Source organism: Cognatundibacterium squillarum, assembly GCF_014652435.1.
Taxonomy (GTDB): Bacteria; Pseudomonadota; Gammaproteobacteria; order Burkholderiales; family Burkholderiaceae_D; genus Undibacterium; species Undibacterium squillarum.
Genome location: NZ_BMYU01000004.1, coordinates 56,500 through 287,185, shown reverse-complemented (window position 1 = coordinate 287,185; position 230,686 = coordinate 56,500). Strand labels below are relative to the sequence as shown.

Annotated in this window: 202 protein-coding genes, 1 other RNA gene and 1 riboswitch (2 of these 204 running past the window's edge); of the genes, 112 read left to right on the top strand and 91 right to left on the bottom strand. The window is 52.8% G+C overall.

The window, feature by feature from the left end; genetic code table 11:
* Positions 1–541: the end of a GNAT family N-acetyltransferase gene (locus tag IE092_RS10355; RefSeq protein WP_189357093.1), read on the top strand. 611 nt of this gene lie to the left of the window's left edge; only the last 541 of its 1,152 coding nucleotides appear in the window; the start codon falls outside the window, past its left edge; its stop codon occupies positions 539–541.
* 412 nt (positions 542–953) lie between these two features.
* On the opposite strand, the gene pssA is transcribed toward IE092_RS10355, so the two are convergent.
* From pssA to IE092_RS10305, 10 genes are all read right to left on the bottom strand, one after another.
* Positions 954–2,312 carry a CDP-diacylglycerol--serine O-phosphatidyltransferase gene (gene pssA / locus IE092_RS10350; protein ID WP_189357092.1) on the bottom strand — a complete coding sequence of 453 codons (1,359 nt, stop codon included), beginning with the start codon at positions 2,310–2,312 and terminating at the stop codon, positions 954–956.
* Positions 2,313–2,373: 61 nt separating this feature from the next.
* Entirely contained in the window at positions 2,374–2,997 is a 624-nt protein-coding gene (locus IE092_RS10345) for a class I SAM-dependent methyltransferase (RefSeq protein WP_189357091.1), read from the bottom strand.
* Entirely contained in the window at positions 2,987–4,549 is a 1,563-nt protein-coding gene (gene ubiB / locus IE092_RS10340) for a ubiquinone biosynthesis regulatory protein kinase UbiB (RefSeq protein WP_189357090.1), read from the bottom strand. The genes IE092_RS10345 and ubiB overlap by 11 nt, the downstream gene beginning before the upstream one ends.
* A complete protein-coding gene (locus tag IE092_RS10335) occupies positions 4,543–5,118 on the bottom strand; it encodes a ubiquinone biosynthesis accessory factor UbiJ (protein ID WP_189357089.1) in 576 nt (191 codons plus the stop codon). Before IE092_RS10335 ends, ubiB begins: the two co-directional genes overlap by 7 nt.
* A 153-nt stretch (positions 5,119–5,271) precedes the next feature.
* Complete coding sequence (locus IE092_RS10330) at positions 5,272–6,210, bottom strand: Tim44 domain-containing protein (protein ID WP_189357088.1); 939 nt, start codon at positions 6,208–6,210, stop codon at positions 5,272–5,274.
* Positions 6,211–6,231: 21 nt separating this feature from the next.
* Entirely contained in the window at positions 6,232–6,966 is a 735-nt protein-coding gene (gene ubiE, locus IE092_RS10325) for a bifunctional demethylmenaquinone methyltransferase/2-methoxy-6-polyprenyl-1,4-benzoquinol methylase UbiE (protein WP_189357087.1), read from the bottom strand.
* Positions 6,967–7,318: 352 nt separating this feature from the next.
* The gene (locus tag IE092_RS10320) at positions 7,319–8,359 is read right to left on the bottom strand and encodes an ABC transporter ATP-binding protein (RefSeq protein WP_189357086.1); all 1,041 of its coding nucleotides are present in this window, start codon (positions 8,357–8,359) and stop codon (positions 7,319–7,321) included.
* Between the two features lie 24 nt (positions 8,360–8,383).
* A complete protein-coding gene (locus IE092_RS10315) occupies positions 8,384–9,982 on the bottom strand; it encodes an ABC transporter permease (protein WP_189357085.1) in 1,599 nt (532 codons plus the stop codon).
* Positions 9,983–10,056: 74 nt separating this feature from the next.
* Positions 10,057–11,070, bottom strand: coding sequence for an extracellular solute-binding protein (locus IE092_RS10310; RefSeq protein ID WP_189357084.1), 1,014 nt, complete (start codon positions 11,068–11,070; stop codon positions 10,057–10,059).
* 423 nt (positions 11,071–11,493) lie between these two features.
* Positions 11,494–11,922, bottom strand: coding sequence for a hypothetical protein (locus tag IE092_RS10305; RefSeq protein ID WP_189357083.1), 429 nt, complete (start codon positions 11,920–11,922; stop codon positions 11,494–11,496).
* A 1,010-nt stretch (positions 11,923–12,932) separates the two neighbouring features.
* Here IE092_RS10305 and IE092_RS10300 point away from each other — a divergent pair.
* The 3 genes from IE092_RS10300 to IE092_RS10290 are packed head-to-tail and all read left to right on the top strand — an operon-like array spanning position 12,933 to position 14,142.
* Positions 12,933–13,526 (top strand): DUF5625 family protein, encoded by a 594-nt coding sequence (locus IE092_RS10300; RefSeq protein WP_189357082.1) that lies wholly within the window; start codon positions 12,933–12,935, stop codon positions 13,524–13,526.
* The gene (locus IE092_RS10295) at positions 13,514–13,660 is read left to right on the top strand and encodes a hypothetical protein (protein WP_189357081.1); all 147 of its coding nucleotides are present in this window, start codon (positions 13,514–13,516) and stop codon (positions 13,658–13,660) included. Before IE092_RS10300 ends, IE092_RS10295 begins: the two co-directional genes overlap by 13 nt.
* On the top strand, positions 13,657–14,142 hold the full coding sequence (locus IE092_RS10290; protein ID WP_189357080.1) for a hypothetical protein: 486 nt from the start codon (positions 13,657–13,659) through the stop codon (positions 14,140–14,142). The genes IE092_RS10295 and IE092_RS10290 overlap by 4 nt, the downstream gene beginning before the upstream one ends.
* A gap of 129 nt (positions 14,143–14,271) precedes the next feature.
* Here IE092_RS10290 and IE092_RS10285 read toward each other — a convergent pair whose 3' ends face one another.
* The 4 genes from IE092_RS10285 to IE092_RS10270 form a co-directional block, all read right to left on the bottom strand.
* Positions 14,272–14,688, bottom strand: coding sequence for a gamma-butyrobetaine hydroxylase family protein (locus tag IE092_RS10285; protein ID WP_189357079.1), 417 nt, complete (start codon positions 14,686–14,688; stop codon positions 14,272–14,274).
* Between the two features lie 7 nt (positions 14,689–14,695).
* Positions 14,696–15,115, bottom strand: coding sequence for an HIT family protein (locus IE092_RS10280; protein WP_189357078.1), 420 nt, complete (start codon positions 15,113–15,115; stop codon positions 14,696–14,698).
* Positions 15,116–15,119: 4 nt separating this feature from the next.
* Positions 15,120–19,088 carry a DUF3683 domain-containing protein gene (locus IE092_RS10275; RefSeq protein WP_189357077.1) on the bottom strand — a complete coding sequence of 1,323 codons (3,969 nt, stop codon included), beginning with the start codon at positions 19,086–19,088 and terminating at the stop codon, positions 15,120–15,122.
* Positions 19,089–19,431: 343 nt separating this feature from the next.
* A complete protein-coding gene (locus IE092_RS10270; RefSeq protein ID WP_189357076.1) occupies positions 19,432–20,724 on the bottom strand; it encodes an HAD family hydrolase in 1,293 nt (430 codons plus the stop codon).
* Between the two features lie 1,497 nt (positions 20,725–22,221).
* On the opposite strand from IE092_RS10270, the gene IE092_RS10260 reads away from it, so the two are divergent.
* The 30 genes from IE092_RS10260 to IE092_RS10115 all read left to right on the top strand — a co-directional run bounded on the left by IE092_RS10260 (position 22,222) and on the right by IE092_RS10115 (position 50,236).
* A complete protein-coding gene (locus IE092_RS10260) occupies positions 22,222–22,620 on the top strand; it encodes a hypothetical protein (RefSeq protein ID WP_189357074.1) in 399 nt (132 codons plus the stop codon).
* A 140-nt stretch (positions 22,621–22,760) separates the two neighbouring features.
* Positions 22,761–23,867, top strand: a complete 1,107-nt coding sequence (locus IE092_RS18870; RefSeq protein ID WP_229793125.1) for an RHS repeat-associated core domain-containing protein — start codon at positions 22,761–22,763, stop codon at positions 23,865–23,867.
* An 894-nt stretch (positions 23,868–24,761) separates the two neighbouring features.
* The gene (locus IE092_RS10250; RefSeq protein WP_189357073.1) at positions 24,762–25,337 is read left to right on the top strand and encodes a hypothetical protein; all 576 of its coding nucleotides are present in this window, start codon (positions 24,762–24,764) and stop codon (positions 25,335–25,337) included.
* A 269-nt stretch (positions 25,338–25,606) separates the two neighbouring features.
* The gene (locus IE092_RS10245) at positions 25,607–25,993 is read left to right on the top strand and encodes a hypothetical protein (RefSeq protein WP_189357072.1); all 387 of its coding nucleotides are present in this window, start codon (positions 25,607–25,609) and stop codon (positions 25,991–25,993) included.
* Positions 25,994–26,280: 287 nt separating this feature from the next.
* A complete protein-coding gene (locus IE092_RS10240; RefSeq protein ID WP_189357071.1) occupies positions 26,281–26,856 on the top strand; it encodes a hypothetical protein in 576 nt (191 codons plus the stop codon).
* 396 nt (positions 26,857–27,252) lie between these two features.
* Positions 27,253–27,464, top strand: a riboswitch (cobalamin riboswitch).
* Between the two features lie 241 nt (positions 27,465–27,705).
* Positions 27,706–28,356 carry an energy-coupling factor ABC transporter permease gene (locus IE092_RS10235; protein WP_189357070.1) on the top strand — a complete coding sequence of 217 codons (651 nt, stop codon included), beginning with the start codon at positions 27,706–27,708 and terminating at the stop codon, positions 28,354–28,356.
* Complete coding sequence (gene cobM, locus IE092_RS10230) at positions 28,353–29,219, top strand: precorrin-4 C(11)-methyltransferase (RefSeq protein ID WP_189357069.1); 867 nt, start codon at positions 28,353–28,355, stop codon at positions 29,217–29,219. The genes IE092_RS10235 and cobM overlap by 4 nt, the downstream gene beginning before the upstream one ends.
* Complete coding sequence (locus tag IE092_RS10225; RefSeq protein WP_189357068.1) at positions 29,216–30,256, top strand: sirohydrochlorin chelatase; 1,041 nt, start codon at positions 29,216–29,218, stop codon at positions 30,254–30,256. The genes cobM and IE092_RS10225 overlap by 4 nt, the downstream gene beginning before the upstream one ends.
* Before the next feature lie 8 nt (positions 30,257–30,264).
* Positions 30,265–30,930 (top strand): precorrin-8X methylmutase, encoded by a 666-nt coding sequence (locus tag IE092_RS10220; RefSeq protein ID WP_189357067.1) that lies wholly within the window; start codon positions 30,265–30,267, stop codon positions 30,928–30,930.
* On the top strand, positions 30,927–32,024 hold the full coding sequence (locus IE092_RS10215) for a cobalt-precorrin-5B (C(1))-methyltransferase (protein ID WP_189357066.1): 1,098 nt from the start codon (positions 30,927–30,929) through the stop codon (positions 32,022–32,024). Before IE092_RS10220 ends, IE092_RS10215 begins: the two co-directional genes overlap by 4 nt.
* A complete protein-coding gene (gene cbiE / locus IE092_RS10210; protein ID WP_189357065.1) occupies positions 32,021–33,325 on the top strand; it encodes a precorrin-6y C5,15-methyltransferase (decarboxylating) subunit CbiE in 1,305 nt (434 codons plus the stop codon). The genes IE092_RS10215 and cbiE overlap by 4 nt, the downstream gene beginning before the upstream one ends.
* Positions 33,322–34,104: a precorrin-2 C(20)-methyltransferase gene (gene cobI / locus IE092_RS10205; protein WP_189357064.1), complete on the top strand. Its 783-nt coding sequence runs from the start codon at positions 33,322–33,324 to the stop codon at positions 34,102–34,104. Before cbiE ends, cobI begins: the two co-directional genes overlap by 4 nt.
* Positions 34,094–34,855, top strand: coding sequence for a cobalamin biosynthesis central domain-containing protein (locus IE092_RS10200; RefSeq protein ID WP_189357063.1), 762 nt, complete (start codon positions 34,094–34,096; stop codon positions 34,853–34,855). Before cobI ends, IE092_RS10200 begins: the two co-directional genes overlap by 11 nt.
* A complete protein-coding gene (locus tag IE092_RS10195) occupies positions 34,852–35,268 on the top strand; it encodes a cobalamin biosynthesis protein (RefSeq protein ID WP_189357062.1) in 417 nt (138 codons plus the stop codon). The genes IE092_RS10200 and IE092_RS10195 overlap by 4 nt, the downstream gene beginning before the upstream one ends.
* Positions 35,261–36,280 (top strand): precorrin-3B C(17)-methyltransferase, encoded by a 1,020-nt coding sequence (gene cobJ / locus IE092_RS10190; RefSeq protein WP_189357061.1) that lies wholly within the window; start codon positions 35,261–35,263, stop codon positions 36,278–36,280. Before IE092_RS10195 ends, cobJ begins: the two co-directional genes overlap by 8 nt.
* Before the next feature lie 11 nt (positions 36,281–36,291).
* Positions 36,292–36,654 (top strand): (2Fe-2S) ferredoxin domain-containing protein, encoded by a 363-nt coding sequence (locus tag IE092_RS10185; RefSeq protein WP_189357060.1) that lies wholly within the window; start codon positions 36,292–36,294, stop codon positions 36,652–36,654.
* Between the two features lie 107 nt (positions 36,655–36,761).
* Positions 36,762–37,748, top strand: a complete 987-nt coding sequence (locus IE092_RS10180; protein ID WP_189357059.1) for a M20/M25/M40 family metallo-hydrolase — start codon at positions 36,762–36,764, stop codon at positions 37,746–37,748.
* Positions 37,749–37,979: 231 nt separating this feature from the next.
* Positions 37,980–39,404, top strand: a complete 1,425-nt coding sequence (locus tag IE092_RS10175; RefSeq protein WP_189357058.1) for a high affinity choline transporter 1 — start codon at positions 37,980–37,982, stop codon at positions 39,402–39,404.
* Between the two features lie 86 nt (positions 39,405–39,490).
* Positions 39,491–39,790, top strand: a complete 300-nt coding sequence (locus tag IE092_RS10170; RefSeq protein WP_189357057.1) for an FmdB family zinc ribbon protein — start codon at positions 39,491–39,493, stop codon at positions 39,788–39,790.
* A 57-nt stretch (positions 39,791–39,847) separates the two neighbouring features.
* Complete coding sequence (locus IE092_RS10165) at positions 39,848–40,453, top strand: DUF502 domain-containing protein (protein ID WP_189357228.1); 606 nt, start codon at positions 39,848–39,850, stop codon at positions 40,451–40,453.
* Positions 40,454–40,518: 65 nt separating this feature from the next.
* Positions 40,519–42,324 (top strand): aspartate--tRNA ligase, encoded by a 1,806-nt coding sequence (gene aspS, locus IE092_RS10160; RefSeq protein ID WP_189357056.1) that lies wholly within the window; start codon positions 40,519–40,521, stop codon positions 42,322–42,324.
* Between the two features lie 244 nt (positions 42,325–42,568).
* Positions 42,569–42,751 (top strand): hypothetical protein, encoded by a 183-nt coding sequence (locus tag IE092_RS10155; RefSeq protein ID WP_189357055.1) that lies wholly within the window; start codon positions 42,569–42,571, stop codon positions 42,749–42,751.
* 71 nt (positions 42,752–42,822) lie between these two features.
* Positions 42,823–44,856 (top strand): alpha/beta hydrolase family protein, encoded by a 2,034-nt coding sequence (locus tag IE092_RS10150; protein WP_189357054.1) that lies wholly within the window; start codon positions 42,823–42,825, stop codon positions 44,854–44,856.
* A gap of 158 nt (positions 44,857–45,014) precedes the next feature.
* A complete protein-coding gene (locus IE092_RS10145) occupies positions 45,015–45,812 on the top strand; it encodes a CsgG/HfaB family protein (RefSeq protein WP_189357227.1) in 798 nt (265 codons plus the stop codon).
* A gap of 159 nt (positions 45,813–45,971) precedes the next feature.
* Positions 45,972–46,649 (top strand): Crp/Fnr family transcriptional regulator, encoded by a 678-nt coding sequence (locus tag IE092_RS10140; protein ID WP_189357053.1) that lies wholly within the window; start codon positions 45,972–45,974, stop codon positions 46,647–46,649.
* Between the two features lie 68 nt (positions 46,650–46,717).
* A complete protein-coding gene (locus IE092_RS10135; RefSeq protein WP_189357052.1) occupies positions 46,718–46,900 on the top strand; it encodes a YgaP family membrane protein in 183 nt (60 codons plus the stop codon).
* A 96-nt stretch (positions 46,901–46,996) separates the two neighbouring features.
* Entirely contained in the window at positions 46,997–47,464 is a 468-nt protein-coding gene (gene nudB / locus IE092_RS10130) for a dihydroneopterin triphosphate diphosphatase (RefSeq protein WP_189357051.1), read from the top strand.
* Positions 47,461–48,267, top strand: a complete 807-nt coding sequence (locus tag IE092_RS10125) for an endonuclease/exonuclease/phosphatase family protein (protein WP_189357050.1) — start codon at positions 47,461–47,463, stop codon at positions 48,265–48,267. Before nudB ends, IE092_RS10125 begins: the two co-directional genes overlap by 4 nt.
* 2 nt (positions 48,268–48,269) lie before the next feature.
* The gene (locus IE092_RS10120; protein WP_189357049.1) at positions 48,270–49,433 is read left to right on the top strand and encodes a phospholipase D-like domain-containing protein; all 1,164 of its coding nucleotides are present in this window, start codon (positions 48,270–48,272) and stop codon (positions 49,431–49,433) included.
* The gene (locus IE092_RS10115) at positions 49,430–50,236 is read left to right on the top strand and encodes a DUF429 domain-containing protein (RefSeq protein ID WP_189357048.1); all 807 of its coding nucleotides are present in this window, start codon (positions 49,430–49,432) and stop codon (positions 50,234–50,236) included. Before IE092_RS10120 ends, IE092_RS10115 begins: the two co-directional genes overlap by 4 nt.
* 21 nt (positions 50,237–50,257) lie before the next feature.
* Here the strand turns inward: IE092_RS10115 and IE092_RS10110 are convergent, their stop codons facing one another.
* Positions 50,258–52,015, bottom strand: a complete 1,758-nt coding sequence (locus tag IE092_RS10110; RefSeq protein WP_189357047.1) for a sensor domain-containing protein — start codon at positions 52,013–52,015, stop codon at positions 50,258–50,260.
* A 657-nt stretch (positions 52,016–52,672) separates the two neighbouring features.
* Between IE092_RS10110 and IE092_RS10105 the strand changes: the two genes are divergently transcribed.
* From IE092_RS10105 to IE092_RS10065, 9 genes are all read left to right on the top strand, one after another.
* Positions 52,673–53,062: an RNA-binding S4 domain-containing protein gene (locus tag IE092_RS10105; protein WP_189357046.1), complete on the top strand. Its 390-nt coding sequence runs from the start codon at positions 52,673–52,675 to the stop codon at positions 53,060–53,062.
* Positions 53,063–53,292: 230 nt separating this feature from the next.
* Entirely contained in the window at positions 53,293–53,898 is a 606-nt protein-coding gene (locus tag IE092_RS10100; protein ID WP_189357226.1) for a TetR/AcrR family transcriptional regulator, read from the top strand.
* A 62-nt stretch (positions 53,899–53,960) separates the two neighbouring features.
* A complete protein-coding gene (locus tag IE092_RS10095) occupies positions 53,961–55,751 on the top strand; it encodes an acyl-CoA dehydrogenase C-terminal domain-containing protein (protein WP_189357045.1) in 1,791 nt (596 codons plus the stop codon).
* Between the two features lie 134 nt (positions 55,752–55,885).
* Complete coding sequence (locus IE092_RS10090; RefSeq protein ID WP_189357044.1) at positions 55,886–58,273, top strand: 3-hydroxyacyl-CoA dehydrogenase/enoyl-CoA hydratase family protein; 2,388 nt, start codon at positions 55,886–55,888, stop codon at positions 58,271–58,273.
* Between the two features lie 14 nt (positions 58,274–58,287).
* Positions 58,288–59,484, top strand: a complete 1,197-nt coding sequence (locus tag IE092_RS10085) for an acetyl-CoA C-acyltransferase (protein WP_189357043.1) — start codon at positions 58,288–58,290, stop codon at positions 59,482–59,484.
* A 136-nt stretch (positions 59,485–59,620) separates the two neighbouring features.
* A complete protein-coding gene (locus IE092_RS10080; RefSeq protein WP_189357225.1) occupies positions 59,621–60,397 on the top strand; it encodes an enoyl-CoA hydratase in 777 nt (258 codons plus the stop codon).
* 536 nt (positions 60,398–60,933) lie between these two features.
* Entirely contained in the window at positions 60,934–61,437 is a 504-nt protein-coding gene (locus IE092_RS10075; RefSeq protein ID WP_189357042.1) for a hypothetical protein, read from the top strand.
* 49 nt (positions 61,438–61,486) lie between these two features.
* Positions 61,487–61,882, top strand: coding sequence for a hypothetical protein (locus IE092_RS10070; protein ID WP_189357041.1), 396 nt, complete (start codon positions 61,487–61,489; stop codon positions 61,880–61,882).
* 719 nt (positions 61,883–62,601) lie between these two features.
* Positions 62,602–63,132: an SMI1/KNR4 family protein gene (locus IE092_RS10065; protein WP_229793124.1), complete on the top strand. Its 531-nt coding sequence runs from the start codon at positions 62,602–62,604 to the stop codon at positions 63,130–63,132.
* A 350-nt stretch (positions 63,133–63,482) separates the two neighbouring features.
* Here IE092_RS10065 and IE092_RS10060 read toward each other — a convergent pair whose 3' ends face one another.
* Entirely contained in the window at positions 63,483–64,235 is a 753-nt protein-coding gene (locus IE092_RS10060) for a DNA/RNA non-specific endonuclease (RefSeq protein WP_189357039.1), read from the bottom strand.
* A gap of 186 nt (positions 64,236–64,421) precedes the next feature.
* Positions 64,422–66,044, bottom strand: coding sequence for an RNA repair transcriptional activator RtcR (rtcR, locus tag IE092_RS10055; protein ID WP_189357038.1), 1,623 nt, complete (start codon positions 66,042–66,044; stop codon positions 64,422–64,424).
* 267 nt (positions 66,045–66,311) lie between these two features.
* Between rtcR and IE092_RS10050 the strand changes: the two genes are divergently transcribed.
* From IE092_RS10050 to IE092_RS10030, 5 genes are all read left to right on the top strand, one after another.
* A complete protein-coding gene (locus tag IE092_RS10050; RefSeq protein ID WP_189357037.1) occupies positions 66,312–67,550 on the top strand; it encodes an RtcB family protein in 1,239 nt (412 codons plus the stop codon).
* Positions 67,551–67,561: 11 nt separating this feature from the next.
* Positions 67,562–68,623, top strand: coding sequence for an RNA 3'-terminal phosphate cyclase (rtcA, locus tag IE092_RS10045; protein ID WP_189357036.1), 1,062 nt, complete (start codon positions 67,562–67,564; stop codon positions 68,621–68,623).
* A 241-nt stretch (positions 68,624–68,864) separates the two neighbouring features.
* On the top strand, positions 68,865–69,047 hold the full coding sequence (locus IE092_RS10040; RefSeq protein WP_189357035.1) for a hypothetical protein: 183 nt from the start codon (positions 68,865–68,867) through the stop codon (positions 69,045–69,047).
* Positions 69,048–69,492: 445 nt separating this feature from the next.
* Entirely contained in the window at positions 69,493–71,703 is a 2,211-nt protein-coding gene (locus tag IE092_RS10035) for a serine/threonine-protein kinase (RefSeq protein WP_189357034.1), read from the top strand.
* Positions 71,704–71,734: 31 nt separating this feature from the next.
* Positions 71,735–72,178 carry a hypothetical protein gene (locus tag IE092_RS10030; RefSeq protein ID WP_189357033.1) on the top strand — a complete coding sequence of 148 codons (444 nt, stop codon included), beginning with the start codon at positions 71,735–71,737 and terminating at the stop codon, positions 72,176–72,178.
* Positions 72,179–72,254: 76 nt separating this feature from the next.
* Here the strand turns inward: IE092_RS10030 and IE092_RS10025 are convergent, their stop codons facing one another.
* Positions 72,255–73,778 (bottom strand): sigma 54-interacting transcriptional regulator, encoded by a 1,524-nt coding sequence (locus IE092_RS10025; protein ID WP_189357032.1) that lies wholly within the window; start codon positions 73,776–73,778, stop codon positions 72,255–72,257.
* A 221-nt stretch (positions 73,779–73,999) separates the two neighbouring features.
* Positions 74,000–75,697, bottom strand: coding sequence for a thiamine pyrophosphate-binding protein (locus IE092_RS10020; protein ID WP_189357031.1), 1,698 nt, complete (start codon positions 75,695–75,697; stop codon positions 74,000–74,002).
* A gap of 212 nt (positions 75,698–75,909) precedes the next feature.
* On the opposite strand from IE092_RS10020, the gene rnpB reads away from it, so the two are divergent.
* The 17 genes from rnpB to ftsZ all read left to right on the top strand — a co-directional run bounded on the left by rnpB (position 75,910) and on the right by ftsZ (position 97,362).
* Positions 75,910–76,241, top strand: an RNA gene (gene rnpB, locus IE092_RS10015) — RNase P RNA component class A.
* Positions 76,242–76,823: 582 nt separating this feature from the next.
* Positions 76,824–79,997, top strand: a complete 3,174-nt coding sequence (locus tag IE092_RS10010) for an EAL domain-containing protein (RefSeq protein WP_189357030.1) — start codon at positions 76,824–76,826, stop codon at positions 79,995–79,997.
* Between the two features lie 353 nt (positions 79,998–80,350).
* Positions 80,351–80,779: a division/cell wall cluster transcriptional repressor MraZ gene (gene mraZ / locus IE092_RS10005; protein WP_189357029.1), complete on the top strand. Its 429-nt coding sequence runs from the start codon at positions 80,351–80,353 to the stop codon at positions 80,777–80,779.
* Positions 80,780–80,788: 9 nt separating this feature from the next.
* On the top strand, positions 80,789–81,748 hold the full coding sequence (gene rsmH / locus IE092_RS10000) for a 16S rRNA (cytosine(1402)-N(4))-methyltransferase RsmH (protein WP_373295329.1): 960 nt from the start codon (positions 80,789–80,791) through the stop codon (positions 81,746–81,748).
* A complete protein-coding gene (ftsL, locus tag IE092_RS09995; protein WP_189357028.1) occupies positions 81,745–82,017 on the top strand; it encodes a cell division protein FtsL in 273 nt (90 codons plus the stop codon). Before rsmH ends, ftsL begins: the two co-directional genes overlap by 4 nt.
* Positions 82,014–83,780 (top strand): peptidoglycan D,D-transpeptidase FtsI family protein, encoded by a 1,767-nt coding sequence (locus IE092_RS09990; RefSeq protein ID WP_189357027.1) that lies wholly within the window; start codon positions 82,014–82,016, stop codon positions 83,778–83,780. Before ftsL ends, IE092_RS09990 begins: the two co-directional genes overlap by 4 nt.
* Entirely contained in the window at positions 83,780–85,300 is a 1,521-nt protein-coding gene (locus IE092_RS09985) for a UDP-N-acetylmuramoyl-L-alanyl-D-glutamate--2,6-diaminopimelate ligase (RefSeq protein WP_189357026.1), read from the top strand. Before IE092_RS09990 ends, IE092_RS09985 begins: the two co-directional genes overlap by 1 nt.
* Positions 85,297–86,646, top strand: coding sequence for a UDP-N-acetylmuramoyl-tripeptide--D-alanyl-D-alanine ligase (locus tag IE092_RS09980; RefSeq protein ID WP_189357025.1), 1,350 nt, complete (start codon positions 85,297–85,299; stop codon positions 86,644–86,646). Before IE092_RS09985 ends, IE092_RS09980 begins: the two co-directional genes overlap by 4 nt.
* Positions 86,647–86,693: 47 nt before the next feature.
* Positions 86,694–87,863, top strand: a complete 1,170-nt coding sequence (mraY, locus tag IE092_RS09975) for a phospho-N-acetylmuramoyl-pentapeptide-transferase (RefSeq protein ID WP_189357024.1) — start codon at positions 86,694–86,696, stop codon at positions 87,861–87,863.
* A gap of 13 nt (positions 87,864–87,876) precedes the next feature.
* The gene (gene murD / locus IE092_RS09970) at positions 87,877–89,370 is read left to right on the top strand and encodes a UDP-N-acetylmuramoyl-L-alanine--D-glutamate ligase (protein WP_189357023.1); all 1,494 of its coding nucleotides are present in this window, start codon (positions 87,877–87,879) and stop codon (positions 89,368–89,370) included.
* An 80-nt stretch (positions 89,371–89,450) separates the two neighbouring features.
* Positions 89,451–90,584 carry a putative lipid II flippase FtsW gene (gene ftsW, locus IE092_RS09965; RefSeq protein WP_229793136.1) on the top strand — a complete coding sequence of 378 codons (1,134 nt, stop codon included), beginning with the start codon at positions 89,451–89,453 and terminating at the stop codon, positions 90,582–90,584.
* On the top strand, positions 90,581–91,657 hold the full coding sequence (murG, locus tag IE092_RS09960) for an undecaprenyldiphospho-muramoylpentapeptide beta-N-acetylglucosaminyltransferase (RefSeq protein ID WP_189357021.1): 1,077 nt from the start codon (positions 90,581–90,583) through the stop codon (positions 91,655–91,657). The genes ftsW and murG overlap by 4 nt, the downstream gene beginning before the upstream one ends.
* Positions 91,654–93,039 carry a UDP-N-acetylmuramate--L-alanine ligase gene (gene murC / locus IE092_RS09955; RefSeq protein ID WP_189357020.1) on the top strand — a complete coding sequence of 462 codons (1,386 nt, stop codon included), beginning with the start codon at positions 91,654–91,656 and terminating at the stop codon, positions 93,037–93,039. Before murG ends, murC begins: the two co-directional genes overlap by 4 nt.
* An 11-nt stretch (positions 93,040–93,050) precedes the next feature.
* Positions 93,051–94,010, top strand: coding sequence for a D-alanine--D-alanine ligase (locus IE092_RS09950; protein ID WP_189357019.1), 960 nt, complete (start codon positions 93,051–93,053; stop codon positions 94,008–94,010).
* A 17-nt stretch (positions 94,011–94,027) separates the two neighbouring features.
* On the top strand, positions 94,028–94,807 hold the full coding sequence (locus tag IE092_RS09945) for a cell division protein FtsQ/DivIB (RefSeq protein WP_189357018.1): 780 nt from the start codon (positions 94,028–94,030) through the stop codon (positions 94,805–94,807).
* Positions 94,804–96,036, top strand: coding sequence for a cell division protein FtsA (ftsA, locus tag IE092_RS09940; RefSeq protein WP_189357017.1), 1,233 nt, complete (start codon positions 94,804–94,806; stop codon positions 96,034–96,036). The genes IE092_RS09945 and ftsA overlap by 4 nt, the downstream gene beginning before the upstream one ends.
* 126 nt (positions 96,037–96,162) lie before the next feature.
* Complete coding sequence (gene ftsZ / locus IE092_RS09935; RefSeq protein WP_189357223.1) at positions 96,163–97,362, top strand: cell division protein FtsZ; 1,200 nt, start codon at positions 96,163–96,165, stop codon at positions 97,360–97,362.
* A gap of 510 nt (positions 97,363–97,872) precedes the next feature.
* On the opposite strand, the gene IE092_RS09930 is transcribed toward ftsZ, so the two are convergent.
* Complete coding sequence (locus IE092_RS09930) at positions 97,873–99,360, bottom strand: S8 family peptidase (RefSeq protein WP_189357016.1); 1,488 nt, start codon at positions 99,358–99,360, stop codon at positions 97,873–97,875.
* A gap of 22 nt (positions 99,361–99,382) precedes the next feature.
* On the bottom strand, positions 99,383–101,083 hold the full coding sequence (locus IE092_RS09925; protein ID WP_189357015.1) for an RCC1 domain-containing protein: 1,701 nt from the start codon (positions 101,081–101,083) through the stop codon (positions 99,383–99,385).
* Between the two features lie 157 nt (positions 101,084–101,240).
* On the opposite strand from IE092_RS09925, the gene IE092_RS09920 reads away from it, so the two are divergent.
* Positions 101,241–101,747 (top strand): peroxiredoxin, encoded by a 507-nt coding sequence (locus IE092_RS09920; RefSeq protein ID WP_189357014.1) that lies wholly within the window; start codon positions 101,241–101,243, stop codon positions 101,745–101,747.
* Between the two features lie 88 nt (positions 101,748–101,835).
* On the top strand, positions 101,836–102,771 hold the full coding sequence (lpxC, locus tag IE092_RS09915) for a UDP-3-O-acyl-N-acetylglucosamine deacetylase (protein WP_189357222.1): 936 nt from the start codon (positions 101,836–101,838) through the stop codon (positions 102,769–102,771).
* 276 nt (positions 102,772–103,047) lie between these two features.
* Here the strand turns inward: lpxC and dxs are convergent, their stop codons facing one another.
* The 3 genes from dxs to IE092_RS09900 are packed head-to-tail and all read right to left on the bottom strand — an operon-like array spanning position 103,048 to position 106,088.
* The gene (gene dxs, locus IE092_RS09910) at positions 103,048–104,922 is read right to left on the bottom strand and encodes a 1-deoxy-D-xylulose-5-phosphate synthase (protein ID WP_189357013.1); all 1,875 of its coding nucleotides are present in this window, start codon (positions 104,920–104,922) and stop codon (positions 103,048–103,050) included.
* Positions 104,923–104,934: 12 nt separating this feature from the next.
* Positions 104,935–105,822: a polyprenyl synthetase family protein gene (locus IE092_RS09905; RefSeq protein ID WP_189357012.1), complete on the bottom strand. Its 888-nt coding sequence runs from the start codon at positions 105,820–105,822 to the stop codon at positions 104,935–104,937.
* Entirely contained in the window at positions 105,819–106,088 is a 270-nt protein-coding gene (locus IE092_RS09900) for an exodeoxyribonuclease VII small subunit (RefSeq protein WP_189357011.1), read from the bottom strand. Before IE092_RS09900 ends, IE092_RS09905 begins: the two co-directional genes overlap by 4 nt.
* A gap of 396 nt (positions 106,089–106,484) precedes the next feature.
* On the opposite strand from IE092_RS09900, the gene IE092_RS09895 reads away from it, so the two are divergent.
* The 5 genes from IE092_RS09895 to IE092_RS09875 all read left to right on the top strand — a co-directional run bounded on the left by IE092_RS09895 (position 106,485) and on the right by IE092_RS09875 (position 113,070).
* Positions 106,485–108,764, top strand: a complete 2,280-nt coding sequence (locus IE092_RS09895) for a DUF1631 family protein (RefSeq protein WP_189357010.1) — start codon at positions 106,485–106,487, stop codon at positions 108,762–108,764.
* Positions 108,765–109,030: 266 nt separating this feature from the next.
* Positions 109,031–110,131 carry an aromatic ring-hydroxylating oxygenase subunit alpha gene (locus tag IE092_RS09890; RefSeq protein WP_189357009.1) on the top strand — a complete coding sequence of 367 codons (1,101 nt, stop codon included), beginning with the start codon at positions 109,031–109,033 and terminating at the stop codon, positions 110,129–110,131.
* A gap of 63 nt (positions 110,132–110,194) precedes the next feature.
* Entirely contained in the window at positions 110,195–111,085 is an 891-nt protein-coding gene (locus IE092_RS09885) for a DMT family transporter (RefSeq protein ID WP_189357008.1), read from the top strand.
* A gap of 97 nt (positions 111,086–111,182) precedes the next feature.
* On the top strand, positions 111,183–112,025 hold the full coding sequence (locus IE092_RS09880) for a sulfurtransferase (RefSeq protein ID WP_189357007.1): 843 nt from the start codon (positions 111,183–111,185) through the stop codon (positions 112,023–112,025).
* 265 nt (positions 112,026–112,290) lie between these two features.
* Positions 112,291–113,070 carry a hypothetical protein gene (locus IE092_RS09875; protein ID WP_189357006.1) on the top strand — a complete coding sequence of 260 codons (780 nt, stop codon included), beginning with the start codon at positions 112,291–112,293 and terminating at the stop codon, positions 113,068–113,070.
* Between the two features lie 170 nt (positions 113,071–113,240).
* Here IE092_RS09875 and IE092_RS09870 read toward each other — a convergent pair whose 3' ends face one another.
* Positions 113,241–113,984: a ZIP family metal transporter gene (locus IE092_RS09870; protein WP_229793135.1), complete on the bottom strand. Its 744-nt coding sequence runs from the start codon at positions 113,982–113,984 to the stop codon at positions 113,241–113,243.
* A gap of 122 nt (positions 113,985–114,106) precedes the next feature.
* On the bottom strand, positions 114,107–114,997 hold the full coding sequence (locus IE092_RS09865) for a dienelactone hydrolase family protein (protein WP_189357004.1): 891 nt from the start codon (positions 114,995–114,997) through the stop codon (positions 114,107–114,109).
* Between the two features lie 175 nt (positions 114,998–115,172).
* Here IE092_RS09865 and IE092_RS09860 point away from each other — a divergent pair, with 175 nt between their 5' ends.
* From IE092_RS09860 to IE092_RS09850, 3 genes are read left to right on the top strand one after another with little or no spacing between them, the layout of a single operon-like run.
* Positions 115,173–117,119, top strand: coding sequence for an ATP-binding protein (locus IE092_RS09860; RefSeq protein ID WP_189357003.1), 1,947 nt, complete (start codon positions 115,173–115,175; stop codon positions 117,117–117,119).
* A gap of 4 nt (positions 117,120–117,123) precedes the next feature.
* Positions 117,124–118,335 (top strand): hypothetical protein, encoded by a 1,212-nt coding sequence (locus tag IE092_RS09855; protein ID WP_189357002.1) that lies wholly within the window; start codon positions 117,124–117,126, stop codon positions 118,333–118,335.
* 1 nt (position 118,336) lies between these two features.
* A complete protein-coding gene (locus IE092_RS09850) occupies positions 118,337–118,765 on the top strand; it encodes a hypothetical protein (protein WP_189357001.1) in 429 nt (142 codons plus the stop codon).
* Between the two features lie 57 nt (positions 118,766–118,822).
* On the opposite strand, the gene IE092_RS09845 is transcribed toward IE092_RS09850, so the two are convergent.
* The 8 genes from IE092_RS09845 to rbsK form a co-directional block, all read right to left on the bottom strand.
* Positions 118,823–119,221 (bottom strand): cytidine deaminase, encoded by a 399-nt coding sequence (locus IE092_RS09845; protein WP_189357000.1) that lies wholly within the window; start codon positions 119,219–119,221, stop codon positions 118,823–118,825.
* A 270-nt stretch (positions 119,222–119,491) separates the two neighbouring features.
* Complete coding sequence (locus tag IE092_RS09840; RefSeq protein ID WP_189356999.1) at positions 119,492–120,331, bottom strand: isopenicillin N synthase family oxygenase; 840 nt, start codon at positions 120,329–120,331, stop codon at positions 119,492–119,494.
* A 10-nt stretch (positions 120,332–120,341) separates the two neighbouring features.
* Positions 120,342–121,334 carry a nucleoside hydrolase gene (locus IE092_RS09835; protein WP_189356998.1) on the bottom strand — a complete coding sequence of 331 codons (993 nt, stop codon included), beginning with the start codon at positions 121,332–121,334 and terminating at the stop codon, positions 120,342–120,344.
* Between the two features lie 152 nt (positions 121,335–121,486).
* Positions 121,487–122,458: an ABC transporter permease gene (locus IE092_RS09830; RefSeq protein WP_189356997.1), complete on the bottom strand. Its 972-nt coding sequence runs from the start codon at positions 122,456–122,458 to the stop codon at positions 121,487–121,489.
* The gene (locus IE092_RS09825; RefSeq protein WP_189356996.1) at positions 122,455–123,537 is read right to left on the bottom strand and encodes an ABC transporter permease; all 1,083 of its coding nucleotides are present in this window, start codon (positions 123,535–123,537) and stop codon (positions 122,455–122,457) included. Before IE092_RS09825 ends, IE092_RS09830 begins: the two co-directional genes overlap by 4 nt.
* A 40-nt stretch (positions 123,538–123,577) precedes the next feature.
* Positions 123,578–125,107, bottom strand: a complete 1,530-nt coding sequence (locus tag IE092_RS09820) for an ABC transporter ATP-binding protein (RefSeq protein WP_189356995.1) — start codon at positions 125,105–125,107, stop codon at positions 123,578–123,580.
* 91 nt (positions 125,108–125,198) lie between these two features.
* Entirely contained in the window at positions 125,199–126,194 is a 996-nt protein-coding gene (locus tag IE092_RS09815) for a BMP family lipoprotein (protein ID WP_189356994.1), read from the bottom strand.
* Between the two features lie 147 nt (positions 126,195–126,341).
* Entirely contained in the window at positions 126,342–127,271 is a 930-nt protein-coding gene (gene rbsK / locus IE092_RS09810; RefSeq protein WP_189356993.1) for a ribokinase, read from the bottom strand.
* A gap of 550 nt (positions 127,272–127,821) precedes the next feature.
* Here rbsK and IE092_RS09800 point away from each other — a divergent pair.
* On the top strand, positions 127,822–128,892 hold the full coding sequence (locus tag IE092_RS09800) for a PfkB family carbohydrate kinase (protein ID WP_189356991.1): 1,071 nt from the start codon (positions 127,822–127,824) through the stop codon (positions 128,890–128,892).
* A gap of 7 nt (positions 128,893–128,899) precedes the next feature.
* On the top strand, positions 128,900–129,820 hold the full coding sequence (locus IE092_RS09795; protein WP_308427128.1) for a pseudouridine-5'-phosphate glycosidase: 921 nt from the start codon (positions 128,900–128,902) through the stop codon (positions 129,818–129,820).
* 112 nt (positions 129,821–129,932) lie between these two features.
* Here the strand turns inward: IE092_RS09795 and IE092_RS09790 are convergent, their stop codons facing one another.
* The 7 genes from IE092_RS09790 to IE092_RS09760 form a co-directional block, all read right to left on the bottom strand.
* Complete coding sequence (locus IE092_RS09790) at positions 129,933–131,453, bottom strand: DUF3426 domain-containing protein (RefSeq protein ID WP_189356989.1); 1,521 nt, start codon at positions 131,451–131,453, stop codon at positions 129,933–129,935.
* A 4-nt stretch (positions 131,454–131,457) separates the two neighbouring features.
* The gene (gene prmA / locus IE092_RS09785) at positions 131,458–132,369 is read right to left on the bottom strand and encodes a 50S ribosomal protein L11 methyltransferase (RefSeq protein ID WP_189356988.1); all 912 of its coding nucleotides are present in this window, start codon (positions 132,367–132,369) and stop codon (positions 131,458–131,460) included.
* Between the two features lie 51 nt (positions 132,370–132,420).
* Positions 132,421–133,788, bottom strand: coding sequence for an acetyl-CoA carboxylase biotin carboxylase subunit (accC, locus tag IE092_RS09780; RefSeq protein WP_189356987.1), 1,368 nt, complete (start codon positions 133,786–133,788; stop codon positions 132,421–132,423).
* Between the two features lie 57 nt (positions 133,789–133,845).
* On the bottom strand, positions 133,846–134,307 hold the full coding sequence (gene accB, locus IE092_RS09775; RefSeq protein ID WP_189356986.1) for an acetyl-CoA carboxylase biotin carboxyl carrier protein: 462 nt from the start codon (positions 134,305–134,307) through the stop codon (positions 133,846–133,848).
* A 142-nt stretch (positions 134,308–134,449) separates the two neighbouring features.
* Positions 134,450–134,887 (bottom strand): type II 3-dehydroquinate dehydratase, encoded by a 438-nt coding sequence (gene aroQ / locus IE092_RS09770; protein ID WP_189356985.1) that lies wholly within the window; start codon positions 134,885–134,887, stop codon positions 134,450–134,452.
* Between the two features lie 72 nt (positions 134,888–134,959).
* Positions 134,960–135,487, bottom strand: coding sequence for a TlpA disulfide reductase family protein (locus IE092_RS09765; protein WP_189356984.1), 528 nt, complete (start codon positions 135,485–135,487; stop codon positions 134,960–134,962).
* An 84-nt stretch (positions 135,488–135,571) separates the two neighbouring features.
* Positions 135,572–136,180, bottom strand: coding sequence for a hypothetical protein (locus IE092_RS09760; RefSeq protein ID WP_189356983.1), 609 nt, complete (start codon positions 136,178–136,180; stop codon positions 135,572–135,574).
* Positions 136,181–136,333: 153 nt separating this feature from the next.
* On the opposite strand from IE092_RS09760, the gene mpl reads away from it, so the two are divergent.
* From mpl to IE092_RS09720, 8 genes are read left to right on the top strand one after another with little or no spacing between them, the layout of a single operon-like run.
* On the top strand, positions 136,334–137,716 hold the full coding sequence (gene mpl / locus IE092_RS09755) for a UDP-N-acetylmuramate:L-alanyl-gamma-D-glutamyl-meso-diaminopimelate ligase (RefSeq protein ID WP_189356982.1): 1,383 nt from the start codon (positions 136,334–136,336) through the stop codon (positions 137,714–137,716).
* Positions 137,713–138,288 carry a YqiA/YcfP family alpha/beta fold hydrolase gene (locus tag IE092_RS09750; RefSeq protein WP_189356981.1) on the top strand — a complete coding sequence of 192 codons (576 nt, stop codon included), beginning with the start codon at positions 137,713–137,715 and terminating at the stop codon, positions 138,286–138,288. The genes mpl and IE092_RS09750 overlap by 4 nt, the downstream gene beginning before the upstream one ends.
* Complete coding sequence (locus IE092_RS09745) at positions 138,281–138,940, top strand: chorismate--pyruvate lyase family protein (RefSeq protein WP_189357221.1); 660 nt, start codon at positions 138,281–138,283, stop codon at positions 138,938–138,940. The genes IE092_RS09750 and IE092_RS09745 overlap by 8 nt, the downstream gene beginning before the upstream one ends.
* A 4-nt stretch (positions 138,941–138,944) precedes the next feature.
* On the top strand, positions 138,945–141,026 hold the full coding sequence (locus tag IE092_RS09740) for a ribonuclease catalytic domain-containing protein (protein ID WP_189356980.1): 2,082 nt from the start codon (positions 138,945–138,947) through the stop codon (positions 141,024–141,026).
* Between the two features lie 18 nt (positions 141,027–141,044).
* Positions 141,045–141,947, top strand: coding sequence for a TonB C-terminal domain-containing protein (locus tag IE092_RS09735; RefSeq protein WP_189356979.1), 903 nt, complete (start codon positions 141,045–141,047; stop codon positions 141,945–141,947).
* The gene (aroE, locus tag IE092_RS09730) at positions 141,947–142,783 is read left to right on the top strand and encodes a shikimate dehydrogenase (RefSeq protein ID WP_189356978.1); all 837 of its coding nucleotides are present in this window, start codon (positions 141,947–141,949) and stop codon (positions 142,781–142,783) included. The genes IE092_RS09735 and aroE overlap by 1 nt, the downstream gene beginning before the upstream one ends.
* 4 nt (positions 142,784–142,787) lie before the next feature.
* Positions 142,788–143,483, top strand: a complete 696-nt coding sequence (gene mtgA, locus IE092_RS09725; protein ID WP_189356977.1) for a monofunctional biosynthetic peptidoglycan transglycosylase — start codon at positions 142,788–142,790, stop codon at positions 143,481–143,483.
* Complete coding sequence (locus IE092_RS09720) at positions 143,480–143,956, top strand: PulJ/GspJ family protein (protein ID WP_189356976.1); 477 nt, start codon at positions 143,480–143,482, stop codon at positions 143,954–143,956. The genes mtgA and IE092_RS09720 overlap by 4 nt, the downstream gene beginning before the upstream one ends.
* 19 nt (positions 143,957–143,975) lie before the next feature.
* Here IE092_RS09720 and IE092_RS09715 read toward each other — a convergent pair whose 3' ends face one another.
* Positions 143,976–144,173 (bottom strand): hypothetical protein, encoded by a 198-nt coding sequence (locus IE092_RS09715; RefSeq protein ID WP_189356975.1) that lies wholly within the window; start codon positions 144,171–144,173, stop codon positions 143,976–143,978.
* On the opposite strand from IE092_RS09715, the gene corA reads away from it, so the two are divergent.
* Complete coding sequence (gene corA, locus IE092_RS09710; RefSeq protein ID WP_189356974.1) at positions 144,150–145,124, top strand: magnesium/cobalt transporter CorA; 975 nt, start codon at positions 144,150–144,152, stop codon at positions 145,122–145,124. The genes IE092_RS09715 and corA overlap by 24 nt on opposite strands.
* A gap of 202 nt (positions 145,125–145,326) precedes the next feature.
* On the opposite strand, the gene polA is transcribed toward corA, so the two are convergent.
* Entirely contained in the window at positions 145,327–148,101 is a 2,775-nt protein-coding gene (gene polA / locus IE092_RS09705) for a DNA polymerase I (protein ID WP_189356973.1), read from the bottom strand.
* Positions 148,102–148,113: 12 nt separating this feature from the next.
* Between polA and IE092_RS09700 the strand changes: the two genes are divergently transcribed.
* Positions 148,114–148,848, top strand: a complete 735-nt coding sequence (locus IE092_RS09700) for an LOG family protein (RefSeq protein ID WP_189357220.1) — start codon at positions 148,114–148,116, stop codon at positions 148,846–148,848.
* Positions 148,849–148,879: 31 nt separating this feature from the next.
* On the opposite strand, the gene IE092_RS09695 is transcribed toward IE092_RS09700, so the two are convergent.
* Positions 148,880–149,311: an acyl-CoA thioesterase gene (locus tag IE092_RS09695; protein WP_189356972.1), complete on the bottom strand. Its 432-nt coding sequence runs from the start codon at positions 149,309–149,311 to the stop codon at positions 148,880–148,882.
* Between the two features lie 158 nt (positions 149,312–149,469).
* Between IE092_RS09695 and IE092_RS09690 the strand changes: the two genes are divergently transcribed.
* The 4 genes from IE092_RS09690 (at position 149,470) to IE092_RS09675 (ending at position 154,610) form a co-directional block, all read left to right on the top strand.
* On the top strand, positions 149,470–151,368 hold the full coding sequence (locus IE092_RS09690; RefSeq protein WP_189356971.1) for an EAL domain-containing protein: 1,899 nt from the start codon (positions 149,470–149,472) through the stop codon (positions 151,366–151,368).
* 64 nt (positions 151,369–151,432) lie between these two features.
* Entirely contained in the window at positions 151,433–152,146 is a 714-nt protein-coding gene (gene trmB, locus IE092_RS09685; RefSeq protein WP_189356970.1) for a tRNA (guanosine(46)-N7)-methyltransferase TrmB, read from the top strand.
* 415 nt (positions 152,147–152,561) lie between these two features.
* The gene (locus tag IE092_RS09680; RefSeq protein ID WP_189356969.1) at positions 152,562–153,323 is read left to right on the top strand and encodes a LuxR family transcriptional regulator; all 762 of its coding nucleotides are present in this window, start codon (positions 152,562–152,564) and stop codon (positions 153,321–153,323) included.
* Between the two features lie 282 nt (positions 153,324–153,605).
* Complete coding sequence (locus tag IE092_RS09675; RefSeq protein ID WP_189356968.1) at positions 153,606–154,610, top strand: helix-turn-helix transcriptional regulator; 1,005 nt, start codon at positions 153,606–153,608, stop codon at positions 154,608–154,610.
* Between the two features lie 22 nt (positions 154,611–154,632).
* Here IE092_RS09675 and IE092_RS09670 read toward each other — a convergent pair whose 3' ends face one another.
* From IE092_RS09670 to IE092_RS09655, 4 genes are all read right to left on the bottom strand, one after another.
* Complete coding sequence (locus tag IE092_RS09670; RefSeq protein WP_189356967.1) at positions 154,633–155,001, bottom strand: VOC family protein; 369 nt, start codon at positions 154,999–155,001, stop codon at positions 154,633–154,635.
* Between the two features lie 66 nt (positions 155,002–155,067).
* A complete protein-coding gene (locus tag IE092_RS09665; RefSeq protein WP_189356966.1) occupies positions 155,068–155,763 on the bottom strand; it encodes a helix-turn-helix transcriptional regulator in 696 nt (231 codons plus the stop codon).
* Position 155,764: 1 nt separating this feature from the next.
* Positions 155,765–157,630 carry a DNA helicase RecQ gene (gene recQ / locus IE092_RS09660; RefSeq protein WP_229793123.1) on the bottom strand — a complete coding sequence of 622 codons (1,866 nt, stop codon included), beginning with the start codon at positions 157,628–157,630 and terminating at the stop codon, positions 155,765–155,767.
* Between the two features lie 6 nt (positions 157,631–157,636).
* Positions 157,637–158,482, bottom strand: a complete 846-nt coding sequence (locus tag IE092_RS09655) for an undecaprenyl-diphosphate phosphatase (RefSeq protein ID WP_189356965.1) — start codon at positions 158,480–158,482, stop codon at positions 157,637–157,639.
* 273 nt (positions 158,483–158,755) lie between these two features.
* On the opposite strand from IE092_RS09655, the gene IE092_RS09650 reads away from it, so the two are divergent.
* The 5 genes from IE092_RS09650 to IE092_RS09630 all read left to right on the top strand — a co-directional run bounded on the left by IE092_RS09650 (position 158,756) and on the right by IE092_RS09630 (position 162,593).
* Positions 158,756–159,244 (top strand): hypothetical protein, encoded by a 489-nt coding sequence (locus IE092_RS09650; protein WP_189356964.1) that lies wholly within the window; start codon positions 158,756–158,758, stop codon positions 159,242–159,244.
* Positions 159,245–159,499: 255 nt separating this feature from the next.
* Positions 159,500–160,126 carry a TetR/AcrR family transcriptional regulator gene (locus IE092_RS09645; RefSeq protein ID WP_189356963.1) on the top strand — a complete coding sequence of 209 codons (627 nt, stop codon included), beginning with the start codon at positions 159,500–159,502 and terminating at the stop codon, positions 160,124–160,126.
* Between the two features lie 130 nt (positions 160,127–160,256).
* Positions 160,257–160,907 carry a protein-L-isoaspartate O-methyltransferase family protein gene (locus IE092_RS09640; RefSeq protein WP_189357218.1) on the top strand — a complete coding sequence of 217 codons (651 nt, stop codon included), beginning with the start codon at positions 160,257–160,259 and terminating at the stop codon, positions 160,905–160,907.
* Between the two features lie 18 nt (positions 160,908–160,925).
* Entirely contained in the window at positions 160,926–161,249 is a 324-nt protein-coding gene (locus tag IE092_RS09635; RefSeq protein ID WP_189356962.1) for a rhodanese-like domain-containing protein, read from the top strand.
* A 24-nt stretch (positions 161,250–161,273) separates the two neighbouring features.
* A complete protein-coding gene (locus IE092_RS09630; RefSeq protein ID WP_189356961.1) occupies positions 161,274–162,593 on the top strand; it encodes a TolC family outer membrane protein in 1,320 nt (439 codons plus the stop codon).
* Positions 162,594–162,677: 84 nt separating this feature from the next.
* Here the strand turns inward: IE092_RS09630 and IE092_RS09625 are convergent, their stop codons facing one another.
* The 4 genes from IE092_RS09625 to IE092_RS09610 form a co-directional block, all read right to left on the bottom strand.
* Positions 162,678–163,517, bottom strand: a complete 840-nt coding sequence (locus IE092_RS09625) for an AraC family transcriptional regulator (protein WP_189356960.1) — start codon at positions 163,515–163,517, stop codon at positions 162,678–162,680.
* 90 nt (positions 163,518–163,607) lie between these two features.
* The gene (locus IE092_RS09620) at positions 163,608–163,919 is read right to left on the bottom strand and encodes a hypothetical protein (protein WP_189356959.1); all 312 of its coding nucleotides are present in this window, start codon (positions 163,917–163,919) and stop codon (positions 163,608–163,610) included.
* Positions 163,920–163,980: 61 nt separating this feature from the next.
* Entirely contained in the window at positions 163,981–164,583 is a 603-nt protein-coding gene (locus IE092_RS09615) for a phosphorylase family protein (RefSeq protein ID WP_189356958.1), read from the bottom strand.
* 198 nt (positions 164,584–164,781) lie between these two features.
* The gene (locus tag IE092_RS09610; RefSeq protein WP_189356957.1) at positions 164,782–165,195 is read right to left on the bottom strand and encodes a hypothetical protein; all 414 of its coding nucleotides are present in this window, start codon (positions 165,193–165,195) and stop codon (positions 164,782–164,784) included.
* 248 nt (positions 165,196–165,443) lie between these two features.
* On the opposite strand from IE092_RS09610, the gene IE092_RS09605 reads away from it, so the two are divergent.
* Both IE092_RS09605 and IE092_RS09600 read left to right on the top strand, forming a co-directional pair.
* Positions 165,444–167,516 (top strand): S9 family peptidase, encoded by a 2,073-nt coding sequence (locus tag IE092_RS09605; RefSeq protein WP_189356956.1) that lies wholly within the window; start codon positions 165,444–165,446, stop codon positions 167,514–167,516.
* Positions 167,517–167,677: 161 nt separating this feature from the next.
* Positions 167,678–167,833: a hypothetical protein gene (locus IE092_RS09600; protein ID WP_189356955.1), complete on the top strand. Its 156-nt coding sequence runs from the start codon at positions 167,678–167,680 to the stop codon at positions 167,831–167,833.
* A gap of 31 nt (positions 167,834–167,864) precedes the next feature.
* Here the strand turns inward: IE092_RS09600 and IE092_RS09595 are convergent, their stop codons facing one another.
* The 13 genes from IE092_RS09595 to rfbB all read right to left on the bottom strand — a co-directional run bounded on the left by IE092_RS09595 (position 167,865) and on the right by rfbB (position 182,951).
* Positions 167,865–170,360: an adenosylcobalamin-dependent ribonucleoside-diphosphate reductase gene (locus IE092_RS09595; protein ID WP_189356954.1), complete on the bottom strand. Its 2,496-nt coding sequence runs from the start codon at positions 170,358–170,360 to the stop codon at positions 167,865–167,867.
* 153 nt (positions 170,361–170,513) lie between these two features.
* Positions 170,514–171,800, bottom strand: a complete 1,287-nt coding sequence (waaA, locus tag IE092_RS09590; RefSeq protein WP_189356953.1) for a lipid IV(A) 3-deoxy-D-manno-octulosonic acid transferase — start codon at positions 171,798–171,800, stop codon at positions 170,514–170,516.
* A 37-nt stretch (positions 171,801–171,837) separates the two neighbouring features.
* The gene (locus IE092_RS09585) at positions 171,838–172,827 is read right to left on the bottom strand and encodes a glycosyltransferase family 2 protein (protein ID WP_189356952.1); all 990 of its coding nucleotides are present in this window, start codon (positions 172,825–172,827) and stop codon (positions 171,838–171,840) included.
* Positions 172,827–173,801, bottom strand: a complete 975-nt coding sequence (waaC, locus tag IE092_RS09580) for a lipopolysaccharide heptosyltransferase I (protein ID WP_189356951.1) — start codon at positions 173,799–173,801, stop codon at positions 172,827–172,829. The genes IE092_RS09585 and waaC overlap by 1 nt, the downstream gene beginning before the upstream one ends.
* Before the next feature lie 78 nt (positions 173,802–173,879).
* A complete protein-coding gene (locus tag IE092_RS09575; RefSeq protein WP_189356950.1) occupies positions 173,880–175,256 on the bottom strand; it encodes a phosphomannomutase/phosphoglucomutase in 1,377 nt (458 codons plus the stop codon).
* Positions 175,257–175,284: 28 nt separating this feature from the next.
* Complete coding sequence (locus tag IE092_RS09570) at positions 175,285–177,183, bottom strand: polysaccharide biosynthesis protein (RefSeq protein WP_189356949.1); 1,899 nt, start codon at positions 177,181–177,183, stop codon at positions 175,285–175,287.
* 6 nt (positions 177,184–177,189) lie between these two features.
* Positions 177,190–177,750 carry a sugar transferase gene (locus IE092_RS09565; RefSeq protein WP_189356948.1) on the bottom strand — a complete coding sequence of 187 codons (561 nt, stop codon included), beginning with the start codon at positions 177,748–177,750 and terminating at the stop codon, positions 177,190–177,192.
* A 5-nt stretch (positions 177,751–177,755) separates the two neighbouring features.
* On the bottom strand, positions 177,756–178,715 hold the full coding sequence (locus IE092_RS09560) for a UDP-glucose 4-epimerase family protein (protein ID WP_189356947.1): 960 nt from the start codon (positions 178,713–178,715) through the stop codon (positions 177,756–177,758).
* Positions 178,712–179,503: a glycosyltransferase family 2 protein gene (locus IE092_RS09555; RefSeq protein ID WP_189356946.1), complete on the bottom strand. Its 792-nt coding sequence runs from the start codon at positions 179,501–179,503 to the stop codon at positions 178,712–178,714. The genes IE092_RS09560 and IE092_RS09555 overlap by 4 nt, the downstream gene beginning before the upstream one ends.
* A gap of 29 nt (positions 179,504–179,532) precedes the next feature.
* Positions 179,533–180,453 (bottom strand): dTDP-4-dehydrorhamnose reductase, encoded by a 921-nt coding sequence (gene rfbD, locus IE092_RS09550; RefSeq protein WP_189356945.1) that lies wholly within the window; start codon positions 180,451–180,453, stop codon positions 179,533–179,535.
* Complete coding sequence (gene rfbC, locus IE092_RS09545) at positions 180,450–180,995, bottom strand: dTDP-4-dehydrorhamnose 3,5-epimerase (protein WP_189356944.1); 546 nt, start codon at positions 180,993–180,995, stop codon at positions 180,450–180,452. Before rfbC ends, rfbD begins: the two co-directional genes overlap by 4 nt.
* Position 180,996: 1 nt before the next feature.
* Entirely contained in the window at positions 180,997–181,890 is an 894-nt protein-coding gene (gene rfbA / locus IE092_RS09540) for a glucose-1-phosphate thymidylyltransferase RfbA (RefSeq protein WP_189356943.1), read from the bottom strand.
* A gap of 2 nt (positions 181,891–181,892) precedes the next feature.
* The gene (gene rfbB, locus IE092_RS09535; RefSeq protein WP_189356942.1) at positions 181,893–182,951 is read right to left on the bottom strand and encodes a dTDP-glucose 4,6-dehydratase; all 1,059 of its coding nucleotides are present in this window, start codon (positions 182,949–182,951) and stop codon (positions 181,893–181,895) included.
* Positions 182,952–183,303: 352 nt separating this feature from the next.
* Between rfbB and grpE the strand changes: the two genes are divergently transcribed.
* The 10 genes from grpE to IE092_RS09485 all read left to right on the top strand — a co-directional run bounded on the left by grpE (position 183,304) and on the right by IE092_RS09485 (position 194,281).
* Complete coding sequence (gene grpE / locus IE092_RS09530) at positions 183,304–183,891, top strand: nucleotide exchange factor GrpE (RefSeq protein WP_189356941.1); 588 nt, start codon at positions 183,304–183,306, stop codon at positions 183,889–183,891.
* A 137-nt stretch (positions 183,892–184,028) separates the two neighbouring features.
* Entirely contained in the window at positions 184,029–185,960 is a 1,932-nt protein-coding gene (dnaK, locus tag IE092_RS09525) for a molecular chaperone DnaK (RefSeq protein WP_189356940.1), read from the top strand.
* 148 nt (positions 185,961–186,108) lie between these two features.
* A complete protein-coding gene (gene dnaJ / locus IE092_RS09520) occupies positions 186,109–187,224 on the top strand; it encodes a molecular chaperone DnaJ (RefSeq protein ID WP_189356939.1) in 1,116 nt (371 codons plus the stop codon).
* Positions 187,225–187,442: 218 nt separating this feature from the next.
* A complete protein-coding gene (locus IE092_RS09515; RefSeq protein WP_189356938.1) occupies positions 187,443–188,054 on the top strand; it encodes a chalcone isomerase family protein in 612 nt (203 codons plus the stop codon).
* Positions 188,055–188,166: 112 nt separating this feature from the next.
* Positions 188,167–188,856, top strand: coding sequence for a carbonate dehydratase (gene can, locus IE092_RS09510; RefSeq protein ID WP_189356937.1), 690 nt, complete (start codon positions 188,167–188,169; stop codon positions 188,854–188,856).
* A gap of 133 nt (positions 188,857–188,989) precedes the next feature.
* Positions 188,990–190,525: a cryptochrome/deoxyribodipyrimidine photo-lyase family protein gene (locus tag IE092_RS09505; RefSeq protein ID WP_189356936.1), complete on the top strand. Its 1,536-nt coding sequence runs from the start codon at positions 188,990–188,992 to the stop codon at positions 190,523–190,525.
* 42 nt (positions 190,526–190,567) lie between these two features.
* Positions 190,568–190,726 (top strand): DUF2256 domain-containing protein, encoded by a 159-nt coding sequence (locus IE092_RS09500; protein WP_229793122.1) that lies wholly within the window; start codon positions 190,568–190,570, stop codon positions 190,724–190,726.
* The gene (locus tag IE092_RS09495) at positions 190,723–192,039 is read left to right on the top strand and encodes a DASH family cryptochrome (protein ID WP_189357234.1); all 1,317 of its coding nucleotides are present in this window, start codon (positions 190,723–190,725) and stop codon (positions 192,037–192,039) included. The genes IE092_RS09500 and IE092_RS09495 overlap by 4 nt, the downstream gene beginning before the upstream one ends.
* The gene (locus tag IE092_RS09490) at positions 192,036–193,583 is read left to right on the top strand and encodes a cryptochrome/photolyase family protein (protein ID WP_189356934.1); all 1,548 of its coding nucleotides are present in this window, start codon (positions 192,036–192,038) and stop codon (positions 193,581–193,583) included. The genes IE092_RS09495 and IE092_RS09490 overlap by 4 nt, the downstream gene beginning before the upstream one ends.
* A gap of 11 nt (positions 193,584–193,594) precedes the next feature.
* Positions 193,595–194,281 (top strand): SDR family NAD(P)-dependent oxidoreductase, encoded by a 687-nt coding sequence (locus tag IE092_RS09485; protein WP_189356933.1) that lies wholly within the window; start codon positions 193,595–193,597, stop codon positions 194,279–194,281.
* Between the two features lie 149 nt (positions 194,282–194,430).
* On the opposite strand, the gene IE092_RS09480 is transcribed toward IE092_RS09485, so the two are convergent.
* The 16 genes from IE092_RS09480 to IE092_RS09405 all read right to left on the bottom strand — a co-directional run bounded on the left by IE092_RS09480 (position 194,431) and on the right by IE092_RS09405 (position 210,128).
* Positions 194,431–195,114 carry a hypothetical protein gene (locus IE092_RS09480; RefSeq protein ID WP_189356932.1) on the bottom strand — a complete coding sequence of 228 codons (684 nt, stop codon included), beginning with the start codon at positions 195,112–195,114 and terminating at the stop codon, positions 194,431–194,433.
* A 266-nt stretch (positions 195,115–195,380) separates the two neighbouring features.
* The gene (gene kdpE / locus IE092_RS09475; protein WP_189356931.1) at positions 195,381–196,073 is read right to left on the bottom strand and encodes a two-component system response regulator KdpE; all 693 of its coding nucleotides are present in this window, start codon (positions 196,071–196,073) and stop codon (positions 195,381–195,383) included.
* Positions 196,066–198,783, bottom strand: coding sequence for a sensor histidine kinase (locus IE092_RS09470; RefSeq protein ID WP_189356930.1), 2,718 nt, complete (start codon positions 198,781–198,783; stop codon positions 196,066–196,068). The genes kdpE and IE092_RS09470 overlap by 8 nt, the downstream gene beginning before the upstream one ends.
* Entirely contained in the window at positions 198,780–199,352 is a 573-nt protein-coding gene (gene kdpC, locus IE092_RS09465) for a potassium-transporting ATPase subunit KdpC (protein WP_189356929.1), read from the bottom strand. Before kdpC ends, IE092_RS09470 begins: the two co-directional genes overlap by 4 nt.
* Before the next feature lie 11 nt (positions 199,353–199,363).
* Positions 199,364–201,445 carry a potassium-transporting ATPase subunit KdpB gene (gene kdpB, locus IE092_RS09460; protein WP_189356928.1) on the bottom strand — a complete coding sequence of 694 codons (2,082 nt, stop codon included), beginning with the start codon at positions 201,443–201,445 and terminating at the stop codon, positions 199,364–199,366.
* A 12-nt stretch (positions 201,446–201,457) separates the two neighbouring features.
* Positions 201,458–203,281: a potassium-transporting ATPase subunit KdpA gene (gene kdpA, locus IE092_RS09455; protein WP_189356927.1), complete on the bottom strand. Its 1,824-nt coding sequence runs from the start codon at positions 203,279–203,281 to the stop codon at positions 201,458–201,460.
* A gap of 1 nt (position 203,282) precedes the next feature.
* Entirely contained in the window at positions 203,283–203,372 is a 90-nt protein-coding gene (kdpF, locus tag IE092_RS09450; RefSeq protein WP_189356926.1) for a K(+)-transporting ATPase subunit F, read from the bottom strand.
* The gene (locus IE092_RS09445) at positions 203,369–203,461 is read right to left on the bottom strand and encodes a potassium ABC transporter ATPase (RefSeq protein ID WP_189356925.1); all 93 of its coding nucleotides are present in this window, start codon (positions 203,459–203,461) and stop codon (positions 203,369–203,371) included. The genes kdpF and IE092_RS09445 overlap by 4 nt, the downstream gene beginning before the upstream one ends.
* A gap of 182 nt (positions 203,462–203,643) precedes the next feature.
* A complete protein-coding gene (locus IE092_RS09440) occupies positions 203,644–204,408 on the bottom strand; it encodes a TorF family putative porin (protein WP_189356924.1) in 765 nt (254 codons plus the stop codon).
* 208 nt (positions 204,409–204,616) lie between these two features.
* A complete protein-coding gene (gene panB, locus IE092_RS09435) occupies positions 204,617–205,429 on the bottom strand; it encodes a 3-methyl-2-oxobutanoate hydroxymethyltransferase (RefSeq protein ID WP_189356923.1) in 813 nt (270 codons plus the stop codon).
* Positions 205,430–205,475: 46 nt separating this feature from the next.
* Positions 205,476–205,823: a DMT family protein gene (locus IE092_RS09430; protein ID WP_189356922.1), complete on the bottom strand. Its 348-nt coding sequence runs from the start codon at positions 205,821–205,823 to the stop codon at positions 205,476–205,478.
* A gap of 20 nt (positions 205,824–205,843) precedes the next feature.
* Entirely contained in the window at positions 205,844–206,320 is a 477-nt protein-coding gene (folK, locus tag IE092_RS09425; RefSeq protein ID WP_373295328.1) for a 2-amino-4-hydroxy-6-hydroxymethyldihydropteridine diphosphokinase, read from the bottom strand.
* Positions 206,317–207,693, bottom strand: coding sequence for a polynucleotide adenylyltransferase PcnB (gene pcnB / locus IE092_RS09420; protein ID WP_189356921.1), 1,377 nt, complete (start codon positions 207,691–207,693; stop codon positions 206,317–206,319). Before pcnB ends, folK begins: the two co-directional genes overlap by 4 nt.
* The gene (locus tag IE092_RS09415; RefSeq protein ID WP_189356920.1) at positions 207,690–208,364 is read right to left on the bottom strand and encodes a histidinol-phosphatase; all 675 of its coding nucleotides are present in this window, start codon (positions 208,362–208,364) and stop codon (positions 207,690–207,692) included. Before IE092_RS09415 ends, pcnB begins: the two co-directional genes overlap by 4 nt.
* Before the next feature lie 7 nt (positions 208,365–208,371).
* Positions 208,372–209,046, bottom strand: a complete 675-nt coding sequence (gene hda / locus IE092_RS09410) for a DnaA regulatory inactivator Hda (protein ID WP_189356919.1) — start codon at positions 209,044–209,046, stop codon at positions 208,372–208,374.
* Positions 209,046–210,128: an AI-2E family transporter gene (locus IE092_RS09405; protein ID WP_189356918.1), complete on the bottom strand. Its 1,083-nt coding sequence runs from the start codon at positions 210,126–210,128 to the stop codon at positions 209,046–209,048. Before IE092_RS09405 ends, hda begins: the two co-directional genes overlap by 1 nt.
* Positions 210,129–210,280: 152 nt before the next feature.
* Here IE092_RS09405 and purM point away from each other — a divergent pair, with 152 nt between their 5' ends.
* Positions 210,281–211,324: a phosphoribosylformylglycinamidine cyclo-ligase gene (gene purM, locus IE092_RS09400; protein WP_189356917.1), complete on the top strand. Its 1,044-nt coding sequence runs from the start codon at positions 210,281–210,283 to the stop codon at positions 211,322–211,324.
* Between the two features lie 171 nt (positions 211,325–211,495).
* Positions 211,496–212,941 (top strand): S41 family peptidase, encoded by a 1,446-nt coding sequence (locus IE092_RS09395; protein ID WP_189356916.1) that lies wholly within the window; start codon positions 211,496–211,498, stop codon positions 212,939–212,941.
* Positions 212,942–213,018: 77 nt separating this feature from the next.
* Here IE092_RS09395 and IE092_RS18865 read toward each other — a convergent pair whose 3' ends face one another.
* Positions 213,019–213,321 (bottom strand): hypothetical protein, encoded by a 303-nt coding sequence (locus tag IE092_RS18865; protein WP_229793121.1) that lies wholly within the window; start codon positions 213,319–213,321, stop codon positions 213,019–213,021.
* Between the two features lie 47 nt (positions 213,322–213,368).
* Between IE092_RS18865 and IE092_RS09390 the strand changes: the two genes are divergently transcribed.
* A complete protein-coding gene (locus IE092_RS09390) occupies positions 213,369–213,923 on the top strand; it encodes a DNA-3-methyladenine glycosylase I (RefSeq protein WP_189356915.1) in 555 nt (184 codons plus the stop codon).
* 9 nt (positions 213,924–213,932) lie between these two features.
* On the opposite strand, the gene IE092_RS09385 is transcribed toward IE092_RS09390, so the two are convergent.
* From IE092_RS09385 to IE092_RS09350, 8 genes are all read right to left on the bottom strand, one after another.
* Positions 213,933–214,733: a proteasome-type protease gene (locus IE092_RS09385; protein WP_189356914.1), complete on the bottom strand. Its 801-nt coding sequence runs from the start codon at positions 214,731–214,733 to the stop codon at positions 213,933–213,935.
* 112 nt (positions 214,734–214,845) lie between these two features.
* Positions 214,846–215,658, bottom strand: coding sequence for a transglutaminase family protein (locus IE092_RS09380; protein ID WP_189356913.1), 813 nt, complete (start codon positions 215,656–215,658; stop codon positions 214,846–214,848).
* A 35-nt stretch (positions 215,659–215,693) separates the two neighbouring features.
* Complete coding sequence (locus IE092_RS09375; protein ID WP_189356912.1) at positions 215,694–216,644, bottom strand: alpha-E domain-containing protein; 951 nt, start codon at positions 216,642–216,644, stop codon at positions 215,694–215,696.
* A 1-nt stretch (position 216,645) separates the two neighbouring features.
* Positions 216,646–218,064 (bottom strand): circularly permuted type 2 ATP-grasp protein, encoded by a 1,419-nt coding sequence (locus IE092_RS09370; protein WP_189356911.1) that lies wholly within the window; start codon positions 218,062–218,064, stop codon positions 216,646–216,648.
* 155 nt (positions 218,065–218,219) lie between these two features.
* Entirely contained in the window at positions 218,220–220,259 is a 2,040-nt protein-coding gene (locus IE092_RS09365; RefSeq protein WP_189356910.1) for a sodium:solute symporter family protein, read from the bottom strand.
* Positions 220,256–220,540: a DUF4212 domain-containing protein gene (locus IE092_RS09360; RefSeq protein WP_229793120.1), complete on the bottom strand. Its 285-nt coding sequence runs from the start codon at positions 220,538–220,540 to the stop codon at positions 220,256–220,258. Before IE092_RS09360 ends, IE092_RS09365 begins: the two co-directional genes overlap by 4 nt.
* Positions 220,527–222,023, bottom strand: coding sequence for a sensor histidine kinase (locus tag IE092_RS09355; protein ID WP_189356909.1), 1,497 nt, complete (start codon positions 222,021–222,023; stop codon positions 220,527–220,529). Before IE092_RS09355 ends, IE092_RS09360 begins: the two co-directional genes overlap by 14 nt.
* Positions 222,023–222,733: a response regulator transcription factor gene (locus tag IE092_RS09350; RefSeq protein ID WP_189356908.1), complete on the bottom strand. Its 711-nt coding sequence runs from the start codon at positions 222,731–222,733 to the stop codon at positions 222,023–222,025. The genes IE092_RS09355 and IE092_RS09350 overlap by 1 nt, the downstream gene beginning before the upstream one ends.
* Before the next feature lie 381 nt (positions 222,734–223,114).
* On the opposite strand from IE092_RS09350, the gene IE092_RS09345 reads away from it, so the two are divergent.
* Positions 223,115–226,423, top strand: coding sequence for a TIM-barrel domain-containing protein (locus IE092_RS09345; RefSeq protein ID WP_189356907.1), 3,309 nt, complete (start codon positions 223,115–223,117; stop codon positions 226,421–226,423).
* A gap of 597 nt (positions 226,424–227,020) precedes the next feature.
* On the opposite strand, the gene IE092_RS09340 is transcribed toward IE092_RS09345, so the two are convergent.
* Positions 227,021–230,686, bottom strand: the 3' portion of a protein-coding gene (locus IE092_RS09340) for a pilus assembly protein (RefSeq protein WP_189356906.1). The gene runs 522 nt beyond the window's last position; only the last 3,666 of its 4,188 coding nucleotides appear in the window; its start codon lies beyond the right edge, outside the window; it ends in the stop codon at positions 227,021–227,023.

Here is a 230,686-nt window from a genome sequence, read left to right as displayed (position 1 = left end):
GGAAGTGCTGCGCGGCGAGCAGATCATGGCGGTGCTGCCTCGGTTTTATTCTTTGCACGGGATGCGCGCTTCGGCAGAAGACACGATTGCGCATCCGGATTATTTTTGTATCGAACGCCATCGTCGTCTGATTGAAGACATGATTGCCTCCGGCTCTGCGCAGCGTTGCTGCATGCTGGTACTGTATGTCGGTGAACAGGCGGTGGCGATGCGTCTGGCGTTCGCGATGCCGGATGAACTGTATCTGTATTACTCCGGCTACGATCTGGACTATGGGCGCTACAGCGTGATGACCACGCTGGTGGCGGAAACCATGAAATGGGCGATAGAGCAGGGTTGTCGCCGCGTGAATTTATCCATCGGTGAAGATGTGTCCAAAACCCGCTGGGGCCCGCTGGAAGTCCGTTATCAGGAAGTGCAGTGCGTCGGCAATGCAGGCTGGCGGATTGCGCTGGTACGCGGGATGAATGCAATCCGCTCAGTCCGCCGCAAAATCCGCGCAAAAGGATTGCAGAATAACGAAATTCTGCCGGTGGCCTGATTCGGGCCGCATCTTCCGGTATTGCGTCTGTCATGTGCACTGAATGACGCTTTTCCACATCCCCGTTTCCCCGGACACGCGCAAGCTGACGGACTTCCGGCTGATGTCCGTTATGTCATTCTGCTGACGCTCAGCGCTGTCCGCAGACCTATGGCAGCGTATGGAATCCCCTGAAGCCACCTGAAACCGCCCGAAAACCCCTGAAAATGCCTCAAATGCGGATTTTTGCATAGCGATTGCGCTGTCGTCGGCAGAAAGTCCGGACCTCCGTAAATGCCACATGACGATCTCTGCACAAAGCTGTGGATGCAAAGCGCTTTTTCCACAACCGGAAGGCAGGTATGACAGCACTCTCCGTCATCCAAAACAAAACGCCGCATGCAGCGGCGTTTTGTTTTGTTACTTGTTGTGCTTACAACACACGGTAAGCCAGGCGATCCAGTCTGACCGTACTCAGACGTCCGAGCAGCTTGCGGACTTCCGCCGGATAATCCTGTAACTGATCGAGGTCGGTATAAGCCTGCAGCGCGCGGGTGTGGCGCATGATGCTGTTCAGTTCATCGGTACGCTGAGCCAGCAGTAAGTGTTCGGGATCATGCATCAGCAGTGCATTTTCCAGATCCAGCCGGAAAGCGCGCGGATTCAGATTATTGCCGGTCATCAGCGCATACTCGTCATCAATCCACATGCCTTTCAGATGATAGGTGTTGTCTTCATCTTTCCACAGATGTACCTGCAACTGTTGCTGGCGTATGGCTTTCTGATGTGATTTCAGGAAGCGGCGCAGATTCATTTCATACAGGTAAGGCAGTGCACCGATCGCTTTGAAACCCTGTTCCGGCGGAATGTAAAAGTCATTCGCCACTTTATCGCCGACCACAATATCCACCTGTACGCCGCGTTTCAGCGCGCGGTTGATTTCGCGGGTAATTGCCAGCGGGAAATTGAAATACGGGGTGCAAATTACAATCCGGTGTTTTGCATGCGCGATCAGCTGGCATATCACGCGGTTCAGCGGATTATTTTTGCCGACACCCACCAGCGGCGTGACATTCAGCGTGCCGGTGGTTTTTTCCTGGGTTGCAGAGAACGCATAGTGCGCTTTTTTCAGGCGGGCGCGGAAAGCACGGATTTCGCCACGGATATGGCGGGTGGCCGGTAATTCCGGCTGATCCAGCCGGTGTACGGCGGAGGATGCCAGCAAGTGCTCGCGCATGAAGTCGGTCATGCTGTCGGCCAGCGCACGGTTTTCAATCAGCAGATAACGGTCATGGCGGTATTTGGCAAACTGGTGCAGATACACATTGTTCAGGCTGGCGCCGCTGTAAAACACCAGATCATCGAACACATAACCCTTCAGATGCAGCACACCGAACAGTTCGCGGGTTTGCACCGGCACGCCATAAATCGCAACGCCGCTGTGATGCAGCGCCGCTTGCTGCTGATACCAGGCCGCATTGCCGCTTAATTGTCCGGGGGTCTTCTTTTCACCGATCAGGCCGCGCTGGGCGCGGTGCCAGTCCACCAGCACCACCACATCCAGTTGCGGACGTGCCAGTTTGGCTTCGTGCAGTGCCGCCAGAATTTCAGCACCGGCTTCATCATGCTGCAGATACAGGCAGCACAGGTAAATACGGTTTTTTGCGCTACGGATACGGTGCAGCATTTCGGCTTTGTAGTCCGCTGCGGAATGCAGCGTGGTCACCGATTCAGGACGGATTGCCAGAGCAGGCAGTTGATCCAGCGTATGTCGGGGGCGTAAAAATCGCATAGTCAGAATTCAAAACAGAACACACGGAGTGTAGCACTTCGTTATGCCATACAGGCGTCAATTATCTTCTTTGCCAGACCATCCAGCGTTCACCGCCCTGAAACAAGGCCAGTGAATCCGGCGGAACAGCCTGTTCGCGCAGGGTGAACACCGGTTCCAGCAGGGCGTGCAAGTCTGCTTCCGTGATAAAAAACGGTGGCCCGCGCCGGGCTGCCGCATCGATGCTACCAGTCAGAAAAAATCCGGCCAGCAAGCCGCCGGCGGGCAGCAATTCCGCCCAGCGGGCAAGCAGTTGCGGCCGCATCGCAGCAGGGATCGCACACAGAAAGGCGCGTTCATAGATCAGATCCGGCGTGAACGCTGGCGGATATTCAAAAAAATCAGCGCAGACGACCATTGCAGGGCTGACACCCGGCTGGCGGCGTGCAATGTCCACTGCCGCTGCAGAGAAATCACTGGCTTCGGTTTGCCAGCCCGCCTGTACAAAAGCCGGAATTTCGTGACCATGTCCGCAGGCCGGAATCAGCACTTTACCGGCAGGCTGCTGCGCCAGAAACTGTAGCAAGGCTTGCGATACGGCAGTCTGATTCCACGGTGTGAACTGCTGCGCAAAGCGTTCTTCCCAGAATGCTGGCAGCGCCGGATCGCGGTGGGCAAACTGCGGTACGGCGGGTTCAGTGGACATAATGCCGGAACAGAATCTGCGCGATGATCAGACCGGAAATCAGACCAGCGCCGAAGAAAATAATCGTGCGCAGCAGCAGGTTGGTTTTGCGCTGCTCTTCCAGCATCGCCAGCAAGACTTTCTGATCGTCTTTTTCTTCCGATAAGCGGGTCAGCGCCTGATGCGCTAAACGCGGTAATTGCGGGAAGATATGGCTGTAGCGCGGTGCTTCGGCCGCCAGCTTTTGCTTCAGACCACGCCAGCCGACCTGTTCGCTCATCCAGCGTTCGAGGAAAGGTTTTGCGGTTTTCCACAGATCCAGATCCGGATCAAGCTGACGTCCCAGACCTTCGATATTCAGCAGGGTTTTTTGCAGCAAGACCAGTTGCGGCTGTACTTCCACATTGAAACGGCGTGAAGTCTGGAACAGGCGCAATAAGACCTGACCGAAAGAAATATCGCGCAGCGGGCGGTCAAAAATCGGTTCGCAGCAGGCGCGTACCGCTGCTTCCAGTTCATCCACGCGGGTATCTTTCGGTGCCCAGCCGGATTCAATATGCGCTTCGGCAACCCGTTTGTAATCGCGTTGGAAGAACGCCAGAAAGTTTTGCGACAGATAATCTTTGTCGAAATCATTCAGCGTGCCGACGATACCGAAGTCCAGCGCAATATAACGGCCAAAGGTTTCAGGACGGGTGGACACCAGAATATTGCCCGGATGCATATCGGCATGGAAAAAGCCGTCGCGGAATACCTGCGTAAAGAAAATCGTCACGCCGTCGCGGGATAACTTGCCCATATCCACACCGGCTTCGCGCAGACGCTCGATTTGCGAAATCGGAATGCCGTGCATGCGCTCCATCACAATCACGGATGGCGAACAGTAATCCCAGTGCATTTCCGGCACCAGCAGCAAATCGGAATTCGCAAAATTACGGCGCAACTGGCTGGCATTCGCGGCTTCGCGCATCAGGTCCAGTTCGTCATGCAGATACTTATCGAACTCGCCGACCACTTCGCGCGGTTTCAGACGCTTGCCGTCTGCCCACAGGGTTTCCAGCCAGCCGGCGGCAACCTGCATCAGCGCGATATCTTTATCGATGGTGTCTTTCATACCCGGACGCAGCACCTTGACCGCGACTTCGCGACCATCTTTCAGCGTCGCAAAATGCACCTGCGCGATTGACGCTGACGCGACCGGCTGACGCTCGAAACTGGCAAACAATTCATCCGGATGCGCACCCAGCGATTTTTTGATCTGGGCAATCGCCAGCTCCGGATCGAAGCTCGGCACACGATCCTGCAGCAGCGATAATTCTTCGGCAATATCCGGCGGCATCAGATCGCGGCGGGTGGATAAAACCTGACCGAATTTCACAAAAATCGGCCCCAGTTCTTCCAGTGCCTTGCGCAGACGTTCGCCGCGCGGTGCCGACAAATCACGCCAGAACATCACCGCTTCCAGCAATTGCAAGGCACGCGGTACTTTCAGGCCGCTTAAGGCGATTTCATCAATGCCATAACGCAGGGTGACGCGCAGGATTTTCAGTAAGCGGAAAAACTTCATCAGCATGAACGGCTCCTTTCCAGACGTTCTATGCGTTTCAGTAAGCGCTCAGTATCGTCGCGGGTTTTCTGGATTTGCTGACCCTGCTGGCGGACTTCCGCTGGTCGGACCAGTACTTGTTTTTCTTCGAGTAAATACTCAGCGACATTTTCCTGCAGGCGCTGATGCGCTTGTCCGGCATGCTGCCACAATTGTTTTGCGCCGGCGGTCATGCGCACGGCGGCGATATCGCCGAACACTTTGCTCAGGTCAGCTTCAGCATCCCAGCGCAGCGTGTCACTGAGCGCGGACACAGTATTGGCCAGATCGGCATCACCATCGATACGCACATACGAAAACGCGCGTTCGCGCTGCTGCAGCATGGCTGGCAAGTCGGATGGCTGAATGTGAATGGTGACGCTGGCTTGCTGTTCCGTACCGGCATTCTGCAGATAACCGTCAGCGGTAATCAGCAAATGGATACGGAAGCTTTGCAGATCAGCGCACACCGATTTTCCGGCGTGGGCCTGCAGCATGTGTCGTGCGCGGTCATCGCGGGCCAGCAAGTGATTAATGAAAGGAGCAGCTGAAATCATAAATCCTGTCAGAGTGTTCGTCTGTCGGTGTTCGTTGTGTGCGTTACACATAAAAAAACCGCCCGGAGTGCGGGCGGTTTTCAGTGTAACAGTTTCCGGCCTCAGGCCGGATGGATCGGCACTATGCTTGATGCAGATGCAAAGTGACGATGATCAGCCCTGCTGAATACCTGCCAGCACCCAGCCACCGGAACCATTGGATGGTTTGGCCAGATTCCAGACTTCATTGAATGGCTCTGCAGGTGCGCCGGCATCTTCCTTGATCATGCCGGTGAAGCGTACGCTGGCCAGATAGTCGCGGCCATTGTCTTCAATACCCAGCAATTGCGCATCGATGCTGACAACGTCAGTCACGTTCGCTGCATTGCCGCGTTCCTGAATCTGCAGGCGCAGTTCAGCAAACATTTCAGGCGATGTGAATTCGCGCAGATCGTTCAGATCGGCTTTATCCCATGCTGCCTGCAGGCGGATGAAATAGCCTTTGGCATTGCGCAGGAAACCGTTCACATCAAAGTCCGCCGGTACCGACCAGGTGCCCTGATTCGGATCTGCTGCAGGTGTGCTGCCGCCGCTGAAATTGTTCGCCTGATACGCTGCAGGTTCCGGCTGTTGTTGCTGGAAAGCCTGTGGCTGGTACGCTGGCTGCGCATTGTTCATGCCGGCAAACGCAGGTTGCGCCTGATTGCCGCCGTTACGCATACCGCGAATCATACGGATGATGAAGAAAATCGCCAGACCCATCAGGGCGAAAGTCAGAATCGAACCCAGTGCACTGGCCATTGCACCACCCAGACCGAAGTGGGACAGGGCTGCACCCAGCAATGCGCCACCGATCAGACCGGCAGCGATGCCTTTCCACGGTGAAGCCGGTTTTGGCGGAACAGCTGCCGGTGCCGCACCTTGTGCAGGTGCTGCTGCAGGGCGCTGTGCCTGATTTGGTTGTGCCGGTGTGGCCGGTGTTGCCTGGCGGGCAACGTTAGTCGACTGACGGCCGCTGGAACTGCCGCCGCCCAGACGTTTCGCGTCTGCATCCTGTGCGGTCATGGCCAGAGTACTGGCTACCATGACCATCGCAAGCAAAAACTTTTTCATGGAAAAACTCCTTGGGGATTTTTATAGTTTGATACCAGTGTGCAAAGCGGCCACACCTGCCGTCAGGTTGAAGTACTGGACTTTCTCCAGACCCGCCTGTTCCATCATCCCTTTTAAGGTCTCCTGATCCGGATGCATACGGATGGATTCTGCCAGATAGCGATAGCTGTCTTCGTCATTCGCAATCAGCTTACCCATCACAGGCAAGAGCTTGAACGAATAAAGATCGTAAGGTTTTTGCAGCAGTTCGCTTACTTTGGAGAATTCGAGAACCAGTAATTTGCCGCCCGGTTTCAGTACCCTGTGCATTTCAGCCAGCGCCTGATCTTTGTGTGTCATGTTACGCAAACCAAACGCAACGGTGACCCGATCGAAATAATTATCCCGAAACGGCAGTTTCTCAGCATCACACAGCAAGGTGGGGGTGACTAAGCCTTTATTCAAGAGGCGGTCACGTCCCACTCTCAGCATGGATTCGTTAATGTCAGTATGCCAGACTTCGCCGGTTTTACCGGCCTGGCGGACAAATTCTTTGGTCAGATCGCCGGTACCGCCGGCGATGTCCAGCACTTTGAAGCCGGGGCGCACGCCAGCCTGGGCGATGGTGAAGATTTTCCACAGTCGGTGCAAGCCGCCGGACATCACGTCATTCATGATGTCGTATTTGGCAGCGACCGAGTGAAACACTTCAGCGACTTTATGGACTTTTTCTTCTTCGGCAACGGTTGTATAACCAAAATGCGTGGAATTGCTCATAGTGACAAGACTCCTGTTCAGAAGCCGCATTATAGGGGATGTCGTGTCCGGCGGCATCTATTTTCCCGCAAAGCAGCAAGGCGCAAAGCCTGATGGTACGTGAGGCTGGCCTGTCCGCTATCTCAACGCAAACCGCTGCAGCGGTGGCAAAAATCCGGCAGGCGGTTTCCTTTGCCCGCCAGCGGAAAGCCTCTGCGCTGACAAGTTCAGGCCTTCATCAGTCTGATAAATGCCCGAAAACGGCCTGAAACTGCCTGAAAATGCCTGAAATGCGGATTCCCGCACAGCGCCCCGGCGGTCGTCGGCAGAAAGTCCGGGCTTCCGGAAATGCCGGATGCGGATAGCTGCACAGTCAGGCGCGGAATGCGATCAGATGGTCAACTTCTATGCGGATACCGATGGCTTCGCCCAGCGCATGGTCGTGATGGCTTGGTACCAGCGACAGCACGCGGGTTCCGTCCTGTAATTCCAGTGTGTACAGAAATTCTGCGCCCCGGAAGGCTTTGCTGATGACTCTGGCCTGAATCGGGCTGCTGTCATCGTGCACGATATCATCCGGACGGATCAGCACATTCACCGCTTCATCTTTCTGAAACTGCTCGCTGAGACTGCCGCGCAGTTCGCCGAAGGCCGGATGCACACAGTCTTGTTCGCAGGCAAGAGCGGGCAGCAGAACACCTTCGCCGATAAAGTTGGCAACAAACGGGTTGCGCGGGCGGTGGTACAAATCATAGGCGGCACCCCATTGCTGCATGATGCCGTGCTGCAGTAAGCCGATCTGGTCTGCCAGCGCAAACGCTTCATGCTGGTCGTGCGTGACGATGATCGCGGTACTGCCCTGTGCTTTCAGCAGGCTGCGTACCTCGGCGCTCAGTTTGACCCGCAGTTCCGTATCCAGATTCGAAAACGGTTCATCCATCAGTATCAGATCCGGGCTGGGGGCCAGTGCGCGGGCTAAGGCCACCCTTTGCTGCTGACCGCCGGACAACTCATGCGGATAGGCACCGGCGTAGTGCTGCAGACCGGTGATTTCCAGCATTTCACTGACCCGCCGTACAGCGGACTGGCGATCTGTCTGGTGCAGACCGAGCCGGACATTGGCCGCGACGGTTAAATGCGGAAACAGTGCATAGTCCTGAAACACCATGCCGATTTTTCTGTGCTGCGGTGGCAGCGTCATTCCCTGACGGCTGACCAGCTTGCCGTTTAAAAGAATCTGGCCGTCCTGCACGGCTTCAAAACCGGCAATGCAGCGCAGCGCCGTGGTTTTGCCGCAGCCGGACGGTCCCAGCAGACAGGCGATTTCGCCCTGTTGCAGTTCGAACGACAGATCGTGCAGCGTGGTACGGTCCTGATAGGCGTGGCGTAGATGTTGAACTTGCAGCAGACTCATGATGTTTTTGGAAAAACAGGTAAATTACTGATGCTGGCGACCCAGCAGAATCACAGGCAGCAGGCCGGCAATGATCAGCGCCAGTGCCGGTGTTGCGGCATTTTCCCACATCCCTTCCGAGGTCATTTCAAAAATCCTGACCGATAAGGTATCCCAGCCGAACGGGCGCAGCATCAGGGTGATCGGCATCTCTTTCATCACATCCACAAATACCATCAGCACGGCGGTAAATAAGCCGCCCTTCAGCATGCCCCAGTGCAGACGATGAAATAAGCGCAGACCGGACAAGCCCAGAATTCTGGCCGCATCTTCATGGTTCTGACTGATCCTTTGCATTGCACTGTCCACCGGATGATATGCCACCGCCAGAAAGCGGATCACAAAGGCCAGCATCATCACCAGCACACTGCCGCGCAGAAACATTTGCGCGCTGCTGCCTCCGGTCTGGCTCAGGCTGGCAATTTGCGTATCCAGCCAGGCGACCGGGATAAAAATGCCGACAGCCAGCACTGAACCGGGAATGGCATAACCCAGCGTGGCCAGTTTCGTCATCAGTTGCGTACCGTTACCCGGATAAAGGCGTGCCGTGCGTGCCAGTATCAGAGCAAATGCACAGGCTGCCAGCGCGCTGCCGCCAGCCAGTAATACCGAATGGCCGATAAACCCGAGATAACGGGCATCGACGCTGTCACGGGTTTGCAGCGCCCACGCAAGCAATTGTGCCACCGGCAGAAAAAATGCCAGCAACAAGGTCAGGCAACAGGCGCTGAATGCGGCTGCCGCCCGCCAGCCGTGCAACTGGTAATGTGAGGCGGCATTTTTTCCACCGCCGGTAAATTTCCGGCGACGGCGTAACCAGGATTCCGCACCTGCCAGCAGCAGCACCAGCAACACCAGCAATGCCGATAACTGTGAGGCTGCCTGCATCGAAAACAGCGCAAACCAGGACTTATAAATTGCCGTGGTAAACGTATCGAAATTAAACACCGAGACTGTGCCGAAATCGGCCAGCGTCTCCATCCACACCAGCAATAAACCACCGGCTATCCAGGGACGGGCAGCGGGCAGGGCAATACGCCAGAAGCCCTGCCACGGCGAGTAACCCAGCGACTGCGCGGCTTCCAGTGCACGTTTTCCCTGAGTGGAAAATGCCTGACGCGACAACAGATACACATACGGATACAGCGACAGCGAAAATACGCAGATCACCCCGGCGCGTGAACGCACGGGCGGCAACTGCCCTTGCCAGTCAAACGTGGCACGCAGCCAGGTTTGCAGTGTGCCGGTGAAGTCCAGCATGCCCACGTCCGCAAATGCGGCAACATAAGCCGGTAAGGCCATCGGCAGGGCCAGCATCCAGGCAAAAGCACGCCGTCCGGGAAAGTCACACACCGAGACCAGCCACGCCAGCCCGACCCCGATACACAAGGTCAGCGCACTGACGCCGAGCAGCAGACTGGCCGTATTGACCAGCAGATCCGGCAGTACGTATTCGGCAATATGCGCCCAGACCGTCAGATCAGGATGCAGCAGTGAAGTACTGACTACCAGCACCGGCATCAGGCACAGGCAGGCAATCAGAAGGCTGGCAATACGCCAGACAGGGGAATGTGGGCGGGACATAAATGAAGCATCAGCAATCGGCACGTACAAAAAAGCCGTCAGAGACTGACGGCTTTTGCTCAGGCCAGATGATATTACTTATAAGCAGCGCGATCCATCAGTTTGACGGCTTCAACCTGCAATTCACCAGCCTTATTCACGTTGATCAGATTCTGTTTGAAACTGCCCCATTTGAGCAGCACCGCATCGGCTTTGACAGCCGGATTAGCCGGATATTCAAAATCCAGATCCGTGAACAAATTCTGCGCTTTATCAGACGACAGCCACTCGATCAGCTTCTGCGCACCGGCCGGATTTTTTGCATGTTTCGTGATGCCGGCACCGGAAACATTCACATGCGTGCCTTTACCATTCTGATTCGCCCAGAAAATAGCAACCGGTAAATCCGGTTTTTTATCCAGCAGACGGCCGTAGTAATAGGTGTTGGCCACACCGACATCACACTGACCGGCACCAATCGCTTCCAGCAGTTTGGTATCGTCAGGGAATACATCCGTGGCCAGATTGGCAACCCAGCCCTTCACGATTTTTTCTGTTTTTTCTGTGCCGTGTTCTGCAATCATGGTCGCAACCAGCGACTGGTTATAAACCTTCTTCGATGTACGCAGGCATAAACGGCCTTTCCATTTCGGATCGGCCAGATCTTCATAGCTGCTCAGATCTTTGGCAGCGACTTTCTTTGGATTAAAAAACATGGTTCTGGCGCGGACAGACAGGCCAAACCATTGTTTTTTCGGATCGCGCAGATATTCGGGAATATTCGTTTCCAGAATTTTCGACTGCACCGAACGCAGCAAATCAGCCTGTGCTGCCTGCCATAAGTTGCCCGCATCAACCGTAATCAGAATATCTGCCGGCGTATTCGCACCTTCCGCTTTCAGACGCTCCAGCAACGGGCCTTCTTTGTCAGTGACAAACTTCACCTGCACGCCGGTTTGTTTGGTGTAGGCATCAAACAGTGGCTTGATCAGCTGCTCATTTCTGGCAGAGTACACAAACACTTCTTCGGCAAATGCCGGTGCAGCAGCAAAAACGGACAGAATGGCAGCAAAACAGCTTGCGGTACGGCGCGGGAAAACAGATGACATAGCATGACTCCGGGCTGAAAAAGAAAAAAGCGCACCGAAGTATAAATAAAAGTAATTCTCATTTCCATGATTTTTTATGTCGTGCTTGATGGCGGTCATGTAATGCGTATGCAGGCACGGAAACTACCCGAATTTGCTCAAAACTGCCTCAAATGCGGATGCCCGCACAGCACCCCGCCGGTCGTCGGCAGAAAGTCCGGGCTTTCGGAAATGGTGGATGCGGATAGCTGCACAGAGAGGGTAGCCGGAGCGACCTCACGTCTGCATGCACATGCTTCCGTCTGTTGAATGGTTGCTGTTTTTTGTGGTCGCTGAACCTTGAGATTTTCTGATGTGAAATTCGAGCGCTGGGAGTAGGGGAAAAACGCTTTTTTCGACTGTGGACTTGCGGGACAATAGCCGGATCAGTATCCGTTCAGTTCTTCATCCGGCACTCACCACTAACAAAAACGCCAGGCAATTATGCGTTGCGTGACTGACCGCAGACGATATAAGGCGCTGATTGTGCGTTATTGCCTTGTTGGAAAACGGAATGGAATAGATCAATAAAGGAACGAATGCAAAAATTCCCCAGATCCAAAGAAGAGACGAATGAAGTGCTGCTAAAAGCGCGCCAGCAAAAACTACAGAGATGGCAGGGCGAAAATACAGATTAAACAGAAAGTATGCGATTGCCAGAAAATATGTCTCTAAAAGTGGCGATAAAATGGCAACTTCAATGAATGTCATGAGCAGAGGTGGTTGCAGAAATTCGGCTTCTAAAACATGCATACCGAAAAAAGAATACATGCCAAATTTGATTAATAAAGAAGCAGCAAAACCAAAGCAGCCAATAATCAGTGAGTAACCCACTGAATCTCTTATAAACACGTAATCAACTCCAGATGACAGAGTCCGGGCGTAACGAGGGTCTTCTGAAAAGGTTAATAAATTTTCCGAAATTTATATAACGGAAAAATTATTATCCTTGCAAAATAAATTTTTAATGCAAAACACGATATTTATTTTGTGATTTTCTGTAAATTTTATGCATTCGTAATTGATCCGATAATCCGCGGCCGGCGAAACTGTACTTCAGCTTGGATGAAAAATCATCCGGCAGCAAAAACAAAAACGGACAGCCAGCGCTGTCCGTTTTGTCTTCATGTCAGAACTGAATTAGCAGAGATCAGTGCCGGGTTGCGCAGCCGCCGCCTTTGGGCAGCATGGCGGCGTCGCGGCCGCTCATCTAGTGTTTGGTAAAGCAAAGTCTGTGAATGTTCCGAATACAAAGTTTAGTCAGGGACATGAGTAATGATGAGAGCATTGATTGGTCAGATTGTAACAAAATCAAAGAAGTAACTTTCTATTAATATTTTTTGTATATATTTATTGGGGTTTGGAAATGAAAGCAGAAAGAGCTGAGATATAAGTAGTTTTTAGTGAAAACCGATTGCAATGGGTGATTGTGGTTCTCGAGGCAGACGTCGTAAGTCTTTCAAACCTTAAGAAGCGAAGATTAGATGGCGCACGAAGAGTGTAAAAGCTATGCGCCAACCATGTTTGCACAGCACACGGAGCTTTTTCCGGAGGATCGGCGACAGTCGATTCTGGATGGTGTGGTGCTGGTCGGTATGACACCGTTTGAGGCGAGATTGCGGGGGGGGGGGCTTTTGCATACAAGGTTGTCGCGGATAAAGCAAAGTGGCCCGAGAATGCTGAACCTCTCAAAGTAATGTGGGCGCAGTCCATGCAGGCTGACAATAGCGATATTTGGATAATGTTCAAAAATTCATCGCAGTACCTAGGTGGCAGCGACACCTCCTTTCGTGTCAATTTTGAGCGAGGGAGTGCCGTGAGGATTAAAAAATTGGAGGGAAAAAGTGTTTAAGTTAAGAATTTTGCGATCTATTCTTATCTGCCTCGCGGCTGCTTTTTCGATAATGGTCGGAAAGTTAAGTCATGCTCATATCTTTGATAAATCACCAGAGCCAGGTACTGTTGACATTCATCTTTCTGAGGCTGGGGTTGTCGCCGATTTTAAATTCAAAGTTAAGAAACACTTCCCACATTGGTTTTCAATAAAATTTTGGTTTTTGGAGAATGATCAAGCAGAGCGAGCGCGCGTTCGGACGCTGCTGGGTGGGCACGCAGTCGATAAGACCGGAAAGCCAGTTGAGCCGGGTATCGCGACACCAATTAATCTGAAAATTTTTGCTGAGAGTGCGGGAGGCAAAGAAATCGAAGTCTACTCTCAAGATGTAGATCCAATAACAGCATCTTGGGGTCAGGGATATTTTGGAAAAAACATAGGGAACTGTGTTTTAACTCCTGGAACTTACAGAGCACGACTTGTCAATAAGCGAGCTGCTCAAGAGTTATCAGCTATACGCACCACTTTTGAAATAACCATGCCAGCTAAAGTGAATTTTGATCCCAAGAATATGAGTGCAAGGAGTGAGCCATGCCAACAGTAACCATTAATATCGCAGGTAAAGGAACCCAACTTCAGTATGCCACTACAAATTGCACCTCATTAGAGGCTGTGGCAATAGTAAAAATTGAATCGAAAAATCGTGTCTTTTTGACCATATGGGCGATTGCATCATGATTACAAAAAAGATTCTGGGTGTAATTGCCGGGGGGATGGTGCTTCTAGTCGGCTTGATCAAGACTTGGCCTCTCGTTCTTGAGCCTAACCTATCAGGATCCTTAAGAGTTTACTCAAAGTACATCATGGGTGAGCAAGCCGGGGTTTCGGATTTACTTGGCCCTGTCGATTTTGCTTGCGCAGTCGGCCCTTATGATAGCTATCGAGATGCTAGGTTTTCACAACTACTAACAGAGGAGCAAATAGTTGCAGCTGAAGGTGTTCTCAAGGAACAAAATCGAGACCGTCTTGGTGACACCCAGTTTTTTTTGGTTGGCTTCCACAGTGAAAAAGTTGTGGCAATCTATGCTTCAAACTTTTTTTCTAACTTTAAAAGCTTAGATAAAAAATCATCTGTGCCGAATTGTGTTGGCGGTAATGGATTGATTTTTCCAGAGAAATTTAACTCAGTCATTGCAATCAAACTTCAGGAGAGGAAATAGAAATGCCGCTTAGCAGACGATGTGGATATGATAATTTGTGTCAGATGCAAAGCGTTCTGTAAATACAAAAAAAAACGGACAGCCAGCGCTGTCCGTTTTGTCTTCATTTCTGAACTGAATTAGCAGAGATCAGTGCCGGGTTGCGCAGCCGCCGCCTTTGGGCAGCATGGCGGCGTCGCGGCCGCTGTCGCCTTCGTAACCAGCTTCCTGCAGTTTTTGAAGATAGGCGGCCCACAGGCTTTGCTGTTCCTGTCCGAGTTTGTACAGGTAATCCCAGGTGTAAATGCCGGAATCGTGGCCATCGTCGAATAAAGGGCGGATCGCATAATGGCCGACCGGTTCCACGCCGGTGATGCCGACCAGACGCTTGCCGGTTTGCAGGGTTTCCTGTCCTTGTCCGTGGCCACGTACTTCGGCGGATGGCGAATACACGCGCAGATATTCGAACGGCAGGCTGAAGGTGCTGCCGTCAGCGAAACTGATGTCCAGCACCCGGCTGCGGGTGCGCACGTCCAGAGAAACCGGCTGATGCTGTGATGTTGTCATGCGGACCTCAGCTCAGACGGTAAATGATCGCATCGCGCAGCGCGTTCAGCTGTGAACGGCGCTGCTCGAGTACGGCGCTGTCCGGCTCGCGCTGCTGCTGACCCCACACCGGTTGCGGGAAGTGTGCGTCATCTTCGAAACGCGGAATCACATGCCAGTGCAGATGCGGCACCATATTGCCCAGACTGGCCAGATTGATTTTGCGCGGCTGAAACACTTCACGCTGCGCGGCTTCCACCAGCCAGACCACACGCATCAGTTCTTCGCGTTCAGCTTCATGCAGATCGCTCATTTCCTGTTCATGCGCATTCCAGATCACGCGGCAAAAGCCCGGATACAGCGGATCATTCACCAGAATCACCCGCCACCATTGGCACTGAATCACCACATCTTCGCCGCTGCCGCGGCACAGTTCACATTGTTCCATTGTTTTATACCAGTACGCGTTCAATTCCACCCTGGTTGGCGCGTTCCACATAATCCACCAGCCAGTTTTCGCCGAGTAAATGGCGGGCCATTTCGACCACCAGATAATCGGCCTGGGTGCCACTGTCGTCATTGTAACGCGATAAGCCTTGCAGGCAGGCAGGGCAGGAGGTCAGCACTTTCACATCGCCGCTGAAACCGTCTTCACGCACTTTGTCGGCGGACTTTTTCATTTCGATTTCTTTGCGGAAACGTACTTGTGTGGAAATGTCAGGACGGCTGACGGCCAGTGTGCCGGATTCACCGCAGCAACGGTCGGTCTTTTCGATTTTCGCTTGTCCGTCCACGGCGCTGATCAGCGTATTCACGGTTTTCAGCGGGTCCTGCAATTTCATCGGCGTATGGCAGGGATCGTGGTACACATAGCGCGTTCCGGTCACGCCTTCCAGACGGATATTCTTTTCCATCAGGAATTCGTGAATATCCACAATCCGGCAGCCCGGGAAAATCTTATCGAATTCATAGGTTGCCAGCTGGTCATAGCAGGTGCCGCAGGAAACCACCACCGTCTTAATATCCAGATAATTGAGCGTGTTCGCAACGCGGTGGAATAAGACGCGGTTATCCGTCATCATTTTTTCCGCTTTATCAAACTGACCGCTGCCGCGCTGCGGATAGCCACAGCACAGATAACCCGGTGGCAGCACGGTTTGCACACCGGCATGCCACAGCATCGCTTGTGTTGCGAGGCCGACTTGCGAGAACAAACGTTCCGAACCGCAACCCGGGAAGTAAAACACCGCTTCGCTGTCCACGGTAGTGCTTTGCGGATTACGGATCACCGGTACCACTTTGTTATCTTCAATATCCAGCAGGGCGCGTGCGGTTTTTTTCGGCAGATTGCCCGGCATTTTCTTATTCACAAAGTGAATCACCTGCTCTTTGATGGTGGCTTTGCCAACCGTAGCCGGTGGTGCCGAGGTTTGTTTGCGGCTCAGGTTTTTCAGTAACTCATGACCAGCGCGCTGGGCTTTATAACCCAGTCCTACCATCACCTGACGGGTGGCGTTGATCGTAGCCGGATCGGTCGCATTCAGGAAAAACATCGATGCTGCCGTGCCCGGATTGAATTTCTTCTGACCCATTTTGCGCAGCAGATTACGCATATTCATCGACACATCGCCAAAGTCGATATCGACCGGACAAGGTGTGGCGCACTTATGGCAGACCGTGCAGTGATCGGCGACATCCGAGAATTCATCCCAGTGTTTGATTGAAATGCCGCGCCGCGTTTGTTCCTCGTACAGGAAAGCTTCTACCAGCAGCGAGGTCGCCAGAATTTTATTGCGCGGCGAATACAGCAGATTCGCACGCGGTACGTGGGTGGAGCAGACAGGCTTACATTTACCGCAGCGCAGACAGTCTTTCACGCTGTTAGAAATCGCGCCGATATCGCTTTGCTGCATGATCAGCGACTCATGGCCCATCAGACCAAACGAAGGCGTGTACGCATTACGCAGGTCTGCCGCGAAGCCGGGCAGATTCATCAGCTTGCCTTTATTGAAGCGGCCTTCCGGATCAATGCGGGCTTTGTACTGACGGAAATCGCGCAATTCTTCTTCGGTCAGGAATTCCAGCTTGGTAATGCCGATACCGTGTTCACCGGAAATCACACCGCCAAGCGAACGTGCCAGTTGCATGATGCGTTCCACAGCCTGATGCGCGACCTGCAGCATTGCGTAGTCATCGGAGTTGACCGGCAGATTGGTATGCACATTGCCGTCACCGGCATGCATGTGCAACGCCACAAACACGCGGCCGCGCAGCACTTGCTTATGCAACGCCACGCATTCTTCCAGTATCAGACGGAACGCAGCACCGTTGAAAATCTGACGCAGCGGTGCACGCAATTCCTGTTTCCACGAAATGCGGATTGTGCGGTCCTGCACCACAGAAAATAATTTCACATCCGGTTGCGCTGCCAGACGCGCCTGCAATGCGGCGCTATCGATACCCAGCGCCGTCAGTTGCGGCAGGGCTTCCGCCAGCGGCATATCGAGTTGCTGCAACAGGAAGTGCCAGCGTGCGCTGACCAGCTCCAGCAAAGCCAGCGTTTGCTGTACGCGGTCTTCCAGCAGTTCACCGGCCGGAATATCGTCGCCGTCTGCATCTTCACTTTTACCCAGTGGCAGATTGCCGTTTTTAAAGAAGGCTTGCAGTTTTTCCGTCAGGGCCAGTTTGTTGCGGATCGATAATTCAATATTGATGCGCTCAATGCCATCGGTGTATTCACCCATGCGCGGCAACGGAATCACCACGTCCTCATTGATCTTAAACGCATTCGTATGTTTGGAAATCGCCGCTGTTTTGGCGCGGTCCAGCCAGAATTTTTTACGTGCTTCCGGACTGACGGCAACAAAGCCTTCGCCGACGCGGGTATTCGCGATACGGATGACTTCCGATGCAGCACGTGCGACCGCATCTTCATCATCACCGACGATGTCACCGATCAGCGCCATTTTTGGCAGCACGCCGCGTCGCGATTTGGTGGTGTAGCCAACGGCTTTCAGATAGCGTTCATCCAAATGTTCCAGACCGGCCAGAATCGCGCCGCCGTTGCGGGCATCGGCATCCAGAAAATCTTTGATCTCCACGATACTGGGAATCGCTTCACGCGCCTGCCCGAAAAATTCCAGGCAGACGGTGCGGGCAAATTTCGGCATGCGGTGCAGAATCCAGCGCGCAGACGTAATCAGACCATCGCAGCCTTCTTTCTGCACGCCGGGCAAACCGGCGAGAAACTTATCGGTCACGTCTTTGCCCAGACCTTCTTTACGGAACACGCGGCCTTTGATTTCCAGTGTTTCGGTGCGGAACGCCTGCTTCTCGCCCGGATGCGTCCATTCGAGACGGAAACGCGCAGTTTCCACGTCATGGATTTTGCCCAGATTGTGATCGAGGCGAGTGACTTCCAGCCAGTCACCGTTCGGATCGACCATTTTCCACGAAGCCAGATTGTCCAGCGCCGTGCCCCACAACACGGCTTTTTTACCGCCGGCATTCATCGCAATATTGCCGCCGATGCAGGAGGCTTCCGCCGATGTCGGATCGACCGCAAACACCAGACCGGCTTTATCCGCCGCATCCGAAACACGCTTGGTGACCACACCGGCGCCGGTAGCGATGGTTGCGTAATCGCGGTCCACACCCGGCAGGCGCACATATTCGACTGCGCCGATATCTTCCAGTTTTTCGGTATTGATAACAGCGGACATCGGCGTCAGCGGAATTGCGCCACCGGTATAACCTGTGCCGCCACCACGCGGAATAATCGTCAGACCGAGTTCGATACAGGATTTCACCAGACCGGCGACTTCAGCTTCGGTATCCGGTGTCAGCACCACGAACGGATATTCAACGCGCCAGTCGGTCGCATCAGTCACATGCGAAACGCGGCTCAGGCCATCGAATTTGATATTGTCGCGCGCAGTGTGGCGGGCCAGCAGACGGCTGGTTTTTTTGCGCAGTTCTGCCGTGTGTTCAAATTCACTGGCGAACAGTTCCACCGCTTTGCGTGCGGCAGCGACCAGTGTTTCCACGCTGCTGCTGCGCTCGCCGTCTTTGTCGCCATCGGTATTCAGGCGGCGTTTTTCCACTTCATTCAGACGGTGATACAAGGCATCAATCAGCGCCTGACGCCGCTTCGGATTGTCCAGCATGTCGTCCTGCAAAAACGGATTGCGGCGCACCACCCAGATATCACCGAGCACTTCGTACAGCATACGGGCGGAGCGGCCGGTCTGACGTTTGCCGCGTAACTGATCCAGCAATTGCCAGGCATCAGCGCCAAGCAGACGGATCACGATTTCGCGGTCGGAAAACGAGGTGTAGTTATACGGAATTTCACGAACCCGGTCGGGTTTGCCTTCGTGGGCCTGCGCGGGCAGGACGGCGTTCTGGATTGGGGCGTTCATCTGCTGTGTTTATGTTGTCATGCAGGCAAGGCAGATCGTGGCAGGCTGGGTCTGCGCATGAAGCAGGCCTTGCGGTATTGCAATAGTTAGAAGGGTTGCCTTCATTCTAGCTTATTGCGATGCACAATGCTGCAACAGCCTTGAAGTTTGTACGGATATGGCAGGATTTTGTCGTGCGAAACCGAACAATATTTTGCGTCGGGCAGGGGATATGCGCCCGAAGACGGGAGCCAGACATCATAACCGCAAATCTTTGGTCGCTGCCAGTAAAAACAGGCTGTGCAGCTTATGCCACACAGCCTGTTGTTTGCAGACTACCGGAAACGCTGTGCTGCAGCGGGAATTAACCCAGCAGCGCGTCGGCAGATTTACCGTATTTAATCGTGGTTTCGACTGGCAGCCAGTTACCGGTTTGTTCGAAACGGCCTTGCAGCGCAAAGCGTGGTTTCTCGGATTTCAGGCTGTCGGCAGCGGCTTTAGACAATTCACCGATCTTGCCTTTTTTCAGACGATTCACGATCAGACCCAGTTCAGTATCCGGGAAGTCGCGCAGCATGTCGTAATCACCATCGCTGTCGCCAGCCACGAACAGCGGGCCGTAACCTTTCTTCGCAACCAGTTCCTGACGAATTACTACCGATTTGCCCGGACCCCAGTTCAGCGGCCAGTTTTTGCGGTAAGCGTTTTTGATCACATCGCCATCCTGTTCCAGACGCAGACCCAGTACGTTTTCACGCGCAACGTGGTAACCATACTTCGGCAGCGTCGCGAATACCGCCACCACATCTTCCAGCGATGCGGTGCTGACATACACATCAATACCGTGCTGACGGAAAGTATTCATCAGCGTACCGATTTCAGTACACAGACGGATACCGGCAAAATGCGTTGTGGTGATCACACCGGCTTTACCCGGCAGGGAAGCAGGGCTGGTGTATTTGGTTTTGGCCAGACCCATGCCCAGATTCGCATCATGCGATGCTTCTGCCAGACGGGTGACTTCCTGCATGGTCATGTTTGTGAAGAAGTAAATAACCCATGGATAACCAACGTTCACGCCGTGGGTGTCATTAACCGCTTCGTACAGGAAATACAGCTTGGCGCGGAAATCCTGGAATTGTTCAGTCGCGGTTACTTCTTCCAGCGATTTGCTGCCAGCCATGCCTTTGAAATTCGCGTGCAGGAAAGCGTAATCGCTGTCCAGATCAGCGCAAATGCTTTCCAGATCAACGATTTTGCCTGCGCTGTTTTTGAAGTCTGCGGCAAATGGACCTGCCGGTACGTTCTGGCGAATAATCGCAGAAAACTCTGCCGGGCTCAGTTTGAATGCCAGATGATTGATCTGGTACATCAGCAGCGCTTCTTCGCAGTCATTCATGATGCTGGTGTTATCCCAGTCAAACACGGCGTAAGGGCGGCGCTTAGGATTGTACGTTTTGCTGGTGTTACCGTGCTTCGCAATAATCGACGTCAGCAAAGCGTGGTTGCGTGGCGACCATTTGGCCGGATCCAGAAAGACGGAAGCCGCTGCAGGCGCTGCCGGTTTTGCCAGCGCTGGCGCTGCCAGCCCTGCGCCGGCCGCAGTTGCCAGCATACCTTGTAAGAATCCACGACGTGGAGCAGAAGTCTGTTTCATAGTTCACCCTAGTAAAAATCCGGACCGAAAAACCAGTATCGCCGAAGCCGGCACCATCCCTCAGTCTGACCGAAAAACATGACAAGCAGACGACACAGCGCAAACCTGCTGTGCAGTGTGTTGCTTTTTATATGCTTTCGTTATGTTGTCTGAAAGAAATAAGGAAATCAGCATACCAGAATTGTCAGAAAAAGCACTCATTGCCCCGACAGAACTCTTCTTCTGCGACAAGCAATTCCCGTTATTTAAGAAGCATGGCTGGAAAATGGTAAAGAAAACAGTAACGGCGCTATGCCGTTTCCCGCATTTTGGTTTTACCAAGCCCCGGACTTTCTGCCGACGACCGCCACATCGCTGTGCCAAACACCGCATTTGAGCCGTTTTCGGGCGATTTTCAGGCTTCCCGGTGCCCGTCAGAGCTAGAACTGGCAGGCAGTCAGCAACTGGACGGCCGTGACCGCCAGCTCAATAAAGAAATCTGCTCACATCAGATCCGCAATAAAAAGCCAGTGATTCAGGTGTTCGGCAACAACCGCCGCAGTTGTGATTTGATGTAAAAGTGCTTTATCCGGAAAGTTGCTCGTTGTATAAGTGTGCCGTGTCAACAATCACCTCTTGGCATTAAAGTCAGGTAAGAAGAAACCCGTTTTTACATTGTTCTAAGCCTAAGCCGCCATATTGGGATATGTTGGAGGGAATCCAACAACGACGACCGATCCGTTAGGTTTGGACAGCTTATGTGAAGCGATGGGAGTCGTTATGGATAAACATCCTAATTTTGTAAATGGATCTTGGTTTAATCCACGGGCGGTAGGTTCAGAGCCGACTCCTGCAGGAGGGCATGGCCAAACATGCAGCCAATTTTCCGCATAAAGATGGCAATGATTACGATATTCAATACGTGCAAGTTGGATGGTCAATAATACATACAATTTATCCCCCAGTGACTGCATGAATGCCTTTTTTTGGATAGACGATATTTAACGCGATCATGTTAGATAGGGACTATTTTAGGGGGGCGCTGATTTATTCGCATCACGGAAATTAGCTTCTTTGCAAACCAACCACTTATGCAGGACTCGGTAGAGAAGAAACGATTAAATCAGCGTTTTCTTAACAGGTGATTTTATATGTCTACATATTCAATAAATACAGATTTACCCGGTTTAAGGCGCTTCTCGGTCTCGTATTTTCAATATTGAGTGTCATAACAATAGCAAGTTATTTTTTTTCCGTATTCCTGTTTTTTACGGTTCCCTCGTTTGGTCGCTGTGGGTTTCATGCGTATTCTTTTTTGAAGCGCGTCGTTCGTTTAAAAAAATGGCGTTTTTTTGATGATTGCCAACATATCAAACTTAAGTGGGATGGGAATGAAAATTGCGGCCGTATTTGGAGAGTTTGCATTCAAAGATTTGGCTCAATGGCAAGGGATGATAATTGATAAAATAATAATAAGTAAGGCGGCAGAGCGTGCTGGATGGACTATAGGGGGCGAGTGTGAATGTTCCGAAAAATGAGGAAGTTGGGTTCGATGCGAAAAATCGATTGATCAGAAAAATACTGGCTAACCAATACGCAATTTGCCTCTTGGTTGGCGTGTTAGGGATTTTCGTTGCTGCTGCCGCGACAGATTGGGAAGTGAGGGCGATGTGGCGGGAATGTCTTTCTGGTGGTGTAGCGGGACTTGCGTTAGGAATATTTTTTGTAATTGATATAAATGGAAATTATTCAAAAACAAAAAGAATGACTCTTAGTGGATTAGTTGGAGCTACCGCCGGATTAGTATTTGCGGCGCTTCTTTCAGCATCAATACCCTTAGTTCTGATTTCCGTACTTGCTGGTGCAATCCTTGGTTTCACTAGCGGCGCATGGATATATCATATCAACTTGCCTTAGAACGTGTTTACGATCTCAGCTACAGTTTATAGATTAACAGTGTGGCCATTCTCGTCTCCAGTGTTTGACTTAACGGCGAATGGCGTGCAAATAAACCTCAGGCACCGGTCATTTATTACCAGCGTGATCATTTGGGCAGTGTGCGTTACGTCACTGATGCTAATGGCAAATTGTTAGGTACACAGGATTACAGTGCCTACGGCGCAATTGTCAGCCGCAGTGGCGTAACAGGCCAGCTTGGCTACGCAGGTATGTGGCAGCATGAAACCAGTGGATTAAACCTGACCTGGTACCGGCCATACAATCCGCGTGTCGGGCGCAGGTTAAGCCGGGATCCGATTGGTGAAGAGGGGGGATTGAATTTGTTTGGGTATGTAAATGGTAGTCCATTAAGCTTGACCGACCCTTCTGGTTTGCGACCTTTGACTGAACGTGAAAAAAAGTGCCTTTCACCTTATATTCCTGAAGTGGATTTAGGTAACGCCGACGTGCATGATGGGGAAGTGCCGTGGTATCTGGGCAAAGATTACGATGGCATAACAAGGGGTAATGATATTTATTTTCGTCCTGGTGTCTATGATGGAAATACGGCAACTGGAATTGCACTCTTAGGGCACGAGCTTATCCATGTCGGTCAATATAGAAATGGAATGAATGGGATTAGTTATACCTGGTCAACTAGAAACGGGTATGCTGAAAGTCCTTATGAACAAGAAGCATACGCTAAGCAAAATGCAGATTCGTATGGAACTTACAAAAGCAAATGGGGGATGCGGATGCAATCAATAAAATGGCTGTTGATTATGATGCTGATTTCAGCCTGCACTACGGAAAATGATGATTTGTCGCATTTGAATTGTTCCGCATTTGCGGATACTTTCTTCCGCAAGCCTGTCACTTCTCAGGCAGATGAATTCATCAAGCAGGATGTAGAAACGCAATATGCGATCTACATTTGCGGATGTCAGACGAGAGAACCGCCGTCCGTTCATTTGGCCATACCCTTCGCAAAAAAAGGACGGGAGGCAGCTGGATTATTGAAGGAGAAATTATCTCATTCACGCAGCGATGCAACGACCAGGGATATTTTGCTCGTGATTGAGCAAATGGCTATCCAAAAAAGCTATGACGTCGCGGGAGATCGCGATCTGATGAAGGTAATTGATGTTGCTGTTAGCCGCACGAAAGATCCGTTCTGGAAGAAACAGAACGAACAGGCTTACCAGGAAATTGTGAGCAGCAGATGAGTGTCGAACATATCAAAAACGGCCTTGTCGCATTCAACTACGGGCTATACCTTGACGTTTCGCTGCAGTAGATGTTTGCCCCTTGCGCTTCGAAAATGCGCATGTATCAAATAGTCATTTTTAAATGTTAATCATATGCGATCGTACAGCTGCCCTGCTTGCGGGGAAAAAACAATTCAGTTCACTCAGGTATTACGTGGATTAATACCATTCATGCGACCTGATCATTGCCGGAGCTGCGGTGCGAAAGTAGTTTTGGCATACGATGTTCGAGATAATGTTATCGTCGCGATTATTTTAGGTTTCACTTTGTTAGCAGCGGTTCAGAAAAGATCACCCGGATATTCAGTGTTTTTGCCGGGCTCATTCGTATTACTGAGTATTTTTTTCTGGCTAATATATGCAGCAAAATTCAAGGTTGATCAGGCGCCTAAATACTTGCAATACTTTATTCTTTTGGCACTATATTATTTTTTTTGGTTTTTTCCGCATTCATCTTGAATTAATGCGCTATGACGTTTGTGTATTTAAGGAGTCGCTGCCAAATGAAAATAATAAAATTGACTCTTGTTTTTATCTGTTCTGTATTGGTTATGTTTGGCATTAGTTACAGGTTGACAGTATGGCCTTTCTCTTCACCAATGATTGACTTAATATCCTGGACGCTAATTGGAATAGCATTTATTGTGCTTTTTGTTATTTCGAGAAATTAATAAGATGTGATATTTAATATTTTTTGCTAAATTAGGGGTGCTGATTTATTTGCCTCACGGAAATCAGCTTCTTTGAAAATCAAGCACTTATGCCTGACTCGATGGCGAAAAAAAATTAAATCAGCAATTTTTTAAATCTCACCTGAAAACAAAAATTGTTAACAATGTTGTGGGGATTGGTATGAAAAGTATTTTCCGCAAAAAAAGTAATTTTTTATACAGTGCCGTTTCAGTACTATTGGTTAATTTGTTATTGGCAGGATGTGTAAATTTTCCTAAAGAATCACATGCCGAAAAACTGAAGTCTGCGTGGGAGATTGTAGATGGCGTAATGGCATTGAAGTCTTTTGAGAATAAAAAAATTTATGATTATTTTGGAACACCATTTTCGGCAAGTAGTTCGTCTACTAATTTTAATTATTGGGAAGGGAATTTAATTAAGCTGGGAGATGGTGTGGTAATCCCAAAAATTTTATTACGGACTCCGAAAAATACTGATGTGGCAGATTTATTGCTCATAGATTTTGAAGGTCCATGTATACCAAAGAAAGAACTGCGATCTCGTTTTGCTGAGTTAAAAGTTGAAGTGGGTAAGCGTGGACATGGGGAAATGGATAGCACGCTTTATGTCCAGTATTCGGGATGGGGACGCATAACTTTTGAATTTATGGACAGAAACCCTGGCTGTTTGGTTTCTGTCAGTTTTCATCCGAAAGAAATTCCGAGACAGGACCACCAAGATAGGGCGACCTACTAGGGAACCGCTGATTTATTCGCCTCACGGAAATCAGTTTCTTTAAAAATCAACCACTTATGCCTGGCTCGACAGCGAAAAAAGGACTAAATCAGCGCTTCTTTAAGAGTTAATTTAATATGCCCACTTATTCAATATACAGATTTACCCGGTTTGCGGTGCTTCTCGGTCTCGTATTTTCATTATTGAGTGTAATAACAAAAGCAATTTATTCTTTTTCCGTATTCCTGCTTTTTTACGTTTCCCTCATTTGGTTGCTATGGATTTTATGCATGTTCTTTTCTGAAGAGCGTCGCTCGTTTAAGAAAATGGCGGTTCTTTGGATGATTGCCAATACATCAAACTTGCTACTGTTTGTTTCTTTCGCAGGACACGTAAAAAATTGGGCTCATTCACAAGGTGTTGAGATCGTTGTTGCTATCTCGTATTTTCCGGTAATTTTTCCCGCGGCAGTAATAGTGAAGTTTTTACCAGATAAACTTGATGAAAATTTAAATATACTGTTTGAATTAATGATTCGGTTATTTAATGGCGGTGTTGGCGATGCCTTAGCGATTTGGTTCAGCGTGTTGATTGTTGTAATAATTCAGTCTACCGGAATTGTTTTATTGTCGCGTTTTTTTACTCATTTAGCCGGAAAAGCTCGCTGGCAGCGTTAAACGGCGAGCAGGGAGATTGAGCGTAGTCTCGCAAGGGCGAATTCCCATAAACCAATGTTTCCTGGCGCCGCTCCGCAAAAACTCAACAATGTCGAAGTAGCGGTGGCAGTGGTAGCTCGCACCCAGACAGAGTAAAAAAAATGATCGTCGGAATTTTCAGCTTTATTGCAAAGCTCTTCAAGCGCTATAAAATTTCGCGGCAGTTACAACTTGAAAAACCGGTAAGGGGAATTCCTTACTGGTTTTTTTACGTCTCTATACATTGAAAGCGAACGTCAGCAATGCAAATGCAAGTAACCTTCATTAATAAGACGTTGAGTGTGGCTCTGGCGATCATAGGTTCAGTGTGGTTCATGCCGGTCAGCTTTTTGGCTGGCTCTCGCATCGGCATGGAACTGGTCTGCATGCAAACCGGATGCTCACGCAGCATGGAGCGCGGTGAAGCACCTCATGCGAGTTTCACGGTGTTGATCGAGCGGGAAAAAGGCGAGCTTCCTGAAGCTGTTCTGTTAAGTGAAGTCCGGGAGTTCTTTGCAATGCATCCTGATGCGACGCTGTTACTGTCCGGCCGCACTGGTAAGACTGCCGATCTCGCATGGGAATATCAGGTCGAATCACATTCACCTGAGCAACAGCGCGTCCGCGTGGAGTACCTCGATAGTCATAGTATGCGCTTCACCTACTCTGCATCGGCCCGAACAGTTCAACCGCTGGATTCGGAGGTTGTGGGTGTCGCTCATATGATGCTGGGTACGCCTCTGGGGCTGCTTTTTGCATTTGTCATTCGTCAGGTAATCGGGCGAGTTCGTCACCTGAGAGAAGCACTGGTCACGGAAGTGACGGAGTATGTTGCCAAGTCTTAATGCTTCTTTGAGTAATGTGTACATGCCTGAAGCAATGGTCCGGGTTCAGGATGAACAATCAAAATGCGCTTCAGGTTTATCCGGAACAACGTACGGAACCATGCACCCTGCGGACACGCGAATTCAGGAAAGGCTGTGCAATTTTCGTCATCCGGCAATTTGTGAAGTCCGGACTTTCTGCCGACGACAGCCGGATCGCTGTGCTGAAGTCCGCATTTGGGCCCTGGTGAGCTAAAAAACGTGCTTTTGCGACTCGCTGAAGCGCAGAGCCGGTGATGTTGTCGGGATCCTCCATCGCTTGCTGCTCCCCCGAATTGTCCGCTTGCCTGCTCCAGAACAGGCGACTACCAATCCTGAAAAGTTGATTGATATATTTGTATCTCAAATAAATTCGTTTACAATCCGCACTGCTAATGGTGTTTTGCCTGTCCGGGCAAAAGTAAACGGGAAGCCGGTGCGTAGTCTTTAGACTGCTATTCCGGCACTGCCCCCGCAAAGGTAAAGAAGTTAACACGTTGCAGGATGCCACTGTGTGAAAACATGGGAAGGCGCAACGTGCGGTGATACCGCTTCTGAGTCCTGATACCGGCCTTAGCAATAACGGGCTAATCGCGGAGGGCGATGCATGCGGTGTTCAGATTTCAGAAGTTCTGCCTGATGGCGGAGTTCTGCCTGTTCAGCAAATTCCGGTCACTGCCGGACCTCCATATTTTCCTTCCCTGATTGCCTTTTTAAACCAGACCGCGGGTGTGCGGCCGGGATCGTTCGTTGCGTCTGTCTGATTGCTGATCAGGCGAGGTGCGCGCGCATTCCTGCTGTCCGACTGTGGTTTTTCACGAAGGAATCAGGATGCATATCGAACCCGGTCTTATTGCGCCCGTTAAACTCAGCCTTGCGGCTGCTACTGCGGCGCTGGTCTATCTCCGTGTGTTGCCACGCTGGCTGCGTCAGCCGCGCTTGTGGATACGCACAGCGCTGGCAGCGGTATTTTTTTCGATGTTCATGCAGGCTTTCCACATGCAGGTGGGGCCGTCTGAACTGCATTTCATCGGTGCAATGCCGGTGTATCTGAGCTTTGGTTATCTGCCCGCGATGCTGGGTTTTGGCATCGGCTTATTTTTACAGGCACTGATTTTTGAACCGCAGGATATGGTGCATCTGGCGGTGAATACCCTGAGTCTGGTGATTCCGCTGACGGTGGTGCACTGGCGTTTCGGCAAACAGACAGCGGAACTGAACTGGCAGCGTATTCTGAAGCTGGATGCGGTCTATTACAGCGGTGTCACGCTGATGGTGGCGTTCTGGCTGAGCATGGCTGAGGTGGCAACGCCGTTCAGCGCGTGGCTGCAGTTTGCCGCATCGTATCTGCTGGTTGTCGCTGCTGAGCCTGTCATGACGCTGGCCTTGTTATCGGTGTTTCGCGTATTGCGTCAGCGTCCGCAACTGCCGCGCTGGATGCGTGTTTGTCTGGATGAAGGTCGCTGGTCAGCACGTGTATGAAGCAGTTTGATGAACAGCCGGGCTTGCCCGGTAAGGTCTGGTTTGTCGGTGCCGGTCCGGGTGATCCTGAACTGATTACGGTGAAGGGGCGGGCTTTGCTGGCACGTGCCGGTGCAGTGTTGTTTGCCGGTTCGCTGGTCAGTGAAGCTGTCACGCGCTGGGCACCGGAACATTGCGAGATCCGCGATTCAAAAGATATGACGCTGGAAGAAATGTCGGCATGGCTGCAATTGCAAGCCAGTCGTCATGCCACGGTTGTGCGTTTGCAAACCGGTGATCCGTCTTTATACGGTGCGCTAATTGAGCTGATACAGCCGCTGGATCAGGCGGGTATTGAGATTGCCGTGGTACCGGGCGTTTCATCTGCTATGGCATCTGCCGCTGCCGCAACCGAAAGTCTGACACTGCCGGAAGTCACGCAGACCGTGATTCTGACGCGGGTGGAAGGACGCACCCCGATGCCGGAAGGCGAATCACTGGCGGCACTGGCATCCCATCACACCACACTGTGTATTTTCTTAAGTATTACTTTACTGGGTAAAGTCTGCCGCGAGCTGCGGTCTGCGGGCTGGGCAGAGGATGCACCGATGGTGGTGGTGCAGAAAGCTAGCTGGCCCGGCGAAGAAAAAGTCGTGCGTGGCACGATTTCAACGATACAGGCTTTGTGCCGTGAACAGCAGATTCACAGTCAGGCCATGATTATTGCCAGCCCCACGCTGGGTGCGCGGCACTGGGATCAGCTGATCCGTTCCAAACTTTATGATCCGGCGTTTACGCATCGCTTCCGTAAAGCATCCGTCACCGCAGACCACGGCGGTACAGCAGCCGTCGCAGATCAATCTACCCTCAAGGCAACAGAATGAAAGAATGCATCTTACTGGTGGGACATGGCTCCCGCGAAGTTTCCGGCAATCTGGAAATTGAAGAATTCGCGCATCAGTGGCGCACTAAGCGCCCTGAATGGCAGATCGAAGTCTGTTTCATCGAATTTTCTGATGTGCCTATGGATCTGGGACTGGACCGTGCTGCTGCAAAGGGAGAGCGCGTGTATGTGCTGCCATTGATTCTGAATGCGGCTGGCCATGTGAAAATGGATATTCCGGCTGCTATCGAACAGGCGCGTGCGCGGCATCCTGCCACCGAATTCTTGTACGCACCGCATCTGACGGCTTGCGATCCGATTCTGAATATTCTGAAACGGCATTTGCGCAAAGCGATGAATAAGCTGGATATGCCAGACCCGCGTACCACCGGTGTGATTGTGCTGGGGCGTGGTTCTTCAGATCGTCAGGCGAATGGGGATATGGCAAAAATGGCGCGCTGGCTGATGGAAGAGGGAGATCACGAACTGGTGGATCTGGCCTTTACCGGCATCACGCATCCGCGTATCGAACGCGTGGTGCAGCGTCAGGTTTTGCTAGGCATGACGCAGATCGTGATTCTGCCGTATTACCTGTTCACCGGTACATTAATCGAGCGCATACAGCGTCAGGTGGAACATCTGCGTTTGCAATATCCGCAGATTCGCTTTGCCGCTTCTTCGTATTTTGGTTTTGAAAAAGAAATCACCGAATTGCTGGAGACGCGTGTGCATGATCTGCAGCACGGTGCGCCGCAAGGCATGATGGCTTGTGATGGCTGTAAATTCCGCAGCTTTGCAGCTGAACACGGTATGGGGCCGCATCACCATGGACCGGATGATCATCATCACCATCACGGTCATGAACATACAGATGCACATGCACACCATGCACACCATGCGCATGAACATGAGCACGAGCATCAGCATGTGCATGGCGCAGGCTGCACGCATCACGACCACCATCATCATCACGATGCCCATGATCATCATGGACATTCGCACGCGGTGGCAGAAGCCGTCGTTCGTATGCCGCGCTGAGGTGCACGATGAGTAATGTGTTTACCGAACAGCTGACCGCTGCCGGACGTGCAATCGAACATGATTCATTCGCAATCATTGATCAGGAAGCCGGTGCGCACAGTTATGACGCTGCGCAGTGGGCAGTGGTACGGCGCATGATTCATGCGAATGCGGATTTTGATTTTCAGCATCTGACGGCGTTTCATCCGGATGCCATTCGCAGCGCGATGCACGCCATTCTGAAAGGCGATACGCCTGTCGTGGCAGATGTGGAAATGATTTGTGTCGGCTTGTCTAAACCACGTTTACAGCATTTTGGCCTGAGTACGCATCAGTTTATTTCGGATGAGGATGTGATCCGTGACGCCAAAGCGCAGGATACAACCCGCGCTGTACAGGCGATGCGAAAAGCACACCGGCTTGGTTTGCTGCACGGTGCCATTGTCGGCATCGGTAATGCGCCGACTGCACTGATAGAACTGCTACGACTGATTCGCGAAGAGGGCGTCAGACCCGCACTGGTAGTTGGATTTCCGGTTGGCTTTGTCTCAGCGGCAGAATCTAAAGCACTGATGGAAACGGTAGGCGAAGTGCCGTGGATTGTGATTCAGGGACGCAAAGGCGGTTCCACACTGGTGGTTGCGGCAATTCACGCTTTGCTGGGACTGGCGGAAGCGGAACAGCGTCAATGAAAAGAGAAGCACGCGGCACCCGCACCGGTTTTACCACCGGTGCATGCTCAGCCGCAGCGGCCCGCGCTGCGGCGATGGGTTTGCTGCAGGGGCAGGTTCCGCAGAAGGTGGATTGTCTATTGCCCAACGGGCAGCAAGTCTGTTTTGAGGTCACGGATGCATACGCCGATGGAAAAAAGGCACGCGCTGTGGTGATCAAAGATGCCGGCGATGATCCCGACTGTACCGATAAAGCCAGATTAACTGCGGATCTTGAATGGCTGCCTGACGCACCGGGCAAGGTGGAATTATGCGGTGGCGCCGGCGTCGGTGTTGTGACCATGCCTGGTCTGGGACTGGATGTCGGCGGGCCGGCGATTAACCCTGTACCGCGTAAAAATATTATTGAGAATGTCAGGGCTGTGCTTGCACCCGTGCTGGACGAGTGCGGTGTGCGCGTCACGATTTCTGTACCACAGGGCGAAGAAATGGCAAAGAAAACCCTGAATGCGCGACTTGGCATTCTGGGCGGTATTTCAATACTCGGCACCACGGGTATTGTGCGGCCGTATTCCACTGCGGCTTACCGCGCCAGTGTGGTGCAGGGCGTTCAGGTAGCCGCGACGCTGGGTTTATCCACCGTGGTGCTGACGACCGGTGGCCGTACGGAAAAATTTGTGATGACGGAACTGCCGCATTTGCCAACTGCGAGTTTTGTGCAGATGGGTGATTTTTTGCGTTATGCGATGAGCGCAGCGCAGCGGCACGGCATTCGCCATGTCGTGATCGGCGGCATGATAGGTAAGCTGACCAAGATTGCGCAGGGTGAAGAAATCACCCATGCGGGACGCGCCGAAGTGGATACCGGATTACTGGCGCAACTGGCAGCAGAACTTGGTACGCCAGAGGACGTTTGCGCAGATATCGCAGCAGCAGAAACTGCACGTTATGCAGGTGAACGCATGGATGCACTGGGCATGGGAGCCGCCTTTCATCATCTGTTAGCAAAACGGGTGATATCCACACTGGAAAACCGCTACCCCGGTCAATTCTCTTTACGCGTCATGGTGTGCGACTTTGACGGTAACAAAATAACGGAGGCCGCATCGGCATGAATGATTTAACCAACAGGAAAGCCATTCCACGCTGCCGCATTATCGGTGTGCTGGATGATGGCAAAGCCAGCCTCAGCGAAATCGCGTTACAGCATCTGGCGCAGGCTGATGTGGTCATCGGTGCGGAACGTACGCTGGCATTGTTTGATGATTTGATGTCAGCACAAGCGATCCGGCGTCCGCTGAAAGGCGCGCTGACTGCGGTACCGGAATTTATACGTGTCGCTTTGGCTGATGACATGCGTGTCGTTGTGCTGGCAACCGGCGATCCGCTGATGTATGGCATTGCCGGTTATCTGGCAGCGCATCTGTGTGTTGATGCACTGGAAGTGATACCGAATGTTTCCACGATACAGCTGGCTTGTGCGCGACTGGGAATGCCGTGGCAGGAAATGAAGTTGTGTTCTGTACACAGTCGCGATGCCGGTGAGTGGCAACGCGGCAGTGATGCACGGCATGGCATGTATGGATTACTGCAGCAAATGCGGCAGGCAGCGCGGCTGGCGGTACTGACCAGCCCGCAAAATTCTCCTGATCGTATCGCACGCATGATGCTGGCGGAAGGCATGCAGGATGGTTGGCACATTGCAGTTTGCGAGCACCTGTGTCTGCCGGATGAGCAGGTTTACAGCGAATTGTCCGTCGCTGAAGCAGCGCAGATGCAGTTTGCTGAGCCGAATGTGATGCTGCTGTGGCGCTCGGAACAAAAACAGGAAACGGTGATGTTTGGTTTGCCGGATCTGGCGTATCAGCAAAGACAACCGGAAAAAGGCTTAATCACCAAGCAGGAAGTCCGTGCCGTATCGCTGGCAAGAATGCAGTTACGCACAGACAGTATCGTCTGGGATATCGGTACAGGTTCAGGTTCGGTAGGACTGGAAGCGGCGCGTTTATGCCGGAACGGTCACGTCTATGCAGTTGAAAAGAATGCTGCAGATGTTGAAATCGCGAACGCAAACTGGCGCACTGCAGCTGTGTCCAATTACAGTTTAATCCACAGCAAAGCACCGGAAGGGCTTAGCGACTGGCCATCACCGGATGCGGTGTTCATTGGTGGTTCCGGCGGCGAGCTAGCGCAGCTGATCCATCTCTGCCTGGAGAAACTGCGGCCGGGTGGCAGACTGGTCATGAATTTCGTCACACTGGAAAATCTGGCAGCAGCAACCGGCGTTTTAAGCGAATCGGGTTGCGAATGGGATGTGCTGATGTTACAGGCTTCACGCTCTAAACCCATACTCGATATGCACAGAATGGCGGCGGAAAATCCGGTGTGGCTGGTTTGTGCAGCAAAGGAGGCATGATGCAGCACGGACGCCTGATTGCAGTATCGATGGGGCCCGGAGATCCGGGTTTGATTACCCGTCATGCCTGGGAACAGTTATCTCGTCAGGATACGATCTGGACCTATCCTGTACGGAGTTTAAAAAAAGACAGTTATGCACTGTTGATTGCGCAGCGTGCAGGTTTGCAAATGCCGGATCAGCATCAGGCTTTGCTGTTTCCGATGACGCATGACACGGAAATTCTGGCGAAACACTGGCTGCGTGCCGCGCAACAGGTGCAGCAAATGCTGGAAAGCGGCCGCGATGTCCTGTTTCTGGTGGAAGGCGATGCCTCAACCTATGCCAGTTATATCTATCTGGGACGTACACTGAACGCGATTGCACCGCATCTGCAAACGCAAGTCATCGCCGGTGTGAATGCATTCAATGCAGCGTGTGCAACCCTGCAAATCCCTTTGTCAGAGCAGGATGACACGATTGCGATTGTTCCTGCTGCTTATGGCACCAGCGCAATTGCGCGCATGCTGCGCGACTTCGACACACTGGTGCTGATGAAAGTAAAGCCGCTGCTGGACGATATTCTGAATCTGCTGGAAGCGCATGATATTGCACAGTACGCGCGATTTATCGAAAAAGCCGGTGCGCCGGAAGAGCGTATCGTCCACGATGTGCTGTCGCTGCGCGGCGAAAAAGTCAATTATTTATCCCTCATGATCGTCCGCAACCCGCACCGGCAGCGTGGTGAAATGGTACGCGGCTGTAAAAAGAAAACGCAGGAGCCTGTACTTGAAAACTGAACATTTACCGCAGTCGCAGCAAGCCAGAGTTGTTTTGGTAGGCATTACAAAACACGGCGTACAACAACTGACTGCCATCGCACCGGAATTGCCGGACGCACGGATTCTGGTCAGCGATAAATTCGCGGCACAGGTGCAGGCATTTTCTGAACGCAGCATAGTGTACAGCGGTGCTTTGCGCGATCAGATGCAGGCTTTATTTACAGATTTTGATCAGATTATTTTCTTTGTTTCGCTGGGAGCCGTCGTACGCCTGATCGCGCCTTTACTGCGCAGCAAGGATGAAGACCCAGGCATTATTGTGGTGGATGATGCGGGTCAGTTCGTGATTCCGGTATTGTCCGGTCATGTTGGCGGTGCGAATGCATGGGCAGAACATCTGGCGCATCTGATGGGGGCGCAGGCTGTACTGACAACTGCATCGGATGTCGGAAAAACGATTCCTGTGGATATTCTCGGTCGTGAACTGGGCTGGGAAGTTATCGCGCCGAAAATTCATATTACCCGTGTATCTGCAGATGTAGTGAATGGCGAACTGATCGCAGTGGTGCAGGATGCAGGCAGCCCTGACTGGTGGAAACGTCCGAACCCATTGCCGGAAAATATTCATCGTTTCAGCGATTTCAACGCTGTGGATTTGCAGAAATACCGATCCGTACTGTGGATTACCCGTCAGGATATCCCCGCACAAATGTGGGAAACCCTGCGTGACCGTCTGGTGGTCTATCGTCCGCCTGAGGGGCAGAGATGAAATTTCTCAGTGTGGGGATTGGTTGTGATCGTGATGTTTCTGAGGAAACCCTGTTCACAGGACTGAATCTGGCGCTGATGCAGTGCGGTGCTGCATTGCCTCAGATTCGTCATATTGCCAGTATTGATAAGAAGTCGGATGAGACCGCGATTCTGCATCTGGTGCAACGCCTGAAGGTGCCTTTTATTGTTTATCCGGCGCAGGAACTGGCAAAAGTACCGGTACGGCAGCCATCCGCGACAGTGTTGAAATTTATGGGTACGCCTTCGGTATCAGAAGCAGCAGCTTTACTAACAGCAGGTTTTCAGCATGGCAGCAGCGCACCGGCACTGCTCGTAGAGAAACTGAAATTCTGTGGCGAGGATGGTAAGAACGTCACGATTTCGATAGCGGAAGATCAAACAGATGAGTGAAACAATATCAAGGTTAACAAACACCGGCGGTCGTGGAAAGATTTCGCTGGTCGGTATCGGGCCGGGTAATCAGGCACACATGACACGGCGTGCAAGAGAAGTCATTGCTGAGGCAGACAGTGTGATTGGTTATGTAACCTATATCAAACTGGTAGCGGAGCTGATTGAGGGCAAGGAAATTGTCCGTAAATCCATGACCGAAGAACTGGATCGTGCAATTCATGCGCTGGAACTGGCACAACAGGGGAAAAAAGTTGCATTGATTTCTTCCGGTGATGCAGGCGTGTACGGGATGGCAGGGCCGACCTTTGAGGTGTTATTTCAGGCTGGCTGGACACCGGACAGTGATATTGAACTGGAGATCGTGCCCGGTGCAACGGCACTGAATACCTGTGCATCGCTGGTGGGCGCGCCGCTGACGCATGATTTCTGCTCGATTTCTTTATCAGATTTATTAACACCGTGGCCAGTGATTGCGCGTCGTTTGCATGCGGCGGCCAGCGCAGATTTTGTGTGTGGTTTGTATAACCCTAAGAGCGGACGCCGCACTCAGCAAATTCTGGAAGCACAGGCAATTTTTCTGCATTACCGCGCACCGGAAACACCGGTCGCGATTGTCAAATCCGCTTACCGCCCTAAACAGCGGATTGAAATGACCACGCTGGCAGCGATGGCGGAATGCGATATCGGTATGCTGAGCACGGTTTTGATTGGTAACAGTAATACTTTTGTGCGTCATGGACTGATGGTGACACCACGCGGCTATGCGAATAAGTATGCGATGGAAGACGGTTCTACCATAGATGGTGAAAAAGCTGGCCGCTCACTGAGTACCGGATTAAACGGCTGGGTAGCGCAGGTACAAGCGCAGTTTGCAGCAGGCGCAAGCTGTTCTGATCTCGCTGCCGAATATGGTTTGCCGCTCAGCTATCTGAAAAGAGTGCAGGAGATGCCTGTGCCGGAATTATCTGAAGCGGCGGCGGATGACTCCGCTGCAAATAGTGCGGAATAAGGAATGCAGCGATGAGTGATGAAAAAAGCGAATTGAGCGCGGAAGTTGTGAAACCGAAGATCGGCAGTTATCGCCGGCATTTACTGGTTTGTACCGGTACGCGTTGCACACAGGATGGTGAGTCGCAGCAATTATTTGATAGTCTCGGAGAAAAATTTAAAGCGGCTGGACTGAACGAGGGCGAATTACGGGTCAAGCGCAGCCGCGTCAGTTGCTTTGCGGCATGCAAGGGCGGACCGGTGATGTGTGTGCAACCGGATGGCATCTGGTACTACAACGTGACTGACAGCAATATGGATAAAATTATTGACCAGCATTTGTGTAATGGCGAACCGGTTGAAGAGTTGATTTTCCACCGGGGACCTGCGCTGTGAGTCACTGAATCCGGTGTTGCCTTCCGGGTAGTTGTGTTCACCCGGGGTGGTGCGAATGTGCCGTTTTACTGCTACATTTTACATTTTGCAAACATCGGAGATCAGCAATGTACGGTGCAGGGCAAGGTAATCAGTTACGCAGTTTGTTTTTCGGCTTATGTTTATTCACGGGGAGTCTGTCTGTTTCTGCGCAGGAAGTAGCGGAGCAACAGCAAACCCCTGCGATGCGGGACTTGTATCATTTGTCATCGCTGCAAATGGCTGGTCGCAAGACGGGCAGCGCCGGCAGTGAACTGGCGCGTCAGTATCTGATCTCGCGTTTAAGCGAGGCTGGCTGGAAACCTTGCGGTGAACAGTGGGAACAGCGATTTCAGTTTCAGGCGAATGGTCAGCAACTGACCGGAACCAATGTGCTGGCGTGTTTGTCACCCTTGCCAGCAGATCAGCAGCTTATTGTGCTCAGTGCGCACTACGATCATCTGGGCGCTCATCATGAAAGAATATTCTTTGGTGCGGATGACAATGCTTCCGGTGTTGCCGCATCGCTGGAAATCGCTGCGCGTCTGAAGCAGACACCTGCACAGCACCCTGTGGTGCTGGCTTTTTTCGATGCAGAAGAAATGGGTTTGCGTGGCTCACATATGTTTGTGAAAGATAACCCCGAACTGATACGTCAGACTGCACTGAATATCAATCTGGATATGGTAGGGCGTGCAGATAAAGATGAGTTATATGTAGCGGGTACTCACCATACGCAGGCTTTGAAAGACGTTGTGCAGGCAATTCCTGCCAATCCTGCATTGCGTCTGATCGCGGGGCATGATTTGCCGGGAACCGGACAGGATGACTGGACCAGCCAGTCTGATCATTTCGCGTTTCATCGTGCCGGTATTCCTTTCCTGTACTTCGGTGTGGAAGATCATGCGGATTACCACCAGCCGGGAGATGTCGCGGAGAAAATCCAGCCCGCACGTTTTATGGCAGTGATTAATCTGATCGAGCAGGCTTTACGTCAGGCTGACCAGCGTCTGAGCAGTTTGCCGGTACGTCAGTCACCGGTCGCTGCTGCTGGGAGTGCTGCTGCAACACATTAGTCAGACAAGCTGAACAAGAATTTTGTGAAAAAGAATAGATATTTCAGAATGATTTTGCAGCCGGAGTTACCTGCACGCAGTGCTTTGCATTCAGTATTAGAAATTCCGGCCTAATTACGACAATTCTGCGACAAATTCCGCGAATTTCAGGGAAGTCCGGCGGATAACTCAGTCTATAATGCCCGCAACCGAAAAGCGGGCTTTTTATTGATTTTTTGATATTCCATTTTCATGAACACTCTTATCTGGTTTGTCATTCTTTACTGGGTTATCTCGGTAGGCATCGGCCTATACGCGGCGCGTTACGTCAATAACTCCAAAGACTTTGCCGTTGCAGGCCGTTCCCTGCCTATGTATGTCGTGACAGCCACGGTGTTTGCGACCTGGTTCGGATCAGAAGCAGTGCTTGGTATTTCTTCCACTTTCGTCAAAGAAGGCTTGCGCGGCGTGGTGGCAGATCCTTTCGGCTCATCGTTGTGCCTGGTGCTGGTCGGTTTGTTTTTTGCACGTCCGCTGTACCGCATGAATCTGCTGACTATCGGTGACTACTTCCGTAACAAATACGGGCGGCTGGTGGAAGTGCTGGTCACAATTTGTATTGTGATTTCTTATCTTGGCTGGGTAGCTGCGCAGATTAAGGCGCTGGGACTGGTGTTTAACGTTGTTTCCGGTGGCTACATCACAATGAACGTCGGCATGATTATCGGTGCTGCCAGTGTGCTCGTCTATACGCTGATGGGCGGTATGTGGTCGGTAGCGATTACTGACTTCCTGCAGATGATCATCATTGTCGTCGGTATGTTCTATATCGGCTGGGAAGTGTCCGGCATGGTTGGTGGTGCGGGTATGGTGATCGAACATGCAGCGAATGCCGGTAAGTTTGAGTTCTGGCCGAAGCCCGAGGCGAGGGAAATGATCTGGTTCTTTGCCGCGTGGATTACCATGATGCTGGGCTCGATTCCGCAGCAGGACGTTTTCCAGCGTGTGGCGTCGTCTGCCAACGAAAAGATTGCCGGTCGTGCATCGGTACTGGGCGGTTTGCTGTACTTCGGCTTTGCATTTATCCCGATGTTTCTGGCGTATTCTGCGACGCTGATTGATCCGGCCATGGTCGCTGAATTGCTGGATAAAGATTCTCAGCTGATTCTGCCGACGCTGATTATGACCAAAGTCCCGATGCTGGCGCAGGTCATGTTCTTCGGTGCTTTGCTGTCTGCGATCAAAAGCTGCGCCAGTGCAACCCTGCTCGCGCCATCGGTCACCTTTACTGAAAATATCCTGAAACCCTTCTTTCCTAAGCAAAGTGATAAGCAGTTTCTGTTCATGATGCGGGTTGTGGTGCTTGTATTTACGGCAGTTGTAACCATGTTTGCCATGAACACCGAATCCAGTATCTACAAAATGGTCGAGAACGCGTACAAGGTCACACTGGTGGCGGCATTCGTACCACTGGCTTTTGGCCTGTACTGGAAGCGGGCAACTGCGCAGGGCGGTATTGTGTCGATAGCCTGCGGTGTTGCGGTGTGGATAGGTTTTGAGTTGCTGGCACCGGAAGGTTTCTGGCCGCCGCAACTGGCTGGTTTGCTGGCAAGTATCAGCGGCATGGTGCTGGGTTCGCTGCTGCCACAATGGGTCAGTCATCAGGCAAAGGTCTGATGAAGGTCTGACCGGTAGCAGAGTGCCCAATTTTTCAGCCAAAACCTTTATAATTCAGGGTTTTATCAGTTTTTCAGAGCAAGAGTATGCCAATTTACGCTTATCGTTGTGAAGAATGTGGCTTCGCCAAAGATGTATTGCAGAAAATTTCTGATGCGCCGCTGACAGATTGCCCGGAATGCGGGAAGTCTGCATTCCGCAAACAGATCACGGCCGCAGGTTTCCAGCTCAAGGGTAATGGCTGGTATGTCACGGATTTCCGTGGCGGTTCCGGCGGTACCTCTGCAACCGGCGGCGCGACGGCGACTGCCAGTGCGCCTGCTGAACCTGCTTGCGGTGCTCCGGCCTGTGCTGCAGGCGGCTGTGCAACCGACACCAGCGCCTGATCATCATCAGGCAATAACAACAACTGAAGTCAGTCTGACGAAGAAAGCCCGACTATGCTGCGTAAATATTTTCTGACCGGTTTGCTGATTCTGGTGCCGCTGGCCATTACCTTCTGGGTGTTGCATGCCGTTATCAGTACGCTGGATCAGTCTTTGTTGTTATTGCCGGAACAATGGCGTCCGAAAGCCCTGTTCGGTCATGATATTCCCGGTTTCGGTGTTGTACTGACCCTGCTGATCGTTCTGATTACAGGTTTGCTGGCACGTAACTTCATCGGTAACTACGTCGTGCGCGTCTGGGAAGGTTTGCTGAACCGCATTCCTATCGTGAACTCGATTTATTCCAGTGTGAAACAAGTGTCTGACACCTTGTTCTCTTCCTCAGGAAATGCGTTCCGCAAAGCCGTACTGATTGAATATCCCCGCAAGGGTTCCTGGACCATCGGTTTTCTGACCGGTGTACCAGGCGGCGATGTGGTCAATCATTTGCAGGGCGATTATGTCAGTGTGTATGTACCAACTACGCCGAATCCGACATCCGGTTTCTTCCTGATGGTGCCGAAAGCAGACGCGATTGAACTGGATATGAGTGTGGATGCTGCACTCAAATACATCGTTTCCATGGGCGTGGTGGCTCCCGAGCAATTACCACCAAAAAAATAAACGCAGATGGCAGCCCTTGCTGCCGTGTGCAAAGTGATTAATTTTTCCTACGACAGGTAACAGATATGTCCATGCGTACCCAATATTGTGGTCTGACAACAGAAGAATTCCTCGGTCAGACAGTCAGCCTGTGTGGCTGGGTTCATCGTCGCCGTGACCACGGTGGTGTGATTTTTATCGATCTGCGTGACCGCGAAGGTCTGGTACAGGTCGTGTGCGATCCTGACCGTGCAGACGTGTTTGCCGCTGCAGAATCCGTACGTAATGAATACTGCCTGCGTATCACCGGTGTGGTACGTACACGTCCTGAAGGTACAACAAACGCCAATCTGAAATCCGGCAAAATTGAAGTGCTGGCGCATCATGTTGAAGTGCTGAATGCATCCGTAACGCCACCGTTCCAGCTGGATGACGATAATCTGTCTGAAACCACCCGTCTGACACACCGTGTACTGGATCTGCGTCGCCCGCAAATGCAGCGTAACCTGCGTCTGCGTTATCAGGTGGCAATGGAAGTCCGTAAATTCCTGGATTCCAACGGCTTTATCGACATCGAAACACCGATGCTGACCAAATCCACTCCGGAAGGCGCACGTGACTATCTGGTGCCATCCCGTGTGAATGCCGGCGAATTCTTCGCGCTGCCACAATCGCCTCAGCTGTTCAAACAATTGCTGATGGTGGCAAACTTTGACCGTTACTACCAGATCACCAAATGCTTCCGCGACGAAGATCTGCGCGCAGACCGTCAGCCTGAATTCACCCAGATCGATTGCGAAACATCGTTCATGGGCGAACAGGAAATCCGTGACATGTTTGAAGGCATGATCCGCCTGGTCTTCAAAAACGTGCTGGACATCGATCTGCCAAACCCGTTCCCTGTAATGGAATTTGCAGAAGCCATGGGTCTGTACGGTTCCGACAAACCGGACATGCGCGTGAAACTGAAGTTCACTGAACTGACTGACGTGATGAAAGACGTTGAGTTCAAAGTGTTCTCCGGTGCTGCCAACATGGCAAACGGCCGCGTTGTGGGTCTGCTGGTACCGGGCGGTGCCGCAATGCCACGTTCCGAAATCGATGCATACACCCAGTTCGTTGGTATTTACGGCGCGAAAGGTCTGGCATACATCAAAGTGAACGAAATCGCAAAAGGCCGCGATGGTCTGCAATCGCCTATCGTGAAAAACATCCACGATGCCGCGCTGACAGAAATCCTGGCACGTACCGGCGCTAAAGACGGCGACCTGATTTTCTTCGGTGCGGACAAAGCAAAAGTCGTTAACGATGCAATCGGCGCGCTGCGTGTGAAAATCGGCCACAGTGAATTCGGTAAATCGAATGGTCTGTTCGAAGACACATGGAAGCCGCTGTGGGTTATCGACTTCCCGATGTTTGAATACGATGATGAAAACGATCGCTGGACAGCGACGCACCATCCGTTCACATCGCCAAAAGACGGCCACGAAGATTACATGGCAACCGATCCGGGCAAATGTATCGCTAAAGCCTACGATATGGTGCTGAACGGCTGGGAACTGGGCGGTGGTTCTGTCCGTATCCACCGTGCAGACGTACAGGCAAAAGTGTTCGACGCACTGAAAATCGACGCAGACGAACAGCGTCTGAAATTCGGTTTCCTGCTGGACGCACTGCAATACGGCGCGCCTCCGCACGGTGGTCTGGCTTTCGGTCTGGACCGTATCGTGACGATGATGACCGGTGCAGAATCGATCCGTGACGTGATCGCTTTCCCGAAAACCCAGCGTGCACAGTGTCTGCTGACACACGCACCGTCGGTCGTCGATGAAAAACAATTGCGCGAACTGCACATCCGTTTGCGCGCGACTGAGCCAGCGATCAAAGGTTGATGCCAAGTCAGACCGGTTCGGGCCGGTCAGTAAGCAAAAAAGCGCGGACTGGTTCCGCGCTTTTTTGTTTTTGATTTGCAACACGACATATACAACTGTGCACGGTTTCTCATGAAATAACTGAAATAAATCACAAATTACACATTGAAATATATTTAATATTTTGAGGCTAATTGTTTTTGCATAAATTGCATACCTTCGGTGTTGAAGCACTTCGCTTCGGATATCTATTGAAAGGGTAAATATGAATGCAATGATGCAGGAACTGAATGTTCAGGAAGTGGAACAAGTGAATGGCGGTATTATTTGGTTTGTCGTCGGAGCAGCCTTGTTGCTGTCCGGATGTTCGCGAGGTACACCGGCTCCGCGCGATACCGTAGAGTCCTACTGCAAACAAAATCCTGATGATAAGGACGTATGTAAGTAATACACCTGATGCAATTTCATGCCGGTAGTGTCGACAGCTGCCGGCAGATTTATCTGAAGCCTGTTTTTTGTATGACAAAAAAAATTCGCTGGTTGCTGCTTGCGTTCCCGATGATGCTGGCACTGATGATTGTCCTGTCGCTGTACTTCGCTCCGTTGTATGTGTTTAAAACGATGCATGATTACGGGTTGCGTGGATTGTCGTCTTTCTGGAGTGTTGGTGAAAACAGCCGGGCAGAAGCGAAATTCGGTTATCCGTTATCCGCCGAAGTTATGGCAGAGTTCAGTACATCTTTGATCGACCGGAAAAATACCATATATCCGTTTTCCTCTGCTTCAACCCGGGATATTGATATTCGTGTTAACGACAGATACCGGAATTGTCACGACTTTATTATTAAAGATGCGGGTCTCGCTTTACCGTTAAAGGAGGCACAACTCTTTAATGGTGAGCAATGTTTATATGAAGTATCGCTCATCTCGTCAGACAGGCAGCGGCAGTACTTCAGCGTTTTACTGGAGGACCCGCGTTATCTGAAACCATCCCGCTTATTATTGATACGCAGGGAAGGTCGCGACGTCCGTATCGTTGCGCAACGTGAAGCCTGGATCGGACAGCATTTCTTCACCGCAGATGGACAGCTCTGGTACAGCCGGGATGAGGATAGAAATTCATACGCCCCCGATCCCTGTCTGTTATGGAAAGTCGTTTCCCCCAGTGATGAATGCGTGCTGTGGGCACATGCGCTGAATACCTTGCCTGCTTACGAAAATTTCATCTTTTATGCCGGCAGTACCCCTGGGCATGTATGGTTAACGATTGCGGGGAAGAAAACCAATCGTTTATATGCCGGGGAAAAAGTTGACGCGAAAAATCACAAGGAAAATGAATGGCGGTTCAGAGACACCGGTATTCGCGGTATTGCCAGTGCTGAATCGCTGGATAAAGATTTGTTTTACGGACAGGTGCAAAATCCGGAAGACGTACCACGCTCGGTCAAAGATCCTTCCAGTCTGTGGCGCATTTCCGAAGATGGTTCCAAAGAACAAATACTGTTACTGACAGAACAAAGCAAGCGCTGGACTGCCCGCAACGGCGTATTGCAGCTTAGCTTACAAGCGATGCCCGGTTTTCCGGCAAAACTGATGCGCTGGGGTCATGGCGGCTGGAAAGAAATGGCACTGACACCGGCGCAGAAAGCATCGACTTTTGTGGGTTTTGGCAATCATCCTGACATGGTCTCTTACTATGACGCCATGGCACAACGCATTATTGCTATGCCTGATGAACATGGCTGGCGCGAGCAGATACTGACAAAACATCCTGCAGGAACCCGGTCACAAATAATTAAAGCGGTGTCCGCGGATGGTAATTTGCTTGATTGTCTGGTGCTGGACCGCAGTTTAGATAAGAAACCAGTGGCAACGCTGGTCGAGATCTACGGTGCGTACGGCAATCCGAATCTGCCGTTTCCTGGTGAGCAAACCAGTGCTTTGTTGCAAGCGAATGTCAGGCTGGTTTATCCGCAAACCCGTGGCGGCAGCGGTGGTGGCGTGAAGTGGGCACATGCTGGTCGTGGTGCTGGAAAGGCGCGCATTGTTGAAGATGCTGAGGCCTGTATGCAGGAAGTTGTCCGTCAGGGTATGGCGGAACCGGGAAAGATCATCAGTCGCGGCGGGAGCGCGGGAGCGATACCTGCTTACTGGCTGCTGCAGCGGAATCCGGATATGGTTGCGGGCGCGATACTGGAAAGACCTTATCTGGCGATGCAAATGCAGCGCGGAATCATTAATGAAGTGGAATTCGGGTCTTTGGCGCAGCAAGCCAGTCGCAAGGTAATTGATGAGCTGAATCCGTATTCCAGCATGCTGGCCGGCCAGTTGCAGCATGGCAAGGTACTGTTTTTATGTGGTGGTGAGGATATCAATACACCGGACTGGCATTGCCGTGCGTCACAAACTGCATTGCGTTTGCGCGGACACCGGCAAAGCTGGATGTATATTGCAGAGCACAGTGACCATCATGGCTTGCCGCCTTTGCATCCCGAAACGCAGACGGAATTACGCTTGCTGGTGAATTTTGTGCTGAAGGCCGGGGAGCGGTAAATCCGGAAATCAGCAGAAATACCGTCAAGTCAGCATCTGAACCAGCGAACGACTTAGGTGCTTGTTTTCCTGTTACAAATTTTACAAAAAAGCCATCATCATGCAGTATGCATCGGTTACATTGACTGGTTTTAATCCGGAGGCCAGTAATGACAACAATGCGTTCTGTGCTGGTGCCTGTGGCCATTTTGTTGATGGCCGGGGCGCTCAGTGCCTGTAATGAAAAGAAAACCGAGCTCGGACAGGGTTCATCGGAAGTAACCGGTTCTGCAGGTCCGGCCGGTGCGAACGGCGCGAATAAAGCGCTGGTGAAATGTACAGCGCCGGTGGCGACCATGGCGCTGGTTGAAAATCCGAACGGTTACGTGCTGCAAAGTTCGTATAACCTGCCGACCTCGCCAGTGCCGCTGATCCGTTTGCTGGCCCAGCAAAGCGGATGCTTCCGCGTAGTGGATCGTGCATCCGGTCTGAAGGCGGTGGTGCAGGAACAAAGCCTGAAAGATCAGGGCATCATTCGTCAGAATTCCACTGTCCACAAAGGCAAGGGTTACGAAGCGCAATACACCATGACGCCGGGGCTGACTTTCTCTGAAACGCAGGCCGGTGGCGGCATCGGCGCGATTATGGGCATGATCCCTTTCCTGAAGAATTTCACTGCCTTTGCAGAAAAAGTCAGCTTTAAAGAAGCGCAGGTTTCGCTGCTGCTGACCGACAATGAAACCACTGAGCAAATCGCGGCAGCTACCGGTTCTGCCAAATCCACGGATCTGGGTGTCGGTGGCCTGAGCTTCGGCGCCGGTGGTGGTGGTCTGGGTGCTGGCTGGAGCAATACCAACGAAGCCAAAGTGATCGTGGCCGCCTTCCTTGATGCGCATAACAAGCTGGTCAGTCAGGTGCAGATGCTGCAATCGAAAGAGTTGCCGCCTGCAGTGCCGGTAAAAGGGCAAAAACCCTGATTTTTGCGGACTTTGGCACAGGATTTCCCGGACGTCCGCAGAAACAGTGGGCCTCCGGAAAAGCCTGTGACGATAACTGCATAATGACAAGGCGCTGAGACATGCTGGTACAGCCCGCCAGACCGTGAAATAATCGGCTTTTTTTCACCGGTATTTGCCATGTCTGATCAGCCCGAACTGAAGGCTTTCTGGTCACGTTTTCCCGATTTACTGCATCAGCCGCGCTGGCAGCAATTGCAGGCGCAGATTCGTCTGATGCAGGTGCCTGCCGGTGCCAGCCTGTTTCACACCGGCGATCTTTGCCAGCATTATGTGGTGGTACTGAATGGCTCGGTGGCAGTGCGCCGTTTCGCTGAGAATGGGCGTGAAATTGTGCTGTACCGCGTCGGTGAAGGCCAGACCTGCGCACTGACCACATCCTGCCTGCTGGCGGCTGATCCTTATCCGGCCGAAGGTGTCGCAGAAACGGCTTTGTCGCTGATGCTGGTGCCGTCTGCAATTTTCAGTGAATTGCTGGGGCTGAGTGCAGTGTTCCGGCAGTTCGTGTTTCAGGCGTTTGGCGAGCGGCTCAGTGAGCTTATTCTGCTGGTGGAGTCGGTAGCGCTGCGCAGGCTGGATATCCGCCTGGCAGAACGTTTGCTGCAGCTGGCAGGGGAGGGGCAGACTGAAATCCGTAAAACTCATCAGGAACTGGCGGCTGAGCTGGGCACCGCGCGCGAAGTGATTTCCCGTTATCTGAAAGAGTTTGAACGCAAAGGCTGGCTGCAAACGCAGCGCGGCAACCTGCATTTGCTTGATCCTGATCAGATGCAGCGATTCCTGCAACAGTCTGCGTGACTTAGTCACTGAGCTGCTGATTTCTCTGTGCTGAAATGTGGTCATCTACATTTTTTCGGGAGAATCGTATGCAGGCAAATGTCGGTGGTGCAGATCGTCTGGTGCGTATTATTGCCGGCCTGATCTTGCTGAGTCTGGTCTGGCTGGTGCCGACCAACTGGGGCTGGCTGGGTATCGTTCCGCTGATGACTGGCCTGATTCGCTGGTGTCCGGCATATCTGCCGTTTGGTCTGAACAGCTGTAAGCGTTAAGTTATTTCACTCTGTTGTCAGCCGCCGCGAGGTGGTCCGTGCGTTACATTGGAGCCGGTTCTATAATAGGAGCTGGCTTTTTTTTCTGGATCACGGATGACTCAATACAAAATTCCGGAATCGGTGCTGGTGGTGATTTATACCCCGGCGATGGATGTGCTGGTGATGGAGCGCACGGATAAACCGGATTTCTGGCAGTCGGTGACAGGTTCACGCGATACGCCGGACGAGCCCTTGCTGGAGACAGCAATACGGGAAGTGGCGGAAGAAACCGGCATTGATGCAGGCTGTGGCGTAATCACAGACTGGCAGATACGCAATGTCTATGAAATTTATCCGGTCTGGCGTCATCGTTATGCACCGGGTGTGACGCAAAACACCGAGCATGTATTTGGACTGTGTGTCCCGGAAGGAACCGCAGTCACGCTGGCACCGCGTGAACACCTGCGCTACCGCTGGCTGCCCTGGCGTGAAGCGGCTGATTTGTGCTTTTCGCCGTCGAATACCGAAGCGATTCTGTTGTTGCCCCGTTATCACCAGCCGGAAATCATGAGCGCCTTATGAGCATACTGCGCATCGCCAGTTACAACATTCATAAAGGTGTCAGCGCCTTCGGGCGTCAGGCACGTATCCATCATCTGAAGCAGGCTATTGCCGGACTGGATGCCGATATTCTGTTTTTACAGGAAGTGCAGGGCAGGCACGATGTGCATGCGCAACGCCATGCAGGGTGGCCGGATGCAGGGCAGCATGAATTTCTGGCGGGCGACAGTCATCATCATGTGTACGGCAAAAATGCGGTGTATCAGCACGGGCACCACGGCAACGCGCTACTCAGCCGCTACCCGATTTTTTCCTCAGCAAACCACGATGTTTCCGATCACAGGCTGGAGCAGCGTGGCATTTTGCATGCAAGGGTTGGCATCGGTGACATCGCTGTGCATTGCTTTGTGATTCACCTGGGTTTGTTTGCCGCCAGTCGCCGCCGCCAGATTCAGGCGCTGATCGATACCGTGCGGCGCGATACACCGGACAATGAGCCCGTCATCATTGCCGGTGATTTTAATGACTGGAATCAGCAACTGAGCCAGACCCTGTATCAGGAACTGGGTGTGGTGGAAGCATTTGATGCGGTATGCGAGCACGGGCAGACTTCAGCTTTACTGCCGCTTGCACGTCATTTGCGTAAGCAGACACCGGTGCATGCACGTACCTTTCCGGCAGGTTTCCCGTGGCTGTGTCTGGATCGTGTTTACACCCGTGGCTTTCGTATCAGCGAGGCGACGGTATTACAGGGGGCGCCGTGGCGGCAGTTATCTGACCATGCACCGATCATGGTGCAGCTGGATTTCGCAGAATCGCGCTGATCATGCCGCGTGTTGAGTTCATTCAGGGCAATGATTTGCACCTGCTGCGCAGCGGTGCGGAATATTTTCCGGCCCTGCTGCAAGCCATTAACGAAGCCAGAAATGAAATTTATCTGGAAACCTATATTTTCCAGCCTGATGAGACAGGATTCCGCATTCAGCAGGCGCTGATACAGGCTGCGCAACGCGGTGTCAGCGTGCGGGTAGTGATTGACTGGTTAGGCAGCGGACGCGAACACGCTGAACAATTGTGCCTGATTCTTTTACGCGAAGGCGTTGCATGCCGTTTATTTAATCCCTGGTTCCGGCGCGGGCTGGCACGTACCCATCGCAAGATTACTGTGTGTGACGGACAGGTCGCCTTCGTTGGTGGTCTGAATATTATTGATGATCTGATCTCTGACGATGGTTCCGGTATCCGGCTGCCGTTTCCGCGCTGGGATTTTGCGCTGCGCATACTGGGGCCGCTGGTGCCCGTCATTCACAGTGAAGTCGACGCGCAGTGGCGTAAAGCGGGTGCGATGGATTTGCGTTCCCGCTTCGGATTGCTGCGCAGCCTGCGTCAGGAAGCGCGTCTGGCAAGTCAGCAAACCGGGCTGGCAGCATTGCTGGTACGCGATAACCTGCGTAACCGCAGCAGCATACAGAAAGCGTTTTTGCAGGCGCTTGGCAGGGCAAAACAGCGCGCTGTGCTGGTAACACCATATTTTGCACCGGGACGTAAATTCCGGCGGGCTATGACCATGGCCGCGCAGCGCGGTGTGGAAGTGGTGCTGCTGGTCGGTGTCGGGCAATTCCGCCTGCAGGATGCGGTCACGCAGGCTTACTATCCGCGCCTACTGAAACGCGGTGTGCGTATCGTCGAATATCACCGCACGCAGTTGCATGCCAAAGTGGCGATTGTGGATCACGACTGGGCCAGTGTCGGTTCCAGTAATTTTGATGGTCTCAGTCTGTTTCTGAACCACGAATCGAATATTGTCGTGCGTGATCACCGGCTGACGGCAGAAATCGATAAAGAATTACGTGACGGAATTGCGCAGGGCAGGGAAATCCGTCTGGCCGATTATGATCAGATCCCGTGGTGGCGAAGGGTGTATAACGGTTTTGCCTATATTCTGTATCGTGCGCTGATGCGCATTATTACGCTCGGATATTACGGATGATACTCGCCGGTGTGGATTTCACCAGTTCACCGTCAAAACGCAAACCAGTGGTCGTTGCTACCGGTGAATTGCGTTCTGAGCAGTTGTATTTAACAGGTTTTAAGACATTTATTTCGCTGACGCAGTTTGCAGAATGGCTGCAGGCAGAGCCAGCCTGGCTGGCCGCCTGCGATTTACCATTTTCGCTGCCGCGTGGCTTTGTCGAATGGCATGGCTGGCCTTGCAGTTATCCGGAGCTGATACAGCATCTGCAACAGCTCAGCCGCGATCAGCTGCGCGCTGCCTGCAAAGCCTACTGTGATGCGCATCCTCCCGGCCAGAAATTCGCGCATCGGCAGACTGACCGGCCTGCGGGCTCTTCGCCCTCGATGAAATGGATTAACCCGCCAGTCGCCATCATGCTGCATGCCGGCGTACCGTTGCTGCTTGGTGCAAACGCAAGCTTGCCGGGGATGATGAACGGCGATCCGCAGCGAATCGCACTGGAAGCGTATCCGGGCATGGTCGCACGCAGTATCACTAACGCGTCTTACAAGAACGATCAGAAACAAAAACAGAATGAAGCACGTTTGCAGGCGCGCAGGCAGATATTGCTGGCAGTGCAGCGTGGTGAAACGCGCTGGGGATTGCCTGTGGACTGCAATGATTTTGCGGACGAAATTATTCAGGATGGCAGTGGCGACTGTCTGGATGCATTGCTGTGTTTATTGCTGGCAGGCTGGGCATGGCAGCGCAAAGAACAGAACTGGGGATTGCCGGCGTTTGATACGCTCGAAGGCTGGATTGTTGGTTGCGATCTCTGAACTGCAGGCAGTCGCTGTGTTTCAGTGAACTGAAGCGGAGCGCCGTGGTGGAAAATCAGCGAAACAAACCCGGTTACGTCCGCGTTCTTTGGCCTGATACATCGCCTGATCTGCGCGCTTCAGTATGTCTGCCGCATGATGTTCCGGTGCGGAAAACAAGGCCACACCGACACTGGCTGAACAATGATGCTGCAGAATTTTCTCAGTCTCACCGTTTCTTAAACGCAGTTGATAAGGAATAGTCAGGCTCTGCTGCATTTTTTCAGCGATTTGCGCAGCCAGTTCGAATGAAACACCGGTTTCTGAATCCAGCTCACAGATAATCACCACAAATTCATCCCCTCCCAGACGTGCCACCGTATCCGAAGCACGCACGCAGGCTTGCAGCCGGTTTGCGACCTCAACCAGCAGGCTGTCGCCGGCATCATGGCCGAAATGGTCATTCAGCGGTTTAAAGTTGTCCAGATCCAGCATCAGTACCGCACCGTGCAGTGCATGCCGGCGGCTGCCGCGCAGACAGTGTTCCAGCCGGTCGTGTAACAAACGCCGGTTCGGTAATCCGGTCAGAGCATCATAGAATGCCAGCCGCTGAATTTCCTGCTCCACCCTGCGGCGCTCGGTAATATCTTTCACGGTAGCGATGTAATGCATCACTTGTCCGTCTTCATCGTAAATACGCGATACCGTCATGCTCGCAGGGAAATGGCCTTTCTCCGGATGTGCGATCACGAATTCAATTTCACGTTCGGTCGCTTCATGAATCTGATGAAATAACTGATTTAATTCTTCGGTCTGCATATGATGCAGATAGGGAAAAGGATGTTCGCTGTACAGTAACGACGATTCCGTATATCCGGTCATGCGGCACATTGCCGGATTGACCTCCACAGGCCGGAAGCGTTTGTCCAGAACCATGAAACCATCCTGCATGGAGTGAATCAGTTTGCGGGTAAAGCGCAGCGCTTCATGTAATTCTTCCTGCGCATTTTTTAATGCAGTCACATTGTCGTGAGAAACCACGATACGCGCCGGGCTGACACCGGGCAGGCGGTAAGCTCTGGCAATAAACCAGCGACGCTCGGTCGGGGTATGCCACGGATATTCCAGTTCGAAGGATTGCAAATCACCGCGCAGTACCCGCTTTAACTGCTCAGGAAAACCGCTTGTATCCGGTTGCCCGCGTCGCTGCGATCCGTTCGCCGCCATACATATTTCCAGATAGCTGACTGGTTTCAGCAAGTGTTCCGGATCGCCACCGTTATCAATATAAAACCGGCGCCACGCGTGATTGGCAGAAACAATAATGCCATCTTCGTTCAGCACACACAGCTGTGAACTCAATCCGTCAATGACGGCATGGGCAAAAATTCTGGATGCTTCCAGTTCTGCTTCTATTTTGCGTCTGGCAGAGATATCCGTGACATATACCAGCCGCCGGTCGGTGCCATCCTGACCACGCACACATGCCGATTCACTGATGACATGTGAGTGGGTTCCATCTTTGCGCAGCACTTCCCATTCACCGCTGAGCGTGCCTCCGTACATCAGAAAATTCTGATGCAAGCGCAATAAAGACTCCCGTTGGTCTTCGGGAAATATCATCAGGAAAGAGTGTCCCTGCATTTCTGTCGGAAGATAGCCATAGATACGTGCATAGGCATCATTGACAGCAACATAGGTACCGTCCATGGCGATGACAGCCATCCCCAGCGGCGACTGCCGCATGACGGTGTCAAATGGCATTTCCTGCTGTAAAACACTGTTCGCCTGGCCGGACATGATGTCTCCCTGAAGCTGTCAAACAGAATGCAAGTTTTAACCACAATCGGTCATATCAACTCATGAACTAACTGCTGTATTTCCGGTGTCGTTCCGGTACTGTAAGCAGCATAGCGCTAATTCGCCGGATACGGTGGCAATAGATTGCCGGAGTAGTAACAGGGCAGACGTGCAATCCATCTCGTGCAGATCCGGTGATCGTCTTGCGATGTCCGACATTCAGCCGTATGGCGATCAATCAAAGTGCCAGCTTCCCGCCGGAACACATGCTGAGGGACACCAGACCCGGAATTTTCAAAGAATAGCGGTTTTTTTTTGAATATTGTGCAGTTATCAGGGAAATATACATCTTTTGTTGTTGCTATAGAACGTAAGGATTTTTAATTTACATGTAAGGTCCCAGCGCTGACTTGTTGCATGATGCTGCAATGCAATCCGCTGCACATCGCAGTCTTTCCGTCTGAGTGAAAAATTCAGCGTCCGGGAAAAGCAGCTCAGCCTTTGCAAATGCCTTGTAATTCGCCCGTTGCTGCAATAGAGTGCACAAAATAGTATGAACGTACGTACAAATTTGCATTTGTCCGGCACCGCTCCGGCATGTGTCACGCCATTGACATATTGGCTATGCATGCTGTGTCTCCTGATCGTGATAACACCATGAAACTTCCACAGACTGAAACCACCCGCCTTGATAAATGGCTGTGGGCCGCCCGTTTTTTTAAAACCCGAACACTTGCCACGAATGCGATTGAGCTTGGCAGGGTGTTGCAGAATGAGCAAAGGGTGAAGCCAGCGCACACGGTGCGCAGCGGTGACATTCTTGAAATTCATCACGGAGAGCAAGTGTGGACAGTGACGGTGTTACTGGTATCAGAAACCCGTGGTCCGGCACCGCTGGCGCAGACCATGTATGAAGAAACAGAGGCCAGCCGTACTGCGCGTGCGACAGAAGCGGAAAAGCGCAGGTACTTTCATGAGCCGGCTGCGGCGATACACGGACGCCCGACCAAGCGCGACCGCCGCAGGCTGGATTCCGGCTGGGGTTAATCAGGGTTTGCAGGACGGCAGTCGGGCCGTCAGAAAGGAGAAAAACCGGCACGCCGGTTCGTCACAGATAAATAGATACTCCACTCTAATGCAAAGCCTTTGAGTTTGACATTTAAGGCACTCTGCATAATAGTACGAGCGTTCGATAAATTTGCTGATTAACTGTTATAACCGGGAAGCAGCAAATGATTTCAGAATTGCAATTTGATATGAATATGACATCAAAATTCATGCGTAAAGGTGAGCTGACCCGGGCTGCGATTCTCGACGTAGCGCTGGATGCCGCCAGCCGGGACGGGCTGGAAGGGCTGACTATCGGCTTGCTGGCTGAAAAAATGAACATGAGCAAGTCCGGCGTGTTTGCACATTTCGGTTCGCGTGAAGATTTGCAGATCGAAGTACTCAAACTGTATCACCACCACTTTGAACAGGAAGTGTTTTACCCCAGCCTGAAAGAAGCACGCGGACTGCCACGTTTGCAAGCGATGTTTGCATTGTGGGTGAAACGGGTGACGGTGGAAATTGCGTCCGGCTGTATTTATATCAGTGGCGCAGTGGAGTACGACGACAGACCCGGCCCGATCCGCGAAGCGCTGGTTGGGATGGTCAAAGCCTGGCAAGGGGCCTTGCAGCGTGCTGCTGCACAGGCGATTGAGCTGGGACATCTGCGAAACGATGTCGAAGCAGATCAGATTGTGTATGAAATGTATGGCCTGATTCTGGCACTGCATCACGATGCGCGCTTTATGCGCAAACCGGGCAGTGTGGAAAGAGCGCAGTCCGGATTCGAACGAATGATCGAATATTATGCGCCGGTAACGAAGGCAGTTGCCTGATCTTCCGGCATTCGCAGTACCTGTTTAATTAACCATATTCAATTTGCCGTCAGGAGAAAATTATGGGTCAATATGTTGCTCCATTGCGTGATATGCAGTTCGTGTTGCATGAGTTACTGAATGTTGAAGCGGAACTCAAACAATTGCCTGCGTACGCCGAAGTCGATGCAGATATCATCAACCAGATCCTGGAAGAAGGCGGCAAATTCACTTCCCAGGTACTGTTCCCGCTGAACCATTCCGGTGACCGCGAAGGCTGCCACCACGATAAAGAAACAAAAACAGTCACCACACCAAAAGGCTTTAAAGAAGCGTACCAGCAATACGTGGAAGCCGGCTGGGCAGCGCTGTCCTGCGATCCGGAATACGGTGGTCAGGGTCTGCCACTGACAGTCAACAATTCGTTCTACGAAATGCTGAACTCTGCGAACCAGGCATGGACCATGTATCCTGGCCTGTCGCACGGTGCATACGAATGTATCCACGCCCACGGCACAGACGAACAAAAATCCCTGTACCTGCCGAAACTGATTTCCGGTGAATGGACAGGCACAATGTGTCTGACCGAACCGCACTGCGGTACTGATCTGGGCCTGCTGCGTACGAAAGCAGAACCACAGGAAGACGGCACTTACAAAATCACTGGCGCGAAAATCTTTATTTCCGCTGGCGAACACGATATGTCCCAGAACATCGTCCATCTGGTACTGGCACGTCTGCCAGGCGCACCGGAAGGTTCGAAAGGTATTTCCCTGTTCATCGTTCCTAAATTCCTGCCGAATGCAGATGGCAGCAATGGCGCACGCAATCCGATTTTCTGCGGCGCGATCGAAGAAAAAATGGGTATCCACGGTAACTCCACTTGCCAGATGAATTTGGACGGCGCAACAGGCTGGCTGATCGGTGGTCCGCACAAAGGTCTGCAGGCTATGTTCGTATTCATGAACGCTGCACGTCTGGGCGTTGGTATGCAAGGTCTGGGTCTGACTGAAATCGCTTACCAGAACGCACTGGTATATGCACGTGACCGCCTGCAAATGCGCAGCCTGTCCGGCCCGAAAGCACCGGAAAAACCAGCTGATCCTATCATCGTGCATCCTGATGTACGCCGTATGCTGCTCACAGCAAAAGCGTATGCTGAAGGTGGCCGTGCATTCTGCTCTTACGTTGCACTGCAACTGGATAAAGAACTGAACCACCCTGACGAACAAGTTCGTAAAGACTGTGCTGACGAAGTTGCGCTGCTGACACCGATCATCAAAGCTTTCATCACTGACAACGCATGGACATCTACTTCCGAATGTCTGCAAGTGTACGGTGGCCACGGCTATATCTCTGAATGGGGTATGGAACAATACGTACGTGATGCCCGTATCAACATGATTTACGAAGGCACAAACACTGTGCAGTCGCTGGATCTGCTGGGTCGTAAGATCCTGATGGACAACGGTAACAAACTGCGTAAATTCGGCGCGAAAGTACAGGCGTTTGTTGAGGCCAACGGTACCGATGAAAAAATGTCTGAATTCGTGACACCGCTGGCAGAACTGGGCGACAAAGTCACCAAGCTGACCATGGAAATCGGTATGAAAGCCTTCCAGAATCCGGACGAAGTCGGCGCAGCAGCCGTTCCTTACCTGCGCGTGGTTGGCCACATGGTGTATAGCTACTTCTTCGCACAAATGGCAAAAATTGCGCTGGAAAAAGAAGCCTCCGGCGACACTTTCTACAAAGCGAAACTGGCAACCATCCGTTTCTACTTTGCCCGTCTGTATCCGGAAACAGCGATGCTGATCCGTCAGGCGCGTTCCGGTTCCGCCAATCTGCTGGCGCTGGAAGCCGATCTGTTCTGATGCACTGAAGCTGAGTATAAAACCTGTTGCAAATACCTCTGCGGTCTGCCTTTCCTCCCCGGAAGCAGGCCGCAGAACACAGCAGCAGGCTGGCAACACCAAGCTGTCTCTGAGCCCTTCAACAAGGAAAAACCATGACTAATTTCATCGTTAAGAAAGTCGCTGTGCTGGGTGCCGGCGTGATGGGTGCGCAAATTGCTGCACACTGCGTCAACGCGAAAGTACCTGTAGTGCTGTTTGATCTGCCTGCAAAAGAAGGCCCGAAAAATGGCATCGTTCTGCGTGCCATCGAGAATCTGAAAAAACTCAATCCTGCACCGCTCGGCAATAAAGAAGATGCAGCCCTGATCGAAGTTGCCAACTACGAAGATAACCTGGACCTGCTGTCCGGTTGCGATCTGATCATTGAAGCGATCGCAGAACGTATGGACTGGAAACACGATCTGTACAAAAAAGTTGCGCCGCACATCAGCGCCAACGCGATTTTCGCATCCAACACTTCCGGCCTGTCGATTACAGCGCTGTCTGAAGGTTTTGATGCAGAACTGAAAGCCCGTTTCTGCGGCGTTCACTTCTTCAATCCACCACGCTACATGCATCTGGTGGAACTGATCCCGACCGCATCGACCCGTCCTGAAATCATCGACCAGCTGGAAGGTTTCCTGACCACATCGCTGGGTAAAGGCGTGGTACGTGCAAAAGACACACCGAACTTCATCGCTAACCGCGTTGGTATCTTCGGTATGCTGGCAACCATTTATCAGGCACAGCAATTCGGCCTGACAGTGGACGTGGTGGACGATCTGACCGGTAAAAAACTGGGCCGTGCTTCTTCCGGTACTTTCCGTACTGCAGACGTGGTTGGTCTGGACACCATGGGTCACGTGATCAAAACCATGCAGGACAACCTGAAAGATGATCCTTTCTTCTCCGTATATCAGACACCGGAAGTGCTGGCGAAACTGATCGAAGCGGGCACACTGGGTCAGAAATCCGGTGCAGGTTTCTACAAAAAAGTCGGCAAAGACATTCAGCGTCTGAACTTCTCCACCATGCAGTACGAATCCGGCGGCGCGAAAGCGGACGATCTGGTCAACCGCATGCTGAAAGAAAAAGACCCTGTGAAGAAAATGAAGTCGCTGCGTGAATCGACACATCCACAGGCACAATTCCTGTGGTCGATTTTCCGTGACGCATTCCACTACATCGCAGTGCACGCAGGTTCTATCGCTGATAACGTACGCGATATCGACTTCGCAATGCGCTGGGGCTTCGGCTGGAAAGTCGGCCCGTTCGAAACATGGCAGGCTTCCGACTGGCAGGCAGTGGCTGGCTGGGTGAAAGAAGATATCGAAGCCGGTAAAGCACTGTGCAGCACACCGCTGCCAGCATGGGTATTCGATGGCCGTACCGGCGTTCACACCAAAGACGGTTCCTGGAACCCGACCACGGCATCTTACGCAGCACGTTCTGCACTGAAAGTGTATGACCGTCAGGCATTCCGCGCGCCGGTACTCGGCTCCGGTGAAATCACCGGCGAAACCGCAGGCGTGACCTTCTTCGAAGATGAGTCCGTCCGTATCTGGCATCAGAACGATGACGTGCTGATCCTGTCGCTGAAAACCAAAATGCACGTGATTGGCCCAGGCGTCATTGAAGGCATGGAAAAAGCGATTGCTGAAGCCGAGAAAAACTTCAAAGGTCTGGTGATCTGGAATACCGATGCAGCCGAAGGCGGCGCATTCTCTGCCGGTGCTGACCTGCAAGCGATGCTGCCACTGTTTATGTCCGGCGGTATCAAAGCAATCGAACCAGCGATTTCCCGTCTGCAGGATGCACATCAGGCACTGAAATACGCGAACATTCCTGTTGTTGCTGCAGTAGCCGGTCTGGCACTGGGCGGTGGCTGCGAACTGATGATGCACACCGCACGCCGTGTGGCTGCGCTGGAATCGTATATCGGTCTGGTCGAAGTCGGTGTTGGTCTGGTCCCGGGCGGTGGTGGTCTGAAAGAAGCCGCAGTACGCGCTGCAGCGGATGCCAAAGGCGGCGATCTGCTGCAATCCCTGAAAGGCTACTTCATGAATGCCGCAACCGCAGCCGTGTCCAAATCGGCGCTGGAAGCGAAGAAAATGGGTTACCTGACAGACAGCGACGTGATCGTGTACAACGCCTACGAACTGCTGCATGTTGCAAAATCCGAAGCCCGTGCAATGTTTGACGCAGGCTACCGCGCACCAATGCGCAAACTGATTCCGGTTGCGGGCCGTCACGGCATCGCTACCATCGGTGCTCAGCTGGTCAATATGCGTGACGGTGGCTTCATCTCCGCGCATGACTTCAAACTGGGCATGATGATTGCTGAAATCGTCTGCGGCGGTGATATGGATGCTAACAGCCAGGTCACAGAACAATGGCTGCTCGACGGTGAACGTAAAGCATTCATGGAATTGCTGAACCATCCGAAAACGCAGGAACGCATCATGGGCATGATGCAGACCGGTAAGCCAGTACGTAACTAATCGGAGTACAGAATATGACTACACAACTTCAAGACGCTTATATCGTCGCAGCAACCCGTACCCCAATCGGTAAGTCTGGCCGTGGTTATTTCCGTAATACCCGTCCTGACGATCTGCTGGTCAAAGTGCTGCAATCCGCGCTGGCACAAGTGCCGGATCTGGATCCTGCACTGGTCGAAGATGCGATCGTTGGCTGTTCCTTCCCTGAAGGCGCACAAGGTCTGAATCTGGCCCGTATGGGCGTGTTGCTGGCAGGTCTGCCAAACACCATCGGCGGCGTGACTATCAACCGTTACTGCGCATCCGGTATCACTGCAGTGGCAATGGCTGCTGACCGCATCCGTGTTGGTCAGGCAGACGTGATGATCGCTGCCGGTGTGGAATCCATGTCCATGGTGCCGATGATGGGTAACAACCCGTCGATGAACATGGCGATTCTGAAAGACGAAAACGTCGGCATGGCCTACGGTATGGGCCTGACTGCAGAAAAAGTGGCAGAGCAATGGAAGATCAGCCGTGAAGCGCAGGATGCGTTCTCGCTGCAATCTCACCAGCGCGCACTGGCAGCACAAGCTGCTGGCTACTTCGATGCAGAAACCACACCGGTGGAAATCATCGAACGTGTACCGAATCTGGCGACTGGTCAGATCGATCTGAAAACACGCATCGTGAACCGCGATGAAGGCGCACGTCCTGACACCACACTGGAAGGTCTGGCAAAACTGAAACCGGTATTCGCGGCCAAAGGTTCCGTGACGGCAGGTAACAGCTCCCAGACATCCGACGGCGCAGGCGCACTGATTCTGGTCAGCGAAAAAATCCTGAAACAGTTCAACCTGACACCACTGGCACGTTTCGCATCGTTCGCAGTACGCGGCGTACCACCGGAAATCATGGGTATCGGTCCTAAAGTGGCGATCCCTGCAGCATGTAAAGCTGCCGGCATCACTCAGGATCAGATCGACTGGTTCGAACTGAACGAAGCATTTGCTGCGCAATCGCTGGCAGTAGTGCAGGATCTGGGTCTGGACCCGGCCAAAGTCAACCCGATGGGTGGCGCGATTGCGCTGGGTCACCCGCTGGGCGCAACCGGTGCGATCCGTTCCGCCACTACCATCCACGCACTGCACCGTAACAACCTGAAATACGGTATGGTGACTATGTGCGTTGGTACCGGTATGGGTGCTGCAGGTATTTTTGAGCGTGTCTGATTCGGTTTAATCGTCCGATCAAGAGGCCGCACAAAGCAATTTGTGCGGCTTTTTTCCTGCAGGCGACCTCGCCCGCAGCACTGACGCCAATCAGTTCAGCAAACATCAGCCACGGCTGAGAAGAAAGATGGAGACTATGGATATTCTGACCCAGATAGAGCAGGGCGTACTGACGATTACGTTCAACCGTCCTGAAAAGAAAAATGCAATCACCCAGGCCATGTATCAGGCGATGGCCGATGCGCTGCGCGCCGCAGAACAGGACAACGCAGTCCGCGCCATCATCCTGACCGGACAACCGGGCATTTTCACAGCCGGTAATGATCTGGAAGATTTCATGAAAAACGCCGCCAGCATCGCCAATCCGAGCGCCGTGCCACCGGTGTACCAGTTCATGCGTGCACTCAACGAATGCGGCAAACCAGTGATCGCAGCCGTCAGCGGCGCGGCAGTCGGTATCGGCACCACGCTGTTACTGCACTGCGATCTGGTGTATCTGGCTGACAATGCCAAACTGTCGATGCCATTCAGCCAGCTCGGCCTGTGCCCGGAATTTGCGTCCAGCATGATGCTGCCGCGCATGGCAGGTTATCAGCGCGCCGCAGAAAAACTGCTGCTCGGCGAAAACTTCAGCGCCGAAGAAGCGATGCAACTCGGCTTCGTCAACAAAGTGCTGCCAGCCGACGAACTGCTGGCCCATGCACGCGCCGTTGCCGACAAACTGGTTGCGCTGCCAGCCAAATCCGTACGCGTGACCAAGGCGCTGATGCGTCAGGGACAGGCAGCACAAGTGCAGGACGTCATGAACGCCGAAAACGCTCACTTCGCCGCCATGCTCGGCGCACCGGAAGCCCGCGAAGCGTTCACCGCCTTCTTCCAGAAACGCAAACCGGATTTTTCTCAGTTCGATTAAGAACCTGAGCAACACAGAGTAGCGAGGCTTAAGCCGCTGACCGGACCACCGGCCAGCGGTTTTTTTTCGCCTTCAGCAAACGATAATTATGCAGAACTCCGCATCCGCTATTTACGGAAGCCCGGACTTTCTGCCGACGACCGCCCGGGTGCTGTGCCGGAATCCGCAAAACGGGCAAAAACGGGCTAGAAAATGGCCGCTGGGGGTTGCGAGGAGAGCGCAGGCTGTTATCAGGCAGATGCGGAACGGGAATAACAAATGTGCGGTACAAGCGGCAGTCGGTGAAGTTCAGTTCGATTGATTCGATAGTGACGATGCAAAGAAGCGATGCGGCGAGGCGATAGGAATAGTTAGCTTTGAAAATACATTAAGCAGCATAGGTGAAAAATTAATTTCCACTTAAATCATTTTTGCGGCACACTCGCTGGCTGAAAATTGTGTTGAATTTATTCGCTGAAAACGCACTGCCCGTACCAACAATTGTGTTGGCGGAAGCCATTCTTTAGATAGCAGTGTTACGGCGCAAAGGAGAAAAAATGCCGGTTCCAGATAATCAGAAAGAACTTACCGAGCTGTTCAAAGCGCTCGGTGCTGAAGATCCCGAAAGCTGGGCCGACTCGCAAACTACAGAGGGAATCAATCAGCTGCACCGGTTTCTGTTCCTTCGTCAGGCATGGCAACGTGTCGTGTCAGAAAACGATGATGCGTGGATTGATGAGGAGATCGCCTACTACAAGCGATTTCCGGTGCAGCCGTTTGCGGGCATCGGGAAGGCACTCAAGCGGATGGAGGCTAAGGGCGTAGAGCGTGAAGATATCGTCGATCTGGTGCGTGGTATGCAGGTCCGCTTGCTCGCCGATTTCTGCTATTTGCTGGATGATCCTTCACTAGATGAGGCAGGCGTGGAGGATTTGGGCTGGGCGCTTGTTGAGGCGAACGACGATTGCGAGCTCGCCGGAACTGTCATAGGAGGACTCCATGAATCGGTTCTGAGTACTGACCCGACGGGCCGTGAAATGCGACCACGCAATAAGGCATGACAGCTTGCCTGAACGGCGTAGTTTTGTTTCGACTCATGAGGAATACTGAATGCAGCGTTACGTATTTGCTTCACCTGTGACTTTAAATAAGGAGGCTTTCAATTCTGTTGCGACGTTAGAAAATGTCTGCAATGAGTTTTTTGATGTCTCGTTATCGGGTACCAGAGAACTTGAATTGCTTTTTGAATTACTTGGCGTCGCAGATGTTGCGGAAGAAAGCCTTCCTGACAGTGAAGACTTTAACAGTGTGATCGACCTTTCAACATCAAAATTGCCCGAATTTAGTACTGAAGAGTTTGATGTGTTTTATGGGGAATGGCTTGCGAGATCCGGACGTGAATCGGACATGGATGAGTATGGGCAACTTATTTTTCTGCAAGGCTATGCAAAAAAGTGGAATAAGAACTTGCATATCGTCGTGTTGTGTTTAAAACCATTGCTATAGGATCGATAAATCACGGCATATGGAGGCGGTGCATTTTCGTCGCCAGACGACAGTCCGCTCATCGCTTTTACTGACCTATACCAGAACTAGTTCAGCGTTTTTTCTGGCTCAGTAAAAGGCAATTATGCAGAACTCCGCATCCGCCATTTGCGGAAGCCCGGACTTTCTGCCGACGACCGCCGGGGTGCTGTGCCGGAATCCGCAAAAAGGGCAAAAAACGGATAAAAACAGGCTTCAGAGTGATTGCAGGCGGGATTGGGGCGGCGGCCTTGCAGACTCAGTGCGCGGATGGCGGAAGGAAGGCTGGAATGGCGGGCCTGTTGTGGCCCGCCGTGAAGCGGAAGTGAATGTTTAGTCGGGTGCACCGCCGCTGACCGCGGCAGGGTTCAGCGTTGGCAGGAAGCGAATACAGGCTAAGGACGTAGACCGTGAAGCCTGCGCCGTGACGCTCAATGTTATGTTGATTACTGGCGGGCGAATTGTTCAAAATATGGACTGCTGCAGTAGCTAGCTGCCCGATTGACCTAACAAGCATTGTATCGCGCTGCTAAACGGGAGATTTATCTCATGATTTGGCGTGGTGAAGTCGATCCTCTCAACGAAGCAAATGAAATGGCAAAAATTCGTTATGCTTTTTCACACCTAAGGGCTTCAGATATTGTTTTACTCACATAAAGCAGGTGGATTAGATGCATGACAGATTATCGAGGATTCAATATTTGTTGCATAAATTTGAAATCCCGGAAAAAGACCAGCGTAAAAATAAACTTTCAATAAATCAAATTACGGAATTTGAAGCGAAATTTGATCTTTATTTTCCTGAGGAATTTATCAATTTACTATTGTTGTGCAATGGATCATTCGCAGGTGAAGGTGGAATATTTGGACTGCATCAGGAGCAGTGTGTTTTAGACATAGGATATTATTTTGATTTGTTCCCGTATTGGCTGGGTGCGAAATGGATACCCGTGGCAAGTGACGGGTGTGGGAATTATTTTGTATGTGTTGCGAATACTCAATCCAAGGGGAAGGCGCCGGTTGTTTTTATCGACTCGTCAATTGGATATGACCAGATCGCATATGTTGTTGCATCGAATTTATTTGATTTCCTTATCTTTTATTTAGAAAGTAGTTTAGGCGAAACGGGTTGGCCTTTTGACCCGGAATTTGTTGTCAGGGCTGATCCTGATATTTTAAATTTTCGTTGTCTTCAACTTCCGTGGGATCAAGGTCGTATTTCCCGATCCTGAATATGGCAGAGCGTGGTGAAGTCGTACGTTGAGCGCTTCTCAAAAACAGTTCGCTATCACAGCGATGCGTTACGCCCGGTCGTATCTGCCTCGCCTTCCATAACTCGCAACTTCAGGCTAATTATGCAGAACCCCGCATCTGCCATTTCCGAAAGCCCGGACTTTCTGCCGACGACCGCCGGGGTGCTGTGCAGGAATCCGCAAAACGGGCAAAAAACGGATAAATACAGGCTTCAGAATCACTGCTGGCGGGACTAGGGTGGCGGTCTTGCAGACGCGGTGCGCGGGTGGCGGAAAGAAGGCAGGAATGGCGGGCCTGTTGTGGCCCGCCGTGAAACGGAAGTGAATGTTTAGTCGGGGGCGCCGCCGCTGACCGCGGCCGGGTTCAGCGTTGGCAGGAAGCGGATGCCGGTGCGTTGTACCAGTTCCTGATAGGTGATCGGTTTACCGGCTTTGGCATCTTCGGTGTTTTCCACCCAGTAGGCCCAGGCTTTGTTGGTGGCCGGATCGTAAATCAGTTTGTACAGAATGTGCGGTACCCAGACTTTATTGCTGCCGATGGTCTGTGGCTGAGCGGGGAACACCGGACCGGAAATGATGTAGACATCACCGGTGGCGCGGCTGGCGTATTTACGCGCAGATTTTTCGATACCGGCCCAGGTTTTACGGTTATTTTCCTGATTTTGCGGCACCATGTTCGCCAGCGAGAAACTCTGTGCCATGCCTTCCGGACTGTAGCGATTTGCTGCCGGTGCCATGTGGCCACGGTCGTAGCCGGAACCTTTGTAATCGTCCAGCTCTGCGCGTTCCGAACGCGGCAGACGCGCATCGGCGTAGAAGCGGTTAGTGCGTTCCAGATCTTTGCCATCGCTTAAAGTGCTGCGGTTAATCCGTTCTGCCACATACAGCGGCGTGCGCGAGCGGCCGGAGTGCATGACGGCAAATTCCGAGAAACACAGGGCGCGGGTTTTCAGCGGCGCGGGGTCTTGTATGACCGGCGGTTCGCCTTTGGCGAAGAATTCACGGCAGTTAGAAAAATCGGCGGCAAAACTCAGGGTGGTGCTCAGTAAGAGCGCAAGGGCGAGGGTCAGGCGTTTTAACATCGTTGATTCCGGAAACAAAACCTTCCGTACGCAGCGGCTGCTGAACACGGGCGCGGCAGAACGGATCTGCGGCGCGCAGGGATTGTAACCAGAATTATGAACTTTGCATAAAGTGCATGCGAAGTCTTACAAAATGCGACCTGTGACGGCTGGTTTCAGGCATAACGGCATAAGGCTGCTGAAACCTCATTGTACCGCCGCGCGGATTTGCTCGAATTGCAGGCCGAATTTCAGCAGATATTTACGCACACGGTCGGCATCATTGCTTTGTGCTTTGCGCGCCCGCGAAGCAGCGAACAGGGTGCGTCCAGCCTCGGACAGGCTGGCACTTTTCAGGCAGACGCTGATCACGGTTTCCAGTTGCGTCTGATCGAATAAATCCATCTCGGCCAGTTGCTGTTCGCTGAACAGCTTGTTCAGCACGCTGTCGGTTTGCAATGTGGCGGGTTCTGCGCCCAGCGCCTGCCAGTCGCGTTGCAGGCGCTGAATTTCGTGCTGCACCAGCGGCGTATCAATACGCCCCTGATTCGCCAGCGTTGCCATGCGCGTGACACTGGCGCTGAGATCACGGAAATTGCCGCTCCATAATGCGGCAGGTGATGCGGCGAAACGCAGGTAGATGTCGCGCGCTTCTTTGTTCATATGAATGCGCTGGCCTTGCTGTGCGCTGAATTGTTCGAGTAAATAATCCAGATTCGGTGCGAGGTCTTCGCGGCGCTCAGACAAGCCGGGCAGGGTGTAAGTCCAGAGTTTGATACGCGCTAACAAGTCTTCACGAAAACGCCCGGCGCGCACATCCTGCGCCAGATTGCGGTTGGTGCCGGCAATCAGTTGAAAATCGCTTTGCACTTCGGTGTCGCTGCCAACCGGATAAAAGCGTTTTTCTTCGATGGCTTTTAACAGCATGGCTTGTTCATCTAAACCCAGCTCACCGATTTCATCCAGAAACAGCAAACCGCGATGCGCACTACGCAGCAAACCGGCGCGATCCTGCGCTGCACCAGTGTATGCACCGCGTACATGGCCGAATAATGCCGATGCTGCGCCATCGCCATGCAGGGTCGCGCAATTGACTTCGACAAACGCACCGCTGAGCTGGTGGCGCTGTTTTTTCAGTTCATATAAGCGCTGTGCCAGAAAGGATTTACCGGCACCGGTCGGCCCCATCAGCAGCACCGGTGCGGATGAGCGTACGGCGATCAGGCTCAGCTCATCCACCATGCGGTTAAATGCGGTGTTGCGGGTAGGAATACCGGCTTTTAACTGGCTGCGCTGTTCCTGCAATTCTGACTGACGGCGTACCGCGACCTGATCATAGCGGGATAAATCCAGATCAATCAGGCCGTAATGTCCGGGGCTGCTGCCATCCTGCCGGCGTGGCGGCGAGGTTTGCAGCAATACACCGGGCAGATAGCGTGCTTCGGTCAGCAGAAACAGGCAGATCTGCGCAACGTGGGTGCCGGTGGTGATGTGTATCCAGTACTCTTCGTGCTCGGTATCAAACGGATAGCGTTGCGCAAAATCGAACAGTGCCGCATATACCTGACCTAAGTCCCACGGATCTTTGACCTGCATTTCGTGCAGCCGGACATCGGTTTGCGGTGAGCAACTGATGATGTCTTCGCGCACCAGCGCGGCGATCGGCTGATGCGATGCCGCATGCAGAATTTCGGTGCGGTCGATCATCACATCAGTTTGCTGATGCATGGCAACGGTGGGACGCCACTTTTCCCAGCGCTTTGCGCCGCGTCCGGCATCCAGCTGACTGCCGAGGATGCCGATCATGACCCGCTTTTTTGGCTTATCCATTTTTATAAGTGCTTATCTGAAAAGATCATTTTAGCCTGAAATGACAGCGCCGGAGATTTTTCCATAATTTCGCTGATTTTAATTATTTCAATTTAAAATCAATGACTTATGAGGTATTTTCGGTTGCGGTACTGTTGCTGGCACGCTGCTTGCGAATACCTTGTGGCATGCAAAAATGAATAAAGCGCTGAATCAGCAGTCAACAAGATAAAAACGAACAATAGAACCGATAAAGAATCGGTAAAGAATCCATAAGGAAAACAGTGTATGAAACACGAAGATTTTGATGTGGTAGAAGCCGGTACCAACGGTAAGCCGATAAAAATGTGGACCAAAGGTGTGCCGGTGGAAGACGATGCGATGCAGCAGTTAAAAAACACTGCCAGCATGCCGTTTATTTATAAACATATTGCGGTGATGCCGGATGTGCATCTGGGAAAAGGTTCCACGATTGGTAGCGTGATTCCGACGCTGGGTGCGGTGATTCCGGCGGCAGTTGGTGTGGATATCGGTTGCGGAATGATGGCGGCGAAAACGACGCTGTTTGCCAGCGATCTGCCGGATAACCTGCATGGTATCCGTACCGCGATTGAACGTGCCGTGCCGCACGGGATGTCACCGAAAACCCGTGGTTTCCGCGGACGTGATAAAGGTAGCTGGGAAAATCCGCCGAAGCTGGTGGATCGTGTGTGGGCAGATCTGAAAGATGATTTTGAAGCTATCTGCGAAAAAACACCGCATCTGGCAAAGACCAATCATTACCGCCATTTGGGAACCCTGGGAAGCGGAAATCACTTTATCGAATTGTGTCTGGATGAAAATCAGTCTGTGTGGATCATGCTGCATTCCGGTTCACGCGGTGTCGGTAATGCGATCGGTACCCATTACATCGAGCAGGCGAAAAAGGATATGGAGCGCCATTTCATCCGTTTGCCGGATCAGGATTTGTCGTATCTGCCGGAGGGAACGCAGCACTACGATGATTACATCCAAGCGGTGGAATGGGCGCAGCGTTTTGCGCGTATGAACCGTGAAGTGATGATGCAGAACGTGATTGAAGCCTTGCGTACGGTAATCCGTAAGCCTTTCGATACCCATGTGGAAGCGGTGAACTGCCACCATAACTATGTGCAGCGTGAACATCATTTCGGAAAAAATGTACTGATCACCCGTAAAGGTGCGGTTTCTGCCAAACCGGGACAACTGGGAATTATTCCGGGGTCGATGGGTGCAAAAAGTTTTATCGTGCGCGGTAAAGGGCATCCGGAAAGTTTCGATAGCTGCAGCCACGGTGCAGGTCGTACCATGAGCCGTACTGCAGCAAAAAAACGCTTTACGATTGAAGACCAGATTGCTGCCACCGAAGGTGTGGAATGCCGTAAAGATGCGGATGTGATTGATGAAATCCCGATGGCGTATAAGGATATCGATGCCGTCATGCAGGCACAGGAATCGCTGGTGGAAGTGGTGCATACCCTGAAACAAGTGGTGTGCGTGAAGGGTTGATAAGTTATTGTATGAATAAAATAGTTGATAAAAGACCTGCTGATGAAATAATGTGGATAGAGCTGGATGGTGCATCAGGTGAAGGCGGCGGACAGATACTCAGAACCGCGCTGACATTGTCTATGCTGACTGGTCAGCCATTCAGAATTCAGCGTATCCGTGCCGGACGCGCAAAACCGGGTTTGCTGCGTCAGCATCTGGTTGCGGTGCAGGCAGCAGTAGAAATCAGTCAGGCAACCGTACACGGTGCTGAACTGGGTTCGCAAACGCTGGAATTTATGCCCGGTGTGATACGTGGTGGTGAATTCAGTTTTGATATTGGCAGCGCGGGCAGCACCACGCTGGTGGCGCAGACGCTGATTCCGGCTTTGCTGTTTGCACCGCAGCCTTCGTCTCTGTGCATCCGTGGTGGCACGCATAATGGCATGGCGCCGCCGGCGGATTTTTTGCGTGAGGTGTATCAGCCTTTGTTGCAGCGCATGGGGGCGCAGACTGAGATTGACTGTCCGCGTTACGGTTTTTATCCGGCGGGTGGCGGTGAGCTGACAGTGCAGCTGCAGCCGGTGGATAAATTGCGGCCTGTTCACCTGAAGGATCGCGGCACATTGCGAACACTGCACGCCACCGCTTGTGTTGCAGGGATTCCGCCACGGATTGCCGTGCGTGAACTGGAAGTATTGCGGGATGCATTTCAGCTTTCACGTGATACATCACGCATTCTGGAATTACCTGCAGCCTGGGGCCCCGGAAATGTGATTTTGCTGCGCGCGGAATTTGAACATGTGACAGAAATGGTGACAGCATTCGGACAAAAAGGTGTGCCCGCGCCACAGATTGCACAACAGGCGGCCAGAGAGATGCAGGAATTTCTGGACAGCAAAGCGGCGGTCGGAGAATATCTTGCCGATCAGTTATTGTTGCTGATGGCAATTGCAGGCGAAGGCAGCTATACGATGTCTGTTCTGTCGGAGCACACACGTACCAATGCCGAAGTGATACGCCGGTTTTTGCCGGTCAGCATACAGTTTACTGAGGAAGCGAAGCAGCTGGTTTGTACGGTTAGCGCAGCGTAAGCCGTAAAAGCGGTGCAACAATCTGCCGGCATGCGTTGCCGGGCGCAGTCAGCGTAATCTGACTTTATTTCAGCATCAGGAAAGGAGAATTGCGATGCAAACCCTCGAAATCACACAACGACAACGAAGCACTTTTCCGGTAGCTTACCAGCGGTTCTGAGTCACTCTCACGACTTTCCGGCAAACTGACCGGCGGGGTGCTATCTGGCGCAGCGTATGCTGCTACTAACAGAAAGACCCTATGAAAAAATCTCAAACTGTACGCGGTGAAGTTTCCGCTAAACCTCGTAACCCCTACGCACTGGCTGCACGTCAGAAAGCCGCCGGTTCGCATGATCGTCATCAGACCGTCCGGTCTTTGCGGCGCAGTGAAAAGCAAATGCTGAATGCGCGGCTCCGGCAACGCGATCTGGCTGACGAATAATCACTGGTGCACCACAGAGTGAATCATTCTGTGGTGCATTGGCGACGCACACTGCAGACAAACCTTCTTCCTCTCCCTGAGCGTTATCCGTTGCGCGGAAAAAGCACGGACAGTTAATCGAGTCTTGATTATGATTCTGTCCATATTGGTTTTTTGCGGACTCATCAGGAAAACTTATTTTCCGGATGTTTTTTAGCCCGGTTATCGCAAGACGGGTGTTGTAACCGGTTTTTGCGTCGTAAACCAAAGAATGCGCGGATCTCGACGGATTCGCGATGTTAATTCGGATCCGAACGAATCGGAATTCCCGGAATTCAGGAGATCATTACTGTTGACATGTATATGCCTTTTTCTGTGTTAATTAACGTGTAAAATAAATCGCCTACAGTGCACTGATGCATTCAGACCGAACACCTGTTTTATGGTTGTACCATTGAAGTGATCCATGCCGAATTCTGAATTAACACCGGACCAGCAAGAAACAAAAAACGCAGGTGAGCCTGAGTATTCGGCGACACTGCGCCACTATTTATTGGGCGAACAGTTAGGTGAGGGCGGCTTCGGGCAGGTATTTCAGGCCTGGGATAGCAAGCTTGAGCGATATGTCGCTGTGAAGCGCCTGAAATCCGGCGAACACCGGTCGCAGTCGCGTCAGGCTTTACATGAAGCCCGCGCAGCAGCCTCACTTGATCATCCGGCATTTGTCAAAATCTACGCGATTGAAGATGAAGAAGATCCCCCATCGATTGTGATGGAGCTGATTCGCGGTAAAACCCTGCGCAAAATTCTGCAGGATGGGCCGCTGAGTGAGGCCGACGCACGGGACATGCTGATGCAACTGGCTGCGGCGATGCAGGTTGCCCATGCATCGGGGCTGATTCACGGCGATCTGAAGCCATCCAACATTATGCTGGACGATAATGGTCGCTATCGTATTCTCGATTTTGGTCTGGCGCTGGTGAATGACACAGAGGTCACCACGTCGACAAATCAGCTGGATCCGCAGGGAACGATTGCCTATATGGCACCGGAACGTCTGATGGGTGGCGCACTGACGGCATCGGCAGATATTTATGCACTCGGCGTGATTTTTTACGAGGCACTGACTGGTCACCGGCCATTTCCCGAACGAAACGGGCTGGCACTGGCAGCGGCGCTGATGCAGACACCATCTGATGGCTGGAATTATCCGGCGGAAATTGCGCGTCCGCTGGTACGGTTTATTTTGCAGATGACCGCCAGAGCACCGGATCGGCGTATTGTCTCTATGCAGGCGGTACAGCAAGCACTTACGGTAACGACAGACACCAGCGCTGCAACGGTACCGGCAAGGAAGGAAGCGCCGTTGAATCAGGATGAGAATACCTCACGTATTCAGGTATTTCCGGTCAGACCGGCACTGACACGCCGGATTCTGGCAGTGCTTGCCGTGGTGCTGGGATTGTCAGCGACCCTGTGGGCAGGTAATCACTATCTGAATAACGCCGGCCTGTTTGAGCGCTTTTCCGAGTCACGGGCAATGGAAGCCGGCCTGCAGGCATTGCAGTACAACGACAGACCGGGGTCGCTGAAATCAGCTGAGGAAGCGTTCCAGAGTGTACTGGCGCATGATCCCAATCACGCGGCAGCTGCGGCCGGTTTGTCGATTGTAAACAGCTACCGGTTCTGGTTTGAATTCAGTGATGAACTGTACTTAAAAAAGGCTGAGGCGAGTGCTTTACAGGCAGAAAAACTGAACAGTTCTCTGGCGCTGAGTCAGGTTGCCATGGGCTTGTTTCACTATCTGCGCCACGATTACAACCTGTCGCTTCAATACTATGACAAAGCAATTTCTCTGGATCCGGGAACTTACTTTGCGTGGACGCTGAAAATAGCGACGCTGAATGCGTTGAAGCGACATGATGAATCCTTACAGATTGCGACAGAACAATTGCGCCTGCATCCAAAGCAGCGTTTGTTTGCAGATGCAATCGGTGAGATTCACTTTCAGCGCGGGGAATTAAAAGCGGCGGAAAAAGCGTTTCGTGCCAGCCTCGAAATTGATCCGGATGTTGTATTCGCTTATATCAATTTGTCAAACGTGCTGATCCGGCAAAACCGTATTGCTGAAGCGCAGCAGATTCTGCAGAAGGGGCTGCAAATTCGCTCCAGTCCTGGTCTGTTTACAAATCTGGGTAATCTATTATTTTTGCAGGGAAATTATGTCGCCGCCGCCGATGCATTCCGCAATGCAGTTTCTGTTGATAAAGGCGATCCCGGGGATTATCTGGGCTGGGCGAATCTTGCTGACACCTTATTGTGGTTGCCGGGGGAAAGGGATGCTGCGCAGCAGGCTTACAGCAGAGCCCGCGAGCTCTTGAAAAAACGCATGGAGCGTAAGCCCGGACGTTATGACTTAATTTCACGGCTGGCTTTGTATTCAGCCAGACTGAAGCTGGAAACCGAGGCGATTCCGCTGATTGAGGAGTCTTTAAAACTTGCGCCGAAACAAGCTGATAATTTGTTTCGCGCAGGATTGGCATATGAATTGCTAGGTAAGCGTGCTCTCGCAATTCAGACACTGCATCAGGCAATCGTATCGGGCTATCCGAAACAATTTATTGAGGCAGAGCCTGATTTGCTGGAATTGCGCAGAGACCCGGCGTTCGGGTCTTAACAGAAGACCAAACTCAACCGAAAGGAATTGTATGGCAACCTATCATCTTAATTTGACAGTCCCGCAAATCAGAGGCGGCTACCCTTTGATCGGTAACCTCAGTTATGAATGGGCAAATGGTTCTGCTCCGGCTGTTTTGTATGGAGGTGACCAGATTCTGTTTAAATTTGATACAGGCCCGCTGACCTTGAATTTTGCTGTGATTCGCTTCGCCCCCAAAGTCAATGCAATGAGCGCTAATCCGGTGACAGGAGCTGCTGGCGGCAATTTCCCGATTCTGGATATTACAGATGGCGAGCTGACGATCCGCGAAGACTTTGCAACTTCCTTCCCACCGAATCAGTTGATGTCCTGGTGCTATGCGATTTACGCGACATTTACAGACAAAGATAAGCAACAATATCAATATCAGTTGCCAGATCCTGAAATGGTGATTGTGACCGGAAATCCGCCACCATCCGCTACAGGTTATTGATAGTTTGTGTGTAAAAAAAGGAACCGTGATGGTTCCTTTTTTATTTGTAACCCAGATTTTGAGACTGGCAGAGCGTTCAGATCAGGTTAATTGCGCGTGCGTAACGGCGTAGCGCCTCACTCGGGGTTTTCAATTCAGCAGCACTCAGCTCTACATTCATTTTGTGCTGCTGCAGTACAGCCTGCAGCTCCTGATGGGAGATTTGCTCCGGCCTGCGAATCTGGGAATGCTGCTCCAGCAATTTATACATCGAAGGTCGTGAAATACCCAGTGCCTGTGCAGCCCCCTGGATATACCAGTCGTTTTCAACCATTGCGCGTGTTACGTCTTCTTCAGATAGCTCGTGCAAGCGCTTCCTTGGCGCTGCAGGTTTTAGGCTGCTTTGCTCTCTGGGCGGCGTGCTCTGCGCAATATTGACAGCACTGTCATGATGCGGTGCATAACTCTGTACCAGCGACGCCAGACGCGGACTCTCACCGCTTTGCAGCGCGATCAGTATGCGTCGTAATACATGGGAAAGCTGACGGATATTTCCCGGCCAGCTGTACAGCATCAGTTCACTGACGATTTCAAAAGGCAGTATTTGCTGGCTTCCGATGCCGGTTTGCTGGCGCAGATGCACAATCAGCACGCCGATGTCTTCACGCCGTTCGCGCAGAGGTGGCAGATGAATGACGAAGCTTTCCAGGCGACGCAACAGGGCCTGATTGAACTGTACTGAATACAAATCCTGATCCGTCGCTGTGATCAGTCTCGCATCAGACCGCATATCCTGCGCTGCACCAAGAGGACGATATTCCCCGGTTTCCAGAACCCTGAGCAACATCGGCTGAATTGCAGAAGGGGTATTTCCGATCTCATCCAGAAACAGAGTGGAGCCACTCGCCTCTGCAAAGTAACCTTTACGCGTTTGTTGTGCACCTGTATACGCACCGCGCGCAGCGCCAAACAGATCGGCTGCTGCCAGTGATTCATTGAGCGCAGCCATGTTAACGCTGACCAGCGGTAAATGCTGACGCGGGCTTAGCTTGTGGATCGCTTGCGCGGCTACTTCTTTACCGGTACCTGTTTCGCCGAGCAGTAAAACAGGCATGGTTGTAACGGCAATTTGCCTGATCTGGTCGCGTAAGCGGATGGCAGCATCACTGACGCCGATGACACCGGGAATCAGGTTCATTTTCGGCAGCGAACGCATCCAGTGCAGACAAATAATCACACTGCGCCCCAATGAAACCATGATGCCGTTAGCTGTTTCTTCCGATAGGAAGCTGACAGGTTCAGTGACCTGGTTTCCGTTAACTTCGACGACCATTTTGCTGGCAGGCGGTGTGATCGTGATTCTGTTCTGATCGTTTCGTTCTATCCGGACCGGATCGCGTGATACTGCACCATGTCCGATTGGCAGGCCTTCTCCGCCAGTTTTCTGGAATACGGGGAAATACCGGTTAAGTTCGATCCGGCTTGCGAAATCGGTGGAGATAAACTGTTCCCCGATACGTGACTCATCCGGGTGCCAGCAAATGGTTAATGCCAGCAAAGGATTTTCCTGCGGATCTTTTGCCGCGAGCGGGGAGGACAACGTGTAGGCTGTGTCGTTCATGAGTCTGAGTAAGTGATCAGGCAGTTCGTTGGAAATATCAGATTCTTAGCAAAAAAAATGCCTGAGAATTATGCATACTGAACCCCGGAGGTTCGCAGTCTCGCGACATAGCGACGGGCTTTCATATAAACACGCTAGCATTTTGCATCAGGTTTGCAAACAGGCAAAGAAAAAAGCCGGTCAGGAATGACCGGCTTTTTACGATTGCAGACGATGGCAGATTATTTTCCGGCGGCGATCGCCTGGTCGCGTATTGTCATCAGACTTGCCCCCGGGGTGATCAGATTGCCGTCATATTGCAATTCGATCAGCGCCGGTTTTTTGTGTTCGCGGGTGAATTCGACAGCACGGGCTAATGCCGGTCCGAATGCATCTGTTGTGGCGACGGTTTCGCCGTGCCCGCCGAAAGCACGGGCGAGTGCGGCAAAATCGGGATTCTGTAACTGCGTGCCTGAAACACGTGCCGGGAACTCACGTTCCTGATGCATGCGAATTGTGCCGTACATACCGTTGTTGAACACAATCACAATAACACCGGCCTGGTATTGTGCTGCCGTCGCCAGTTCTTGTCCGTTCATCAGGAATTCTCCATCGCCCGCAAAAGTGACGACCGTGCGTTCGGGGGCGATGATTTTTGCTGCAACACCGGAAGGCACGCTGTAGCCCATTGCACCGGAAGTCGGCGCGAGCTGCGTGCGGAAGCCACCGTAACGGAAGTAGCGATGTGCCCAGGTCGCATAGTTTCCTGCGCCGTTGGTGACGATTGTGTCTGCCGGTAATTGCTTTTGCAGCTCCTGAACCATTTGCCATAAATTTAATGGTGCATTTTCTTTGGCGAAAATGGCGGGTTCTGCCTGCCATGCGAGCAGTTCGGCCCGGGCTTCGTGCACGCTGTCAGCCCAGACAGGACTTTCCGAAATGACTGGCAGTGCGGCCAGGGCGGCCGCAATTTCCTGCATACCACTGTTGATCATCAGATCAGCCTGATAGACACGGCCCAGTTCCAGCGTGTCGCTGTGGATGTGAATCAGTTTTTGCTTAGGCACCGGTGCTTCCAGCAGCGTATAACCACTGGTTGTCATTTCACCAAGGCGCGGGCCAATGGCAATCACCAGATCTGATTCACGGATGCGTTGTGCCAGCTTAGGATTAATGCCGATACCGACATCACCGATATATTGCGGATCTGTATTGGGAACCAGATCCTGAAAGCGGAACGCGCAGGACAGAGGTAACTGCTGTTTGCGTGCGAAGGCCAGAATCTGTTCACAGGAGGTGGCATTCCAGCCACTGCCGCCAAGAATGACGACGGGTTTTCGGGCTGCAGCCAGCATAGTGCTGAACTGCGCGAGTTGTGACGGTGAAGCATGCGCCTGCACAGGCTGATAGCGACGGGTGTCACTGACGCTGACTTCCTGTACCAGCATATCTTCCGGTAAAGCCAGAACAACCGGGCCGGGCCGGCCGCTGGTCGCTATCTGGAAAGCACGGGCGACCATTTCTGGAACCCGGTCGGCACGATCGATCTGCGCTACCCATTTTGCCATCTGACCAAACATGCGGCGGTAATCGATTTCCTGAAAAGCTTCACGCTCAACAAAATCGTTACCGACCTGACCGATAAACACGATCATCGGTGTTGAATCCTGATACGCAGTATGGATGCCAATCGATGCATTGGTTGCGCCCGGGCCTCGGGTGACAAAGCAAATGCCGGGTTTGCCGGTCATTTTTCCGTAGGCATCTGCCATAAACGCGGCACCGCCTTCCTGACGGTTAATAATGAACCGGATATCACTGTCATGTAATGCATCCAGAACCGCGAGATAACTTTCACCGGGAACACCAAATGCTGTTTCAACGCCGTGAATGCGCAAGGCATCCACGATCAACTGGCCACCAGAGCGGATAGTCTCCATTGTATTTTTTATCGTGTTGTTAAAGAAAACGGTAAGCTACCAGAAAGCTCGCTTGATGTGGAAATGATTCCTAATATTGTGTCTGGAAAAAGTATCTGCACGGAATCGCTGTTGTTTTGTTTTTGCGCCTGCCAGCCGGTAAAAAATTCTGAATCGGAAGAGTTATTTGCCTGCTGAGGCGAAAACGGCGCTGATCGGTTACAATAGCGCCCGAAGCAGGCCAGACAATCGCTGGTTGTTATAGCAATATAATAACGGGAGGAAGGTCCGGACTCCACAGAGCAGGGTGACGGCTAACGGCCGTACGCTGAAAGCCGCAAGGTATAAGGCGAGGAATAGGGCCACAGAGACGAGCGTATTCAGTTACGGTGAAACGCGGTAACCTCCACCCGGAGCAATTTCAAATAGGCACGCATTGATGTGGCTCGCGGAGCGTGCGGGTAGAAAGCTTGAGCACTGGAGCAATCCAGCGCCTAGAGGAATGATTGTCATAGCCTGAGTGATCAGGCCGTAACAGAATCCGGCCTACCGGCCTGCTTTATTTCACACCCCATCCACCAGCCAGATTCATGAGTTATCTAGCATGAAAGATCGTTGGCTTCATTTCGCGATGTCCCCGGTGCTGGCACTATCTTACAGAACTCATCCATGTAGTTGATGTGTTGGGCTGTTGTTATTAGAACTCATTCCATCAATATCCGCGCTATGAGACAAGCCCTTCGGGAACGGAGGTGCTGGGCGCATTGCTTTCTTGCCTCGCTTGCACAGACATCAGTCTGTGCTGCTGAGTGCAGCCTTCCGCAATGATGAGGAAGTCGCTTCGCAGGTGGATTGCTGTGCAATCCAGTTTTCCTGCTACGCCGCCGCGCCCTGCATCCCGGCACCTCACGTTCGCACTCGTGGCTATTGATGAAATGAGTTCTACACATTTGCAGGACCAAATCCATTTAATTACCGTACCTGACTGACTATGATGCAGTCATCAGTGGAGTTCTTTGATGATTTTCATAGTTTGGTGTGAAGGTGGCGGTTATCTTAGAGTTTCTGGTGATAAACTTGCGCCGCTTTATTAAGTCCCGGGCTGAACTGCAGACGGGCAGGCTTCAACTGATCTGAAAGAGTCGTTATGAGCACACAACCGTCTCAACGCAATGTTCCCCTTATTGCCTTTGTGGGCTGCATAGTGTTGATACTGGTCGTTATTATTGTGCAAAGCTGGTGGTCCGTGCGTGAAGACAGGGACAGAACGCTTGCTGAAGCGCGCCAGAATAGTGATTTTGCGGTTCGCATTCTTGAAGAACATGCCAGCAGAGCGTTCAGTGACTCTGTCAAAGCAATCTCGATGGTGAGTGCGGCCTTAAACAATGATCCTGACCATAGTTTGAGTGGCGAAGCAGTAAGTCAGTTACTGCGATCAACAGCGCTTCATTCACAATTCCTTACCTCCGTCAGTATTTACGATTCCTATGGACTGATTCGTCAGACAAGTCGTGCCTACGATGTTTGGCAGGATGCACAAACTGCCAGCAGGCAAGTCCGTGATTTGCAAAAAGTCCCTTCATCTGAACAACTGGTTATTGGTCGGCCTCTGCAGATTAAAGATAATGGTGAATGGGTATTGCCGGTCGCCAGGAATGTCTTCAGCAGTTCAGGGCAACTGATAGGCATTGTGCAGGCCGATGTTCGCCTCGCCTATTTTCTCGAATTTTACGAAATATTATCCAGAGGTAACCGGGGCGTAATTTCGCTGCACGACTTTCAGGGGCAGTTGCTTGCCAGAGCACCATTTGATCAGAGTATCGAATTGCTGCCGGTGACAGAGCAGCTTCTGTTGCGAACTATTTCTGGCGATCAGCAGGATGGTAGTCTGATAGCAGCGGACATTCTGGGAGGTGATGCAGAATTGCTTTACGCGTTCCGCAAAGTGTCGGGCATCCCTGTGACCCTTGTGTTTTCACGCAATGTTGAAAGTATTTTGCAGGAATGGCGCGAGCGTATGCAGCAGAAGGTCCTGTTCACTGGTACAACGCTGCTGTTTATTTTTACATTGGCAATCATCTTGCTGATTCAGCTAAAACGGTTGCGGGAGTCGCGCGGACGTTTTGAAGCAAGTGAAAGCCGGTATCGCTTGTTATTTGCCGGGGCACAGGATGCTATCTTGCTAATCAACCGGAATTATGAGTATGTCGATTGCAATCCGGCAGCAGTTGAATTGCTTGGCGTAAAAGATGCGAGTTATGTGTTAGGGCGTCAGGCCGGAGACTTTTCGGACGCGCATCAGAATATTGCAAGCGAAGCATTGACTAACAGCAAACAATTGGTCAGAAAATATGTTGACCTTGCTTTTAGCGGAGAAGTGCAGCGACTCGAATGGGTGATGCAAAGACATGGTAGCCCTTGCTACATTGAAATTACTCTGAGCAGAGTAGAAATTAATAACGAGCCTTTGGTGTTCTGTGTTGAACGTGACGTCAGTGTCAGAAAAAAATCGGAGCAACTGTTGGAGGGGCAAAATAGACTGCTTCAGATGATCGGTGCAAATCAGGATCCAATCGAGATTCTGAACGCCGTATGCGATTTTATGCACTCGGTTCGTGGACGCTGGACGGTTGGGATTCAGTTACTCAGCGAAGATCAACGCACGTTTGTAGCAGGTATCGGTGGGCGCTTTCCGGAACTCATTCATGATCAACTGAAAGATTTGCCTGTTACTCATGGTAACGGCTTGTGGAGCGACGCTGTAATGCATGCGAGTCCGGTTCATGCAAAAAATTTGCCGAAAGATAGTTCTATGCAGTTTGTGAATCATCTGGAGCAGCTCGCTGTGTATCGTGAGGCGTTCTCCTGGCCTCTGATGGATAAATACGGTCAGGTCTTAGGGTGTTTCACCCTCTTATTGCGTGAAGCTGTACTAATCAATGAAGAAGACCACAGCTTTATTATGTCTATGATAGAAATTGCGATCATTGCAATTGAAGCCCGACGCTCTGAACGGAAAATTCTTCGCCTTGCACATTATGATGAACTGACCGGGTTGCCGAATCGCTTTTTGTATAACCAACACCTCAGTAAGGCACTTTCGCTGGCTGAAAGAAATCACACTCAACTGGCTGTACTTTTTCTTGATCTGGATCGTTTTAAGAATATCAATGATACCTTCGGTCATGACGAGGGAGATAAGGTGCTCAGAGATGTCGCTGCCCGTTTTACAAATGCTTTGAGAGAGTCCGATATTGTCGCCCGCATTGGTGGCGACGAATTCATTTTGCTGATTGATCAGTTCATTGATCCTAGTGATTTAGGAAATATTGCAGACAAGCTGCTATTCGAAGCATCGCAACCTTTTGAGATTGACGGGCAGGAGTGTCAGTTAAGCGCTTCAATCGGCATTGCAACTTTTCCAACGGATGGAAAAGATGCGCAAACACTCTTAAAAAACGCTGATATCGCAATGTATCGCGCAAAAAACAAAGGAAAGGATAATTACCAGTTCTATGCCTCGGAAATGAATGTTCATACCGTTGAGAAACTCGCTTTTGAGGCCCGTTTGCGGAAGGCGCTCGAGCGTCGTGAATTTGTTGTGTATTACCAGCCTAAGTTATCCGTTGCCACCGGAAGAATTGTTGGTGCGGAAGCCCTGGTTCGCTGGAATCACCCGGAGCGGGGCATATTGTTCCCGAATGATTTTATCAGCCTTGCAGAGGAGGCTGGTCTGATCTCGAGGCTGGGTATGCTGGTGTTAGATGTTGCGTGTAAAGATGTTCTCAGTTTCCGGCAAGTTGATGCCGGATTCGGTCGTGTAGCCATTAATTTGTCAGCCTCGCAATTTAATGAATATCAACTACTGGATGAGGTCCGCGGCGTTACAGAATTCTGGCGTGTACCTTCAAATGCACTGGAATTTGAAATAACGGAGAGCATGGTGATGCATAACCGTGATCAGGCCATCGTGTTGATGGATGCCTTTAAGAAGGAGGGGTTCAGCTTATCGATTGACGATTTCGGAACAGGTTATTCTTCTCTCGCTTATCTGAAACGCTTTCCTGTGGATAGTGTCAAAGTCGACCGATCCTTTATTAAAGATATCCCTGAAGATCCGAATGATACGGCGATTGCACATACGATTGTTGCTATGGCACATACCCTCGGGTTAAAAGTGATTGCAGAGGGAGTGGACTCTGCAACTCAATTGCAAACATTGCAAAATTTCAAATGTGATGAATATCAGGGATATTATTTCAGCAGAGCAATTCCAGCTAAAGATTTTATTGCCTTATTGCAACAGCAGGTTTCACTCTGATAGCTGAAAATTTTCTCATCCCCACCTGACGAATCCCGCATCGTCAATCCGTTCGATTTCAGACCTGTATTTCATGCCTTTCTCAAATCTCAGGCGACTTCTTCAATTTGTCGTCTAAGTCCTTCATTTATCTGATATTTCTTCTTCATGTCTTTGTTGTTGCGAACCTAAGTCATTGACTTCATTAAAGATTTTGTTGAAGCATCAGGGTAATGCGCTTGACCGGAAGGCAACCATCCACTAAAGTGGGCGTTAGTGTGAAAAAGTGTAATTTTGTGGGATAAATTCCCTTAATTCCTATATCTTCACCTGTATCTTCCCCCGGTTTTTATTTCCACTAAAAAGGTCACAGCGTGTTTCAGGGTCCATCCGCAATCAGTCTCGATGCGAAAGGCAGGATGTCTGTTCCTGCGCGTCATCGCGACGCCCTGATTGGTCAGTTTGATGGCAAGCTTACGCTTACCCGTCATCCTGATGGCTGTCTGTTGCTGTTTCCTCGCCCTGTCTGGGAATCTCACCGCGAGCAGATTGCGGCCTGGCCTATTCAGGCTCGCGACTGGAAACGAATTTTTCTGGGAAATGCGTTCGATGTGGATATGGATACCGCGGGTCGCATTCTCATTGCACCTGAGTTGCGTAATGCTGTTGCTATTCAGCGCGACATTATGATGCTCGGCATGGGAAGTCATTTTGAAATCTGGGATGCAGGCAGGCTGGCTGAAAATGAAGCTAACGCAAAAGCCGCCGGTGCACCGGATGTGTTACATAACTTTTCTTTCTGATCGCAGCCAATGATGAATCAGCAAGCGACAGAATTCGCACATAAGACCGTTTTGCTGGATGCAGCGGTTGATGGTCTTAATCTGACTGGTGACCGAATTCACGGCACTTATATCGATGGAACCTTCGGACGCGGCGGTCATAGTCGCCTTATCCTCAATCAGTTATCCGATCGAGGACGCCTGATCGCGTTTGATAAGGATCCACAGGCAATCGCCTGTGCAAATCAGATTCAGGATCCGAGATTTACAATTATTCATGACAGTTTTGCTTCGGTACATTCTTCGCTGAGTGAACTTGGAATCACTCGTGTGGACGGCATTTTGCTGGATCTCGGAATTTCTTCGCCGCAAGTCGATGATGCGGGAAGAGGGTTTAGTTTCAGATCAGATGGTCCGCTTGACATGCGGATGGACACTACGCGTGGTATTTCAGCAGCGGATTGGCTGGCAACTGAAAGCGAAGAAAAAATCAGGGAGGTAATTAAGGAATATGGGGAAGAACGGTTTGCTTTTCAGATTGCAAAGGCGATTATTGCTTGCCGCCAGGTCGAGCCCATTACCAGAACCAGGCAGCTGGCACAAATCGTTGCAAACGCCGTCAAAACTCGCGAGAAGGGTAAGGACCCTGCAACCCGTACCTTTCAGGCTATACGGATTTACATCAATCAGGAGCTCGAAGATCTCAAAACCGGACTAACTTCCGGTCTGACATTGCTTGGTCATGAGGGTAGATTTTCGATCATCAGTTTTCATTCGCTGGAAGACCGCATCGTCAAGCAGTTTTTTGCTTCAAATTCCACCGTGATTCAGCCGGATCGCCGGTTACCTATTCGCGCGATTGATCTGCCACAGCCGCCATTGAAGCTGATTGAGCGTATTAAGCCTTCGGATGCTGAAGTGTCGGCAAATCCGCGTGCACGCTCAGCCATTTTGCGCATTTCGGAGCGAACGCAGGGGGAACTGAGATGACAAAGATTAATATCGCTCTTGGTTTGTCACTGATCGTTTGCGCTTTATTGCTGATTAACTCCCAGTATCAGGCTCGTCGGCTCTTTTTTGAGCTGGAGCGCGAGCAGGGCTTGAGCAAGCAATACGAAACAGAATGGACGCAGTTGCGATTAGATCAATCAATTTACGGGAAAACATCCCGTATTGAGTCTGTCGCGCGTACCGAGCTGAATATGGTACCGGTAACACCGGATCGTACGCAGTTCCTGAAAGCGGCGGAAATCAAATGAAGCGACAAGGCGCAGTTTCGCGAAAAGCGGCGTCACGTGGCGTTGCTTATTCCTCCAGTCCGGTTCTTGAGGTGAAGTTGCCATCCTGGCGTTCACGACTGGTTTTGTTTTTCCTGTTTATCGCTTTCATTGCATTAATTTCACGCGCGTTGTTTTTGCAGGTGAAAAGTACCGACTTTTTACAAAAGCAAGGTGAAAACCGTTATGCGAGAACAATGGAGCTTCCCGCAACTCGCGGAAAGATTACTGACCGGAATGGTCAGGTGCTTGCTTCATCAATTCCGGTAAAGGCGATCTGGGCAATCCCTGAAGATGTGCAGGACACGCCCAAAGAGAAGCTTCGCCAACTCGCGTCGTTGCTTGGTATTTCTGATGCTGATCTTGCGAAAAAACTTAACTCTGATAAGACATTTGTCTATCTGAAACGTCAAGTTGAAATCGATACGGCAGACAAGATTATGGCACTGGGTATTCCTGGTGTGGATACTCGCAAGGAGTACAAGCGCTATTACCCCGAAGGTGAGGTGATGGCCCACGTCGTTGGCTTTACGAATGTCGAAGATATTGGTCAGGAAGGCATGGAGCTTGGCGCAGAAAAAAATCTCGCCGGGAAGAATGGCAGCCGCCGCGTAATTAAAGATCGTCTGGGGCGAATTGTTGAAGATATCCGGGCAATCAGAGAGCCGCATAATGGCAAAGATCTGACGCTTTCGATCGACAGCAAAATTCAGTACATCGCGTATACCCATTTAAAAGAAGCTGTAGAGAAACATAAAGCAAAAGCCGGTGGTGCAGTTGTCATTGATGCGCAAACTGGTGAAGTGCTGGCACTGGTGAACTTACCGACTTATAACCCGAACGAACGTGGCGGGCTTACCGGTGCGCAATTACGTAACCGGGTTCTCACAGACACGTTTGAGCCAGGTTCGACGATGAAGCCGATTTCAGTTGCCTGGGCGCTGGAAACCGGGCGTGTTACGCCTGATACCGTATTTCAAACTGCGCCAGGCATTATGACAATCGGACCTGCTGTAATCCATGATGCCCATAAAGAGGGGGCACTTACAGTGGCGCAAGTCATTCAGAAATCATCGAATATCGGCACTGCAAAGATGGCACTACAAATGTCGCCGAAAGAAATGTGGGAGTTGTATACGACGGTCGGATTTGGTCAGCAACCGAAACTCGGATTTCCAGGTGCGGTTGCAGGGAGATTGCGAAATTACAAAAACTGGCGTCCGATTGAACAGGCGACTATGAGTTACGGGCATGGTATTTCCGTATCACTGATACAAATGGCGCGTGCGTACACGATTTTTGCCCGTGATGGTGATTTGATCCCTGTCACGTTTGAAAAAACAGATCACCTCGTTAAAGGGCAGCGTGTTATTTCAGATAAAACCGCTCAGCAAATGCGCCTGATGATGGAATCTGTGACTCAACCCGGCGGCACTGCAACTCAGGCACGTATTCCGGGCTATCGCGTTGCAGGAAAAACCGGGACAGCGCATAAGCTTGAGGGCGGGCGCTATGTAAATAAGTATGTAGCGGACTTTGTCGGATTTGCACCAGTTTCTAAGCCTCGCGTTATTGTCGCGGTAATGATTGATGAGCCAACGGTAGGTGGGCATTACGGTGGCGTCGTGGCTGCACCGGTATTTGCCGCAATTACAGCAAATGTTTTGCGTTCACTGAATGTAACGCCTGACTCTTCAGTCACCAGCATTATTCCGGACACAAATGCAGTTCAGGAGAGTATGTGATGATCCATTCTGATTTGCGTATAGAAGATTTGATTTCAAAGTTAAGAGCTATTGCACCAGAGGCTGATTTAACGGCGGATTCCAGAAAAATTTGCTCTGGCGATATTTTCTTCGCTATGAAAACGCATGCCGGAGACGGACGAAATTATATTCAACAGGCGATTGAGAACGGTGCTGCGGCAATTGTACAGGAGGAAAATACTGAGGCTACTGCTGTTATCAGTTCTGTTCCTGTGATTCAGATCGCCAGTCTAGACAAAGTTTGCGGAAAAATAGCTGCCTGTTGGTATGAAATCCCGGATTCCGAAATGACTGTTGTGGCAGTTACCGGAACCAATGGCAAGACGTCAACTACGCAATGGATCGCAAAGGCAATGTCAATGCTGAAAACGGACTGCGCCGTAATTGGTACATTGGGTAATGGCATCTGGAGTCATGGACAATTAAGTGAAATGCAGGAAACAGGCTTCACTACACCTGATGCCATTCAGTTGCAACGTTCTTTGAATATGCTGAAGCATGCCGGAGCAAAGGCGCTTGCAATAGAAGCGTCATCGATTGGAATTCATCAGGGGCGCCTGGGTGGTCTCGATATCAGTACTGCCGTGTTTACCAACCTGACCCGTGATCATCTGGATTATCACGGTACGATGGATGCATATGCTGACGCCAAACGCAGCCTTTTCGAAACCAAGGAATTGCGCCTGGCCGTTTTGAATGTGGATGACGTTTATGGTGTTGAATTCTCAAAAACATTAAGAGACAAGCGACCGGACTTGTCGTTAATCGGATATTCAGTGGATGGCCCTGCTGAGTCGGACTTTCCATTGCTGCGTGCTACACACTTAAAGACCGGACACAGTGGAACCAGCTTTCATCTGGAGTCGCCGTTTGGTAACGCTCTGGTGCGGACTCAGTTGGTCGGACGCTTCAATGTCAGTAATGTACTGGCTGTCATGGCTGTTTTGCTTGGAAACGGACACAGTTTCGTCAAGGTAGTTTCCATTATCGAAAAACTGACGCCGGTTCCCGGTCGAATGCAGTTACTTGGCACGGCTGGACATGCAATGGTTATCATTGACTATGCGCATACTCCTGATGCGCTGGAAAAAACAATTGACTCATTGTTGCCAATTGCAGATGAGCGACAAGGAAAACTCTGGTGTTTATTCGGATGCGGAGGCGATCGTGATCCCGGAAAACGGCCGCAAATGGGGCGAATTTCCCAGAAAGCACATCAGGTAGTTGTAACCAGTGACAATCCCCGGACAGAAAGTCCGTCATCGATTATTCACGATATTTTGGCTGGGATGTCCGTTCAGCCGCATGTAATTGAAGACCGCGCAAGTGCCATTCTGTATGCGATCAAGCATGCACAGGATAAAGATGTGATTTTGCTTGCAGGGAAGGGGCATGAAACCTACCAGGATATTAACGGAAAAAAATGGCCGTTTTCGGATCAGGAGCATGCATCACTGGCATTAGCAACAGTCGCAACCAGTATGAAGAGGAACGCATGATCGCAGGAAATTTACTGGCACTGGCGACAGAAATTACTGACGCTACCTGTATCGGAGATGTCAACTTCACAGGTGTGACGACCGACAGCCGAAACGTTCAGGCAGGACAATTATTTGTCGCGATACGTGGGGAGCAGTTTGACGGTCATCACTTCTTACAGCAGGCGATAGATCAGGGCGCTGCAGCCGTCGTTGCCGATACGTTGCCTGCAGATTGGACTGCTCCCGCATTGCAAGTGCCTGATACCCGGATGGCTCTGGCAAAAATAGCCGGCTTCTGGCGTCGTCAGTTTGTGCTGCCTGTCATTGGTGTTACTGGAAGTAATGGAAAAACGACAGTTAAAGAAATGATTGCATCCGTACTTGCGAGCAATTTTGGCGAGGCCAACAGACTTGCGACGTCCGGGAATTTGAATAATGAGATTGGCGTTCCACTGACGGTGATGCAATTGAATGCGTCTCATGCAGCAGCAGTAATTGAAATGGGAATGAATCATCCCGGAGAAATCGCTCAACTTGCGATCGCTGCTGAGCCGAATATCGCATTAGTCAACAATGCCCAGCGGGAACACCAGGAATTTATGCACACGGTTGAGGCCGTAGCACGGGAAAATGGCTCAGTAATCAGTAGTCTGCCGTCAAGCGGAACAGCTATTTTTCCTGCAGATGACATATTTTCGCCTTTGTGGCGCGAATTGGCGGGCGCAAAGAAAGTGATTTCATTTGGCTTCAGTGATGATGCAACTGTTACTGCGAAATATGAGCCGGTTCAATCCGGAAATATGATTGAACTGCGCGCATTCGGTGGATGTGCATCCTTCAAATTAAATGCAAGTGGTGTTCACAACGTGCGAAATGCCATGGCTGCAGCAGCATGTTGCTTAGCAGCCGGATTGACTCTGACGCAAATTGCAGAGGGGCTTGCCTTGTTTTCTCCGGTAAAAGGACGGCTGCAAACGCATTTGTCTGGCGGCGGTTTAACTGTGATTGACGACACGTATAACGCAAATCCAGACTCAGTGCGCGCCGCAATAGACGTTTTGCGACATTATCCTGACAGTCTGCTGATTTTAGGAGATATGGGTGAAGTGGGGGATAAAGGTGATGCCTTCCATTTTGAGGTCGGTCAGTATGCGCGTGAGGCAGGTATCAAGCGCGTGTTTCTGCTGGGAGATCTGGTAAAGCATACCGCTGAGGGTTTTGGTGAGGATGCGCGGTCTTTTTCATCGCTGAATGAACTACAAGCTGCACTTGACGCGAATATACAAAACGGAATGACTGTACTTGTTAAAGGGTCCCGCTTTATGAAAATGGAGCGAGTCGTTCAGTATTTGCTGACCGCATAATACGAATTTGATTTAAATAACGATAAAAACATACAGGAAATAAGGGCATGTTGCTTTGGTTGGCAGAATATTTTAAATCGGATATCGGTTTTTTAAGGGTGTTCGGTTTTATCACTTTCCGGGCGGTTTTTGCGACCATGACCGCGCTTGCAATCGGGTTGTTTGCAGGTCCGGCGGTGATTCGTATGTTGACCCGTTTGAAAGTCGGGCAAGCAGTACGTAGCTATGGAATGGAAACACACCTGGTAAAAAGTGGCACACCGACGATGGGTGGCGTACTGATCCTGATTTCTATTGGAATAGCGACCTTACTTTGGGCCGACTTAAGTAATCGCTTTGTGTGGGTAGTGCTTGTGGTAACGCTGGGTTACGGAGCGATCGGTTGGGTCGATGATTATCGGAAAGTGGTTTACAAAGACCCGGAGGGAATGCGTTCGAGGGAGAAATATTTCTGGCAATCTCTGATTGGAATTGCTGCTGCGTTTTATCTGGCATTTTCAGTCTCGGCACCGACGGGAGAGAAAATTCTGCCCTTAATTTACGACTGGGCGCAATCAGGTTTTAGTATGTATCTTCCGCCGAAAGCAGATCTGATCGTGCCATTTTTTAAAACAGTCAGCTATCCGCTTGGAGTATGGGGATTCATTATCCTGACATATTGTGTCATCGTCGGCAGCTCGAATGCGGTTAACTTTACTGATGGGCTCGATGGCCTTGCGATCATGCCGACGATCATGGTGGGTGGAGCCCTTGGACTGTTTGCTTACTTTACAGGGCATTCGATCTATTCGAAATATCTGTTGATTCCTTATATTCCAGGTGCTGGCGAAATTCTGATTTTCTGCGGTGCGATGGCCGGAGCCGGATTGGCATTTTTATGGTTTAACGCACATCCTGCACAAGTGTTTATGGGAGATGTCGGAGCTTTAGCATTAGGTGGTGCGTTAGGAACAATTGCAGTAATCGTACGTCAGGAAATTGTTCTTTTCATTATGGGCGGTGTATTTGTTGCAGAAACTGTCTCCATTATTTTGCAGGTTTCCTATTTTAAATATACAAAAAAGCGCTATGGCGAAGGGCGTCGCTTATTTCTAATGGCTCCGCTGCATCATCACTTTGAAAAGAAGGGCTGGAAAGAGACGCAGGTAGTCGTCCGATTTTGGATCGTGACGATACTGCTGGTATTGGTTGGATTGTCCACATTGAAATTACGCTGATCGGGCATCAAGAATGTTTGCGGATAAAAAATTACTTATCCTCGGGCTCGGTGAGTCCGGGCTTGCCATGGTGCGCTGGCTGCATCAGACCACGTCTGGAAAAATTACCGTTGCAGATACACGCGAAGCTCCCGCACGACTTGATGCCTTGACTGCATTGGGGGGCGACATCCGATTTGTAGCCGGAAATTTCGGTGCTGCGCTGGCGAACGACGCAGATTTCATTTTTGTTAGTCCTGGTTTGTCGCCAGACGGTGATCTCAAAGAAATTTTATCTGCTGCCTCTGAAAAGAATATTCCTGTCTGGGGTGAGGTCGAGCTGTTTGCGTATGCATTGCGTACCCTGAAAGAGACTGAGCAATACAGTCCGAAAGTAATAGCAATTACCGGAACCAATGGAAAAACCACAGTAACCAGTTTAACCGGCTTACTTTGTCAGAGAGCTGGCCTGAAAACCCGGATCGCTGGAAATATCAGTCCTTCTATGCTGGATGTGCTTTTGCAATGCCAGACAAATCAGGATTTGCCCGAAGTCTGGGTACTCGAACTGTCCAGCTTTCAGCTGCATACAGCCTCGACTTTGCAAGCAGATGCTGCAACTGTGCTGAATATTTCCCAGGACCATCTCGACTGGCACGGGTCACTAGACGCGTATTGCCGGGACAAGTCACGTATTTTCAGCGACAACACAGTAAAGGTACTGAACCGGGACGATGCAAACGTCATGGCAATGGCGCGTCCGGGATCTGTCCATGTCAGTTTCGGTTTAAATTTGCCTGAGCGTGCCGGTGATTTTGGTTTACTCAGCGAGCATGATATGCACTGGATGGTATTGGCAACGCCGTCAGAAGACGAAGCGATGCCTACCAGAAGACGCAAAAAAGATCCGGTTGAAATTCCGTATCTGATTTCGCGACTGATGCCTGGTGATGCGTTGCAGATTCGGGGTCAGCATAATTTGGCAAACGCGATGGCGGCACTTGCTTTATGCAGAGCGATTGGATTGCCATTAGCACCTTTGCTGCATGGCCTGCGTGAGTACAAAGGTGAGCCACACCGCGTTGAGCTAATTGCCACCGTTGCCGGAATCGACTTCATCGACGACAGTAAAGGTACAAATGTCGGGGCGACGGTTGCAGCATTAAGTGGACTGGGACAACAGGGGCGTGCCGGACGTATCGTATTAATTGCCGGTGGTGATGGTAAAGGCCAGTCGTTTAATCCTTTACTGCAGCCTGTCACCAGATACGCAAAAGCAGTGATGCTGATTGGGAAAGATGCTGCAGAACTTCGTTATGCATTACAGGATGCAGAAGTTCCTTTAGTCGATTGTCCTTCACTTGAGCAAGCGGTGGTCCGTGCCGCGGAAATCGCTCAGGAAGGGGATGTTGTGCTGTTGTCACCTGCATGCGCAAGTCTGGATATGTTCCGCAATTATGCTCACAGGGCGCAAGTATTTGCTGATGCTGTACGTGAGTTTGCTCTGGAACGCGGGGAGGTGTGCTGATGGAGTGGCGTCAGTCTCTTCAGAGGTTATTACCGTTTGCGGCACCTGAGCCGCAAACGCAGCTCGTTAACCGCTCAAGGATGATGACCTACGATGAACCGTTGGTTTGGGTAACGCTGATCCTGATGTTGTTTGGCATGGTGATGGTGTATTCAGCTTCCATCGCATTGCCTGATTCACCGAAGTATGCAAATTATAAAAATACGCATTTTCTGGTTCGCCAGGCACTGTTTGTACTGTTGTCTATAGCTGGAGCAGCGTTTGCATTTCGGGTACGTATTGAAACCTGGCAAAAAATCGCCCCCTACCTGTTTGTCGCAACGCTGATATTGCTTGTGATGGTGCTGATTCCGTATGTCGGTAAGGGAGTAAATGGTGCAAAACGCTGGATTTCGCTGAAAGTTATTAATTTGCAGCCATCAGAACTGATGAAGTTGTTTATGGTTCTGTATGCTGCTGATTACACTGTTCGTAAGCAGCAGTATATGCACAAGCTGACTAAAGGATTCCTGCCAATGCTGGCAGCAGTTGGTCTGGTTGGTTTGCTGTTGCTGCTGGAGCCGGATCTCGGTGCCTTTGGCGTGATTGTTTGTATTGCTATGGGTATCCTGTTCCTCGGGGGTATTAACGGCGTTTGGTTTGGCGGGATTGCTGCCACACTGGTAGGTATCTTTACCATGGTTATTTTATTGTCTCCCTGGCGCAGAGAGCGGATTTTCGCTTACCTGAGTCCGTTTGACGAAGATCATGCTCTCGGTAAAGCGTATCAGTTGACGCACTCTCTGATAGCCTTTGGTCGCGGGGAATTGTTTGGTGTTGGCCTTGGTGCCAGCGTGGAAAAGCTTCACTACCTGCCTGAGGCGCATACCGATTTTCTGTTGGCGGTAATTGGTGAGGAGCTGGGATTTGCCGGTGTGCTGACGGTAATTTTATTATTTTATTTTCTTGTTAAACGTGCCTTTGAAATCGGACGTCAGGCAATTGCTCTTGACCAGACATTTGCCGGCCTGACAGCCAAAGGAATCGGCTTGTGGATAGGCGTCCAGACCTTTATCAATATGGGCGTAAATCTTGGCTTGTTGCCGACAAAGGGCTTGACTTTACCGCTGATGAGCTATGGTGGTTCCGGTGTCATGATTAATTGTGTAGGGCTTGCGATACTGCTGCGAATTGATTACGAGAACCGCGTCAAGATGCGTGGAGGGCGAACATGAGTACCGGTAAGAAGCGACTGCTGATTATGGCAGCCGGAACCGGCGGTCATATTTTTCCTGGGCTTGCCATTGCTGAGATGATGTCGGCGCGTGGCTGGGAAGTGAGTTGGCTTGGAACCAGCGCAGGGATGGAGTCTGATATTGTACCTAAGCGTGGAATTGCTCTCGACCAGCTTGACTTTACCGGGATGCGCGGAAAAGGCTTAAAACATACTTTGACTGGCGCATGGAAGTTGATGCGTAGTCTTAACAGTTGCTGGAAAATCTTAGGAAAGCGTAAGCCGGACGTGGTCATAGGTATGGGTGGATACGTCACGGTACCAGGCGGTTTAATTGCTTGGCTGCGTCGTAAACCCGTTGTCCTGATGAATGCAGACGCGGCGCTTTTATTGTCCAACCACGCATTGTTGCCGTTTGCTTCCAGACTGATGTTCGGACTGCCTCCGGATACAGTCTTAAAAGAAAAAATGGTCTGGACGGGTAATCCGATTCGCAATGAGATTTGCACCTTACCTTCGCCGGCTCAGCGTTACGCAGGCCGATATGGAAAACTACGCATTCTGGTGGTAGGCGGAAGCCTGGGTGCAAAAGTGCTGAACGACACGATTCCAGCGGCACTTGCAATGATCCCCGAAGATCAGCGTCCGTATGTGACACATCAATCCGGCAAGCAGCATATTGCATCTTTGCAAGAAAATTACAAGCGTTCAGGAGTTGATGCTGAAGTAGTTGATTTTATTGATGATATGGCAGTCCGTTACGCCAATACTGATCTGGTTATATGCAGGGCGGGGGCGATCACCGTTTCGGAACTGACAGCTGCTGGTGTCGCAAGCCTGCTGGTGCCATTTATGGCATCGAGCACTTCACACCAGAAGCAAAATGCGGTGTGGATGGCAGCAAAGCAGGCTGCGCTGTATATGCCGCAAACCGAGTTAACACCTGAGTCACTGGCGAAGACAATACAAAAATTAAACAGGGAACAGTGCTGCAAACTGGCTGAAACTGCCTATGCACTGGGACGGCGTGAGGCAAGTGAAAATATTGCCCGCATACTGGAAGAACTGGCATGAAGCATAAAGTAAAACATATTCATTTTGTAGGTATCGGAGGTTCCGGTATGAGTGGTATTGCAGAGGTTCTTCTGAATCTCGGCTACACCATCTCAGGATCTGATTTGTCCAGTAACGCTGCTTCCCAGCGCCTTGCTGAACTTGGTGCAACAATTTATACGGGCCATGATGAAGCAAATATAGGTAATGCAGATGCGGTGGTTACATCGACTGCAGTAAAAGCCGATAACCCGGAAGTCGTCGCTGCACGTGCGAAGCATATTCCTGTCGTGCCGCGTGCCATGATGCTGGCGGAATTGATGCGCCTGAAGAGCGGCATTGCGATTGCCGGTACGCACGGTAAAACGACCACGACCAGCCTCGTTGCAAGCATTCTTGCGCAAGGTGGACTGGATCCGACTTTTGTGATCGGTGGTCGACTTAACAGTGCGGGCGCAAACGCACGCCTTGGCAGCGGTGATTTTATTGTGGTGGAAGCCGATGAGTCTGATGCATCGTTCCTGAATTTATTGCCGGTCATTGAAGTTATTACCAATATCGACGCTGACCATATGGAAACATACGGCCACGATCTGACGCGATTGAAACAGGCGTTTATTGATTTCACCAATCATTTGCCTTTCTACGGCGTTGCCGTGTTATGTATTGATGACGCCAACGTCCGTGAAATTATGACTTCAGTTTCTAAGCCGGTAGTGACTTACGGTTTTCATGAAGATGCAGAAGTGAGAGCGGTGAATGCGCGGGCGGTTGCCGGAAAAATGGAGTTTACGGTTATTCAGAAAGATTATCCCGCGTTAGAGGTCAGCCTGAATCAGCCGGGTATGCATAATGTACAGAATGCATGTGCCGCAATTGCTATCGCCCGTGAACTGGATGTCAGTGACGAGGCCATTGCTACTGCATTAAATGAGTTTCACGGCGTGGGGCGTCGCTTCACTCGCTATGGCGATATTGCTCTGCCGGAAGGCGGCAGTTTTACGCTGGTAGATGATTACGGACATCACCCTGCAGAAATGGCAGCCACACTGGCTGCCGCTCGTGGTGCTTATCCCGGACGTCGTCTGGTACTCGCGTTTCAGCCGCACCGCTACACACGTACCCGCGATTTGTTTGAAGATTTTGTCCGCGTCATTTCTGCCGCAGATGCAGTGGTGCTGGCAGAGGTGTATGCCGCTGGTGAAGCACCGATTCTTGCAGCCGACGGGCGTGCGCTGACCCGTGCTTTACGTGTCGCAGGGAAAGTAGAACCGGTGTTTGTGGAAGATATTCTGGAAATGCCTGAGGCATTGTTGCGACAATTACAGGATGGTGATGTGCTGATCGTAATGGGAGCTGGCAGTATCAGTGCAGTGCCGGGAAAACTGGCGAAACAAGTTTAACAGGAAGAGTCATGACAGCTTTTGATCCAGCATCTTTTGGCAAAGTCGGTGTTTTGTTTGGCGGACGCTCTGCAGAGCGCGAAGTGTCTATCATGTCCGGCACAGGTGTTCTGAATGCGTTGCGTAGTAAGGGCGTTGACGCCCACCCGTTTGATCCTGCCGAACGCAGTATTGCAGAGCTGGTCAGTGAAAAATTTGACCGCGTTTTTATCGCGTTGCATGGCCGTTACGGCGAGGATGGCGCGATTCAGGGCGTTCTTGAGCATTTGAATATTCCCTATACCGGTAGCGGTGTCATGGCGTCGTCAATTGCGATGGATAAAATCTTTACCAAGCGCATCTGGCAAACACACGGTATTTCCACTCCCGCTTATGCGGTGCTGACACCTGACAGCGATCTCGGGCAGGTGGTACATGATCTGGGTTTGCCGCTGATTGCAAAGCCGCCGCATGAGGGATCGACTATCGGTATTACGAAGGTAACGTCGAAAGAACAAATGCAGCAGGCTTACTCGCTTGCTGCACGCTTTGATGATGTCGTACTGGCTGAACAGTTTATTTCCGGACGTGAGCTGACCGTGCCAGTGCTGGGTACTGGTAAGGATGCACGGGCATTGCCAGTCATTGAGATCGTTGCGCCTGAAGGTAATTACGATTATCAGAACAAGTATTTCACTGACGATACGCGCTATTTATGCCCTGCGCCGCTGAGCGATGAACTGACTGCAGCGATTCAGGAAATGGTCGTTCAAGCATACCGTTCGCTGGATTGTGAAGGCTGGGCGCGGATTGACGTACTTCTGCGCGAGTCGGATCAGCAACCATTCCTGTTGGAGATTAATACATCGCCCGGGATGACTGGTCATTCACTGGTACCGATGGCAGCACGTGCGGTAGGTATGAGTTATGAAGATTTATGCGTTGAAATTCTGCGAACTGCGCGCCTGAAAATCCGCTCGGAAAATACGTAGTACGGAGTTGACAGGCTATGTGGCATGATGCCCGATTACTTAATAACCTTGCGAATGCGCTGTTTGGCGCAGTGCTGGCCGTACTGATTGCATCCGGTGTATGGTGGGTCATTCAGCGGCCGGTATTTACGCTGCAGTCGATTCGTGTTGAAGCCACGGGTGAGCAGGGTTTGCGTCATGTCAGTGCGCTGACGGTCCGTAACACTGCAATACCGAAAATACGTGGTAACTTTTTTACTGCGAATCTGGATGCTGTGCGTGCTGCGTTTGAGAGCGTACCCTGGGTGCGTAAAGCCAGCGTTCAGCGCGAATGGCCGAATAAATTGCGCGTGACGCTGGAAGAGCATGTTGTGCTGGGCACGTGGGGCGATCAGGGAAAACTGATTTCTGTGAAAGGTGATGTGTTTACCGCGAACCTTGCGGAGGCAGAAGATGACGCCGATTTGGTGTCGCTGAGTGGACCGGATGGCAGTGAACGTGAGGTTTTGGCGCAATATACCGAACTAAAATCCCGTTTTCAGCAAATTCATTTGTCTCCTGTGGCTGTCAGCTATTCCAATCGTTATGCATGGAGCGTTAAACTTGACAATGGAATGCAGGTTGAACTTGGTCGCGTGCAGGATGCAGACACAATACGGCAAAGAGTTGACCGGTTGATGGCTGTATATCCGCAGTTAGTGAACAGTTTGCAAGACAGCATAGAGAGTGTGGATATGCGTTACCCGAACGGGCTGGCGCTTCGCTCATCGCACAGTGCGATGACAAAAAAACAGATAAAAGCTAGTGGAAAGACATGACTAAAGACGCGAAGAATCTGATTGTTGGACTGGACATCGGGACCTCAAAAATTGTTGCCGTGGTGGCAGAGGTCATGCCGGACGGGCGTCATGAAGTCATCGGACTGGGGCAGCACGAATCCAAAGGCCTGAAAAAAGGCGTTGTGGTCAACATCGAATCCACGGTTGAGTCCATACAGCGTGCGCTGGAAGAGGCAGAACTGATGGCGGACTGCAAGATTACCCGTGTCTATACAGGTATTGCAGGCAGCCATATCCGCAGCTTTAACAGCAGCGGTATGGTTGCGATCAAAGATAAAGAGGTCACTGCTGCTGACGTTTCTCGCGTCATTGAGACAGCGAAAGCCGTAAATATTCCGACGGATCAGCAATTGCTGCATACATTGCCACAGGAATTTATTGTCGACAGCCAGGATGATGTTCGTGAACCGATCGGTATGAGCGGCATTCGTCTGGAGGTCAAAGTACACATCGTGACCGGCGCAGTATCGGCTGTACAGAACATTGTGAAATGTGTGCGTCGTTGTGGTCTCGAAGTGTCTGATCTGATTTTGCAGCCTATGGCATCAGCAGAAGCCGTACTGACACGTGATGAAAAAGAGCTCGGCGTTGTGCTGATTGATATCGGTGGCGGCACCACAGATATCGCGATTTTCAGTGAAGGTGCGATTCGTCATACTGCTGTGATTCCGATTGCCGGCGATCAGATAACTAATGACATCGCTATGGCATTGCGTACACCATCGTCTGAGGCGGAAGAAATCAAAGTGCGCTTTGGTGTGGCAAAGCAAGTGCTGGCCGATCCGGCAGATATGCTGGAGGTGCCCGGACTTGGAGATCGCGGTCCGCGTTCCTTATCGCGCCAGTCTCTGGCTGCAGTGATTGAGCCACGTGTGGAAGAGTTATTCGCGCTGGTACATCAGGTTGTGCGTGAATCCGGTTATGAAGACGTGCTGTCTTCTGGTGTAGTTCTGACCGGTGGTTCATCCTCGATGCCGGGCATGATAGAAATGGCAGAAGATATATTCCTCAAGCCAACCCGTCTCGGTATGCCGGCTTACACTGGCCAGCTCGCCGATGTCGTTCGCAGCCCGCGTTATGCAACGGTTCTGGGCTTGTTGCTTGAGGCGAAAAAGCAGTATTTGCGGGGACATCTTGTTGTGCGGCAGGAAGGATCTGCAAAAGCAGTGTGGCAGCGCATGAAAGAGTGGTTTTTGGGGAATTTTTAAGCAGTATTTTGTACCACAATTGGTATAGGCATTTTATAATGAACTGATCTGCAGTTATTAGTCGCTAGTCGTCTCGACGCCAGTGATCATTAGCGACTGGTAACTGCCCTTCCAGGAGGATTCATGATGGATTTTGATATGGTTGATAATGCGACCCAGGGCACTGTCATTAAAGTTGTCGGTGTAGGTGGCGCGGGTGGTAATGCGGTTCAGCACATGATCAACAAAGGCGTTTCCGGCGTTGAGTTCATTGCTGCAAATACAGATGCGCAGGCGCTGGCGGCGTCTAAAGCGCATAACGTGATTCAGATCGGCGACAGCGGTCTGGGTGCCGGTATGAAACCGGATGTTGGCCGCAAACTGGCTGAAGACTCACGCAGCCGTATCGAAGATGCGCTGCGCGGTGCACATATGGTGTTTATCGCTGCCGGTATGGGTGGCGGTACCGGTACCGGTGCAGCACCGGTGGTTGCGCAGGTTGCAAAAGAACTCGGCGCGCTGACCGTGGCGGTGGTTTCCAAACCGTTTTCTTACGAAGGCGGTAAATGCATGGAGCTGGCAGAAGCCGGTCTGGAAGAGCTGACACAACACGTTGACTCTCTGATCGTGATTCTGAATGAGAAGCTCGAAGAGATTTACGAAGACGACAGCATGATCGAATGGTTGCAGCACGCCGATGACGTGCTGAACAATGCCGTTGCCGGTATCGCTGAAATCATTAATGTGCCTGGCCATATTAACGTCGACTTCAATGACGTGAAAACCATTATGGGCGAGCAGGGCAAAGCGATGATGGGTACTGCCACTGCATCCGGTCTGGATCGTGCGCGTATCGCTGCTGAGCAGGCTGTTGCATCGCCATTGCTGGACGGTATTGACCTATCCGGTGCGCGCGGCGTACTGGTCAATGTGACTGCCAGCCGTGGTCTCAAAGGTAAAGAGATCAAAGAAGTCATGGCGACTGTGCGTGCATTTGCTGCACCGGACGCATCGATTGCGCAAGGTATTGCCTACGACGATGCAATGGGCGATGAAATCCGCGTGACAGTTGTCGCGACTGGTCTTGGCCGCGGTAAGAAGAGCATTCAGCTGGTGCAGCCGAAAGTTTTGCGTGACGGCACTACGAATGAAGCATTCCTTGCCGTACCTGTTGAAAAAACAGTTCCGGTTAACAATGGCATGATCAATCCTGTACCTGCATTTGAAGGTCTGACCAAGCCTGCTGTATGGCGTCGTGAGTCCGCATCTGACACAGTACGTGCGCTGGAAAAGAACGGCATGGAAACCTACGATATTCCTGCCTTCCTGCGCAAACAGGCTGACTAAGCTGTCGCTGACGCAGTATGAACAAAAACCCGCCGGATGGCGGGTTTTTGTTTTTTCGGACGGATAGGTCTCTGTGCTTTTTGGGTTGTTACCTTCGGATTTCGTCGATGAAATCATAGTTCGTACCGAAAGGGAATCGCCTGTATGTCCGGGGTGCAATGGCTGTGAGTCGTGAGCAGCGGTTTGGCAAGTCTGTTGTACGTACTATGCGGTAATCGTCATTTCTGTTTTCGGGAGGCCCGGACTTTCTGCCGACAAGCGCCGGACTGCTGTGCTGAACACCGCATTTCGCCTGTTTTCTGACTCTGTACTGCCTCAGCGATAACGAAGGAATTTGAATAGGCTGGATGACTTTACGAATAATCACAACAGCCGCCATGATCAATTGTCGTTGGCAGTGATATGCACTTCCGGTAAGTCCTGAGGAACATGGGGTGAGAACGAGACAGGAATAAAAAACGCCACCGTTGCCGGTGGCGTCTGAAGAATAAAATTAATAAGGCAGGTGTTTCAGTTGCCCTTGGCAGCACTGACAGCAGCAGCCGCATCGACAAGTCCGGCACCGCAACCAACGCAGTTTGCTGGTGCCTGACGGCTGGTCTTAATCAGAATATTACGAACCTGATCCGGTGTCAGCGCCGGATTGATTGCCAGCATCAGCGCGGCAACGCCGGCGACGTGCGGTGCCGCCATCGATGTGCCGATATAGTAGCCGTAATAATCCTCATTACCCGGACTGGTTCTGCCTGCATTCAGGGTTGATAAAATCCAGTCCTGATCGCTGCTGCGACCGCCGCCCGGTGCCGTTACAGTCACATGGCCGCCGTAGTTTGAATAAAACGCACGGCTGCCGTCGATGCCGTTAGAGGCAACCGGAATTACGCCGGGGCAGCTGGCAGGTGTGGACAGGCGTGCATTCCGACCTTCATTACCTGCGGCAACGACAACCACGGCACCTTTTTGTTTTGCGGCCATAAAACCAGCGGCTTCGGTTTTACTGCATAAATCCATGCCGCCGAGTGAAAGGTTAATGACTTTTGCCGGTGTGGTATTCGTTGGCACACCTTCCACCGGTAAACCTGCAGCCCATGCAACGCCGTCGATAATGTCTGAAGTCTGACCGCCGCATTTGCCCAGCACACGCACCGGCAGTACTTTCGCTTGTGGTGCAACGCCGACGATGCCTTTACCATTGGCGGCAGCGGCAATCGTGCCTGCGACGTGGGTGCCGTGCCAGCTGCTGTCTGATGCACGGCAACTGAAGTCATCGACCCAGTCACCCATATCGATACCGTTCGGACCACGCGCCGAGGTCACGCCATCGGCGACAGTGACCCGGGCTGTGGCCGGATCAGAAATAAAGTTATAGCCATAACCCTGACCACCGGGGGCCGGAACCAGATTTGGTAATAAGTCAGGATGCGGACGGTAGCCGGTGTCCACCACGGCAACCACAACATCTTTGCCAAACGACAGATCCCATGCTTTCGGTAAATTCATCGCACCTTTCTGTACCTGCGTATCCTGCAGATCCCACTGATCGCTGAAGAAATACGGATCTGTCGGTACGTAGGAAATACGGCGGATGCGATCCGGTTCAGCGTAGGCTATTTGCGGATCATTACTTTGCAACTGACGGCTGATTTGCTGCAGATCCTGTACGCGCATGGCTTTGTCAGCGCGGAACACCCATGCGCCTGTACTCATCTGGCGCAAAGGCTGGAAGCGCACACCCATTGCCGAAGCGTAGCGGTTGATTTGCTGCGAGCGCAGCTGTAACTGGCTTTCCAGTTGCGGCGCCGTGCCTGCCAGTGCAGCGGCGCTGCGTGCAAAGCGTGCATCATTTTTGTAATGCACGATCAGTTGACGAGCCTGTTCCGCAGCGACAGGCTGGGGTTTGATCTGACGGCGCGGAAAGCTGGCTGCATCAGACTGCGGTGTGACGACGCCTGCTAACAGAACAGCGGTCACAGAAAAGCGGGAAAACAAAGCATTCATAAAGTCACCTGTGATCATCTGTTTATTGGGCGTAGTAAGGAATCGCGGTCAGCTTGCCGGAAACACGGCTGCTGTCGCCACCTGCCCACGCATCGCCCCAGGTCACGTAATCACCGGATTTGGTGACGGCAAGAAATCCGCCGAATGCGGTTCCGTAGATGGCACGTACATTCGCAAGGCGCGCTTTCACGCTGCTGCTGTTGCCGCCTTTGCTTTGCATACCCCAGCTGACCACGCTGCCATCGGAGCGGAGTGCGGCAAACGCATACTGATTACCGGTGATGGTCAGTACATTTTTCAGATCGGCGCTGACGGCAGAACTGTCGCCGCCTTTTTCTGCATCGCCCCAGCTGACGACGGTGCCGTCAGATTTCAGTGCGACAAAAGCCTGATCATTCGCAAACAAACGGATAACTTGTGTCAGTTTGCTTTTGACCGCATCGAAGCTGGCCTGCATGCGCGGGCTGTCGCCCCAGTGCACAACGGTGCCGTCTTTTTTCAGCGCGGCGAAGCTGTATTCAGAAGCGACGATGGATTTCACGTCACTCAGTTGCGCAGCGACCGCAGATGAATCCGCACTTTCGATATAGGCGGAGGAGCCGAATGCCTGTGCTTTGGCGTTGCTGTCGATGGCAGCACCGCTGTAGCCATTCAGTACAAAGCTGCTGACATTACTCAGTTGTGTGCCGCTGCTGGTGTACAGCGGTGAGCTGTAACCGGAACCCCAGCCTACCATGTTGCCGTCTTCCGTCTGCGCAACGAAGTCATAACGGTTGCCTGCGACGCGGCGCAGTTTCTGGCTGCCGATCTTGTAGCTGTTACCGCCGGAATCCGCTTCACCGAAACTCTGTACCGTGCCATCGGCCGCGATCAGCGCGTAGGCGCTTTCGGTAAAGGCCACGGAACGGAAATTCGATAACGCGGTAATTTGTTCTGCTGTCAGGCCAAGCTGGGCATGGTTCAGCGGGAAATAGTCATCCTGAGAAACGGAGTACAAATTACCCCATGCAACAAAGCTGCCATCCTGACGCGTCGCGAAGAAAGCGTTATAGCCGGACTGGATATCTTTCAGATTTTGCAGCGCGCCGGTGGCTTTTGGTGATTCGCCGCTGGTGGCGTCGGCCGGTTTTTCGATCGTAATCGCATCCGGGCCCCACGACATCACATTGTTATCGGCCAGCAAAGCAGCGAAGCCGCGCTCAGTCGCGATGATTTTGCTGATATTGCTGATGCTTTCCACCGGTGTGTAGGCACCACCCCATTCCGGGCTGCCCCACAAATAAACTTTACCGTTTTGCAAAACGGCAAACGCAGCACCCGCGGTGCTGACGCTGTTCGCTGCCAGTGTTTGCGTTGCGCTGCCGGTGCCACAGGTGGCGGATATGGTCAGTTTGCTGTCTGGTGTGCTGTCTTCCAGCGTCAGATCGGTACCGAGACTTTGTCCGGACGAATTGCTCCACGCGATTTTCGGTGTTTCTGTGCAGGTGCCGGTGCTGACGCGGGCGATCAGTGTTTGTCCGCGTGCGCCGAAAACATCAATGCTGACCACAGGTTTCGCCGGTGTGGCATTGCAACCCATTTGGGATGCAAATAAATCATTGACGCGGTTACAGACCGCATCACGGATCTGGTCTTTTTCCCCGTTTCCGCCGCAGCCGCTTAACAATGCTGAAGCGGTCAATAACGCGATTGCCGGATTCGCCGGCCAGTGTCGCAAACGCATTCTGAATCCCCTTGCTCGTGTATGTAAATATATTTATCGCAAACAGGTATTGTAATTGACCCGTCATCAAGTCTGGCACTGTTTGGGGACCGCCGGAAAAAAAATCCGGAGTATGTTAATCTCAGGCCACGTTTTTTTTGAAGAAAGGAGAAATCCCATGACAATTCAGACCGGAGACAAACTGCCTGCAGGTCAACTGGCAGAGTTTATCGAAGTAGAAGGCAATGGCTGCAGCTTGGGCCCGAACACCTTTGAGGTGGCGGATCTGGTAAAAGGTAAAACCATTGCGATTTTCGGCTTGCCGGGCGCTTACACGCCAACCTGCTCTGCACAACACGTGCCGGGTTACATCGAACACGCAGCGGCACTGAAAGCCAAAGGCGTGGATGAAATCTGGTGTATTTCGGTCAATGATGCATTCGTCATGGGTGCATGGGGTCGCGATCAGAAAGCAACCGGTATCGTACGCATGATGGCGGACGGTAATGCGGCCTTCTCCAAAGCATTGGGTCTGGATGCAGACTTCAGCAAATACGGCATGGGCACACGTTCCCAGCGTTATTCCATGCTGGTAAAAGACGGCGTGGTGACACAGCTGAATGTGGAAGCCGGCGGCAAATTTGAAGTTTCTGACGCAGCAACCATGCTGAAACAGCTGGGCTGATGTTGCCGAAAGAGGACGCAGCGCGTCCTCTTTGCCTCTCGTCCGCGTTGTGCCGGAAGCCGTGCCGGATAATCGCTATAATGACGGGATGCTGAAACAAACCACTATCCTCCAATCTGTCCGCGCCACCGGCGTCGGCCTGCACTCCGGTACCAAAGTCGAACTGGTCTTGCGTCCTGCGCCAGCCGATACCGGCATCGTATTTACCCGTACTGATCTGAATCCGCCGCTGGTTTTTCCTGCCAATGCCAATGCTGTGGGTGATACCCGTATGGCATCGACCCTGACCAAAGACGGCCAGCGTGTCTCCACGGTAGAGCATCTGCTGTCGGCAGTTGCGGGCATGGGTATTGATAATTTGTATATTGATGTCAGCGCGGAAGAAATTCCGATTATGGATGGTTCCGCATCTTCCTTTGTGTATCTGTTGCAACAAGCCGGATTACAGGAGCTGGATGCCGCGAAGAAATTTATCCGTGTGCTGAAACCGGTGGAAATCCGTGAAGGGCAGGGCGCACAGGAGAAATGGGCGCGTCTGGAACCGCATGACGGTTACAAGCTGCATTTCTTTATCGAATTCAATCATCCGGCGGTCGATGGCACTGTGCAGACCGCAGAAGTTGATTTTGACCACGTATCCTTTGTCAACGATGTCGCGCGCGCGCGTACGTTCGGCTTTATGCAGGATGTGGAAATGCTGCGCGGTATCGGGCTGGCACGCGGCGGCTCCATGGAAAACGCGATTGTGATGGATGAATACAAAATCCTGAACGCCGACGGATTGCGCTTCAACGATGAATTTGTTCGCCACAAAATTCTGGATGCAATCGGCGATTTATTCCTGATCGGCCATCCGCTGATCGCCAGCTACAAAGCGCATAAATCCGGCCACGGCCTGAATAATCAATTGCTGCGTGCATTGCTGGCAGATCCGGAAGCCTATGAAATTGTCAGCTTCGATGATATCCGTCAGGCGCCACCGGCGTTTGCATCGCAAAGCCAGCGCGAATGGCATTTCGCCTGAACTGTACTCTGATTGTGCAGTGATCGTCATTTGCATTTTGCGGAGGCCCGGACTTTCTGCCGACGACCGCCGGATCGCTGTGCTGAGCACCGCATTTGAGGCATTTTGAGGCGATTTCTGGCCAACTGAACCGCAGACACAAAGCCGGATCAAAACAGACTATCGCAGGCATAAAAAAAAGCAGCGTTTCCCATCACCGGAAACGCTGCTTTTTTATTGTACTGAACGGATCATCGGCAACCGGTGATCCGGAGTCTGATGATCCGTATGACCGGCTCAGGTGCCGGTCGCGGCAACTGCCGGTGTCAGCAAATCGCCGAAGCGTTGCTGTACCGAAGCGGCAATCCCTTTGGCATCCAGACCGCAATTTGCCAGCAGGATCGCAGGATCGCCGTGGTCAATGAACTGATCCGGCAAGCCCAGCAATTGCACCGGTTTGGCGATGCCGGCTTCGGCCAGTGCTTCCATGACGGCAGAACCCGCGCCGCCCATCACGCAGCCTTCTTCCACGCAGACCAGCGCATCGTGGCTTTGTGCCAGGCGGATCACCAGTTCTTTATCCAGCGGCTTGATGAAGCGCATGTTGGCAACGGTCAGATCCAGATTTTCTGCTGCCAGCAGCGCAGGATGCACCATGGAGCCGAAGGCCAGAATCGCGACTTTGCTGCCGTTACGAACGATGCTGCCTTTACCGATTTCCAGTGCTTCCAGCGCTTCCGTGGTGGCTGCGCCGGTGCCCGCACCGCGCGGATAACGGACGGCTGCCGGACCCGGATACAGGTAAGCCGTGGTCAGCATCTGGCGGCATTCGTTTTCATCCGCCGGTGCCATCACCACCATGTTAGGGATACAGCGCAGGTAAGCGATATCGTAGTTACCGGCATGGGTGGCACCGTCGGCACCGACCAGACCGGCGCGGTCCAGCGCAAAGGTCACATCCAGATTTTGCAGGGCGACGTCGTGAATCAGCTGATCATAGGCACGCTGCAGGAAGGTTGAGTAAATCGCCACCACCGGTTTGAAACCTTCGCAGGCCATGCCGGCAGCAAAGGTCACCGCATGCTGTTCTGCAATGCCGACGTCGTAGTAACGCTCAGGGAATTGTTTTTCGAATTCAACCAGACCGGAACCTTCGCGCATCGCCGGTGTGATACCGACCAGCTTAGGATCGGCCTTGCCCATATCGCACAGCCACTGGCCGAAGATCTGGGTGTAAGTTTTTTTGCTGCTGGCAGCAGGTTTAATGCCTTCTGCCGGATTGAATTTGCCCGGGCCGTGGTACAGCACAGGATCAGCTTCCGCCAGTTTGTAACCCTGACCTTTTTTGGTCACCACGTGCAGGAATTGCGGGCCTTTCAGGCTGCGGATGTTTTGCAGTGTCGGAATCAGCGAATCCAGATCATGGCCGTCAATCGGGCCGATGTAGTTGAAGCCGAATTCTTCAAACATGGTGGCCGGAACGATCATGCCTTTCGCGTGTTCTTCCAGACGTTTTGCCAGTTCCAGCATGCCGGATGGCAGCACGGATTTGCCGACATTTTTTGCCGCCGCATAGAACTTACCGGACAGCAGACGTGCCAGATATCGGTTCAGCGCGCCCACCGGTGGAGAGATCGACATATCGTTGTCGTTCAGAATCACCAGCAGATTGATATCGTCATACACACCGCCGTTATTCAGCGCTTCGAATGCCATACCGGCAGTCATCGAACCATCACCGATAATCGCCACCGCGTGACGCTGTTCGCCTTTGGTTTTGGCCGCCAGCGCCATCCCCAGCGCAGCAGAAATCGAGGTTGACGAGTGTGCGGTACCGAAGGTGTCGTATTCGCTTTCATCACGCTTAGGGAAACCGGATAAACCCTGATACTGGCGCAGCGACGGCATGCGGTCGCGGCGGCCGGTCAGGATTTTATGCGGGTAAGTCTGATGACCAACGTCCCATACCAGACGGTCCTCCGGCGTGTTGAATACATAGTGCAGCGCAATCGTCAGCTCCACCGTGCCCAGATTCGATGACAAATGGCCACCGGTTTTGGAAACGGAATCCAGCAGGAAGTGGCGCAGTTCATCTGCCACTGCTTTCAGTTGCGGACGCGGCAGCTTACGCAGATCTGCCGGCGATTGAATTTGTTGTAATAAGCTCGTCATAGCGTCACTAAATCAGGCTTGTCTTTGAATAATCAGATCTGCAATATCGTGCAGGTGGCGTGCCTGGTCGCCGTATGCCTGCAGTGCAGTGTGTGCTTGCTGGCAGAGTTCTGCCGCCAGCTGGCGTGATGCATCCAGCCCCAGCAGGCTGACATAAGTCGGCTTGTTGTCAGCGGCATCTTTGCCCGCAGTTTTCCCCAGTGTGGCGGAATCTGCCGTGGCGTCGAGAATATCATCAACCACCTGGAAAGCGAGTCCGGTGGCAGCCGAGTAAGTATTCAGTGCAGAAATATCTGCTGCGCTGAGTTCCTTGCCAGCCTGTGCACCGAGCATGACTGAAGCACGCAGCAGCGCACCGGTTTTCAGGCTGTGCATTTGTTCCAGCTGGGCACGGTTCAGTTGCTGACCAACGCTGGCCAGATCAATCGCCTGTCCGCCGCACATACCGGCAGAACCGGAGGCTTCAGCCAGTGTGCGTATCATGCCTACCACCGTGGCTGGCGCTGCATCTGCCTGTGCCAGCGTCAGGAAGGCCTGACTTTGCAATGCGTCACCGACCAGTAAGGCGGTCGCTTCATCGTATTTCACATGCACGGTTGGCTTGCCGCGACGCATATCGTCATCGTCCATGCAAGGCATATCATCATGTACCAGAGAGTACACATGGATCATTTCCACAGCACTGGCAGCGCGTTCCAGCAGGGATTGCGGTGCATTGAACAGTGCGCCGGCAGCAAATACCAGCAGCGGCCGCACGCGCTTGCCGCCATCCAGTGCGGTGTAGCGCATGGCTTCATGCAAATGTGACGGCGTCTGGCTCACCGGCGGCAAATATGCCGATAAAGCCTGTTCACAGGTCTGCTGGATGTGTTTCATCCAGACCTGAAATTCCTGATTCATTCAAGATCCTCTCTGGGGGAGATGGTCAGCGGGCGCAACAGGCCGTTTTCCAGTACCCTGACTTGTTGTTCTGTTTGTTCAAGCTGGCCGCTGCAATAGCGTATCAGCACAGCGCCGCGCTGATAGGCGGCCACGGAGGCTTCCAGCGCAAGGCTGCCAGACTCCATTTGTTCTACCAGTTGCTGCAGTTCCGCCATCGCAGATTCAAAGCTGGCTGGTAAATCCTGCGTAGCTGCGACCGGGGATTCTGTCTGTTTTCTGGGCATACTTCACCTGTCAGAGCGGGATCAGCAAAGCTTTTTTGTATCCGGCTCTGAGTCAGTGACTTAGGATAAAAAAAACGATTCTGATCATATTGCAAATCTCTTATACAGAGTCCAACCCAGTATTTTAGAACAATACCGGAGGGATACGTAAAAAACCCCGTTTTAATCCCTGAAATTTGCTTACAAATAGAAACAAAAATTTCTTATGCGAAACGGATGTGGCCGGAATGTGCAGATTAAACTCGGATTTCTATCAGAAAATCCTTGGAATTGCGTTTAATTCATTTCCATGTGGAAATATCGTAGCTATAGTGACGCTGACAGCGCCACGATGTTTTCCAACCCGCGTTCAATCCCGGTTATCTGCATACCGGAGTAAGTTTACAGGCCGTAGTCATGCTGAAATCAGACAATTTTGCACAAAGCGCCAATGCCGGCAGCCGGGAAAATCCGGAGGCTTTGTTGCATTCGCTGGTTTCTGTGGCAACACATCTGATGCTGGCGCAGGTCGATGCATTTTCCGGCCGTTTATCGAATGCCTTGCTCGCCCATTCTGAATCCGCCCATGATTCACGCGAGGCCAGTCTGAGTTTCGGCGCTGGTCAGTTGCTGAAGAAAAACACTTACGCTTATTACTATCTGGTATCGGCTGAGCTGGAAAAAGCTTTTCGCCGTGAAACCACGGTCTTATCCGGCAAAGCGCCGGCTGGCACAGTCAGTCTGCAGGCTGACGATGAGCTGAGTCTGGTCAGCTATGAAGAAATGGATAAAAAGCTTGCATTCAGCCGTGCCGCTCGTGCAGTCGAACTGCAGGCCGCTGAGCAGTATGCTGCACTGAATATGCGTTTCGGCAGTCTGTTGCAAAAGGAAGCACTGAGCATTGCGCAAAATCCGTATCGTCCGGAAGTGATTCTGCATGCACTGTGGGATGCCTGGTGCCAGTTTGACCCGGAGCAGGGTACGCACGCGCTGGTACTGCCATTACTGAACGCCGATATTCTGTTTGAACTGACGCCGGTGTTGCATGAACTGAATCAGCATCTGGTCAGCAAAGGCATTTTGCCGGATTTGCAGGACTCTTACCGTGTGCGCCGCAATCGCAGTGCCGATAAAAAAGTCGCTGATGACGGCGAACGTTTGCGCCAGTTTTTGTCCGGCAATGCAGAAAACGCGGCAACTGCCGCTGTTGCCGGCGGACAGGGTGCGCAAGGGGCGCAAGGCGTTCAGGGCAATGCGCCTTTTGGGATGACCGGTCAGTCCGGATCTGCCGCTGGTGTTGCTGGCATTGCAGGCGCAGCCGGTGCCGGAATCAGCAGCGCTGCCAGCGCCGCAGGATTGCAGCAATTGTCAGCCTTGCAAAATAGTCAGGCGCTGATGCAATGGCTGACGCAGGAGCAAGGTCCTGTCAGTCTGGCGCGCATGCGCGAACAGATGCCGGAAGCCTTCCATCAGGGCGTGGCACCGCAAACGCTGGAAGTATTGTCACAAGTTTTCGACGAAGTATTCCGCAATGATGAAATTCCGGTTGCAGTTAAACAGCTGATTTCGCTGCTGCAGATTCCGGTGCTGAAGGCTGCGATGCTGGATCAGCAGTTTTTCTTCAATAATGAACATCCGGCGCGTCGTCTGATCGATGCCTTATCGCGCTTCAGTCCGGGCGTGGATGAAAGCAAAGCGGGGCAGGACCCGTTGCTGCAAAGCATGCAAAAGCATGTGGAGCGTGTCACCCGCGAATTCGATCAGGAAATCGCGCTGTTCGATGAAGCGCTGCGTGATCTGGAAGCCGAAGTGGCTTCTCAGGAAAAAGCGGCTGAACAAGCTTTGCAGGCACCGATACGCAGTGCGCTGCGCAAAGAAAAAATCCGTCAGGCCACTGTGACGGCAAATCACGAAGTGGAGCTGCGCGTCGGCAGCGGTGAAATCGTCGCGTTTGTGGAAACCTTTCTGGAAAACCGCTGGGTCAAAGTGCTGACACTGGCATACAGCGTGCAGGATGAAAAACCGCAAGCGGTGGAAGATGCGATCCGCACCATGGATGATCTGATCTGGAGTGTGAAACCGAAGATCACCATGCCGGAGCGGCAGGAATTATTGCGGCGTCTGCCCGCGATTCTGGCACGACTGAATAAATGGCTGAGTCTGATTAAATGGGACGATGCCGACCGCATCCGTTTCTTCGCCGAACTGGCGGAATGCCATGCATCGATTGTGCGTGCGCCGCTGGAATTGTCGCCGGACCGTCAGCTGGAACTGGCCGTGGAAGCTGCGCAGCGTGCAGCGGAACGCCGTCTGGAAAAACGCGCCGAAGCCGAACGCAAATCGCAGGAAGAACAGGTTGCGCAACAGGAAAGCTCGCAAGACCCGTATGTACAACTGGTCGAACAACTGGAGCGTGGTATCTGGCTGGCCCTGCAGCGCGATGGCTTGCCGGAACCGGTGCGTGTGCGGCTGGCCTGGGTCAGTCCGATGCGCAGCCTGTATATTTTTACCACGGTACAGAAAGATCAGACTTTCTCCTTATCCACACAGGAAGTGCAGCAGGCTTTCCGTTCGGGGCAGGCGCGTTTGCTGGAAGTCGAAAAAATCATGGACCGCGCTTTACAGGAAGTCGTGCAGCGCTTACCGGAAGCCGTTGCCGACAGTCCGGAACCGGAAATACAGGAAGCCACAGCCTGATGCGGTGACTGCCGTTCGAAGGGGCGAATGATTCATATCATTTGTTGTCTTTTTTACCCCTGATTTTCTGTAAGAATTTGATTATTCACAGATTTTTCTCAGTCCGGATACCCCGCAGGATGATTTCGGGTATAATCCCGCGCTCTGTCCAAAATTCCTCTTCAAGTCGTTTGATCGTCTGAACTTCGTCCGGGCCAGATCCGGGCGATAAAGTTTTTTTGGATTCTTTCTCTCTTAGGTTGGTGAAAATTAATTTGGGGGTGGGGATGTCCGATCTGGCTTCTTTGTCTAAACTCGCGCGTTCTGACGCGCAACTTCCGGTCAACGTTTATTTTGATGAATCGCTGTTACAGCGCGAAATCAAAGAACTCTTTCAGGCAGGTCCGCGCTACGTCGGCCATGAACTCATGGTGCCGAACGTGGGTGACTTTGCGACACTGCAAGCTGAAAACGAAGGCCGTATGTTGGTTCGCAGCCCACAGGGCATAGAACTGATGTCCAACGTTTGCCGTCACCGGCAGGCGCTGATGTTCAAAGGCCGTGGTAATGCAGACAATATCGTTTGTCCGCTGCATCGCTGGACCTATGATTTAAAAGGTGAACTGATCGGTGCGCCGCACTTTTCAGACACGCCTTGCATGAATCTGAAACGTACACCGTTACAAAACTGGAATGGCTTGCTGTTCGAGCAAAACGGTTACAACGTGATGGAACGCATGGCCACACTGAGTGTGACCAAAGACCTCGATTTTTCCGGCTATATGCTGGATCACGTGGAAGTGCACGAATGTGATTACAACTGGAAGACTTTCATTGAAGTCTATCTGGAAGATTATCACGTTGAACCTTTCCATCCGGGTCTGGGTAACTTCGTGACCTGTTCTGATCTGCGCTGGGAATTCGGTGAAGATTACAGCGTGCAGACTGTCGGTGTGAACGCCGGTTTGCGCCGCTCCGGTTCGCCGGTGTATCAGCGCTGGCAGGAACAGCTGATGAAGTTCCGCAACGGTGAAGCGCCGAAATACGGTGCGATCTGGCTGACGCTGTATCCGAACATCATGGTGGAATGGTATCCGCATGTGCTGGTGGTCTCCACGCTGTGGCCAACGGCTACCGGTAAAACCCGTAACGTGGTGGAGTTCTACTATCCGGAAGAAATCGTGCTGTTCGAGCGCGAATTCATCGAAGCAGAACGCGCTGCGTATATGGAAACCTGTATCGAAGACGATGAAATCGGTATCCGCATGGATCTGGGCCGCAAAGCCTTGTTTGATCGCGGTGAAAATGAAGTCGGGCCTTATCAGTCGCCTATGGAAGACGGTATGCAGCACTTCCATGAATGGTATCGCCGCAAAATGCAGTTCTGAAATACAACCGTTACACAATAAAGGGAGGCCAGGCCTCCCTTTGTTATTGGAAGAAAGCAAGTTATGCAGTCGCTGTGGATGCTGGTCGCCAGCCTGTTATTTTCTGTGATGAGTGTGTGCGTCAAGCTGGCGTCTGCGCAATATTCCACCTCTGAAATTGTCTGTTATCGCGGCCTGATCGGCATGCTGATACTCGGCAGTCTGCTGCGTCTGCACGGCGGCACGCTGCGCACCACGATGGGCGCATCGCATTTCTGGCGCGGCCTGGTTGGTGTAGCGGCATTGTGGCTATGGTTTTTTGCGATTGGCCAGTTACCGCTGGCAATGGCCGTCACACTGAATGCAATGTCGCCACTGTGGATTGCGGCGATGTTATTCACCGCGTCTTTGCGCAAAGGCCGTAATCTGCCGGACTGGCGACTGGTGCTGGCGATCCTGATGGGCTTTGCCGGTGTGATTCTGCTGCTGCAGCCCAGCATTCACGCCAGCCAGTGGGTTGGCGGTGTGCTGGCGCTGATTTCCGGTGTGCTGGCTGCACTCGCGTATATGCAGGTGCGGGATATGGGTTTGCGCGGCGAACCGGAATACCGCGTCGTGTTCTATTTTTGTCTGACCTGTGCAGTGGCTGGTATGGCAGGAACATGGCTGTTGCCCGGTCATCCGGATCAGATCAGCTGGCACAGCCATGACTTACGCGGATCGGTATTGCTGCTGGCAATCGGCGTGACAGCCGTGGCGGCGCAAATGGCGATGACCCGTGCTTACCGTCTCGGCAATACTTTGCTGGTTGCGAATCTGCAATATCTGGGCATCGTGTTTTCCAGTATCTGGGATTTACTGATCTGGAACGATCCGCTCAGCGGCCTCAGCTGGATAGGCATACTGGTGATACTGGGCAGTGGTTCGCTGGCCAGCTTTTACAATTACCGCCAGCAACAGGCGGCACGGCGCTGACGCACTGATCCGTAAATACTCTGTGTTAAGCTGATAACAGTCCGCTGAAACGGATTTCATTGCCACATTCCAGCCCTGTTAACCTGAAGGAGCCCGCATGTTTTCCACCCTGATTTCCGTTACGCAATTACAGACGCTGCGCAGCAGCGCTACGCCGTTTGTTTTGCTGGATTGCCGCCACGAATTACTGAATCCGCGTGCAGGGGCTGATGCTTATGCGCAGGGCCATTTGCCGGGTGCATTGTTTGTGGATATCGACACCCAGTTATCCGCACCGAAAGACGGGCCTGTATTTCGCGGCCGTCATCCGCTGCCATCCAAAGAACAATTTATTCAGACCATGCGCGCGCTCGGCATTTCCGATCAGACCCAAGTGATTGCGTATGATGCGCACGGCGGCATGTTTGCGGCGCGTTTGTGGTGGATGCTGCGCTGGGTGGGACACGCTGCCGTTGCGGTACTGGACGGCGGACTGGCTGCGTGGCAAAACGCAGGTTTGCCGCTGACCACCGATGTGCCGGTCGCTGCTGCAGGTACGCTGAATCTGAAACCTGCGCTGACGGCGCAGGTTGATGTCGGTTTTCTGGTTGCCAATCTGACGACAGGTGCGCTGCAGGTAGTAGATGCGCGCGCGCCGGACCGCTTCCGTGGTCAGAACGAAACCATCGATCCGGTCGGCGGCCATATTCCGGGCGCGATTAACCGCTTCTTCAAAGACAATCTGCAAGCCGATGGCAGCTTTAAACCTGCCGAGCAATTACGTGCCGAATGGCAGGCGATTCTGCCAGCCATTACTTCCGCCGTGATGCAATGCGGCTCCGGCGTCACCGCCTGCCACAACCTGCTGGCGCTGGAACATGCCGGCCTGCCCGGCGCGGCGCTGTATCCCGGCTCATGGAGCGAATGGTGCGCCGACCCGTCCCGCCCGGTCGCGATCTGAACCGTATCTGCATTGCCCGCAACAACAGCCGGTCTGCGTACCGGCTGTTTGTTTATCAGCCAAGCCACAGCGTTTCAGTTGTCTTTCCGTCGTCTTTTAATGCCCGAACCCCCCGTTTTTGCCCCAAATGCGGACTTCAGCACAGCCATCCGGCGGTCGTCGGCAGAAAGTCTGGTTATATGAGAATTAATTTTTTTGAAATCTACATAATTTCAATGTTGTATTCTACGTTTTTAGTTTCCCCACATTTTTTAAAGGACTAACTTTGAAAAAAGGTAAGGTAAATCGATTTGGATTGCCAAGATATGTTCCGGCTGACATTGCTAGAGAAGTAAGGCAGCGGTGTGGATTTGGATGTGTCATATGTGGAAAGGCATTTTATGACATCGAGCATTTTTCTCCGGATTTCAAAGATGCGACTGAGCACAATCCATCAGGAATGACTTTACTTTGCATGCAATGCAATCAGAAAAGGGCACGTGGAACACTTTCCGTTGAAACAGTTGTGAGAGCAAATGCATCGCCGAAATGCTTATCAGATGGTTTTGCAAGCGAGATTTTTGATATAGGTTATGAAGAATTATCAATAGTGTTCGCAGGCGTTACTTTTAAAAATTGCCGTAACTTAATAGCGATTAATAATGAGCCAATTCTGTCTATAGCGCGACCCATTCAGCACGGCATGCCTTTTCTCCTATCTGGCGTTTTTAATGATGAATCTGGGCGTGAGATATTACGTATTAATGAAAATCAATTTTCAGTTATTTCTGAGTCGTGGGATGTTGAAGTCAAAGGCTGTAGTATTACCGTTAGAAGCGCCCTTGGCGACGTTCAACTTGTGCTAAGAGTCGTGCCACCAAAGCTTGTTGTGGTTGAAAAGATCAAGATGCGATTTAAAAGTATTTTTCTTGATGGCAATGAAGATGAATTGCGGATTTCAACTGATTGGGGTAAGGGGTGGAATAAGTTTTACGGGTGCAATTTAGATGGATGTGAAACAGGAATTGCGATTAATGATGGCGTAGCAAATGATTCGACTTACTAAATGATTAAAGGCTGAAAATAACACAAATGCAGCTTTCAGCACAGCCATCCGGCGGTTGTCGGCAGAAAGTCTGGTTGTCCGGAAATGATCAGTGCGGAGTTCTGCACAGCGCTGCGGGTCAGGCGGCGCTGTTCAGTGCGGGGAAGCAGGGGGAAAGCAGACCGGAAAAATCAGTGGGTGACCAGTAACACCAGTCCGATACCGGCGGCGATCAGGATGACTTGCGGGATGGATTCACGCAGGGTGGTGCGGCGCTGCATTTGCGGCATCAGGTCGCTGACGGCGATATAGATGAAGCCGGACGACGCCAGCACCATCACGTACGGAATCAGCGAACCGGCTTTTTCCAGCATCAGATAACCGGTTACGCCGCCGACCACGCCCATCAGGCTGCTGATCAGGTTGTACAGATAAGCGCGGGTTTTGCTGAAACCGGCGTTTAGCAGCACGATGAAGTCACCGATTTCCTGCGGGATTTCATGTGCGATGATCGCAAAGGCAGTGACGATCCCCAGATGCGGATTGGCCAGAAACGCGGCGGCGATCAGAATGCCGTCGGTCAGGTTGTGCATGCCGTTGCCGACTAAGATCATCCAGCCCGACTTACCGGCTTCGTGCGCATCGTGACCATGTTCATGATGATGGCCATCGCCTTCATGGTGATGCGAGTGACGCAGAATCGCCGCTTTTTCCAGCAGGAAAAAAGCCAGCAAGCCGCCAAGCAGACAAATAAACAGTTTGCGCGGGTCCGCCCCGGATTCAAATGCTTCCGGTAAGGCGTGCAGCAGCGATGTGGACAGCATAATGCCGACCGACAGGCTGACCAGACGATCGACCATGCGGGACAAAACAGCATACGAAAAAATGGCGGCGGCGGTGATGCTGATCAGCCCGGCCAGTGTGGTGGTCAGGATGATGGAGAATAATGGGGATGAAATTTTGTAGCCTTTGAAATTGCAACCAAGTTGCAGATTAAAGCACAGCGGCCGCCATTGTGCAATTGCGGCCGCTGCAAAACCTTGGCAAAAGTTTCGTTTCAGATTGCCTGATGATCGCGCAGCCATTGCAGGCAGCGCTGCCAGCCGTCGCGTGCATCGGCTTCCACGTAGCTCGGGCGGTAGTCGGCGTGGAAAGCATGGCCGGAATCCGGATAGACATGGAAGGCGGACTGGCTCTTGCCCTGCGCCAGCGCTTTCTGCATCGCTTCCACGCTGCTCAGCGGGATGCCGGTATCTTTGGCACCGTATAAGCCCAGCACCGGTACGCGCAGGCCGGCGGCAATATCCACAGGATGCTGAGGATTCAGCGCAGACTGGTTGCCGGTGAGGCGGCCGTACCATGCGACACCGGCGCGGATAGACGGATTATGCGCGGCATACAGCCAGGTGATGCGGCCACCCCAGCAAAAGCCGGTAATCGCCGCGCGGCTGATGTCGCCGCCCTGCGTTTTCGCCCACGCCAGCACCGCATCCAGATCCTGCATCACTTGCTGGTCCGGTACTTTGTTGATGACCTGACTGATCAGTTCGGCAATGGTCGGATAGGCCGCCGGATTACCCTGACGCACGAATAAATCCGGTGCGACAGCCAGATAACCGGCTTGCGCAAAACGGCGCGCGACATCGGCGATATGGGCGTGTACGCCGAAAATTTCGGATGTCACCAGAATCACCGGAAAATTGCTGCCTTTGGCAGGTTTTGCCAGATACACCGGCACGGCTTGTCCCTGCACATCAACGGAAAACTGGCCGGTGACGAGGCCGGTATCCGGTGTGGTGATCATGGTTTGTGCGCATACCGGCAAGGCTGCGGCGGCAAAGCCTGCGCCCAGTGCGGTATGTAAAAAACGGCGGCGGCTGATGCTGTTATCGCTGCCATCGTGCTGAATCAGACTGAATAGATCTTGCTGGTCTTGTGTCGGGTTCATGCGTGTTTCCTGATGAAAGTTGTGGAAAAAAACGCAATCAACAGTTTAATTACGCTATCGATGAGCAGATTTGCCAGCGGTTTGCGCGGAAGCACTGTGATTTTCGATTACACTCAGAAGCACCGGCAGCTTAGCATTTTTCCTCCGAACCGGCCGGAACCTCCGCCACAGGGCCATGATGAAGCATGCTTCACTGAGACACAGTCTGAAAGGAAAGCTGTTACTGGCAGGGATGCTGTTGCAGACCGTGCTGCTGCTGCTGTTTTATCTGGTCGTCACCGAAGTGCTGCGTGAAAGCGCGGAACGGGCGCTGAAAACCTCGGCCAAAACGATTTCCCAGTCCGTCAATCTGAGCGTCGCGCCGTATGCATTTGAACGGCGTTTTGATGTACTCAGTGATTTCTTCAGTGAACTGATCAGCGAGTCGGAAGAAGGTTTACGCTACATCGTGATCCGCGATGAAAAGCAGCAAGTGCTGTTATCGGTCGGCTTGCGCGGACAGGCGCTGCCTGAACCCAGTGCCGATGCCGGACATGCAATTGCAGCCGGGATTTATCATGTGAAACAGCCGGTTTTGCTGAGTGGCAATCAGGTCGGCGAAGTGCGCTTTGGTATCGGAACCGGCGATATTTCGGCGGTGCTGCAAAAGATGCTGAATATCGCGCTGGCCGTCAGTATTGCGGGGCTGGTGCTGACGGCATGGGTGCTGATGTATTTCGGACAGCGCCTGCAGGCACGGCTCGATCCTGTCATTCAGGCAATGCAGGATATTGTCGGCGGCGATTACACGCGGCGTATTCCTGAGCAGGGGCGGGACGAGCTTGCGCATTTGTCACACCAGTTTAATCACATGGTCAGCGCGGTGGAAACCCGCGATAAAAAATTTGCGGCGGTCATGAATGCCGCACCGATTCCGATGGCGTTGTTCCGTCGCAGCAGCGAAGGCGTGCTGATGCGTATCGACCGGAATCTGGCAGCGATACGCTGCTTCGGGCCGCTGGAAGATTTCAAAATGACGCACCGGCCGTATATCAGCATGCAGGAAAAACAGCGCCTTATGCAGGCGCTGGCGCTGCATGATGCCTTGCCGCCGCAGGAAATCGATATGATTCTGGCCGATGGCACACGCCATCCTTTCATGTTGTATGCCGAATCGTTTGTGGTGGATGGCGAGCGTTACACCACGCTGGTGGCGATGGATATTTGTGATCTGCGTGAAACCCAGAACCGCTTGCGCGAACTGAATACCGCGCTGGAGCAGCGTGTGGAAGAGCGCACTGCTGAGCTGGCAGAAAAAAATCTGACGCTGGCCACGACTTTATCCACCTTGCAGCAAACGCAGGAAAAACTGATTCAGTCCGAAAAATTATCCGGACTGGGGCGCATGGTGGCCGGTGTCGCACACGAACTGAATACGCCGCTGGGCAGCGCATTAACGGTTGCCAGCACCATGCTGGATAAACAGCAGGATTTTGAGCAGCAGGTGAGTACCGGTCTGCGCCGCTCTGCGCTGCAACAGTATCTGAGCGATAACCGGCAGGCAGGTGAGCTGCTGCTGAAGAATATCGAACGCGCCGCCAGTCTGGTACAGAGTTTTAAAGCGATTGCTACCGAAGACAGTGCCGCCGAACCCGGTCTGATGATGCTGGATACGTTGCTGCAACAGGTCATGCGCGATACGCAGCCGCGCTGGCAAAGTATGGGTGTGATTCTGAATATTCATATTACGACCGGATTGCAGCTGACCTGCGCGTATCAGGCTTTATACCGCGTACTGATGCAACTGGTGGACAATGCGCTGGTACACGGTTTAAGCGGAATCAGTGCGCCGGAATTATCCGTGTCGGCAAATATCGAGGACAGTCCGCAATCTGCTGCTGCAGCCCGCGTACGCATCATCATTGCTGATAACGGACACGGCATCGCAGCCGGTGATCTGGGCCGGATTTTTGATCCTTTCTTCACCACCCGTTTCGGGCAGGGCAGTAACGGACTGGGTTTGCACATGGTGTACAACCTGGTCAGCGGCGTGCTGGGTGGCGAAATTCATGCAGAAAGCCAGCCGGGGCAGGGTACAAAAATGATTCTGAGTTTGCCGCAACATACAGACAGCGAGGCTTAATACCATGCGCTTACGGTTTTTTTCAGAATGCGGACTGATACTGCTGGCTTGTGCACTGAATCTGCCCGCACTGGCGCAATCGCAGCCGGACGATACATCGGAATCGCCGCTGACACTGAATGCTTACGGCACGCTGGGACTGGCTGCCACCGATCAGGCACAGGCAGGTTACCGGCCGACGGTTTCTTACCGCAATATCCTGCATGATCAGTGGAGCGGCAGACTGGACAACCGGCTCGGTGCACAGGCGCGTTATGCACTGACACCATCGCTGGCGGTTGTTGCGCATGTGCTGGCAAGGCGCAATGGTGGTGATGAAGTCAGTGCTGAGTGGCTGTGGGGTATGCTGCAATGGACACCGGCTCCGGGCTGGGCGCTGCAGGCGGGACGGTTTCAGAACACATTGTTTCTGACATCGGATAATCAGGCAGTCGGTTATGCGCAGCCGTGGGTAAGACCACCGGTAGAACTGTACAACCTCGGCGGAGAAACGGCGAATGTGGACGGCGTGATGCTGCGCTACAACCGTCCGCTCAGCGACTGGCAAGTCGGGCTGACCGCCCATGCAGGGCGGGCAAAACTGGCGCGTCCTTTATACCGTTATGAAAACCATCCGAACGCAGCGCTGGCACTCAGCCTGTCGGATAACAACTGGCTGTTCCGCATTTCCACGCTGGTGGCAAAAACCGATTATCAGGCACCCGCAGCGCAGGCTGTGGCAGATCTGATCACAGCACAAAATCCGCAAGCCGGTGCCGACTACCAGACCGGCGCGCTGGGCTGGCAGCATTACAGCAATGCCGGTTTTCGTTACGAGCAGCATCCGTGGCTGATACAGGGAGAATTTGCCCGTACCAATCTGCGTAAAAAAGTGCTGCCGGATCAGCGCGCATGGTATCTGACAGCCGCTTACAGCGTGGGTGACTGGACACCGTACATCAGTTTCGCCAGCCTGCGCGGCATCAGCAATCTCGATGAAAACCGTCTCAGCGGCAGCGCACAGAAAGCGGCGCAAGCTTTATTACAGGGCAAACGTAACGATCAGCAAACGCTGTCGCTGGGTGTGCGCTGGGACTTACGGCCCGGCATGGCGCTGAAAGCGCAATGGGATCAGGTGCGGGTGAATGCCGGAGAACCCGGCTTGCTGCAATCGCCGCTGCCGGCAGGTCAGGAACGGGTGCGGGTACTCAGTGTCGTGCTGGACTGGAGTTACTGACATGGGCATCGATACTTTGTTACTCACCGCTGCCTTATTCGCACCGGCCGAAGCACGTGCTCCCGATATGCGTATCGTGGTCGTGGTCAGTGAAAAAAACGAATTAAAAGACATCAGCGCAGAAACCCTGAGCGCAGTTTTTTCCGGTCAGACCAGCAGCGCCGCCGCCCAACATCTGATGCCGCTGGATTTAAGCGAAAGCGATATCCGCGACCAGTTTTATCAGCAGTTACTCGGCAAAAACCGCAACCAGATGCGTGCTTACTGGTCACGCATGGTCTTCACCAGCCGCGGCCGTCCACCACAGGAAATGAACGCAGAACAAATCGCCGCACTGCTGAAATCCAACCCGCGCGCCATTGCTTACCTGCCGCGCTATCAGGTCACCAGTGGCATGCGCATTGTGTGGCAGGTGCCTGCGGTGCCCTGAGTGCCATCGCAAATGTCTGGCAGGCTGCGCTACAGCGCAACCTGCTGAACCGGCTTCTTACTCTGTCGCCAGATAAAACGCATCCGGTAATTGTTCACCGGCGGTGGTGACTTTGATGTCGCCTTTTTCGTTGGTCAGAATTACTTCCAGTTCCGGGCCGCCGAGTTCGATCATGACCTGACGGCAGGCGCCGCACGGGGCGATCGGGCCGTCGGTGTTACCGGTGACGGCGATGCTGGCGAACTGGCGCGGACGGTAGCCGGCGGCGATGGCGCTGAACAGGGCGGTGCGTTCTGCGCAGTTGCACAGGCCGTAGGAGGCGTTTTCAACATTACAGCCGTGGAAGACTTTGCCGTCTTTGGTCAGCACGGCAGCGCCGACCTGAAAACGGGAATACGGTGCGTAAGCGCGCTGGCGTGCGGCTTTGGCTTCAGCGATCAGTTCTTGCTGGTTCATCTGAGGTTCTCCTGAACGCGGCGTGGAAACGCCGGAAATGGGGTAAAAATGCCTGAAATGCGGAGTCTGGCATAGCGATTCCCCGCTTGTCGGCAGAAACTCTGGCTGTCAGAAAATCACAGATGCGGAGTTCTGCACAACGCTTTCACGCTGAGACAAAAAAATACCGTCCACAAACAGAGCAGATCAGGGATGGCTGATGCCCGCTGGTGAACGGCAGGATGGGTTTGACCGGAACTGACCGGTACGCGATGTACCGGTCATGGCCGCTTACTTCACGCCCAGTTCGCGCAGACGTTCCTGCAGATAGCTGCCGGAGGTGTAACGCTCAGACAGTTTCACATCAGGACGCGGATGCAGGAACAGTGGCAGAGAAATACGCGATTTTTTCGCTTCTTCGCCGGACGGGTTCAGTACGCGGTGGATGGTGGACGGATAGTAGCCGCCGGATGCTTCGTGCAGCATGTCGCCGATATTGACGATCAGCATACCGAAATCGCACGGTACATCGTGCCATGCATTATCTTTACCCAGCACTTGCAAACCGGCTTGCGTTGCTGCAGGCAGCACGGTCAGCAGGTTGATGTCGCCGTGGGCGGCAGCACGGACTGCGCCAGGCTCTTCATCGCCGCTTAATGGCGGATAGTGCAGCACGCGCAGCAGGGTCAGGTCGCTGTCGGTGATCATGTCAGACAGCGGCATGGAATAACCTGCTTTAACTTCTGCCGGCGAGTGATCTTCCACCCATTGCAGCAACTCTTTCGCCAGATTCGAACCGGCGTCGTAGTAGCGGCGTGCAGCATCCGATACTTCGGTCGGATAACGGCCGGTAGGGTAGATGTGATAGAACTCTTTCAGATCACGTTTTTCAAAGCCTTTGGCGGTTTCGGATACTTTCGGAGAAAAGTAGCCGTCCATTTTTTCTTTGTCGTAGTGGTAGTTGTTCTTCGCATCAGTCTGATAGAAGTCGTACCATTCCTGATAAATCGTGTTCAGCAAGTCTTGCGACAGCGGGTGATTGGTCAGTACGCCAAAGCCGGTGTTGTGCAGGCTTTCGGTGAATTTGCGGGCGGCATCCGGATCGCGGTAATCAACTGGTTGAATCAGCATGTGGTTCTCCTCAGTTAGTCAGCGCTGGTTTCAGCCAGTCGCTGGACAGGGTGGAATCGATCAGGCGTGCGCAGGCTTCTGCGTCGACTTTCATACAAACGCGGGTTTCCGGTTTGGTTGGTTCCCAGCCCGGTTGCGGGTAAGGAATCGGCAGTTTTGCCATCATGGTCTGACCATTGCCGATACCTTCTTTGGCAACGCGGACGCGGCCATTGCGGGTTTCGAAAATTTCCGGTGCAACCAGCCAGACGAATGCCAGTACATCGTGACCGTAGCAGGCGTGGCCCAGATCCGGACGGATGCTCTGGTAGAAGTTGGCGTAGAAATTCACCGCGTGCGACAGGGTATCCATCGCGATGTGTTTGTGCTGTTCTGCCAGACGGGCAAAGAAAGAGGATGGCAATACCACGCGGTGAGTCACATCCAGACCAACCATGGTCAGGTCCCAGCCTGCGGTGAATACCAGATCCGCTGCGTCCGGATCATTCCAGACGTTTGCTTCCGCTACCGGCGATACATTGCCCGGTTCATCCACCGTACCGGCCATCAGCACAACCTGTTTCAGCAGCTTAGGCAGTTGCGGTTCCATTTTCAGTGCCAGACCGAGGTTACCCAGTGGTCCGACCGCCACCAGAGTAATTTCGCCCGGATGCTGACGTGCCATCTTAACGATAAATTCAGCAGCACTTTCGGTTTCTGCTTTCGCAGTCACACTGGCGCGGCCAGGCAGATTGCCCAGACCGTCTGCGCCGTGGATAAAGTCAGGCGGTGTACCGGCCGCTTTCGCGAATGGCACATTCACACCTTGTGCGACCGGGATTTCACGTCCCGCGATGCGTGTCAGGTACAGCGCATTGATGGTCGCCTGTTCGACATAAACATTACCGAAGGTTGTGGTGATACCCACTACATCGATTTCAGGGTGCGCGAGAGCAAAGTACAACGCCATTGCATCGTCGACACCCGGGTCTGTATCAAATATGACTTTATGTTTAACTTGCATGGATATTCTCCAAAATTGCTCCGGCTGGCCATTGGTCAGAACCCAGACGCGAAGCGATTTGTTGCAATAGACCCGGTTCAAGGAGGCCGTATTCTGCGATGTGCGTTACAGATGGCCGCGGCTGCTCCGGCAGCGCGGCCTGCGCACCGGCATTAACGTGATTTCACAAATGGCTGACCGATGGCTTTTGGTGCTACAGATTTTGCCATCAGACCGGCCAGAACGACGACGGTCACAACATACGGAATCATCTGAATCAGCGATCCCGGTACCTTACCGATCACAGGGAAGACCACGCCTTCGATCTGTACTTGTAACGCAGCAAAGAAACCAAACATCAGACAGCCCAGCGCGGTATACACCGGACGCCAGTTGCCGAATACCAGCGCAGTCAGCGCCAGATAACCGTTACCTGCGGACATATCACGCAGGAAGAAACCGCTCTGTACCACGGACAGATAGGCGCCGGACAAAGAGCACAGTACGCCTGCGGTCAGCATTGCCATAAAGCGGGTCAGTTCCACGTTCACACCGGCAGCATCCGCTGCATGCGGGTTTTCACCGACAGCACGCAGACGCAGGCCGAAGCGGGTGTGATAAATCACCCAGTGCACCAGCGGAATCAGCGCGAACGCCAGATACGTCAGAATCGTGTGGCCGCTCAGCAGGCTGCTGTAAATCCAGCCGATCACCGGCACACCGGCCACGGCTTCCGCACCCGGCAGTACGATGGTGCTCAGACGTGCTGCACCCAGATCCGGCGTGCGTCCGCCCTGCATAAAGAAGAATTGCGCCAGCACGAAAGTCAGGCCGCTCAGTGCGATATTCAGCGCGATACCGGCAACCAGCTGATTGCCTTTTTGCGTAATGCTGACAAAGCCCTGCAGCAATGCAATCGCGGCAGATACCGCGATACCGGCGGCAATGCCCAGCCACGGATTCTGGGTGGCAAAACCAACGGCGGCAGACACAAACGCGGCGGCCAGCATTTTGCCCTCAAGCGCCAGATCAACCACACCGCTGCGTTCGGCAAACAAACCTGCCATCGCTGCAAAAATCAGTACCGGTGCGTTACGGACAGTGGATACCAGAATGCTGGCAAACTGAAAATCGTCAAACATCATTTGTCCTTACGTTTGAACATGGCCGACAGAACCGGTGCATACAGGTTTTCCATCGCACCGCAGAACAGAATAATCAGACCCTGAATGAAAATGAAGGTCTCCGGCGGAATATTCGGTTTCTCCAGAGACAGGTCAAAGCCACCCTGTATCAGTGCGCCGAACAGGATCGACGACAACAGAATACCGACCGGATGCTGACGACCCATCAGTGCAATCGCAATCCCGATAAAACCGGCACCGGCAGGGAAGTTCAGACCCAGATAGTGAGTGGAACCCATGACCGGATTCACTGCCGCCAGACCCGCCAGACCACCGGAGATCAGCATGGTGACGATGATGGTTTTACTGATGGAAATACCGGCGTAGTGCGCCGCATGCGGATTCAGACCGGCAGCGCGCAACTGGTAACCCCAGCTGGTACGCCAGACCGCGATACCGTAAATGACCAGTGCCACCAGCGCCAGCACAAAGCTGATGTTCAGCGGTGTTTCACCCAGTACCGGCAGTATGCTGTTGAGTTTCGGCAGCCATGCGCTTTCCGCAAACACGCGGCTGGCCGGGCTTTGCTCACCGTCAGGAATCAGATGGCTGACGATGACGTAGTTCATCAGGCTGGCGGAAATAAAGTTAAACATGATGGTGGTGACCACCACATGGCTGCCGCGTTTTGCCTGCAGATAGCCGGGTACAAATGCCCACAGGCCACCGAACAGCACCGCACCGGCAATCGCTGCCGGAATCAGTAACCAGCCCGGCAGGGTGTGATCCAGTGCCAGTAAAACCAGCGTGGCACCCAGACCGCCCAGATACATCTGGCCTTCGCTGCCGATGTTGAACAGACCGGCCTGCATTGCGATCGATACCGATAAACCGGTAAAGATAAATGTGGCGGCGTAAAACAGGGTATAGCCCAGACCTTCAGGATTGAGCACCGCTGAATTGATCAGGATGCCCATCGATTCGGCCGGATTTTCTCCGAGCAGGTAAATCACACCGGCTGCGACCAGCAAAGCAGACAGCAGATTCAACAGGGGCATGGCGACCGAAGTGGCCCAGCGTGGCAGATCAGCTTGATTCATAAGATGTTGTCACTCAGTTCAGATAGGTTGCAGACGGCAATCAGTGCTTGTGCAGGCCGCCCATCAGCAGGCCGATCTTCGTTGCGTCAAATTCTTCGACTTTCAGTTCACCGGTAATGCAGCCACCGGACATGACCAGAATCCGGTCTGCCAGTGCACGCACTTCTTCCAGTTCCACCGATACCAGCAAAATCGCGACACCGGCATCACGCAGCGCCAGCAGGCGGGCATGCAGACTTTCAATCGTGCCGATATCCACACCGCGGGTAGGCTGACCGACCAGAATCAGTTTCGGGCTGGCGGCCATTTCACGCGCCATCACCACTTTTTGCTGATTGCCACCGGACAGCAGCGCGATACGCAGCGCCGGATCAGCCGGACGCACGTCGAAATCACGGATCATTTTGTCGCAGTGTTCAGCAATCGCTTTTTTATCGAGCAGGCCAAGGGCTTTGCGGAATTTATTCTGGTAACCGAGGAAGCTGTTCATCAGTACCGAAAAGTTTTTTACGACGGCGTGGCGCAGACGATCTTCCGCAACGTGGGCAATGCCCAGTTCGCGGTAACGCGCTGGCAGACCATCGGCGTCTTTTTTGCCCTGATACGGCAGAGCAGCGCCATCCAGCGTAATCTGACCGGAGCCCGGCAGACGCATACCGCTGAGGATTTCCAGCAATTCACTCTGACCATTGCCGGATACACCGGCCAGCGCCACGATTTCACCGGCGCGGATATTGAAGCTGATGTCTTTCAGCAGGCTGACCTGCTGGCTGTTGATCAGATTCAGGTTTTGCACATCCAGCACCACTTTGCCCGGATTGTAAGGCGCACGCGGCAGCTGGGTTTCGATCGGACGACCGACCATCATTTCTGCCAGCTGTTCTTTGCTGGTGTCGCGGGTATGCACAGAGCCAACTACGGTACCGGCACGCATCACGGTCACTTCATCCGTGATGTCCAGAATTTCCTGCAGTTTATGGGTGATCAGAATGATGGTTTTGCCTTGCTCTTTGAACAGGCGTAACACATCAAACAGCGACTGGGTTTCCTGTACCGTCAGCACAGCGGTCGGTTCATCCAGAATCAGGATGTTAGCGCTGCGGTAGATTTGTTTCAGAATTTCTACACGCTGCTGCACACCGACAGACAGGTCTTCAATTTTGTCGAGCGGATCCACATCCAGCGAGTAACGCTGGCAGATCTCACGCAGTTCAGCCTCGACTTTTTTGCGGTTCGCATTCAGGCGGAAGCCGCCTTCGCCGCCCAGCATCACGTTGTCGAGCACGGTCATGTTTTCGACCAGCATAAAATGCTGATGCACCATGCCGATGCCCAGCACAATCGCTTCGTGGCTGTTATGGATTTTTTCTGCTTTACCGTTGATCAGCAGATTGCCCTCGTCGGCCTGATAGTAGCCGTACAGGATGCTCATCAGCGTGGATTTACCCGCACCATTTTCACCGATCACGCCGTGTATAGAGCCACTGGCGATAGAAAAACTCACATCGCGGTTGGCCTGAACGGCACCGAAGCGCTTGGATATGTTTTGGAATTCGACAGCTGGCTGCATAGGTTCCGGGTACCAGGAAAGCAAAAAGAATTAAGTACTAAAAAAATGACGGGGCGTTGTGTAACGCCCCTGTGGTTTCAGACCGTGAACATCAGGCCGGGCATTTTTTGGCTTCGCGGAAATCAACAACATTGATCTTACCGTTGATGATGTCCTGCTTCGCTGCATTCACCCGTTTTTCGATATCCGCGCTGATGACGCTGCGGTTATCTTTATCCAGCGCCCAGTCAACGCCGCCTTCTTTGACGCCTTTATAGACGATACCGGCTTTCCATGTGCCGTTTTTCACTTGCATGAAGCTGTCGTAAATCGCCTGATCAACACGCTTTACCATGGAGGTCAGCATATTTCCCGGATGCAGGTAGTTCTGGTTGGAATCCACGCCGATACCGAGTTTGCCTTTTTCTTTGACTGCCTGCAGGGTACCCAGACCACTGCCACCGGCTGCTGCGAAGATCACATCCACGCCGCGTTCGATTTGGGCACGTGCCAGTTCACCACCTTTAGCAGGATCATTCCATGCGGCAGTGGTAGTGCCGACCATGTTTTGCACAACTTCGATTTTGCCGTCAGTGGCTTTCACGCCCTGTGCGTAACCGCAGGAGAAGTTGCGGATCAGCGGAATATCCATACCACCGATGAAGCCGACTTTTTTGGATTTGGATGCCAGTGCAGCAGCAACGCCAACCAGATAAGAACCTTCCTGCTCTTTAAACAGTACCGAACTTACGTTGGCACCGTTTGCCACGCCGTCAATCAGTACAAAGCGGGTTGCCGGAAATTCTTTGGCAACGTTTTGCACAGCCTGTGCCTGACCGAAACCGATTGCCGCGATCAGATCCACTTTTTTACGGGCCAGATTACGCAATACCTGTTCAGTTTGTGTGTCGCTGGCAACCTGTACTTCCATGAAACCGATTTTCGTTTCTTTTTTGAAGCGCTCAGCGCCTTCCGATGCGGACTGATTGAAGGATTTATCAAACTTACCACCGGCATCGTAAATCACGGCAAATTTCGGGTCTGCTGCATAAGCACTGGCTGCTGCCAGCATGCTGACCAGAGTCAGACTGATTTGCTTCAGTTTCATGAGAGCTTCCTTATTCAGTTGTAGGGTGATCCGCATGTGCCGGTCTGCCGGCGGGGTTCCTGATCACATGCCAAACGCGGCGGGTGTGAACACGCGCCGCGCAAAAATTGTATCAAAACTTACTTCACTGCCCGTTGCAGCCTGACCTCAGGCCGCCTGTCTTTCTTTCATCAGCGCCAGTACTTCCGCACGTTGCGGAATACTGGTTTGTGCGCCGAGGCGTGTGACGGTAATTGCCGCAGTGTACTGTGCTTCAGTTACAGCCTGATCCAGTGTTAAGCCATTGGCGATACCAACCGCAAATGCACCGACAAATGTGTCGCCGGCTGCAGTGGTGTCAACCACGCTGACTCTGACTGCCGGAACGAAACGAACGTTCCCGGCTTCTGCAATGATCGCACCGTCGCCGCCCATCGTCAGCAGCACAACACGGATACCCATCGCCAGCAGGGCTTCGGAAGCGCGCTGTGCGCTGTCGCGGTCGGTCACGTTTATGCCGCTCAGCTGACCGGCTTCGGTTTCATTCAGAATCAGGTAATCAACCATGGCCAGCAGTTCACTGTCCAGCGCTTGTGCCGGTGCCGGATTCAGCACGACAGCCACATTCGCCTGTTTTGCAGTACGGATGGCATGGGTGACGGTCGCCATCGGTGTTTCCAGCTGGCAGATCAGCATTGCAGACTGGCGGATGCTGTCCGCTGCGGCATCAATGTGCGCAGTACTCAGACAGGCATTCGCACCCGCAGCCAGCACAATGCTGTTGCTGCCGGCGTCGTCCACCAGAATACCGGCCACGCCGGTTGCCGTCGCAGGAATGCTGTGCAGGTGGTTCAGGCTGATCTGGTCTGCCGACAGTGCTTCGCGCGCATTCGCGGCAAAACCATCGTCACCGACAGCACCGACAAAGTGGACGTGTGCGCCCTGACGTGCGGCAGCAACGGCCTGATTGGCGCCTTTGCCGCCCGGGATCTGACGGAATTCGTGACCGTGCAGGGTTTCGCCTACCGCAGGCATACGCGGCGTGCGGAACACCAGGTCCATATTGAAACTGCCGACAACACAGATTTGTGGCTTCATGATCTTGTAACTCGTTTTTATTAATCGTTGCGCAAACGATTGCGCAAACGTTTTCGTATTTAACTATGTCCGCCTGTCAGCAGTCAAGCAGAATCGCGGTTTTTGCCTGTTTTTTGTGCAGTTCCCGCTTTCGGAAAAATGCTGAATCTGCATAGCAGATAAGGTGTATTGCGATTCTGTCAGCTGTCGTCCGGCGTTTGCAGGATTGGTCTCTGCCGGCGTCTGCAGAACGGTTTTTTACCCGTGACTGGCAGTATTGCAGGTGAAGGCTGCAATGCCCGGAAAGGCGGGCCTGAAAGTCTGCAATACGGGGGGAAACAGATCAGAAATAACGATGCCGGCGCCGCTTAAATGGATTTGATTCTGGCGGCGGCGCAGATTGTGGCCTGACGGCGGTGTGCTGTCAAATTCTTCCCCTGCTGTTATGCAAAAAAAGCCGCCGGAGCAGGGACTTGCCTTGACTATAATCGAACAAATGTTTAGTGTTGCAAACAATTGTTTGAATGTGGAATTCTGCATAAGTGCAGATGTGCAAAATTGAAGGCGTCTGATGTCTAAAAAAGAGCAGTTATATGCGCTGATCCGCGCCCGTCCGATGATTTCCCAGCAAGAGCTGGCAGATTGTCTGGATTTGTCGCGTTCTGCCGTGGCCGGACACATTGCAGGCCTGATTCGGGATGGGCGGATACTCGGAAGGGCGTACCAGTTTCCGGAGGCCGCGCGCGTGCTGTGTATCGGCGGTGCGAATACAGATCGTAAGCTGCGTACTACCGGCGCTTTGCAGATGGGAACTTCGAATCCGGCCAGCATGACCGAAAGTTTCGGCGGCGTGGCACGCAATATTGCTGAAAATCTGGCGCGTACCGGTGTCGCAGTCAGCTTGCTGACGGCAGTGGGTACAGACAGCGCTGGCCAGGGCTTGATGCAGCACGCCGCTGGCTGCGGTATTGATACTTCGCTGAGCCGCCTTTGTCCGGCGATGTCCAGCGGTACCTATACTGCGGTGCTGGATGCGCAGGGTGAAATGACGCTGGCGCTGGCGGTAATGGATATTTATGAACAACTGGACGTGCGCTATCTGAGCAGTCACTTACCCGCCAGCGGTTTTCCGTGGCTGGTGGCAGACATGAATCTGCCGGCGGAAACCCTGGCATGGCTGGCGCAGCGCAGCATTAAAGGAATGCAGAAGCTGGCGCTGATCGCCGTATCTGCACCGAAAATGGCAAGGCTACCGGCACGGCTGGATGGAACCGCGCTGATGATCCTGAATCGGGATGAATTGCTGGCGGCGACTGGCCATGCAGCAACAGCGCAGACTGACTGGCCGCAACTGGCCCGCCAGTTACTGCAGCGCGGTGCGGAGAGCGTGCTGGTAACAGCAGGTGAACATGGTGTCTGGGGTGTGCAGAAGGACGCTGAGTGGCATTTGCCTGCATTACCGGTGGAAGTGCGGGATGTGACCGGCGCCGGTGATGCATTCAGTGCCGGTGTGATTGCCGGTCTGATGCGGGCGCCACAGGATTTACAGGCGGCAGCGCAGCGGGGCTTACAGCTGGCGGCGCTGACTTTGCAGAGTGAACAAACGGTTGCCGGAGATCTTCATCCGGCTATTTTTGAGTGAGGAAAAGATGCAGCAGTATTTACAGTTTTCGCAGGAAGTGCAGCAGGCAATGGCAGAAGGCCGTCCGGTCGTGGCGCTGGAATCCACCATCATTTCGCATGGCATGCCGTATCCGCAGAATGTGCAGACAGCACGTGAAGTGGAGCAGATTATCCGTGATCACGGTGCGGTTCCGGCAACGATTGCCATCATGAATGGCCGTATTCATATCGGTTTGTCGGATGCGGATCTGGAATTGCTCGGACAATCGCGCGATGTGATCAAAGTCAGCCGTCGTGATTTGCCGTATGTGCTGAGTGAGAAAAAACTCGGCGCAACCACGGTTGCCGCTACCATGATTTGCGCTGCGCTGGCGAACATTCCGGTGTTTGTGACCGGTGGTATCGGTGGCGTACACCGTGGTGCAGAAACCAGCTTTGATATTTCTGCAGACTTGCAGGAACTGGCGCAAACCTCGGTAGCCGTTGTTTGTGCGGGTGCGAAGTCGATTCTGGATCTGGGGCTGACACTGGAATATCTGGAAACCCACGGTGTGCCGGTGGTATCGGTCGGGCAGGAGGCATTCCCGGCCTTTTTCACCCGCAACAGTGGCTTCAAAGCAGATTTTCGTCTGGATACGCCGGAGCAGCAGGCAGCATTCCTGAAAACCAAATGGGAACTGGGGCTGCAGGGCGGCGTGGTGATTGCGAATCCGGTACCGGAAGCGGATGCGATGCCGGAGGCGGAAATCGAGGCGATGACGAATCAGGCGCTGGCAGAAGCAGAACAGCAGGGCATAGGCGGCAAAGCGGTGACACCATTCCTGCTGGCACGAATTAAGGAGCTGACCGAAGGCCGCAGTCTGACGACCAATATTGCGCTGGTCAAAAATAATGCGGTGTGCGGAGCGCGTCTCGCAGCAGCTTTAAAACAGGCTCAGCAAGGCTGACGCCCTGAAGCCCGCATGCTGTAAGGCTTGCGGGCTACCCCTGCCGGAAAGCCGCGTCCTGTCTGGCTCTCCGGGCAGGCAGGCTGGAAACCCGCATGAAATAAGGGGGATCTCAGGGGTAAAAAGCGGCTACGTGATAGCCGGACGCTTTGCTGGTGCTCAGTTCAAAGTAAATTTTGACCTGCTGATCACCATGACCGGCAATGCCTTTGACCGCATCAGTGCCTTCCGGCAGATAGTCTTTCGGTGCAAAACTTTTCAGAATGACCGGTTTGTCTTTGCTGTCATTCAGCTGCAGTTCCAGATGCGGCCACGCCATCGGTGCGCTGCTGGTATTCAGTAACTGTACATTCAACTGGAACAGATTTCGGTCGGCATCCAGTGACTGCAATTCATTCGCTTCGATAGAAATCTGATCAATCCTTGCCGGTAAGCGGATTTCGCAATGCAGCGGTGCACACACTTGCTTCAGCAAAGGCAGGGTTTGCGGATAATGTGCCGCCAGGCTGTTACGGTTAACGATGGCCAGTTGCCCCAGACACAGGGGCAGCAAAATCAGAATCAGCAAACTGTAGACAATGGTCATCACCCGTCCGCGCCGTGCGGCCCGTTCAGCCTGCAGTACAAAATCCGGTTTATCGTCGTCGTGTTCCGCTTCGTTCGTGGCGGTTGTTGCAGCCAGTGATTCTGCCGGTGTGGTTTCGGGGTCAGCAATTTCTGCGACGGGTGGTGGTTCCGGCAGGCTCAGATCCAGCGCAGCCAGTGTAGCTTCCGGATCGGGCTCAGGTTCAACCGGCAGTTCGCCTGCACTGTCGCTGACTGACCAGTCGATCTGGGGTTCCGCCAGCGCAGCGCGGGTTTCCAGCTCAATCTGCATCGCCAGGTCCTGTTCCGGTGCGCGTTCTGCAGCAACGGGTTCCGCCATCATGGATGGCATGTCGTCGCCAAGATCAAACTCAATCTCAGAGGCGCTTGCAATATTCAGTGCTTCTTCGCGTTCAGCAGCATTCGCTTCCGGCGCGTTGAGCGGGTTTGCCTGCTGCGGAGAGGTTTCTTCCGGTTCATGTTCAGCTGATGCGGAAACAATTTCCGGCTCAGGGAAACTCAGTGCCGCATCTGGGCTGATGTCACCGGCTGGCGGAATACGCTTAGGATGCGTCCAGACCTGCGGTGCTTCGGATGCCGCAAACAGGCTATCGTCAACGATACTTTCAGAACGTTCAGCGGCGGGCACTTCGTCAGTGCGGATCTCATCCGATACTGTGGACGTGAACGCTGCGGTGCTTACCGGAATGTCAGGCACATCCTGAGATTCGCTGGTCGTGCCGGCGGCGACTACCGGTTCGGCAGATGCAATCGTGTCAGCGGGCGCTGCAAATGCAGCAGGCGCGTTCGCTGCGATCTCTGTATGCGCAGCAGACGCTGCCGCCGGAGCGTCAGGCGGTACAACTGGTGTAGCAGGTGCGGCAGGTGTTGCCGGACGCAGCGCCTGATCCGGCGGTACCAGATGTTCTATGCCGTTAAAAGTTTGATGGCAGGCACCGCAACGCACCAGCCCCGCATGCAGCTTGAGCTGGTCATTGGCAACCCGGAACGTCGTCTGACAATGGGGGCAGCGGGTGGCGAGCGCCATAGGCTTACAGTTTCTTCTGACCGCTCAGGGCAACCCAGCCTTCGTGCTCGGCCCAGACAGTCAGTTCAATAAACGGTGCGTAGGCAGCAGCAACTTCTTCAGCCTGACGTGCCAGTACACCGGACAGTACCAGCGAACCGCCTGGCGCAACACGGCCGGACAGCATCGGTGCCATCAGTTTCAGCGGACTGGACAGGATATTGGCAACGACCACATCGAACTGATGGGATTCCGGATAACTGGCTGCGAATGGTTCAGGCAGTGCGTATTCGATAGTGCACTGATTGCGTTCCGCATTGAAATTAGCAGATTCAATTGCCTGCGGATCAATATCCACGCCGACAACGGATTTCGCCTGCAGCTTGGCAGCAACCATCGCCAGAATGCCGGAGCCGCAGCCATAATCCAGCACGGTTTTACCGGCGGGTGTGTTCGCTTCCAGCCATTCCATACACAGGCGTGTGGTCGGATGGCTGCCGGTGCCGAATGCCAGACCCGGATCCAGTTCGAGGATCAGTGCGTCCGGTTCCGGTGCATCGTGCCAGCTCGGCACAACCCAGATATTTTTGCCGATATGAATCGGCGCAAACTGGGACTGCGTTAAGCGCACCCAGTCCTGTTCTTCCACATTGCGGGTCTGCCATGCCGGGATTGCGTCCAGACCGATAGCTTCAGCAGCAATACGTACCAGTTCAGCATGGTCGATGTCGGTGTCTGCCAGCGCGACGACGCGGCTGCGCTCCCACGCGGTTTCTTCCGGTTCCATGCCTGGTTCGCCAAACAGCGGCTTTTCAGCCTCGGTTCCTTCGTCGGCATCTTCTACCGAAACCGATAAAGCACCGGCTTCCATCAGCGCATCTGACAAAGGTTCCGCCTGTTCGCGGGCTACTTCCACAACGATTTCTGTCCAACCCATTTTTCTGACTCTCTCAAAACACTGCCGGTCTCAGGGACCGGCAGCAAGGTATTACTTCGATTTTTTATCCAGCCCCGGCATGTCTGCCAGTTTGTGCTCCAGATAATGGATGTTGGTTCCGCCTTCAAAGAATCTGGCGTCCAGCATCAGCTCGCGGTGCAGCGGGATGTTCGTTTGTATCCCTTCCACCACCATTTCTGATAGCGCAATCTGCATACGGCGAATTGCCTGTTCACGGGTTTCACCGTAGGCAATCACTTTGCCGATCATGGAGTCATAGTTAGGCGGTACAAAGTAACCGGCGTAAGCATGTGAATCCACGCGGATGCCCGGGCCACCCGGCGTATGCCAGGAGGTAATGCGGCCAGGTGAAGGAATAAATTTGAACGGATCTTCTGCATTAATCCGGCATTCAATCGCATGACCACGGAACTGGATATCCTTTTGCGCAAAGCGCAGCTTCTCATTGTACGCGATACGGATCTGTTCCTGCACAATGTCGATACCGGTAATCATTTCCGTAACCGGATGCTCAACCTGAACACGGGTATTCATTTCAATGAAATAGAACTCACCGTTTTCGTACAGGAATTCAAAAGTGCCCGCACCACGGTAACCGATTTTGCGGCAGGCTTCTGCGCAGCGCTCACCGATTTTCGCGATTTGTTCACGCGGAATACCCGGTGCCGGTGCTTCTTCGATCACTTTCTGATGGCGGCGCTGCATAGAACAATCGCGTTCGCCCAGCCAGACGGCATTGCCGTGCTGATCTGCCAGAATCTGGATTTCCACGTGACGCGGATTTTCCAGGAATTTTTCCATGTAGACTTCAGGATTGCCGAATGCTGCGCCGGCTTCCGTTTTTGTCATGGTCACTGCATTGATCAGCGCAGCTTCAGTATGCACGACACGCATACCGCGACCGCCACCGCCACCGGCAGCTTTAATAATGACAGGGTAGCCAATTTTACGTGCTGTCTGCACGATGACTTTCGGATCATCCGGTAACGCGCCTTCAGAGCCAGGAACGCAGGGAACACCCGCTGCTATCATCGCGTGTTTAGCCGATACTTTATCGCCCATCATACGGATGGACTCTGCGCTCGGACCGATAAAGACAAAGCCGGACTGTTCTACGCGTTCAGCGAAATCTGCGTTTTCCGACAGGAAACCGTAGCCAGGGTGAATCGCCTGTGCATCGGTGACTTCGGCCGCGCTGATAATGGCCGGCATGCTCAGGTAGCTCTGGCCGGATGGTGCAGGGCCGATGCAGACGGATTCATCCGCCAGTTTGACGTACTTTGCTTCGCGGTCGGCCTCGGAGTGCACGACGACGGTTTTAATGCCCATTTCACGGCAGGCGCGCTGGATACGCAGCGCAATTTCTCCGCGATTGGCAATCAGGATTTTTTCAAACATGATAAGGTGTGCTGTGACTAAGGTTGCAGCTTACAGTGCGGAAGGCACCGGCCCGTATCAGCCAATCACAAACAGTGGCTGACCGTATTCAACAGGCTGGCCGTTTTCAACCAGAATCTGTTTGATCGTGCCTTCGAAATCACTTTCGATTTCGTTCAGCAGTTTCATTGCTTCGATAATGCACAGTGTGTCGCCTTTGGCAACGGATTTGCCGATATCGGCAAATGGTGCTGCACCCGGAGCGGACGCGCGGTAGAAAGTACCGACCATCGGGGATTTCACAATATGGCCTTCCGGTACTGCCGGCGCTGCCGGAGCGGCCGGTGCTGCACCAGGTGCTGCAACCGCGATTTGCGATGGCGCTGGCTGGCTGTGCTGGGGCATCATGACCACTTGATTCTGAGGGATCGCCGACGATTTGACGATGCGGACTTTGCCTTCACCTTCGGTTACTTCCAGTTCAGCGATGTCCGATTCTGCGACGAGGTCAATCAGGGTCTTGAGTTTTCTTAAATCCATATGGAGTCCCCTAGAAAAGAGTGGTTCTTCGAAAATAAGCGCGCAATATAGAATGATTCCTCGGTTATTGCAACGCTGATGATTTTTGGATTATATCCTAAATTAATTCGCGTAAATTGAAGATGCGCGAAGATAAATGGATTTAGATTGATTTTAAGGCGAAATCGATTGCCATGCGGTAGCCGTCGGTGCCGAAGCCGCACAGTACCCCGCGTGCGATTGCCGATAAATATGAATGATGGCGAAAGCTTTCCCGTGCATGCACGTTAGAAATGTGGACTTCGATAAACGGGATGGCAACGCCTGCCAGCGCATCGCGTAGTGCGACGCTGGTATGGGTCAGTCCGCCGGGATTAATAATAATGGCGTCAATTTGTTCAGAGCGTGCGGCATGGATGCGGTCTATCAGTGCGCCTTCATGATTGCTCTGAAAGCAGGTCAGAGTCGCACCTGCTGCAGTCGCTTGTGCGGTGGCAGCCGCCTCAACATCGGCCAGTGTGGTTGAACCGTAGGTCGCAGGTTCCCGCGTTCCCAGCAGATTCAGGTTAGGGCCGTTCAGCAGCAGAAGTTTGCCAGCCATAGTCGCATTGAATTTGACGAAGATGGCCGCATTTTGCCGTTAATAAATGAAGAATGGCAAGAAAAAAACGTGTTATTTTGATTTTTCTGAAGATAATTTGGTGATATCAGTATGCAATTCTTCCATTTTCAGGCGACCCAGATAGGTTTTTGCTACTTTGCCACTCCGGTCAATCAGCAGGGTAAATGGCAGGGCGCCGGACTTATTGCCAAGCTGACGTGATAAGTCAGTTCCTTCCATGCCGGCAACCATAATCGGATAGCTGATCTCATATTTTTGCAGGAACTCTTTAATATTCGACGGGCTGTCGATACCAATGCCAACGATCTGCACACCTTTAGGCTGCACCTCTTTTTGCAACGCAGATAACTCTGGCATTTCTTTGACGCACGGCGCACACCAGGTTGCCCAGAAATTTACCAGCAGGATTTTCCCCTGATGCGTTGCCAGTGTTTGCGCCTGACCGTTACTGTCTTTGAAAGGGCGGCTCAGCAGGTTCGCCGTTGCATCACTGTTCACTGGCGTTGTTGCTGCATAAATGCCGAAAGCGGCACTCAGTGTGCCGGTCAGGATGGCGGCAATCAGGAAGTTTTTTTTCATACCGGGTTCCGTTTGTGATCGCGGTCAGTCATTTCGCAAAAATGTATTTCCGGTATCGTGCGGACACCGGAAAGCAAATGCATCTTACTCTGATTCAGTATCGCTTGCAGACGCGGTCTCTTCCAGCAGTCTGCGCAGGGCACCGATGTCTGCTCGTTCGGAAGCTTTAGTGCCGCCGCGTCGTATTGCATCGCGGTCATGCACAATCAGATGCACACCTTCGCGCCGGTGCATAAAGCTCAGCGTTTCTTCCACGTCATCACGGCTGCCTTCACCGACATCAAACTGCACATCCTTATTCAGCAGAAAGATTGATACCTCTTTGATATTGTCCGGATACAGGTGCAGGTAGATATCAGAGTGCTCACCGGCGGTGCCGTTCAGCACTGAGCCAACCAGATAAGGCTGAAACTCCTGCAATTGTTCCATCAGTTCCAGTGCGAGTTCGCGCAGCTGTCGAAGGCGCGCGGGTTGCGTGTCACCGAAGAAAATTTCATTGTATTCACGAACCTGTTGTTCGATTTCTGCATTGTCCGGCAGGTAATCGCCGCGCACTTTCTGTTTGCCCAGAATCTGGCGTGCAGCTTTTTGTTTGGCGCTGGCGTAATCGGCGCCGTCTTCTGCGATCATGCGAGCAGCCAGTGCGGCAATTTCAGCACGGAGTGCTTCGGCTTCTTGAGGGTGATAAATCATAGTGATTGCATCATATCGTATGCGGGAAAAGCCTGCCAGCCGCTGGTCGGGCGCTTTACTCCCTCTGAATGTTCCGTACCTGCTATGCGCCTGCGCATAGGGAAATATGGCTGGCTCAGGTAGAATTGCGGGATTCAGATGTTTGGAAAACCTATGCATATTCATATCTTGGGCATTTGCGGCACCTTTATGGGTGGTCTTGCTGTTCTGGCAAAAGAGGCTGGTCATACCGTCACAGGTTGCGATGCTAATGTGTATCCGCCGATGAGTACCCAGCTGGAAGCGCAGGGCATTACGCTGATTCAGGGTTTCGGCGCAGAGCAAACCGCCCTCGAACCGGATTTATATGTGATCGGTAATGTCGTCTCGCGCGGTAATCCCCTGATGGAAGAAATCCTGAATCGTGGACTGCCGTATGTTTCCGGTCCGCAATGGATGGGTGAACACATACTGCGTCAGCGCTGGGTGCTGGCGGTCGCCGGGACGCATGGTAAAACAACCACTTCCGCGATGCTGGCATGGATACTGGAATATGCCGGTTACGCTCCGGGTTTCCTTATTGGCGGTGTTCCGCGCAATTTCGGTATCTCTGCACGTCTGCAGGGAGCGCACAGCTCTGACTTCTTTGTGATTGAAGCCGATGAATACGACACGGCGTTCTTTGATAAACGCAGTAAATTTGTGCACTATCATGCACGCACTGCGATTCTGAATAATCTGGAATACGATCATGCAGATATTTTTCCTGATCTGCGTGCGATCGAAACACAGTTCCACCATCTGGTGCGCACCGTTCCGGGCGTCGGTCGTCTGATCGTCAACGGCAATGACGAAGCGCTCGGGCGCGTGCTGGAGCGCGGGCGCTGGAGTGAATGTGAGCAATTCGGACATGGACAGGCCTGGTCGCTGGAGTTACAGCAAAACGAAGAATTTGACGTGTATTTCCACGGTCAGTTATGCGGACGCGTTCAGTGGGAGCTGAACGGTGCGCACAACCGTATGAATGCACTGGCAGCGATTGCCGCCGCCCGCCACGTTGGCGTGACGCCTGAGGTTGCAGTGGAAGCATTGTCGGCTTTCCAGAGCGTCAAGCGCCGCATGGAAGTACGCGGGGTTGAGGACGGCGTCACGGTAATCGATGATTTCGCCCATCACCCGACCGCAATTGAAACGACGGTCAGCGGCCTGCGTCGCCGTGTCGGCAATGCGCGTATTCTGGCGGTACTGGAACCGCGTTCCAATACGATGAAGCTGGGTACCATGAAAGACGCTTTACCACCAAGCCTGAAAGATGCGGATCTGGTGTTCGGCTATGGCGCACTCGAAGGTAAAGATGCAATAGGCTGGGATCTGGCCGGTGCACTGGCACCGCTGGGCGAAAAAGCAGCGGCCTATCATGATCTGCCGGCGCTGATTGCTGCAGTCACGTCTGCGGCAAAACCGGGAGACTATGTACTGGTGATGAGTAACGGCGGTTTTGGTGGTGTACACCAGAAATTACTGGATGTGCTGAAGAGCCGGGGTCAGGCAGCATGATTCTGTATTTGCACGGTTTCCGCTCTTCACCGGCTTCATTCAAGGCGCGTGCGATGCAGGCGTTCATGGAACAGCATGGCAGAGCCGCTGATTTTGCCTGCCCGCAATTATCGCCATCTCCGAAAATCGCGATAGAACAATCGCTGTCGCTGATTGAAGGCGTTCCGGCCAGCGAACTGACCGTGATCGGATCGTCGCTGGGCGGCTATTACGCTACCTGGCTGGCGGAACAAACCGGTTGTCGTGCAGTGGTCGTGAATCCGGCGGTAAAGCCACCACGTGAGCTGGAATCCTATGTCGGCACCACCACTTACTATCACAGCGACGAAGTCTTTGAATTTTTGCCGGAATATGTGGACGAACTGCGTGCACTGGCAGTGAATGGTATTACCCGCCCTGAGCGTTATTTCCTGATGGCGTCGACCGGTGATGAAGTGCTGGATTACCGTGAAATGCTCAGTTACTACCACGGCGCAATGCAATTGATTATTCAGGGCAGCGATCATGGCATCGCTGAATTTGCGGATCATTTACCGTTTGTTTTGCAATTCTGCGATCGTCGTTATGGCTGAAGCAGAAAAGCAGCGTGTGCGGCCGCAGTACCGTCGCACAGCGGTATGGCATGCTCACAGTGCAGCCAGTGGCGCAGGCCGGTTACTGAAACACTGGCTGGAAGACCGTGGCTCACTGACAGCGCGTCTGGTAGCGCGCTGCCACCAGTTCCGTGTTCAGAAGCTGTCGCAGCAACTGGCGGGCAGTCTGGCGGATGAATTTGCCGCGCTTGGTCTGGCTCAGCGAACGCGTGTGCATCAGCGCGAAGTGATTTTACGCTGTGACGGCGTACCGGCGATTTACGGACACACGGTTGTGCCGCTGAGTGCAACGCATCAGCAATGGCCTTTATTCAGCTCGCTCGGCGAACGTTCGCTGGGCAGCACCTTATTTTCTGATCCGCTGGTCCGGCGTGGTGATTTGCAATTTGCGCGTTTGCCGTCCGGGCATCCGCTGATGCAGCGTATTTATCGCGAATTGCCGGAGCTGCGCGCTTACCAAAGCCTCCCTGCCAGACGTTCTTTATTCTGGCGTAAAGGCGCATGCCTGATGGTGACCGAAGTTTTTTTACCGGCTGTGCTGCAATTGCCGCCAGCCGCTGTAGTGAATACGATTAACCGGAAACAGCAACCCGCGCTGGCGCAGCTTGCTGTTTCCTTAAACCAAGCATAAATGCATGAATGTTTTTTTTGAAGAATCCGGCGATTTCAAAGCAGGAAGCGTATTAAGTCAGGCTGGCGAAGCATTTCAGGTGGAATTGCCGACCGGCAAACGCACCAAAGTGAAAGGCAAGGATGTGTTCCTGCAATTCAGTGCACCGGAACCTGCAAACATGATGGAGCAAGCCCGCGTGGTTGCTGCGGAGATGGATCTCGGATTTTTGTGGGAAGTCGCAGGACAGGAAGAATTCGGATTTACTGAACTCGCAGCAGAATATTTCGGTGCTACGCCGGCAACCCATGAAACTGCCGGACTGATTCTGGCATTGCATCAGTCACCGGTTTATTTCCAGAAGAAAGGGCGCGGTCGCTATAAAGCCGCGCCGGAAGCAACGCTGAAAGCAGCGCTGGCAGGGATTGAGAAAAAGAAACAGCAATTGCTGGTGCAGGCTGCTTATGTGGAAGAACTGAAGCAGCGCAAATTGCCGGAAGCATTTAAATCGCTGGCACGCACTTTACTGTTTAAACCGGATAAAAACGGTATCGAATACAAAGCGCTGGCAGAAGCTTGCGAACAGCTGCAAACCACACCGGCACGATTACTGCTGGAAACCGGTGGTTTTGCTTCTGCGAAAGATTTACATCTGGCGCGTTTTCATTACGAGCATTTCCCGAAAGGTACCGGTTTCCCGGAATTGCCTTTGCCGGTTCTGCCGCAGGATTTACCGGTCGCGGACGTGGCTGCATTTTCGATTGACGATGTCACCACCACGGAAATTGACGATGCATTTTCGGTAACGCCGCTGGAAGACGGCAAAGTCCGTATCGGCATCCATATTGCCGCACCGGCACTGGCGATTCAGCGCGACGATGCGGTGGATCAGTTAGCCCGTTCGCGCATGTCGACGGTATATATGCCCGGCGACAAAATCACGATGCTGCCGGATGCGCTGGTGGATGTGTTCACACTGGGCGAAGGTCAGACCCGTCCGGCGGTTTCGCTGTACACGGTGCTGGATACGCAGGACTGGTCCGTGATCAGCACGGAAACCCGTATCGAGCAGATTCCTGTCGTGTCGAATCTGCGCCATAACGATCTGGATGCGCTTGTCACCGAAGAAAATCTGGAAGCCGGTACGGGAGATTATCCGCACAAAGCCGAGATCGCCAGTATCTGGCAATGGGCGCTGGTGCTGGAAAAAGCGCGTATGGCCAAGCGCGAAGCATTTGGTCTGAAGCCGGAACAGAATAACCGCGTTGATTTCAATTTCTACGTCGAAAACGACGTTGTCAGCATCGTTCGTCGTAAACGTGGTGCGCCGCTGGATAAAATGGTTGCAGAATTGATGATTTTTGCAAACAGCACCTGGGGTAAGCTGATGGCTGACCACGGGATTCCGGGCATTTACCGCGCACAGGGCGTTGCCGGCGGACGTGGTCCGGGTAACTGGACTGCGCGTATGCAGGTCCGTATGCTGACGCATGCAGCACCGCATCAGGGACTGGGTGTGGATCAGTATGCGTGGAGCACATCGCCGCTGCGCCGTTACACCGATCTGATCAATCAGTGGCAGATCATCGCTTGTGTGCAGCACGGTATCACCGCACCGCTGGTGGCACCGTTCAAGCCGAAAGATGCTGATCTGTATGCGATCGTATCCGGTTTCGATGCCGCGTACTCAGCGTATGCGGACTTCCAGTCCGGCATGGAGCGCTACTGGTGTCTGCGCTGGCTGCAACAGGAGCAGGTGCGTCAGGTAGATGCGGTGGTACTGAAAGATGAAATTCTGCGTCTCAGCGAAATTCCGCTGGTGATCCGTATGCCGGGCATGGCGCAAGTTGCACGCGGTGCACAGGTGAAACTGGATATTCTGCGCTGGGATGAGCTGGATCTGAGTGTGGAAGCACGTGTGCTGGAAGTGCTGGGACAAACGGATCTGGGCGAAGATGACGCGGAAGATGAGGCAGATGCTGATGTGGCAGAGGAAATGTCTGCTGACAACGAAGCTGCAGCCGGTGTCACCACGTCAGAAGATGCGCAAGCCGCGCCGGAAACCGAACCACAGGATGCTGTTGATACCGGACTGAGTGCAGTCTGATTACTTTTCTTTTTGAGCATGCTGAAACAATTATCGCGTTCTGATCGTTTGCTGGTGCTGACCCTCGGCGGGTCGGCACTGATGCATTTGCTGGTTCTGTTTTTTGTCCATTTTGTCGCGCCGGTCACCCGTTCTGAAGCCATGCAGGATAAAGGGCTGGAAGTGATACTGGTGAATACCCGTCACGATAAAAAACCGGCAAAAGCTGACTTGCTGGCGCAGGCCGATCTGGAAGGCGGTGGTAATGCGGAAGATGGTCGCAGCAAATCTCCGCTGCCGGATCTGCAAAAAGTAGAGAACGGTGACAGTCTGCGTGCTGCTGCGCGCCGCATTGAAGAACTGGAGCAGGTACAGAAACATTTGCTCGATCAGGCAAAAGCGAAAACCAGTTTCCACGTTGCCGAGCAGGACAAGCGCAAACTGGATCAGAAGCCGGTGAATACACCGGGCGCGGAAGATCTGGAAACATCTAAAGCAATTGCGCGTATGGCAGCGGAAATCAATCAGACGATTGAAGACCAGAACCGCCGTCCGCGTAAGTCGTTCATCACACCAACCACGCAGCGCGTTGGTTATGCCATCTATTACAAGCAATTGCAAAAGCGGATTGAAGAATTCGGTACGCTGAATTTTCCGCGTAAAGACGGCAAAAAAATGTACGGCGAGCTGATTGTGTATATCCCGATTTTTCAGGATGGCACGATCTATGAAAAAGAAGGCGGCCCGCGCATTGAAAAGTCGTCCGGCAATAAAGATCTGGACAAAGCCGCACTGAAAATCGTGCGCAACTCAGCACCCTACGGGCATTTTCCGCAGAACATGCGTTCGCGTGATAAAGATGATGTCTGGGTGGTCATTACCCATTTCCGCTTTACGCGGGATCAGCAACTGGAAACCGAATTACGCGGAGGCGTGAAGTAATGCAGCAAGCGGATGCTTATGTCGTTATCGGAAATCCGGTAGGACACAGTAAATCTCCCTACATACACGCGGCATTTGCTGCACAAACCTCGCAGCAGATGCAGTACGCCACACTGGAAGCGCCGCTGGACGATTTTGCCGGTGCAGTGCGTCAGCTGATGGACAGCGGTGCACGCGGCGCGAATGTGACTGTTCCGTTTAAGCTGGAAGCGTTTGCGCTGGCAGACAGCATGACGGCACGCGCGCGTGCGGCCGGTGCAGTGAATACCTTGCTGTTTCAGGATGGCAGAATACTTGCGGATAACACCGATGGCATCGGACTGGTCACGGATATCGTACAGAATGCTGCCTGCAGTCTGCGTGGTAAGCGGGTGCTGATGCTGGGTGCGGGCGGCGCAGCGCGCGGTGCTTTACTGCCGCTGGCAGAGCAGGCACCGGCAGCGCTGGTAATCGCCAACCGGACGCTGGCACGTGCACAGGAATTGCTGACTATGCTGCAGAGTGATGCGCCGGACTGCGTTGCTGCAGCGAGCACGTTTGCGGATTTGCAGGGGCCGTTTGATGTGATCATCAACGCGACTTCCGCCAGCCTGCATGGAGAATTGCCACCATTACCGGCAGGCTTGATGCATGCAGAAACGCTGGCCTACGACATGATGTACGGCGCACAGGAAACCCCATTCTGCTGTTATGCGCGTGAGCAGGGGGCACAAACCCGCGACGGGCTGGGGATGCTGGTGGAGCAGGCGGCGGAAGCATTTTATCTTTGGCGCCAGGTCAGACCGCAAACCACGGCTGTGCTGGCTGAACTGAGGACTATGCTGCAGAAAGGATAAAGCTGTGAAGTTGCTGCGTCGTTTACTTTTCTGGCTGGTACTGATGCCCGCGCTGCTGTTCCTGCTGGTACAGGCTTATTTCTTTGTACAGATACTCTGGTGGATTGATCACAATCCAACTTCCACCAGTTTTATGCGTCAGCAGGAAGCGGTGCTGAGCGAAAAAAATCCCGCATTCAAATTGCAGCATAAGTGGGTGCCGTATAACAAAATCTCCGCGAATCTGAAGCGTGCCGTCATTGCTTCGGAAGACGATGGCTTCGCAGAACACGAGGGGGTGGACTGGGAAGCCATGCAAAAGGCATATCAAAAAAACCAGAAAAAGGGTAAAGTGGTGTCCGGCGGCTCGACCATCACACAGCAACTTGCCAAAAATCTGTTTTTATCCGGTGAGCGCAGTTATCTGCGCAAAGGTGAAGAGCTCATCATCACCTACATGCTGGAAGCCTGCATGGATAAAGAACGGATACTGGAAATTTATCTGAATGTGGTGGAATGGGGTGTTGGTGTATTCGGGGCTGAAGCAGCCAGCCGTCATTATTACGGCATTCCGGCATCGTCACTCGGGCCTGCGCAGGCAGCGCGGCTGGCGGTGATGTTACCGCGTCCGCGCTATTACGATAAACACCAGGGATCAGCTTACCTGCAAAAACGCACGGATATGATCCTGAAACGGATGAACAGCGCGGAATTACCATGAAAATTCGCAAGCAGGCAGGACTCAGTCTGATTTCTGTAATGATTATTTTTATGTTGCTGGGGGCACTGGCGATGGGATTTTTATACACCATCCGTACCGGTCGTCTGCCGCTGAATGATCAGTTACAGCGCTGGGGGAAATCTGCCGGTGTGATTTCGAATGAACTGAAAAATGCTGCCGGTGTGAATGGCAGTAACAACAGCTCACCGGCCTCCGGCACAGTTGCACCGAATGAAAATATGCCAGCACCGGTGACGGTGGAATCCGGTGTGAAAAAATGTGTGATTAACGGTACGGTTACGTACTCTGACACCGAATGTAATCAGCGCGCCGATGCAAAAAACGTCAAACTGCATGATGCCAAAGGCTTTGAGCGTCCTAAGCCAAAAGAGGATGACAGCAGCGCCAGTGTGGGAGATCAGGATTTCCGTCAGAAAATGCTGAATAAGGCGATTGATAAAGCCAGTCGCTGAGACTTAACAGCAGATCACGTCAGTACGGATAAAAAGGCAGCGGCGGCTGCCTTTTTTGCTTTTTGCCGCAATATCCCGTGACGGAAATTTTTTGCAGCCGCGATGCCGGAAAGTGCCGGCTTTGGTATTCAGCGCGCACAAACCCGTTTAAAATCGCGGACATTCGATTAACCCGCTTCTTCCGGATGTCTCCATGATCAATGTCTTCGTTCTTCATAATGGCCGCCTCAGTCAGATCAATATCGAAAGCCGTGCTGATCTTGAGAACACGCTGCCGGTATGGGTCGATCTGACCGACCCGAACGAAGAAGAGCGCGAATGGGTGAAAAGCATTTACGGCGTGACGCTGCCGGGCGAAGATGAAGTCAAAGACATCGAAGCATCGGCGCGTTATTACGAAGCGGATAACGGTGATTTGCATTTGCGTACCGATTTTCTGATCGATGAAGAAAATGAAGATGAACCGGCGCAGACCGTGACCGTGGCGTTTATTCTGGCTAAGGAAATTCTGTTCTCGGTGCATCACACCGATTTGCCGGTGTTCCGTTTAGTGCGTATGCGTGCGCGCTCGCGTCCGGGTTCCATCAATGATTACCGCGATGTGTTGCTGGATTTGTATGCCACCGATGCCGAGTATTCTGCGGATGCGCTGGAAGGGATTTATCAGAAACTGGAAGACGTCAGCCGCGCCGTGCTGCAAAAAGAATTCAGCGATCAGGACGCTGCTGCCGCGCTGAATGCGATTGCACAAGAGGAAGATCTGAACGGCCGTATCCGCCGCAATATGATGGACACCCGTCGTGCGGTCAGCTTCCTGATGCGTGGCCGTTTGTTGAATGCGGATCAGTTTGAAGAAGCGCGTCAGATTCTGCGCGATATCGAATCGCTGGATGGTCATACCTCTTTCCTGTTCGATAAGATCAACTTCCTGATGGATGCCACCGTCGGTTTCATCAACATTAATCAGAATAAAATTATTAAGATTTTCTCGGTGGCCAGCGTTGCCTTCCTGCCACCAACCCTGATCGCCAGTATCTACGGTATGAACTTTAAAGGCTGGTTCCCTGAACTGGAGTGGGATTTCGGTTATCCGTTTGCGCTGGCGCTGATGGTGGCGTCGGCAATTACTCCGTTCTGGTATTTCCGCCGCCGTGGCTGGCTGAAATAAGCCTGATTTTCCACAGTGAATCCCGACCGGCTGCGTGCCGGTCTTTTTTTTGCCCGTTTCCGGCATTTTCAGGCGGTTTTGCGGAGTTCAGCATAGCAAAAGCCCGGACGTCGGCAGAAAGTCCGGGCTTTTACAAAATACAAATGACGATAATTGCACAGCGAAGGCGCAGGCAACGCGACACGGCGTTGCTGCCAGCGTATCAGTGCGCTGCTTCCCAGTTAGCACCGATACCGGTTTCGGCGATCAGCGGCACATCCAGTTTTGCGACATTCGCCATCAGTTCCGGCAGGCGGGTGCGCACCAGTTCCAGTTCGGCATCCGGCACTTCCAGCACCAGTTCATCATGCACCTGCATAATCATGCGAGTCTGTAACTGTGCACTTTCCAGCCAGTTTTGCACAGCAATCATCGCCAGCTTGATCAGATCGGCCGCCGTACCCTGCATCGGCGCATTAATCGCCGCCCGTTCCGCACCCTGACGACGCGGACCATTCGCGCCATTGATTTCCGGCAACCACAAGCGGCGACCGAACACGGTTTCGACAAAACCATGTGCTTTGGCTTTGGTACGGGTATCTGCCATGTACTGCGCCACGCCCGGATAACGCTGGAAGTAGCGGTCGATATAGTTTTGCGCCGCACTGCGTTCTATGCCCAGATTGCCGGCCAGACCAAAGGCACTCATGCCGTAAATCAGGCCGAAATTAATCACTTTGGCGTAACGGCGCTGTTCGCTCGTGATCACATCCGTTGTCACACCGAAAATTTCGGCGGCGGTGGCGCGGTGGATATCTTCCCCATTAGCAAAGGCTTTGAGCAGATTCGCGTCGCCGGAAATATGCGCCATGATACGCAGTTCAATCTGCGAATAATCAGCCGACACAATGTGATGGCCGGGCGCGGCGATAAAGGCTTCGCGGATGCGGCGGCCTTCAGCGGTGCGCACAGGAATATTCTGCAGATTCGGATCATTCGATGCCAGACGCCCCGTCACCGCCACTGCCTGCGCGTAATTGGTATGTACCCGTCCGGTCTCAGGATGGATCATTTTCGGCAGTTTATCGGTGTAGGTCGATTTCAGTTTTGCCAGACCACGGTATTCCAGCACCAGTTTTGGCAAAGGGTAATCTTCCGCCAGTTTCTGCAAGACTTCTTCATCGGTCGATGGTGCGCCGGACGGCGTTTTTTTGACGACCGGCAAACCCAGTTTCTGGAAGAAGATCTCGCCCAGTTGCTTCGGTGAATTCAGATTGAAACTCTGCTCAGCCAGCACATAGGCTTGCTGCTCCAGCTCGTGCAAACGCAGTGCAATTTCCGTGGACTGACGGTTCAGCATGTCCGCATCAATCAGCACGCCGTTGCGCTCAATTTTTTGCAGCACCACGGAAACCGGTACTTCGATATTGCTGTACACGTATTGCAAACCTTTATTGTTCTGCACTTCCGGATACATGGCCTGATGCAGCTGCAGGGTAATGTCGGCATCTTCCGCAGCGTAGGCGGTGGCACGTTCGATATCAACTTCCACAAAACCGATCTGATTCGCGCCTTTGCCGCAGACTTCTTCGTAAGCAATGGTTTTTTTGCCCAGATGACGCAGCGCCAGATTGTCCATATCGTGCGGACGGTGCGATTCAAACACGTACGATTGCAGCAGCGTATCGTGCGCGATTCCGCGCAGCGTGATACCGGCATTCGCAAAAACGTGGGCATCGTATTTCAGGTTTTGTCCGACTTTCAGTTTGTCCGGATTTTCCAGCCAGCCGCGCAGCTTGTTCAGCACCAGTTCACGCGGTAACTGATCCGGCGAACCCGGCGCGGTATGCGCCAGCGGGATATAGCAGGCTTTGCCCGCTTCGCAGCATAAAGAAATACCGACCAGTTGCGCATGCATCGGTTCCAGCGAATTGGTTTCGGTATCTACCGCCGTCAGTGTTGCTGCGTCGACGGCTTTCAGCCAGTCGTCCAGCGCGGCTTCGGTCAGTACAGTCACATATTCCGCAGGAGCGGCTTCAGCGGCATCGCCGAATAAACTGCCCTGACTGCTGGCAGCCAGTTGCGGCGCATCCGGTTGCGGGCGCGCGGTTGCCAGCGGCGTTGCGCCGGCCGTGGCATCGCCGGACAATTCACGCAGCCAGGTTTTGAAACCATAACGCGCGAAGAACGCGATCAGCGCGTCTTTGTCTTCCGGTTTGCTGATCAGCGTGTCGGTAATGCTTTGCATATGCGCGCTGAGGTCGCAGTCGGTTTTTACGGTAATCAGCTGGCGGCCGGTTGGCAGCCAGTCCAGCACATTGCGCAGATTTTCACCGACCACGCCTTTGATACTGGCGGCATTGGCAATCACGCCATCCAGTGAGTCGTATTCAGTCAGCCATTTCACGGCGGTTTTCGGGCCGCATTTGCTGACGCCGGGCACGTTATCCACGGTGTCGCCGATTAAGGTCAGATAGTCGATGATGCGGTCAGGACGCACGCCGAATTTTGCCAGCACACCGGCTTCATCCATGACTTCATTGCTCATGGTGTTAATCAGCGTGACGTTCGCATTCACCAGTTGCGCCAGATCCTTATCGCCGGTGGAAACCACGGTTTGCATGCCGAGGCGGGTCGCATCCACGGACAGCGTTCCGATCACATCGTCTGCTTCGACACCTTCCACCATCAGAATCGGCCAGCCCATGGCGGCCACGACCTGATGAATCGGTTCAATCTGCGCACGCAGATCGTCGGGCATCGGAGCGCGCTGGGCTTTGTACTCCGCGTACATATCATCGCGGAAAGTTTTGCCTTTTGCATCGAAAACACAGGCGATGTATGCTGCCGGATAATCGCTGCGCAAACGGCGCAGCATATTGATCATGCCGTAAATCGCACCGGTGGGCTCGCCTTGTGCATTGCGCAAGTCCGGCATCGCATGAAATGCGCGGTACAGATAACTCGACCCATCGACTAACAACAGGGTATTTTGCATATGAGTGAAAAAATCGAAAACAGAAAAAATGTGGCGCAGCTGCGCCAGATTATGGATAAGGATAAGGCCACAGCACTCAAGGCACGCGAGTCCTGGCACATGTTCACGATTATGGCAGAGTTTATCGACTCTACCGAGCGTTTATCGTCGATCCGTCCGGCAGTGACGATCTTCGGTTCTGCCCGCACCAAACCGGAAGATCCTTACTATGAAAAATGCGTGGACTTATCACGGCGCTTGTCGGATGCCGGATTTTCTGTGATTTCCGGCGGTGGCCCCGGCATTATGGAAGCTGCCAACAAGGGTGCTTACGAAGGCGCATCACCGTCGGTGGGTCTGAATATCGAATTGCCGCATGAGCAGCGCAGCAATCCGTGGCAAAACATCAGCCTGACGTTCCGACATTTCTTTGCGCGTAAAGTGGCGTTCGTGAAATACGCAGACGCGTATGTCGTGTTTCCCGGTGGCTTCGGCACCATGGATGAAGTCAGTGAAGTGCTGACCCTGATGCAAACTGGCAAGTCGCGCAAGATTCCGGTGATTCTGGTCGGCACAGCTTTCTGGAGCGGCTTGCTGGAATGGATTAAAACCCAGATGGCGGGCAATGGTCTGATTTCGCCGGAAGATTTGAATCTTGTGCAACTGATTGATGAACCAGCCAATATCGTAGATGCGATTTTTGCGTTCTACGAAGCGCACGATATCGAGCCTTCCGACGAGGAACGTCAGCGCATGCTGTATTTGTAATATCTCGCCAGTACCGCAATTACCGCCGGTATCAGCCAGCGGCAAACTGTTGCCGGAAATCATCCGGCACAGTCAGCATCTTGCCCGCCTGATAGTCAAAAAATACAAAGCCGGTTTTGGCGATTGCGATCAGTGTCTGATCGGCCGGACGGCTGACGCGGTAAATGATATCTGCCCCGTACTTATTGAAATCACAAAATCCGGTCTCAAACAGCAGCGCATCATGGCGGTGCGCTTCGGCGCGGTATTTCACTGCCAGATCGGCAACCAGAATGCCCGGGCCGTTACGTCCGGTTTCGTCTATCCCCAGATGATGCAGAAAACGTGCGCGGGCTTCAGACAGTAAGCCGACCAGTGCTTCATTGCCCAGATGATCTGCGGCATTCACGTCCGTGACACGGACTTCAATTTGCGTACTGAAGCAGAACGCATGGGCGGGTAATTCCAGTTCCAGACGTGGCATGAGGCAAACTCCTTTCCATTTTTGTCATCCTAACATGCGTGGCGGATTACGCGTCACGGCCTTGCGTATCGTGTGATTCTGCATACTATGAATGGCAGCAAGGCAGTCTGCCATATGGTAGTGCGGCTGCGCTGTTTTTTGCCCGGAGGGAAGCCGATATGATGCAAGCGACGGACAGTGCAATGAGCGTGTTTGCAGAATTATTGAATCTGCAGCAGGATCACTTATTTCAGCTGATGTCGGACTTGCAGCTGAGCCCGCAGGAATATGATGTGCTGCGCACGCTGGAGCAGCGTGCAGGCGGATGCCGCAGCATACTGGAGCCGGTATTTGTCGCGCATTTACATGACAGCCATATGGTCAGCAATGCGCTACCTGAACATATGCTTGATCAGATCCGGGTACAGCAACAGCAACTGTACGGGCAGTTACTGGAGCAGGGACATTTGCAGAATTATCAGCAAGACAGCGATCGTTTGTTACTCGCGCATCAGCAAATGGGCTTACACAAAGACTGGTATTTTTCCGCGTTCCGTAAATATCTGGCGGCAATGTGGCGTGTGCAACAGGATGACGGCGTATTGCAGACGCAGTTACCTGTGTGGGTTTCTCTGATGTTCAGGCTGGCGATGCTTGATCTGGGCGTCGCGCTGCACTTTTATGCGGGTATCAGTCAGCAACGCCTGTTCGACGCATTGGTTACTGATGACAGTTTTCCGGAAGCCTCGTCAGCGCCGGACGAAACGCTTGCTGCGGCCGGAGTTCAGGTCCGGCGTGTTTTGCAACAATGGCAGAATGTGCAGCAGGCTGACACGCCATCACCTTATACGCTGATGCATCTGAAACTGATTCAGTTTCCGTTTCTTGCGCAAACACATCCGCCCGAAATCTTGCAGCACATCCTTGCGGTGCTGATCTGCCGGATACGACGAAGTCTGAGTATGCAGGACCTGGTGACACAGACCGAGCCGGGAGAAATACTGATACTGCTGCGTCAGCAGTGCAGTTATGTACAGCTGCTGAACTGGTATCAGTCACTGGCGGCGGCACTGCGCGAACCGCTGATACTGCTTGGTGAAAGCCTGCAGTTCAGTGTGACCGCCGGTGTGGCAATGTATCCTGATGACGGACAGCAGGCAGAAAGCCTGTGGCAGCAAGCGCAGCTGATCTGCGTACAGAATCAGGCTGCGGCGGGGTTGTACTTTTGCAATCGTGACAGGCAGCAACAATTGCAGCAGGAACAGACGCTGATTCGCGATTTGCGCCGCACGCTGCAACAGCTGCAATTGTCGCCGGTCTTCGTGCCGCGCTACAGTCTGCCACACGGACAACTGGCGGGATACTGCGTCAGCCTGCGCTGGCAACACCCTGAGCTGGAAGAGTCGCTCAGTGAATCCTGCCTGTGGCAACTGGCGCAAAATCATGGATTGTCGGGCGAGCTGTGCCGTTATCTGATGCACCGGAGTTTTGCCTGTATGCAGCAATGGCATGCAGCGCAATTGCCATTCAGGCGGCTGGTGTTGCCGCTACCGGATGTCTGCTTACGAGATCCCCGTTTCGCCGGTGATGTACTGGCAATTGCGGCTCAATATCAGATCAGGTACAGCGATCTGGTGCTGCAGACCGGAGAAACGGCGTTTGCCGGATATCCCGAGGGGCTGACCATGATGCAGCAGCTGACGCAGCTGGGATTTGGCTGGGAGCTTGGCGGATTCGGCAGCGGAATCAGTTCACTGAATGCCCTGAATCACTGGCCGCTGCACAGTGTGCAACTCAGCGCCGCGCTGTGCGCCGAATTCCCGCCTGCCGCCGGTTTGCTGGCGATGTGCCGTGCTGTGCTGATCATGGCGCATGGCAGTGCGAAGACCGTGTGCGCAGTGGTGCCGGATCATGCTCAGCACTGGCAGTATTTGTGTGCGCTGGGTGTGGATCTGGTGCAAAGCAGCGATGCGGCGCTGCATTTATCGGTGCCGCAGGTGGCTCGGCAATTGCAGGAAATGAATACCGCCCGGGATAGCGAAGTCTGGCACCATCGCCCCGCATGGCAATTTCTCTGACAGCCACGTACAATGACGGGTTTTGCGCCGGATTGTCTGTGCGCGCATCACGAAAAATCTTCTTATGTCTGATTCTGAAAAAACAACCAAATCCATGCTGTACGACCCGAACGAGCGTCGTATCCGCAGCTTTGTGACCCGGGCCGGACGTTTGTCTGATGCGCAGGCGCGTGCGCTGGAACAACTGGGCCCGAAGTACATGATTTCTTATCAAAAAGAAGTCACTGATCTGAACACCGCATTCCCGCGTTCCGCACCGCTGGTGCTGGAAATCGGTTTCGGTATGGGTGAAACCAGTGCAAAAATTTCCGCAGCCTTGCCGGATCTGAACTTTGTCGGCGTCGAAGTGCATACGCCGGGCGTCGGCAGCCTGCTGAAGCTGACCGAAGAAATGGGCCTGAGCAATCAGCGCATTATTCAGCACGATGCGGTGGAAGTGCTGAACTACATGCTGGCGCCGGGCAGTCTGCACGGTGTTCATGTGTTTTTCCCTGATCCGTGGCACAAGGCGCGCCATAACAAACGCCGCCTGATTCAGGGCCCGATGGTGGAATTGCTGGCTTCCCGTCTGGCACCCGGTGGTTACATCCATTGCGCAACTGACTGGGAAGAATACGCAGTGCAAATGCTGGAAGTGTTAAGCGCAGAAAAAGCGCTGGAAAACACTGCAGACGGCTATGCCCCGCGTCCGGATTACCGCCCGGTCACCAAGTTCGAAAACCGTGGTCTGCGTTTAGGTCACGGCGTATGGGATCTGGTATTCCGCAAAAAAGCCTGATGCTTTCCGGCGCCGCCTGCTTGCGGCTGTCGTCTCTCCGGTTTCAGATAAAAAGCGCACCCGCTGTGGTGCGCTTTTTGTTTTGTCTGTCTGCGATGCTGTGGACAGCTTTCAGCTTATGTACAGTTGATCAGCTTTTCAGGGCTGAAACAGGTGAGAATTATGCCGGTATCGTCATTTGTCATTTTCGGAGAGCCAGACTTTCTGCCGACGACCGCCGGATCGCTATGCCGAAGTCCGCAAAATGGCTGTTTTTTGGCATTCCGGACGGTTCCCGGGGCTATTCATCGCCATATCGCTGTTTCGGATGGCGTGTTGTATCTGCGGTCAGCATGTAATTGATGCAGCACTTCGTTACTCGGCAGGTAAGCTGTTGCATTAAAATAATGCAATTCACATACTGACGCGGACGCCGGTGAGCCAGCTGATTTATCCCTATGAAGCCATACTGCAGGCCACCTCCGTGACAGCGCTCAGTGCAGCGGTACGTGATGCTGCGCATCAGCTGGGCTTTTCCTCATTTCATTACGGCGCACACGCTCCGGTGAAAGCGGATGGTGAACGCGCACGTTTTATTTTCGATGGTACTGAACAAAAGCATGGCGGCGTGATTTCTTCGTATCCGGAATCGTGGTTTGAACGCTATCAGTCTGAAAATTATATTGAGATTGATCCGCTGGTGACGCATTGCTCCCGTTCGATTGTTCCGGTGATCTGGCATCAGCAGCCTGCACCTGACAGCAAGCGGGTGAAAACCCTGTTTCAGGAAGCGACAGAACACGGACTGGCTGCCGGTGCTACCTTTTCGGTGATCGGGAAAAGCAGCGAGCTGGCGATTTTCAGTCTGACCTCTGAGCGCAGCAATGCCAGCGAGCGCCGCCGCGTTGAAAGCCGTCTGGCGCAGGGATATATGTTGCTGGCGTATCTGCATGAATCGGTCTGCAGACTGGGTTTGCCTGTGAATCACGCCGCTCATAAGATTAGCCTGACACGCAGGGAAGCGGAAGTGCTGAACTGGGTGTCGGCTGGAAAAACTTCGTGGGAAATCTCCCGCATCCTGGGGCTGGCGGAAGCGACCGTGATTTTTCATATCAGTAACGCCAGCCGCAAACTGCAAACCACCACACGCACACAAGCCGTCGCCCGAGCACTGGCGCTGGGCCTGCTGCAGCCTTAAGCTTTTTTGCGCCAACTTTCTGCATAGCGGGTCAAGCTATAAGTTCTTATAGTTTCTGCCGTCGCCGGTTTCCTTTGAAATAACACACTGCGAAACGCCCGGTTTTTCTTACAACGCGTTTCGGGTTGTCGGTTGTTTGCGACAAAAACATTGTTGTCAGGAAATGAAAGCCGGGTTTCTTAAGACTTGCCGATGTTGACATTGTGTTACGTCTTTGTGTCCGGCTAGAATGCTCCGCACCCGCAGCAATCCCTTGCATATCTGATCATTTCACTCAACGCTATGAATACCGAACAGCTCAGCCATTTTTTACTGAATCTGTATGACGCCGTACCAGCACTGGGTGTTGAACAGTTCACCCGCCACGCGTTTGGGCATTTACAAACCTTGCTGCGCTTTGACAGTGGCGGTTACGTACAGTTTTCTGCGGCAGAAAATCAGCAGTTAAGAATGACCTCGGCATCGGCATTTAATATCGATGCAGAACGTAAGCTGCGCTTGCGCATGGAAATGCTGGGTTATGAAAAGATGCATGATCTGCGTGAACTGGTCAGCAGTGATCCGCTGATACAGGCCGGTTTTCGTTGTCCGCAAACGGCGGTGCATGGACATGCCGGCGATTTCGGAGAAAAGCACTTAAAAGATTACGCCGTTGCGACCGAAGCACTGAATACCCTGACCATGGTGCTGCCATCATCCAATGGTTATCCCATGCAAACCCTGTCGCTGTGGCGTGCCAAATCTTCTGCGCGGTATACCAGTGTCCAGTGCCGGCTGGCGAATGCGGTTCTGCCGCATATTTTCCGCGCGTTTCTGACCAACCGCGAACTGCACGTCGGTAAATTGTATGGCAGCCAGCAGCATAGTCTGATCAGCGGGCTGAACGGACAAATCATGTATGTTGATCCAGCCTTGTCTGCGCTGATGTTTCGGCATTATCCGGACTGGCGTCCGCCGTTTTTGCCGGAGCGTCTGCATCGCTTATTACTGGCGGACTTTTCCGGCGTGATACAGGATGGAACGTTGCAAGTGCGCTGGCGGCAGGAGCACGGTTTGTTATTTTTATCGTTAACAGAGGTCCGCATTCAGCTACCGCTGAGTCCCGCAGAAAACCGCGTCGCGCAATTGCTCAGCGAAGGTCTGAGCTATAAGGAAATTGCCCGAACTCTCGGTAATCAGCCCGCCACCGTGCGCAATCAGGCGCATCAGGTCTATGAAAAACTCGGCATTTCCGGCAAAGCGGCGCTGATGCGTTACTGGAAAACGCACAGCGCCGCTATGCACTGAAGCCCTTTGTCAGCGGTCTTGCTTACGCCGCCGGATGGAAGATGCGAATGCGGTGACCATCCGGATCAGCAGTCACGCAGGTAAAGCCAAAGTCCATGTCTTGCGGCATTTGCAGTACCGGCAGATTCAGGGTTTGCCAGCGTGCAAACTCGGTACTGACAGCAGCCTGACTTTCCAGCATCAGACATAATTCCGTTGCTCCGGCAGCCTGCTGGCTGGCAGGCAGTACCGCATCCTGCTTCCATAAACCCAGTCTGGTGCCATCGGCTAACGCAAACAAAGCAAAACCGGGACTGGCTTCCAGCGGTGCTGATTGCAACAGTTGCGCGTACCAGTCAGCACTGCGTTGCGGGTCGTTCACATAAAACAGCAGATAAGTAGATGCAGACATGATTTCTCCTGGTGTTGGGGGTGCCGGAATGGCACCGGACAAACAAGATCATGCCTGTGGCTTGTGTCAGTTTCTGTCAGTAGTGATGCCTTGCTGAGCACGCCATTGTTGCAGCAACTGCTGGCGTGATGCCGGATAGCGTTCATCCAGCCGCTGCAGACCCGCGATGCGGTCGGTGCGGAAATGGCGGAAGTCCTGCCGCAATTCGCACCACGCAACTAACACCCGGATATTGTCGAAGAATGCCAGCGCAAACGGCCACAGGCAGCGTTCACTGCTGCGTTGCTGTTCATCCTGATACTGAATGCGGATACGGTTTTGCTGGCGTATCGCCAGCCGGATTTCAGCCAGCCATTGTTCGCCGCCGGGATTGTCGAATGTCGGGCCGATCAGTAAGCCGCTGGTTTCCAGTTCCCGTTTTGCTTCGGCAGGCAATACCGCAGCAATTTTCGCCAGCGCATTGCGTGCCGCCAGTGACAACCGCGGGTCACCACGGTCACACACCCAGCGTATGCCCAGCGCAAGTGCTTCGGTTTCTTCGGTGTCGAACATCAGCGGCGGCAGCGTGGAGCCGGGACGCAGCACATAACCGGTGCCGGCACTGCCTTCAATTTTGGCACCCTGTCGTTGCAGGGCAGCGATATCACGATACACGCTGCGCACGCTGATGCCCAGTTCGTTTGCGAGCTGTTGCGCCGTGATTGCATAACGGTGGCGGCGCAGTATCTGCATCAGATCGAGCAAGCGTTCTGCGCGTGACATCTTAATCCTCGCCGGAAGGACTGGTCATTTTCAGGATGGCTGCGCCGTAGCTTTCCAGCTTTTTATCGCCGACACCGGAAACGCCGCGCAGTGCTTCCAGCGTTTGCGGGCAGCTGCGCGCAATTTCCCGCAGCGTTGCGTCAGGGAAGATCACATACGCCGGTACATTGTGTTCACGTGCGGTTTCCACCCGCCACCAGCGCAGTTTTTCAAACATGGCTTGCTGCTCGCTGTTGAGTTCAGTTTCAGCAAAATCGGTGGCAGACTGGCGTTTATGTTTGACGGCTTTGGCGGCTTTCTGATACTGACGCAGGCGGATTTTTTCTTCGCCTTTGAGTACCGGACGTGCCGCTTCGGTCAGACGCAGTGCGCTGTAATGTTCGTAATCGACCATGACAAAGCCGAGCGCAATCAGCTGGCGCAGAATCGCCCGCCATTCGGCTTCACTCTTATCGATGCCGATGCCGAACACCGATAACTCATGGTGCCGCCATTGCTGGACGCGCTCAGTTTCCTGTGCACGCAAAATATCAATTACATGGCCTGCAGCAAATTGCTGACCCACACGGTAAATGGTCGATAGCAGCTTTTGCGCAGCGACCGTGCCGTCAAATGAGGTTGGCGGCTGCAGGCAGGTATCGCAGTTACCGCAGGGGCCGGATGCCTGCCCGAAATAGCCGAGCATATGCACGCGGCGGCAGCTCAGGGTTTCGCACAGTGCGATCATCGCATCGAGTTTTTCACCGAGCACACGTTTGTGAAGATCGCTGGCTTCGGATTCTTCGATCATGCGTCTTTGCATGACGACGTCCTGCAGGCCGTACGCCATCCATGCATTTGCAGTTGCACCGTCGCGTCCGGCGCGACCGGTTTCCTGATAATAACCTTCTATGCTTTTCGGTAAATCCAGATGCGCAACGAAGCGTACATCCGGTTTATCAATTCCCATACCAAATGCAATGGTGGCGCACATCACAATGCCGTCTTCGCGCAGAAAGCGGGATTGGTTAGCGGTACGTTCCTGCAATTCCATGCCAGCATGATAGGCGAGGGCGGGAATGCCGTGCTCATTCAGAAACGCAGCAGTTTCTTCGGTTTTTTTGCGCGACAGGCAATACACAATTCCGGCATCGCCTTTGTGCTGGGCTTCGATAAAGTCCAGCAACTGCTTACGCCCGTTGGCTTTTTCAACGATCTGGTAGCGTATATTCGGGCGGTCAAACGATGCCACGAACTGCAGCGCATTTTCCAGCTGCAGATGCGAAATAATTTCCTGGCGGGTTTGCTGATCCGCAGTTGCGGTTAAGGCGATGCGCGGGATATCCGGAAAGCGTTCATGCAGCACCGACAAGCGCATGTATTCAGGACGGAAATCATGGCCCCACTGCGATACGCAGTGCGCCTCATCAATCGCAAATAAAGCGATCGGTGTGATTTCCAGTACTTCCAGACAGCGCTGGGTCAGCAAGCGTTCCGGTGCGATATACACCAGATCCACCGTGCCTTCGCGCATACGGCGTTCGACTTCCAGAATTTCATCAAAGCTTTGTGTGGAATTCAGAAAGGCGGCACGAACACCGACTTCTTCGAGTGCATCGACCTGATCCTGCATCAGAGCAATGAGCGGGGACACAACAATGCCGACGCCTTTGCGCAGCAGCGCCGGAATCTGATAACACAGGGATTTGCCGCCACCGGTGGGCATCAGCACCAGTGCATCGCCGCCACGGGCGACATGGCTGACAATTTGTGCCTGCTGCGAACGGAAGGCCGGATAGCCGAATACCGTTTGCAGCAGATGTAAGGCTTGCCGGGACAATGCGTCGTCTGTTCCGGCAGCGTGAAGCGGAGAAACGGAGTCAGTCACTGCAGATTAATCGACCCAGTTGATGACGCCGGTGTAAGCCGTAATCAGAATCATGATACCGAACGCAATGCGGTACCACGCGAAAACGCGGAAATCATGCGAGCTGATATAACGCAGCAGCCAGCGCACACAAAAGAATGCAGAAATAAAGGCTGCAACCGAACCCAGACCGAACATCGGCAAGTCTGCCATCGACAATTCATTACGCGCTTTGTACAGCGAGTAGACTGTTGCACCCAGCAGGGTAGGAATCGCGAGGAAGAAAGAAAATTCTGTTGCTGCCTTACGGGATAAGCCAAACAGCATGCCACCGATAATCGTGGCACCGGAACGGCTGGTGCCCGGTACCAGCGCAAATGCCTGTGCCAGACCAACTTTGACGGCATCTGCAATGGTCATGTCATCTACCGACTGAATGCGTGCTTTGGAATCATCCAGTGCCGGTTTGCCATCCTGACGGCGCTCCACCCACAGAATAATCAGACCACCGATAATGAAGGCCATTGCCACCGGTACCGGCGCAAACAAATGTGCCTTGATGCTTTTAGAAAACAGCATGCCCAGCACGGCCGCCGGCAGGAATGCGATGAGCAATTTCAGCGCAAACATACGCGCTTTTGTATCGGAGCCCAGACCCAGCAGCACGCTGGCGATTTTTTTACGGTATTCCCAGCAAACAGCAAAAATCGCACCGGCCTGAATGACGATTTCAAACACTTTTTGAGTTTCACCGGTGAAGTCCAGCAGACTGCCCGCGAGAATTAAGTGACCAGTCGAGGAAATCGGAAGAAATTCTGTCAGGCCTTCCACGATGCCCATAATAATGACTTTAATTGCGAGTATCAGATCCATTTGCGTTTGCCGGAAAGGTTGGAAAAAATAAAACGGGTCGAAGCTTACCATGCCGCTATGCCAGCTGGCACTCTAAAACCATCGTCAGCCGCCGACTGTTTTGCATGGTAGTGGTGAGGTAAAGGTTATGGAAATGATGCTTGCCTAAAAAATGGGCAGAAATATTCGATAAAAAGTACTGATTTTCGCTACCACATGATTTGGGTTTGATAATCGTGCACTGATCGACAATACTTTTAAGATCAGTATATGCAGACTTATCAGGAGACGAATATGGACCGCAGCGATCATTTCTCAGCAGCAAGCTCTTTCAGTGAAAGCACGGCGCTTGACAGTGCTGCCGGAAGTCTGACCAGCAGTTTTCAGGGATTCAGTGAACAAACGGAAATTCACTCCGGCACACCGGCACAACTCGGCGCTTATCGTTTTCAGTTATCTCCTCTGCAGTCCACCCGCAGCATGCTGATGCAAATCGAGCGCGATGGCGAAACCATTATCAACGCGCCGTTACCATTGCAGTTTGCTAAAGGCGAATTACGCAGCGCCAGTATCCGTATTCGCGGCGCGGAGTATTTACTGCTGGCAGTCAGCTCTGCATCCCGCGCTATTCAGAGCAGCAAACGCTGGTTTGCCATGTTCCGTGCTGACGGAAGCAAGGTCTGTGCGACGCCGGTCAGTGGTGCGCTGGCAGCGATTGTGCCAACCGGCGACGGAATCGCATTGCACTTCAGCGGTGGTGCCAGCATGAAAATCCGTGTCTGACCACCGTACCGATTGCGCAGCCTGAAAAAAAGACAGCGCACATAAGTTAGCCAAGGGGAGCCGCAGGCTCCCCTGTTTTATTTGCTGCTTCGGCAAGCTTTTTCTGCAGTCCGTTCCTTCAAACTGTCAGTCTGTCGCAAACCGGTGGTGTTGTGCCGCTTTGTTTGACATGATCCGACTCGTCTTCGCTTGACGCTGTATGCAGCAGGAATTACATTACTGACTCAAGAGTAAGTTATTTTTACCGGGTCTTTTATGTCTTTTCCGTGCAAGCCAAAGTGGGAGCGGCGCAAAGAAGCGCGTCCTCAGGAATTGTTGTCAGCGGCGCTGGATTTATTCGTCGAGCGCGGCTTTGCTGCAACCCGGCTGGACGACGTGGCAAAAGCTGCCGGTGTCTCCAAAGGCACCTTGTATTTGTATTATTCGAGCAAGGAAGAATTGTTTAAAGCCGTCGTGCGAAACGGTATGGTACCGCTGATCGGTGAAGCAGAGTCCATGGTGGATTCATTTGCCGGAACGACTGAAGAACTGTTCCGTACGCTGATGCGCACCTGGTGGGAAAGTGTCGGTAATACCAAGTTGTCGGGCTTGCCCAAGCTGATGATGGCGGAAGCAGGGAATTTTCCGGAGTTGTCCGCTTTCTATCAGGAAGAAGTGATTGAGCGCGGTGAGCGCATGGTCGCCAGCATGTTAAGGCGTGGCATGGAGCGCAAGGAAATCCGGCGGGTCGATCTGGAAATTGATGCCCGGTTGCTGATTTCTCCGATGATTATGATGATGATGTGGAAACATTCGACTGGTGTCTGTAAGGTTGATCCGGAAAAGCTGGACGACTATCTGGCGCACTATATCGAACTCGCCTTACATGGATTGCGTCCCTGATACGGGCTGGCAGGCTTTTCAGACACTGCAGATGTGACAGGAAATACAGAGAAAGCTGGGAATTCGCCCCTGTGCAGGCATGGGCTTTGCTAAAATGCGGGTTCCCTTAATTTATGCACCGAGTGAAGAAATGAATATCGAACAAGCCCGTTTCAACATGATTGAGCAGCAGATCCGTCCATGGAATGTACTGGATAAAGATGTGCTGGACATGCTGCTCGTGGTGAAGCGTGAAAATTATTTCCCTGAAGAGCAGAAATCGATGGCGTTCTTTGATACAGAGCTGCCACTGCCGGGCGGACATAAAGCGATGTTCCCGCGTGTGGAAGCACGTGTTATGCAGGAAGTGCTGGTCAAGAAGCAGGAGTCGGTTTTGTTGCTGGGCGCTGCGTCCGGTTATCTGGCAGCTTTGCTGGCACATGCCGGTCGTCATGTCACTGTGCTGGAAGCTGATGCAGGACTGAAAGCGCTGGCAGAAAAAAATCTGGCAGCTGACGGTGTGCGTAATGTCACGTTGCTGAATGTGAATGGTCTGACTGCAGAACAGTCCGGTCGTTTTGATGTGATCGTTGTCGCCGGTGGACTGAACCAGTTGCCGGAGCAACTGCAAAAACAATTGAATGTCGGTGGCCGTTTGCTGGCATTTGTTGGCGAACTGCCAATGATGCGCGCATTACTGATCACCCGCGTATCCGATACGGCATTCACCAGCAAAGAAGTGTTCGACACCGTATTGCCATTGCTGCCGGGTGCGACACCAGCGTCTAAATTCAGCTTCTGACAGAAAGTAAACTCGTCCATGCAACACATTACTGCTACTGAACTGGCCGCATGGCTGGCGGATTCGCAAAGAAAAGCACCTGTTTTACTGGATGTCAGGGAACCAGCGGAGTATGAAACCTGTCATATTGCCAACGTACAACTGATGCCGATGCGTACCGTACCTGTGCGTATGAATGAACTGGATCAGGATGCCGAGATTGTTTGTATCTGCCATCACGGCGGTCGCAGCATGCAGGTCGCACATTTTCTGATCGCTCAGGGATTTGCGAATGTCTGGAATATGACCGGCGGTGTGCATGCGTGGGCGTTGCAGGTCGACCCTTCGATGCCGACTTATTAATTTTACTTTTTGACGGAGCGTTACATGCGTAAGCCTTTGATTGCGACTTTGCTCGCAAGTGCTTTTTTCAGTCTGCAGGCGCAGGCAACGGATTTGCTGCAAGTGTATAAAGATGCGCTTGCAAATGATGCGACGTTTGCCAGTGCCCGTTCTGCATTGAGCGCAGGGCAGGAAAAATACGTACAGGGACGCTCCGGTTTGCTGCCGACAATCGGCCTCAGTGGCAGTGATATCCGTACCAACAGTACGCTGCAAAGCGATTTACCTGTTCCTGACCGCAGTATCACGTCTTACAGTAATTCTGTGAGTTTGAGCCTGTCTCAGCCACTGTTCCGCTGGGCAAACTGGCAGCAATATGAGCAAGGCAAATTGTCGGTTGCGATCAGCGAAGCGCAATTTGCACAGGCAAGTCAGGATCTGATTTTGCGTGTTGCGCAGGCGTACTTTGATGTTCTGGCATCGCAGGATTCTCTGGAAACACTGAAGGCGCAAAAAACAGCGATTTCTGAGCAGCTGGCATCAGCGAAGCGCAACTTCGAAGTCGGTACAGCAACCATCACTGATACCCATGAAGCACAGGCACGTTACGATCTGGTAACAGCACAGGAACTGGCAGCGCAAAGCGATCTGGAAGTCAAAAAATCGGCATTGCAGCAAATCATCGGCAAGCCTGCCGGTGCGCTGGCAACGCTGAAACCAGCGGTGAAACTGGCGTCTCCGAACCCGGTTGGTATTAACGACTGGGTCAGCGCTGCAGAAAAACAGAACTATGGCGTAACTGCGTCTGAACTGAATGTGGAAATCGCGAAACGCACGATTCAACTGAACCGTGCAGGTCATTATCCGACAGTAGATCTGGTGGCATCTTCTGGCCGCAGCTCTTCTGTTGCCGGTGCCAGTGGTAGTGGTGTTTCGAAATCGAATTCGATTGGTATTCAGTGGTCTGTTCCTATCTTCGCCGGTTTCGCTGTTGACAGTCGCGTTAAAGAAGCCATCGCACTGGAAGAAAAAGCACGTAATGATCTGGAGGCAAATCGCCGTACTGCAGCGCTTGGTGCACGTCAGGCATATGCCGGCGTGACCAGCGGTCTGGCACAGGTGAAAGCGTATGAAGCGGCAGAAATTTCCAGCCAGTCAGCATTGGATTCGAACAAGCTCGGCTATCAGGTTGGTGTCCGTATTAATATCGACGTTCTGAATGCGCAGCAGCAGTTGTACACCACGCGTCAGAATCTGGCGAAAGCCCGTTACGATACGATTCTGAATGGCTTGCGCTTGAAAGCAGCGGCAGGTTCTCTGAAAGAAGATGATCTGAACGAAATTAACACCTTGCTGCAACAGTAACGCGTACAGTCATTCTGGCTGTTCAATAAAAAACGCCTCAGTGCATCATGCTGAGGCGTTTTTTTATTACCGGGGTCTGATGCATCAGACAACGTAAAACAAGCGTCTGAAATCTGCTGGTGCAATACGGTACAGCCAGTAACCGGGATCATCTGATGCGATTTTTTGTAAAAGCTGCGTAGGACTATGACCAATTAAGCTGACGAATTCTCTGGCCATATGTGCCTGATCGTAATAGCCGAACTCCTGTGCGATCCGGGTCAGTTCGCCGTGTTCCGGGCGGTTGCTCAGCAGATGCAGCATGGAATAACCATAGCGTGACATGCGGCGTATATCCCGTAACGGCAAGCCGAATGCATCCATAATTCTTCTTTCGAGCTGACGCTGACCAAAGCCCAGCGCCTCGGATAAGTCCACCATCGGAAAGAAAATTTTGTGCTGGGCCTTCATCAGTACGTCGGCAAACAAGCCGGTTCTGCTGTGTGGAAGTACAGCCAGTAAAAATACCTGAAACGCAGCGAGACCGTCGCTGATGCTGAATTGCTGATGTCGTGCCTGCATCAGTCCCTGACAGGCCTCAGCCGGAAATACTTCGTGCATTAGCCGGTAGGCTCCTACCAGACCAGCGGGATGAATGCCGCAGGCTTCATACAGCACACCTGGTCGGAAACAGACGGAAAATGCGACAGTTCCTGGCTGATAGCGGGTATGAAAATGTTCGATGAACGGTCCCAGTAAATAGGCATCCGGAATCGGATGATATTCACCATCAGGCCCGAGAATTTCACCGCCACCACGCAGAAAAAAATGCAGGGAAGGACTAAGTGCCGCCGGAATGCTGCCACTGCAGCCATCCAGATGTAACACCAGAGTAGGCAGTAGCAGGCTGGATAAGCGCGGATCAGGATCGGCAATTTGATACATGAGGGGCTGGCAGGCACATGCAGTGTGAACAGTCTGCCATGATCGCACAGAATACCGCAGGCAGGTATTTGCCTGCGGTTCAGGTAAAGCTCAGCTGAGCCAGTGACGGGTAGCCGTGCCCAGATAATGTCCGATTAATACGATAAACGCGAACGGAACCAGACCTGAGATTGTCTGCGACAGCAAGCGGGTGAACAGACCGAATCGTTCCGGCATCAATGGTGCCATCATCCAGCTGCAGCCGAGAAAGCAAATACCGGCGGAAAACAGAAACAGCATGAACGCAACACCATCAGGGCGATACGGCGCAGAAAAAGCAATCAGTCCGCACCAGATGATCCAGGTCGGCACTACAACCAGTATTGAGCGCTGACTGGTTTCCAGCCAATGAACGTTTTGCATATTAACCTCCTTACCACCATCGTACACCGTTCACGCCGCCATGCCGCTTTCTTAACTGTATTTAACCTTGCTGCAAGTGACGAATCAGGCGGTGCAGGCCTTCTGTCATCGCCGCAACGGAGCCCATCATATCCCACTGATCATCTTCGGTGCTGACGATATTCGAGATGGCGCGCAGCTCAATGAAGCGCTGCTGCTCTTTCAGGCAGACATGGAAAAATGCGCCGCCTTCCATATTTTCCAGATCAGACTGTGTGGTATCGATAAACGGTGCCATTGCTGCATTCACGGAAATGCCGCGGGCACGACGCATGTCCAGGTCTTCCGGTAAATGCGGGCAGTGCAGGGTGTGACGTCGTTCGAAATCCATATCGATCGGTAAATGGGCCATATGCACGAAGCCGTCTTTGGTGAAGAAGCCCAGATCGGATTCGACTTCTGCTTCCACCAGTGCAACTTCGCCGATTTTCATGCCGGAGTGCGGAAATACACCGGCGATGCCGGACAAGATCAGCCAGTCCGGACGGTGCTCATAAATCGCTTTCATGGTGGCGTAAGCAGTGCAGGTCAGGCCGACGCCGGAAACGATGCTGATGACGTCATCTGAGCGGAACAGGCTGGCTTCGGTAGCGGTAGGAAACAGGACAACAATTTTGCAGGACATGGCGGTTTTCAGTAAACATTGAAGAAGCCGGCCATGACATCAGGGCATTTGCGCGTCGCTGTTCTTTGGCCGGTTTAACCAGCATAACAGAGTCGTGCCGGTGCAGGCGTATGCTGCCAGTGCAGACTGCGGAGAGCCTTGCTGAGTATCAAGCGATGATCAGACCTGAGCAGGGTGACGCATCCGGTTTGCGCTGTATCAGGCAGGTGCCTGACAGCGCCACAGACCTTCGCGTTGCAGCCAGGTACTCATCTGTAAGTTGTATTCTTCCGCATAGACTTGCGCAATTGCCGCCAGCTTGCGGTGCTCATACTGATGCGCGACGGTGATGCTGCCGGGCATATTGTTGATGGCATGCGGTGGAATTGCACAAGCCTGCTCCAGGCCCGGTACCTGTCTCTGACTGTCGCTCCATGTGATAAAGCGGTGGTCGCCGCGGCGTATCGCTGCACTGACATCCTGCTCCGGTTTGGCGGAATTCAGCCAGCCGAGTTCGCGCAATGCCTGTTGCTCTTCGCTATCTGCTGCTGTGCCATGCTGCGCAATTTGCCAGACCATGCCGCAAAACATCAGCGTCAGTAAGCCGGCAGTGAAATGTTGCATGCTGATCATAGCGCCTCCTCCGTCCTGCATATGAATATCACTTTTATGTTTTGATTCTAGAGATTTATGCAAAGAAATTCTTATAACAAATGTCACAACATCTGATGTGTTCTCTGGTTTATTCAGAGCAGCAAAATTTCTAAAAATTATTGCCGCGCTGCACCATGAAAGCCGCTGTTGCCGAGCGGATAAGCGCATGCGGCTGCTGTTACAATGCTGCGCTGCCGGCAGACCCGGCATAGTTGACAGGAGGCGTAATGAAATACCGTTTGCTGGCCGCATTGGCCGCAATGTGCTGGAGCAGTGCACAAGCTGATGTGCGTGGTTTGCAGATTGAAGATCTGGTGCGGATGGAACGTGTTGGTGCACCATTGTTATCGCCGGATGGCAAAAAAGTGTTGTACACCGTGCGTGTGACCGACATGGAAAAAAACCGTGGCGTCACGAATTTGTGGATGCAGGATCTGAACAAACCGGGTAAAGAGCAGCAACTGACCACCACGGAGGCCAGTGATGCAGAATGGTCGCCAAACGGCGACGCAGTATATTTTCTGTCTTCCCGTTCCGGCAGCAGCCAGATCTGGCGCTTGCCTTTACAAGGTGGTGAAGCGCAGCAGGTAACGGATTTGCCGCTGGATGTGGATAATTTCCGCCTTTCCCCCAAAGGCGACCGCTTATTGTTCAGTCTGGCGGTGTTCCATGACTGCAAAGTGCTGCAGTGCACGACAAACAAACTGGCAGTGCAAAAACAACAAAAAACCACCGGTCGTATTTATGACCGCCTGTTTGTACGTCACTGGGATGTCTGGGCCGATGGCCGTCGTGCAACTCTGTTCAGTGCTGCGATTGGCAGCGATGGCAAGGTGCGTGGTGAACCGGTACCGCTGAGCCTGACACTGGATGGTGATGTGCCTTCCCGTCCGGATGGCGACCATGAGGAATATCAGTTCAGTCCGGATGGCAAGACCGTGGTGTTTGCCGCACGTATTGCAGGCAAAACCGAAGCGTGGTCGACGAATTTCGATCTGTATCAGGTACCGGCGGATGGCTCTGCCTTGCCGAAAAACCTGACCGCAGACAATCAGGCCTGGGATACCAAGGCACGTTTTTCGCCGGATGGCAAAACGCTGGCGTATCTGGCGATGAAACGTCCGACATTTGAAGCAGACCGTTTTCAGGTCATGCTGATGGATGTGGCGACGGGCAAAAAGCGTGCGCTGGCGGCAGACTGGGACCGTTCGGCGATGGATTTCCGCTGGAGCAGCGATGGTCGTCAGATTCTGGCGGTGGCGGATGATATCGGTCAGCATCGCTTGTTTGCGCTGGATGTTGCCAGCGGCAAAGTGCGCACCCTGACTGGCGCCGGTTCGGTGAATGGCTTTGATACGCATGGCGATACACTGGTCATCAGCCATGCCAGTTTGTCCGGTGACAGCCAGTTGTTCAGCACCCGCCTCAGCAGTGCAGCGCAGACTGAGGCTGCAAAAATGACCCGTCTGACGGAGCGCAATGCGGCGATGATGAAAGATATCCGTCTCGGCGAATACGAACAGTTCAGCTTTGCCGGTGCGAATGGTGAAACGGTGTACGGCTATGTGATGAAGCCGTGGAATGCGCAGCCGGGGCAGCGTTATCCGGTCGCGTTTCTGGTGCATGGCGGCCCGCAGGGCAGCTTTGGCAATGAGTGGGGTTACCGCTGGAATCCGCAGATTTATGCTGGTGCCGGTTATGCTGCGGTGTTTATCGATTTCCATGGGTCCACCGGTTACGGCCAGAAATTCACTGATTCCATCAGTGGTGACTGGGGCGGCAAACCGCTGGAAGATCTGAAAAAAGGTCTGGCAGCGGCGGCACAGAAATATCCGTGGCTGGATACCAGCCGCGCCTGCGCGCTGGGTGCATCGTATGGTGGCTATATGATGAACTGGATCGCCGGTAACTGGAACGATGGCTTCCGCTGCATCGTTAATCATGACGGCGTATTCGATACCCGCGGCATGGCGTATGCGACCGATGAAATCTGGTTCACCGAATGGGAAAACGGCGGCGCTTACTACGATGTGCCGGAACTGCACGAGAAATTCAATCCGGTGCGTTTCGTGAAAAACTGGAAAACGCCGATGCTGGTGGTGCAGGGCGAGCTTGATTTCCGTATTCCGACCGAACAGGCACTGGGCACCTTCACAGCGCTGCAGCGTCGCGGTATTGAAAGTAAACTGCTGATTTATCCGGATGAAAACCACTGGGTTACCAAACCCGCCAATTCCGTGCTGTGGCATCACACCGTGCTGGACTGGTTAAAAGATCATCTGAACCGTCCGGCGAAATAAGCATTTGCCGGATCAGACTGATCCTGTTAGCTGAAAACCGGCCTGTAGTCAGGCCGGTTTTTTTATGCATTATCTGCGCCGCTGGCGACCGCCGTTGTGCAGAAGTCCGCATTTATGCAAAAAATCACCTGCCCGGAGAGCGAGCGTTTTCGCGGACAACCGTGAAAAAAGGCCAAAAACCTGTGCAGAACACCGCATTTCGGGCATTTTTGGCAATTTGGGGGCAATCCGGAGCGGTCGGGTATCTGCTGGCGCTGGCGGACAAAAGAAAAAGCGGACTGGTGAAGTCCGCTTTTTTCATTCAGCTGTTGCCGTGAGCATTGGCTGTCAGCGATCCTGCATCCGTCGTCAGCCGCAGGCGCCGACATAGCCGCAGGCAACGCAACGGCTGCAGCCATCGATTTTCTGCAATGCATGAGCACCGCATTCCGGACATTTTTTACCGCCGCTGCTCGCTTGCAACGGTGTGTGGTCGGCTTCATCGTTCAGATCTTCCAGACCGTATTGTTGCGCACGGACTTTGAAACGTTCCGCCAGTACCTGTACCGGAATCTGATTGCCGTTGGCATCCAGATAGCCGCGTTTGACCAGAATACGCTGCAGACAGTAGCCAATCGCAGCGACTTCAGACTCATGGAACAGTGGTACGGTGCTGCCATCTTCTTTGGTGATGGTGCCGCAGCGCACCGTGCCTTTATCCCACACCACTTCGCGCATATCGGCCAGCGCTTTGGCGATGGAACCACCGGAACGTGCTGCCATCGACAGCAGACGCATACTGGCGGAAATCCATTGCTGGCCGTCATTTTTCTGACCGGCAGGCATGAAGAATTCAAACGGACGTTCAATCGTCACGCGTTCACCGCCAACCACCCCTTCGACATGGATGAAGCTGACCGTCAGATACACGGTTTTTTTGCCCTCGTAAGTGGTGTACTGCACTTTGGAAGTAACGGATTCCAGATCACCGAAAGGGCGGCCTTCAAACTGTTTGCGCAGTAAGTCTTCATCCGGTTGCGTACGGACTTCCGGAGCCGCCACCGGCGTTTCGCTGGCAACCGATAACACGCTGCCCAGCACATTATTCGGACGGTAAGTCGCCAGACCTTTCAGGCCGGCTTTCCATGCGTCGAAATACAGGCTCTGGAAATCGTCGTAAGGGTAATCCGCCGGAACGTTAACCGTTTTGGAAATCGAGGAATCAATGTAAGGCTGCACCGCTTCCAGCATTTGCATATGGTCGGCGGCAGACATTTCCAGCGCAGTCACAAACTGTTGCGGAAGCTTGCTGCTGTCGGATACATCATGACCCATTGCACGATACAGACGCCATGCGTGGTCTGCCACTTCGTAGGTCTGGGTTTCGCCGGATTTCATGCGTTTTTTTCGGTTGTACACCCATGAAAATGCCGGTTCGATGCCGTTCGAGGCATTGTCAGCAAAAGCCAGTGTGATCGTGCCTGTCGGTGCAATCGACAGCAGGTGCGAGTTACGCAAGCCGTGCTTACTGATCGCATTCCGCACGTTCTTCGGCAGACGGCGGGCGAAGGTGCCGCTCAGGTATTTTTCTGCATCAAACAGCGGGAACGCGCCTTTTTCTTTGGCCAGATCGACCGATGATAAATAGGCCTGATCGCGCATGGCTTCCGACACTTTGGCGGCAAAGGCGCGGCCCTGTTCGGAATCGTAACGAATGCCCAGCATGATCAGCGTGCTGCCAAGGCCAAGGAAACCGAGGCCGACGCGGCGTTTGGACATCGCTTCCGCTTCCTGCTGCGGTAATGGCCATGCCGTTGCATTCAGTACATTGTCCAGCATACGGGTCGCGACCGCAACCACGCTCTGGAAGGCTTCCACATCAAAGCTGGCATCCGGCTGGAAGGCATTGCGCACAAAGCGGGTCAGATTGATGGAGCCAAGGCAGCAGCAACCGTAGTCAGGCAGCGGTTGTTCCGCACACGGATTGGTTGCTTCGATTTTTTCGCAGTAGTACAGATTGTTTTCTGCATTCATGCGCGACAGGAACAGAATGCCGGGTTCTGCGTGGTCATAGGTGGAGCGCATCACCATGTCCCACAATTCACGCGCGCGGACGGTTTCATACACCCACAGGCCGTCATCGCGCAGCCATGCGCCTGCAGTTTTTTTCTCGTCGCCGGGTTCGGCTTTGTGTACCAGACTGAAATCGCCGTCTTTTTCCACCGCTTCCATAAATTCGTCGGTGACGGCGATGGAGATATTAAAGTTGGTCAGCGCGCCCTGATCTTTGGAACGGATAAATTCGCGGATATCCGGATGGTCGCAACGCAATACACCCATCTGCGCTCCGCGGCGCGCACCGGCAGATTCCACGGTGGAGCAGGATGCATTGAAAACGTGCATGAAGGAAACCGGGCCGGAAGCACGGGAACGTGTGCCGCGCACCAGTGCTTCTTTCGGACGTATGGTGGAGAAGTCATAGCCGACACCGCCACCGCGACGCATGGTTTCCGCAGCATCTGCTAAAGCAGCATAAATGCCGGGTTTGCCATCGGTGGAATTCGATACGGAGTCACCTACCGGTTGAACAAAGCAGTTGATCAGGGTTGCGCGCAAATCCATACCGGCAGCCGAGTTGATACGGCCTGCAGGCACGAAACCATTCTTTTGCGCCCACAAAAATTTCTCTTCGTAATAAGCGCGGACATCGGCCTGTTCCACGCTGGCCAGCGCACGCGCTACACGGCTTTGCACATCATGGATCGTGGCTTCACCGCCCTTGGCATATTTTTCCAGTAATACATCCAGCGAAATTTCTTGGGGATTCATATCAGTAATTCCTGGTAATTGATCAACAGCGTTCATAGTAGGGTTTAACTCAGGAGTGATTTGGCTAAGGCAGTGTAAAGAAAGCTCGGAATATGTCATTGACTGCTCTCAAGAGCGGCAGTGACCCGCAGGAATTTCCGGACTGGCGGAAATTCCTTGCAGATCAACACCGTCATTCAGGGACTGACTTCAGGACAGGTAAGGTTTCAGCACCTGCAGTGTGCGCGCTGTAGCGCCCTGGTGCTGATGGAAAAAGGTCAGAGCCCGGCTGCCCATCTGCTGCCGTCCGGCAGGGTCAGATAACAATTCTGATGCGGATTCCAGCATACACCCCGCATCGGCACAGCGTAAAGCTGCACCTGCAGCAATGGCCTGACCGGTGACATCAGAAAAGTTAAAGGTATGCAAACCAATCAGTACCGGTTTGCCGATGGCGCAGGGTTCGATCAGATTGTGACCGCCAAACGGCAACAGACTGCCGCCGATGAAGGCCAGATCCGCCATCGCGTAATACATAAACATTTCGCCCATACTGTCACCCAACAGCACATCAGCAGATGCCAGTGCGGCGGTGTGTTCCGTTGTAGTGAGGGCTGACCTGCGCAATACCTGCAAGCCTGCTTGTGCCAGCATCTCGGCTACCGCATCGAAGCGTTGCGGATGGCGCGGCACCAGCAGCAGTAATGGCGCATTTTGTATTGTGTTGCCACGCGGCCATTTTTTGAGAAAGGCTTCTAAAATCAGGGCTTCTTCACCATCCCGTGTACTGGCGCACAACAGGACAGGGCGCGTACCACATTGTGCCCGCATTGCTGCACCGGCGTTTAATTGCTGCTGCGGAACGCTGACGTCAAATTTGATATTGCCGGTAATGGCTGGTGTGTTGCCGCTCAGGCTTTGCAGACGGCTTGCGTCTTCGCTGGTTTGCGCCGCGATCACGGAAATGGCTTTGGCTGCAGGTGTGATCAGGGAAGACAAACGTTGCGCTTTACGCAGTGAACGTTCTGACAGGCGGGCATTGACCAGCGCCACCGGAACTTTTTCCTGCTGACAGGTTGCAATCAGATTTGGCCAGACTTCGGTTTCCATCAGCACGCATAGTTGCGGACGGAAATGTCTGAGGAAGCGCCTGACCAGTAAGCACAGATCGTAAGGCAGAAACGCTTGCGTCACACGCGGATTCTGCCCGAATAATTGCGCACCGGCTTCACGTCCGGTCGCCGTCATATGGGTCAGCAGGATGCTGGCGTCCGGATAGTTTTCCAGCAAACCTCGCACCAGCGGTTCCGCCGCACGTGTTTCTCCCGCAGAAACCGCATGCACCCAGATGATGCGGCTGGCGCTGAAGGACGAATAAAAGCCGAAACGTTCACTGATATGCTGACGATAGCCGGGCTCGCGCCGGCCACGCCACCACAGACGAGCCAGTACGACAGGCAATAAAACAGTCCAGATCAGGGAATAAAGCAAACGCATGCAGCTACCGAATCGCGTAAAAGAGCGTGATCTTAGTTTAATTTCGCTTTCCGGTCAGATTTTTGTTCAGTAAACCCCAGACAGTGGCAATGCTGACCCGACGGTTTGCCTGAATTTGTTGTCTTTTTTTCCAAAAATGCGGCAGCTGGCGGATGGCATCCAGTTTGGATCGTTTAATCACCTGAAACTGGCCGTGGCGGGCAAAGTGCAACACTTCGACCAGATTCAGCATCAGATGCAGTGGCAGGCAGAGCCAGAACAGGATTCCAGGCATATTTTTTACATAGGTCCAGACCAGATTGCGGTGTCCGTGATAAACAGAAAAATCACTACGGCGGCCGGTAATCGCAGAGCCTACATGGCGCGCAACGGAGCCGGGAACATACAGACAGCGGTAACCTGCCAGCAAATAGCGGAAGCCGAGATCGATATCTTCAACGTAGCAGAAGTAATCTTCATCGAAGCCACCCAGCTGATCGAATACATCACGCCGGTATAGTCCGGCAGCGGCGCAGCAAGAAAAAATTTCTTTCTGCTGTAAATGTGCCGGTGTCACTGCTTGTCCATGTCCTTCGCGCCAGACCAGTCCGCTTAAATGATAAGCATCTCCGACACCATCCAGCATCTGCTCACGGTTAGCGTCCATCAGCCGGCTGCCGAAAATCGCAAACTCCGGGTGGTTTTCTGCAGCGAGTGCAAGTTGCAATAACCAGTCAGGATCAGGGAATGCATCCGGATTCAGTAGGGCGATCCATTCACTGTCCGGGTGCATTTTTTGTACGGCAAGATTATTGCCCTTCGCGAAGCCCAGATTCGCACCTGCATGAATTACTTTGGCTTCGGGAAATTCTGTTTCCGCACGTTGTCCGGAGCCATCCTGACTGGCGTTATCAACAAGAATGATTTCCAGCGGGCGCAGAGTTTGTTCGCGCAGTTTTGCGAGGCAATCCAGAACCAGCTGACCACCGTTAAAGTTCACAATCACCACGCTGATCGCGGGCGTTTTTTTCAGCAGAGCGGCAGACATCAGTTCAGTAACTCCATAGCAGCGGCAAAGACTTCTTCGACAGAAGGGACGATTCCGGCATCACCCGTATTACGGATACGCGGTGACCAGTTACCCTCGGTTTTCCAGCGAGGTGAAGCTGTGTAGATTTCAACAGTTGGGGTTTCGTAGGCGGCAGCGATATGTGTCAACCCGGTATCCACGCCGATCGCCAGCCGCGCGGATTGTGCCAGTAAAACGGCCTCCATCATGCTGAGTTTCGGTAATACGCTTGCTTGCGGAATTGCCGCTGCCATCGCTTCGGCCTCTTTTTTCTCTTCTTCATTGCCCCATGGCAGCAGTACCGGCATGCCGGTACTGGCGAGCTTCGCGGCGAGTGCGATCCAGTTTGCCCGTGCCCATTTTTTAGCTGCACCGGCAGTGCCGTGAAAAAATACGATATAGCCGCCCGCGGGTTTCCACGGCGCTTCAAGTGTTGGTGGCAGCAGGCCAAAACTGGCAGGTGTATCCAGTTCTTTGCCAATGGCTTTCGCAGCAACCAGACGTCCCCGATCGACGGCATGCGTGTAAGGATCGGTCGCTATACTTGTATCATGAAAAATGCGGGAAATACCCTCATAGCCGGAACCCGCAGTACCGTTTGCAAGGCCAATCTTTCTGCCACCAGGCGCTTTTTTCGCCAGACCAAGAATGATGCCGGTTTTCAGCAGGCCTTGTGTTTCGAGAATCAGATCATAGGATTCGCTACGCAGTGTCCGGATGAATCCGCTGATTTCTTGACGTACGCTGGCTTGCCCTAAATGCTTGCGCCAGCGTCGCTGCGCATAGGGAATAATGCGGCGTATGCCCGGATGTAATTGCAGAAGGCTGACGTAGGCTTCTTCCACTACCCAGTCAATCTGTGCATCGGGATAATGCCGGTGCAGATCGTTCACCAGTGGCAGATTATGTAAGACATCTCCGAGTGAGGAGACCCGTATCAGCAGTATTTTCACAATAGACAGTGTGCGGATAAAAAATCAGAGAAGAAAAAAAGACCGCCGGCACGCAGCCGGCGGTCTTTCAGACTTCCGTTAAAACGGCAGTTGTGCGTCCGGTTTGACGCGCAGAATGGCAGCCTTCAGCGCAGCCTGAATGCGTGCCAGTGCTTCCGGTGTTTCGGCTTCAAAGCGCATCACAATGACAGGGGTTGTGTTAGATGAACGAGCCAGACCAAATCCGTCCGGATATTCCACACGTAAACCATCAATCGTAATGATTTCATCAGCACCGGGGAAGTCAGCCTGTGCCTGCATTTGTGCGATGATGCGGAAGTTTTCACCTTCTTCCAGCTTCAGTTGCAGTTCCGGCGTAGAGCTGGATTGCGGCAGGCTGTTCAGGGTAGCCGTCATATCAGGCAGGCGGCTGATGATTTCCAGCAAACGCGCACCGGCATACAAGCCGTCATCGAAGCCATACCAGCGGTCTTTGAAGAAAATGTGACCACTCATCTCACCACCGAGCGGAGAACCTGTTTCTTTCAGTTTTGCTTTCACCAGCGAGTGACCGGTTTTCCACATCAGTGGTACGCCGCCGCGTGCTTTGACCCAAGTGCTGATGTGGCGGGTACACTTCACATCGTACAAAATCTGTGCGCCGGCGTGGCGGGTCAGCACATCTTCTGCAAACAGCATTAACTGACGATCAGGGAAAATCACTTGTCCGTCTTTGGTCACAATGCCAAGGCGGTCGCCGTCACCGTCAAACGCCAGACCGATTTCAGCATCGGTGGTTTTCAGGCAATGGATCAGATCTTCCAGATTTTCAAGATGAGCCGGATCCGGGTGGTGATTCGGGAAAGTACCATCCACGTCACAGAATAATTCAATGACTTCACAACCCATGCCGCGGTAAAGGTCAGCTGCGAATGCACCTGCCACACCATTGCCGCAATCCACTGCAATTTTGACCGGACGGCTGACTTTGACATCGCTGGTGATGCGTTCGAGGTAAGCGGCACGGATATCATGAATGCGATAGCTGCCTGAACCTGCAGAAAATTCTTGTTTTACAATGGCCTGATACAGTGCCTGAATAGTGTCGCCGTAGATCGCTTCACCTGCCAGTACCATTTTGAAACCGTTGTAATCCGGCGGATTATGACTGCCGGTCACCATAATGCCGGAGCGGGTTTCCAGAACATTTGTTCCGAAATACACCATTGGTGTTGCGACTTGCCCGAGGTCAATCACATTGACACCAGTGGCCTGCAAACCAGCAGCAAGCGCACCGGAAAGTTCCGGTCCGGACAGACGGCCATCGCGGCCGATAACGACAGTCGTTTCACCTTTTTTCAGCGCGGCAGTACCAAACGCTTGCCCGATCTGATGTGCAACGGTTGCATCCAGTGTTTTTCCGACGATGCCCCGGATATCGTAGGCTTTGAAAATACTTTGAGCTGGTTGGGTCATGTTATTTGTCGTTTGTAAATATGAAAAATCAGGAAACTTGTCTCTGCTTCCACAGAAAATCTTCAATCTCACACTGCGGTTGATATTCTGCCACTAATTCCAGTAAAAGCTGCCGGATTTCCTGTGCCTGATTTTGGTCACAGGCGAAGCGCAAGCGTTCCAGTTTTTGCTGTAGTACTTCCCAGGGCAGTTCTGTTTCCTGTGCCCGCATAATCAGGGGATGGTTTGTGCCTTCGACATTGTCACCGATGAGCAATTCTTCGTACAGTTTTTCTCCGGGACGTAAACCAACATGGCGGATTTCTATATCGCCGTTGGGACTTGCTTCTGAGCGAACTTCTAGGCCGAATAAATGAATCATACGGCGTGCCAGATCCTGGATGCGCACCGGCTCGCCCATATTCAGCACAAATACATCGCCACCTTCACCCATTGCACCTGCCTGAATCACCAACTGCGCCGCTTCCGGAATTGTCATGAAGTAACGCGTGATGTCAGGGTGCGTTAACGTTACGGGGCCGCCAGCCAGAATCTGTTTCTTAAATAACGGCACTACTGAACCAGACGACCCGAGTACATTACCAAAACGAACCATACAGAAGCGGGTTCCTTTTTGCTCACGGGAAAACGCCTGCAAAATCAGTTCAGCCACGCGTTTGGTGGTACCCATGACATTGGTTGGCCGTACGGCTTTGTCAGTCGAGATCAGGACAAAATTACTGACTCCGGTTGCCATTGCCGCCTGCGCAACCGACAGTGTGCCGAAGACGTTATTCAGAACACCTTCTGCCGGATTATGTTCGACCAACGGGACATGTTTGTACGCAGCTGCGTGGTAGACGGTGCGGATAGCAAAGCTGGAAAAAATGGTTTCGAGCTTATCCTGTTGTCGTACCGAACACAGTACTGGAAAGAGTTCACAGTCGGGCGCGTATTGCCGGGCAAGTTGTTGTAACTCCTGCTCTATTGTGTAGAGCGCAAATTCGGAAGACTCGATCAGGATTAAGCGCTTTGGTTGTTGACGCAGTATTTGCCTGCATAACTCTGATCCTATGGATCCGCCAGCACCAGTAACCGCGACATGTTGCGCACGTATGCACTGGCTGAGCAGCCTCTGATCCGGTTCTACGGGATCGCGACCGAGTAAATCTTCGACTTCAACTTCGCGGACATCCTGCATTTTCAGTTGTCCGGACATCAGTGTTTTCAGAGACGGGGTTAGCCGAATCTTCAGTTTGAACGGTTCGAGCTGATCCAGTATCTGTTTGTGACGTGATCTGGAAATAGAGGGCATCGCCAGCAATAACTCACGGATTTCGAATTTCGCGATCAGCTTCCCAAGCTCTTGCGGTGCATAAACACGTACTCCACCAATCAGCGCTGCATGTTTTTGCGGGTTATCGTCAACAAAAGCAACACAGACGTACTGGCTGTCATGTCGCATCATTGCTGCCAGTTGTGCTCCGGCCTGACCGGCACCATAAATGCAGACCGGGATCGCATCTTCAAGCAGGCTGACGCGTGCCAGCCAGTGACGAGCAGCAAAGCGACTCGCTGACAGGTAAAAGATAGAGCCCATCCAGAAAAAACCGAACACTGCGCGGGAAATGGGCAAAATGTGCAGCATCAGACTGATAAAAGTCAGAACTAGCACGCTAACGGAGGCACCCAGAACGATGACCCCGATGATTTTCTGATCGATAAAGCGGACGACAGCCCGGTACAATCCAATGCGCGCAAACAAGGGAATGCTGATCAGCGGCGCTGCAATCAGCAGCCAGAAATAATGACGCAGTAATTCTGGATTCAGACCCTCATAGCGCAGCCAGATGGCAACGGCCAGTAACACCGGCAAACTGATGAAGTCCATTGCCATCGCCAGCATTTGCTTTTGCCGACGTGAAAGATTGGAGAGAAAGTGCAACATGCGGGCTCAGTGGGTAATGCCGTCTCGGCGTAAAACTTTAACAAATGTCAGTACCAGTATCCGGATATCCAGCATGACGGATGCATGCTCAAGATAATAATGATCAAGCGCAACTTTCTGTTCGTTCGGGACTTCATCACGACCGTTGATTTGTGCCCAGCCGGTTAAGCCGGGTACAAGTGCGTGCACACCGCAATCCGTACGCATTTTGATCAGATCATGCTGATTGAAAAGGGCGGGACGCGGGCCGACCAGGCTCATGTCACCACATAGAATGCTCCATAACTGTGGCAGCTCATCCAGACTCGACTTGCGCAGAAAAGAGCCGATCGGTGTCAGATATTGTTCCGGATTCGTCAGCAAGTGTGTAGCGACCGCCGGCGTGTCAATACGCATACTCCGGAATTTGGGCATGCGAAAAATACGGTTATGTTTGCCAACGCGGTCAGACCAGTACAAGACAGGGCCACGTGAGGTCAGTCTGACCGCAAGCGCAGTCAGTACAAGTGGCAGTAACAGCAGCAAACCTGCTGTCAGAACGACGAAGAGATCCAGTATACGTTTCATACACGTTATTTTTTATCAGATTCCTGTGCAACAGTGATGGCAAGTCCCTCGGCAACGGAGAACGGCGGATTCCACTCGAGCAAATGACGTGCCTTGCTGATGTCGACTTGCAATGAACCGCATAAGCGCTGAGCAATGGCTTGTTTTCCTGCGATCTTTGCCAGTGTTGTCAGTAAATTCGGCGAAAGCTTCCACAAACGGGATTTTGTCTGTAATGCGACAGCGCAGGCTTCCAGTAATTCCGTGGTCGATAAGTCATGTCCGTCTGAAATCTGGAATATTTCCTGCCTTGCCTTGGGGTGATACAAACAGTGAAGAATAAAATGTACGAGATTCCCGACAAATACCAGACTGCGCTGATTATGAATTCTGCCCAGCGGTAGCGGGACGCCTCGCTTTACCCATTGCAGCATACTTTGAAAGTTGGCTTTTACTCCCGGGCCATAGACCAGCGGCGGGCGAATGATAGTAACCGCCATACTGGTTTTCTTGCCCACTGCCAGTAGGGCTTTCTCTGCTTCCAGTTTCGATAAACCGTAGGGGTCATGCTGGTCTGCGATATCCTGCTCCTGAAAAGGCTGATCCGGAAGTGTGGATTCGCCATTGACCTTGACTGAACTCAGGAAAATAAAATGCTTCACCCCAGCTGCTGCTGCCTGTTGTGCCAGATGTACAGTGGCATCGACATTAACTGCACGAAATGCAGCAAGCGGATCGCTGACGGTCTCGCGCATAACATGAACGCGGGCAGCGCAATGAATCACAGCACCTGATTGCTGCAACAACGGTAACCAGTCTGTGTGCTTATCCAGCGCGTTGATTTGCGGGTTTTGTAAAGCAGGGTGCTGACGGGAAAGTGGTCTGCGTGTCGGACAAATCAGTGAGTAGCCTGCATCCAGCATTGTGTCTGTCAGTGCATTACCAACAAAGCCGTTAGCACCGGTGATCAGAATGGATTGATTCATAGAGACTGACTGATTTTTCCGCGCGTGAAGGGATAAACCACAGATCTGCGCAAAACAAAACGTATAAAGCTTGAAAGGAACCAGCGTGCATGCGGTGATAACAGACTGCGGTTTCGGTGTGCCGCCTGGTGAACTGCTTTGAGTCCGGGATAGTAGCGGACTTTGCGACCAGAAATGCAGTAAGAGCGGTAGCAGATATCAACATCCTCGAAATACATGAAGAAATCAGTATCAAACCCGTTCAGATCCCGGAAATGTGATGGACGGAACGCGAGAAATGCACCTGACGCCCAGTCAACATCGCAATTTTGTATCAGCGAGTGCTTTTGAATTGCCTCCGTCAGTCCGCGTATCTTTAAAACACGAAACGGTGTCAGCAGCGATGGAAAAAATCTGACATTGGCATCAGTTTGCTGAAAATTCGTATCTTTGTACAAATTAACTGTTGCCAGAGTAGTACTGTCGCTTCGCATTTGCTGATCCAGCGAACGCAGCATGTCGGCGTTTGTCTGGATATCAGGATTCATTACAATAAATAAGTCCTCAGCAGATAATGAAAATTCAGCAGCAATTCTGTTGAACAGGAAATTATTGTTTTCACCAAATCCCATTCCCGGCTTTTCTTTGGTGTAACGAACCTGATGCTGCAGGCAGAATGCTTCCAGCTTCACGGAGGGTAAATTATCTTTCACCCACAAGGTAACAGCAGGGTTGGCAGCGAGACCACAAAGCTGACTTTCAATCAGCATTTCTTCGTGTCCGTGACTAATGATGGCGATATGAATCATGTATTAACTGAAGCACTCAGGTGCGGGGTTCAATGCAATCGACGCAGACACTCGTTCAGAGAATCCTGCCATTCCGGGACTGAAACACCAAATACCCGTTTCAGCTTGCTCAGATCCAGCATGGAATTCTCCGGGCGTTTTGCCGGTGTCGGGTAACTTATCGCAGGAATTCCCTTGATCTCCGGTCCCGTTGTCAGCAGACCTGCAAGTCGGGCTTCCTGCACAATCGCACGCGTAAAGTCGCACCAGTTTGTAACCCCGGCATTCACCAGGTGGTATGTCCCCAGATGTGCTGTCCACCAGTTCTCCGCGCTGCTCGCTTCTTTGGCAGAATTTATCTGAGCAATAATCTGAGCCGTAATATCTGCAACCGTGATGGCCGACGTCGGTGCACCAAACTGATCATTAACAATGTTCAGCTGTTCGCGCTCGGCCGCCAGTTTCAGCATCGTCAGTAAAAAGTTTTTACCGTAAGGTGAATATACCCAGCTGGTACGGAAGATCAGGTGGCGGCAGCCACTTTCACGGATTGCCTGCTCACCACCTGCCTTGGTTTGACCGTACACATTGAGTGGTGCAACCGGGTCGGATTCTGTATATGGGGCGAGTTTGCCATCCGCATCTTTTTTGTTGCCTGCATACACGTAGTCGGTTGAGTAGTGTATGAGCGGGATGCGGAGAGTCTTTGCAGCTTCGGCGAGCGCGGCAACCGCATATGTGTTTACTGCCGCTGCCAGTTCCGGTTCAGATTCGGCTTTGTCCACTGCTGTATACGCTGCCGGATTGATGATCAGATCCGGCGCAATTTCTCTGACTGTCGCAACGACGGTCTCCGGATTGCTGAGATCCAGTACGGTCCGGTCTGCCGCAATAATCTGATGCTCATTACCGAGACGTTCTACAAGGCAGCGGCCCAGTTGACCACTGACACCGGTGATCAGAATTTTCATGCGAAGACCTCTGCTTCAGACAAGCTTTTACCGAGTTGGTCTTTCGCAGACAGTAATGGCGTTTCGCTGATCGGCCAGTCTATGCCAATTTCCGGGGCATTCCATGCAAGGCAGCGCTCATATTCCGGCGCCCAGTAGTCAGTCGTTTTATACAAGAACTCCGCCTGTTCGCTCAGGACGACGAAGCCGTGCGCGAAACCGGGCGGAATCCACAGTTGACGGCTGTTTTCCGCGGATAAGTTGACACCAACCCATTTACCAAAGTTCGGGGAGCTTTTTCGGATGTCGACGGCAACGTCGAATACTTCACCAGAAACCACGCGAACGAGTTTGCCCTGTGCCTGCTGAATCTGATAGTGCAGACCACGCAGGATGTTCTTTCCGGATTTCGAGTGATTGTCCTGAACAAATTCAGCCTGAACACCGGTTAATTCTGCGAATTTACGCGCATTAAAACTTTCATAAAAGAAACCGCGGCTATCGCCGAAAACCTGCGGTTCAATTACCAGTACTTCCGGCAAGCTTGTCGGAGTAATTTTCATATTAGTAAGCCTGTCTTTCCAGCAATTTCAGCAAATACGTGCCATACTCATTCTTCTTCAGCGGCTGCGCCAGTTCTTCAACCTGCTCAGCACTGATATAACCACGACGGAATGCAATTTCTTCCGGGCAGGCAATTTTCAGACCCTGACGCTTTTCTACGGTTGCCACAAACTGACCTGCTTCCAGTAACGATTCGTGCGTGCCCGTGTCCAGCCATGCCATGCCGCGCCCCATCAGTTCAACTTTCAGTTCGCCCTGCTTCAGGTAGACATTATTGACATCCGTGATTTCCAGTTCGCCACGCGCGGACGGTTTGATGGATGCAGCAATATCGCATACCTGCTGATCGTAGAAATACAAACCCGTTACCGCATAATTGGATTTAGGTTGCTGCGGCTTCTCTTCAATACTGACAGCCTGACGGTCTGCATTGAATTCAACCACACCGTAACGCTCAGGATCGTGTACATGGTACGCAAAAACAGTCGCACCGCTGGTGCGCTGGTTTGCTGCTTCCAGAGAAGATACGAGATCGTGGCCGTAGTAAATGTTGTCACCGAGAATCAGCGCAGAAGGATCATTGCCGACAAATTCACGGCCAATAATGAAGGCCTGTGCCAGACCATCCGGAGACGGTTGCACGGCATATTCCAGGCGAATACCCCACTGCGAACCATCACCCAGCAGTTCACGGAAACGCGGTGTGTCCTGTGGCGTGGAAATAATCAGAATTTCCCGAATGCCAGCCAGCATCAGCGTGGTCAGCGGGTAATAAATCATAGGTTTGTCGTACACCGGCAGCAGTTGCTTCGAAACAGCCTGTGTTACCGGATATAAGCGGGTACCTGAGCCACCCGCCAGAATAATACCTTTACGGTTGATTGCCTGCGTCATGCTTATCCTTGCTGATACTGTAAATTGATCCAGTTCTGGTATTCGCCGGATTGCACCTGGGCAACCCATTCATTATTGTTCAGATACCATTCCACGGTTTTGCGTAAGCCGGTCTGGAAGGTTTCTGCCGGTTTCCAGCCAAGTTCGCGTTCAATTTTGCGCGCGTCGATTGCATACCGGCGGTCATGACCGGGACGGTCTTTGACGTGGCGGATCTGGTCGCGGTAGCTACCACTGGCTTTCGGTGCCAGTTCGTCCAGCAGGTCACAGATCGTATGAACAACGCTGATGTTGGTCTGTTCGTTCCAGCCGCCGACGTTGTAGGTTTCACCCGGCTTACCTGCTTCCAGAACACGGCGGATCGCTGCGCAGTGGTCTGTCACAAACAGCCAGTCACGTACCTGTAAGCCATCGCCATACACAGGCAAGTCTTTCCCGGCACGCGCACTGGTAATGACCAGCGGAATCAGTTTTTCCGGGAAGTGATAAGGTCCGTAGTTGTTCGAACAGTTGGTGGTTAACACCGGCAGACCATAGGTATGGTGATAAGCGCGCACCAGATGATCAGAAGCCGCTTTGGAGGCTGAGTAGGGACTGTTCGGTGCGTAAGCGGTGGTTTCGCTGAATGGCGGGTCATCCGCTTCCAGTGTGCCGTAGACTTCATCTGTGGAAACGTGAAGAAAGCGGAAACCGGTTTTCGCGTCGTCGCTCAGTCCACTCCAGTACTTACGCGCCGCTTCCAGCAGGCTGAAAGTGCCATTGACGTTGGTTTCAATGAATGCTGCAGGGCCGTGAATGGAACGGTCAACGTGGCTTTCGGCTGCAAAGTGCACAATCGCTCGTGGCTGATGTTTGGCAAACAGGCTGTCGAGCAGTGCTGTATCGCAGATATCCCCCTGCACGAACAGGTGCCGGGGATCGTTTTGCAGGGATTTCAGGGTGTTGAGATTGCCTGCATATGTCAGTTTGTCGAAATTGAGGACGGACTCGTCAGATTGAGCCAGCCAGTTTAGTACAAAATTGGCTCCGATGAAGCCTGCGCCGCCTGTTACGAAAATCATGCACTACTCCAGATGCGTGGGAGAAGAATAATAAACCCTTCATTTTACAAGAGTTTTGCATGATTTCGACGATCTGATGACTCGCTGTCATTCGGTTTCAGGTGATTTTCGCCCAGCAAATAAGAATCGCTGTCAGCGCTGTGTACATCAACAGTGCCAGTGTAATGACTGTCAGACGCATGATCGTCTCCGGGGGGCAAGTAAGGCTGTGCAGGATTCAGCATAGTCTTTTAAGCCAGTGCGTGTGTTATCGCTCTGTGTAAAAAAGTCGCAAAATGTTTCTGCAGCCTTCTTGAAAACCGGAAAGACATCACTATATGGTTGGGTAATGTGTTTTTGACTGGAGAAAAATATGCAAGAGCAGGAAAACAAACAGGCTCAACAAGACGTGCCGGCAACAGATGCTCCGGTTGAGCCGGCTGAAATGGTGACCGAAGATCTGACACCGGATTCCGTGCAGGCTGCTGCAGAAACGCAGGAAGATGCATCCGAGCAAAAAATCGCGGAGCTGGAAGCAAAGCTGGCCGAGATGCACGATGCATTTGTTCGTGCCAAGGCTGAAGGTGAAAACATCCGTCGCCGCGCTCAGGAAGATATTTCAAAGGCGCATAAATTTGCGGTGGAGAGTTTTGCAGAAGCGATGGTGCCTGTGAAGGACAGCCTCGAAATGGCGCTGAAAGTCGAAGTGCCGACTGTTGAATCTCTGAAGGAAGGCGTAGAAATTACGCTCAAGCAACTGAATGCCGCATTTGAAAAAAATCGTCTGGCAGAAGTCAATCCTGTTCAGGGCGAGAAACTGGATCCTAACAAGCATCAGGCAATCTCAATGGTGCCTGCTGATCAGGAAGCCAATACCGTAGTCAATGTCTTGCAAAAAGGCTACATGATTGCAGACCGTTTGCTGCGTCCTGCGCTGGTAACAGTCGCTCAGGGTAAATAAACCCTGAAAAAAGCTAAAAAAAGTGCTTGAAAAGCGTTTTTTTTACCTTATATCGGGATCAGACAGTGCCTGAATCAGTGAAAATGATCAGGAATTCACGAAATTAACGAAAAAACAGACATTTCCGAGGGAAAATCATGGGAAAAATTATTGGTATTGACTTAGGTACGACTAACTCCTGCGTAGCAGTGATGGAAGGAGGCCAGCCAAAAGTGATCGAAAATGCAGAAGGTGCGCGTACAACACCATCGATTATTGCTTATCAGGAAGATGGCGAAATTCTGGTTGGTGCATCTGCAAAACGTCAGGCAGTAACTAACCCGAAAAACACATTGTTTGCTGTAAAACGTCTGATTGGCCGTAAATTTGAAGAAAAAGAAGTGCAAAAAGACATTGGTCTGATGCCTTACTCAATCAGCAAAGCAGACAACGGTGATGCATGGGTAGCAGTACGTGATAAAAAACTGGCACCACCGCAAATTTCCGCAGAAGTTCTGCGCAAGATGAAGAAAACTGCCGAAGACTACCTCGGTGAAGAAGTCACTGAAGCAGTCATTACCGTGCCTGCATACTTCAACGATGCACAACGCCAGGCAACCAAAGATGCCGGTCGTATCGCTGGTCTGGAAGTAAAACGTATTATCAATGAACCAACAGCAGCTGCACTGGCGTTTGGTCTGGATAAAAAAGAAAAAGGCGATCGCAAGATTGCGGTGTATGACCTCGGTGGCGGTACATTTGACGTATCCATCATTGAAATCGCTGACGTTGACGGCGAAATGCAGTTCGAAGTACTGTCTACCAACGGCGATACTTTCCTCGGTGGTGAAGATTTCGACCAGCGCATGATCGATTACATCATTGACGAATTCAAAAAAGCGAATGGTCTGGATCTGTCCAAAGACCCGATTGCACTGCAACGTATTAAGGCATCTGCTGAGCGTGCGAAAATTGAACTGTCTAGCTCACAGCAGACAGAAATCAACGAGCCATACATTGCAATGGCAAACGGCGTGCCGACTCACCTGAACATGAAAATCACCCGCGCAAAACTGGAAGCGCTGGTTGAAGAGCTGATTCAGAAAACCATTGAACCATGCCGTCTGGCGATCAAAGATGCCGGCATCAAAACGTCTGATATCGATGACGTGATTCTGGTTGGTGGTATGACCCGTATGCCAAAAGTGCAGGATGCGGTAAAAGAATTCTTCGGCCGTGATCCGCGTAAAGACGTGAATCCGGATGAGGCAGTTGCCGTAGGTGCGGCGATCCAGGGTTCTGTTCTGTCCGGTGATCGTAAAGACGTATTGCTGCTGGACGTGACACCGTTGTCTCTGGGTATCGAAACCCTGGGCGGCGTGATGACCAAAATGATCCAGAAAAACACCACGATCCCGACCAAGTTCAGTCAGGTATTCTCGACTGCAGAAGACAACCAGCCTGCAGTAACGATCAAAGTGTTCCAGGGTGAACGTGAAATCGCTGCACGCAACAAAGGTCTGGGCGAGTTTAATCTGGAAGGCATCCCGCCAGCACAGCGCGGTACACCACAGATCGAAGTAACTTTCGATATCGACGCAAACGGTATTCTGCATGTTGGTGCAAAAGACAAAGCGACCGGTAAAGAAAACAAGATCACGATCAAAGCAAACTCTGGCTTGTCTGAAGACGAAATCCAGCGCATGGTAAAAGATGCAGAACTGAATGCAGAAGAAGACAAGAAAGTGAAAGAACTGGCCGAATCCCGCAATCAGGGTGACGCACTGGTTCACTCCACACGCAAAGCACTGGGTGAGCACGGTGACAAGCTGGAAGCCGGAGAAAAAGAGAAAATCGAAGCAGCAATCAAAGCGCTGGAAGATGTTCTGAAAAACGGCGAAAAAGCAGAGATCGATACGAAGATCGGTGAGTTGTCGACTGCGGCGCAAAAACTCGGTGAAAAAATGTATGCCGATATGCAGGCACAGGAACAAGCTGCAGCAGCGGGCGGCGCAGCCGGTGCAGATGCTAAAGCAAAAGACGATGATGTTGTTGACGCTGAATTCAAAGAAGTCAAAGACAACAAATAATCGTTAAGTCTCAGTCTTAACGTATCTGCCGGGGCGCAGAGGTCGCAGAACCCAGTTCTGTGTACTCTGCGCCTCAGTTGTAAACGCAATTCAGGAACAGGCTGTTTTCCGCAGTGTCAGGACAGCAGCGATCACAAGGTTAATTGACATGGCAAAGCGTGATTTTTACGAAGTGCTCGGACTGGGCAAAAATGCCTCCGACGACGAAATCAAAAAAGCTTACCGTAAGCTCGCCATGAAATACCATCCGGACCGTAATCCGGATAATAAGGCGGCGGAAGAAAAGTTTAAAGAAGTCAAAGAAGCCTACGAAATGCTTTCAGATCCGCAAAAGCGCGAGGCGTATGACCGTTACGGTCATGCCGGCGTGGATCCGAACATGGGTGGCGGCGGTGCCGGTGCGGGCGGTTTTGCGGATGCATTCGGTGATATTTTCGGTGATATTTTCGGTGGCGGTCGTCGCGGCGGCGGTCCTCAGGTGTATCGTGGTGCAGATTTACGCTACAACCTCGAAATCACACTGGAACAGGCTGCTAACGGCTATGAAACCACGATTCAGGTGCCTAGCTGGGATGAGTGCGATACCTGTCACGGTTCCGGTGCAAAACCGGGCACATCTCCGGTCACCTGTACCACTTGCGGTGGTCACGGTCAGGTGCGTGTTCAGCAGGGCTTCTTTGCGATTCAGCAAACCTGCCCGAAATGTCATGGCACTGGCAAAATTATCCCTGAGCCTTGCACAAGCTGCTCGGGTGTCGGTCGCATTAAACGTAAGAAAACACTGGAAGTCAAAGTGCCTGCCGGTATTGATGACGGTATGCGGATTCGCTCCTCCGGCAACGGTGAGCCGGGTGTAAATGGTGGGCCTCCGGGTGATCTGTATGTGGAAATTCACATCAAGCAGCATCCGGTGTTCCAGCGCGAAGGCGATGATCTGCACTGTGAAATTCCGGTGTCGTTTGCGACGGCTGCACTTGGTGGTGATGTCGAAGTGCCGACACTCAGTGGCAAGGCATCGTTCACCATTCCGGAAGGTACGCAATCCGGTAAGACGTTCCGTTTGCGCGGCAAGGGCGTGAAAGGTGTGCGTTCTGGCTACGCCGGGGATTTGTTCTGTCACGTTGTGATTGAAACGCCGGTAAGACTGACTGAGCGTCAGAAAGATTTGCTGCGTGAGTTTGAGCAACTAACAGTCGAAGGCGGTTCAAAGCACAATCCGCAAAGCAATTCGTGGATGGATAAAGTCAAAAAGTTTTTTGAATAAATCCCGCTGATGCCTGTAAAGACGACACGATAAAAAACGCAGATCGCTGATCTGCGTTTTTTATTTGCGCAGAAAATGCCTTACCGGAAAAGCTAGAGGACATGCTCGGTTGTCGGAAATGTTTATGAGCAGCATTTTCGGTTATGCTAAAGCGCCCGCGCTGGTATGGATTTCAGCAAAAGGTGTGGTAAATAATATAAAACGAGACGGAGACAATTATGTTTGCACAACGCAGTAAACAATGGATGCTTGCGCTCAGCCTGAGCCTGGGTTGCCTGCTGAATGCCGGCGCAACGGAAGTGGCTGGTGTCAAGCTGGATGATGCCGTACAGGTTGCCGGAAATGAACTGAAACTCAATGGTGCCGGTATTCGCTACAAAGCCATTTTTAAAGTCTATGTTGCTGCGTTGTATCTGAAAGAGAAAAAGAATACCGTTCCTGACGTTCTGGCTTCGCAGGGGCCGCGCCGTGTGGCAATTACCATGTTGCGCGATCTGAGCAATGAAGATTTCGGCCGTGGTTTCATGCAGGGTATTCAGCAAAATACTGATAAGTCTGAAAAACTGAAAATGACATCGCAGTTCCTGCGCTTCGGCGAATTATTTGCATCCGTGCCGGAACTGAAAAAAGGCGACACCATGATTGTTGACTGGGTACCGAATCAGGGAACGATCGTGATGCTGAACGGTAAGAAAATGGGTGAGCCTTATCCTGATCTGGCTTTCTACAACGCGATTCTGCGTATCTGGCTTGGTGACAGTCCTGTCGATAAAGGCTTGAAAAAAGCCATGCTGGCAGAGCAGGACGAACGCGGCGGCAATAACCGCTGATCTGCGCAGTATCGAAACCGAAGCCCGCCTGTGAGCGGGCTGTTTGCGTTTATCCGTGCCTTTCAACGGGCAGCAGGGTAAAATCTCGCCTGTTCAATCAACAGGCGACAAGATGACTGCACAGACAACCAATAAATTTACGCCGGAACAACTATTTGAAAACAACCGGCGCTGGGCGGATGCAATCCGTCAGAAAGATCCTCATTTTTTTGAAACGCTGGCTTCCCAGCAAACCCCCGATTACTTATGGATAGGCTGTTCCGACAGCCGTGTTCCTGCGAATGAATTACTTGGCATGTTACCCGGTGAATTATTTGTTCACCGGAATATTGCGAATGTCGTGGTGCATTCAGACCTGAATTCCTTATCCGTACTGCAGTTTGCCGTCGATGTGCTGAAGGTACGCAATATTATTATTTGTGGCCATTACGGCTGCTCCGGTGTGCATGCGGCGATGATGAACCGCCGCGTCGGACTGGCAGATAACTGGCTGCGTCATGTGCAGGATGTACATCAGAAGCACGAGCGCTATCTCGGAGAAATTGTGGATGACCGTGTACGTGGCGACCAGTTATGTGAACTGAACGTGATCGAACAGGTGGTGAATGTCTGCAAAACAACAATCATTCAGGATGCCTGGGATCGTGGTCAGGAAGTCACCGTACACGGCTGGGTATATGGTTTGCAGGATGGACTTTTGCAGCCGCTGGGTATGACTGTCGATTCCAATGAAACACTGGCGCAGCATCTGGAAAGCAGCCTGACACGTTATCAGCCTCAGGTACAACGAAGCATCGTCTGAGTGCAGACGGATAATTTTTTAGCATGCGATGAAAAAGCCGGCTCATGCCGGCTTTTGTATTTTCAGAGCCTGTCTGCAGCATTTTTACAGTCATGCCAGAATGCAGCCTGTTGACAGCAAGCAGCTTATTCACATGAGCTATTCACTGGTCTGGTTTAAACGCGATTTACGCTGGCAGGATCATGCGGCCTTGTCTGCTGCAGCGGCACAGGGGCCTGTTGCCTGTCTGTATGTCATTGAGCCGGATTTGTGGCAGCAGCCGGACATGGCTGCATCGCACTATCACTTTATCGTTGAAAGTCTGCGCTCTTTGTACGCAGCATTGCGTGCAATGGGCGGACAGCTGCTGATTCTGCACGGCGACATGATCAGCGTACTGAATGCGATTTATGAGCACTCGCCATTCCACACGATGCATTCCCATGAAGAAACCGGCAATGGCTGGACGTATCAGCGTGACCGTAATGTTGCTGCATGGTGTCGCGAAAAAAAAATACGCTGGGAAGAGTACCGTCAGTTTGGTGTAGTACGCGGATTGCGTGACAGAAACCGCTGGCAGAGCGCATGGGAAGCTGAAATGGCAAAGCCTTTGCAGACATTGCCCGAACAATTGCAATGGCAAAAATTGCCGTTTGATGTGCAGGTGCCTGCTGCAGCGGATCTCGATTTGCACCAGCCCGATCCTCCGTTACGGCAACGCGGCGGTCGTCAGCTGGGCTTGCAAGTACTGAACACTTTCGCGGAAGATCGCTGCACGCAATACCGTGGCGGAATTTCTTCGCCTTTGTCTGCACCGACTGCCTGTTCGCGCATCTCTCCTTATCTGAGCTATGGCTGCATCAGCATGCGCGAAACCGTGCAGCGTGTACGCCAGCTGTTGCTGAACATACCGGAACATGAAAGCCGGCAGCGTAACGGTTTGAATGCGTTTCAGAGCCGCCTTTACTGGCATTGCCATTTCATACAAAAGCTGGAAAGCGAACCGGAAATTGAGTTTTTGCCCATGCACCGTGGTTACACCGGTCTGCGTGAGAGTGACTGGAACGCGGAATATTTTGCGTTGCTGAAAGCGGGGCGAACCGGCTGGCCGCTGGTGGATGCCTGCGTTGCGACGCTGCGCGAAACCGGCTGGCTGAATTTCCGTATGCGCGCGATGCTGGTCTCCGTCGCGGCTTACCCGCTCTGGCTGCACTGGCGCGATGTTGGCTGCTGGCTGGCGACGCAGTTTGTGGATTACGAGCCGGGGATACACTGGAGTCAGATGCAGATGCAATCCGGTACGACCGGTATGAATGTGCCGCGTATTTACAATCCGCTGAAACAGGCGCGCGATCATGATCCGCATGGCAAGTTTGTGCGCCGCTGGCTGCCCGCGATGCGCAAAGTACCGGACTCCTGGTTGTTTGAGCCGTGGAAAATGCCGCCATTGATGCAGCAACAACTCGGCTTCACGCCAGGGCAGGAATTACCGCAGCCACCGGTGGAGCTGGAGCAGGCGACACGTCTTGCAAAACAGCGCTTATTTGCAGTGCGCGGACAGCCGGAAGTCCGTAGTGCAAAAGCAGCGGTCATTGAAAAACACGGTTCCCGTGCCAGCCGCACAGACAAACCAAAACGCCAATCCCGTAAGGCTTTACCGGAAAAAGTACAGGCTTCTCTGTTCGAATAAATAAAACCAGTTAACTGAAATATTAAAAAACAGATTCATGCTATGAAGATGCGGAAAAAATCAGAGTTACCGACCAAAGTCTGCGTCAGCTGCGGACTGCCGTTTAGCTGGCGTAAAAAATGGGAACGGGACTGGGAGCAAGTGCGTTATTGCTCCGAACGTTGCCGTCGTCAGGGTGTAAGCATCAAGGAGGGCGTATGACAACACTGTTATGGTTCCGTCAGGATTTACGTTTGCATGATCATGCTGTGCTGATGCGGGCGCTGCAGCAGAGCACGGATTTGCTGCCGGTCTTTTTCTGGCCGGAAAATCCGGAGACGTGCTGGGGTCATGCCCGTTACAGCGATTTGCGTTTGCACTGGCTTGCACAAAATGTACAGGCATTGCAGCAAGCTTTGCGTGCAAAAGGCAGTGATCTACTGGTGTTGCACGGAAAGCCGGAATCTGTGATTCCTGAATTGTGTGCAGCGGCGAAAATCCGTGCAGTATCGACGGAAGACTTAGCTGCGCCGGAAGAGGAGCAACAGCTCGCGGCATTGCAGCCTGTATTGCAGCAACAGGGAGTCACGCTGAACACGGTCTGGCACAGCAGTTTGCTGTTGCCGCATCAGTTACCGTTTGATGCAAAGGATTTGCCGCCGGTATTCACGCATTTCCGTCGGCAACTGGAAAATGCGGCGATTCGCGAATCAGCACCCTTGCCAGCACCCGGCCAGTTACCGCCATTGCCGGAAGGTGTAGCGTTTTGGCAGGCACGGTCTGTCATACCGGATATTTCTGTCAGTCCTGAAATCGCCGAACGCCAGCAGTACAGCTCTTTTCCTTTGACGCATCCGCACTGGCAGGGCGGTGAAACAGCGGCATTGCAGCATCTGGACCGGTATGCGCAAAAAGGTTTAACCCATACCTATGAAACGACGCGCAACGCTTTGCAGGGGCTGGATTTTTCCAGCAAATGGTCACCGTGGCTGGCCTGTGGCGCACTGTCGCCGCGCCGTGCCATGCAAATGATCCGCGCAGCCGAACAACAACATGGCGAAAACAAAAGCACTTACTGGCACTGGTTTGAATTGTTATGGCGGGATTACTTCCGTTTTTTACACAGGCAATACGGCGGTCTTTTGTATCGTAAGCAAGGACTGGCAGCCGAATTTCACGGCCCGGCACAGCACGATGCTGAAGCGTGGCAGCGCTGGACCAGCGGCAATACAGGCTGTGATCTGGTTGATGCTGGCATGCGTGAATTGCGGCTGACCGGTTACTTATCAAACCGTATGCGGCAAATCGTGGCCAGTTACTGGCTGCATGAAATGCAGGGCGACTGGCGCGCCGGTGCGGCATGGTTTGAGGCGCAATTGCTGGATTTTGATGTGTTCAGCAATCAGGGCAACTGGTTATACATTTCCGGACATGGCACCGATCCGCGTGGCGGACGACGGTTTGATATCCGGCGCCAGATTAAACAATATGACAGCGAAGGCGACTACCGGCGTTGCTGGGGGACTGCGGCATGAGTGAGACCATACGCCATCTGCGACTGGTTCTGGGCGATCAGCTGAACCCTGAACATCCGTGGTTTCAGACACCGGACCCGGAAGTGCTGATCGTGATGATGGAAGTACGTCAGGAAACCGATTACGTACTGCACCACGCGCAGAAAATCATCGCGATTTTTGCCGGAATGCGCAGACTGGCACAGCAACTGGCCGCTCGCCGGCATAAAGTCCGGTATTTCAAAATCAGCGAATGCGGAAATCAGCACAACATTGCCGCCAATCTGCAGCAATTGTGTCAGCAATACCGGATAGAAAAGTTCAGCTATCAGTTGCCGGACGAGTGGCGGCTGGATCAGCAATTGCAGCAGATTGCAGCGGACTTTGAGAAAGAGGGCATACAAACCAGTGCCGACGACAGCGCACATTTTCTGAGTGCACGCGACGATGCACAACGCTTATTCAGTCAGCGTCAGCGCTGGCTGATGGAAACCTTTTACCGGCAAATGCGGGCTAAGCATCAGGTGCTGATGGATGGAAATCAGCCGGCTGGCGGCCAGTGGAATTTCGATCATGATAACCGCGAGGCATGGCGTGGCACACCGGCAGAACCGCCTGATCGCCGTCCCGTGCATGATCACCGTGTGCTCTGGGAAGAAATTCAGGCGGCCGGTGTGAAGAGTTTCGGTGAGCCGTCGGCGCAGCGTTTCCGCTGGCCGTTGGATCGCGAAGAAGCCTTACAGCAACTGGACTTTTTTATTCGCGGAGTACTCCCGCATTTCGGACAGTTTCAGGATGCAATGCACAGCGCTGCACCGCGTTTATTCCATTCCTTACTCTCGTTTGCACTGAATGTGAAAATGCTGCATCCGCTGGAAGTGGTGCGTGCAGCCGAGGATGCATGGCAACGCGGGGTGGTACCGATCGCATCCGCAGAAGGATTTATCCGTCAGATTCTGGGCTGGCGCGAATACGTGCGTGGCATCTACTGGGCTGCGATGCCGGATTACGCGCAGCAGAATGCCTTACAGCATGCGCAATCGTTGCCGTCGTGGTTCTGGAATAGTCAGACCGGCATGCGCTGTCTGTCGCAATCGATACAGGCTTCATTGCAGCATGCACACGCACATCACATTCAGCGCCTGATGGTGATTGGTAATTTCGCCTTGCTGGCCGGACTGGACCCGCAGGAATTGCATCAGTGGTATCTGGGAATTTATATCGATGCGTTTGAATGGGTGGAATTGCCAAACACGCTGGGCATGAGTCAGTTCGCCGATGGCGGTTTGCTGGCAACAAAGCCGTATGTATCGACATCCGCCTACATCCACAAAATGAGCGATTACTGCAAAGGCTGCGCTTACGATCGCAAACAGAAAACCGGCGAAAAGGCCTGCCCGTTCAATGCGATGTACTGGGATTTTTTCCTGCGTCACCGCGAACAGTTTGCGCGTAATCCGCGTCTCGGCATGATTTATCCGCAACTGGCGAAAATGAAAGACGAAGATAAAACCGCGCTGCAGTTACGCGCAGCGTGGTGCCGCAGCAATCTTGATCAACTCTGAAGGAGAATACGATGTCAGCCGGACAGATGACTCGCGCACTGGTGATAGGCGGTTCCGGTGCCATCGGCAGCGCAATCGCCGCGCAATTGCGTGATGCGCAGGTACAGGTCGTGACATTGTCACGTCAAAGCACGCCGCCGCTGGATCTTTGCGATGAAAACAGCGTGCAGCAGGCAGCGCTGGCATTGCGGGATCAGGCACCGTTTCAGCTGATTATTCATGCTGCAGGCGTGCTGCACACACCGGATGCAATGCCGGAGAAAAAACTCGGCGATCTGCACATGGCGCAATTGCAGCAAACTTTTATGATCAATACCTTTGGCCCCGCGCTGGTGCTGCGCTATTTTCATCCGCTGCTGGATAAGCAGCAGGGCAGAATGGCATTTCTGTCAGCAAAGGTCGGCAGCACAGGCGATAACCGGCTTGGTGGCTGGTACAGTTACCGCGCGTCCAAAGCTGCGCTGAACATGCTGGTCAAAACGGCGGCGATTGAAGTGCAGCGCAATTGTCCGCAACAAGTGCTGCTGGCCCTGCATCCGGGCACCGTGCAATCGGCGTTGTCCGCACCCTTCAAAGGTGGTCATGCCGCGCGCGCACCGGAAATCGCCGCGGCGGAACTGTTATCCGTGATCCGCTCAAAAACACCGGCCGACAGCGGTGGTTTTTTCAGCTACGACGGACAGACTTTGCCGTGGTGATGGTGTAATACTTGTGCAGCTGTCTGCATCAGGCATTTCCGGAAAGCCGGACTTTCTGCGGGCGACCGCCGGATCGCTGTGCGAAAGTCCGCATTTCAGGCCAGAGCAGCTGCTGCAGCGCGATGACCGGCGGAATACCGGCGGATGTCTTACGGAGAAGCGGGTTTGGCGGTGTTGCCCGCAGAGGCAGGGCGGGCTTCCCACTGACTCAGAGTTTCATCAAAACTGCCTTTGGCTTTTTTAAACGGGATATGAATTTCAAACGCGGTTTTCCGTTGCGCAGGGAAACTCATACCGTCGGGGCCGGGGCGATAACTGGTGCTGATACTGGCTTCAAACGCCATTGGCATACTGGCTTGCAATTTCAGCTGCAGGATTTTACCGGTCGCCGGTTCCGCCCATAATTGCAGGCTGACTTTCTGCAGCGCACCTTCATCCAGTTCAAACAGCGTCGCGTTCTGTTCACCGAGCCTGACGTTATCGCTGCGTTTCGGTTGCATTGCCGTGCTGAATACTTGCTGATAAGCGTCTTTCAGCATTGCATCCATATTCATTGGTTTTTTCTTTTCTTTCGGTGCCGGTTCTATGCTGACGATTTCGTATTGCGGCGTCGTGTCTTTCCAGCCGCTGAGCTGCAGGCGGATTATGCTGTGACGGGTTTCCTGATCTTTTTCCAGTGTGACGTTCTGCCGTATTTCTTTCGCAGCGTAGTTGTCGGTGGCTTTGTATTGCTGCACGACTTTTTCCCACAAGGGATCGGGCTGGGCAGCCAGCGTTACGCTGTGGGCGGCGCACAGTAAGCTCAGGCAAAGATAGCGGCGGTGCAGGTTCATACGGGTCTCCGGCAGTTGGCTGATTGATCGGACATGCCATCCTAATCCGGTTTTGCGCAGCACAGTGGCTTTGTGTGCCGGGTAGCGTATTTTGCTGACGGAAGTGCAACAGCGTGCTGCCACGCTAGGAATTTATGCTGAAATCGTCAAACGTGATTTACGGAGAGCCGGACTTTCTGCCGACGACCGCCGGATCGCTGTGCGAAAGTCCGCATTTGAGGCAAAAATGACCTTCCGGCGGCTCGTGCAGAGCGCAGGCGGGATGCTCACAGCACCAGACGATAACCCACGCCGGTTTCGGTAATGAAATGCACAGGCTGCGCCGGCTGATCTTCCAGTTTCTGACGCAGATTCGCCATATAAATACGCAGATAATGTCCGTTTTCCAGATTGCCCGGTCCCCAGACTTCTTTCAGCAATTGCTGATGGGTGAGTACCTTACCGGGATGCCGGCACAGCGTGGTCAGTAAGCGGTACTCAATCGGGCTAAGGTGTACTGCTTCGCCTTTGCGAAGGATAGTGCGCAGGCTGAAATCTATCTGAATATCTCCGATACAAAACAGCGATTCCTGCTGAGCGGATTCCGGCTGGCGGCGGCGCAAATGTGCGCGTATGCGTGCCATCAGTTCGGCTACGCCAAACGGCTTAGTCAGGAAATCATCTGCACCGGCATCCAGCGCGGCGACTTTTTCACTTTCCTGTGTGCGCGCAGACAGCACGATCACCGGAATCTGGCTCCAGCTGCGCAATTCGCGGATCAGCTGCACGCCATCCATATCCGGCAATCCCAGATCAGCAATCACCAGATCCGGTTTGCGGGTTGCGCACTGTATCAAACCTTGTTTGGCAGTATCGCTTTCAAATACGCTCATGCCTTCTGCTTCCAGTGCGGTGCTCAGAAAGCGGCGGATTTGCTTTTCATCTTCAATCAGGATGATGTGCAGACGGGATTCACTCATAGTCAAACTCTTCTTCAGCGGAGGGCGGCAGCGGCGGATGTTCGCCCAGTGGCAGCATGATGCTCAGACAGGCACCGCCTTGTTCACGGTTGCTTGCCCGTATGCTGCCATGATGCACACGCATGATGGTCTCACAAATCGCCAGACCCAGTCCAACACCGGGACTGGCGGCCTCATGTTGCCCGCGGGTGAACTTCTCAAAAATATCCACGCCTGCCGGTAAGCCCGGCCCGTTGTCACACACGCTGAGTACCAGCATGTTGTCATCGGTCTGTGCCTGTATTTCAATTGTACCGTTGCCGTAACGCGCGGCGTTTTCCAGTAAGTTACACAGCACCCGTTCGATCAGTACCGCATCCAGTTCCACTAGCGGTAAGTCCGGTGGCAGTACGGTGCGGACTGTGCAGTCACGCAATGCTTGTCCGCTGGCACGCAAGGCGCTGCCGATGACTTCTTCCACCGGTTGCCATTGTTTTTGCAGCGTGACTTTACCGGACTGCAGCCTCGCCATTTCCAGCAGATTCACCACCAGCCCGTTCATGCGCAGCGATTCTTCCAGTAAGGCTTTATTTAATTCCTCGCGCTGACTCGCCGCCAGATCCTGTTGCAGCGTGCTGGCCAGACCCACAATCGCGGTCAGCGGCGTGCGGAGATCATGCGATACCGCGGAAAGCAGCGAGTTACGCAAGCGTTCAGCTTCCATGCTGACTACCGCATCCTGTGCGACTTCCACATAATGCACACGCTCCAGCGCCAGCGCGATCTGTGCGGCAAACGTGTCCAGCAGCAATTGCTGTTCCGGTGCAAACGGCACGCCATCCTGTGCAGGCGCGATGGCCAGCACACCACGGGTGCGCATCGGTGCACGCAGTGGTACATACAAAGCAGTCGCGGAGGGCAGTGTGTCGGTTCCCAGTCCGGCAGCCTGATGATGGGTGTACACCCATTGTGCCACGCTGAGATCCGGGTCGGGCAATAGTGCTGCATGGGACGGCTGACCACTGCTGACCGGCTGACGCAGAACATCGTGGCTGTCCGGCAGCAGAATGGCGATACGCGCCTGAAACACCGGTGTCAGATGTTCCAGTGCAATCTCAATAATCTGTTCATACATCAGCGCGCCGGACAAGGCTTTGCTGGTGGTGTACAAAGCACTGGTGCGTCTTTCGCGGTAATGAGCGATCCGGGTTTGCGTACGCAGGCTGGCAGTCAGCTGACTGATGATCAGCGACACGGCCAGCATCACAAAAAATGTCAGCAGATACTGGCTGTCGGAAACATTGAATGAAAAGCGGGGCGGCACAAAGAAGAAATCAAAACTTGCCACGCTCAGAAAACAGGCAAATAAGGAGGGATTGCGCCCCAGCCGTACGGAAATCAGTACCACCACCAGCAGGTACAGCATCACCACATTTGCCAGATCAAAAAAATGGATCAGGATGCCGCACAGCGCAGTCACGCCGGTGCAGGCCAGTGCAGCCCAGCCATAGCTGGATAAAGGTGCAGGCTGGCTGTCGTCATTCAGCCAGCGTTGTATGCGTTGTGTTGCCGTGTTCCCTGACTGTTCTTCTTCGGTGTGAATCAGAATGATATCCAGATCATGCGCACGCTTGCTCAGTGTTTCTGCCAGTCCGCTGTGTCCGTTTCGTAAGAATGCCTGAATGCCTTGCGCACTGTCACGTGCTACGACGAGGCGTGAAACATTGCGGCTGCGGGCATAGGCCAGTAATAAACCTGCGCTGTCTTCTCCCGCCAGTGTGGTGGTTTCCGCGCCCAGTTCCGCTGCCAGTTTCATGGCTTTACGTTGTTGCTCACTGCGATTCGGCTCGCCGTGCTGATCTTCTTCAATAAACACGGCAATCCAGTCGGCGCGCAAACCCGCTGCCAGCCGGCCGGCGCTGCGCACCAGTTTCATCGCAGATGTACCGGGCGGGACACACAGCATTAAGCGTTCTTTGGCTTGCCAGACTTGCTGTATCGATTTATCTGCGCGGTAGTCGCGCATTGCCACATCCACCTGATCAGCCGTACGGCGCAGTGCCAGCTCACGCAGCGCAATCAGATTGCCTTTGCGGAAAAAATGTCTGGCGGCGCGCTGTGCTTGCTGTTCCAGATAAACCTTACCTTCCTGCAGGCGTCGCAGCAATTCATCCGGTGGAATATCCACCAGCATGATTTCATCGGCCATATCGAAGATACGGTCAGGCACGGTTTCCCAGACACGTATGCCGGTGATTTGCCCGACGATATCATTCAGGGTTTCCAGATGCTGCACATTAATTGTGGTGTACACGCTGATACCTGCGCTCAGCAATTCTTCCACATCCTGCCAGCGTTTACTGTGACGTGAACCGCTGACATTGCTGTGTGCCAGTTCATCCATCAGTATCAGTTGCGGCCGTCGTTTCAGCGCAGCATCCAGATCAAATTCCTGCAGAGTTTTATCTTTATACGGGATGGCCTGCAATGGCAGAGTTTCCAACCCTTCTGCCAGTTTTTGTGTTTCCCTGCGCCCGTGTGTTTCAATCACCCCGATCACAATATCGCGCCCATTGTTTTTTTCCGCATGGGCTGCACTCAGCATGGCGCAGGTTTTTCCCACGCCGGCACAGGCACCGAAAAAGATCTTCAGATGGCCGCGTGCAGCACGCTCTTCTTCGCGCTGCAATTTGCCGAGTAAGGTATCAGGATCGGGGCGGGCGACATTCATGGTTTCAGGCTATCCAGTGCAAGATTCAGTTTCAGTACGTTAACACGTTCTTCACCAAAAATACCGAACTGCGGTGCTTCAGTGTTTTGCGTTATCAATTGCCGGATTTGTTTTGCCTGCAGTCCGCGCGCTTTTGCCACGCGCTGCAGCTGATATTCTGCTGCCGCCGGACTGATATGCGGATCCAGTCCGCTGCCGGAAGCCGTAACCAGATCGACAGGCACCGGTGCTGTGTTTTCCGGGTCTGCATCATGTAAGGCTTTGATCCTTTCCTCAACAGCGGCTTTCAGCGCCGGATTGGTTGGGCCCAGGTTTGAACCGCCGGAAGCCGTGCCATTGTAGCCAAATGGCGCAGTGGCAGAAGGGCGGCCCCAGAAATAACGTGGCTGAGCAAACTGCTGACCGATCAGCTCAGATCCTTTGATCTGATTGCCTTGCCGTATCAGACTGCCGCTGGTTTGTTCCGGAAACGCAAGCTGGCCGACACCGGTAACGGCGAATGGATAGGCGAGGCCAGTAATGATGGTCAGCAGACTGAAGCAGACAACAACAGGACGTATAACAGACATAGCATTTCTCCTCAGATCAGACCGAAAGCAGTGAGTACGATATCAATCAGTTTGATACCAATGAATGGCACGATCAGGCCACCGAGGCCATAGATCAGCAGGTTACGGCGCAGCAGAACTGCAGCACCCAGTGCGCGATAACGCACACCCTGCAATGCCAGCGGAATCAGGAAAATAATAATCAGTGCGTTAAAAATAACCGCTGACATCATGGCGCTGGCAGGGCTGCTTAACTGCATCAGGTTCAGTGCATTCAGTTGCGGATAGGTGCTTGCAAACGCGGCCGGAATAATCGCAAAGTATTTCGCAACATCATTTGCAATACTGAACGTGGTCAGTGCGCCGCGTGTCATCAGCATTTGCTTACCGATTTCGACGATTTCGATCAGCTTGGTCGGATTCGAATCCAGATCGACCATATTGCCGGCTTCTTTCGCTGCTTGTGTTCCGCTGTTCATCGCAACTGCGACATCTGCCTGTGCCAGTGCCGGTGCATCATTGGTACCGTCACCGGTCATGGCGACAAGTTTGCCTTCAGCCTGGTGCTGGCGTATCAGGCGCAGCTTATCTTCGGGCGTGGCTTCCGCCAGAAAATCATCAACACCGGCTTCGGCTGCAATGGCGGCTGCCGTCAGGCGGTTATCGCCGGTGATCATGACGGTTTTGATACCCATGCGACGCAATTCAGCGAAGCGCTCACGGATGCCGCCTTTGACGATATCTTTCAGTTCAATCACACCCAGTACATGTAAGTCATCAATCACCACCAGTGGTGTGCTGCCCTGACGGGCCACCTGATCAACAGCTTCAGTGATCGCCGGCGGCAATGCCTGACCTTGTTCCTGCAAATGACGACGGATGGCATCGGCAGATCCTTTGCGGATGCGGCGCACGGATTCACCGCTGTGCAGATCAACCCCGCTCATTCGGGTTTGTGCAGTGAATGGAATAAACTCTGCGTGGAGTTTTTCCATATCGCGTTCACGCAGCGCGAAACGCTGTTTCGCGAGTACCACAATGCTGCGGCCTTCCGGAGTTTCATCTGCCAGTGACGACAGTTGCGCAGCGTCTGCGAGCTGCGCTTCGGTGACGCCCGGCGCGGCGTAGAACGCGGCTGCCTGACGATTGCCGAGCGTAATCGTGCCGGTTTTATCCAGCAGTAAAACGTCCACGTCTCCGGCAGCTTCCACTGCGCGTCCGGAGGTTGCAATTACATTTGCCTGCATCATGCGGCTCATACCGGCAACACCGATCGCGGAAAGCAGACCGCCGATGGTGGTCGGAATCAGACATACCAGCAAGGCGACCAGAACCGTGATCGTGACAGTGCTGCCGCTACCGGCTGCTTCTGTGCTGAAAGCAGAAAACGGAAACAATGTTGCTGTTGCCATCAGAAAAACCAGCGTCAGCGCAACCAGCAGGATTGTCAGCGCGATCTCATTCGGTGTTTTCTGGCGTTTCGCCCCTTCTACCATGGCGATCATACGGTCCAGAAAAGCTTCTCCGGGATTGACACTGATGCGGATGATCAGCCAGTCAGACAAAACTCTTGTGCCACCGGTAACGGCACTGAAATCGCCGCCGGACTCACGAATGACGGGGGCGGATTCGCCGGTAATGGCAGATTCATCGACAGAGGCGACACCTTCAATGACATCGCCGTCAGCCGGGATGACATCGCCAGCCTCGACCAGCACAATATCGCCTTTGCGCAGTGATGAACCGTTGACCAGAATCTGCGTGGCATTACGTGCCGGTGTGTTCAGTTTTCTTGCGCGCACATCCTGCTTTGCGCTGCGCAGCGATTCTGCCTGCGCTTTACTGCGTCCTTCCGCCAGTGCTTCTGCAAAGTTAGCAAACAGAACGGTAAACCATAGCCACAGGCTGGTCGCCAGAATAAATCCCGCTGGCGCTTCACCCTGACCTGTATAGGCCTGAATCGTCAGTGCAGTGGTCAGAATACTGCCGGCATATACAACAAACATCACCGGATTTTTTATTTGTGTTTGTGGTTTCAGTTTCAGAAAAGCGCCGGCAATCGCGGGCAGCAGTAATTGTTTACTGAACAGAGATAATTGATGTTGATGATTCATTTGAATTCTTCCTTACTGCGCAATCATGATCAGATGTTCCACGACGGGACCAAGCGCCAGTGCAGGGATGTAGGTCAGTGCGCCGACAATGATCACGGTGCCGAGCAGCAGAGCGACAAACAGGGGGCCATGGGTCGGCAGCGTGCCAGCGTTTTGTGGCAGACGTTTTTTAGCAGCCAGGGAGCCTGCGATTGCAAGTACCGGCACAATCATCAGAAAGCGCCCGAACCACATCGCAATACCGAGCATCAGGTTGTAATACGGTGTGTTCGCAGACAGGCCGGCAAATGCGCTGCCGTTATTGTTTGTGGCAGAAACAAACGCATACAGAATTTCACTGAAGCCGTGTGCGCCGGGATTGGCGATCCCCGCTTTGCCATCTGCCAGCATGACGGAAATTGCCGTTCCCGCCAGCACCAGTAAAGGCCCGACCAGAATGGCGATGGATACCATTTTCATGTCATAGGCTTCGATTTTTTTGCCGAGATATTCCGGCGTGCGGCCTATCATCAGACCCGCGATGAACACCGCCAGCAACGCAAAAATCAGCATGCCGTATAAACCGGAACCGACACCGCCAAACACCACTTCACCAAGCTGCATCAGTACCATAGGCACCATGCCACCGAGTGGCGTAAAGCTGTCGTGCATCGCATTGACGGCACCGCAGGATGCTGCAGTGGTGATGGTGGCAAATAATCCGGAAGCAACGATACCGAAGCGGGTTTCTTTGCCCTCCATATTGCCGCCTGCCTGTGCGGTGCTTGCTGCAATCTGTGCATGATCCGACGGATCAATATGCAGTGCGCTGATTACCGGATTTCCAGCCTGTTCTGCGTTGATTGCTACGAAGGCGAAGGAGACAAACAGGATGCTCATGGTGGCATAGATTGCCCATCCCTGACGCATATCTCGCACCATCGCGCCAAAGCTGATACACAGACCGGCGGGAATCACAAAGATCGCCAGCATCTGGATGAAATTCGAAAACGGTGTCGGATTTTCAAACGGATGTGCTGAATTGGCGTTGAAGAATCCGCCGCCATTCGTACCGATCAGTTTGATGGCTTCCTGCGATGCAACCGGTCCCATGGGTAAAGTCTGCGTGCTTGTTGAGGCGGCCTCGGTCAGCGGCTTGCCTTCTTTATCCAGCAACGGTGCGCCTTGTGCATCGGTCTTCGCGGCCTGATAGTCAATTTTCTCCGTCAGACTGACCGTTTGATAGGCATCAAAATTCTGAATCACACCCTGACTCATCAGTAATACAGCTGTGATGAAAGAGAGGGGCAGCAGGATATGGATGGTACTGCGAACCAGATCTGCCCAGAAATTACCGATTTCGGCGGCATTGTGACGTGAGAAGCCGCGAATCAGGGCTGTAACAACAGCGATACCGGTTGCTGCAGACAGAAAATTCTGAACAGCCAGCGCCAGCATTTGTGTCAGGTAACTCATGGTGGATTCGCCGCCATAACCCTGCCAGTTAGTGTTGGTAACGAAGCTGATCGCAGTATTAAAAGCGGAATCAGGACTTACTGCAGCGAGTTGCTGCGGATTGAATGGCAGATAGCCCTGAACGCGCTGCAAAAGATAAACAGCGAGTGCGCCGGTCAGATTGAAAGCAATCAGCGTGAGTGCATACTGTTTCCAGTGCATTTCCTGATCCGCGCGCACACCTGCGATGCGCAGCACCAGTTTTTCTGCCGGCCCCAGAATGGCAGACAAAATATGTCGTTCGCCGCTGAGTACACGGGCCATATGCTTGCCCAGCGGAACAGCAATCGCCGTCAGTACCAGCAGGTACAGTGCGATCTGAAAAAAAGCAGAATGATGCATCTTAAAAATCCTCGGGTTGTATCAGCGCATAAATCAGATATCCGGCGAGCAGCACTACCAGAATGGCTGCGATGATCTGGAAAATACTCATTTGTCACCTCTCAGGCGGTGACAGCCAGCGATCAGTGCGCAGGAAATCGCTGCGAACAGCAGCGTGTAGCCGATGTAAATCAAATCCATTTCAGACTCCTGTATAGAAGGAGCCTCTACGATAGAAAAATCGCGGTAAAGACGGTGTATAGCTTTTCCGGACGGCTGTAAAAATTGTGTAAACACGCTTGTGCAAAGGTCGCCGGGTCATTTACAGCCATAAAAAAAGCGCCCGCAGGCGCTTTTTATCTTCCGATTAAGAAAACGGTTGATCAGAAGGATTTGACCGCTGTCATGACCAGCTTACTTTTTCCCATAAACTGACCACTGGCAGGCGATGCGTAAAATACTTTATCCGCATTTGTGCCGATAACAGCCAGACTGACGGTGACGCCGTGTTCTTTCCATTCTTTGGTGACGCCGAGTCTGAAGTCGGAGTACGTTGCTGCCTGAGAATTAGCTCCCCGTACTTTCTGATAGCCAGCGTGCATATTCAGCGTATAGTCCGCACCCAGATCAAAGTTCAGACCGGCATCCAGATAGCCACTGTTTTTACTGTCAACAATGCCAAACAGATTTGTAACGGCATGCGAGTATTTGAGGTAGGCGGGGCCTGCACTCAGCTGGCCGTAAAATTCAAGAGTGTTTGCATCTTTCAATCCGGCCTGATCCAGTTTGTTATTCAGGTAGACATAGGCGAGCACTCCGGCGTCGTAGCTGATGTCAGCACTGAGCTGCCCTTTTTTTCCTGCGTAGATATCCCACTCTGCCGGTGTGCTGCCGGCACCCGGCGTGTCCTTAATCCACTTGATCGTGGATAACCATGTGCCCACATACAAGCCGTCAGGATTATGTACATAATCAGCGCCACCCTGCAGGGCAGGATCAAGACGTGTCTGCGAAATGCCGCGATAGCGGTATTCGCTGGCGACACCGATATTCCCGCTCAGTTCGTGATCCGGTTTGGTTTCTTCTGCATGAAGATTATTTAACAAGCCGAAAAACAGTAAAGCTCCTGTGGTAAGCGCGACTTTCATTGATACTCCTTAAAGATCAGAATTAAAAATATTCAGATTGATAAGCGTAATATCAGCGGCGTTAAGAAAGTGTAAAAGTTCAGTGCAGGTTCGTAAATAACTTGTGCAAGTTGGTGAAATCATTGCATAAGCATTGTTTTGGCTGCCGTGTTCAGCTGCAATAAAAAAGGCACCCGGAGGTGCCTTTGAATTTGTAATAAGCATCAGTTCAGAAACAATGCTCAGGAGCCGGGAAGCTGCCATCTTTAACAGCGGCTACGTAAGCATCCACCGCTGCACCTATGCTGGTTTGTCCGTCCATAAAGTTTTTCACGAAGCGGGCTTTGCGGCCCGGAAACACGCCCAGCATGTCATGCATGACCAGTACCTGACCCGAGCAATCCGGACCGGCACCGATACCTATCGTCGGGATATCCAGCAGAGCAGTAACTTCCTTACCCAGTTCTGCAGGAATTGCTTCCAGCACCAGTACTGCCGCGCCGGCTTCCTGCACCGCCAGCGCTTCTTTCTTCAGCAGCTCTGCTGCCGCATCTGTTTTGCCCTGTACTTTGTAGCCGCCTAGCTGATGCACCGATTGCGGCGTCAGACCCAGATGCGCACAGACCGGAACCGAGCGGTCGGTCAGATAACGTATAGTGGGCAGTAACCAGCTGCCACCTTCAATTTTGACCATGTGTGCGCCAGCCTGCATCAGCTTAACGGCGTGCTGATAGGTCGATTCCGGACTGCCGCAGGTGCCGAAAGGCATGTCAGCGACGATCAGAGCTTTTTTGCTGCCGCGCGCAACACTGGCAGTGTGATACGCAACATCATCGGTCGTTACCGGCAGTGTTGAATCGTGCCCCTGGCAAACCATACCCAGAGAATCGCCAACCAGCAGCATGTCCACACCATGCCTGTCCATCAGCGCAGCAAAGCTGGCGTCATAGCATGTCAGCATAGTGATTTTGTCGCCATTCTGGCGCATGGCTTTTAAGCCGGGAACACTGACCGCTTTACGGTCCTGTAAATATTCAGCCATCAGATTTCTCCTGCCTGCAGAATGCGAATCTGCGGGCATTGACCGGTTAACTCCGGAAAATAAAATAGACTGCGCCGACCAGACACAGTGCGGCCCAGACATAATCAAGTTTAAAAGGCTGCCCCATAAAAAATACCGCAAACGGGACAAACACTATCAGGGTCAGCGCCTCCTGCAGAATTTTCAGCTGCGCCAGACTGTACTCAGTGTAACCGATCCGGTTCGCAGGCACCTGGAGCAGGTATTCAAACAAAGCAATCGCCCAGCTGATCATTGCAGCTATCCACCATGGTTTATCCGACAGACTTTTCAGATGTCCATACCATGCGATGGTCATGAACACATTCGACATGATCAGCAGAGCAGTCGTCTGCGCAATAACAGGAATTTGCATGAGCAACCTTCGGCGTAAATTCAGGACAATTTGCGTATGCGCTGATCGCTGACGCTTTCCAGCAGATACAGGGCAGCGCCAATGCCGGGAATCCGTGTTTCCGGTGCGATTTCAGTCAGCGGCAGCAGGACGAATGCGCGTTCATGCATACGCGGGTGCGGTACTTGCAGCGTGGCACTGGATATTTCCTGATCGCCGTACAGCAACATATCCAGATCCAGTGTGCGTGGCGCATTCCGGTAGGGACGTTCGCGTCCGTGCTGGTTTTCCAGCGTCTGCAGTGCAGTCAGTAATGCCTCCGCTGTAAAACCGGTTTCTACCTGAATGACGGCATTCACATAATCATCACCGGAAGAGTCCACCGGTGCAGATGTGTACAGCGAAGATGCTGCAACCAGTGTGGTATCCGGTAATGCAGCAATCGCGGCAATTGCTGCCTGTACGGTCTGCACTGCATCACCAAGGTTGGCTCCGATGCCAATGCTGGCGCGCATCATGATGCTTCTGTACCGCTGCGGCGCGGACCACGTTTCCGTGGTTTGCGTTTGCGGGCCGGGCCGTTTTTACCTTCCGCAGTGCCTGTTGCATGTGACGGCAGGCGTTGCTTTTGCTGGATCAGGTGTTCACGCTCGGCGTTGTCTCCGTGCATGAAATCCGTCCACCATGCACCCAGCGCAGGATCCAGTTCACCGGATTCGCAGCGCAGTAACAGGAAATCATAGCCTGCACGCAGACGCTGATGTTCCAGCAATTTATACGGTGCTTTGCCTGCACGTTTCTCAAAGCGTGGTTGCAGTGCCCAGATATCGCGCATATCGGATGCAATGCGGCGCTGAATTGCCAGTGCATCGGTTTGCGCCATCAGGACATCATCAGCGGCCTGATGCAATGCCGGAATCGGGAATTCTCCTGCAGCTTTATACGCTTCCCATTTTTCCAGGACCTGATGCCACAACAGTGCAGCAAACAGGAAACTCGGTGAAACGGTTTTTCCCTGACGTACACGGTCGTCTGTATTGCTGAGCGCCAGATTCACGAATTTTTCGCCCATAGGCTGCTCCATCACCACATCCAGCAAAGGCAGGATGCCGTGATGTAAACCCGCTGAGCGCAATTGCTGCAGGCAGGCCATTGCATGGCCGCTGGTCAGCAATTTCAGCATTTCATCGAACAAGCGGGCAGCTGGCACGTTGTTAATCAGCGGTGCCATCACCGCAATCGGCGCACGGGTAGACTGATCGATACTGAACTGCAGTTTGGCGGCAAAACGCACGACGCGCAGCATACGCACCGGATCTTCTCGGTAGCGTGCTTCCGGTACGCCAATGATGCGCAGGGTTTTGCGGCGGATATCGCTGATACCGTTATGGTAGTCCAGCACGGTTTCCGATGCCGGATCGTAGTACATCGCATTGACGGTAAAGTCGCGACGCGCAGCATCTTCATGCTGTTCGCCGAAATGGTTGTCACTCAGTACACGGCCGTGCGCATCTTTTTGTACCTGACCGTCGCTGGCGCCACGGAAGGTGGTTACTTCCAGTAATTCCTGACCGAACATCACATGCACGATCTGGAAACGGCGGCCGATAATAAAGGCGCGGCGGAATAAACGTTTTACCTGTTCCGGTGTTGCATTGGTGGCGATGTCGAAGTCTTTCGGTTTCACCCCGGTCAGTAAATCGCGCACTGCGCCACCGACGATGAAAGCTTTAAAACCGGCTTCCTGTAAGGTTTGCGTGACGCGGATGGCATTCGGGGAAACCAGTGAGCGGTCAATGCCGTGTTCCTTTGCCTTCAGGATCACGGGCTCACGGGGCGTGTGCTCAGCAGAGCGCACACCGAGAATTTTGCGTATCAATTTCTTAATCATTGTTTTTCAAACAGCGTAATCTGAGGCCAGCCCTTCGCAGCAGCATACTGCTGCAATTTTGCGTTCGGGTTGGTTGCGACCGGATGGGTAACCACATCCAGCAGCGGTATATCATTGTGCGAATCACTGTAAAAGTGACTGCTGGCGAAATCGGATAATTGTTTGTTCTGAGCTGCCAGCCAATGATGTAAATGTGTTACTTTTCCTTTGCCTGAAGTCGGGACGCCGGACAATTTGCCCGTGATATTACCACTTGCATCGCGTTCCGGTTCCGCTGCCAGCAGGTGCGGCACGCCTAAAGCAGCTGCAATGGGTTCTGTGACGAAGCGGTTGGTCGCGGTGATGATGGCGGTCAGATCGCCTTTGTCCTGATGCTGACGCAGTAAACGGGTAGCCTCAGGATGCAGCACCGGACGAATGACTTCATCCATATATTGCTCACGCAAAGCCTGCAGTTGCTGCGCCGGAATCGCAGCCAGCGTACCGAGTGCGAATTCCAGATATTCCACCGCGTCCAGCGTACCAGCCTGATACTGTGCGAAAAAATCCGCATTGCGGCGGCCGAACTGTTCTGCATCCACAATGCCGTGGCGGCATAAAAACTGGCCCCATTCATAGTCAGAGTCAATCGGCAGCAGGGTGTGGTCCAGATCAAATAAAGCGAGATGCATGGCAATATCAGGTTTGTTGTTGAAGCATGAGTTCACGCAGTAATGGCAGCGTGATCGGGCGTTTGGTGACCAGCGAGTAATGATCGAGCTGATCCAGCATGGCGGTCAGGCTGCTCATGTCGCGCTGGTAATGCGTAATCAGGTAAGGAATTACACCGGCAGAAACCTGCATGCCCCGGGCAGCGGCGGCACGTTCCAGCGCATCGATTTTGTCTTCGTCAGTTAGCCCGTGCAGCTGATAAATCAGACCCCAGCCAAGGCGGGTGCGTAAATCATCGCGCACATTCAGAATCATCGGCGGATGGTTGCCGGCAGCGACAAAATAAGCACCGCGCGAACGTGCTTCGTTGAATAAATTGAAAGCTGCAATCTGATTCAGTCGTGGCAACTGGTCGCAGTCATCGACCAGATACAGACTGATGTCCGGCGTGAATTCAAAAGCCGCTTCCGGCGCCGTTGCCGGAATATAACGGGCATGCGGATGGTCTGCCAGTGCGTGCAGCAAGTGGGTTTTACCCGCGCCGGTTTCCCCCCAGATATATACAGACCGTTCACCGTACAGACTGGGTGTGCGTTGCGCAAACAAGCCCAGTAACTGCGCCAGTTCCGCGTTCTGCCCCACCACGAAGGTGGTCAGGGATGGCAGGATCTGGGTATCCAGATCAAGAAGTAATTGCTTCATCACTGACGATAAAAAGAACTGTTGAGGTAATAGCGACGCAGGTAGCTGACACCGACAGACATCACAGCAGACACCGGCAGCGCCATCAGAATACCGGTAAAGCCGAACAGTTCACCGAAGGCCATCAGCGCGAAAATCACGGTCAGCGGATGCAGGCCGATACGTTCACCCACCAGTCGCGGTGTCAGGACGAAAGATTCCAGTAATTGCCCGACGGTGTAGACGGCAGCAACTGCAAGGATGCCGTTCAGGTTGTCATATTGCAGTATTGCACCGATCATCGCCAGCGCAAGGCCGAGACCGTAACCGATATACGGAATAAACACCAGCAAACCCGTCATGATACCAACCGGCAGCGCCAGATCAAAGCCAACCAGCGCCAGCGCAACGGCGTAAAACACAGCCAGTATCACCATGACAAGAATTTGTCCGCGTAAATACTGCGCCATTAAATCATCGACTTCCGTAACGGCTTTGGTGATGCTGGCTATCCAGCGACGCGGAATAAAGTGACGGATACGGTCAATCAGATGATGCCAGTCCAGCAGCAGATAAAACAATACCACCGGAATTAATAATAAATTACCAATGATGCCGATGACCGCGGTGCCACCGACCTTCAGCGAAGACAGTATCGCCTTGCCGATTTCTTCGCCGCTGGTACTCAGCTGATCGGTCAGCAGCGCTTTCAGGCCGGCACCATCCAGTCGCACCGGAATGTGGTATTTCGCGAGCAGTGGTGCGCTGAACTGATCGAGGCGATCGAGAAAGCGTGGCAACTGTGATTGCAGCAAAGGTAATTCTTTTTTCAGCACCGGCACCAGTATCAGCACCATGGCCAGACTGGTCAGAATCAGCAGCAGAATCACGGCAGAACTGGCCATGCTGCGCGAAATACTGAAGCGGCGCAGCCGGATCTGACTTAAGCGGTCAACCGCAGGATTCAGAATGTAAGCCAGAATGGCGGACACAATGAAGGGCATCAGCACCGGTGCCAGTAAAAACAATAACAGCACGAGTGCCAGACCGACGCCGAGCCAGATGATGCTTTGTTTTTGCTCACTGGAAAAAGAAAAGGACATTTTCAGGTCTTCAAGCTTAATTTAATTGTGTTTTCGGAGGCCAGAGCCCAAAAAGCGGGTCAATAACGGGTCGTTTTGTTAGAATACTGCCCAGCGCCAGATTTCTGGCAATTTCACTATTTTACCGCCTCAGGTCCCTACTGACGAATATCATGAGCACTTCTAACCCTGTTTCTCTTTCCTATGCTGACGCTGGCGTCGACATGGTCGCCGGTGATGCACTGGTTGATGCAATCAAACCTTTTGCTAAACGTACAATGCGCGAAGGCGTGATGGCTGGCATCGGCGGCTTCGGCGCGATGTTTGAAGTCAGCAAAAAATACAAGGAGCCAGTGCTGGTATCCGGTACGGACGGTGTGGGCACCAAGCTGAAACTGGCTTTCCACCTGAACAAACACGACACCGTCGGTATCGATCTGGTGGCGATGAGTGTGAACGACATTCTGGTACAGGGCGCTGAGCCGCTGTTCTTCCTCGATTACTTTGCCTGCGGCAAGCTGGAAGTGAACACTGCCGCAACTGTGATCAAAGGTATTGCTGCAGGTTGCGAACAGGCTGGCTGCGCACTGATCGGTGGTGAAACCGCTGAAATGCCTTCGATGTATCCTGACGGCGAATACGATCTGGCCGGTTTTGCGGTTGGTGCGGTAGAGAAATCCCGCATTATCGACGGCACTAAAATCCAGCCGGGCGATGTTGTACTGGGTCTGGCTTCTTCCGGTATCCACTCCAACGGTTTCTCGCTGGTACGTAAAATCATCGAAGTTGCGAATCCTGATCTGAACGCAGAGTTCGATGGCCGCACACTGGGTGATGCGCTGATGGCACCAACCCGCATTTACGTGAAGCCTTTGCTGTCCCTGATGGAAAAAATCGACGTACGCGGCATGGCGCACATCACCGGTGGTGGTCTGGTAGAAAACGTACCGCGTGTACTGGGCGACAAGCTGACCGCCGTACTGCACAAAGATGCATGGGAAATGCCGAAACTGTTCACCTGGCTGCAACAGCACGGTGGCGTTGCTGACGCGGAAATGCACCGCGTATTCAACTGCGGTATCGGTATGATCGTTGTTGTATCGCAGCAGGATGCTGATGCAGCAATTGCGCATCTGCAGGCTGCCGGTGAAACTGTTTCCCGTATCGGTGAAATCCGTGCGCGTGAAGGTGACGAGCATCAGACGATCGTTGTCTGATACTGACAGTATCTCTGCAAAAGCCGTTTCCGTTCATGCGGAAACGGCTTTTTTATTAATAAGTGATAAATTAAAATTCGCCTGACCTGTCCGGTTGATGTATTTCGAACAGAAAGTAATCGTTTTGGGTAAAACGGTCGTTTTTTCGGTGCAGTAAATCAGGGAATCAAAATGAAACAGACATTGGTGTTGAAGCAAACCTTCCTGCTGGCCGCGATCAGCGCATTGCTGAGTGCCTGCGGTGGCGGCGGAGGCGGTAGTGATGGTAATTCTGCAAATGCGGGACAAAATAACAGCACGATTGCGCTGGCCAATCAGTGTGCTGCACCGCGTCCCGGTACGGTTGATCGCCAGGGTTCGGCGGATACCGAAAAAGCTTACCTGAAGGCCTTCGTCAACGATACTTATCTGTGGTATCAGGACGTGCCGGCCAATATCAATCCGGCCAGCTATGCAACACCGCAGGCTTATTTTGATGTGCTGAAAACCCCGAAACTGACCGCATCCGGCAAACCGGTCGATCAGTTCCACTGGTCGCAAACCACAGCATCGTGGCAGGCGCAATCGCAGGGCATTGCGCAGGATTACGGTATTCAGTGGGCTGCGCAAGCCAGCGCGCCACCGCGTAACTGGATTGTTGCGGAAGTGGCTGCCGGTTCGCCTGCCGATAAAGCGGGCATCAAACGCGGTGACCGGTTGCTGGCGGTCGATGGTGTGGATTTTGTGAACGATGCCACTTCCAGCGGCGTTGCCAAGATTAACGAAGCCTTATTCCCGTCTGTGCTGGCAGCACATCAGCTGACTTTTTCCGGCAAGACGGCGATCAGCCTGACACCGGCCACGTATTCTGTGGCGACCGTCAGCAAAGTGAAAGTCATTCCTACGCTGACCGGCAATGTCGGCTATTTCGTATTTGATCAGCATATTGCCCAGTCCGAAACGGAATTGCTGAATGCGATCAGCCAGCTGAAAGCACAGAGTGTCACGGATCTGGTGATTGATCTGCGCTACAACGGCGGTGGATTGCTGTATGTGGCAAGCGAGCTGGCGTACATGATTGCCGGTCCCGGCCCGACATCTGCCAAAGTGTTTGAGCAACTGACTTACAACGACAAGCTGACTTATCTGAACAAGCAGTATCCGTTCTACAACACCGCAGTGAACGGTACGTCGCTGCCGAATCTGGGCCTGAACAAAGTCACGCTGCTGGTTTCTCAGGGCACGGCATCGGCCAGTGAGTCGCTGATCAACGCGCTGCGCGGTGTGGATGTGACAGTGAACCTGATCGGCAACACAACCCGTGGTAAGCCTTACGGTTTTGTTCCGCAGGATAACTGTGGTTACACCTATTTTGCGATTCAGTTCAAAGGCGTAAATCAGAAAGGTTTCGGCGATTACCCTGATGGATTTGCGGCGACCTGCGCGGTGGCTGATGACTTTACCCGTCAGCGCGGCGATACCACGGAATCGATGTTGTCTGCTGCGCTCAGCTATCGTCAGACCGGCGTTTGCCCGTCCAATGTTGCACGCGCCATGCCTGCAGCACTGACCGACTTCACGCTGGTGCGTCCGTTGTCGAAGGAAATGCGTCTGCTGAGTCCGTCAGTCGCACGCTGATCTTCCTGTACGCTGCTCAGCGAATCAGCGCTGCGGCAGCAAACTGGCTGTGCAATCAGAAAACACCGGTGTGGTATTCACGCCGGTGTTTTTTTTTGTTGGCGATTCCGTGGAGGAGGGGCGTTCATGCACGGCACGCAGTCCTGCGTTATCCGCAGGACGCTGTAAATGTCCGAAAAAGCCTGAAAAATGGCCAAAACAGGCTCAAATGCGGAGTTCTGCATACCAATCCGGCGGTCGTCGGCAGAAAGTCCGGGCCTCCGAAAATCATAAATGACGATATTTGCACAATCAGCCGTTCTTGCGACGTGGTTTCCGTTACCAGCTGAAGTTCGCAGCTTTCCGTTGCTGGCGTGCTGTGACTGGTCGTGATGCGCCATGACGCGATATCATGCAGCGATTGCCATCACTGACGAACGGAATCTGTATGCAAAAGCAACGCTGCCGCTGGGCCAATCCGGCTAACCCGCTGTACCTGCGTTACCACGATGAAGAGTGGGGCGTGCCCTGCCATGATGAATTACGTTTGTTTGAAATGCTGAATCTGGAAGGCGCACAGGCCGGACTGAGCTGGGAAACCGTGCTGAACAAGCGTGAAGCCTACCGCGCGGCATTTGATGGCTGGAATGCAGAACTGATTGCTGCTTACGACGCGGCAAAAGTAGAGGCGCTGATGCAGAATGCCGGCATTATCCGCAACCGCCGCAAGATTGAAGCGACCATCAGCAATGCCCGTTGCTATCTGCAGTTAAAGCAGGAAACCGGCGGGCTGGATGCCTACCTGTGGGGTTGGACGGATGGCAAAACGGTGTATACCGATGGTGTGCATGTCGCTACCAGTCCTTTGTCCGATCAGATTTCCAAAGACCTGAAAAAGCGCGGATTCAAATTCGTCGGTTCTACGATTATTTACGCGTATCTGCAGGCGACCGGCATCATCAGTGACCACGATGCCGGTTGTGACTGGCGGCACAAAGCCTGAGAGACTAGTTTAGCTGATGGCAGGCGGTGTGACGCGCACCGGCTGATGCTGTCCCGGCGTCTCAGTTTGCGAAGCATCGTTATGCGGTTCCCAGTCCGGTGCTTCTATCCCTTCAAACACATTTTTCAGTTGTTGACCCCAGCTGCTGCGTATCATCTGGAAGTAAGGATTCTTTTCATCAATGATGGCAAAGCGGTCGACTTTCAGACTGCCGGTTTCGTACACCAGTAAATCCAGCGGCAGGCCGACCGAAATATTCGAGCGTAGCGTGGAATCCATGGAAATCAGCGCGCATTTGGCGGCATCGTCCAGACTGGTATCCGGATTCACGACGCGGTCGATAATCGGCTTGCCGTATTTCGCTTCGCCGATCTGGAAGTAAGTATTTTCATCATGGGCTTCGATGAAATTGCCGGCGGCATAAATCTGAAATAAACGGCAGCGTTCATTGCCAATCTGACCACCGAAAATCAGACTCACGTTGAAGTCTATCCCGAAACCGGATAAGGCTTTGGCATCGCGCTGATTCACCAGACGCACGGTTTCGCCGAGAATACGCGCCGCTTCATACATATTCGGCGCATTCCAGACTGACAAACCCTGGGCATCGGTATAGGTATTCAGCAATTCGCGTACTGATTGCGAAATCGACAGATTTCCCGCAGTCATCAGTACCATCACGCGGTCATCGCGTTGCTCATAAACCGACATTTTGCGGAAGGTGCCGATATGATCGACACCGGCATTGGTGCGGGAATCCGACAAAAATACGAGACCGGCATGCAAGCGCATGCCCACACAATACGTCATGTTGCACTTTCAGAGTTAGACTGATCTGATTGTAGCGAGATCATCCGGTGCTGTCAGTGTCTGCGACACGTGCAACACGTGTTTGCATTGCGAACACGGATCGTGATGCGCATTACTGCCCGTCAAAGTGGGCAACGCTGACCTGCACTTCCAGTTGCTCACTGCCACCGCCGCGGCGCACGCCGCGCACCGGTGAAGCAGAATCATAATCACGTCCGATGGCCAGACGACAATACGATGCATTCATCAGGCGTGTATGCGTGACGTCCAGACTGACCCAGCCGGCATAATCGTGGTCTTCCACCCAGACATCCACCCATGCATGTGTTTGCGCTGTTTCGCCGGTTTCCGGATCCAGATAGCCGGACACATAGCGTGCCGGGATTTCCAGTGCGTGGCAGCATGCCAGATAGACATGGGTATGGTCCTGACAAACACCCTGTCCCTGTTGCAGCACTTCCGCAGCGGTACTGCTGACTTCCGTGCTGCCCGGCTGATAACTGACAGCGGCTTCGATGGCTTTTGCCAGTTGCAGCGCATGTTCGGTACGAAAGTGCTGCGGCGGTTTGCAGCTTGCCGCCAGTGCCCTGATTGCGTCGTCAGCGCTGGTCAGGCGGGTGTCGTTGATAAAAATCAGCGGGGATAAACCGGTGCCGTCGCTGACCCGTCCCTGTGGCGGAGCGCTGGTGCTGACAGTGCCGCGTGCCGTAATCGAAATATCGTCGTGCCAGCCGGTCATGGTCAGTAAATGAGACGGATTCTGGTACGCATCGCGGAAAGCATTTTGCCGCCCCTGCGATTGCACGGACCATTGCCTGACTTGCTGAAACTGTTCCTGTCGCGGCGTCAGGCGCAGCTGCTGTATCGAATAGCTGAAAGCCTGAGAGTAGCGGTAGCGCGTCAGGTGTTCAATGTATAAATCCATAATGTCATTTCACAGATCAGAAGCAGACAGCAGGCTCAGGCCAGAGGAACCAGAAAATCGCGGCTGATCCGGTTACCCAGTTCGTAAATGTTTTCGAGGAATGCCGTCAGCGTGGTATGCAGGCCGCTGTCGAGAATTTCTTCGATGCGTGAAAACTTCAGTTGCGCATGCAAACGTCCAGCGAAGCGTTCGGTATCTGCGGAAACATCGTTTCTGATTTCAGATAGCTGAAACATCACATCATCCATGCATGCCAGCAAAGAGCGTGGCATGTCCGGATGCAGCATCAGCAGTTCTGCCACGCGTTCCGGCGTGATCACATCGCGGTACACTTTGCGGTAAATTTCAAAGCCGGACACTGAGCGCAGCAGCGCTGCCCAGTAATAAAAATCCCGCGGGATACGCAACGGATCACTGATTTGCTTATCCGATGCGCCGTGGAATTTCACATCCAGAATACGCGCCGTATTATCCGCACGTTCCAGACTGGCGCCGAGCTGCAGAAAGTTCCAGGCTTCATCGCGCAGCATCGTGCCCTGAATCACACCGCGCGCCAGATGCGAACGGAATTTCACCCATTCAAAGAACTGCGCGGGATCCTGTTCCAGCACACCGCTGCTTAATTTTTCTTTCAGTTCCAGCCAGGTCGCATTCTGGGTTTCCCAGACTTCGGTGGTCAGCGTGCCGCGCACTGCGCGTGCATTTTCACGTGCCTGTTCAATACAGGCCACAATCGACGATGGATTGTCCGGATCGCGCACCATGAAATCCAGCACATCACGTCTGCTCAGTAAGCCGTATTTATGATCAAAGGCTTCCAGCAACTCTGAAATACTGAGCAGCGCACGCCAGCCGCGTTCAGCCACTTCCACCGGTTGCGGCACCATAGAATTTTGTACATGCACATCCAGCATGCGTGCGGTATTTTCGGCGCGCTCAATATAACGGGCCATCCAGAATAAATGGTCAGCGGTGCGACTCAGCATCTTAATTCTCCAGTACCCAGGTATCTTTGGTGCCGCCACCCTGCGATGAATTGACGACCAGCGACCCTTCTTTCAGCGCAACACGGGTCAGTCCGCCCGGTACCATCGAGGTGGTTTTGCCGGACAACACAAACGGCCGTAAGTCGATATGGCGCGGCGCGATGCCCTGTTCAACAAACGTAGGGCAGGTGGACAGCGCCAGCGTCGGTTGTGCGATGTAGGCAGACGGATTCGCTCTCACCCGCAGACGGAATTGTTCGATTTCGTCTTTGCTGGCAGCCGGGCCGACCAGCATGCCGTAACCACCGGCACCGTGGACTTCCTTCACCACCAGTTTGTCCAGATTCGCCAGTACATAGGACAATTCATCCGTTTTGCGGCACTGGTAAGTCGGCACATTATTCAGCACCGGATCCTGATCCAGATAGAAGCGCACCATATCGCCGACATACGGATAAATCGATTTGTCGTCTGCCACACCGGTACCGATTGCATTCGCTAAGGTAACGCGGCCGGAACGGTAAACTGCCAGCAAGCCCGGTACGCCCAGTGAGGAGTCCGGACGGAAGGCCAGCGGATCAAGAAAATCATCATCGACACGGCGGTAGATAACATCCACCCGCTTCGGGCCGCGTGTGGTGCGCATATACACGGTGTTGTCGTTAACAAATAAATCTTTGCCCTCGACCAGTTCCACACCCATTTGCTGCGCCAGAAACGCATGCTCAAAATACGCAGAGTTAAACATGCCCGGTGTCATCACGACGACGGTAGGATCATCGGTTCCCTGTGGTGCGACGGAACGTAAATGATCCAGCAGCATGTCAGGATAATGGTCAACCGGTGCGATCTGGTTCTGGCTGAATAATTCAGGGAACAGACGCATCATCATTTTGCGGTCTTCCAGCATGTAGGATACGCCGGAAGGTACACGCAGATTGTCTTCGAGGACGTAAAACTCACCTTCGCCGGCACGCACAATATCGACTCCGGCGATATGCGCATAAATGTTTTCTGCGACATGGATGCCCTGCATTTCCGGACGGTATTGCGCATTGCGGTAAATCTGTTCGGCAGGAATCAGACCGGCTTTCACAATATGCTGATCATGGTAAATATCATGAATAAACATATTCAGCGCCTGCACGCGCTGCGCCAGACCGCGTTGCAGCGTGGCCCATTCGCGTGCCGGAATAATGCGCGGAATCTGATCAAAAGGAATCAGGCGTTCTGTACCGGCATCATCACCGTACACCGCAAAAGTAATGCCGACACGGCGGAAACTCAGGTCAGCTTCGGCGCGCTTTCTGGCCAGCCGTTCGGGTTTTTGCTGAGCAAGCCAGTCGGTATAGCGCCGGTAATGGGCGCGCACTTCGGTCTGGCGTTCATCCGCATACATTTCATCATAAAAGCCGGGCATGGAAAGATCTCCGCAAAAAGACAGTCTGGGTGCCGGTCAGCATGCTTCATCATGGAAAAATGAAACAGGCACGGTTCTGACTATATCAAGAACTGTGCCTGCATTTGCGGATTTATTGCTGCACTTGCGAAAAATACGGATGAATACGTGACGGATCAGTCCGGTACCCGGATGTAATCGACAAATTCGGTCGCATGTTTATCCGGTGGCGGCGTGAGCAGACTGACGAACAGCATGACGAATGCGCCCGCCGGCACACCAAAAATACCAGCGGAAATCGGGGCGATATTCCACCACTGATGACTGACGCTGCCGCCGAACAGCGGGTGGGTGTACAGCATATAAAACACGCACATGGAAAATCCCGCAATCATGCCTGCGATTGCACCCTGATGGTTCGCCCGTTTCCAGAAAATGCCCAATACCAGTGCGGGGAACAGGGTGGATGCCGCAACAGAAAATGCGGCGCCGACCAGCGACAAGATATCTGCCGGTTTCAGTGATGCCACATAGGCCGCGAGCAAGGCAATCAGTAACAAAAACAATTTAGAGATCGTTACCCGTTTTTGTGTCGATGCATGCGGGTCTATGATGCGGAAGTAAATATCGTGGGACAGCGAGTTGGAAATTGTCAGCAGCAAACCATCGGCGGTCGATAAAGCCGCTGCCAGACCGCCCGCAGCCACCAGCGCGGATACCACATATGGCAGGCCCGCGATCTCCGGCGTTGCCAGGACAATGATGTCACCATCCAGTGTGATTTCAGCCAGTTGCACCAGACCATCGTGGTTGATGTCGGTAATGCTGACCAGCGGATTGGTTTTATCGATGTGCGCCCAGTAGCTGACCCACGATGGCAGATGAGAGAAACTGCTGCCGACCAGATTGGTATACAAATCATATTTGACCAGCACCGCCAGCGCAGGAATCGTGACATACAGCAGCATGATGAAAAACAGCGACCAGAATACGGAGTCACGTGCCTCGGTCACGCTGGGTGTGGTGTAGTAGCGTGTCAGAACATGCGGTAATGCCGCGGTGCCCAGCATCAGACAAATCACCAGTGCAATAAAATTATTCCGTTTAACGGCAGAGTCAGCGGGTGTTGCCGCGGCATAGGGTGCAAATTGTGACAGCGGTGGCTGGGCTTTCGCCATTAATTGCTGCCGCGCTTCCTGCCAGCGCTGCGCTGCCTCGGCGGCGCTTTGCGGATAACGGGCCAGTTGTCCGCTTGCTTTGCGGATATCGATCAGCGAGCCTTTACCTGCCTTGAGTTCATCCAGTTTATGCTGTAACTCAGCGCGGTCTTTCAGCCATGATTCCGGCAATTGCTCAATTTTCGTTTTCAGTGCGGCTGCCTGTTGCAGGTAAAGCTGACGTACCTGTTGCTCATGCGGATCAGTCCGGAATTGCTGTTCTTTGTCAGACAGTTTATTCAGAAACTGGCCATAGCTGACTTGCGGTAACAGACTGTCGGCATGCTTCAGCGACAGCCAGCTGACCGGAATCATAAAAGCGATCAGAATGATGATGTATTGCGCAACCTGCGTCCAGGTAATTGCCCGCATGCCACCGAGAAACGAGCAAACCAGAATACTGGCTAATCCGAGGAAAATACCGACAGAAAAATCGACGCCGGTAAAACGCGAAGTAATCAGTCCTACGCCGTAAATCTGAGCGACTACATAAATGAAAGAAATGAAGACGGTGGCAGCGACTGCCAGTATGCGTACCAGATGGGTTTCCTCCGGACCGCGGAAACGGGTGCCGAGAAAATCAGCAATTGTGTATTGCCCAAATTTACGAATGTAGGGCGCGATCAGCATCGCCACCAGGCAAAATCCGCCAGTCCAGCCGACCAGATAAGCAAGGCCGTCAAATCCCTGCAAATACAAACCGCCTGCCAGACTTAAAAAACTTGCTGCGGATATCCAGTCAGCCGCGGTTGCCATGCCATTGAAGACAGCAGGGACTCGTCTGCCTGCGACATAATATTCCGCCAGATCGGAAGTGCGGCTGACCAGTCCGATACCGGCGTAGATCACGACCGTCACAAACATAAACAAGTAGCCGATCCAGACACGCGGTACGCCTTCTTTCTCAAGTATCGACAGGCTGATCAGAAACACCATGAATAACAGGGTGTACCACAGGTAATACAGCGTGAGCTTTTGCCGGAAGCCTTTCTGCGTCATGCGTGCTCCCGGTTGTCACGCAGTTGTCGCGCCAGCGCGCGCATCGCCAGCGCATATATGCCGATCAGTATTACAAATGATAATGTCAGCCCCTGCGCTGCAAGATAGAACGATAAGTTCCAGCCTAACCATTGTATGGTGGCAAGTTCACGCGCAAAAAACAGGGCAGCCATGATGAGTGAAAACCAGACCAGCAGTAATCCTGCGGTCAGCTGACAAGTGCGTTTCCAGAACATCAGTTGCGGGGTGTTCGCCCTCGCCGGAGAATTACCGTTCATCATACTGAAGCTCATTAAATGGATTGATCGGAAACACGATGCGGAAAATACATCCCGGCGGTATCGTGCCCGGATGATGATCGCGGATGCTAATAGTGCCGCCGTGCTGCTGCACAATTTCCCGCACAATCGCTAAGCCGAGACCGCTGCCCTGCGTATTGCTGCCGAGAATGCGGTAAAAACGCTGAAACACTTTTTCCCGATGTGCTTCAGGAATGCCCGGGCCTTCATCTTCCACTTCGAGTATTGCCAGTGCCTGCTGACTGTCCAGATCGAGTCGCACAGTCACACTGCGTCCTGCCGGCGTATAGCGAATCGCATTGTCGATCAGATTGCTGATGACTTCGCGCAGCATCACCGGGCTGGCAAACAGCGTCAGCTGGCTGTCGCATTGCTCGTAACCGAGATCAATATTTTTTTGCGATGCTGCCGGCAGCCAGTCGCTGACAATATCCAGTACAAAGTCGTTTAATAGCAGGGATTCGCGGATTTGTCCGGCAGCTTCGCGGTTTTCCGCTTTGGCCAGCGTCAGCAGCTGGTTAATCAGACGGGTGGCAGCTTCTGAGCTTTTGGCCAGTTGCTGCAGGGAACGCCGGATTTCTTCCGGATCATCCTGCCGCAGTGCCAGTTCTGATTGCATGCGCATACCGGCTAACGGCGTTTTCATCTGGTGCGCGGCATCGGCAATAAAGCTTTTTTGCACAGCGATGGATTGTTCCACCCGCTGCAGCATTTCATTCATGGACTCCACCAGCGGAGTGATTTCTTCCGGTACCTGACTGGTATCCACCGGACTCAGGTCGTCCGGACGGCGTGCGTGGATACGTTTCTGCAATTCGGTCACCGGCGATAACCCACGTGTCAGTGCAAACCAGACCAGCGCCAGCGCCACCGGTAAGATCACAAACTGTGGCAGAACCACGCCTTTGATAATTTCATTTGCCAGCAACCCCCGTTTTTCCAGCGTTTCCGCCACTTCGATCAGCACTGGTGTCTGACGGTTCTTCTGCACGGGTTCCATCAGGGTATAGGCTGACCGCATCTCGGTGCCGTTCAGGCTGAAATTGCGAAACTGAATGCCGCCCGCCAGTGGTTTTTCTTCTTCGCTGAATTCGGGAAACTGAGCGTCGCCTTCCAGCAACTCGCCTTTCTGATTGCGTACCTGAAAATAAATATGGTCTGCATCATCTGCACGCAGAATATCTTTGGCAACCGGCGGCAGGCTGATATGCATTTGTCCGTCATGCTGCCTGACCTGTTGTGCCAGAACCAGGACTTTATCTTCCAGTCCGCGGTCAAACGGCTGGTTGGCAATCGATTTGGCGACCAGATAGGTAATCACGATACTGGCTGGCCACAGCAACAGCAGAGGTGCCAGCATCCAGTCCAGAATTTCACCGAACAGTGAGCGCTGGGCCGGTTCGTCCGGCTGTTGCAGCAGGCTGTTCAGAGTATCCTGATCTGGCTCGCCCGGTGCTGCTGCCATTATTCCTGCTCGACCTGATCCTGTGGACGGCTGTTACCGGCAGGCTGGATTTTTTCAAGGCAGTAACCGAGGCCGCGCACGGTAGCGATACGCACGCCATCGCCTTCGATTTTTTTGCGCAGACGATGCACATAGACTTCAATGGCGTTGTTACTGACTTCTTCACCCCATTCGCACAGGTGATCGACTAACTGTTCTTTGGAAACCAGCCGTCCGGTGCGTTGCAGTAAGACTTCCAGCAAACCCAGTTCGCGTGCGGATAAGTCCAGCATTTGCTCGTGTTTGTAAGCGATACGCCCGACCTGATCATAGCTGAGCGGGCCGTGCTTCATCATGGTTGGCGCTCCGCAGGCGCCGCGCCGTGTCAGGGCGCGTACACGCGCTTCCAATTCGGACAAGGCAAACGGCTTGGCCATGTAGTCATCAGCGCCCAGATCCAGACCTTTGACCCGTTGTTCCACAGAATCTGCGGCAGTCAGGATCAGCACAGGAATATGGGAATTGCGCGCGCGCAGACGGCGCAGCACTTCGTGCCCGTTCATTTTGGGCAAGCCCAGATCCAGTATCAGTAAATCGAAATCCTGTGTGGACAGTGCGGAATCGGCTTCCTGACCGTTGCTGACGCAATCGGTCGCGTAGCCGGACTGTCGCAGTGAGCGCGTGAGGCCGTCGGCCAGCACGCTGTCATCTTCGGCAAGCAATATACGCATGGTGAACTTCTTGTCTCCGGTGGCAGTGCTGCACCGGTGTCTGCGGCAGCCTGTCCGTTTGTTTTGAATCCCCCGGCGGAAGGCGCTGGCAGGCACGGTGCAGGAATGATTGTAGTGATTTCACGCCTGTTGCCTGTTATGCCATTCACCGAAGTTTGATGTTTACCTAACTTTACCTGATTTTCCCGCCTTGCAGTCAGGCAATCCCGGTATTTGGTGATGTTGTTTGCATGAAAAATTTTCAAAGCAAGGTGTTTGCCGTATAAAACGCGGTTTGTGCACAAAACTCTGTTTTATACGGAACTAAATGCAAAATCATGGTTCCACAACCGCAGTTTCTTCACTCACACACTCTCTCTCGCTCCTATGAATTCCCTGAATATGCTCTCTGTCCCGCTGCTGACTATAGCTGCTGCGGTATCTCTGGCCTATGCATCTCCGGCACAGGCGGCGGCAATTGGCAGTCTGCAAAGCTGGCAAGCCGCACCGGCGCAGGCAAACCGTGTGCTGACCCTGCAAACTGATCAGGGACACCAGTTACGTATCAGCCTGATTCAGGAAAGCGTTTTCCGTGTGGAAGCTGCGTGGAAGGGCGACTGGAAGCAGGTGAAAACCCAGACGACACCGATTGTGTTGCCGCAGCCAGCAGGATCCGAATCTGTCGCGTTGCGCGATCAGGGCGAATACCTGTTGTGGGAAAGCCCGCGTTTCGCGCTGCGCATTTATAAAAAGCCATTGAAGCTGGCGCTGTATCAGGCCGGTAATCAGCAGCGCATCTGGGAAGAACTCCAGCCGCTGGATCTGGGGGAGAAGCAAAGTTATCAGACCTTGTCATCGAAAGCCGGTGAAGCATTCTGGGGCGGTGGTCAGCAGAATGGTCAGTTTGCATTTCAGGGCAAGCAGCTCGATATTTCGTATTCCGGCGGCTGGGAGGAGGGTGACCGTCCGAATCCTGCGCCGGTGTTTATCAGTTCGCAGGGCTACGCTGTGTTGCGCAATACCTTTGCACCGGGTGTCTATGATTTCCGTCAGCAGAACTATCTGACTGCCAGCCATCAGGAGCGCGGATTTGATGCGTATTACATGGTCGGCGGTTTGCACGATGCGCTGCGCCAGTACACTGCGCTGACCGGCCGTGTGCCTTTGCTGCCGCGCTGGGCGCTGGAGTACGGCGATGCCGATTGTTATAACGATGGCGATAACCGCAAAAAACCGGGTACGGTTCCTGCTGGCTGGAGCGATGGCCCGACCGGCACCACGCCGGATGTGGTGCAGTCGGTCGCGGCGCAATACCGCAAACACGATATGCCGGGCGGCTGGATTTTGCCGAATGACGGCTATGGCTGCGGCTATACCGGATTACCGGAAACCGTGAAGGGGCTGAAACAATATGGCTTCCGTACCGGCCTGTGGACAGAAAACGGTGTCGACAAAATTCAGTGGGAAGTCGGTACCGCAGGAACACGCGCGCAAAAGCTGGATGTGGCGTGGACCGGTAAAGGCTATCAGTTTGCGATGGATGCGAATCATGCCGCTGCCAACGGTATTTTGTCAGCTTCCGATAGTCGTCCGTTTGTGTGGACCGTGATGGGCTGGGCTGGTGTGCAGCGATACGCAGTCACATGGACCGGTGATCAGTCCGGCAGCTGGGATTACATACGCTGGCATATTCCTACCCTGATCGGCTCCGGCTTGTCCGGACAGGCTTATGCCACCGGCGATGTGGATGGCATTTTCGGCGGCAGTCCGGAAACCTACACCCGCGATCTGCAATGGAAAACTTTTACGCCGGTGCTGATGGGCATGTCAGGCTGGTCCAAAGCAGAGCGCAAACATCCGTGGTGGTTTGATGAGCCTTACCGCAGCATAAACCGCCGGTATCTGAAACTGAAGATGCGCTTAATGCCGTATATGTACACGCTGGCACGCGAGGCGCAGCAAACCGGCGCGCCGCTGGTGCGCGGTCTGATGTGGGATCATCCGCAGGACGCGCATGCTATGGATGAACGCTACCGCTATCAGTTTTTCTTAGGCCGTGATCTGCTGGTGGCACCGGTGTACAAGAGTCAGGCGGCCAGCCGTGGCTGGCGGCGCGATATCTATCTGCCGCAGGGCGAATGGATTGATTACTGGGATGGCCGCGTGGTGCAGGCGGGAGCGGCGGGACGTGTGATTGATCAGCAGGTGACGCTGGAACGTTTGCCGGTGATGGTGCGTGCCGGTGCGATTCTGCCGATGTATCCGGAATCACTGTATGACGGACAAAAACCGAAAGACCGGCTGACACTGGATATTTATCCGAAAGGCAGTTCGCAGTTCGATTTGTATGAAGATGACGGCGAAACCCGTCAGTTTGAAAAAGGCGCGTTCAGTCATCAGCAGATTCGTGTTGATGCACCGCCGCAGGGTGCAGGCAAAGTGCAGATTCAGGTCGGTGCGGTGAATGGCAGTTATCAGGGGCAGGAAACGCAGCGTGCTGTCAGCCTGCTGGTACACACCCGTGCGTTGCCGCAGCAAGTTACACAAAATGGCAAAGTGCTGGCGCAGTTAGATCCGGCGCAGGCACAGGCAGGTCAGACCGGCTGGTGGTATGCAGCGGATGAGCGTTACGGTACGGTGCATGTGCAGACGGCGGCGCTGGATATCCGTCAGCCACAGGAATTTACACTGGATATTGCCGCCGGTACGCAGCAGACTCCGACAGCAGATTATCCGGCAGCACCGGCACTTGGCGAAAGCATTCCATCGGATGCATTGCTGGTAGTCAGCCGTCCGGCAGAGGAGCCGGGGCATCCGCTGGAAAACGCCTTCGATGGCAAGCCGGAAACCTGGTTCCGCACCGTGCGTGATCAGGCACAGAAAACCGGTGCGCACGAATTCACGCTGGCGCTGGGTGAACGTCGCATGGTGAAAGGCATAGAAATTACAGGACGCACTGATCAGCACTGGGAATACGGCCAGCCGAAAGCAATCGAAATTTATGTCGGTGACAGCAATGGTGAGTGGGGTAAGCCAGTGTTCAGCGGACAACTGAAAAAACAAAAAGAGAAACAGCAAGTCAGTTTTGCACCAGTGGCGGGCCGCTTACTGCGCATGCGTATTCTGAGCACACATGATCAGAATGACGATGGTGTCGCAGCAGACCCGATGATACTGAATGCCGCCGGCAATGCCGATCAGGCAAAAGCAGTGAATACGCAGATTCCGAAAACCGTGGCACCGGTGACGATTTCTGAGTTTGCGGTACTGGAGGCAGCTGCACCGCAAAAACCGGCGCAGCAACTTGCGCTGAATACCTTACCTGTCAGCGGTGGCAAAGTATTGCCGGTTCCGCAGATCAGTATGAATGGCTTGCAGTTCCGTCAGGGCTTACAGGTGACTGGTAACAGCAGCCAGCGTTATACGCTGAACGGCAACTGGCAATGGTTCCGTGCCGACGTCGGCATTGATGACCGTTGCAGTGCGCACAGCGGCGTGCAATTCCGTATTCTCGGTGACGGTCGCCTGTTGTTCAGCAGCGGTCTGATCAAAGCACCGGCCGTGGTGAAACCGGAACTGGACGTGCGTGGTGTGCGCGAGCTGGAGTTGCGCACAGTCAGCAGCGATAAGGCGGCTGCCAGCGCCTGCGCTAACTGGGCAAATGCGATGCTGACGGGCTATGAAGGCGACAGCGCACAGCGTAAAGACTGAGCCTGATGGTTAGAACTCATTTCATAAATACCCGCGAGATGCGTTTGTCTCATAGCGCAGGCTGGCAAGGGTGTAGCAGGGAATTCATGCAGCAAAGCTGCATGCCTGCGTAACGATGTGCGCTTACCAGCGCACATGCGCCCTGCAAGGGGACAAGGTAGTGAATAGCGGTGCTATTCACAACGCGTCCAACGCTGTCCAGCGTGCGCTATGAGGCAAACCCTGCGGGAACGGAGGTGCCGGGCGCATTGCTTTGTTGCGTCGCTTGCACAGGCACCAGCCTGTGCTGCGCAACGACGCCGCACACTGCCTCCCGGCACCTCGCGTTCGCACTCGTGGCTATTGATGAAATGAGTTCTGGTATTGTGCAGAACTCCGCATTCGCCATTTCCGGAGAGCCGGAGTTTCTGCCGACGACCGCCGGATCGCTGTGCTGAACACCGCATTTGAGGCATTTTCAGCCGGTTTTGCGTTGCGGGGCGGCCTCTGAGTCGGCACAACGTCAGCGCAGCATCAGACAGCGACTGAAACCGCTAAAACAAAACGCCCCGGACATGCCATCCGGGGCATTTTCGCTGATGCTGCAACGTCAGTGTATTACGGCTTCGGCATCACCAGATCCGGCACCAGCTCGCGCCAGACGATGCGTTTGCCGATGAAGCGCTGCGTACCGGCATCATCTTCACTGGCTTTTTCCGGATTCGGATCATTTTCCTTAATAATCGAAATAACACGTTTGCCGTTTTTGGTGTAGACCACGTTGTAGCCGACAATCTGGCTGGAATACATCTTTCCTGCCATCACACCGCCGGAAGTGTTGAACTTGTTATTGCCATTGGCGTAGTCCAGCAGATTCAGCCAGCCATAACCACCCGGAGAACAGGCTTGGTCCGAAGGAACGTTACTCGGCACAATCAGTGTTCCCATATCGAGTTTAGGCGATAAAGTAATGCGTTCACCACTGTCCGGCCAGTCCAGATACCAGCCCAGATCGGCGCTGTAATCCACATTGCTGTTGTTAATACTGCGGGTGCCGCCGGACTGCGAAATGGTTTTCTGAACCAGCTTGCTACGGGCACTGACACCGGCAGGACTGTCCAGCGCAGGATCATCCTTCAGTGCATACAGGGATTGCGCCGAACGGTTGCTGATATCTGCCAGTTCCAGATATTTACCAGTACCGACAAAAATCACTTTCGTATTTTTGACATTACCCAGTGCCGGCTCGGTCGTCACCGGCTGACGATTGCCGTTGTTATCTTTCAGCGTGGCAAGCCGGCTGACGGCTTCCGTGGTCAGATTAAATTTCCAGACATCACCGTTCAGGTCACCGGCATAGACCAGTTCGGTGACGTTATTGGTTTGCGGGCTGTCAGCCCAGGCTGCCAGCTGGCCAAGGCCACTCGGCGCGACTGCGCTGCCTGAGGTATTGCAGATCTTTTTACTGACTGCGCCGCTGTTCGCATTCAGCGCAATCACACAGCCGAGACCAGAGCCGGGATTGCCATTGTTGTAGCCGGAACTCAGTAACACGACCCATTGTCCGGCGCTTGTTTTTGTCACCACAGGTGGTGAAAAACTGTAGCCGACATCACTGTCATTGGATGGACCGAATTCCCACAGCAAGGATGGCGCCAGCGGATTGGTGATATCCATTGCAAAGTAACCACGTCCGCCACCGTTCAGACCTGCCACCAGAATGGTTTTCCAGTTCGTACCGTCATAGACATCCGCAATCACCGGAGAACCGTTAACAAAATTCTGGTGATTGCCGGCGTAATTGATGTCAGCCAGTTTCCACAGATTACCGAGCACGGCACTCGGAATAAAGGCCCATTTTTCTTCCAGCGAATCAGCGTCAAACGCATGCAGCATGGCATCGTTAGCACCAACATAAATCATCGGTGTGCGGCTGGCATTTGCTGTTTTAAAAGCATCGTAGCCGGCATCAACATAGCTGAACGTCGGTTTGCCGACGTAGGCCAGCTGAGATTCGGTAATGTCGCCGAGTACCGCTTCCCTTGCGCGGAACAACCGGTTCAGCGGCGGATTCGACTGCCTGTCTTCATATTGCGATTGCCCGCGCAGATAGTCCACCAGATTTGTCAGGGTAACCGCCGGTTGCTGTGTGACCGGGTCAAGATTTCCGTACTGACTCAGATTCGCAGCGGTGAAGAAACTGCTGTTTTTGCCTGCAGTCTGCAAGCCTGATGCGGTGAACGGCAGCAGCGTATTCGCCGCGCCGGCAATATAAATTGTCCGTGTATCGCTGTCGGCACGTACTTTGTTGTTCATGCTGCCGTTACATGCTACCGGTAATTCCACATCCGGCAGACCCGGGGTTACGCAACGATAGATGATGCTGTCATTTTCCACAAATTGCTGTACAGCACCGGGTAACGGGCAGTTGCCCGGTACTACGTTTTCAACACAGCGTCCCGCGGCTTTACTGATCTGGCCAGTCAGCGTATCGATGGTTCTGCGTTCTATATTGCCCTGCCATTTCACGGAGGTATAGCTGGAAATGTAAGCATAGTTGTTGCCGCCGATCGGATTCAGACTGCTGGTACCGGCCCCGCCACCGCTGGCTGTTTTCGCAGAGATTTCGTTCAGCGATGCGGTCAGCGATCGTGTGAGCTGAGCAGGGTCCTTGGCGCTGAAGTAGCTGCCGCCACCGTTGACCGCAGCGTGCCACAGATCATCAACGGCTGAATTCGTATTGCTGACAGGTTCCGGCCAGTTCATTAAACCATTTTTGATCTTCGCAAAATCACCGGTGCTGGCGCTGGCATAATCCGGACGATAGCGCAGCTCACCATCCACACCAAGGCCAAGCGTGTAGGTGGTCATATGCTGTTTATTGTTCGGATCTTTGGCTGACGTAAATACATTATTCGTGCAGACATCATTGCCCAGTGCGCCGGTGCAGTTATTGAAGCTGCTGTTCCGGATATCGGTTTCGTAGTAATACTTAGCGACGTCGGCAAGTGAGTTTGAGCTCGCGACGGGGCCTTCAAATTTGGGTCTGGCAGTCGTACCACCGTCCTGATTGCCGATTTGTCCACCATTGATATTCTGAACATCGGATTCAGTATCTGTATTCCAGAAACCATCCGTTGTTAGCAGCGCAAAATTTTGCTGGCAGGAATATTCGACCGGATCACTGGTGCCAGCCGGCCCTTTCCCTGCGAAAATTTTCCCCACCCGCGCCAGAGCAGAACGCAAAGGCGTTGCGCCACCGGGTTTGACGCCGAACAATTGCGCATACCAGGCTTCTTTCTGGCTGCCGGTGCCGCTGTTAAACACTTTCGGTGTCAGATAATTTTGTCCGTAGATATCAATAAATCCAACACGGAAGCGGTTATCAATCGGTTTAAAGCTGCGGCTTACCACGGTTTTCATGGTTTGCATGCGTGACTGGTAATAAGTGAACCAGTTAGCGAAATTGGTCATTTCTTCCGTGTAGTTACAGCTGGTTGCACTGCTGACACAGTCTGACCGTCCCGGGTAGCGGGTAAAAGTCTTTCCCGGAACGATATCGGTGCGCGTGAAACTTCCGTAGCTTCCGGCGGGAATGGCCCCGCGTGCTGCGCGGTAGCCACTCAGTACTGCCTGGTCAGGAGTGATGCTGCAGCTTCCTGTGGATGCCGCGGATTTCACCAGTTTAACGCTGGCGTCGCGCGTGAGTGTCAGCGGTGCTGTAATCACCAGATCCCCAGCCCCGTCTTTACTAAAGCTGTAACCTGCGCTGGCGCCAGCTTTGATAATGTCATTGATCAGGTTGGCAGAGCTTTTACTCAGCTTGGTTGCTGTTTTCAGAATATTTCCGACTCCGTCCACCTCAATTCGTTCAACGCCGGTCTGATCGCTGCGGCTGCAGTTATCAAGGGCAAGCGGAATACTGACGCTTGCCGCGCTGGCGGTAGCAGCCGGGGCCCCGCTGTTAAACTGTCCTGTCAGGTAGCGAACGTTGTAGTAGGTTGCAGATTGTGTGGCACGACAAGCACCGACCGGAGGAATCGCCGTTTTTGCATTGGTTTCAGAGTCACACCAGCGGACACGGGCAGGATAAGGGTAAGCAGCGCTGGGACCGCTGGCAAGTATGCAGTCAGTCAGTGCATCATCCGTACAGTATTCACCCGGATTGATGCGGTAATAGTAGGGGCCGACAGCGGATGCAGCGCTGACAACAGGACTGGCAGGTGTGCCGGATACAAATTTTGATGTGCCGGTTGCCTTTACCGGATTTTGTGTCGCATAACG

What these genes read in the sequence shown, in the direction of transcription:
- IE092_RS09470 (WP_189356930.1), bottom strand. Translation starts at nt 198,783, where the DNA reads ATGAATGTCGCCCGCCCCGATCCTGATACCTTACTCGGCAAATTGCAG.
- IE092_RS09890 (WP_189357009.1), top strand. Translation starts at nt 109,031, where the DNA reads ATGTCCGATCTGGCTTCTTTGTCTAAACTCGCGCGTTCTGACGCGCAA.
- IE092_RS09670 (WP_189356967.1), bottom strand. Translation starts at nt 155,001, where the DNA reads ATGTCTGCATCTACTTATCTGCTGTTTTATGTGAACGACCCGCAACGC.
- IE092_RS10150 (WP_189357054.1), top strand. Translation starts at nt 42,823, where the DNA reads ATGACAAAAAAAATTCGCTGGTTGCTGCTTGCGTTCCCGATGATGCTG.
- IE092_RS09645 (WP_189356963.1), top strand. Translation starts at nt 159,500, where the DNA reads ATGTCTTTTCCGTGCAAGCCAAAGTGGGAGCGGCGCAAAGAAGCGCGT.
- IE092_RS09630 (WP_189356961.1), top strand. Translation starts at nt 161,274, where the DNA reads ATGCGTAAGCCTTTGATTGCGACTTTGCTCGCAAGTGCTTTTTTCAGT.
- IE092_RS10155 (WP_189357055.1), top strand. Translation starts at nt 42,569, where the DNA reads ATGAATGCAATGATGCAGGAACTGAATGTTCAGGAAGTGGAACAAGTG.
- IE092_RS09375 (WP_189356912.1), bottom strand. Translation starts at nt 216,644, where the DNA reads ATGCTGAGTCGCACCGCTGACCATTTATTCTGGATGGCCCGTTATATT.
- ftsW (WP_229793136.1), top strand. Translation starts at nt 89,451, where the DNA reads ATGATGACCTACGATGAACCGTTGGTTTGGGTAACGCTGATCCTGATG.
- IE092_RS10115 (WP_189357048.1), top strand. Translation starts at nt 49,430, where the DNA reads ATGATACTCGCCGGTGTGGATTTCACCAGTTCACCGTCAAAACGCAAA.
- IE092_RS09635 (WP_189356962.1), top strand. Translation starts at nt 160,926, where the DNA reads ATGCAACACATTACTGCTACTGAACTGGCCGCATGGCTGGCGGATTCG.
- IE092_RS10180 (WP_189357059.1), top strand. Translation starts at nt 36,762, where the DNA reads ATGTACGGTGCAGGGCAAGGTAATCAGTTACGCAGTTTGTTTTTCGGC.
- kdpE (WP_189356931.1), bottom strand. Translation starts at nt 196,073, where the DNA reads ATGAGTGAATCCCGTCTGCACATCATCCTGATTGAAGATGAAAAGCAA.
- IE092_RS09605 (WP_189356956.1), top strand. Translation starts at nt 165,444, where the DNA reads ATGAAATACCGTTTGCTGGCCGCATTGGCCGCAATGTGCTGGAGCAGT.
- IE092_RS10120 (WP_189357049.1), top strand. Translation starts at nt 48,270, where the DNA reads ATGCCGCGTGTTGAGTTCATTCAGGGCAATGATTTGCACCTGCTGCGC.
- aspS (WP_189357056.1), top strand. Translation starts at nt 40,519, where the DNA reads ATGTCCATGCGTACCCAATATTGTGGTCTGACAACAGAAGAATTCCTC.
- ftsZ (WP_189357223.1), top strand. Translation starts at nt 96,163, where the DNA reads ATGGATTTTGATATGGTTGATAATGCGACCCAGGGCACTGTCATTAAA.
- panB (WP_189356923.1), bottom strand. Translation starts at nt 205,429, where the DNA reads ATGGCTGAATATTTACAGGACCGTAAAGCGGTCAGTGTTCCCGGCTTA.
- IE092_RS10290 (WP_189357080.1), top strand. Translation starts at nt 13,657, where the DNA reads ATGATTACAAAAAAGATTCTGGGTGTAATTGCCGGGGGGATGGTGCTT.
- IE092_RS09620 (WP_189356959.1), bottom strand. Translation starts at nt 163,919, where the DNA reads ATGCAAAACGTTCATTGGCTGGAAACCAGTCAGCGCTCAATACTGGTT.
- IE092_RS09405 (WP_189356918.1), bottom strand. Translation starts at nt 210,128, where the DNA reads ATGTCCTTTTCTTTTTCCAGTGAGCAAAAACAAAGCATCATCTGGCTC.
- IE092_RS10080 (WP_189357225.1), top strand. Translation starts at nt 59,621, where the DNA reads ATGGATATTCTGACCCAGATAGAGCAGGGCGTACTGACGATTACGTTC.
- IE092_RS09880 (WP_189357007.1), top strand. Translation starts at nt 111,183, where the DNA reads ATGTTTTCCACCCTGATTTCCGTTACGCAATTACAGACGCTGCGCAGC.
- dnaK (WP_189356940.1), top strand. Translation starts at nt 184,029, where the DNA reads ATGGGAAAAATTATTGGTATTGACTTAGGTACGACTAACTCCTGCGTA.
- rtcR (WP_189357038.1), bottom strand. Translation starts at nt 66,044, where the DNA reads ATGGATAAGCCAAAAAAGCGGGTCATGATCGGCATCCTCGGCAGTCAG.
- murD (WP_189357023.1), top strand. Translation starts at nt 87,877, where the DNA reads ATGTTTGCGGATAAAAAATTACTTATCCTCGGGCTCGGTGAGTCCGGG.
- IE092_RS09430 (WP_189356922.1), bottom strand. Translation starts at nt 205,823, where the DNA reads ATGCAAATTCCTGTTATTGCGCAGACGACTGCTCTGCTGATCATGTCG.
- IE092_RS10315 (WP_189357085.1), bottom strand. Translation starts at nt 9,982, where the DNA reads ATGTCCCGCCCACATTCCCCTGTCTGGCGTATTGCCAGCCTTCTGATT.
- IE092_RS09745 (WP_189357221.1), top strand. Translation starts at nt 138,281, where the DNA reads ATGGCTGAAGCAGAAAAGCAGCGTGTGCGGCCGCAGTACCGTCGCACA.
- rfbB (WP_189356942.1), bottom strand. Translation starts at nt 182,951, where the DNA reads ATGATTTTCGTAACAGGCGGCGCAGGCTTCATCGGAGCCAATTTTGTA.
- IE092_RS10270 (WP_189357076.1), bottom strand. Translation starts at nt 20,724, where the DNA reads ATGAAACAGACTTCTGCTCCACGTCGTGGATTCTTACAAGGTATGCTG.
- IE092_RS09950 (WP_189357019.1), top strand. Translation starts at nt 93,051, where the DNA reads ATGACAGCTTTTGATCCAGCATCTTTTGGCAAAGTCGGTGTTTTGTTT.
- accC (WP_189356987.1), bottom strand. Translation starts at nt 133,788, where the DNA reads ATGTTTGAAAAAATCCTGATTGCCAATCGCGGAGAAATTGCGCTGCGT.
- IE092_RS09840 (WP_189356999.1), bottom strand. Translation starts at nt 120,331, where the DNA reads ATGCTGATTCAACCAGTTGATTACCGCGATCCGGATGCCGCCCGCAAA.
- IE092_RS09650 (WP_189356964.1), top strand. Translation starts at nt 158,756, where the DNA reads ATGGACCGCAGCGATCATTTCTCAGCAGCAAGCTCTTTCAGTGAAAGC.
- IE092_RS09500 (WP_229793122.1), top strand. Translation starts at nt 190,568, where the DNA reads ATGAAGATGCGGAAAAAATCAGAGTTACCGACCAAAGTCTGCGTCAGC.
- IE092_RS10070 (WP_189357041.1), top strand. Translation starts at nt 61,487, where the DNA reads ATGCAGCGTTACGTATTTGCTTCACCTGTGACTTTAAATAAGGAGGCT.
- IE092_RS09760 (WP_189356983.1), bottom strand. Translation starts at nt 136,180, where the DNA reads ATGATTTATCACCCTCAAGAAGCCGAAGCACTCCGTGCTGAAATTGCC.
- IE092_RS09835 (WP_189356998.1), bottom strand. Translation starts at nt 121,334, where the DNA reads ATGCAAGTTAAACATAAAGTCATATTTGATACAGACCCGGGTGTCGAC.
- cobI (WP_189357064.1), top strand. Translation starts at nt 33,322, where the DNA reads ATGATGCAGCACGGACGCCTGATTGCAGTATCGATGGGGCCCGGAGAT.
- aroE (WP_189356978.1), top strand. Translation starts at nt 141,947, where the DNA reads ATGCAGCAAGCGGATGCTTATGTCGTTATCGGAAATCCGGTAGGACAC.
- IE092_RS10310 (WP_189357084.1), bottom strand. Translation starts at nt 11,070, where the DNA reads ATGTCATCTGTTTTCCCGCGCCGTACCGCAAGCTGTTTTGCTGCCATT.
- rbsK (WP_189356993.1), bottom strand. Translation starts at nt 127,271, where the DNA reads ATGAAGCCACAAATCTGTGTTGTCGGCAGTTTCAATATGGACCTGGTG.
- cobJ (WP_189357061.1), top strand. Translation starts at nt 35,261, where the DNA reads ATGAGTGAAACAATATCAAGGTTAACAAACACCGGCGGTCGTGGAAAG.
- IE092_RS10145 (WP_189357227.1), top strand. Translation starts at nt 45,015, where the DNA reads ATGCGTTCTGTGCTGGTGCCTGTGGCCATTTTGTTGATGGCCGGGGCG.
- IE092_RS10320 (WP_189357086.1), bottom strand. Translation starts at nt 8,359, where the DNA reads ATGAGTCTGCTGCAAGTTCAACATCTACGCCACGCCTATCAGGACCGT.
- IE092_RS09555 (WP_189356946.1), bottom strand. Translation starts at nt 179,503, where the DNA reads ATGATTCATATCGCCATCATTAGTCACGGACACGAAGAAATGCTGATT.
- IE092_RS09735 (WP_189356979.1), top strand. Translation starts at nt 141,045, where the DNA reads ATGCTGAAACAATTATCGCGTTCTGATCGTTTGCTGGTGCTGACCCTC.
- IE092_RS09655 (WP_189356965.1), bottom strand. Translation starts at nt 158,482, where the DNA reads ATGGATCTGATACTCGCAATTAAAGTCATTATTATGGGCATCGTGGAA.
- IE092_RS10170 (WP_189357057.1), top strand. Translation starts at nt 39,491, where the DNA reads ATGCCAATTTACGCTTATCGTTGTGAAGAATGTGGCTTCGCCAAAGAT.
- IE092_RS09585 (WP_189356952.1), bottom strand. Translation starts at nt 172,827, where the DNA reads ATGTCTGCCGCTCTGCTGAAAAAAACGCCCGCGATCAGCGTGGTGATT.
- IE092_RS10035 (WP_189357034.1), top strand. Translation starts at nt 69,493, where the DNA reads ATGCCGAATTCTGAATTAACACCGGACCAGCAAGAAACAAAAAACGCA.
- IE092_RS09895 (WP_189357010.1), top strand. Translation starts at nt 106,485, where the DNA reads ATGCTGAAATCAGACAATTTTGCACAAAGCGCCAATGCCGGCAGCCGG.
- IE092_RS09595 (WP_189356954.1), bottom strand. Translation starts at nt 170,360, where the DNA reads ATGAACGCTGTTGATCAATTACCAGGAATTACTGATATGAATCCCCAA.
- murC (WP_189357020.1), top strand. Translation starts at nt 91,654, where the DNA reads ATGAAGCATAAAGTAAAACATATTCATTTTGTAGGTATCGGAGGTTCC.
- rfbA (WP_189356943.1), bottom strand. Translation starts at nt 181,890, where the DNA reads ATGACGCAGGCAATCAACCGTAAAGGTATTATTCTGGCGGGTGGCTCA.
- IE092_RS10025 (WP_189357032.1), bottom strand. Translation starts at nt 73,778, where the DNA reads ATGAACGACACAGCCTACACGTTGTCCTCCCCGCTCGCGGCAAAAGAT.
- IE092_RS09360 (WP_229793120.1), bottom strand. Translation starts at nt 220,540, where the DNA reads ATGATGAACGGTAATTCTCCGGCGAGGGCGAACACCCCGCAACTGATG.
- IE092_RS09825 (WP_189356996.1), bottom strand. Translation starts at nt 123,537, where the DNA reads ATGAATCAAGCTGATCTGCCACGCTGGGCCACTTCGGTCGCCATGCCC.
- prmA (WP_189356988.1), bottom strand. Translation starts at nt 132,369, where the DNA reads ATGGGTTGGACAGAAATCGTTGTGGAAGTAGCCCGCGAACAGGCGGAA.
- IE092_RS09395 (WP_189356916.1), top strand. Translation starts at nt 211,496, where the DNA reads ATGAAACAGACATTGGTGTTGAAGCAAACCTTCCTGCTGGCCGCGATC.
- IE092_RS09795 (WP_308427128.1), top strand. Translation starts at nt 128,900, where the DNA reads ATGCAGCAGTATTTACAGTTTTCGCAGGAAGTGCAGCAGGCAATGGCA.
- IE092_RS10040 (WP_189357035.1), top strand. Translation starts at nt 68,865, where the DNA reads ATGAAAAAATCTCAAACTGTACGCGGTGAAGTTTCCGCTAAACCTCGT.
- aroQ (WP_189356985.1), bottom strand. Translation starts at nt 134,887, where the DNA reads ATGGCTGGCAAACTTCTGCTGCTGAACGGCCCTAACCTGAATCTGCTG.
- IE092_RS10280 (WP_189357078.1), bottom strand. Translation starts at nt 15,115, where the DNA reads ATGGAACAATGTGAACTGTGCCGCGGCAGCGGCGAAGATGTGGTGATT.
- IE092_RS09365 (WP_189356910.1), bottom strand. Translation starts at nt 220,259, where the DNA reads ATGACGCAGAAAGGCTTCCGGCAAAAGCTCACGCTGTATTACCTGTGG.
- IE092_RS10330 (WP_189357088.1), bottom strand. Translation starts at nt 6,210, where the DNA reads ATGAAAAAGTTTTTGCTTGCGATGGTCATGGTAGCCAGTACTCTGGCC.
- polA (WP_189356973.1), bottom strand. Translation starts at nt 148,101, where the DNA reads ATGCAAAATACCCTGTTGTTAGTCGATGGGTCGAGTTATCTGTACCGC.
- IE092_RS10240 (WP_189357071.1), top strand. Translation starts at nt 26,281, where the DNA reads ATGCAAGTAACCTTCATTAATAAGACGTTGAGTGTGGCTCTGGCGATC.
- IE092_RS09690 (WP_189356971.1), top strand. Translation starts at nt 149,470, where the DNA reads ATGATGCAAGCGACGGACAGTGCAATGAGCGTGTTTGCAGAATTATTG.
- ftsA (WP_189357017.1), top strand. Translation starts at nt 94,804, where the DNA reads ATGACTAAAGACGCGAAGAATCTGATTGTTGGACTGGACATCGGGACC.
- IE092_RS10185 (WP_189357060.1), top strand. Translation starts at nt 36,292, where the DNA reads ATGAGTGATGAAAAAAGCGAATTGAGCGCGGAAGTTGTGAAACCGAAG.
- IE092_RS09675 (WP_189356968.1), top strand. Translation starts at nt 153,606, where the DNA reads ATGAATACCGAACAGCTCAGCCATTTTTTACTGAATCTGTATGACGCC.
- IE092_RS09930 (WP_189357016.1), bottom strand. Translation starts at nt 99,360, where the DNA reads ATGAATGCTTTGTTTTCCCGCTTTTCTGTGACCGCTGTTCTGTTAGCA.
- IE092_RS10245 (WP_189357072.1), top strand. Translation starts at nt 25,607, where the DNA reads ATGTTCTTTTCTGAAGAGCGTCGCTCGTTTAAGAAAATGGCGGTTCTT.
- ftsL (WP_189357028.1), top strand. Translation starts at nt 81,745, where the DNA reads ATGACAAAGATTAATATCGCTCTTGGTTTGTCACTGATCGTTTGCGCT.
- IE092_RS09790 (WP_189356989.1), bottom strand. Translation starts at nt 131,453, where the DNA reads ATGGCGCTCGCCACCCGCTGCCCCCATTGTCAGACGACGTTCCGGGTT.
- IE092_RS09905 (WP_189357012.1), bottom strand. Translation starts at nt 105,822, where the DNA reads ATGAATCAGGAATTTCAGGTCTGGATGAAACACATCCAGCAGACCTGT.
- rfbD (WP_189356945.1), bottom strand. Translation starts at nt 180,453, where the DNA reads ATGAAAATTCTGATCACCGGTGTCAGTGGTCAACTGGGCCGCTGCCTT.
- kdpC (WP_189356929.1), bottom strand. Translation starts at nt 199,352, where the DNA reads ATGTCTGTTATACGTCCTGTTGTTGTCTGCTTCAGTCTGCTGACCATC.
- IE092_RS10295 (WP_189357081.1), top strand. Translation starts at nt 13,514, where the DNA reads ATGCCAACAGTAACCATTAATATCGCAGGTAAAGGAACCCAACTTCAG.
- IE092_RS09505 (WP_189356936.1), top strand. Translation starts at nt 188,990, where the DNA reads ATGAGCTATTCACTGGTCTGGTTTAAACGCGATTTACGCTGGCAGGAT.
- IE092_RS09570 (WP_189356949.1), bottom strand. Translation starts at nt 177,183, where the DNA reads ATGTTGCACTTTCTCTCCAATCTTTCACGTCGGCAAAAGCAAATGCTG.
- IE092_RS09865 (WP_189357004.1), bottom strand. Translation starts at nt 114,997, where the DNA reads ATGAACCCGACACAAGACCAGCAAGATCTATTCAGTCTGATTCAGCAC.
- IE092_RS09765 (WP_189356984.1), bottom strand. Translation starts at nt 135,487, where the DNA reads ATGAAAAAAAACTTCCTGATTGCCGCCATCCTGACCGGCACACTGAGT.
- IE092_RS09925 (WP_189357015.1), bottom strand. Translation starts at nt 101,083, where the DNA reads ATGCGTTTGCGACACTGGCCGGCGAATCCGGCAATCGCGTTATTGACC.
- IE092_RS09815 (WP_189356994.1), bottom strand. Translation starts at nt 126,194, where the DNA reads ATGAAACTGAAGCAAATCAGTCTGACTCTGGTCAGCATGCTGGCAGCA.
- dnaJ (WP_189356939.1), top strand. Translation starts at nt 186,109, where the DNA reads ATGGCAAAGCGTGATTTTTACGAAGTGCTCGGACTGGGCAAAAATGCC.
- IE092_RS10275 (WP_189357077.1), bottom strand. Translation starts at nt 19,088, where the DNA reads ATGAACGCCCCAATCCAGAACGCCGTCCTGCCCGCGCAGGCCCACGAA.
- IE092_RS10075 (WP_189357042.1), top strand. Translation starts at nt 60,934, where the DNA reads ATGCCGGTTCCAGATAATCAGAAAGAACTTACCGAGCTGTTCAAAGCG.
- IE092_RS09845 (WP_189357000.1), bottom strand. Translation starts at nt 119,221, where the DNA reads ATGAACCAGCAAGAACTGATCGCTGAAGCCAAAGCCGCACGCCAGCGC.
- IE092_RS10095 (WP_189357045.1), top strand. Translation starts at nt 53,961, where the DNA reads ATGGGTCAATATGTTGCTCCATTGCGTGATATGCAGTTCGTGTTGCAT.
- IE092_RS09980 (WP_189357025.1), top strand. Translation starts at nt 85,297, where the DNA reads ATGATCGCAGGAAATTTACTGGCACTGGCGACAGAAATTACTGACGCT.
- IE092_RS10285 (WP_189357079.1), bottom strand. Translation starts at nt 14,688, where the DNA reads ATGACAACATCACAGCATCAGCCGGTTTCTCTGGACGTGCGCACCCGC.
- IE092_RS10345 (WP_189357091.1), bottom strand. Translation starts at nt 2,997, where the DNA reads ATGTCCACTGAACCCGCCGTACCGCAGTTTGCCCACCGCGATCCGGCG.
- kdpB (WP_189356928.1), bottom strand. Translation starts at nt 201,445, where the DNA reads ATGAATCATCAACATCAATTATCTCTGTTCAGTAAACAATTACTGCTG.
- murG (WP_189357021.1), top strand. Translation starts at nt 90,581, where the DNA reads ATGAGTACCGGTAAGAAGCGACTGCTGATTATGGCAGCCGGAACCGGC.
- rfbC (WP_189356944.1), bottom strand. Translation starts at nt 180,995, where the DNA reads ATGAAAATTACTCCGACAAGCTTGCCGGAAGTACTGGTAATTGAACCG.
- cbiE (WP_189357065.1), top strand. Translation starts at nt 32,021, where the DNA reads ATGAATGATTTAACCAACAGGAAAGCCATTCCACGCTGCCGCATTATC.
- hda (WP_189356919.1), bottom strand. Translation starts at nt 209,046, where the DNA reads ATGAAGCAATTACTTCTTGATCTGGATACCCAGATCCTGCCATCCCTG.
- corA (WP_189356974.1), top strand. Translation starts at nt 144,150, where the DNA reads ATGATCAATGTCTTCGTTCTTCATAATGGCCGCCTCAGTCAGATCAAT.
- IE092_RS10125 (WP_189357050.1), top strand. Translation starts at nt 47,461, where the DNA reads ATGAGCATACTGCGCATCGCCAGTTACAACATTCATAAAGGTGTCAGC.
- IE092_RS10050 (WP_189357037.1), top strand. Translation starts at nt 66,312, where the DNA reads ATGAAACACGAAGATTTTGATGTGGTAGAAGCCGGTACCAACGGTAAG.
- IE092_RS09490 (WP_189356934.1), top strand. Translation starts at nt 192,036, where the DNA reads ATGAGTGAGACCATACGCCATCTGCGACTGGTTCTGGGCGATCAGCTG.
- trmB (WP_189356970.1), top strand. Translation starts at nt 151,433, where the DNA reads ATGTCTGATTCTGAAAAAACAACCAAATCCATGCTGTACGACCCGAAC.
- IE092_RS09480 (WP_189356932.1), bottom strand. Translation starts at nt 195,114, where the DNA reads ATGAACCTGCACCGCCGCTATCTTTGCCTGAGCTTACTGTGCGCCGCC.
- IE092_RS09625 (WP_189356960.1), bottom strand. Translation starts at nt 163,517, where the DNA reads ATGTATCAAATTGCCGATCCTGATCCGCGCTTATCCAGCCTGCTACTG.
- IE092_RS09850 (WP_189357001.1), top strand. Translation starts at nt 118,337, where the DNA reads ATGGGCATCGATACTTTGTTACTCACCGCTGCCTTATTCGCACCGGCC.
- IE092_RS10010 (WP_189357030.1), top strand. Translation starts at nt 76,824, where the DNA reads ATGAGCACACAACCGTCTCAACGCAATGTTCCCCTTATTGCCTTTGTG.
- IE092_RS10335 (WP_189357089.1), bottom strand. Translation starts at nt 5,118, where the DNA reads ATGATTTCAGCTGCTCCTTTCATTAATCACTTGCTGGCCCGCGATGAC.
- IE092_RS09860 (WP_189357003.1), top strand. Translation starts at nt 115,173, where the DNA reads ATGATGAAGCATGCTTCACTGAGACACAGTCTGAAAGGAAAGCTGTTA.
- IE092_RS09370 (WP_189356911.1), bottom strand. Translation starts at nt 218,064, where the DNA reads ATGCCCGGCTTTTATGATGAAATGTATGCGGATGAACGCCAGACCGAA.
- pssA (WP_189357092.1), bottom strand. Translation starts at nt 2,312, where the DNA reads ATGCGATTTTTACGCCCCCGACATACGCTGGATCAACTGCCTGCTCTG.
- IE092_RS09495 (WP_189357234.1), top strand. Translation starts at nt 190,723, where the DNA reads ATGACAACACTGTTATGGTTCCGTCAGGATTTACGTTTGCATGATCAT.
- IE092_RS10030 (WP_189357033.1), top strand. Translation starts at nt 71,735, where the DNA reads ATGGCAACCTATCATCTTAATTTGACAGTCCCGCAAATCAGAGGCGGC.
- IE092_RS10090 (WP_189357044.1), top strand. Translation starts at nt 55,886, where the DNA reads ATGACTAATTTCATCGTTAAGAAAGTCGCTGTGCTGGGTGCCGGCGTG.
- IE092_RS10140 (WP_189357053.1), top strand. Translation starts at nt 45,972, where the DNA reads ATGTCTGATCAGCCCGAACTGAAGGCTTTCTGGTCACGTTTTCCCGAT.
- IE092_RS10215 (WP_189357066.1), top strand. Translation starts at nt 30,927, where the DNA reads ATGAAAAGAGAAGCACGCGGCACCCGCACCGGTTTTACCACCGGTGCA.
- IE092_RS09380 (WP_189356913.1), bottom strand. Translation starts at nt 215,658, where the DNA reads ATGGATTTATACATTGAACACCTGACGCGCTACCGCTACTCTCAGGCT.
- purM (WP_189356917.1), top strand. Translation starts at nt 210,281, where the DNA reads ATGAGCACTTCTAACCCTGTTTCTCTTTCCTATGCTGACGCTGGCGTC.
- IE092_RS09900 (WP_189357011.1), bottom strand. Translation starts at nt 106,088, where the DNA reads ATGCCCAGAAAACAGACAGAATCCCCGGTCGCAGCTACGCAGGATTTA.
- IE092_RS10085 (WP_189357043.1), top strand. Translation starts at nt 58,288, where the DNA reads ATGACTACACAACTTCAAGACGCTTATATCGTCGCAGCAACCCGTACC.
- IE092_RS09920 (WP_189357014.1), top strand. Translation starts at nt 101,241, where the DNA reads ATGACAATTCAGACCGGAGACAAACTGCCTGCAGGTCAACTGGCAGAG.
- IE092_RS09885 (WP_189357008.1), top strand. Translation starts at nt 110,195, where the DNA reads ATGCAGTCGCTGTGGATGCTGGTCGCCAGCCTGTTATTTTCTGTGATG.
- IE092_RS09665 (WP_189356966.1), bottom strand. Translation starts at nt 155,763, where the DNA reads ATGTCACGCGCAGAACGCTTGCTCGATCTGATGCAGATACTGCGCCGC.
- IE092_RS09830 (WP_189356997.1), bottom strand. Translation starts at nt 122,458, where the DNA reads ATGATGTTTGACGATTTTCAGTTTGCCAGCATTCTGGTATCCACTGTC.
- kdpF (WP_189356926.1), bottom strand. Translation starts at nt 203,372, where the DNA reads ATGAGTATTTTCCAGATCATCGCAGCCATTCTGGTAGTGCTGCTCGCC.
- IE092_RS09390 (WP_189356915.1), top strand. Translation starts at nt 213,369, where the DNA reads ATGCAAAAGCAACGCTGCCGCTGGGCCAATCCGGCTAACCCGCTGTAC.
- IE092_RS10235 (WP_189357070.1), top strand. Translation starts at nt 27,706, where the DNA reads ATGCATATCGAACCCGGTCTTATTGCGCCCGTTAAACTCAGCCTTGCG.
- IE092_RS09990 (WP_189357027.1), top strand. Translation starts at nt 82,014, where the DNA reads ATGAAGCGACAAGGCGCAGTTTCGCGAAAAGCGGCGTCACGTGGCGTT.
- IE092_RS18865 (WP_229793121.1), bottom strand. Translation starts at nt 213,321, where the DNA reads ATGGCGCATCACGACCAGTCACAGCACGCCAGCAACGGAAAGCTGCGA.
- IE092_RS10175 (WP_189357058.1), top strand. Translation starts at nt 37,980, where the DNA reads ATGAACACTCTTATCTGGTTTGTCATTCTTTACTGGGTTATCTCGGTA.
- IE092_RS09985 (WP_189357026.1), top strand. Translation starts at nt 83,780, where the DNA reads ATGATCCATTCTGATTTGCGTATAGAAGATTTGATTTCAAAGTTAAGA.
- IE092_RS09560 (WP_189356947.1), bottom strand. Translation starts at nt 178,715, where the DNA reads ATGAATCAATCCATTCTGATCACCGGTGCTAACGGCTTTGTTGGTAAT.
- IE092_RS10020 (WP_189357031.1), bottom strand. Translation starts at nt 75,697, where the DNA reads ATGGAGACTATCCGCTCTGGTGGCCAGTTGATCGTGGATGCCTTGCGC.
- IE092_RS09415 (WP_189356920.1), bottom strand. Translation starts at nt 208,364, where the DNA reads ATGCATCTCGCTTTATTTGATCTGGACCACACCCTGCTGCCGATTGAC.
- IE092_RS09515 (WP_189356938.1), top strand. Translation starts at nt 187,443, where the DNA reads ATGTTTGCACAACGCAGTAAACAATGGATGCTTGCGCTCAGCCTGAGC.
- IE092_RS09575 (WP_189356950.1), bottom strand. Translation starts at nt 175,256, where the DNA reads ATGACCCAACCAGCTCAAAGTATTTTCAAAGCCTACGATATCCGGGGC.
- ubiB (WP_189357090.1), bottom strand. Translation starts at nt 4,549, where the DNA reads ATGCTGATGAAGTTTTTCCGCTTACTGAAAATCCTGCGCGTCACCCTG.
- IE092_RS09440 (WP_189356924.1), bottom strand. Translation starts at nt 204,408, where the DNA reads ATGAAAGTCGCGCTTACCACAGGAGCTTTACTGTTTTTCGGCTTGTTA.
- IE092_RS10110 (WP_189357047.1), bottom strand. Translation starts at nt 52,015, where the DNA reads ATGTCCGGCCAGGCGAACAGTGTTTTACAGCAGGAAATGCCATTTGAC.
- IE092_RS09610 (WP_189356957.1), bottom strand. Translation starts at nt 165,195, where the DNA reads ATGATCAGCATGCAACATTTCACTGCCGGCTTACTGACGCTGATGTTT.
- folK (WP_373295328.1), bottom strand. Translation starts at nt 206,320, where the DNA reads ATGATGCGCGCCAGCATTGGCATCGGAGCCAACCTTGGTGATGCAGTG.
- IE092_RS10250 (WP_189357073.1), top strand. Translation starts at nt 24,762, where the DNA reads ATGAAAAGTATTTTCCGCAAAAAAAGTAATTTTTTATACAGTGCCGTT.
- rtcA (WP_189357036.1), top strand. Translation starts at nt 67,562, where the DNA reads ATGAATAAAATAGTTGATAAAAGACCTGCTGATGAAATAATGTGGATA.
- IE092_RS09355 (WP_189356909.1), bottom strand. Translation starts at nt 222,023, where the DNA reads ATGGCAGCAGCACCGGGCGAGCCAGATCAGGATACTCTGAACAGCCTG.
- IE092_RS09800 (WP_189356991.1), top strand. Translation starts at nt 127,822, where the DNA reads ATGTCTAAAAAAGAGCAGTTATATGCGCTGATCCGCGCCCGTCCGATG.
- pcnB (WP_189356921.1), bottom strand. Translation starts at nt 207,693, where the DNA reads ATGATTAAGAAATTGATACGCAAAATTCTCGGTGTGCGCTCTGCTGAG.
- can (WP_189356937.1), top strand. Translation starts at nt 188,167, where the DNA reads ATGACTGCACAGACAACCAATAAATTTACGCCGGAACAACTATTTGAA.
- IE092_RS09640 (WP_189357218.1), top strand. Translation starts at nt 160,257, where the DNA reads ATGAATATCGAACAAGCCCGTTTCAACATGATTGAGCAGCAGATCCGT.
- IE092_RS09385 (WP_189356914.1), bottom strand. Translation starts at nt 214,733, where the DNA reads ATGACGTATTGTGTGGGCATGCGCTTGCATGCCGGTCTCGTATTTTTG.
- IE092_RS10060 (WP_189357039.1), bottom strand. Translation starts at nt 64,235, where the DNA reads ATGTTAAAACGCCTGACCCTCGCCCTTGCGCTCTTACTGAGCACCACC.
- IE092_RS09750 (WP_189356981.1), top strand. Translation starts at nt 137,713, where the DNA reads ATGATTCTGTATTTGCACGGTTTCCGCTCTTCACCGGCTTCATTCAAG.
- kdpA (WP_189356927.1), bottom strand. Translation starts at nt 203,281, where the DNA reads ATGCATCATTCTGCTTTTTTTCAGATCGCACTGTACCTGCTGGTACTG.
- IE092_RS09345 (WP_189356907.1), top strand. Translation starts at nt 223,115, where the DNA reads ATGCTCTCTGTCCCGCTGCTGACTATAGCTGCTGCGGTATCTCTGGCC.
- mpl (WP_189356982.1), top strand. Translation starts at nt 136,334, where the DNA reads ATGCATATTCATATCTTGGGCATTTGCGGCACCTTTATGGGTGGTCTT.
- lpxC (WP_189357222.1), top strand. Translation starts at nt 101,836, where the DNA reads ATGCTGAAACAAACCACTATCCTCCAATCTGTCCGCGCCACCGGCGTC.
- waaA (WP_189356953.1), bottom strand. Translation starts at nt 171,800, where the DNA reads ATGCGTTTGCTTTATTCCCTGATCTGGACTGTTTTATTGCCTGTCGTA.
- IE092_RS09715 (WP_189356975.1), bottom strand. Translation starts at nt 144,173, where the DNA reads ATGAAGAACGAAGACATTGATCATGGAGACATCCGGAAGAAGCGGGTT.
- IE092_RS09615 (WP_189356958.1), bottom strand. Translation starts at nt 164,583, where the DNA reads ATGTCCTGCAAAATTGTTGTCCTGTTTCCTACCGCTACCGAAGCCAGC.
- IE092_RS10135 (WP_189357052.1), top strand. Translation starts at nt 46,718, where the DNA reads ATGCAGGCAAATGTCGGTGGTGCAGATCGTCTGGTGCGTATTATTGCC.
- accB (WP_189356986.1), bottom strand. Translation starts at nt 134,307, where the DNA reads ATGGATTTAAGAAAACTCAAGACCCTGATTGACCTCGTCGCAGAATCG.
- cobM (WP_189357069.1), top strand. Translation starts at nt 28,353, where the DNA reads ATGAAGCAGTTTGATGAACAGCCGGGCTTGCCCGGTAAGGTCTGGTTT.
- nudB (WP_189357051.1), top strand. Translation starts at nt 46,997, where the DNA reads ATGACTCAATACAAAATTCCGGAATCGGTGCTGGTGGTGATTTATACC.
- mraY (WP_189357024.1), top strand. Translation starts at nt 86,694, where the DNA reads ATGTTGCTTTGGTTGGCAGAATATTTTAAATCGGATATCGGTTTTTTA.
- IE092_RS10220 (WP_189357067.1), top strand. Translation starts at nt 30,265, where the DNA reads ATGAGTAATGTGTTTACCGAACAGCTGACCGCTGCCGGACGTGCAATC.
- IE092_RS09350 (WP_189356908.1), bottom strand. Translation starts at nt 222,733, where the DNA reads ATGCGTATATTGCTTGCCGAAGATGACAGCGTGCTGGCCGACGGCCTC.
- ubiE (WP_189357087.1), bottom strand. Translation starts at nt 6,966, where the DNA reads ATGAGCAATTCCACGCATTTTGGTTATACAACCGTTGCCGAAGAAGAA.
- IE092_RS09740 (WP_189356980.1), top strand. Translation starts at nt 138,945, where the DNA reads ATGAATGTTTTTTTTGAAGAATCCGGCGATTTCAAAGCAGGAAGCGTA.
- IE092_RS09820 (WP_189356995.1), bottom strand. Translation starts at nt 125,107, where the DNA reads ATGCAGCCAGCTGTCGAATTCCAAAACATATCCAAGCGCTTCGGTGCC.
- IE092_RS10100 (WP_189357226.1), top strand. Translation starts at nt 53,293, where the DNA reads ATGCGTAAAGGTGAGCTGACCCGGGCTGCGATTCTCGACGTAGCGCTG.
- IE092_RS10225 (WP_189357068.1), top strand. Translation starts at nt 29,216, where the DNA reads ATGAAAGAATGCATCTTACTGGTGGGACATGGCTCCCGCGAAGTTTCC.
- IE092_RS09945 (WP_189357018.1), top strand. Translation starts at nt 94,028, where the DNA reads ATGTGGCATGATGCCCGATTACTTAATAACCTTGCGAATGCGCTGTTT.
- grpE (WP_189356941.1), top strand. Translation starts at nt 183,304, where the DNA reads ATGCAAGAGCAGGAAAACAAACAGGCTCAACAAGACGTGCCGGCAACA.
- rsmH (WP_373295329.1), top strand. Translation starts at nt 80,789, where the DNA reads ATGATGAATCAGCAAGCGACAGAATTCGCACATAAGACCGTTTTGCTG.
- IE092_RS10105 (WP_189357046.1), top strand. Translation starts at nt 52,673, where the DNA reads ATGAAACTTCCACAGACTGAAACCACCCGCCTTGATAAATGGCTGTGG.
- dxs (WP_189357013.1), bottom strand. Translation starts at nt 104,922, where the DNA reads ATGACGAGCTTATTACAACAAATTCAATCGCCGGCAGATCTGCGTAAG.
- IE092_RS10195 (WP_189357062.1), top strand. Translation starts at nt 34,852, where the DNA reads ATGAAATTTCTCAGTGTGGGGATTGGTTGTGATCGTGATGTTTCTGAG.
- IE092_RS09445 (WP_189356925.1), bottom strand. Translation starts at nt 203,461, where the DNA reads ATGGATTTGATTTACATCGGCTACACGCTGCTGTTCGCAGCGATTTCC.
- IE092_RS09855 (WP_189357002.1), top strand. Translation starts at nt 117,124, where the DNA reads ATGCGCTTACGGTTTTTTTCAGAATGCGGACTGATACTGCTGGCTTGT.
- IE092_RS09695 (WP_189356972.1), bottom strand. Translation starts at nt 149,311, where the DNA reads ATGCCACGTCTGGAACTGGAATTACCCGCCCATGCGTTCTGCTTCAGT.
- IE092_RS09720 (WP_189356976.1), top strand. Translation starts at nt 143,480, where the DNA reads ATGAAAATTCGCAAGCAGGCAGGACTCAGTCTGATTTCTGTAATGATT.
- IE092_RS09485 (WP_189356933.1), top strand. Translation starts at nt 193,595, where the DNA reads ATGTCAGCCGGACAGATGACTCGCGCACTGGTGATAGGCGGTTCCGGT.
- IE092_RS09565 (WP_189356948.1), bottom strand. Translation starts at nt 177,750, where the DNA reads ATGAAACGTATACTGGATCTCTTCGTCGTTCTGACAGCAGGTTTGCTG.